Below are 230,686 nucleotides of genomic sequence, written 5' to 3'. Positions count from 1 at the left end.
ATTACGTATCGTTTTAGAACTGACCTGTAATAAGGACGCTATATCCGAACTGGTTAAAGGTTCCTGTGCTAATCGCAGCGCCTCAAGTATCTTTTGTAATCGTGTATTCACGTAATCACTTCCTAGTTAGCACAATATTGAATCTGTCATCCTTAAATTTCTGTATATAACGGCTGCCAATAGAGTTTGTGACTATAGTAACAAGTTTATTATATCATACCTTTCTATGGGTCATCTATATTCAAATAATTGCAGCTTAATTAGCAAGCTGACTTTCTCTTCCGTTCATGATTCCTTTTTGCTGTACCTGAAAAGCACCGATTTTCACGGATACGCAAAAAAGTATTGCAGCGCATTTCGATTACGCTGCAATACTTTATTAAAATGTCTCTCTTTTAATAGTTTGTCATATACTGCTCCCGCCCCCGCGGATGAATCGCAGTACGGAACAAAAATGCAGACTGCTGTTCAATAAAAGGAATATCGATACAGAGATTTTTTACCGTGTCTGCTTCAGAATTTAAAAATACATTAGAGAAAAAGAAGTTGGTCAGGAACGCTTAGAATAAAACGAAACGCTTCTGCCTAAAGCCTAGCTTACCACTCCGTATGAAAATAACCTGCTTTATCCACACGCTGATACGTATGCGCTCCAAAATAATCGCGTTGTGCCTGAATCAGGTTGGCGCCGCTTTTGGCAGAACGGTAGCCATCATAATATACCAGCGAAGCATTAAAGCACGGTAATGCTAATCCAGTTTCCATTCCTTTGATAACCACTTTTCGCATCGATGCCTGATAGTTATTCAAAACTGTTTTGAAATATGGAGACAGGAGAAGGTTGGATAATTCTTTGTCTTCCTTAAATGCTTTACTGATTTCATTTAAAATACCGGCACGGATAATGCAGCCGCCGCGGAAAATCAGCGCAATTTCATCCAGCTGCAAATCCCAGTTATACTGCTCTGATGCCTGCTTATATTGATAGAATCCTTGCGCATAGGTAATGATTTTCCCCATAAACAGTGCTTGCCGGACCAGCTCGACCCATTGATCCTTGTCAGCTGCATCTGCTAATTGGTTTGGCCCTGCTAATTCCTGCTCTGCCATCATGCGCTCTTCCTTCACATTGGACAGGAAACGCATAAATACAGATTCCGTAATAATAGATAAAGGTACTCCCGTATCCAGCGCATTTTGACTTGTCCATTTGCCGGTTCCTTTTTGTCCTGATTGATCTAAAATAACATCAACCAGCGGCTTTTTGGTTTCTTCATCCATGTGTGTCAAAATATCAGCTGTGATTTCCATCAGATAGCTTTCCAATTCGCCTTTGTTCCACTCTGCAAAAATAGCGGCAATTTCATCGACATTGAGCCCTAACCTTTCCCGCAGGAATTGATAGGCTTCCGTAATCAGCTGCATATCAGCATACTCGATACCGTTATGCACCATTTTGACGTAATGACCGGATCCTTCTTTGCCAAGATACGAACAGCACGGCTTGCCATACACCTGTGCCGCAATTTTTTCCAGGATAGGAGCGACGTGCTGATAGGCTTCTTTATCTCCGCTTGGCATTAATGAAGGACCATTTAATGCGCCTTCTTCACCTCCGGAAACACCCACACCGATAAAATGAAAACCTTTTTCCTTTAAGTAACCGTATCTGCGGTTAGAGTCCTGAAAATTAGAGTTTCCTCCGTCCATGATAATATCGCCCTGTTCCAGCAAAGGCAGAAGACTATTGATAACGGAGTCTACAACAGCTCCAGCTGTTACCATCAAAAAGATTTTTCTTGGTTTTTCCAGCGAATGGATAAACTGCGTCAGCTCATAATACGCTGTTGTATTCTCATGCGGATGCTTTTCTTGAAATGCTTCCGTCAAATCAGGTGTATAATTATAGACTGCGACCTTTTCACCCTTATTCGCCATATTCAAAGCAAGATTCGCTCCCATGACTCCCAGTCCAAAAACGCCAATTGAATTCATTTTTTCATTCCATTCCTTTCGACAGGTGTTCAAGCGCTTTATAAAATCAAGAGAGCCCGAACACCTTTCACACAAATATTTCAGTCGAAGCTTAAGACAGAATTCCTGTACTGTCAGCTTGCCCGAGTTTTAAATAACTAAGCTTATTAAAAGCGTAAATACAAGTCCGGATACAGAGATAATCGTTTCCAGCAACGTCCAAGTTGCAAATGTTTCTTTCATCGATAAATTGAAGTATTCCTTAAAAATCCAAAATCCGGTATCGTTTACATGGGAGGCAATCAAACTTCCTGCGCCCGTAGCTAACACCATCAGCGCCAGATTCACATCGGTTCCTTCAATCAACGGAATCACCATTCCAGCAGTTGTTAAAGCTGCCACGGTTGCCGAACCTAAGGAAACCCTTAAAATAGCAGCAATCAGCCACGCAAGCAGAATTGGCGACATATTTGAACCAGAGAAGATATTTGCTACAGCATCACCGACACCGCCGTCAATCAATACTTGTTTTAACGCACCGCCGCCTGCAGTAACTAAAAGAACAATACTAATTCCGCGAACGGATTCCTCTGCTGAACTCATCAATGTTTTCATCGGAATCTTACGTGCAATCCCCATCGTGTAAATCGCAAATAACAGGGAAAGAAGGAGAGCCATTGTCGGGTCTCCAATGACGCGTGCGATTTCAAAAAACAAATTATCTGCAAGTCCGGCAATTTCCTGAACCAGCTGTACAATCGTTGTAACCGCCATCAATATGACTGGAGAAAGTGCAGTCAAGGCACTAATACCAAATCCAGGTGTTTCTTCTTCTTCAAATGTTTTTGTCGTTCCAAGTGATCCAATATTGCCGATTCGTGAAAAAGCATCCGGCACCAATTTCTGAGCTACTTTCGTAAATAACGGTCCGGCGATAATCACCGTCGGAATAGCAATCACAATACCGATAAGCAGCACCATGCCGATATTTGCTTCATACTGCTGTGCAATTACTGTCGGGCCCGGGTGAGGAGGCAGGAATCCATGTGTGACGGATAATGCAGCCGTCATCGGCACACCCAGATATAATAAAGGCAATTTAACTTCTTTAGCAATCTGATACACAATCGGAATTAATAAAACAAGTCCTACTTCAAAGAACAATGCGATACCAATGATAAAAGAAGCAACAACAACAGCCCATTGAATTCGTTTTTTACCAAATACATTAATTAATGTTAAAGCGATACGATGGGCACCGCCGGCATCAGCCAGTAACTTCCCTAGCATTGCACCGAAAACAAAGATAAGCGCAATGTCGCCAAGTGTGCCTCCAAGTCCTCCTTGGACCGTTTCAACAATTTCACCTGGAGACATGCCCAGTGCCAATGCCGTTAGTAAAGAAACAACAATCAATGCAATAAACGTATTTAAGTTCCACTTCATGATTAGCAGCAATAGTGTCACTACTGCCAGCGCAACAATAATAAGCGGATAAATATTTTCCATTATTCTCAGCTCCTATTCTTCATTCTGTTTATTTTCCAGTGATTTCTTTTCCTGATAAGCCGCAATCTGTTCGTATTCCTGTTCAAGCGAACGGGAAATATTGATAAAAATCGGCATTAATTCCTGATACGTTGAAACATGATCCGGGTTCGGTTCATGCTCATGTGTAAAACCAATCAACTCTTCTACTACATCAAAGGAATCAATTTTCCCTTCTGCATACAATCCCAGTAAGCAAGCTCCCAAGCAGGAGGACTCATAGCTTTTCGGAACGATGACATTCTGGTCAAAGATATCAGCCATCATTTGCCGCCACAATTCTGATTTTGAAAAACCGCCCGTTGCTTTAATCGATTTCACCGGCACATCCATTACTTCCACTAATGCCAGAAAAACAGAGTATAAGTTAAAAATAACGCCTTCTAACGCAGCACGTACCATATGCTCTTTTTTATGATTCAATGTTAAACCGATAAAGGAACCGCGGACATTCGCATTCCAAAGCGGTGCACGCTCTCCAGCCAAAAACGGGTGGAATAACAATCCGTTTGATCCGGGCTCCACCTGCTTTGCGATAGCAGTTAATACTTCATACGCATCAATGTTTAATCGTTTTGCTGTTTCGACTTCACTTGCAGCAAGCTCATCACGAATCCAGCGCAACACCATGCCGCCATTATTTACCGGCCCGCCGATGACCCAATGATCCTCCGTTAATGCATAGCAAAAAATTCGGCCTTTTTGATCGGTGCGCGGTTTAGGAATAACGGTGCGGATAGCCCCGCTCGTGCCGATGGTAATCGCCACATCTCCTTCTTTTATCGCATTTACGCCAATATTGGACAGCACCCCATCACTTGCTCCAATAATAAATTTCGTTTCTGGTGCAATGCCTAAATCCTCCGCAATCTCCGAATGACAGTTTGTAAAGCTTTCTGTTGTAGGAACAAGTCTTGGGAGTTTATCCGCTGAAATACCAGCCATTTCAAGAGCTCCTTTATCCCAAGCAAGCTCCTCCAAATTCATCATCCCCGTAGCGGAACCAAGAGAATAATCCATCACATAGTCGCCGAAGAATTGATAGAAAACATATTCTTTGATGCCGATGTATTTCTTTGTTTTTTCAGCTGTTTCTGGCTGCTCCTGCTCCAGCCATGTAATTTTGCTAAGCGGAGACATTGGGTGGATGGGGGTTCCCGTTCGCAGGTAAACATCATGGCCGTTCCATTCATTTTTAATTTTCGTTGCCCAATGCGAGCTGCGGTTATCTGCCCAAGTAATGCATGGTGTAATGGCTTTATTATCTTCATCCATTGCAATTAGACTGTGCATTGCGCTGCTGAAAGAAATAAAGGAAAGGTCTTTTTTATCTATCTCTGATTCCTTTACTGTTTCTCGGATAACATGAAGCACCGCCTGATAAATATCGTCCGGATTTTGCTCAGCTGTACGTACATCCGGCGTATGCAAATCATATCCCTGATTACTCTGCGCGATAATTTCACCTGTTTCCCGGTAAAGAACGCCTTTTGTACTTGTTGTGCCAATGTCGACTCCGAGCATAAATTTATGTTGATTCACATTCATCCCTCACTATCTTTTATTAGAAACTGTGTATTGTTATGACATATCCCTCTGCCATTTATTTAATCCATTCACCCTTTTTATATCACTGAAATAAAGGGCTTACAAAACATATAATTTGTTAGTTCGAATACTTGTATACAAGTATCCTAACATGTAATTTCCATCTTGTAAACGCTTTTATTATATTTTTTTCATTTAAATTTAAGAGGTCAATCGTTTCGGGCTGTGAAAGATAGCCATTACAACAGAAAAAAGGACTTTCCTAACCCATCAAGTTAAGTAAGCCCCTTTTTTCGTCACTATATCATTTTATCTTTCGTAATGTAAGTCTTCCCCATTTGATTGAATTACTTTCTTATACCAATCAAATGAATCTTTCTTCGAGCGTTTCATGGTTCCATTACCTTCGTTATCCCGGTCTACATAAATCATGCCGTAGCGTTTCTTCATTTCCCCGGTTGTAAAGGATACAATGTCCATAATTCCCCAAGGAGTATAGCCGATTAAGTCTACGCCATCCTCATTCACAGCCGCTTTTAAAGCTTCGATATGAGCGCCAAGATAATTGATTCTTGCTTCGTCATGAATGGATCCATCTTCTTCGACTGTATCAACCGCTCCAAATCCATTTTCCACAATAAACATCGGCAGCTGATAGCGGTCATAAAAGCGATTCAGCGTGTAACGCAAGCCTGTCGGATCAATTGCCCAGCCCCAGTCGCTGGATTGAATATATGGATTATCAACCCCATGTGGCAGGCCGCCATCCGTTTTTTCTGCAGACTCGTCCGGTTCCACCTCACTGCTTACGGTTGTAGACATGTAATAGCTGAAGCCTAGGTAGTCGACTTTTCCGTTTAAGAGAATCTCATCGTCTCCTTCTTCCATGACAATATTGTAGCCTTTACGTTCGAATTCTTTTAATGCATAGCTTGGATAATATCCGCGCACCTGTACATCCGGGAAGAAATAGCGGTCGCGCATATATTCTTCGGCAAGCATGATATCCTCTGGATTCGAAGTAGATGGATAGATTGGCACGTGAGAAACCATCGCTCCAATTTCAAACGCCGGGTTGATTTCCTTTCCTTTTGCAACAGCCAATGCACTTGCTACCAGCTCATGGTGCGCAGTCTGATACATCACTTCCTTTGCATTTTCCCCTTCTTTTAACAGGACACCTGAATTTGTCCAGAGGAACAGCGGGTTACGGACATCCATTTTATTATTGATTTCATTAAAGGTCATCCAATATTTCACCTTGTTTTTATAACGTTCAAACACAACCTCCGCAAACTTCACAAAACAATCGACCACTTTTCTGCTGCGAAAACCGCCGTATTCGCGCGCTAAGTGCAATGGCATTTCAAAGTGAGATAAGGTGATTACCGGCTCAATACCGTATTTCATAAGCTCGTCAAACACATCGTCATAAAATTGCAGTCCTTCTTCGTTTGGCTCCGCCTCGTCCCCTTTTGGAAAAATGCGGGACCAGCCAATCGATGTACGCAAGCATTTCAGACCCATTTCTGCAAATAACGCAATGTCCTCTTTGTAGTGATGGTAAAAATCCACCGCTTCATGATTTGGATAAAATTCGTCCGTCTCTACCTTATCCGTAATTCTTCTTGGCACACCATTGGCACCAGCAGTCAGTACATCCACTACGCTTGGTCCTTTTCCGCCTTCATTCCAGCCGCCTTCAAATTGATGGGCAGCAAAAGCACCGCCCCATAAGAAATCCTTTGATAATTCACTCATTGTTCTTCCTCCTTCGTTTTATTTAACAACACTAATTAGTCTTTCGCCTGTATTTATTTCTGCTGTACCTTCTACAATCGCTTCCTCATATTCTCCTATATTCGTAATAATAACAGGAGTTATCGTCGGCAGTCCTTTTTCACGGATCATGTCTTGATTAAATGTTATTAACTTATCGCCTTGCTGGACATTTTGCCCATCTTCCACATGAACTGTAAAAGGCTCCCCGTTTAATTCCACTGTCTCCGAACCGACGTGAATCAATAATTCCACACCGCTGTTCGTACGCACTCCAACCGCATGCTTGGAAGGGGCAATGAAAACAATCTTGCCGTCAGCCGGAGAGACCACTTCATTGCTGGATGGTTCTACAGCGACCCCTTGTCCCATAGCACCAGCCCTGAATACGTCATCTGGAACCTCGGATAACGCCATTAGCTTTCCACTTAACGGAGCCGCAATTTCTTCTTCATTTGGAACAGTGTTTTCTGATCCATCTTTCTTTTCAGACTCTCCTTGATCAGAGGCAAGTGCTTCATCTGCTTGTTTTGCTGTATCTTCACCATAACCCAGAATCTGCGTCAACACAATTGGCAGAACAATAGCAATCGCAGCCCCAATCAAAATCCCCCAGATAGACATTGGATATTCGCTGTTAATTGCGTTTACCATTGTTATCGGGCTCGGCAGACCTGCATAAGCGAAATAGCTTGGTCTGAAGAAGCTCGCTACAATCGCGCCAATCGCTCCGGAAATACATCCGTAAATAAATGGGCTCTTAAATCGCAACGTCACCCCGTAAATGGCTGGTTCCGTAATCCCGAATATACCGGTGATCCCTGCTGAGGTACTCACCTTTTTGGTTTCGCTGTTTTTCGTTTTAAGCAGCACACCAATAACAGCTCCGACCTGCGCTACAACGGCGATCGTTTGATAGACCTGGAAAGAATCCATTCCATATTGTTCAAAGTTGAAAAGTACCATTGGCGTAACGCCCCAATGCACTCCGAAAATAACAATAATCTGCCAAAACCCGCCGATGATGGCAGCTGCAAGTGCAGGGAATACATCAACCAGATAATTATATCCGTCCGCAATCGCATTTGCGCCGCCTGTTGTTATTGGTCCGATCACTAGAAGAATGAGCGGTACCATAATCAAAATACTAAAGAACGGTACAAACAAGGGACGAATGACTTCTGGAATTTTCTTGTTCAAGAATTTTTCCACATAGGATAATATCCAAAGTGAACCTCCGGGCATTGAAATACCAGGCATCTTCTGATTACTCAAGAAAGTCGTTCATAAACAGCATCACAAACTTCCCCGATCGTCATACAGATGCATCTTCGGCCAGCGGATAACAAATACGTTATCATCAATCTCGAAGCTTTTCCCCGAATGAAAGGTAAGAGGTTCATTTGGCTATACGAATTGAACCTTTTTCATATAGCTGCAGTGACGTTTATATAATAATTCGCGAAGTTCCTTGTGCCGCTTTTTAGTGTTATTTTTATATTTTTCTACGATAGCAGTAATTTCCGTATCCAAAGCACGGTTTTTTATGACTACGGAAGCGTTATAATCCGCATCAGCCTTATACTTGCACACGGTACAAGTAAAAGTTTTGCCTTTACGATTATCCTCGTCAACATGATGACACTTCCCGCACATTTTCGACGTGTAGGCAGGATCTACTGTTTTATAATGGTAGCCATGCCAATCCAGTTTTGCGGTTATTTTTCGCATCAGTTTCCCGCGAATCCAAAAGCTGTCCCGTTTATTCGCTTTCTTGCCCCGATCAAACTTCACAATATCCAGATCTTCAAATACAGGTAAATAACTGTTCGTTGTGATTTCTTCAAATAGACGTTTGACAGCTTGGCTTATCTCGTAATCTACAACCGCATGATAGCGCCTGCGCTCTTTTTGGAGCGACTTTTTACCGTTTAAATTATCGGCTATGTGTTTGATTTTTTTTCGTAATAGTTCTTTTTCAAACTGGTTATCCGTTTTCTTTAATTGTTTTTGATACGCTCTTAATTTATTCCTTAACGAAGAACGGTTGCCCAACTTTTTCTCAAGCGATCCCTCATATACATGGACCATCCCGGAAAAAGAGCCATATTTGGTGTGATTACTGGTGTAAAATAAATCCGTGATTCCTTGATCGATTCCCAGCAGCTCCTCTTGTGCTCTTTTGTTCACCTTTTTCGTGAAAGGGATCCCGATTTTAACTTTTCCATTCACAACTTTGGCAGTCATGGAGCCATTTTTATATTGATTTAATCTCCTTAAACTGTTTTCACTAGTGCTGACTGGTATTTCCACATACTTTTTTTCGTTTAGCAATTTTAAGGATACAACAAAATCTTCTGTCGTAGAATGGGATTTCTCGATTTTAGAAACTCTCGAATCCAATTGTAGTGTAGCCTTATGGACAAAGGGAAGTTTCCAATGATCCAGTTTATCGTAGAATAACGCACGGATGTATTCCCTTTTTGAAGTGCGTTGTTCTTCCGTTAACCTAGATAATATCATGTATGCGTTTTCATAAGTTTTTGCAGCTTGCTTATTTTTGGTGCTTTGCTGCAATGCCCTTAATACAGCTAATTCATTTTCATCCTGAACAGAAGCATTCAAAAGAGATATGAACGATACATAAGGAATTATACCTTTATCATGGTGGAAAATATACCCATATAAATTATTTTTAATTTGCATGAAATGATTATGAAGCAGGCTAACTGCCTGATCAATCGCATTTTGACCATAAGCAGATCCTAATTGATGTGTGTGTCTTACACTTTTTTCAAGTGCACGAATCTTGGGGGCTTGTTTGTTATTATTCATTAAGTCAAGGTAGTACTTGCTGTCATTAGCCATTTCTTTGATAAATCTATTCATCAAATTTGTATAGGCTTGTTCTGTTTCTATCAAACGTTCCAATTTGTTCTTGGTTGGCTTTCCGAATAGAAATACAGATTTTTTCCGATCATTTTTCCCCAAATATGATCACCCTTTCAATTTTTGGTTGTCCATGTATTTCTTAAAAGGATTATCCCATTAGCTCAGAATAAGTTAGCCATATGAAACACCTTCAGCGAACTTTTGTTCGCAATTTAATTATATCAAACATTAGTTCGTTTGGGAAGCCATGCCATAACTTTCCTTCCATAATTGTTCCATTACTCAGGGAATTACATAAATAACATGGTCTAAAAGTTGGATTCTCTGATATGTATATGCAAACTGGCAAATTGACTGAACAGGAAGCAAGTTATTTGAAATTAAAGAACGGTGAACCTAAGCTCACGATGGAAAGCATCTTCTACCTGACAAATGGAATACCCTTCGATTACTCCAAGGTTACTTACAATTACAATCAATCGCAATTTTTTATTTTAGGTACAGGAATTTAATTCCTTTAGCACATCAAATAAACCTGCTCAAAGCTGTTTTAACAGGTTTCGCAGCAGGTTTATTTCATCCCAGTTTCATGAACAGTAAACCCCGCCATATCGGGATTTCACGTTATTTCTTCCGTTTTTCTTCCGCTATATCCTGCAGTTTAAATTTCTGTATCTTACCTGTTCCCGTCAGCGGCCAATCCGCCGCTTCTACAAACCAGATATAACGCGGGACTTTAAATCGTGCTACATGCTCCCGGCACAGCTTTCGGATTTCCTGCTTCGTGCACGTTTCGCCTTGTTTTAATTCCACAAACGCGGCACCGGTTTCTGTTGTTAATTGATCCGGCACGCCGACGATATAAACTTGATTTACTGCCGGGTGCATGGAAATCACATCCTCTACCTCTTTGGGAGCTACGGTTTCTCCAGATACTTTATACAGATCCTTACTTCTTCCTAACAGCCGAATATAACCTTGTTCATCAATCGTCCCCAGGTCTCCGCTGCGGATATATCCGTCCTCATCCTTGGCAAAAGCTGTCTCTTCCGGCTTTTTATAATACCCTTCTGTTACCACATTTCCCCGCACCGCTAACTCGCCGGCAGAACCGCTTGGCAGTGTTTCTCTTGTATCGGGATCAATCACTTTGTACGTGACACTTTTATCTCCAAACTCCGGATGAGCAGCAGATCCTGCTGTTTTTACTTTCCCGACTGTGGTAGAGATAATCTCCAACGGGGCTCCAATTTCAGTCAGCATCGTAGTAGAGCCCGCTTCTGTCGCGCCACAGCCTGTACCAATTTCGGTCACTTCTAATTCATCTACTGCTCTTTTCCATAACGGGACCGGCGAAGGAGCGGCACAGCATAATAGCGCATAAAGAGACTTTAGATTGGTATGCTTTACTTCCGGACGATTTAATAAGGCAACAAGCATCGATGGAACAGCCAGAAAATCATGAACCTGGTATTTCTCCATCAGCTCCAGTGACTGAAGCGGCTGAAACGCATGACAGGTCACCATCCCTCCTCCTACAAAGGAAGCGGCAAACAAGCCTTCCTGCAGAAAGTAAACATGGTACATCGGCAGCGGAGCATAAATACGTCTTCCTACCTCATATCCTCTGGTTAAGCACGTTGCAAAACCAGAACGGAGCAGCATATCATCCGTCAGCATCACGCCCTTCGGCAAGCCTGTAGAGCCGGAGGTATAAATAATAGCTGCAGTTGTGTCTGGATTATCTGTTTCCTTCCAGCGTTTGTTTAACGCCGTCTCTTCCACTGCTCGTGCACCTTGTAAAAATACTTCCCATGTCATATAGATTTCCGGTACATCTGCTTCTTTGTTGGGAATACAAACTGCTTTAGTAAAAGGGCTCTCTGCATCCGCTTGGAGTTCAGAAACAATATTCTTTAACCCTTCGGCATGATGCTGTTTTCCAGCGTATTGATGCGTAATCAGCCAATTGGTATCGGATTGACGCAGCATATAGGTCAATTCTTCCTTTTGCAGCTGCGTATTCAGCGGGACCATCACTGCTCCTGCCATCGAGGAAGCTACAAATAATGCGACGTATTCCGGTTCATTTTCCATTAAAACTGCGATATGGTCCCCCGGCTTAACGCCTAAATGCAGCATTGCCTTTGTATATTCACGTGCCCGCTCCCACGTTTCCCCATAAGTTACAGCCTGATTCGGCATCATAATCAAAGGATTATCGCTATATTGCTGGCACTGCTTATGAAAATGCGTCGCAATCGTCCGCTTCTCCCAGCTTGGATACATCTTTTCCAGTGCAGCCTGCCGCTCCACTACACTTCCATGGCCTTGCCGTTCTTCTAGCATTCTTATCTCTCCATTTCATTATTCGTTTCCTCTTTTGCCCGATTAACCTTGAGGTGCCTGCCAAATCACAATTCCATTTTGTCCGCCAAAGCCAAAGGAATTGCTCATTGCTGTCTGGATTTGCTGCTTGCGACTTACATTTGGAACAATATCCAGCGGAGCCGCTTCGTCCCTATTTTCTGAATGAAGGGTTGCCGGCAATATTCCCGTCTCTATTGCCTTAATCGATGCAATGCTTTCAATGGCTCCAGCCGCTCCTAATAAATGCCCGACGCTGCCTTTAATGGAGCTGACCGGCATGTTATCCAAATTCTCTCCAAATATCATCTTTAATGCTTTCGTCTCTGCAATATCTCCAGCCGGAGTCGACGTTGCGTGCGCATTAATATAGTCAACCTCCTCCGGTTTTAACTGTGCGGAACGGAGCGCCCGCTCGATTGCCAAAGCGGCGCTTGTTCCTTCCGGGTCAGGAGAGGTGTCATGATACGCATCATTCGAAGCTCCATATCCTTTTAACGTTGCGTATATATGCGCTCCTCTTGCTTTGGCACGCTCCAGCGGTTCCAGAACAAATAAACCTGCTCCTTCTCCCATAACCATTCCTGTCCTCGCTGCATCAAACGGCCGGGACCATGTGGAAATATCTTCCGGACCTTTTGCTGCCAATGCGCCCGCATCACCTAAACCGGATAAAAAGACATTCGACCATAAGCTATCCACGCCTCCAGCAAGAATATAATCCACATCATCACGGAAAAACCAGTAAGCAGATTCTCCGATAGCATTAGCCGAAGCAGCACATGCAGTGACATATGTATTCGACGGACCGCGGAATCCGTATTGAATCGAAATCGTACTTGCCGCTGCATTCGGAATCGATTTAGAAATCATACGCGGTCCGACTCTTTTTGCTTTACCCGTCGCTAATTTTTCAGACGCCTGCTCCAACGACTGAATCCCGCCAAAAGCTGTTCCAATCGCTGTTCCGAATCGATTTCGGTCTACCCCATCTATGAAGGATTCTCCATCATTTTTTAACAATCCGGCATCCTTTAATGCTTCATCTGCTGTTATCAAAGCCAGCTGGGTGAAATAATCCGTATTTCGGATAATCTTTTTAGATAGAAAATCAGACACTTCAAAATCAGGTACACGAGCTCCTGCTTTTGTCCACTTTCGTATATTTTCATCGGTTATTTCCCTTACCGCAGAATGATTCGCAATTAAATTATCCCAAAACGCGGGTACTCCCATGCCAAATGGCGAGACAGCGCCCATCCCCGTTACTGCAATGTCTATCTGTTTCATGCCGCATGCTCCTCTGCATATTTTTTAGACCAAATCTTCCCCTGTGTACATTCTCTATTATAAACATGACCAGCCTACCATTTTAAGCTGCCATATCCTATTCAAAACCTAGTATTATTATAATGTAAGTATATATTTTCCTCAAACCATCCATTCCCAGATTTGTTTAGACTATCAGGTTATCTGTTTTTATTTTCTTACTATAATAAATTGAATTTAATATTAATAGCTACCGCTACATAAAAATTCCCGTTATCGTACAAATGATAACGGGAATTTTAAGGGTTATTTAGAAACAAATTTATTGCCGGCTACCCAAAAGCGATAGGGATAATCTCTGGCCTCTCCAGAATTATCAATACCAATCCGCGGACCGCGATTTATTTTCTCCGGCTTTTTTCCTTCCGCAATAAACAGCGGCGGCTCCTTGAGAGACCGTCCATAATCTCTCATATTAATATCTAAAGCCTGCGATAGTTTGCCCGGCCCGCTTGTTAGATTTTGAAATTTTTTCACTGGACGGCGGGCCATCATCAGATCGATTCCTGTATAAGGCTCCACTGCCCGAATTAATACGCTTTCCGGTACTTCCTTCTCCGCACTGACCACATTAATTAAGCAATGATTATGAATGAGATGCGTATAGGTCATTCCAGCCTCTGCATAGAGAATCTCTGTCCGTTTCGTTCGCCGATTTCCAAATCCATGCGCTGCTCTGTCAGCATTTCCCAGATATGCTTCCGTTTCTACAATATATCCAGCGCTTGTTCCTTCCTCCGTTTGCTTTACTAAAATGCATCCAAGCAATTCTTCTGCTAACTGTAAGGTCGGATACTGATAAAATGCGTCTGGTAATGGGGTTAGATTAGGATCTTGTTTCATCGTATACACTCCTCGTTCTTATATCTCCTCTATAAGTTTACCCCATTTTAGTTAATTGTTAAGCATTCCCCTTTAAATAACTCCACCGTGCCTCTTACGGCGCAAAATATATTTCGGCCCATTCAAGATAATTGAACTATTCTGCAAACAATGAAATAATATAAATAAAACAAATCTGATGAATATACTTTGTCTTTTTCAAGGAGGAATACTGGTATGAGTTCTATAACAGCCCTAAAAACAAAAGAGGAGCGGGTCCAGCTTTTATCCAAAACAGTGGAGCCCTTTGGTGAACGTGTTCGGGAGCTTCCCGACGGCGCTTTTCCATATGAGAACTTTAAAGACTTGCAAGAAATCGGTTACCCGGCACTCACTGTACCTAAGGAAGATGGCGGAGCGGGTATTCCGCTGGATGAACTGCTTACCTATCAGCAAATAATTGCCCGGGCAGACGGTTCCACTGCATTATCTATCGGCTGGCATATGGGAATCATAAAACATTTAGGGGAAAGCAAGCCCTGGGACGAACAGATGTATACGAAGGTAATCAAGGACGTGGTTGAAAATGGTGCATTATTAAACAATTCCGCAACAGAACCGGCAACTGGAAGCCCGACGCGCGGCGGCAAACCGGAAACAACTGCTGTCAAAAAAGACGGTGGCTGGGTGATTACCGGACGAAAAACCTTTACGACGTTATCGCCAATCTTAACTTACTTTGTCGTTAGTGCTTCTATTGATGGAACAGATGACGTCGGTAACTTCCTGGTAAAGCATGATTTGGAAGGTGTTAACGTAGAAGAAACATGGGATTCGATTGCGATGCGCGGTTCTGGCAGCCATGATCTCGTTTTAGAAGAGGTTCATTTAGAGAAAGAAGATCTCGTTGAAATCATATCCAATCAGAAAAGAAAACCAGCAGGCTGGCTCTTGCATATACCGGCATGCTATCTCGGCATCGCACAGGCTGCTCAAAAAGATGCTGTCGCCTTTGCTACAAGCTATTCACCAAACAGTATCAAAGGGACGATTTCCGAGCTGCCGAATGTGAAACAAAAACTGGGTGATTTAGAGCTTCTTTTACTAGAATCTGAATACTTCCTGCATGCCATTGCAGATAAGTGGGATAAAGGCGATGAAGAAACCAGAAATACAATGGGCCCGGAATTAGGAGCAGTCAAGCTGTCTGTCACCAATAAAGCCGTTCAAGGTGTAGACCTTGCCATGCGTGTTGCCGGCGCGCAAAGCCTCAAGCTGAAAAATAATTTTGAACGCTATTACCGTGATGTCCGCGCCGGATTGCATAATCCGCCGATGGATGATATGACGGTGATGCAATTAGCGGATAAGTCGATACGCGAACTGTAAAGCATTCCAGCTAATAATGAAGGAAGAGCATACAGTAATGGAAGGAAGCTGTATGAAAATCTCGTTTCATACAGCTTCTTTTTCTTTGTCTGCATCTTCATCTATAAATTTAAAATATGGAAGCAAGATTCCCAATAAAGAAGTGGTGCTTATCACCATCCCTATCAATAAATATAATGGCCGGACGCCCCACATGTCACTTAAGTAACCACCGGCCAGGACACCTAATGGCATCATACATCGAATAATTAACAGCCTCACAGAGAATATTTTCCCCATTAAATGATGCGGGATGATTTTTTGGCAGATTGTCGTATTATGTATCGCGAAAACAGCCATAGCTACTCCGCCAATTACCTCTGTCAGAATCCCCAATAGAATGCTTGTATTAAAAAATAGAAATACAAAGGTCAGCCCGCCGATAAACAAAGCGCCGAGCATGAGTTTTCTCCGGCTTTTATACTTTATCTTACCAACCAAAATAGAACCTAAGATAAAACCAACAGGAAAACCGGCCATAAAATAACCGTATGCTGCGTAGCTTCCAGATAACTCCTCTGTTATATAAGGAAGCGTTGTAACCATTGTCACCCCAACACCAAATTGGACAAAGCCAAGAAATATTCCTAACCAGACAATCACCCGTTTTCTAAAAAAGTAAGTGATACCCTCTGTAAATTCCTTTATCCACGGCGCTCTTGTTTTTTGCTGGATTCTCGTCTCTTGGATAAAAAGCAACGTGAAACCGCTTAACAAAAGCAATGTACTTACTAGAACCATCGTAGGCAAGACACCCAGATATTCAATCACGACTCCCCCTAAAAAAGGAGCGGTAAAGGTCATGAGCCGTGCTGTTCCTTCCAGATAGGCGTTCGCTGTTTCCAATTGCCCCTTTGCCACGATGGAAGGCGTGATTGCCTGATTTGCCGGAACATACAGCGGTGTAATTAAGCCAATGATAATCTGCACGAAATAGACATGCCATGGCAAAAGCGAATCTGTCCATAAAGCAAACAGCGGCACAAGAAAGACAAAGCCTCTTGCCATCTGGGAGAATATCAATATCCACTTGCGGCTCCAGCGGTCAATAAACGGACCGATAAATAATTGGAGCACCAAAGAAGGGATAAAATATAACAGCCACATACTCCCAAGGGCGAGGGTCGAGCCGGTTAATTGATAAATCAAAATGGAGTTACAAAAGGTTCCAAAAGCACCGCCTAGCTCTGAAATTCCATTGCCAATCCATATGGACAGAAAAGATCTATTCTTAAAAATGGACATTTCCTTCTGCTTTATCCCCTTCATTTTTCCAGATACCAGTCAAATTCTTTCGCTAAAAGGGAAAATACATTCTTTTTCAAGCAATATTTGGAATCGCGTATTTCTACGATTTTTGCTGCTCTTAATATTTTTAAATGATGGTGAATCGTCGATTTCCCGATATCTAGTCTTTCTGTCATATCCTGCAGCGTCCTTGGATGTTCAGATAATAATTTAACCATTTTCAAGCGTACCTCGTCACCTAATGCTTTATATTTCTGAACGAGAAAATAATCCGGCATATACCGATCGCTTGGAGACACACTTTCATTCGCAACCGGATAATAAAATACTTTGGTTCCTTCGATATCTGCTTCAATATTCCACGGACGATAAATATATTGAGGAATCAATAAGACGGTGTGGACACTGGGTTCAGGTATATAAGTCACCCCGCCGGTCGCCCATTGCACTAGTTCCTCCGAAGACACTTTCTGCTGCCTCTCTTTTTTTGATTGATAATCCTTTTCTAAAATTGCTTCGGTTTCCTGCTGTTTCTCCTTCCCTACTTCTTGATACCAGCTGTTCATTACCTTTGTCAGATGCTTTTTTAAAGATTCCGCTTCACAGGTACTGATAAATTCGATATATGCTGGAAAGAACGGGTTATGTTCTGTAACACGCATCAGCTCTTTGACTGCCTTTGTCTCTCCTTGCGCAGCCTGCTCCCGGTCGGTCTGATAATGACCTCCGACAAAAGGCAGGCAGATAAACTTCAGCTCTGTATCTGTTAAACCTTGTACATATTGCTCGAACGTTTCTAGACTTGAAAATTCCTGCTGATGAAGTATTTGGAGCAATGCTTTCCACGTATTATTTTTTTCAACAAATTCCAATTCCTCCGATAACGCTGCGGAAATAGATTCTCTTATCTGCATCCAATATTCTTTAGGCTTATCTAATGTATCCAGCAGCCGGGTATTTGTTATTGCCGCAATTCCTAACGCACATTCCCACAAAATAGAATAATGGAGCTTGACTTGATACGTTTCTCTTTCTCTGCTTGTTGTTTGCAGAACATCCACTTGATCACTCCTCGTATGTTATTTATTTTAGTTTAACACATATTCTATAAATATAGAATTTAATATTTTATATTTATGAAATGTATTACATCATCATATAGTGCTATCACGAAGAGCTTTGATTGTATAAAAGATGATATGAGTTAAAGAGAAAAGAATACTCCTGCTCCGCGCTCTCTAGAATCAGCTCTCTTCTAATTTGATACAATTAAAATTTTAAAAACTTGCAGCTTCTATTCATCTCTTTGATATGCCTTTCAAATTAAAAGGTTTATAAAACGCTCGTAAGTGGAAAAATGTTGATACATACTTGGAAACTGAAAAAAGGGAGGAACGTATGATGAAACCGACAGAAATGCAAAAAGGCAGTACACCAAGACAAACACAAGATAAGCAGCCGGGAATTGAATCGAAAATGAACCCGCTCCCGCATCAGCCAACAGATTATACAGGTACAGATAAACTAAGAGGAAAACATGCGCTGATCACCGGCGGTGACAGCGGAATTGGCCGTGCTGTTGCTATTTTATACGCGAAAGAGGGAGCAAATGTTGCCATCTCTTATTTAGATGAGCACGGAGATGCAGAGGAAACGAAAAAGCTAGTCGAAGCAGAGGGCGTCCAATGTCTCCTTCTTCCTGGAGATATCAAAGAAGAAGCTCATTGTATTGATTTAGTCCAAAAAACAGTAGAAGCATTTGGCGGCATCAATATTTTAGTCAATAATGCTGCCATCCAATTTGACCAGGAAAATGTAGAAGATATTCCTTCTGAACAGTTTGAAGAAGTATTCCGCGTGAATTTCTTCTCGCAATTTTATCTGACGAAAGCAGCTGTTCCGCATATGGGACAAGGAGATTCAATCATTAATACCTCTTCCATCAATGCCTATAAAGGAAATGCTACATTAATGGACTATTCGGCAACCAAAGGGGCGATTACTGCTTTCACTAGAAGTATTGCACAAAGTCTTGCTAAAAAAGGAATTCGAGCGAATACCGTCGCTCCTGGACCTGTATGGACACCGTTGATTCCATCTTCATTTGACGAAAAGAAAGTGGAACAATTTGGACAAGATTCTTTAATGGGACGGCCCGGTCAGCCATCAGAGCATGCTTGGCCTTATGTGATGCTTGCCTCCAAGGAAGCTTCTTATATGACTGGACAAGCTATTCATATTAACGGAGGAAGCTGGACATCTTCCTAATAAAAAAACAGCCTGTATTCTCGATAAAAGAATACAGGCTGTTATCTATTTCTATATAAAATCAGTTGAATTTACTTCTACAACTTGTGCTGCTGCATGATCATGAGGCTCTAAATCATTGCTTTCAAATGGATTATCCCCTGTGATCACACCATATGCAATAACTACAGCACATACATAAATAATCCCGATACTTACCCATTTTTTAATCGACATCGATTACGCCTCCCTTTTCAGCTTCAAGCGCTGAAGTCTGAGTGCATTGAGCACGACGGATACGGAGCTGCACGCCATCGCTGCGCCAGCAACCCATGGGGCTAACAGTCCAATCGCAGCAACTGGAATAGATGCAGAATTATAGGCAAAGGCGAAAAATAGATTTTGCTTGATATTCCGCATTGTTTTGGCGCTTAGCTCAATACTGTCAGCCACACTGTGTAAATCACCGCGCATCAGTGTCACATCTGCTGCTTCTATGGCGACATCGGTTCCTGTACCAATTGCCATTCCAATATCTGCAATTGCCAAGGCGGGAGCATCGTTAATGCCGTCGCCTACCATTGCTACTTTCTTGCCTTCCTGCTGCAGACGTTTAATTTCATCTGCTTTTTGACCTGGCAAGACCTCTGCAATGACACGATCGACACCAACCTCTTTGGCAATGGCCTGCGCTGTTCTTTCATTATCTCCAGTAAGCAGGATGACTTCCAAGTTTTGTTCATGCAAACGTTCAATTGCTTCTTTCGATGTTTCTTTTACTGTATCGGCAACAGCAACCATTCCTGCCAGTGCACCTCTATAACCGATAAGCATTGCCGTTTTTCCTGCTGCTTCAAGCTCCGTCATTTTTTCTTCGATGGAACCAATTTCGATATTTTGCTGCTTCATCAATTTTCGTGTACCAATATAGAGAGGCTCCCCCTCCCAGGTTACTTGAATACCTGCTCCGGGCACCGATTCAAAATCTGTTGTTTCGATTAAATCAATATGCTCTTCTTCTGCACCTTTCACAATGGCTTCTGCGAGCGGATGCTCCGAATGCTTCTCAGCAGAAGCTGCCATTTTTAACAGCTCCTCCTTGGTAATATCTCCTTGAGGAACAACATCTGTCAAAGCAGGCTCTCCTTTGGTGACGGTTCCTGTTTTATCCAGTACAATTGTTTCAATCATACGTGTATTTTCTAGATACTCTCCGCCTTTAAACAGAACGCCTAATTCCGCAGCTCTGCCTGATCCGGCCATAACCGATGTCGGCGTCGCCAGCCCAAGTGCACAGGGACAAGCAATAACCAGGACCGTAATTGCAGGAACTAAAGCTGCGCGTAAATCTCCTGGAGCAACCAAGAAATACCAGCCAAGGAATGTCACAACCGCAATACTGACAACTACAGGAACAAAGATTCCAGATACACGGTCTGCTACTCGCTGAATATCCGCTTTGCTTCCCTGCGCTTCCTCTACAACTTTTACAATTTGCGCAAGTGCGGTATCCTTTCCAATTTTCGTGGCCTCGATTGTCAGCATGCCATTTTTATTGATGGTAGAGCCAATTGCCGTATCCCCAATATTTTTATCGATTGGAATACTTTCCCCGGTAATCATTGACTCATCCACAGCTGATTTGCCTTTGACAATCGCGCCATCAACCGGTATTTTCTCTCCTGGACGGACGATAACCTGATCGCCGACAGCTACTTCTTCAATGGCAATTTCCAGCTCTTCCCCGTCACGGATAACACGGGCTGTTTTCGCCTGCATATCTAACAGCTTTTTAATTGCCTGACCGGTACGTCCCTTTGCACGAACCTCGAATAATTTCCCAAGCAGAACTAACGTAATAATCACCGCAGCAGCTTCGAAATAAAGTTCAGGCATGCCAGCTGCGCCATGAATCTGCCACTCTATTCCGAGAAAAATACTATAGAGATAGGCTACCGATGTTCCTAGAGCAACGAGTACATCCATATTCGCGCTTTTATTTCTTAATGCTTTATAAGCTCCTACATAAAACTGCTTCCCTGCAATAAACTGCACGGGAGTGGCCAGCGCTAATTGCACCCATGGATTCATCAGCATATCCGGTGAATAAATAAACGATGTAAAGGAAAAATGCGTCACCATCGTCCATAATAACGGGAGCGTCAAAATAGCGGAGAAGATAAATTTTCCGGTCTGATGACGAATCTCCTCTTCTTTCCGATTTGATGTCTCTTCCTTGGATACCTGAGGTTTAAGGGAATATCCGAGCTTCTTCACAACCTCCATCATATCCTGGGACGTTACTTGATCTTCATTATATTCAACCGCCACATTTTCCAATGCGAAATTGACATTGGCTTCTGTCACGCCATCCATTTTATTTAAACGTTTCTCAATCCGATTCGCACATGCTGCACAGGTCATGCCCTCTACATCAAAGGTCTGCTTGTCATGCTGGACATGATAGCCCAGCTGTTCGATTTTCTTCTCAAAATCCGCTACCGATGTCTGCTCTGGATTATAGTGTATCGTCGATTTTTCAATTGCAAAATTAACATTGGCATCTTCTACACCGTCTACCCGCTTCAAGCCTTTTTCAATTCGGGTAGCACAAGCCGCACAGGTCATTCCTTCAATAGGCAATGTGACTTCTTTTTTAGCTTCCACCCAAACCACCTCCCATACCTATGCAGGGTATGTAATTATTTATAAAGGAGATCGCGCGAAACCTCTCGCACGACCTTTATTAAAATATCTAGACAAGATGTGTTCCTATTTAAACAACATCATAACCTTGATCTTCAATTGCTTCGGTAATATCGTTCAGTTTAACTTTCCCTTCATCAAAGGCAACATCCACTTTACCTTCCTGAAGACGAACATTCACTGTATCTACGCCATCCAGACCGCCTACTGCTCCTTCAACAGAACTCACGCAGTGCTGACAAGACATACCCTGAACTTGAATTGTTTCGTTAGCCATTTTTCTAACCTCCCTTACATTCTATACTCATCATAACATACCCCTTATAGGTATTGTCAAGGAAATGATTTGATTTCTTTTCACGATTAATGGACGCCGCAAACTTTTCATTGATAGAATAAAAGCGAGCTTTGTCAGGAAAGGAAGTGGCGTGATGGATAAGAAAGAGCAGAAGGAAATCATGATGCATAATTTAACTGAGAAATCAAAAGCAGCAGCAAGAAAAACAAAGGAAGCAGTCATTTATGAAGAACATGGCTTTACTTCTATCGATGCCCAGCTTCCATCCTATAATTTTAATGTCGTTACCTTATCCGAAGATACCCCGCTCCCGCAAGAGGAACATGTTCAAAAAATCATAGCTATGTATGAAAATAAAGGATACCCCATGAATGTATGGGGATGGGAAGACCAACCAGAGATAACCAGTATGTTTAAAAAAGCGGGGTTAGTTGAATACGAAACGGATTATTTAGGAATGATTGCTGATTTGACAGCTTTTCATCCTGGGGGTCCTCATAAAGATTCAACGATGCAATTTAAAAAAGTTACTGCTCCAGAACAACTGATTACTTTCGGTGCAATTCTGGCCAGTCTATATGAGGAGACCGAGGAAGAAATACAAATCAATCATTATTTTCATCGTGCTGCACAGCATAGCTTTACAGATTATAAACAGTCACAGCATTTTCTTGGCTATTACCGGGGCAAACCGGTTGCTATTGGTTCATTATTGTTTACGGAAAACACAGCAGGAATTCATGATATTGCTGTGTTAGAAAGGGAAAGAGGACGCGGATTGGGTACAAAGCTGATGTACCATCTGATAGAGTCTGCTATAGCTGCAGGAGCTGAATATTGCACCCTTCAAGCCTCTCCGGAAGCGGAGGGTATTTATCGAAAGCTCGGCTTTGAAACCATCGGGAAGCTGAAAGTATATGCTAACTTTAAATGAATGTTTTCATACAATAAGCGATCCAACAAGCAATGAATCAACCTGCCCGCCGGATCGCTTTTTGCCGCTTAAGCCGCAGCCAGAAAATCTTTTATCTGTTTTAAATGATGCTCATCATGTTTTGTAAAAATTTTAAGGAAGCTCTCTGCTGAAAATTTCCGCTTTCCGCTTCCGATGGTAAATCTATCATTTTTATCTACCGTTCTAATCTTCTCTAACAGCTGCTTCCTCCGTTCCATAAATAACTCTATTATTTCATCAACGGTTTTTCCCTCAAGTGATTGAATCGCCTTTTCATTCTGCGTATCGTGGTCTGGAAATGCCGGCAGGTTCGCTCCCTGCTGCATTTGGGAAACCATATTATGAAGATTGTAGTCATCCCAATAATACATATGACCAATAATTTCTCTTATCGACCAGGCATCTTCTTTTATAGGAGTGTTCAATGTCTGTTCCTCTACTTTTTTCAGTTCGGAAACAGCGGCTATCGTACTTTCGTATGCAGTAAATACGTTACTCATATTCGTTTCCCCCTCACTTAGTCTATACCTTTCACACGCTTGAAAAAGGTGTCTTCCCGCCTGTCGGAGCAATGAATTCTATATTTGCAGATAATCTAAATCTTATTCTACTTCTGACGCAGGGACATACGATTCTATATGATCATTTAATTGGTCTCCGTTAAAATCTTCTTCCGTAACCATTAATTTATCGCCATCCCGCTCTAATTGAAAGGTGTAAAACGGACCATGGTAATTAAATAACCACGTCAGTTCAGCTGTTTCAACGGCTTCCACTTCCCCTAATAATTCTCCAATTATCTCCGTATCATCCTCTGCGGTTTGTTTCATATAATCAAAATCAATGTCACCATCATCAATCTCCAGATTTACCTTTAAGCGGCTATGTACAGAACCATCTTCTAAAATATCAACGCCGTTTTCCTGAACAGAATACGTCTCCGAACCTGCCACAAGCGCGGAAAATATATCTGATTCTACATCGCCCGGCTGGATTTCTTCCTGCTCTTGCTCTTCTTCTGTACTCTCTTCTCCATCACCGGCAGATTCGCCACTTTCAGCCTGCTCACTTTCCTCTGCCTGTTCATTGTCAGAAGCATTATTCTCATTACCTTCATCATTTCCACACGCAGCCAGTACAAATAAAGCCATTATTCCCGCTGTCATCAAACCAAGTATTTTTTTCATTTTCTTCCTCCCGTCTTTTCCTTTTAAAAATAGCATAGCGAGATTGGAAATCAACAGGGAAAAAGAACTGATTTTTCATTCTATTCTTTTACTTTCTTTCAATAACAATACAATTGTCCTGTGTTTTTACAATACCTAGAAACAGGAATATTTTTTACTCGATTTACCTAAGCTTTAAAGCTAGAATATATTGCTCTCCTTTAGGACCTTCTTTTCGTATACCCGTATCTGCAAATGCAACTTATTGATAAAGCTTTTGTGCGGCTGTGTTTTTATGATTAACTGCTAAAATGATCTCATCACATTCAGGAAATGTATCCTTCACAAAATCCTCCAGTAACCGCATCCCTTTTCTGGCATACCCCTTGCGTTGATGAGCTTGATCAATAGATAGCGCAGTCAAAAGGATAGCATGAGGGTTATCGGTGTATTCTTTTACACGGTCTGTCTGATGCAGCAGGAAAAAACCCACCGGCTCCCCGTGATTCATAATCATAACGCCATACTGACCTTCAGCCAGATCAACGACCTCTTTCGGCAGCGCAGTAAATTGATGCTGCTCTTCCGGAAGCTCAAATTGATACAGCTGATCCATGTATTCTTCGGATAAAAGCTTTAAGGTGATTCTTTCCGTTTTTGACATAACCCTTCTCCTTCAACATTATCTGTTTATTCATTAAATAGGATGGAGGACATCAATAAAAAAGAGAAAACCAAACCCGCCCATCATAGCAGCATGAAGGACAATTTTGATTTTCTCTAAAAGCATTATAGCTGTCTATTCTTTACCTCTAATACAGCTTCCACAGCCTCTTCTATCGTAGAGGTAATCACACCATTCCGCTTAACTAAGCCTACTAAAAATAAATTGCGATAAACAAATTGATTTTCTAAAGCATCTTCCACAAGCGCATCTATCTTTTTCTGATTATCTCTCCCCTGCTGGCGGGTATCCGTAAATACACCAACAATCGGACGTTTCAACATCGAAAAAGCACCAATCTCAGCAGCTACACCAGAATCTATCTCTACACCGTCCAGTACTGCGATTAAAATATCACTCTTTTCCAATTTGGATAAATCCGCTTCTGCAATAATCTCACTATTGGCATAAGCCGTTTTATCATTAATTGCAGCATTTTCCTGCGGGAGATATAAATCTATCTCTGGAACAGCTTCACGAATCGCCTTTGCCAGCTGTTCATTCACATAACGATCGCCCATTGAAAATAACCCATTTGCCAAGTAACCCTTCACTTCAAGCACCTCTTATCTATTTTGATTCCTGCTTATCTTTCATTGCTTACATTCTAACAAAATATGTCTGGTTACAGCTATTTTTCTTCTTGAAACTCTAAATAAATATAAGCCCCTACAATCAACACCGTTAAAATAATACCCAGAAACGCTTGCATATCTACTCCAAGCGGTGTATTTTCCAAAATCAAGGGCGGAAAATTCCAAGCTATTAAAATAACGGGCAATATCCATGTTTTCGCCCAAACAGAGAGCAGTATCGCCGTTGCTGTTACAACTCCTAATAAAATCATACTACCTGCGAATGGAATCGTAACAAGCGACGTTTCCACATAACCATCTATAAAATAAGCCGCTATAAATAAAAGCATGCCTATCACTGCCGGAATAGCGAGCATGGCATATTTTTTAGATTCAGATAACTGATTTCCAGAAGTATACCGCACTGCAAATACAGAACCAATGATAAATAATAGCCCAATAACAACGGTACTCAGGATTCTAAAAAGACTGTACGCTACAATTTCTCCATACAATACCCCGCGTAAGGCGTCCCCAAACAGCATAAAAACAATCGCGCCGATCAGAATATAAGGTATCAGCCAGGATACCGACGGATTCTTTTTTTCATCCACTTCTTTTTTCAGCTTGTCTACATATTCCTGTGGGGATTGATTGGTAATTTGTTCAATCGGCTCATTATTCTGTTCCATCTCATAAAGCTGCTGTGCCAGATTATCTGCAACATCTTCAATATCCGACTGCTCAATCCCTTGAGAAAATAAATACAGCCGCAGTTTTTCGATAAATCGATTACTTTCCGAGCTTAATTTCGTCCGGTCCATGTCTACTCTCCTTTTTGCTTCTATATCAATATGTTTCCACTTTTGATTATTCCATTTACTTTCGGATTGCCAGGAATTCTCTTCTTCCTGTGCATGCCTCATCATCTAAGAAAACATCCCTATTCTAAAGGACATGGACGTGTTTTACAAGAAATTTAGAACAGCAGAAATATTCTCTTCTTCCCAAGAAGCAATGCTTCATCCGTATGGTATTAATCAAATAATGCCGGTTTCTCCGGGTCTCTTAAAAATTCAAATAAACGTTTGATTTGTATTTCCGTATTCCGGTTTAATGAAAGATTAGGCAGGTTATCCTCTGCAAAAAAATCAATCCCCTTAGTCTCCATACCTAAGCTGGCTTCCCCGCTGATAATCTCGCACTGAATACATAATTTATAATATTGGTAAGGCTGTGGCGGATGCGCATGCTTATTCGTATCAAAAACAGCGAGCAGCTTCTTGGCTTCAACATGAAACCCCGCTTCTTCCAGAATTTCTTTGGTAACATTTTCTTTTGGCGATTCACCGACATCGCAAAAACCGCCTGGTAACGCCCAAGCATCATCATGTTTTTCACGTACCATTAAAATACGGTCATTCTTGAAAACTACGCCCCGCACATCTACTTTTGGAGTCTGATATCCTGTTTCATTAGCAAATAAATCACGGATAGATTCAAAATTGTGGTCCGTATATTCGTTCATTATCTCGATGCTTAAGGTACGCAGCTGTTCATACCGCTCTTTATCATACATATCATTTGTGAAAGTTAATCCTGCCTGTGCTAACGACTGGATTTGCTTTGCCCACTCTAGCCATTTGTCACTCATCCAACTGCATCCTTTCTCAGATTCATTTTATGTAACCCTTGCTGCACACAGAAAAAACAGCATAGAAAACCTTTCTACACTGCTTCTATTCGTGATTATAGTTGATAATCGACACAAACTCGATCCTGCACGCATTCCTTTACAAATTCGGATACACGGACATGCTCCGGGTGTATTTGATATTGCTGTAACGCCTCTTCCGTTTCAAATTCACTATCCAGAATAATATCACGGTCACTTGTCGCCAGCGGATCAATAATGACTTTGATAGAAACAACACCATCTATCTTCTCTTTTAAACTCTCTAACTCGTTCTTAATTTTCTCTGCATTGGTCTTCTTCTCTGCTTCACTAAAATTTTCACGGTGATTCCATTGTACGATATGTTTAATCATGCCTAACAGCTCCTGTTCATTTTATATACTAAAATTTTATCACATACTGCCCTTTTGGGATATCCATAACATAATTATATTATTCACATATTTTTGAATTATTTGATGCCATTGTCTTTAAATGATAAGGTAAGAACAAAGGATTATTTGCTCAAATTTCTAAAAATTATTAAGAAAGGAAGTACGGCAATGTACAAAACAGCAAGAACAGCAGGTTTTTTACGAACGCTCCTTTTATTCATTGCTTTCGCAGTCTTGATGATTGGATGCAGCTCTAATTCCGATGAAAACAATGAAGACTCGAGCGCCGCAGCAGATCAAAATGAAGAGACGGAAGATACAGCGGCTAACGGTACGGAGGAAGAAGCTACAAATGATGAATCAGAAGGTTCTGAGTTCTATCATGAAATGGGAGAAACATTTGAAATCGAGGGATACAGTTCTGGTGTCCCTGCAGAAATTACCGTTAATGAGATATGGATAGAGGACGGAGATGATCATCAAGCATTTATTGAAGAAAGTATCGCTTCCCCATCAGAGGATGACGCTGTTGCGTTTGTTGATTATACCGTAGAAAATATCGGGGATCGTTCCATTAATATGGGGGACGTTATACCGGAATATGCAGCTCTTAATGGAAGTTTCGACCTTGATTTAAGTTACCCTGAAAACGATACATTCACTGACCAGCTGGCGTCTTTCCAGGAAAGTTTAGACGAAGGCGAATCCATGGATTTGGTCGGAGCTGTTGCGGCAGATGAAAAATCACTCTATGCCGGTGCACTCATGTGGAATTTCATGCAGGATATACCTGAAATTGTTTTCCACACTCCTCAGGATGAGCGCAGAGATCAGATTGGCACTTATGATATTGGAGAAGACATGTATTTAAACGATTATGGAGAAGATACATTTTTCAAGGTGAATATCAGCAATGTGGAAATCAATGAAGGGAATGAAAATCTTGATTTAAGAGATGAAACGGAATCTGTGCTTGCTGTTGATATGACATTTGAAAATCAACTTGATGAAGATGTAACTTTATATCATAAATTTCCACAGCCGCATGTAGAAGGCCTGGTAGATGGTCAAGGAGCAAACAGTTCTAATCACCTTGTAATCGATGGACAACCTGTCGAAGATTTATATGAAGGACCTGAGGGAAAAATTGGTCCAGGTGAAACGCTGGAAGGAACCGTCTATTATGAAATAGTCAGTGATGATGTCGAGGATGTTCAGCTGCTTTTTCCAAATCCATCCCTGCTTACATTTCCGGATTACGGGATGTGGGTTGATTATAATTTGGAGGGTTAACATATCGTAAGGGAAGCATCCTTTATGAATCTCCAAAACAAATATCATCATTATGAAAAACGAGGCGCTCTAAAGCAGCACCTCGTTTTTCACATTTGTGTCCCTTCTAATCCTTTCTCTTTACAGCCATCCAAATCTCACTATATACATTATCCAGATTGCTATAATCTTCTACAAAAGAGATTTCAGGTGCTTCCACTAATTCATAACTGGAGGAAGGAAGCCATTCAGCAGCAATTTTTGCCCATATTTCCTGCATCGTTTGAGGGAACGGTCCTTGTGAAGAGAAAATAGCCCAAGTATGGGCAGGTACCTCCAGCACATCCAGCCCGCCAAACGGTCCTTCTTCGTCTGTCAATACACCAATCATATGCTCTAAATATCCTTCTTCTTTCATTCTGCCTTCATCAAAATGATACGAAGCATTAATTACTTGTCTAGGCTCTAGATTAGCATGTTCATGCATTTTGCCTTTTTGAGATTCCGTAATACTTTGCGCCAGCTTTTCAATTTCCGGATTAACTCCTTCAAACTGCATTGGCACTTTTTTACTGACACCAATTATTTTAAATGCTTCTTTTTCCACAATTCGATAATTCATATCTGCTCCTCCTTGAATCGTTAGTTGGAAGGTTAGTTTCGGAAAAGCTTTAAGTTTGTGCTTTCGCTGATGCTTCACTTCAGAAGGTTTACATCTTGCCCATTCCCGGAATGCGCGGGAGAAACCATCAACAGAATGATAACCATACTTAAAAGCCATATCTGTCACATTAACATCCTCCCGCAGCAGATCAAACATTGCATTGGAAAGCCTCCGATTGCGAATATAGGCTGTGAGAGTCATCCCGGCCAAGAAAGAAAACATTCGCCGGAAATGATAAATCGACGTACCAGTAATTTTTTCAATTTCTTTCTCATCGATTTCTGTATCCAAGTTCTCTTCAATATATTGTAATGCTTCGTTCATGCTGCTTTGCATTTCCTTTCCCTCCTTCCATTGATTCAAGTATAGAGACTTCTTCGGTAAATCACTCGACAAAAAAGAAACGGGTTTTATCGGAAAAACATCGTCAGCTGCCGGATAAGATTACTTTACCCTTTCTGCCATCGGTAAGTGTATCCAATGCCTGCTTTATATCTGCCAAATCATAATTTGCTTTCTCAATACCCAGCAGCAGCTCTTCCTTCTCCACAAGCCTCAAAATTTGCTGGAAGGCCCCCTGCCATTTCCCCTGGCTTACCCCCTTATTCCAATGTCTTAAATGAAAAATATTCATTTTCACTTTATCTGCAAAGCCTCCCCAATCCATCTGCTGTCCAGACAACAAGCCGATACTCAAAAAACGTCCCTGATTGCGCAAACAGCCAGCTAAATCAGAACCAGCACTGCCTCCCAATGAGTCAATCGCCGCATCGGCTCCTTTTCCATTTGTTTTGTCCATCACCATTTCAAAAAGGGATTGGCTTGAGATATCTACCACTTCAGAAGCGCCAAGTTCTAAAAGCTTCTGTGTATGTTTATCATTTCTCACAACTGCAATCAAACGTAAATTTAAAACTCTTGCAAGCTGCGCATATAAATGTCCAATTGCCGACCCACAAGCGTTAACTAACAGCACACTACCTGACTGTAATTTCAATATCTCTGTCAGCGTAACCCACGCCGTCAAAGGATTAATATATAGTTGTGCAGCCTGTATCTTATCAATGGATTCCGGTACAGGTACAGCAAATGCAGCAGGCACCCGGACAAAATCCTGCCATGTCCCCTCTCCCCGTAATGGTAAAACACGCTTGCCTATTAGCTCTTTGCTGACATTAGCACCAACATCCGCTACAACCCCGACGCCTTCGTAGCCCGGAATATAGGGCAGAGGAATTCTGTGTGAATAGCTTCCTCTTACCGGGATTAAGTCTGATGGGTTAATTGGTCTGGCTAACATGCGTACAAGTACTTCTCCTGCTTCAGGGGGAGTGATTTCTTTGTCTGTTATTTTTAATACTTCATTAGGATTACCAAATGAATCACAATAAATATATCTGTTTCGCACTTTAAGATATCCTCTCTTTTAAAACGTTGCCTTCTCCCTATTATAATGGAAAAAGGAACAGCAGACGACTGCCATTCCTTTTGTGTTTCTTCTTATTAAATCGCTTTTCTCTGGAAATACAGATAGCCTCCAATGAAAAACAATAGAAAACTGCCGCCAATCACCATTAATATTTGATTCCAGGGAACAAAAAAGACATCTCCTGTACTTCCGCCAATATTCATCATTAGAAATGGCTGTCCCCACGGATAATATGGGCCAAAACGCTCCGAATTAATAACTAAAATCGTTGGTAATGTAAAAATAACATTTATCGCGAATGGGGCGGCAAAACTTTTAAATGCGATCGAAACCCATAACTGTAAAGCAATTAATGGAAAAGTGGCCAGCCAGCCTCCTACAATCGTTTTCCAGACAATATCCATCGGAAAAGGATCAGTGATCCCCTCTATCATTCCAACCAGATAAATAGAGACCAGATACAATAATTGCATCGCAAACACCAGAAGCAGCAGCAATAGATATTTAGATAGAAAGACTTTTCTCCTTGTCACTGGCAGCGCCAGCAGCTGCTTCCAACCTCCTTCCTGATGCTCGTACCGGCAAATCACACTAGCTAAGACCCCTGAAATTAACGGCAGGAATAAAACAGCGTAGGTAAAATTCATCATTATCAATTTTTCATACCATGGATTGGGTGCCCCTATATCGCCTAGCGGACTGGACATTCCAATAAATAATCCAATCAGCGGTGCCACTAATAGAAGTAGTAGTACTTTTGACTTTCGCAGCTTATACCATTCAGAACTTATTACGGAAAACATTTATTTAACGTCCCTTCTTTTAAAATCAATCATTCCCAGCAAATACAGCAACACTCCAAAGCCGATTCCTAACAAGGCATTGATATACGTATGACCCCAATCATTAGATAGAGCCGGCCATTTCCACATCATCCAATCAGGTAGAAGCGGAGCAGAATATGCAAAAATAACACCAATCACGCCTAGAGTTACCGGGATAGCCTGATTTTTACTTATCGTAGCCACCCAGAGCTGCAGTCCTAACACCGGCAGCGCAGCAAAGAAAGGTAAAAAACTGTACTCCATTAACCGTAAATACGGAATATCTTCTCCTAATCCCAATGTCAGACCGTAACCAAATACAAACAGGAATAAAAGGACGGAAGACAAAAATAAGATACAGCTGATTACCGTAAACTTAGATAGATATACTGACCGTTTGGATACAGGCAAAGCAACTAACTGCTTCCATGCATTGGTTTCATCTTCAATACTCGACATAAAAGATGTTAAAATCACAATCCCCAAAACAATCGCAAGCGGGGTAAATGTATTGATATTCAAAAGATAGTAAAGCCAGCGATCATCCATCTGCTCAAACAGATAATCTTTTCGCACTCCATAATTGACCATCTGCAATGCCACCACGCCCAAAGGGCCAATCAGACACAACAACCACATACCTTTACGCTTTATCTTTAAAAAATCCGATTGTATCAGTGGAAAAATCATTCTGCATGTTCCTCCTTTGTCATCTCCAAGAAGATATTCTCCAAAGACCGTGTTTCTCCTTGCACCCGATAGATAGAGAAGCCTTGCTGGACGAGGTAGTCAATGGAAGCAGCTACCTGTTCATCGTCCTCCACTTGCAGATTGATATGTTCTTCTCCTAAATCGGCTTTTTGTCCATTGGCAAGCATTGAACGCCAAGCTGCTTCATTATCATTTACCTTTATTTGAATCGAAGCTTGTGCAATTTTACGCATGTTTTCGATAGAATCTTGAAAAATCATTTTCCCTTTAGAAACAACACCAACTCTTGTAGCCATCTGGTCAATCTCAGATAATAAATGGCTGGATATCAATACCGTCATCCCATATTCTTTTGGCAAACTTTGAATCAATTCACGCATTTCAATAATACCGGACGGATCCAGTCCATTTGTAGGCTCATCCAAAATGAGCAGTTCAGGTTGATGCAGCATGGCAGCAGCAATCCCGAGGCGCTGCTTCATTCCAAGGGAAAAACCTTTTACTTTTTTATTCCCAACTCCATGCAGGCGGACCAGCTTCAATACTTCATTTATTCTTTCCTTTGGTGCATGAAGAATTTTTCTGCTTGCTTCTAAATTTTCTTTGGCAGTTAAATGCGGATAATACGAAGGGTTTTCTACCAGCGAACCCACATTTTTCAAAATGTCTATCCGGTTGTTTTTCATATCTTTGCCAAATAATTGAACAGAACCGGAAGTTGGCCGCATCAACCCTAACAGCATACGAATTGTTGTCGTTTTACCAGCCCCGTTAGGACCAAGGAAGCCATAGATTTCTCCCTTTGGTATCTTCATTTCCAAATTTGACACTGCTTTTTCTTTTCCAAATGATTTTGTTAAGTTCTTTGTTTCTACGATATATTCCATGATTATCACCTCTACTTTCAAGGTTAAAGATGGAAGGTTAAAATAAAGTATGTGCTTTGTTTAAAATTTGTTTAAAAAAGCCGGAATTTTTAAGTTATCTTGCTTGGTGAAATGCCAAAAAAAGAGACAGTTTATATCACCCGTCTCTTTTCATTGCAACATCTAAAATACTTTGATGTAATGTATTCCAATTTTTATTATATTTTTTTATATCTTTCGGATTTATCCATATTCTATCTCTCGATTCATGAGCGGCTTTAAATTCATAAATTTGCTGCACATCCATGCGATAAAAAATCTGATAACCAACTTTTGGGTAACGTCCTTCCGAATTCCATTCGATATTTTCGGTATGATTTACTGCGATATATCCTAAAAGCGAACAACTGCCTGTAATATAGCCTTCTTCATAAGCTTCACGTTTAAAACAATCTGCAGGCGCTTCCTCTTTTTCAATATGCCCGCCCGGTATATCCCAGCCCCTGTGATTTAAATTCATCAGGAGCAATTTATTATCATTGAAGCATAAACCGTGTGCACTTGTTATCAATTCCTTTTCTGGAAGTTCGTTAACTTGTATCCAAGTTAATTTTACTTTTCCATTTCCCCAATATACGTAAGCACTTTTCATTATCACTTCTCCCTTAAGAGAATTTCTCTACTCAAAACAAGGCCTAAACATCAGCTCTTTTTACTCTAATAATTTTTATCGTTGTTCCTTCTTCCGTAGAATCCATCTCCCAATCCAGGTCCATACCTTTTACCATCATATCAACAATAGAAAGACCGATCCCAGCACCGTTTTGATTTGTACTCGTCTGCATTCCTTTTCCTTTATCTATAATAACAATGGCATCGTTGTGCCCTGTTGACTCTGTCCGCACTGCGATATATTTGCCATCTGCCGCATGACGCAGCACATTTTGTAACAAATTATCTAAAATCCGGCTGAACCACAATGAATCTACTTTCCACATATTTTGTTCAAAAGGTTCTATGTCAATATCAACTTCAAACCTTTCCTTCTCAAAAACCGGATACCAGGTCGCTAAATATTGGCGGAGAAAACGCATCATATCTATTTCTTTTAATTCCTTCTTATATTTACTCGCCATAAGCAACGTATAAGACATTAAATTTTCGATCAATTTATCCACATCTTCAATAGAGGTTGTCGCCAACTTAAGGGAATGCTTTGCCTCTTTTGGCAAATTCATTTTCTGCAATGTATACGCCTGTGCATTTATTTTAGTTAAAGGTGTTCGTAAATCATGTGACAAATTAGCAATCAGTTCTTTACGCAGTTGTTCCTCTTCTTGTTCACGCTCTCTGCTCTCTCTTAATTCCTGTACCATTTGATTAAAAGACTTCTCTAAATCACCAATCTCATCCTGTTTTTTTTCTTCAATAGGAATCGGTAACCCATCTGTATCTCGAATTTCCATTGCTTCTTGCAGGTGGACAAGACGTTTACGAATTCCTCTGAAAAACCATAGAGATATAAAAATAAACAAAAACACAACACCTATCGTTAACATAACAATAGCCCAGCTATACTGATCAAAAAGGCGTTGTCCTTGAGGCTTCATCGCTTCCCGCTCCAGTTGAAAGACAATAAAGCCATCTTCCTCATTTTCTCCTGCAAAAGCAACAACAGTAAATGGATCATTATTGTAATTTCTTTTTAAGAAATCTGCAGTATAAGTTGCGTCCCATTCCACAGGTAAGTTTTCTTGAAGGTTGCTTTGTACAGACAAAATACCGTTCCCATTCACCCAAAACATAGATGCGTTTGAATAGACCTCCCGCCACTCTTCAAATAGTTGATTCACATCGTCTTCCGATACTACGGCATTGGCTTCCTGATGCCATTTCTCCTCTATTTCTGTAAATGTATTTTTCCCATCCTCCGGTGAATCTGAATCATCTACTAAATTAAAAAAAACAAAAATGATAATGAAGTAGGCTGCTTGTATTAAAAAAATAGCAATGAGGATAATCAATATATATTTCGCTAATAAAGATTTCAAAAACCGCTTCATTTTTTCACCCGATATCCAATCCCGCGAATTGTCTCAATAATTGTTGGTTTCGCCGGATTTGCTTCAATTTTTTCACGCAAATAGCGAATATGCACCATCAGCGTTTTATCTCCTTCCATAAAACGCTCTCCCCATACGCCTTCATAAAGCTGCTCCTTCGTCAAAATTTGATTCAGGTGACGAATGAAATATTGAAACAGTTGATATTGCTTTCCTGTCAACAAAATCTCTTCTGCTGTATGCTTATTGGTAATAACCAATGATTTCGTATCGATTTGCAGATGTCCGATTTCAATCGTGTCCTCTTTCTTTTGGAAACGGCGGAGTAATGCTTCGACTCGCGCAGCTAATTCATCTGGATGAAATGGCTTTGTGACATAATCATCTGCAAAGCTTAAACCTTCAATCTTATCCTCCACAGCTGAACGCGCAGATAACATCACAATTGGTGTGTCTGGGTTTGCTTTTTTTATTCGTTTACCAATAGAGAAACCATCAAGTCCCGGCAACATAATATCTAAAATGGCAAGATCTATATCATTTATATATTTTTCTAATTCATTCCCAGATGTTAGCCAAGTTACTTGATGACCTCTTCCTGTTAAGTCCTCTGTTCCCCATTGCCCGATTTCTTGTTCGTCTTCGATATATAGGATATGTGCCATTTATTCCACCTCATAATCTAATGCATTTCCTTATGGCTGCTTCTTCTTTTCAAGTTTGTTTCTTAAATTAAACATAATTATTCCTTTATAAACAATCATAGCAATTCTGCGAATGAAAAGAAGAGACAATTTCTATTTTTAAACAAAATTTAAACATTAATTTAGCTTTTCTTTCATAATTTATTAAAATTTAATAAGGGGATTATTTTTAAATTACTTGATGAAAAAAGTTAATGAATTTTTTTCATCAAGTAATTTATGATAAAGTATGATTATCTTAAACATTTTAATTTAAAGGACTTTTCACCTTATTTTTATTTGTTTATGCGCTAACCTAAACGAATATAAGTTATTAGGAAGGTTAGCACTTTTCTGGTTTGGAAGCCTTGTTTATATAGGGCATCTGGAGTACGCTGTTTGTATTTATATAAGTGCGTATTTGTAGATTCTGAAGTTCGTATGTTTAAGAGCGATTATCTTTACCCGGTTTTGGCTAAATTATAATAATTACTTTAATAAAAGAAGATGGAGGTCACTGCTGATGGCACCTTTAAACGAAAATCAATTAGAACAGATTCGTCATGAAAGAAAAGAACAGATTATGAGTGCAGCACTTCAAGTTTTTGCAGACAATGGCATTAAGCTGACAAAAATAAGCACGATAGCAAAAGCTGCAAAGGTAAGCCATGGATTAATATATCATTATTTCTCTTCAAAAGAAGAAGTTCTGTATGAAAGCTTAAAATGGGCAACTGCTGTCAATACATCAACTAATTTTTTAGAAAAATTAAAAGAAGATGACCTGTCTCCATCTGAAAAAATTAAAAAATTTGTTCTATATGCATTTTCCTCCACAGACTCCACTTCTAGTTACGTGTTTCGAATTATACAAAATTTGGATAATAAAGAAGAAACTCCGCAAGAAGTTAAAAATTATGTGGATAGTCTTGGGACAATGTATATCAATTTCCTTATACCTCTTATAAAAGAAGGACAAGAATACGGAGAAATTATCCAAGAAGATTCCGAAGAACTTGTCGGGATTTTCCTTACAACTTTATCAGGTGTCATTGCTGATGATATTACATTTTGGCAAGAGGACATGGAGCGCAAAGTAGAAATTTTGCTCAGAATGATTACTACACGATAACCTCTCCCCTGACTTCCAAACCCTAAAATTAAAAACAAAACTCCTCCAAAAAAGATTTGACAAAAGGAGGAGTTTATTATAAATTATTGATTGATTGAATTAGTCAATCAACAAAAAGGAGGTTCTAGTTTGGAAACTGTTATTTCAGTGAAGGATTTAGAAAAAGTATACGGAAATCATTCTGTTTTAAAAGGAATAAGCTTCGAAGTAGAGCGAGGGAGTGTTTTTTCTTTATTGGGGGAAAATGGGGCCGGCAAAACAACTACTGTTCATATACTTTCTACACTCATTTCCGCTACTAGCGGCTCTGTCCTGATTGGAGGATATGATACACGCAAAGATACCGATAACGTAAAAAAACGAATCAGTTTAACTGGACAATACGCTGCTGTAGATGAATTACTGACTGGAAAAGAAAATCTTATGATGATGGGACGCTTGAATCATTTAGACAGACAAACAGTAAAAAAACGAACCGTCGAGCTTTTACATCAGTTTGATTTAGTAAATGCAGCAAATAAATCTGTAAAAACATATTCAGGAGGAATGAGACGACGCCTCGATATCGCAATCAGTCTGCTTGCTTCTCCAGAGGTGATTTTTCTCGATGAACCTACAACTGGACTAGACCCAAGAAGCCGAAACAACATGTGGAAGCTTATCCAAGAACTTTCCAATAAAGGTGTTACGATTTTTCTTACAACGCAGTATTTGGAAGAAGCTGATCAACTCGCTGATAAAATTGCTATTTTACATGAGGGAAAAATTGTAGAACAAGGTCCAGCAGAAGCATTGAAAAAATTAGTGGGTGAGGAAAAACTAGAAATTAACCTTGCTAATCAAAAAGAAAATTGGTCCATTGCCAAGCAGCTTTTGGCTGGAAAAGCAGATGAAAAGAATCTTACTATTCTTGTTCCGTTATCATCCGTAAACAATTTGCGCGAACAATTACAACTCCTTCATGAAAATGGAATTGAACCTGCCTCGATAAGTATTCGTAAACCAACCTTAGATGATGTATTTATGCAGATAACAAAAAACAAAAAGTATGAATAACAGGAAAGGAGCTGATAATTTTATGAATGAATCAAAATGGACTTGGATTATTCTGGATAGTTGGACAATGACACAGCGTACATTAAAACATATTTTCCGAAATATAGAATCACTGATGATGAGTATTGGTCTCCCCATTGCGCTTATGCTTATGTTTGTTTATATTTTTGGTGGTGCAATAGACACAGGAACATCTTATATAAATTACGTTGTTCCAGGCGTTATTGTAACATGTGTCGCTTTTGGGAGTTCGCTTGTTGCTGTAGAAGTTGCTGATGATATGACTGGAGGTTTATTTGAACGCTTTCGTACGATGCCTATCCTTCCCTCCGCTTTATTAGCAGGTCATGTTATTGGAGGAATGGCTAGAAATGGGCTCGCTACAGCCATTACTATTCTCGTAGCAGTTATTATTGGATTCCGACCAACTGCTGGATTATTAGAATGGCTTGGAGTTGTCGGTATTTTAGCATTATTTATGTTCGCTGCTAGTTGGTTATTTGTACTGTTTGGCCTTATTGTAAAAAGTGTAGAGACTGCTAATGCGATAACATTTCCAATGCTTTTCCTCCCCTATTTAAGCAGTGCTTTTGTGCCAACAGAAACCATGCCTAAATGGCTCCATACTTTTGCAGAGAATCAGCCAATGACACCATTTATAGAATCATTACGCAGTTTACTCACTGGAACACCCCTTCATAATAATGTATGGATTACGATTATCTGGTTTATTGGTTTGCTTATTTTTTCTATTATTGGAGCTACAATTGTATTTAATCGCAAGAAAAAGCGTAAATAATAAGTATATTATTTTTCAAGCGAATCTTTAGCTATCATTAGGTACATGATAAAAATAAAGCTAATTTCATCTCGTCATCCAACCAAAAAAACCGCCTCACACAATAATCCACAGGCAATGAGGCGGTTCTAACTCCCTATTCTATTTCCTTAAGCAAACTGCAAAATCCGTTCCGCAGCCTTCCTTGCTCCTGCAATATTTCTGGAAACCGGACCTATCTCCAACTCAGCTAACGCTCCTGCCACAAACAAACCATTCTTCCATTCCAGCGATCTAGGAACAATCGGAAAACCACATGGGGCGCAGGGCAGCTGCATCTGCTCAATTACCGGATCTAACCATTCCTTTCCCGGCATTGCAATGGCTGGACCGGTTGCCAGTAAAATAGCGTTTCCTTCCAGCGTTGCTTCATTTTCCATAAACAGCTGCATACTTCCATCCGTGTCTTCTCTAATCTTTTGAATACAGCCTGTATGAATATCCAGCCTTCCTGCTCTCTTTTGCTTCAATAATTTTAAATATAAATCTCTGGTGATGGAACCTCGATTCCTTGCTTCTTGTATAACCAGCCTTCGTTCCTTATAGCTGGTCAATTTATGATACTTATTCAAATACTTAGGCCCGAGCCATCCTGGATCACTATCAAAATGGTGAACACGTAACGGATGCCGCTTCACCATGGTGACAGAATGAATAGATTCTTTTTGTGTAAGTGCATAGGCAAGATGTGCTGCTGTCATCCCGCCGCCAACTACAATCACATCCCCCGTTTCCGGAAGGCTGCTATCCATTTCAAACACATGATTTATTGCTTTATGATCCTTATACGAGTCAATCCATGAGGGATAATGAGGGGTATGATTCACTCCCATAGCAAGCACCACTCTCTCACTAAAGAAACAACGTCCGTCTTCCACCCAAACCTCCCATCCCTGTTCCGTCCATGACAGTCCGTTTACCACTCCCTGCAGCCAACATTCCATGACGCCTGTTTCTTCTAACAAATCCATACTGTGCTGATTAAACATATCCAAACGCGGTCGCTGATACTGTCCTTTCAAACCCGAGGCATAATTGTTTTCAGAAGAGTATTTTTTTAAACTGTATGGATCCGTATGCAAATGATGTACTAAAGGAGAGCGTAAATATTTCATTTCAATCTTCTCTGTGATTGTGCGCCATCTTTCCAATGGCTGTTTATGTGGATCAATAATCAGTACATCTTTTACCTCTGCTTTTTTCTCTTCAAGCAGCCGGGAAGCAACACAGCTTCCTTGGATTCCTCCACCAATCACTATCCATTTATACATCCTGTTCCTCTCCTTCCCTAAAGCGTAATCATTACGGTTGAAAAGTTAAAATTTTTTCTTAAGATTCCTCCCTATTTGATTCCCATATCCGCTTCCGAATGGTTGTTTTTCTCTATTACCTTTCATTACAATCCTTCTGTATAAAAATATTTTCTATGTTCATTTTTTTCAAAGGCAGTCGAAACAACATTTGTACAATCAAGCCAACGTGCTTCTGCTTTTATCATTTTCGTTCTTTTCTCTATCTTTATTTCTATTTCTTTTAACACTTCCAAAAGTTCATGTAAGGATAAATTGAACGCTTCAGCTACATGCTTATGAGGAGATTCAGCTCGGATTAAATCTATAAAATGTTCGGGTGTTAATGCTTTTTCAGAAATCATATTTTCTATATTTATTACTTTTTCATATAATAACTGCTCCTCGTTTGAGAGAAATCGGCTGATCACCTTATTCAAAAGTTTTGCTTCTATGTAGCTTTCCATTTTAAACGCCCCCCATAAAATAATTCACCAAAACGTAATCATTACGATTTGTAACGGAAATATTATTACTTTACCATGAAATATAAATAAAAACAATCTCTTTTTCGATAAACCGCTCTCTAACTTCCAACGCTTCCTTACGATATGTATCTATTCCCTAAAAAAGTATCCAAATTCATCTGCTCTGCAAAAAAAAGCCATCTTCCACCAATCTAATGGTACAAGACAGCTTTTCATCCTTCACATACTCTCTTAAAAATCTTTCGGATCAAGGCTATGCGTTGAATCTGGGTACTCGATTTCGTCTGCAGCGCTTACAGACATCGTTACACTGAAAAATGCGAATACGGCTAATGCAGCAATTAATAATTTCTTCATCAAATCCCTCCTTTCATATCCAAAACATTTTTTATCTTAAAATAAGCCTGTTTATATTGCTTATTTTGAGAATAGTAGTTAGATAGCAATACATTATAATGTATTAGAAACTCTTTATCATTTTTCTTTTCCAAAAACGGTATGGCAATGGTTTCTAAGTATTCTTTAATATTCTCTTCATTCAACTGTAAATGAAGTACATGAAACTTAATGATATACTCTTCCAATCCCTTTTTTTCTGCCACTTCTTGTCCTTCCGTAATATACTGCATCGCTTTTTCTTTATTCTCCATGCTCAAGTACAATTTTGCTAAGGCATATATTGTTTTCATACTATGTTGTTCTTCTACAGAGACGGAGAAACTTTTTTGATAATAGTCAATTGCTTTTTCAATATCCTTCTTTTTTTCAAAGGCCAGTCCCAGATTATGATAGACCTTCCGAAGTAAATTTTTATCATCCTCTATAACCTTCTCTATACGATCATAATAATCAATCGCTTCGTCATAATTGCCCATCTTAAAGTAGTTAATACCCAGCAAAAAATAACAAACTGTACATTTATCATAGTTCATTTCCTGTAAATACTCATTTAAAGCTTTTTCCAAGTGCTTAATCGATTTATATATGTTACCTTTCCGGTTGTAAACCAAAGAAAGTTCATAGTGAATATCTGCTTTATACGGATAATTTAAAGAGTTTGCCAGCCCCAGGTATAACTCTAATGCAGCATCGTAATCACCTGTTTCATAATAGTATAAGCCACAAACTCTATTAAATAAAGGCATCGTCTTCAAATTACTATAATCTTGTAAAGATTCTGCCTCTTGAAATTTTTCTTCAATTTCCTCTATTGTTGAAAATCTTAAAGCAAATCGCAACTCTATTAAGCTGATCAGCAGTCTGATACCAGGATCTGATGAATTTTCGAAGTCTTCCAAAAATGATTGATAAGCTTCTTTGGCTGCAGCTTGGTCTTCTTTAATCAAATTATAGATATTCTCTGCTTCTTGAACAACCTGAACATTCACCACTTCTTCTATTTGTACTAATTCTTCAGGGGCGATTCCAAACCGTCCAGCAAGCAATTGTAGAATCTCTTCATTAGGAACGACATTACCGTTTTCAATCTTGCTGTAATAGGATACAGAACAAATACCTTCAACAATCTCATGCTGGGTAGAATTCTGCTTATTTCGTAAAAATTTAAGTTTTTGCCCTAAATCCAAAATCCTCTCTCCTCTTCATGAAATTTTTTACCTAGTTTAAATGTAACATAATTTCAATGGGAAGTAGAAGCATTCTTTTAATTTTTAAGGGATATCCTCATAATTATGGTTAATATTCACAAATAATTAAATAAAATGAAATGAATTTGTAAAATTTATAAAAAAAGAACAAGATAACCGCTTCCAGTCATCTTGTTTTTTATAATTAAGAAGCTTGCTTCCAATCAGAGACATCCACTTCAAGCGGAATATTATTAGCACGTGCCTTTGCAGCTGCTTTAAAAAATAGAACTACTAGCAGCGCTGCTCCAATAAAGCCGCCTCCCCATGATATATTCATAGGTAAATTAAAACCGATTGGCTGTGACAAAATATAGGTAATAACCATGATCAGCATAAATGTTCCCGGAATCAATGCGACGAAATAATTTTTTCCTGCAATATAGAGATACATCGAACCAACAAATAGAGCAATTACTGCCGTTGACTGGTTTGCCCAGTTAAAATAGCGCCACAATAATTCAAAATCAATTTGCGTTAAAATCATCGATACTGCAAATAATGGCAAGGCAATCCACAAACGGCTGGAGAACTTTTTCTGTCCAATTTTTAAGTAGTCTGCAATAATCATTCGCGCACTGCGAAATGCTGTATCTCCAGAAGTAATTGGAAGTATGATAACACCCAGCACGGCTAGTGTTCCGCCAATTGCTCCCAGAAGCGTAGTGGAAGCTTCACTTACAATGGCTCCTGGTCCGCCAGCCGCTAAAATGTCATTCAATCCATTATAGCCGTTAAACATGCTCATGGCAGCTGCAGCCCATATCATTGCAATAATCCCTTCTGCAATCATCATGCCATAGAAAATTTTACGTCCTTCTTTTTCTTTTCTGGTTGTCCGCGATATAATCGGTGTTTGTGTAGCATGAAAACCTGATAAAGCACCACATGAAATAGTAAAAAACAATAATGGAAAGATAGCTGCCCCTTCAGGATGAAAATTTTGGAAAGAGAGCTCTGGAATTGGTGCTCCCGTTACTACTAAACCAATTCCAACACCAATTGCACTCAATAAAAGCAATGCTCCAAAATAAGGGTACAGTCTGCCGATAATTTTATCGACTGGAAGCATCGTAGCCAAAATATAGTAAGCAAAAATAAATGCAATAAAGATACCTAGGGCGACACGCCCGTCCGCCAATAAATGAAGCAGACTTGCTGGTGTAGAAACAAATACCGTACCAACCAGCAATAGTAAAAGGACTGCAAAGCCGTTAACGACATGCTTCATAACCTTTCCTAAAAACTTGCTCGCAAGCTCCGGCAGATGCGCTCCCCGATTGCGGATAGAAATCATCCCTGTTAAATAATCGTGGACGGCCCCTGCAAAAATGCATCCCACTGCTATCCAGATAAATGCTGCCGGTCCATATAACGCTCCCATAATCGGACCAAAAACCGGCCCGGTACCAGCAATATTCAAAAGCTGAATCAGCGAATTTTTAGGTGTACTCATCGGAATATAATCCATGCCGTCACCGTTCACATAGGCAGGTGTCGGCCGGCTTTCTTTGACTCCGAAAAGCTTCTCAATAAATTTCCCATACGTAAAATAACCGATAATTAATAAAACAATTCCTGCTAGAAATGTATACAAAATTTTCTCCCCCTCTACCACCATTAATGAATACGTTTTCAATAAGTATAGAATATACAAAACAGGAGAAGGGGAAATCAGGAACAAAAGGTTATTTTTAAGCGTTATGATGTTCTTTCAAGAAATTAAGATGCATTGAAAGAAAGCATCAGATTTCTAATTTAGCACGTAAGGCTTTTATATAATTTCTGCTGACAGAAAGCGTGTCTTTACTTCCTTCTAATTGCAAATGATAAGCGCCATTAAACCATGGAGTTAATCGTTGAATATGCTCCAGATTAACTAAGAAGCTTTTATGAATTCTGAAAAATCCATACGCTAACAAGCGATTTTCCAGTTCTTTCAGCGGCATTTTGGTATCAAATTCTCCCTGCTTTGTGATTAATTTTGTCCGTTTTTCTATTCGTGACATATATAAAATATCTTTCAGATCTATATAGTGAATATCTCCTTCCACTTCTATCGCCAGCTTTCCACGTTCCTTCCCTTGATTTGTCTGCTCTTTCACACCACGTTTTTTCTCCAGCCGCCCGATTGTTTCTTTCAACAGTTCTTCATCATAAGGCTTCAGTAAATAATCTACAGCATCATAGCGAAAAGCCTCTGCAGCAAACTGCGGATATGCTGTAGCAAAAACGACCAGCGGCGGCTTTTTCAGTTCTTGTATCGCCTTCGCTACTTCCATTCCGCTCACTTTTGGCATTTCAACATCTAAGAAAATAACATCCGGTTGATGCTGCATAGTCTTCATGATAGCTTCCTCACCTGATTCTGCTTCTTGAACAGATTGTATTTGCGTGAATTCACTTAGTAAATGCTTTAATTCTTCCCGGTTATATGGTTCATCATCAACGATAAGCACTTGCATTAACTGATCCATTGCTTCTCTTCCTCCTTATGCGACAGGACAAAATAAATATTGGTCCCTTCCTCGTTGGTTCTTACTTGAAGTAACGCTTCCTCGCCAAACAGAATACGCAGCCGCCGATTTACATTGTAAAGCGCTAAGCCATTTCCTGATGTCGAATCTATCGGTGCTTGACGTATTTGATTTGCTGCTTCTTCACTCATCCCCATGCCATTATCCTTAATCCCGATATAAACACTGTCTGGGTGTTTTTTCATCGTAACCTCTAAGACACAATCGCTTTCTTTATCTTTAAACCCATGCATGATTGCATTCTCAACGATTGGCTGCAGGGTTAAAGGCGGAATCACTTCCGATAGCGCCTTCTCATCAATTTGATAATTCACCGTTAACTTATCTTTAAATCTTTCTTCATTCAAGGACAGATAAGCCTGGACCTGTTTTAATTCCTGGTCTAAAGTCGTTATTTTTTGTGTGGTAGCGGATAGATTCTGCCTAATAAAATGAGACAGGGAAATCAGCATTTTCCGAGCTTTCCCCGGATGAAGACGGATAAGTGATACAATTGTATTTAATGTATTAAATAGAAAATGCGGATGAATCTGAGCCTGAAGCGCTTTTATTTCTGCTTCTTTGGCCAGCTGATATACACGTTCTACCTGACCAATTTCCAGCTGATGACTGATCATGGAGCTTAACCCTGTAATCAATTCCATATTAACGTTGGTCAAGTCATTTTCTGACTGAAAATAAAATTTTAGTGTACCTATAATTTCACCCTGTTCTTTAAGAGGAGCAATCATAACAGCTTCCAGCGGACAATCTGGGTTTGTACAATGAATCGATTCCGCTGTTGCCATTTTGATTTTCCCGCTTGCTATGGTTTCTGCAGTAATTTTTGTCTGAATTGGGTTTTCCTGCTGATGGTGGTCGTGTCCAAGTCCGACATGTGCAAGGATAGCTGTCTTATTTGTGATGGATACAGCGCTTGTGTTTAACTCTTTATGAATAATACGGCAAACTGCCTCTGCTGCTTCTATTTGCAAGCCATTACGTAAATGCGTCAGTGTCTGATCTGCAATTCTCAACGTTTTTTGAGCCTGTACAGCACCTGCTTTCTCTTCTTCCTTCAATACACTTTTAATAACCAGCAGAACAAGCACTGAGCCGATGCCGTTAGCTAAAATCATTGGCAGCCCAATTAAATTAACTAGAGCCCAAGCCTGCTCTATCGGCCGGGCTAAAGCCAGAATAACCAGCATTTGTACTGCCTCAGCAATCGCCCCCACAAAAAAAGCGGTTTGCAGTTTAATCCGTTTATTTTTCTTATAGAACAGACTTGCAATAATTCCTGCAATCATTGTGGCAACACCACAGGCTATTGCTGTAAACCCTCCCAGCGTAAAGCGATGAACTCCGGCAATCACCCCGGCTCCAATACCAACCTTAGGCCCTCCGAGTAACCCAGCGATAACGATGCCAATAACCCTTGCGTTTGCAATCGCTTCTTCTGACATCAAGTCCGTTGCCCAACGGTTAAATTGCAGGCTGTCCGTATTTACATTCAGCCCTGTATATGTACCGATAATCCCAAAAAAGGCGAAAAAAAGAATAGCTGTAAGATGCTGCTGACGATTCAGCTGATCCTGATAAAACATTTTCCGGAAGAAGCGAAACCTTGTCAGCACAAAGGCTATTGTTACAATAATTCCAACTCTTTCTACTAACGTAATTAATAATTCAAACATGATAATGCTCCCTTCCGTTTTAATCAAATCTCGAAAACGCTCTCATTATTATAGCAGTTTCCTAGATAGTTGAAAATTGGTTATCAATCTACTATCAATAAGCCCTTACCGCCTTCCTGTCTACTTAAATTCATCGATGGTAATATAACCGTAACCTTGGCACACAGCTTTAAAATTAATACTTTATCCGCTTTCCATATAATTATCTTTTATTATATACTTTTAAAAAGTGCAAAAAAGGAGTTTCATTATGCCCATCTCAATACATTACCAAACAGCTTCAAAAGAATGGAAGCAGGCAGAAAGTGATGCAACGGTTCCCAGTGATGCCCTTTTTATTTGGTATGATTTTGTACAAGCCAGTACAGAGGAAAGTGAATTGCTTACCACCCAATTTCATTTTGACCCGCTGGCCATTGAGGATACGATTAAAACAGTGTCACGGCCCAAGCTGAAAGAATACCCAGAATACCACTTTTTAGTTTGTCATCTTGTTAATGCAGATGATTATCGCGCACGGGCGGTAAACCTGTTTATGAAAGATCATATTCTTGTAACCTATCATCAGGATGATCTAAACAAGCTGGGCACTATCGGAGAGGAAATTCAAAAACGCTATCCGTCCCAGCCTCTTACTCCGGCAGATGTCGCTTTTGTTATTTTAGATTTTATTGTGGACAGCTATTTTGAATACGTGTACCACGTAGAAGATGAAGTATTTTCCTTTGAAGATCGGCATGTCAATGATACAGCCGATAATAAGCTGATGGAGGACGTCTTTCAAATCCGGGCGGTGATGATTAAATTAAAGCGTGTTATTCTGCCGATGCAGGAATTGATACAGCATTTAAAAGATGAAACAGCCTTCACCAAAACCAAGAAACAGCGGCTCTACCTTCATCATATTGAAGACCATATTATTAAACAAATGAACATCATTAAATCTGCACAGGAAATGACCAGTGATATCCGCGATAATTATGATTCGTTAAGCTCATACCGTTTAAATAATGTAATGAAGATATTAACTCTCGTTTCAGTTATATTTTTGCCGCTCACGTTAATTACCGGTATTTATGGCATGAATTTCTCGCATATGCCGGAGCTGCAATGGGATTATGGGTACGTTGCAGTGCTTGTTGTTATGCTGCTTATCAGCATGGGGTTAATCATTTATTTCAAATTAAAAAAGTGGTTTTAAAGAACAGAAATGATATAGCAGTTAAAATCATGTTTAGCTGCTATATCATCAGTCAAATGTTTTTATCCCGCTTCTGCTTTTGTTTCACCTTAGACAGATGAAAATCATGGATAATCGAAATGATTGGACGTACCAGCATCTGAATGCTTCCGATCACAAACAAAACGGTCCCGGCAAACATTGTATTGTCACTGAAAAACAGAAAGCTGCCAGTCAAAAAGACGAGTCCGAGAATCAAATCATTTAACTGATAGAGCAACTTATAAATTGAAGTTACTTTTAATTCGACCCTGCTTACATGCAAATCCAGTTCTTGGTTACTTTTAGGTAATAGCATGCCGCTCCTCCTCCATTTATTGCTGTATGTGTAATCGGAAATCCTTCCCTCTCTTACACGATATTTTTCATGCTATTATTTTAACAAATAACCTACTCCAGAAAGAAAAATAGTTTTGTTAAAAAGGATCAACACCAAAATCTATGGTTGGAAAATATAATTAAATGTGATAAAAGCAACTAGCTAGCGGAGGAAATACACGTAGACTCCTATGGGAAAGCGCAATGGTTTTCGGTGGGGCGAGTAATCGCAGTCCCAGTCCCAGTCCCAGTGTGAAGACCCCGCAGAAAAAAAGCGAACTTCTTTTTTTCTACCCGCGGGGCATAAGTGCGACTTTGCTTCTGTCTGCGCCTGACGGCTTGCCAATCAGCAAGTCTTCTTTAAAGGAGATGAGCTCGGGGCCCATGGAAAGCGTAGTGTATTTCCGTAGCGGTCGCTTACAGCAAATTTATATCTACTATGTCACCCATAGATTTTGGTGAAGAGCCGTTAAAAAATAAAAGAAGTTTTTTCGTTACACATATATTTCATCTTTTTAACTATGTTATACTTTTTTGTGTTCTAATTTAGAATGAATGTTTCATTTAAAAATAAATCGTCCAAAGGGAGTCTTCTTCGTGAAATCTTTTGTACTTGGTATATCTGCTTTAATGATTGCCTTATTAACTATCATCAGTATTTTCGTTTACCAAAAATCTGATTTTTTTATAACCTCTCCACCAGGATTTTCTGAAATAGACGATACCACTGTTTCAGCACTTGGAGGACCAGCAGCTGACGCCCTGCGCCCAGTTGATTATGAAGCTTCCATTAGTTATTCCTTGCAAAACGATGAGCTGCGTCTCACCTATAATCAGGGGGAAGATTGGGTGAACGTACCAGTCGAGAAAGAACAGCTATTTTCCGGAGAATATCAAGGAAACAAGCAACAATTGATGGAGCACAGCTATATACTGACGGAAGACCGGGCTGCCTTCTTACATGCAGAATCATCAAATCAACGTCTGCGAAGCATTTTTCTCACTTATTCTTTAGATCAGGGAACGACATGGGAAACGTCTGAAATAACCGATGCTTTTCCAGCAATGCGTTTTAGAAAAGTTGATTTTGTAAATGATCAATTTGGTTATGTCATCGTTTCGGGTGATCGCACGATGTCTCAGGAATTTTCTACCGTCTTCCTAACCCATGACGGCGGAGAAACTTGGGAGGAGACCAATAATTCAGGAGTATCAAGAATGATTGCAGACGGCGGATTTGTAGATGAATCAACAGGTTTTTTATCATTTGGAACCATTGATCCCGCAGAACCAATGCTTTATGTGACACAAAATGGCGGAGATAGCTGGGAAGAAGCTGCATTTCATATTCCTGAGGAATACAATCATGTCTTTGTTATCGCCGAAACCCCCGTACAGGAAGAAGACCAATTGACTGTTTTAGTGAACCAGGGCCCTAATGGCGATTATGCCGGCGGTTTCGTAAAAGGAAAATTTGTATCTGAAGACAATGGAGAAACATGGGACTTTTTAGAGGAGGTGGATCCTGATGAAACAGCGTCAGAATAAAGATAGAAAGTGGCAAAAAATCATTGGTGCTATTTTATTACTTCTTGCAATTGGCTTTTTCTGTTTGCAGATGGGCTACCTCTTTATCCGGTCCAGCCGTTTAATTGATTATCTTGATCACAGGCTTTTTTACATTATCAATATCGCCTGTATGGGTTTTCTCACGTCTGGGGTTTTTCTTTTTATTTCCACGACAAGAAGGTTGAAAATCATTGGTTCAGGTATTGTACTTCTTCTCATCGTGGTACAGCTTATCATGCTCTTCAATAGTAATAACCTGATTAAAAGCGTAACAAGTCTGTCTCCCGACCGGAAAAATGTTTTATCTATTAAAGAAAATCTGCAGACGACTGAGGTCGTTTATTATCGGCCTTATTTCGGTATTATTGGTCGGCCGGAAGAAAGACTGCGGTCTCCAGTAAAAGGAGACTTTAAAGTAGAATGGCTGGCTAATGATGCGGCGGCAGTTACGTATCAAACTGTTGATAACAACACGCAGCAATTTATCGCTACCTATGGAGATCGCGGAGGCGGAACGAGCTACTATTATGTAGGTGCTGAGCTTCACGGTACTTGGCAGGGGGAAAACGTACAGCTGGTCAGTGATACAGAAGGGATTTCTATCACAGCTGATGGCGAATCCGAACATTTTGAATGGGACGATATCCATCAGTTCGGAACGCTTGCTGTCGTTTTAGAAAAAAACAACGAGGCTGCCTGGACTGTCTCTTTGGATGAAAATTTTCAGGTTAATGAAGATACACCAGAGCGGCAGAATGGAAATATTACATTATATCAAGCCACGATGGATGATAATGAACCGATAGAGCTGACTATGCAGAGAGAATAAAGTAGATGCACTTCGGCTGAGGGAACTATTTTCAGAGAATATGAGTATGAATCTGGAATTTCAAGCCTGCAGATAACCATATGTATCTGCAGGTTCAAGGTTTTTTCGGACATATTATACACTATTCAATTCTCCTATGGCTTTGACAAAATTCCCCTTGTACTTGTCCAGTTTTTCCTGCGCTGTTTCCAACTCAACGCCAAACATCTGCATTAAAATAGCTGCTTTTGTATTACCACCTGCTTTATCATAAACTTGCGCAGCTTCCTTATCATCTGCCTGCGTCAACTCTTTGATAATAGAGATTGCCCTCTTACGCAACTTATGATTCTTCGCCTGCAAATTAACCATCAAATTTTCATAGACTTTTCCAGTCCGCACCATTGTTGCTGTGGACAGCATATTTAAAACAAGTTTTTGAGCCGTTCCCGCCTTTAGCCTTGTAGAACCTGTGACAACCTCCGGACCAACGGGGAGTTCGATAGCTATATCCGCATCCTGCGATAGTTTTGTATCCTCGTTGCAAGAAATGCCAATCGTTGAAAGCCCTAATGATTTGGCTTTATTCACAGCACCTAATACATAGGGTGTTCCGCCGCTGGATGCAATACCGACAATGACATCTCCTTGTTCTGCAGCCTCCTCTACATCTTTTCCGCCAAGCTGTTCATCATCCTCTGCCCCTTCTACAGCTACACGCAGTGCGCCATCTCCTCCAGCAATAATACCTTGAATGACGTCAGGGGAAACGCCAAAAGTCGGAGGACATTCGGAAGCATCCAGAACACCTAACCTCCCGCTTGTTCCTGCCCCTAAATAAATGACTTTATTCCCTTTTTCTATCGCTGCAACCATTAGCTCTACAGCCCTCTCTATTTGAGGCAGCACGTTCTCAACAACTTCAGGCACCTTCTTATCTTGTTCGTTCATCAATTGTAAGATGTCATAGGTAGATTGTTCATGTAAATGATAGGAATGTTTATTTCTCTTCTCCGTCAGCATATATTAACTCCCTTTCCAAATGTTAATTTTTACCAGGTAAGCAGCGTTTCATAAACCATCGTGTGAAACTTTTTTCTGATTTCAGACAATCGATGCTGTCGTCCATAGTGCACCATATTGGTAAGCAGGGCCGTAACGATTTCTTCTTTTGGGTCAATCCATAAACTTGTGCCTGTAAATCCAGTATGTCCAAACGAGCCGATGGACCAGGCTGACCCGCAAGTTGTTCCAAGCGTCTTATCATATAATACTTCAAAGCCTAAACCTCGATTTTGAATTACATTTTCTTTGATTAAAGCCATTGTCTCCGGTCTTAATATCGACTGCTTTTCTGGATACAGCCAATAAGCAGCATAGGTCGCTACATCCGAAATATTAGAAAATAAACCTGCTGAACCGCTAACACCGCCTAAATGATAGGCTTTTTCATCATGCACCTCACCATGAACGTATTTTCCGGAAACTTTTTCTGTCGCAGCAATCTTATTTTTTTCTATTTTGTCAGGAAGAAAGCCTGTGTCTTTCATCCCCCAAGGTTGATACAGCTCCTTATCCGCAAAAACATCCAGCCGTTGGTTTGTTATTGCTTCGACAACTTTTCCTAAAACAATCATGCCAATATCACTATATAAAACCTGAGTCTCTGGCGGGTGAACTGCTGTACAGTTTAAAATTTCCTTCCATACGTCTCTTTGCTGATACCGGTTTTTAACAGATAAATCTGCTGAAACACCTGAGGTATGCTGTAAAAAATGGCGAATGCTGATCTGCTTTTGCGGAAACGCAGGTATATATTTATTTACTGCATCGTCTATATGCAGCTCATTTCGCTCATGTAAAAATAGAATGCTCGGCAGTGTACACATAATTTTTGTTAAAGAAGCCAGGTCAAAGTAAGTTTCTGTAGTAACAGGGATTCTCTTTCCTTCATTATTTAAAAAGGAGCCTGCACTTCGTAACGTTTTCTGTTGTTGATGATGCCTGACAAGATAAACAGCTGCAGGAATCTCATCCTTTGTAACTAATTCCTCTAAATACCGTTCATAAGCCTTCATTTATGCCACCTCTTCTCCCTGTATCTGACAGCATTCGTTTGATTTGTTCCGGCAAATAGCCCTGCTGCTTTAGAACAAGAGCTATACTTCCAATCACTGGGGAATTTTGTGATTTCAAAACATTTAATGAGGGAATTGCAGCTAGTTCTGCTTTCACCTTTTCGACAATGAAATTATTTTGAAAAATGCCTCCTGTCAGTACAAATGAAACAGCCTCGCCCGTTGTTTGAAACAGCCTTTCAAACAAAACCTGACCTCGTTTCGCTATTTGTTTAGCTGTTTCTTGAATAATTGTTATTGCGATTTCATCTTTCATTTCAGCCGCTTGAAAGACATAGCTTGCGAATGCAGCCACACGCTGTTTTTCAAAATGTTGATAGATTATAGGAATCAATTCTTCTATACAAACGATTTCTTCTCCATCCAAAATAAGGTCTGTCAGCGCAGTTTTTTGTCCCAGCCCGTCTAATTCATTGAATACAGCTATCAAGGCTTGCGAGCCTAAATCATAGCCGCTGCCCGGGTCTCCTCCAATCACGTGACCCCATCCGCCAACCCGGGCAGTCCTTGATTGATGCACCCCAAGCGTTATTGCTCCTGTTCCGCAGATAGACACAATACCATCTGCGCCGAATGTTTCTGAATAAAGAGCAATGGTTCCATCATGCTCCACAACGATTTCATTAATGGGGAAGCTATGCGGTGTTGTTTTTTGAAAGTATTCGACCCATTTTTTCCGGTCCGCTTCTCTGCCTAAGCCTGCTATACCCAAACCTAACGATACCTCTGTATTATCCGAAAAATGATTGTGTTCATAAGCCTCGCTTATGATTTGGTTGATGACTTTAGCAGAATGAGTATAGCTGGTACTGTGGGGATTTGCAGCCTCTGCTTCCGTTTCCCATACATGCCCCTCTGTTTTATGAAACAATAACGCTTTCGTTTTCGTTCCACCGCCATCAATTCCCAAGATATACATTTATCATCACCCTTTATGTGGATTCCGAAATTCCTTTTGCAACACTTCTCGTGTCTTATTAAGATAATATAAGGTGGAATCATAACTTCTTGAAGCAACGCCGGTAAACAAAATATCAATGATATTAAGCTGTGCCATCCGTGATGCAGTTGCTGCACTTCTAACCAGTTCTGACTCAACAGAGGATACATATAAAGGAATATCAGCCATCTCAGACAGAGTATTCTTTCCGTACCTTGTAATCGTTATCACCATTGCATTATTTTTTTTCGCATTTTCAATCGATGAATTGACATGCTTTGTTTCTCCTGAATAAGAAATCCCGACTGCCACATCCTTTTCTGTTAATGTAACGGAGGAGGTCAACTGTAAGTGCGCATCTTCAAATGCGGTACAATATTTGTTAATTCTTAAAAATTTCTGCTGTGCGTCCTGTGCAATAACCTGTGAAGCAGCCGCTCCATAGAAATCAATTCGATTTGCCTTATCTAATGCTTCAATGGCTCTCTCCACACTGGATAAATCAAGTATCTTCAATGTCTGCTCAATAGATTGTATGTTTTTCTGTGAAATGATATCCATAATGGAGCTTACCTTTTCCCCTGAGGAAATTTCTGTATTGTTATAGTTGCTCAGCTCACTAGTTTGCAAATTCCCAGCAACTCGCAGCTTTAAATCTTGAAATCCGGATACGCCTATGTTCTTACATAGACGTATAATAGCGGCTTGGCTGGATCCGCTTCTTTCAGAGAGTTCTTTGATTGACAGCCGGACTGCTTCTTCCGGATGCTCTAATATATAATTTGCGGCATTTCTTTCAGCTGGTTTGATGATATTCAATGCTTCTCTAATTCGGATTAATCCATCATTATTTCTCATTTTATAAAACCTTTCATTGTTAATTTTTCGACTTGTGCATCGTATAGACTTATTATAGAAGGAAATTTGGATTAACTCCATAAGGAGGAAGCGTTATCTGCCCCAATATAACCGGCTCTCTGGCACCTGTCGCGTTAGGTACATTCGTTTTTTGCTGATGAATGGTCTCATTCGCCAGAACAGCAAATCCGACTGCTTCCTTCTCATCTGCAGTTATCCCTATCTGTTCCGCTGTGTACACATTTTTAGAAGGCAATAAACTCTGGAGCATTGTGATTAATGTCTTATTATTTCCTCCCCCTCCGCTGATAATAATGTCTGTAATATCTGTTTTGGGAAACACAAATTTCTGATAAGCATCCGCAATAGAATATGCCGTGAAATAGGTGGCAGTCGCTACTAAATCCTCGTATGGCAAATCTTTATGGTTCTTGATAACTCTAGAGGTAAACGTTTCTCCAAACTGTTCTCTTCCTGTTGATTTAGGCGGCTGAAGAGCAAAGAAATCATGTTCCATCCATTCTGCTGCGATAGCTTGATGAACCGTTCCTTTTTTCGCAATTGCACCTTCTGCATCATAGCCCACCTGAAACAATTTTCTGCACAGGGCATCAATAATCATATTCCCCGGGCCTGTATCAAATGCATAAATCGTTTCTAAAGATGAATCCTTTTCCATAACCGTACAGTTTCCAATGCCGCCAATGTTTTGTAAAATTCTTCCCTTATGCTGATCTCTATATAATAACCAGTCAATATACGGAATTAAGGGAGCACCTTCCCCTCCAGCAGCAATATCCATCATTCGAAAATTGGAAACAACCATTGTTTTGGTTTCATAAGCAATCACCGAGGAATCTCCTATTTGTAAGGTGGACCGCACCTTGGAGCCATCTGCTTCAGGAATATGATAGACCGTCTGCCCATGAGAGCCGATTAAATCAACATCTTCTAAATTGACCCCAGCCTCTCTGCAAACCCTTTTAACTGCCTCTGCAAAGGAATAGCTTAATTTCACATTTAAGCTGCACAGCTTTCCAACATTTGATTTATCAACGTCCATAGCATCCAATAATTCTTGTTTTAAAGCACCATCATAGGGCCATGAAATGCTTTTTATAATATCGATTTCTGTATCGGTGCCATAACCATCTATTTTTACAAGTGACGCATCCAGACCATCTAAGGATGTCCCGGACATTAACCCTACAACCAATTTACTCATGTCATCTCCCCTTTACGAAAGTTTTCTTCATGCTACACAACAGAAAAAGCGCCACAGCCTCCGTCACACTGTTTACCTAAACATCTGATAAGATACCCTTCATTCTTTGCTTATGCTCTTGCCGTAAATGCAAACTTTTCCCATGGCTTTAAATAATCAATTAAGAAAATCTCTTCCTCTCTAATTCTTGCAACTACGTTGGATTTACCGGAATTGACCATATCTTTTAAAGCAATCTGCAATTCTCCGGCATACTGTTGATATAAATCACTTTCTATAATGATATCTCCTCTTTTTATATCCGGCGTATGATGAGCCGGGAAGGTATGCCCGCGATATTTCACTCTGCTCTGCGTAGAACGAATCATATAATCGGAAACGTCTCCCCTGTAAAAATGCGGCTCACGAAAAATAATTTCTTTTTCCAAATCACTTGCGGTAGAAACCGTATCGACAGTAAACGTTATTTTCTCCTTGTTTATCTCACTGAGGCGCTTCATTTCCGCTTCAGATGCATAAGCATTACTGATAATGACATCATCAATAACGTTTGTGGCAAATAAATGCTTCGCTTGCACGTCAATTGGCAATTCACGATGCATCTCAACTGTCGGCAGACCCTCTACGATTGGCCATGGTCCAAAAGCAGCATCCTTGGAAGAGATAAAAGCTGCTGTTCTCAAACCATGCTGTTTAAATTTCCGGCTGCATTCCATAAAAAAATCATAGGATAGCCCGGCGTAGCGATGCGGGTAAAAGTTATGGCATCCTGTCAGTTTAGATAAATTAGGCTGATAGCTTAACAGATTTTCCAAATATTTATTGGAGTTACTCATATTAATCTCGATGCTCAATCCATAAGAATTATACGTCATCATTGCTTCTTCATTACCGGTAAATCCCATATCTAATCGGATACCATCCACTCCAAGATCAGCGAAAAAAGATAAGTCTTGATAGGAAATATTCAATGCAGCAAATATGCGCGGACTGATATCACAAATCACTTCCATTTCTTTTTCTTTCGCAAAAGAAATTGTTTTCTTAAAATCAGAGATTATTTTTTCTTTATCCCCTTCTACGGATAGCAGACAAGTGAAGATACGTTCAAAACCATATTTCCTTGCTGTTTGTATATATTCCAAGTCTTCTTCGACACTTGATTTATTGGGATAGATGGAAATACCAAGCTTTTTCATTTCGAACACCTCTCTCCTCATGTATTCATTTTAATTCTTCTCTAATTCGGAAATTCTTTTTAACAGCTTAATCATATTTTCAATCAATGACATTTCACTTATCGCTGCCATCAGATGGTCTTGGGCGTGAACCATCAGCAAAGTCATTGGAACACCTTCTCCATTCAACTCTGCTTGAATCAGTTTGGTCTGCGTATTATGAGCCGTGTTTAGTGTTTGATTTGCTTCTTTCAATTTCTCTTCCGCTTGCTGAAAATCATTTTCATGCGCTAGTTCAAGCGCTTCATAAGCCATTGCTTTCGCATCTCCACCATTCGATATAATTTCAAAAATTTCTTTTTCCATATCCATCTGAACCCCTCCCGCTGATTTCCGCATGATAGCGGATTGAATTTTAATTTTACAATTTTAAAATATATTTGAAATTTTATTTTATATATTCTATAATACAAGTATATGAAAGCCCTTTCAAGAAATTAATCATTTATACAAAAAAAATATTTTCAGGAAGGAGGCCACCAATAAAAAAATCGAGCTTATTTTTAAGTTGCTTACTGTTTATAGGAAACGGATAAAAGGCTGCAGTAAAATCCAAATAATTATTTTTAAAGGACGTGACGTGATGAAAAAAGTATTATTTGTATGCTCTGGTGGAATGTCGAGTGAAATTGTGGTGAATGCATTAAAAAAAGAAGCGGGAAAACACGGACAGGATCTTGACGTAAAGGCTGTAGGTTCCAGTGAGGTAGACGCAGAACTTGACCATCATTGGGATGCCATTATGGTTGCACCGCAAATAAGACACCGCTTTAAAGGCATCAAGGAAAAAGCGGATGAACATGGCGTTCCATGCGGATCCATACCTGCTCAGGCCTATAACCCATTGGGCGGACCTACGTTATTAAAAGCGCTGAATGAATTGATTTCATAGCTCGGGATGGAAAGGAGTTACGTATCATGGCTAAATTTACAGATTTTTTGGAGGAGAAGGTTTCTAATCCGATGGCCAGATTGGCGGAACAAAGACATCTTTTAGCTATTCGTGATGGTGTTATTTCTTCCCTGCCATTCATTATTGTAGGGTCTTTCTTTTTACTTATTGCCTCTCCGCCTTTGCCCGAATCATGGGCAATTACTCAATGGGCGGCAGATAATGCAGCAGAAATATTAATCCCTTATCGGATGACCATGTTCATTATGTCCCTTTACGTCGCATTCGGTATTGGCTATAATCTAGCGCAATCCTATAAGGTCGACCCTTTGTCAGGGGCACAAATTGCAGTTGCTTCTTTGCTTCTTACCATTACACCAACAGTAATTGATGAGTTGTTTTATTTACCAATGGAGTTTCTCGGCGGAAGCGGTCTGTTTGTAACGATTATTGTTTCCATCCTGTCTGTAGAAATCTTCCGAATATGTAAACAGAAAGGGATAACGATCAAACTCCCGGATGCCGTCCCCAAATCTGTCAGCAGATCCTTTGAAGCACTTATTCCGGTAGCCATCGTTATCGTATTAATGACTCTTATTACGGTAGTTATCGGAGTGAATTTGCATACAGTTGTTGAAAAGCTGGCCGCTCCGCTCGTTACAGCTGGAGACAGTTTATTTGGTGTATTAGTCCCTGTTTTTCTCATTACCTTTTTCTGGTCGTTTGGTATCCATGGTGTTTCGGTTGTCGGATCGGTCGCACGTCCGGTATGGGAAGTATATTTGTTAAATAACGGAGAAGCCGCCGCCGCAGGAGAGGTTCTGCCTCATGTTGCCCCTGAGCCTTTATACCAATGGTTCATATGGGTCGGCGGCTCAGGCGCCACACTTGGTCTTGTTATTGTGATGATCTTATTTGCACGATCAAAATATTTAAAAAATCTAGGCAGAACAGTGAGTGTACCTGCCCTTTTCAACATTAATGAACCGGTTATTTTCGGACTGCCGATTGTCTTAAACCCGATACTGATTATTCCTTTTATCATTACACCTATCGTTCTTGCAATTATTTCTTATTTTGCAACGTCCATAGGTCTGGTATCGCCGACATTTATACGAGCCCCCTGGACGCTGCCGGCTCCAATCGGCGCTTATCTGGCAACGGGAGGTGATTGGCGGGCTATCCTCCTGGTTCTTGTCAATATCGCGATATCCGTAGCAATCTATTTCCCATTCTTTAAAGTCTATGATCGAAAAATGGTGGATTTAGAAACGGAAGAAGATAATACAGCTCCATAAGACGAAACGTCACTCAGCGGGAGCTTTACGGACGATTCTCCGTAATAAATTCAAGAGAGGAAATCAGCAGGTTTCCTCTCCCAGGGAGGAAAATATAATGGAAGAGTCCAAATTAATACCTCGTATCAGCTTTAAAGGGGTGCTTGTGTTTTTATTTATATTATTTGTTGGAATGCTCGTCTTTCCGACTTTCTTAAGTTATTTCCAGCTTCCGGATGCAGTAAGCTATTTTATCAGCGCCGGGATAGCAGCTTCATTAGGTATTGGCATTGTTCTTACCAAAATAGACGGGAAAGCGGAAGATAAACCTTATTTCAAAAAACGTATAATCGTTGCCCTTCTTGTTGGATTTGTCAGCAGTGCTTTAATGACCTTTGTATTTGGAGGAGATGTTATTGGTTAAGGAAAGGATTAAACAAAGGCAATTGAGGAGGTTCTCTAAAATTTATTATCAAGTTGAAAAGGCTGGTTTTTTCAACCAGCCTTCCCATTGTTTAATTCGCTATCTCATCCATTGGCGCAAATAATTCAAAGTGAATATCATTATCTGCCACATTCATTTCTCGTAAATGACCATGCATCGCACCCATAAATCCTTTTGGACCGCATAAATAAAAAGATGCGTCCACCGTTGGAATAACTGTTTTTAGCCAATCCAAGTCAATATGCCCTTCTTTATCACATACCCCTGCGTCTGTATTATCCGCATAAACCGTATATTGCGTTACTTGTTTATTGGATTCTGCAATAGAGGCTATTTTATCCTTCATTGCATGATAGGCGCGAGATCTTGCCGCATGGATAAAGATAACTTCTCTCTCCGGCTGTTCTTCTACCACTGTTTCCAGCATACTCATTAATGGGGTTAATCCAACTCCTCCGCTGATTAACACTAGTGGTTTTTGTTCTGTTTCGTTTAATACAAAATCTCCAGCTGGCGCGCTAATTGCCAGAATAGCACCTTCTTCTATTTGGTTATGAAGATAATTAGATACAATTCCTTCCGGATGATGCTCATCTTCCCGCTTCACACTGATTCGCAAGAAATCCTGTCCCGGCGCAGTGGATAAACTATATTGACGTAAATGGTCATAGGCTTCCCCTTCCATTTGTGCTTTTACAGTAATATATTGTCCAGCTTGATAAGGTGGAAGCTTTCCGTTATCTGCAGGCTTTAAATAAAAAGAGGTAATGACTTCACTTTCCGGAACTTTCTTAGCAACTGTAAAATCACGAAATCCAACCCAGCCTCCTGGCGTATTTTGCTTTTCTTCATACATTTCTTTTTCTACGCTGATAAACACATCTGCAATCACGCCATATGCTTTTTCCCATGCATTAATAATGTCATCTGTAGCAGCATCTCCAAGCACATCCTTGATGGCAATTAATAAATATTTTCCTACAATCGGGTATTGTTCTGGTCTGATATTTAAGCTTGTGTGTTTATGCGCTATCTGTTTTACATGCGGCAGGATATCCTCTAAATGCTCGATGTTTGCCGCTGCTGCATATACTGTATTTGCCAACGCTTTTGGCTGTCCGCCCTTCCGCTGATTGGTCTGATTAAAAACATTTTTCAGTTCCGGGTGATTTTCTAACATAATTTTATAAAAGTGTCCTGTGATTGCTTCTCCGTGCTCCTGCAAGACAGGAACCGTTGCCTTTATTGTTTCTATTGTTTTTTGATCTAATCCCGCTGTTGTTGCCATTATAAAACACTCCTTTGTTAAATAGTGAAAATTCACTCCATGGAGGGCTGCTTCCCTCTTACAGAGTTTTAGCTAAATCAATCGGGGTATTCACGTCCGCTGCTTCCCGTTTTCTCTTCATAAATCACCTTAATCCTTGAAACAGAGAGGTTACAGACGATTGCACCAAGGTACATTTTATCTTGATCATTTAAAAGATGTATTTTGAATACATCTTTTATTTTAATACGGTTAAAATGTGAATTCAATGTGTCAAAAGCAAATTTATGTTACAATTATGTGAAACAATTAACAATTGGAGAGATATCATGAACTTAAAAAAATATACAGACTTCTCCTTGCGCGTCTTGATTTTGGCAGGTTTAAAGTCAGGGGATGAACTTTCGACAATTAAAGAAGTATCCGATGTGTATGCCATCTCACCAGAGCATCTGAGAAAGGTTGTCCATGATTTAACCAAAAGAGGATTACTGACCTCTGTAAGAGGCAGAAATGGGGGATTTCGTCTTGCTAAGCCTGCTGCTGACATCAATATCGGATTATTGATCCGCTCGCTGGAAAGTGATTTCAATTTACTCGAATGCTTTGATAAGGGAACCAACCATTGTGTGATTTCACCAGGATGCTCCTTAAAGCATGTCCTGAATAAAGCGTTATTTCAATTTTTTAAAGTGCTGGAAGAATATACATTAGAGGATTTAATACAGAATGAAGAGGAACTGAAGGAATTGATGGGGATGAAAGATTAATTCGGGGGATGATCTTGTATTTCATCCTGTTATTTACAAGACGGCTAAGGCAGCCCACTACAAGCCCCCCCCCTATCTCAATTTGATTATTAAAATGAAAAAGCCGTGATTTTTACTAATGGCCTGTATAGTGATATCCTCTAAACTTATTTAACGAAGCCGGAATTAACGGAAGGTCATTCCTACCTTTTTGAACAATCTCTTAAATAAATAAAAACAGCCTTTCCTGGAAAAGACTGCTTTTACTCCTTACTCACTGTATATCCGCTAGTACTGAATTTTATAATGAATCAATGTATCTCCCTTTTTAAATCCTATTTTTTCATAAACATGATTCGCATGATGGTTGTCGGCATCCACAGTGAGATGTATCTCATCTATTTTAGGAAAAGCAAATATAGCTGTTAACACTTCCTTTAATAAAAGCCTTCCAAATCCTTTATTTTGATACCTGTCTGCTACGGCAATATATTCTAATGAAGCCTCTGAAAGCTCTTTGTTTATTTCAAAATAAGCATAACCAACGAAATCACCATGATCATCCTTCAAAACCTTCAGTACATTATTCTTGTTTAACCTGTTCCGAATTGTTTCTGCGTCATAATATGTATTTGGAAAAATGCTGTCATGCAGCTGCCGGAATGCTGGAAAATCAGGCTCAGTAAAGAAACGGCATTTTCGTTCATCAGCGTTTTCAAAACGGTTCCGATAAATAACTAAATTTAAGTGTTTCCTTCCTTGTTTTGCTCCAATCTGTTTCATAAATGCCTGCTGCTTTCTATTTTCTTCGTTAATAAAGAAGGAAAAATACTGAACAGATGGATATCGATCGATTAATCGCTGCCAAAGCTGAACATCCCATTCCATTCTTTCCGTCTTATTAAACGGACCCCAGACTTCTGCTTCGTTATTCTCTATATCCAATCCGCAGGCAGCCATCATTTCTCCCGTATTGCGTTTAGCTATTAGAAAGGAAACTTCTCCCTTCTCATTCACAAAGTCTTCTTTAAGCGCTTGTAAAATATCCGCTTTATCTGTTCCGCAGAAACCAATATGATTGGTCTTTTGATGATTCATATCCGCAAGAAAATCAACTAATAATTCAAGGTTATTTGCTCGTTCTATTATAACGGTCATCTTCATACACCTTCTTTTATAGAGCTAAGCATGTCATTTTACAAAAAGGTTTTTTGTAAAATGACAATAGCACCGGGAAAATTCTGTTCATTCTTAATTAATTATTATATTCAAACTAATCCTTCACAATTCCAGTTGTGTCTCTTGAAATAAAATCCATTTCAAAAACTATCTCTTTTTTGCGAATTTGTTTACCCTTTAACAAATTAATTAAAATTGCTGAAGCTCTTTTTCCTATTCCAATCAAATCAACATGCACGGTCGATAGCGCAGGAGTAATATGGCTTGATAATGGCACATCATCTAATCCAACAACAGATAAATCTTCAGGTATCTTTAAACCAACTTTTCCGGCAGCTTTGATTAAACCAATTGCTAAATAATCAGATGAACAAACAAATCCAGTTATTCTTGAATTTTCAATTAAAAATTTTTCTAAATCCTGATTTCTTGCTTGTATTTCAAATTCACCCACTTCAAACACATTATTTTTAGTGTATTCCATATTTAATGACTCTATTGTATTTTTATACCCTCTCAAGCATTTCACACTATGCATAGAGTCCATAGGCCCATTTATAAAACCAATATTTCTGTGTCCTAATTTGTAGAGTTCTTCTACCGCTTTTTTGGTCCCCATCTCGTCATTTGGCCGTACACAAGGGAATGGCGAATCTTCTAAATAACTACCGATTACTACAATCGGCAATCCGATACTTTCTAACCATTCTAATTTCAACTCTTTGTATCTCGGAGCAAATAATATTACTCCATCAACTGATTGAGTTTCCAGCAACCTTTTTTGCTGCAGGGAAGTAAAAGACATCACCATATTGTAATCTGTTTTATCTAAACCTTTCGCAATACCTTCTAGTACAGTAGAAAAAAAAGGGTTATTTAAAGTAAATGTACCTCTGGGTATTACTATAGCAATATTTCCGGTCGATTTCATAACTAACCCACGAGCACCCATATTAGGACGGTAATCTAGTTCATCCATGACTTCGCGTATTTTTTTTTCAGTTTCTTTGCCTACACCTGGTTTTCCACTTATGACTCGTGAAACCGAGGCAATTGAAACTCCTGCCTTTAATGCAACATCTTTCATACTGACAGTCACTATCTTATCCCCCATTTAATGATTGTTGTTTTTATTATAAAACATTCTTACACCAATTCATAGAATAGGGATATATGTAAAAGCTAATATGTTCTTTTTCCAGGAACATACTAGCTTTTTATTTATCATAAAACATTTTTAATTAATAATACTTATACTTCTACAGATAACCCTACTTTTTTAAGTCCATCAGATATTTCTTGTTTTTCTTCCTCAGTTAATGGTAATACTGGACGACGAGCTAGAGAACTGCTGATTAAACCACGTTGATACATTGCTTCTTTCATTCTTAAATGTGAGGTAGATGAAGGTTCATCCATCTTATAGATTGCCTGTTTTAATTCGTAAATACGATCATATACTTTATTAGCTTCTGCTAAATTTTGATTCTTAACTTGTTTGACCAGTTCTGCAATCAAATCTGGAACAAAGCAACCGAATCCTACTAATGCACCGTCAATACCTTGTACAAGTGTCGGTAACAAATATTCATCGTGGCATGTTAACAGTGAAACATCTGGCGCATGCTCCTTAAGCGCTCTTACGTCTACTTCATATTGTGCCATATCACGTTGACCGATTTTAAAGGAGACCACATTAGGTATTTTCGCCATTTCCAATAATTGACTCGTCGTATATGATGGTTTAGTCCATGTAGGATATTGATGGACTACAATTCCAATATTGACTGATTCAGCTACATCTTTAAAAAATTCAACAGGTGAATCCGGCTGCATTCCAAAGCGTAACCATGAATGTGGAGGCATTAATAAAATTCCTTCCCCACCAGCTTGCTCAACTGCCTGACTATGTTGAATGGCTTCAATTGACCCTTCTGCAGAAACACCAGAGATTACTGGAATACGCCCTTGTAATTCATCTGCTGCTATCCTTACTGCTTCTGCACGCTCTTCCGGTAATAAAGTCATGATTTCTCCCGTATGCCCATTAACCACTATTCCATTTACACCTTCATGACTTGCCACCCATCTAACTAATTTACGAAATTCTGGTTCTTCAATTGAATAATCATCCTTAAAAGGAATTAATACTGCAGGAAATACTCCACTCCATTTTTCTTTATTTTTCATTATAATCTCCTCCTGTTTTTAACGTAAACGTTTACGTAATAATGGTAAAACGGTTTCATTATATTGTCAATAATAAATAATGACCTTATATAAATCCTTCCGTTTATTAACTGAATATTTTAGAAATTACATCTATAATTACAAAAGTAATTAATATTAAAGAAAATAAATAACTTATGGTCATACATACTTGCAATAATTTTGGTTTTTTCAAGCCTTTATTTACTTCTTTGTTATATAAAAGCAAACACATAAAAAGGCCTCCAAACGGCGCAGCAACAGCCGTAGCTATATTTGCCACATATATCAATTGTATTGGTGACCCTCCATAACTGAAACTAACAACTGCAGAAATAACCAAGACAACAAGAGACCCCCAACGGACACTTTTTTCTTCTAAGCCAGTCGGTTTATTAAAACCTGCATTTAATAATACAATTGATCTGTGTGTGTTTCCCAGAAGTGATGAAAACGCACAAGCAACTAGGGCAAGTCCCATAACTATACTTGCAGCTCTTCCCATAAAAGGAACTAGCATATCCGCCAGCTGCGTAGGAGAGCTTATTATTACTTGATTAGGAAATAACACAATAGCGCCCACTAGAACTATTGCGCCGCTCACTAATATTACTCCCGCTATATGCGCTATCGAATCAGCCAGCATACCGCCATTAAATAAATCAGCTTTTTTCCACTTTTTCTCTTTGCTTAAATAAGTACCATATAACGCAGTTGTAATAGAAGCATTTGTACTAATAAAACCTAATACTAAAGCTAAACTTCCAACCGGAAAAGTCCAATGGCTTATTCCGTACGCTAATTCAACTAAATTTGGTCCTCCAGTTTGAAATATTGTGGCGTAAAAAGCCAATATTAACCCAATAACACACAACATTGATATCTTTTCCACTTTCGAATATACACCTTTAGAAAAATAACAGTACACTAGGAAGGCCAACATAATTAACGCACCTATTTTCCAGTCTATCCCGAATAGCAGATTCATACCTGCACCTGTACCAGAAATATTCCCTATAGTAAAAAATACACAAGATAAAAAAGTTGTTATTCCAACAATCTGAGCAGCTAAAGGGCCAAAATAATGTCTAATCGCATGTAACGCTGGCATGCCAGTCAAAAGAGCTACTCTATATGTTGTTAATAAGAAAGATATACCCATAAAAGCAATTGGTATCATAATCCAAAGTAACGAGTATCCATACATCGCCCCTACCATAGAAGCTGTTGTAATCGCTCCAGGTCCAATAACAATCCCAGCCAATATTATACCCGGACCAATTCTCTTCATTAAATCTTTAAAAGGAAGGCGCCTAATATTGGATTCATGAACAGGTTCTTGTTCAATTAGGTTTTCCTGGCTCATAATCTACCTCCAGTTCCATTTTCCTTAGTAAACGTTTACGTAAAATTAAAATAACACGAAAGCGCATACAAAGTCAACGTTTTTATAAAATACATTCTGAACTTTCTTTATTTTCTTTTTCTAAAATTATTTCGTGTTTTACCGCAAGCTCTCCTTACCTCAGCGTACTGTACAAAATAATATATAAAAAAGCCAATCACCGGTGGCCCAATATAATCAATTACATTAGCATAATTACTTCGTATAACCATCATCAACAAGGAAGCAAATAAGAACACACAAAAAAATCGTATACTTAATGGAAGCAATTTCTTTTTTTCCTTTTGAAATGCTTCTTTTGTGGATACTTCTTCCGTTTCGAAGTCCATTTTTTACCACTCCCCCACTTTAATGTAACACAAAGATTAATTTCAGAAAATAACAATTTATTTAGCAGGAAAAATGAATAGGTTTCATTGCTGATTCGCGCAAACGCTTTTACAATAAACATAAAAGGTCCTGCTAGAAAATATAAGGAGAGGAGAGATTTTTTGCAGCATTATCCTTGGGAAGCTTTGACAGTGGAAGAAATAAATCACCTGATGAAAGATGTCTCTGTGTCATGGTGGATTGCTGGAGGCTGGGCGCTTGATTTGCATTATGGACAGCAGACAAGAGAGCATGGCGATATGGATATTTTGATTAGAAGCGAAGATTTAGATGCACTAAAAAAGTATTTAGGAGAAAGCTATGAATTATTTATTGCTGATAACAGTATGTTGACACAGCTGGAAGATTCTGAAAGCCTAAGCGTAGCATCAGGCAGTCTTTGGGTCAGAAAGAAGCAGGGAACAAGCTGGTTATTCGAAATCATGCTAATAGATTCAGAGAATGACGAATGGATTTACAAAAGAGATAACCAAATCAAACGGTCTATCAGCAGGATTGGAGCACTCACAGACGATGGTATACCCTATATAAAGCCAGAGATACAATTGTTATATAAGGGCGGCAGCTCTGTTATCAGAGAGAAGGATCATAAAGATTTAGAACGGCTGCTTCCCGTTCTGAAAAAGAATGAAATAAAGTGGCTTTATTATTCATTACGTCAGCAATTTAACGGGAAGCATCCGTGGCTGGAAATCATCCATAATAAAATGAAAGACCTCCCTGCCCACACCTTGGTTATCGGCGGAACAGGAATGTTATCCACTGCTTCTTTATGGCTTGCTGATCATTCAGATAAAGTTTCCATTATCGCACGCAATCAGACTAAAATGGAGAGAGTACTTAACAAGTCGGATGCGGCTTCCTCTATTACCCCGTTATTTGTTAACTACAAAGATAGGGCGGGGCTGAAAGAAAGGATTAAAGCAGCCATCCTTCAGAACGGTCCAATCGATTTGGTTATTGCATGGATTCATTCGGATGCGCACCATGCGTTAGATATTATCTGTCATGAAGTTGCACAGGAAATTCCAGCTTGGAAACTCTATCACATCTTAGGGAGCAGCTCCAGTTTAAATCAAATAAAAGATGCTGCTGTAAAGAAATATCCAGGCTGCCAGTACAGACAAATTCAGCTTGGATTTATTTTAGAGAAAGAAGACTCCAGATGGCTAACACATCAGGAAATCAGCGATGGAGTGATTGATGCTGTTGTTCACAATCAGGAAATAAAAATTATTGGAACATTAGAGCCTTGGGATAAGCGTCCTTGAGTTATACAAATACGGATACTTTTATGAAGAAGTTGACGGAGAAATAAATAAAGCTATATGAACATTTTGTCCATATTTGAAACGAAATATGACATGTTGTACCTAAATCCCTTTACAAATTATTAACAAAAGCAATTTTTCTGATTTTCTTTGTTAAAATCGGGTAAGAGCATACATTAGAAGGAGTGATAATACATCATGCGATTGAAAAAATCTTACCTTGCAGCCTTAGGAGTTTCATTGATGCTTCTTCTTGGAGCATGTCAGGACGATGAAAATGAAGAACCGGATAATCAAGAACCAAGTCAAGAAGAAAATGACAATGAAGATGGAGCGGAATCAGAAGATACAGAGAAAAATGATAACGAAGGTGGATCAGATGAGGACAAGGTGGAGGACATTTTTGAAGGCGGGGAATAAAAAACCTATCTAAAACATATTCACCTGAATCCTCTTTGCCGGATTCAGGTGAATGCTCATTTTTATTCTTTATTGCATATATTCAAAAATACTTCTCGCCTTGGATATCACATAACCGCTGCCGCCGCGGTCCTTCACATCTTCCACCATCATTACCAATAATATGTCAGAATCGTCCTCTTCAAATCCGACAAACCAGCCATTTTCGTTTCCATTATCATCTTCCTTGCTTCCTTTTATCTCCGCTGTTCCAGATTTCCCGCCAATTACCGCTTCTGGTATATACGTGCTGTGTGCAGTACCATCCGGGCTTTCGACGACCTGAATCAAATTCTCTTTTACCAAATCAGCGGTTTCTTCGCTGATAAGTTTTTCCTTCCAAACCTCAGGTTCATCCGCTTCAACCAGAGAAGGGTATAGCATGTTTCCTTCATTAAGATAGGGCGTGTATGTTAACGCAAGATGGAGTGGGCTCATCATTACCTGCCCTTGTCCATAAGCTGTATCAGCAAGCTGTACTTCATGATCGATTTCTCCATTATTCGTCAGATTCGAAGCTGGAATAGCAAATGGGAACGGGATTTCTTCGCCAAATCCAAAAGCAGCTGCCTCTTCTAAAAAGCTGTCTTTCCCCATCTCTAAAGCTTCCTGCGCAAAATAAATATTATCAGAATGAACAAAAGCATCTCGCAGATTGACATCTGCTTTGTCATGAACACGAGTGACATAATAATCTCCCCATGAATCATCCTTTGTCCAATGAAGACCGTCAATCTGACGGACCTTTTCCGGATTGGTAATGCCGGTTTCTAATCCAATCGATGCAGTTATCGTTTTAAATACAGACCCCGGAGCATAACGGCTAATAAAACGATTTAAGAATGGTTCATCCGGGTCTTCACTCCATTTTTCCCATTGCTCGTCTGACAGTCCTCTTACAAAAGCATTTGGATTGTAACTCGGTGAGCTGACAAGTGATAATACTTTTCCTGAATTTGGATCGAGCGCAATGGAGGTTCCAGCATCCCCGTCAAACTGATTATATATTTCTTGCTGCAGTGCAGCATCAATGGTTAATTGTACATCTTCTCCATCGACAGGTTCTTTTTTGGCAAGCGTTTCTTTTACATCTCCATCTGTATTGCTGATATAAATATGAGCGCCTTTTTCTCCCCGTAATTTATCTTCAAATACCTTTTCCAACCCTGCGTTTCCAATTACATCGCCAGCAGCATAACCATCGAGCTTCTCCAGCTGCTCTGCCGATATTTCCCGGACATAGCCTGTTAAATGAGCGGTCGAAGCTCCCAACGGATAGGTACGTACGGTTTCCACGCGGGAGCTTACTCCTGGAAGTTCCACATAGGCTTCTATATCGTCTTCTTCCATTGGCAAGGTTTTTATTGGCACGAACACTTCCGGTGTTACCCAGGATGCATCCAGCGCCTGGTCTATTTCTTCCACCGAAATATCCAAGAGCTCCGCCAGCTTCTCTTTTGTTTGGGCTCCTTCTTCCAGCATGCCCGGGATAACCCCTATAACATTCGCATCATCGTTAACGGCAAGTCCGTTTCCATTCTTATCCTGCAGCTCTCCTCTTTCTGCCTCTAACGTGTTGACCTTTACTTTATCTCCTGTACTTAACTGCGGAAAAATCTGTGAGGTATTCCATTTAACCAGCCACGCTCCCTCATCTCCCTGTTCTAATGTCAGCCGGTGCCTGTATTCAATTGGACCAGCAGCGGTGTTCATTTCTACCTTATATGGAAGAGTCATAACACCTCCATCAGACTTTAACTGCTCCTCGGAATCTACCTGCGATGTCACTTGTAAATTCTCTGCTTCTATCCCATCATATATATTTTCATAGCGTTCGATAAACGCTTCTTCTGTTATTTTATTTTTTACTTCGTCAGAAAGCTGTTCATACATAGCAGAAAAATCTTTATTCTCCCAGTTGGAAAGATAATCATCCAGTACCTCTGACGGCTCTTCTTTTTTGGAGCATCCAACGATTATCAAAAGCAGCATCACCAGCAGGAGGAGAATCATTCGATAACCTTTCATTCTTCCACCTTCCTATTCTTCATTCTGCATCTGCTCGATGACACCTCGTGCTGCTTTTGCAATGACTGCATCATCGAAATCTGCGTCTTCTGTATCACGACTGGACAAAATGGAGATAACAATCGGTGCTTGATGGTCAGGCGGCCATACCACAGCAATATCATTTCTTGTACCATAGCCCCCGGCTCCGCTCTTATCGATAACTTCCCAGCCTTCAGGTACGCCAGCACGAATCAATGTATCTCCAGATTCATTCCCGGTCATCCAATCAATTAACAAATCGTGCTTATCCTCAGAGAGCAAATCACTGAGCACATATTTTTGCAAGCTTTCAGCAAGTGCTTTGGGTGTACTCGTATCTTTGGTATCTCCCGGCGCTGCTTCATTTAGATCCGGCTCCATCCGGTCTGCTTCGATTGTTTCATCACCAATTTCTCTTAGCCTTTCTTCCAGTCCATCCGGCCCTCCTAGCTCTTCCAATAACAGATTTCCAGCTGTATTGTCACTATAGCGAATAGCAGCCTCCATGATTTCTTTTAATTTCATTCCATCATCTACATGATTTTCCGTCACAGGAGAATAAGTTACTAACTCATCCTCCGTATACGTAATGACTTTCTCCAAGTCTTCCATTGATGCGGTTTGTAAAATGGCAGCAGCTGCTAAGACCTTGAACGTAGAAGCATAAGCAAACCTTTCATCCGCGCGATAAGCAACAGTCTGATTTGTTTCCGTATCTATCGCATATACGCCAAGTCTTGTATCAAATTCATCCTCCAGCTCTTTAAAAACTTCTTCACTTTGCGTTTCACGCTCCGCAGCTTCAGGATTTTTATCACTGTTTCCCGCTTCATTGGAACAGCCTGCTAACCCTATCACAGCAATCAATAACAATAAGGCCAATCCTTTTTTATTAAAAATACCTTGAATATACATCGTTTAAATTCCTCCTAAACATTCTTTTTGACTACAACTGTAATACAATACTACATATGTAGTCCTCATATGTCAATTCCTATTTTTCCATTCTTATTCAACGTTTGATAACTTTACCTCAGCGTGCTAAACTTTAACGTATTACAGATGTAATTTCAGATGCACTTATGCAGAAAGAAATATGGATGTATTTCTTTACGTCAAATAACTTTCGGTAAATTGTTTATATATTATTACCGTAAATGAAGAATGGAGACGAAAAGCATGTTTGTAACAACGCTTCTTACAGGTTTCATCATTTCTTCCATTACAGTCGGATTTATTTTGCTTATAAAAAAGCTTTTCCAAAGCCAATTATCTGCGAAATGGCAATATAACCTATGGTATTTATTGCTTGCTGCTTTGGTCATTCCATTTATCCCTGCGCACTTTCTTCCTGCCGGCAACCTATTCCATTCATTTACTGGCCCGTCCAGCGAAGGAAGTACCGCTTCGATAAATACTGCAGCGCCCGAATCCGGGGGAACCAATACAAATTGGATGCAGGACTTTTCTGTAACTGTAACGCAGACAAATACGGATCTGTTCAATGGAATTGCCGGCGGGATCTGGATTGCAGGTGCTCTCGTATTTACCGGGCTTTCCATACATGCATGGCTGAAATTAAAAGGAATAAGAAAATCTATTTCCGCGGTGGAAAATAAAGCTATTCTTGACCTTTTCAAAAGAGCGAAGCAGCAGTTAAATATCTCAAAAAATATTTCATTGGGAGTTTCCGATGAAGTACATTCCCCGTTGACATTCGGCTTGCGTAAAACCTTTGTTGTGCTGCCGGCGAATTTTGAAGAATGGTTATCTGAGGATGATATCAGGCATATCTTCCTGCATGAATTAAACCATTATAAATACAAGGATATCCCTACAAATTATCTGATGGTTTTCTTTCAAATCATCTACTGGTTTAATCCGTTGATTTGGATTGCATTTAAAGAAATGCGTCTCGACCGGGAAATTGCTTGTGATTACGCAGTACTGTTGTCTTTAGATAACAAAAATCATAAAAAATACGGAAATACCATCATTCATTTTATCGATAAATCCTCCAGCCCTCCGTACAATAAGCTGGCAAATCAATTAAATGGCTCTAAAAAGCAGATAAAGAAACGGATTGTAGAGATTGCTTCCTTTCAAGCAGACTCTAAATTACAGCGTGCCAAAAGCATGGGAATCTTTTTGCTGGTTGGATTATTTGTAATCACGCAGATTCCATTTGCTTCTGTAATGGCAAATGACAATAATCGTTATACTTCCTTTAAGCCTGAGCAGACAAACGAGGAAGACCTGAGTTCTTATTTCCAAAATTACGAGGGCAGTTTTGTTCTGTACGATATGCAGAAGGATGCATACCATATCTATAATGAAGATCAGAGCACACTGCGGATTTCTCCTGATTCTACTTATAAAATCTATAGTGCTTTATTCGGATTAGAAGAAAACATCATCACAACCGAACAAAGCACCATCGAATGGGATGGCACAGAACAGCCTTATGACCAATGGAATCAGGACCAAAATCTGGAGACGGCTTTAAACCGTTCTGTCAATTGGTATTTCCAGCAGCTTGATCAAAAATTAGGTGCAAACAGCATTCAATCCTATCTAAGCCGGATTCATTACGGAAACCAGGATATTTCTGACAGAACGAACCCATACTGGCTGGAATCTACTTTAAAAATTTCACCAGTAGAGCAGGTAGAGCTGTTGCAGGAACTTTATACCAATCGCTTTGACTTTCAGGAAGAGCATATCCAAGCTGTCAAAGAGGCCCTGCAAATGGACCAAAAAGACGGTGCTGCTCTCTACGGAAAAACGGGAACAGGTAATGTAAACGGCAAGGATATCAATGGCTGGTTTGTCGGATTTGTTGAAACAGAAACAAACACGTATTTCTTCGCAACAAATGTACAGGACGAAGATAATGCCTCTGGAAGTATAGCAACAGAAATAACCTTAGCGATTTTAAAAGATAAACAAATTTATGAGGAATAAAACCGGGGTGAGGAACATGACGGAGAAAGTACCAAGTATTTCTGAAGCAGAATGGGAAGTAATGAATGTCCTGTGGGAAAAATCACCGCAAACAGCAAATGATGTGATTACCTCCCTGCAGGGGCAAAAAGATTGGAAGGCGAAAACCGTACGCACATTGTTAGATCGGTTAGTGCAGAAAGGCGTTGCCGGTGTAAATAAAGAACAGCGGGTCTATACCTTTTACCCCCTTTATTCACAGGATGAGTGCCAGCGTGCCGAAGCGGAATCCTTTATCAAGCGAATCTATGGCGGCACGGTAAAATCCATGCTTGTACAGTTTATTGAAGAAGATTCTTTGTCTGAAGAAGAAATTGAAGAATTAAAATCGATTTTGGATGAAAAACCGAAAAAGAAAAAGTAAATTAACCAGAAAACCTTGAAGGGACTGAATGATGCGCAGATAGCAATACTTTTTACAATAGATTTAAATGATTATTGGAGGTAAAAGTATTGAAAGAAGAACTATTCACAAAAAGATTAGTCTTGAGAAAAATGCAGACATCTGACGCCAATGCTCTATTTCATATTTGGTCTGACCCGGCAGTAGCAGCATTTATGAATATCTCTGCTTTCACACACGAATCGCAGGCCATAGAAATGATTAACACATTGAATGAATTAGCTGAAACCAATCAAGCCATCCGCTACAGTGTGATTGATTTGGATTCACAGGAAATTATCGGCAGCTGCGGCTTCAATGCTATCGACCTTGAAAATGCCCGGGTTGAGATTGGCTATGATATTGCGAAAGCGCATTGGGGAAATGGATATGCTCCTGAGTCAATCCAGGTACTGATCCATGAAGCTTTTGAGAATTTGGGAATAAATCGGATCGAAGCGAAAGTGGAGCCTGCAAATGTGAATTCGGTGAAAGTCCTGAAAAAACTGGGATTCAGCTTTGAAGGAACATTACGGCAATATGAAAAGGTAAACAAAGGTTTTGTTGATATTCAAATGTATTCCCTTCTGAAAAGTAATTAATCGAATTGAAGCCGTTCTAGATCTGTTACAGGATATGGAGCGGTTTTTCTTTAGCATTTTCATTCTAAGAAAAACAGATAAAGAAAGTACGCACCTTCTTTATCTGTCTGCTTTTAAATTACTTTCATAAAAGTTACTTAGTGACTCTATCAAAAAATGTTCTTACCTTCTCTATATCTGTTACTTGCTGATTGCATAATTGACTGTCAGCGCAGATATAATTATAGTGTTTGGTAAATGTTCCGGGAACCTCTCCTTTTACGGAAGTGGTTAAACGAACAACATCTGAGTGCTGATTGCAAAGCGCACAAATACCTTTCGTTGAAGGGTGTGTAAAAGTACCCTTAAGTGCTTTAAACCCACTATCTTGCTCTATCACCATATATCTGCGTAATTTACCGGGATCATCCCAGGCTAAATAAGAAATGTGCTGAAAATCCATTTCCTCAAGGGTTGGAAGCTTCAACTTTTTCTCCTTTTTAAATAAGCTTTTTAATTTACTCGCTTCTACTGCTTTAAATGGAATAATATAGGATGCTAGCTGTTCTAAAAAAGCTTCTCCCTCTGTCCGGTCTTTTATATCTATCAACGGTTGGATTACTTTTTCTTCTTCTTCAGACCATGTAAAGGAATCGATGACATCTGCTTTTACAATTCCGCGTACTGCCAGCATGACATTTTTATCCTTTGTGGTGGTTAAGGCTCGTAAAATTTTATGTGCCTGCTGCTCTATAAAACGATAATTCGCTACTGTTATAAACGGCTCAATTATTTGTTTTTCCATTTGAACTCACTCCATTATATTAGGCTATTTGTTAAAACTTACGGCCTAAAGAGATCATTCATTATTTATTCCGGCTTACTATATTCAGACCTCTCAGACCAAAAAAGTGCCTAGTCTAGAGCAAGCATTATCAAAGAATGCTTCCATGTCGATTCCTCCTTAAAAAGAAAGCTACAGCCAGTATATCACTTTTTCAACGTAACGTTTTGCTATTTGTCAAAAGCAATCTTGAACTTCAGGATTCATTTAAAAAAACAAGGGAAATATATACATTAGAAGGAGTGATACAGCATGAGACTGAAAAAATCATATTTTGCCGTACCAGGCATATCACTTTTACTTCTTCTTGGTGCTTGTCAGGGGGAAGATGATACTTCACAGGCTGAAACAGAGGTCCCCCACCAGGAACAAGAATCCGATGAAGAAGCACTTTCTGAGAGTGATAAAACAGAAGACAATCAAGAGACTACGGAAAATATTCAAGAAGACGCAGAGTCTGAAGATAATATTAACGAGGAAAAGCAGACAGAATCCAATGACAACACAAATAGGGAAGATGCTTACTCTGAGGAAGATAGTAAAGAAAGTGAGAATACTACCGATAGTAACATTACGGAAACGAATTATTCCAGCCGACAAGAGGCTGTCGATGCGATTGATAATTATGAGGTTGTGGAGCAAACAAACCTAGGTCTCATTCCTGATATCCAAGCTTTGTCAGATGCCGGGGCAGGATCGCAGTATATTTCATGGAATATGGGGAATTGGATGGTTTTGGTAAGAGCACCAACTGATCCCGAATTGGCAACTGGGAATTATAAGGATGCAGAAGACCTTGCCCGAGATGTAGTAGACTATCTAGAGACAAATTATCTTCCTGCTCCTGACGAACGAGGTGTTATCCAAATAAATGATTCTGGTGAAGCTCCTAGTACGAATATCCGCTGGCAGCAAGGAAACACTGTTTATGAAATTGATGAGAGCATCGACAATCCAATAGACGCATTGCAAATAGCTGTTGAAAGTGCCTCTTAACACAGAATGGCTTGCCTTTGTTATATAGGGCAAGCTTTTTTCGAATAACATTACTAGCAATACTTCTGCCTTTTTATCCTTTTTTAGATTATTCCTCCATTTTATTATAGAATGGTAATATATGCTTCACGAATGCTGCAGTTTGAAATAAGAATATGACAGAATCGAGGGATAGGTATGTTCAAAGAGTACGGGGAACTAAGTACAAAATTATATGAAGTTACCAAACCAGTTGGACATTCATTGAACGGCGACATGGAATATTATCTTGAGAAAGTAAAAAATAGACAGGGTTCGGTACTGGAGGCCGGTGTTGGTACAGGCAGAATGCTAATCCCCCTTTTAAAAGAAGGAATAGCCATAGACGGCGTAGATATCTCACCAGAGATGCTGACGCAGTGCAAAACCAATATGCAAAAATATCAAGTAAACACCAATTTATTTAATCAAGATTTGATACAGCTTGATTTAAAACAGAAGTATAGCACCATCATTATGCCTTCAGGGAGTTTTTGTCTGCTTTCCAGAAACCAAATCGATACCTTCCTTCAAAGAATCTATCATCATCTGGAGGAAGACGGACTATTTATTTTTGATACCTTATTGCCAATCGGCTTTCAAACGGGTGATATGGAAATAAGCAATTATCCTATAACAGAGGATTCAGGGGTATTATTTACAAGTATAAGCAAAGGCATCGACTGGCTGGAACAAAAAATTTCCTATATCCATAAATATGAACTGCTGCATAAAGGTGCTGTAAAGAAAACCGAAATCTCCCATTTCATTCTTTACTGGTATGGATTGAAGGAATTAGAAGGTTTATTAAAACATATCGGTTTCAGTTCCATCGATTATGACATTGGTTATGGTCAAGAAAATGACCCTTCTCTCATAACCTTTAGTGCGAGTAAAGAACATAATTAAGGGAGTGAAGTTATCTTGGAGATTCAAACAGAACAATTGATTCTGCGGCCATTTACCTCATTGGATAAGGATATTCTCGTTACTTTCCGGATGTATCAGCAGATTAATTGGGATAATAAGAAAAATCGCGTATTTAAAAAGTATTGGAATATGTACGCTGAACATTTTATAGAAGATATTTAATATAAACAAAATATTACTCTGAATATAATGAAGCTCTCTGTGAAGGTAACCTCCTGGGGCTTCTTATTATTTTCTTCAAAAACGCCGCTCTCTGTTCCCTCCACCATAATATTTTCAATCAGCTGCTCTAAAAAGGATTTCTCATCCTCTCTAAAATCCCAGCTTCATATAAATGCTTTTTTCATTGGGACATGTCCCGGAAAATGAACGCATGTGTCAGCATGAGTAAAAGCATCCATAATCGCTTCCATCTATTGTTGTTCTTGAAAACAGCATTTAAAATTAAAATCAGTTGAAACCCCTTCCATCGCCGGCAGGAAAAAATTTATGGATAGTGAGGTGATTGCTTTTATACAGATTTTTAAATTATACTCCTTGTAAAGGAAGACTTACAGGAGTGATAAAAATGGATTTAATAGAAGAAGCAGTTAACCAATATTATGAAACATTTAATGCCACAGATAAGTCGATAGCCTCCTATATTCTGAAGCATCGTGAAGCTGTAGAGAAGATGACCATCAGGGAACTGGCTGATGCATGTCATTCATCAAAATCAACGATATCCAGATTTATTAAGAAGATTGGATTCGCGGGTTTTAGTGAAATGAAATATGCAATAAAATGGCAGGAACAAAAGGAGACTTCAGAAAAGTCTTATAAAAAAAGCCTCATCACTGATATACAAATGAATATTGAGCAGCTGCAGCATTGGGACTTTGAAGAAATATGCGAAGCCATTGAATCATCCGAGCGTTTATTTGTATACGGAACAGGAACAGAACAAAAATTGTGTGCAAATGAACTGAAAAGATATTTTTGGGTACTCAATAAATATGTCCATGTGATTGATGACGAAATGGATTTTCATGTATTAATGGACGATTTAACTGAAAACGATTTAATTATTATTATTTCACTTTCAGGCAATACGCCTTCCATGCTTCCTTTTGCACAGCGGATTGCTGCTAAAAAGATTCCATTGATGTCAATTACAGATTTAAAGAATAACAAGCTTGCTCAATTAACTGATTTAAGAATGTATGCGTTTGCTCATCCGCAAAAAAGCCATCTCGCTTTAGAGATTACAACATTTTCTACCTTTTTCGTTATGGTTGAGGCGCTTTTCCGGTCGTATTTAGATTATTTGGAGCAGAAAAAGTAACAACTTTTATCTATTACTATTTTAAGTTAGGGGGAAATACAGATGATGCAGAAATTCCAACGGTTTGGAAGCGCTATGTTTGTTCCGGTTTTATTTTTCGCATTTTCAGGGATTGTCATAGGCTTTTCGACACTTTTTAATGACCCTCTTATTATGGGCAGTCTTGCAGAAGAAGGCACTGCATGGTCTAAGATTTGGTTCATCATTGAAGAAGGTGCCTGGACCGTATTTAATCAAATGCCCCTCATTTTTGCAATGGGCATTCCGGTAGCATTGGCTGCCAAAGCAAATGGCAGAGCGTTAATGGAAACAATTATCATTTTTCTCACCTTTAATTATTTCATTAATGCGATGTTAACAAGCTTTCCTGGATTTTTTAATGTTGATTTCAGCCAAGAGGCCGGCGGTGTCAGCGGGCTAGCAGAGATTGCAGGGATTAAAACATTAGATACCAGCATTCTTGGCGCAATTATTATATCCGCTATTGCGGTATATTTGCACAATAAATACTATGATACGAAACTGCCAGACTATCTCGGTATTTTTCAAGGGTCTGCATTTGTAGTCATTATCGGTTTCTTCGCTATGCTGCCGGTTGCTTTCTTAACTGCCTGGTTATGGCCTTACATCCAAATGGGGATTGCATCCCTTCAAGGATTTTTAGCTAACGCGGGGAATTTCGGTGTATGGCTCTATATCTTTTTAGAAAAGATTTTGCTTCCGACAGGATTACATCATTTTATTTACGGACCATTCCAGTTTGGACCAGCTATTATTGACGGCGGAACTTATGCCAATTGGGCAGCAAATATGGGTGATTTCGCCCAATCTACTGCTTCCTTGAAAGAACTATTCCCAGAAGGCGGATTCGCCATGCAGGGGAATTCCAATATATTTGGCTTACCAGCTGCCGCTTTAGCTATCTATGTAACAGCACAAAAAGGAAAAAGAAAAGTGGTCGCCGGATTATTAATACCCGCAACCATAACGGCTGTTTTGGCAGGAATTACCGAGCCGCTTGAGTTCACGTATATTTTTGTTGCACCATTATTATTTGCTGTAAAAGCTGTTCTGGATGCTTTTCTGGCTACAACGATGTATATATTTGGCGTCACTGGAAATTTTGGCGGCGGACTGCTGGAATTCATGTCCATGAACTGGATACCTTTATTTAGCAATCACTGGATGACCTATTTAATCCAAATCGCCATTGGTATCGTCTTCTTCTTTATCTACTTCTTTGTATTCCGTTTTATGATTTTGAAATTAAATATTAAAACACCAGGACGTACTGATGAAGAAGTCAAACTTTATGGAAAAGAAGACTATAAAGAAAAGAAAAGCGCAGAATCCACAGAAAAGAATCTGGCTGGTGAATATGTGGACCTTCTCGGCGGACCAGAAAATATTGAGCATGTTACAAATTGCGCTACCCGGTTAAGAGTGCTCGTCACGGATCCTGAAAAAATAGCTTCTGATGAGCATTTTAGAAGCCTCGGCGCATCAGGTGTCGTTAAAAACGGAAATGCCATTCAAGTAATCATCGGATTATCTGTGCAAAATCTCAAAGAGGATGTAGATAATTATCTCGGAAAAGAAACAGAATAAAAAGTTTAGTCATGTACTGGAGGAATAAAGAATGAAGGATAATTTAATCATAACCATTGCCGGCGGCGGAAGTACCTACACACCAGGTATCGTCTCTGCGCTATTAAGTAATAGCAGTAAATTTCCTATTACAGAAATGCGGTTATATGATATCAATCCAAAAAGAAATAAAGATATGAAGTTAATTATCAATCAGTTATTGATTGATAAGGACAGACAAGATATGAAGCTGGTTGTAACAGAAAATCCAGAAGAAGCATTCACAAATGTGGACTTTGTTTTCTCCCAAATTCGTGTTGGCGGTCTTGCTATGCGAGAACAAGATGAGAAAATTCCGTTAAAATACGACCTGGTAGGCCAGGAAACATGCGGACTGGGCGGTTTTGCATACGGGTTACGCTCCATTGGCGGAATATTGGAGATTGTAGGCTATGTACAGCAATATGCTCCAGATGCCTGGATTCTTAACTACACGAACCCGGAATCTATCATTTCCGAAGCAATACGGAGAAAATATCCTGATGCCAATATGATAAATGTGTGTGATATGACCATATCCCTGGAAGAGACCATTGCATCTAACTTTGGGTACGACAGAAAAAACTGGATACCAACTTACTATGGTCTAAATCATTACGGCTGGTATAGCAAAATATATGATACGTCGTTAAAACGGGATGTTATGCCTGAAATTATTGACAAGCTGCGTCAAGTTAATATGGACGTTGCCGAATTTAATGAAGGAGATCGATATTGGGCGAAGACGTATCAACTGATGTCTGCCATGGTGAAATATTTCCCTGAGGCACTGCCTAATAATTATTTAGAATATTACTGGTTCCCCGATCTTATGGTTGAAAATGAAGATAAAAACTTCACCAGAGCCAATATGGTGATGGAGGGCCGTGAAGCAAACACACGTAAAATGGCAGAACAAATCAGAAATGGAGAAACAGAAGATATTCTGCATTTCAACTTTGGTGAACATGGTAACTATATTGTAGATATAGCTGTTGCGATTTTAAATGATGAACCGAAACGTTTTATGGTTATTACACCTAATAAAGGGTCAATTCCAAATTTAAGAGAAGATGCAGTTGTAGAGGTCCCTGCCTATATCGGCGCCACCGGTGTAGAACAGCTTGCTTTACATCCTATCAATGATTTTCATAAAGGAATGATGGAAGCACAGGTTGCAGCAGAAAAACTGCTTGTGGATGCATTTTTTGAGAATTCCTATGACAAAGCCTTACAAGCATTTACCTTAAATCAAACCGTACCGTCTGCGCGAGCAGCTAAACAAGTCCTTGATGATATGTTGATTGCGAATAAAGATTATTGGCCTGAACTCCGTTAATTCAAAATATAGTGTTCTCTCTCTAAAAAGCTTTTGGGTGGCAAGAAGAAGCCACCCAAAAGCCTTTTATTTATATTTTCTCCGCATTTCTTCTAAATACGCTTCCGATTTCCCTCTAGGAATACTCAGTGTTTCCCAGTCCTCCCCTTTTACTTGTTTACCTATATAAACAATCTGTCCAACATGATAAGCATAATGAGCCAGCTGTCTTTCAATCGCATCTATTACTGTGTGTTCTTCACTCCGAATCAGAATAGTCTTTAATAAATCATCACCGCTTACTTCATGCAATGCTTGAAAGAGGACTTTCCAGCCGTTTTCCCAGGTGTTTCTTAATTCTTGCAAAGAATATATTGTCTCTTCAAATTCCTGGTCACGGTCTCTGGTTGGCTTCTCACCATCTGATGTTAAAAAATTGGTCCATCTCGATACCATATTGCCATACAAATGCTTTACAATCACAGCAATACTGTTGGATTCTTCATTCAAACTCCAATGAATATGCTCTTCCGCCAATTGATTGATTGTTTTATCGCCAAGTTCCTTCACACTCTGAAACCTTTTGCGTACGACATGCAGATATTCTTCCTCTATTCCCATCATCATGTCCCCCTCCTATTTGAATCCATTTTCATTGTCTTCTCTTCGTCATCCTGCCTTCAATATACAAGATTCACAAAATGATAACAATTTATCGCAGTGTAACTGGCTGGGACTGGGGCTGCGATTACTCGTCCCACCGAAGGGTTTTGTAAGACTCCCACTTCAAGAATGGAGGGAAATCAAAAATTCTAAGTGGGAGATCCAACAGCCAGTAACGGCTCGATTCGTTCAACTAATCTTCAGCGGGGATAAAAAAACCCCACTGAAAGAAGTTTCATTTTATCCTTCAACTTCTTATTGACAAACTTGTATATACAAGTTAAACTGTAAGCGATAACACTTGTATATACAAGATACAAAGAGGAGGTAAGACATTGAGTAAATTTACTGGCGATGCAAAGAAGCTGCTGGAAAAAGTCGGTGGAAGTGAAAACATATCTGTGGTCACACACTGCGCTACCAGGATGCGGTTTGTTTTAAATGACCCGGAAAAAGCAGATGTCGAAGCTATAGAAGATATTGATATGGTAAAAGGGACCTTTACACAGGCTGGACAATTCCAAGTAATTATCGGAAATGAAGTTGCTTCCTTTTATAATGAATTCACAAAAATTTCTGGGGTTGGTGACACTTCTAAAGAAGATGTCAAAGAAGCTGCAAAGCAAAATATGAATATCATGCAGCGGCTAGTATCTCATTTAGCAGATATATTCACGCCGATTATTCCCGCATTGGTTGTCGGAGGACTAATCCTAGGTTTCCGAAACGTAATTGGTGATATTGAGATGCTGAATAATGGAACGCTGACCTTGGCTGATTCCTCCCAATTTTGGGCAGGTTTATATGATTTTCTTTGGCTGATTGCTGAAGCGATCTTTCATTTCCTCCCTGTTGCTCTTACCTGGTCTATCTCCAGGAAGATGGGAACGACACAAGTACTCGGAATTATTTTAGGTCTTACATTAATTTCTCCACAGCTTTTAAATGCCTATAGTGTGGTCGAAACATCCGAAGTACCGGTTTGGGATTTTGGCTTCTTCCAAATTGAAATGATTGGCTACCAGGCCCAGGTTATCCCGGCTATTTTAGCAGGTTTTGTATTAGCTTATTTAGAAATTGGCTTGCGAAAAATTATCCCGCAGGTTGTATCCATGATTTTTGTACCTTTCTTTGCATTACTTCCAACAGTAATTATTGCCCATGTAATCTTAGGCCCTATCGGCTGGACAATCGGTACATGGATCTCAAATATTGTATATGACGGATTAACTTCTGCAGTCGGCTGGTTATTTGCAGCGGTATTTGGATTTGCCTACGCACCGCTTGTTATTACTGGTTTGCATCATATGACAAATGCCATTGATTTGCAGTTGATGAGTGAATTCGGGGGAACAAACCTCTGGCCGATGATTGCCTTATCAAACATTGCCCAAGGTTCTGCCGTTGTCGCAATGATTTATCTTAACCGAAAAGATAAGAAAGAACAGCAAGTAACCATCCCGGCAGCAATCTCCTGTTACTTGGGAGTTACTGAACCGGCATTGTTTGGTGTTAACTTACGATATCTGTTCCCGCTTTTCGCTGGTATGGCAGGATCTGCCGTTGCAGCAGTGATTTCAGTCGGCTCAGGTGTCATGGCTAACTCCATTGGTGTTGGCGGAATACCAGGAATCTTATCTATTCAGGTACCGCATATGCTGATGTTCGCTGTAGCAATGGTCGCAGCAATTGTTATTCCATTCATCTTGACAGTGATTTTATCCAAAACAAAAATGGGCGTAGACGCGTACAAACGCTTAGGTAAAAAATAAAGTGAGGAGGGAGCCTCTCTCCCTCCTCCATTCATATAAAAATAATTGAAACACAGCAACATTTAGGAGGTTGATTATGGAAGAAAAATGGTGGCAAAAATCCGTCGTTTATCAAATTTATCCAAAAAGCTTTAACGATACGACAAGCAACGGAATGGGCGACATTAACGGAATTACAGAAAAACTCGATTATTTAAAAGAACTGGGGGTTGATGTCATTTGGCTTACCCCTATTTACCTTTCTCCTCAAAAAGACAATGGATACGATATTGCTGATTACTATGCAATTCAACCAGAATTTGGAACCATGGAAGACTTTGAAACAATGATGGAAAAAGCACATCGTCTTGGTTTAAAAATAATTATGGATATCGTTGTAAACCATACATCCACCAGTCATAAATGGTTCCAGGAATCCAGAAAATCGAAGGATAACCCTTACCGAAACTATTATATTTGGAAGGATGGCAAGCCTGGCGAGCTGCCGACAAACTGGGAGTCCAAATTTGGCGGCAACACATGGGAATATGATGAAGCAACCGGCTCTTATTATCTGCATCTCTTCGATGTTACCCAGGCAGATCTCAATTGGGAAAATGAAAAAGTCCGCGACGATGTCTATCAAATGATGAATTTTTGGCTGGATAAAGGGGTAGATGGCTTTCGTTTAGATGTGATCAACTTAATTTCTAAAGACCAGCGTTTTCCAGACGATGATGGCAGTGTACCACCAGGAGACGGACGTAAATTTTACACAGACGGCCCGCGGGTACATGAATTTCTTCATGAAATGAATCAGGAAGTTTTTAAAGGACGTAAAACCCTCACTGTCGGGGAAATGTCCTCTACCTCCATGGAGGATTGTATCAAATATACAAATCCAGAACGCGAAGAACTGGATATGACATTCAACTTCCATCATTTAAAGGTCGATTATCCAAACGGGGATAAGTGGACAAAAGCACCATTTGATTTTCTTTATCTCAAGCAGCTGCTATCCGACTGGCAGACCGGGATGCAAGAAGGCGGCGGCTGGAATGCGCTCTTCTGGTGTAATCACGACCAGCCGCGAATCGTTTCCCGTTTTGGAGATGATACAACATACCATAAGGAATCTGCAAAAATGCTGGCAACAACGATGCACATGATGCAGGGTACGCCTTATATTTATCAGGGAGAAGAAATCGGCATGACCAACCCTGGTTTTGAAGATATTTCCCAATACCGCGATGTCGAATCACTGAATATGTACAAAATAAAAAAAGCTGAAGGCTTATCTAATCAGGAAATTATTGAAATTCTGCAGCAAAAGTCCCGTGATAACTCTCGAACTCCTATGCAATGGAACCATTCAGCCAATGCCGGGTTCACAGAAGGTATTCCTTGGATCGGTCTTCCTGATAATTATCAAGAAATCAATGCAGAAGCTGCAGTGGCTGATAAAACATCTATTTTTTACCATTATCAGAAGCTTATTCAGCTTCGAAAAGACTACCAAGTGATAACAGATGGAAAATATGAGCTGATTTTACCAAAGGACTTTGCAATTTTTGCGTATATAAGAGAAAATGAGGATACAAAACTATTAGTAGTAAACAATTTTTACGCAAACGAAGCAGAGCTGGGTTTACCTGAATCGATTCATCGTGCATTTACAGACAGCGAGATTATACTGTCTAACTATACCGATTCCCCATCTTTAACGTCAGATCAGATTTCACTGCGGCCGTATGAGTCTGTTGTTTACTATCTAAAGAAATAACTGGAGTTAATTGCGATGCGAAATAAATATGTCCTTATTTATCAAGAAATGGTCCAAAAAATAGAAAAAGAAACGTTTAAAGCAAATGAATTTCTTCCCTCGGAAAATGAATTAGCCGAGCAGTATCAAACCTCCCGGGAAACAATTCGGAAAGCATTAAATTTGCTTGCTCAAAACGGGTATATTCAAAAAATCCGCGGGAAAGGATCCACGGTGATTGAACGGAATAAATTTGACTTTCCCGTATCCGGGTTAGTCAGCTTTAAAGAATTAGCTGATAAAATGGGAGAAAAGCCAATTACTGCTGTTCATCAATGTGCCAAAGTCAGCGCAAATGATTTTATCCAGAAGCAATTAAAGCTCAAGGATAACCAGGAAGTCTGGGAAATTATTCGGACCCGTTCCTTCTCTGAACAACGTATTATTTTGGACAAGGATTATTTAATCACAAAAACGGTTCCGTACATTTCCAAAGACATTGCTGAAACGTCTATTTATAACTATCTTGAAAATGAGTTAGGACTGATTATCAGCTTTGCAAAAAAAGAAATCATTGTAGAAGAACCAACAGCAGAGGACCGTGAATTATTAGATTTAGAAGGTTTTCATAATATCGTGGTGATAAAAAATTATGTCTATCTAGACGATGCGACATTATTTCAATATACCGAATCCAGGCATCGTCCAGATAAGTTTCGTTTCGTGGATTTTGCCCGGAGAGAACATTAAAGACAGGCTGCTGCAGGAATAGAATTGACTGCAGCAGCCTTTTCTCTGCCTAAATATTCCGCTGCTGATGCTAAAAACCAATAAAATCAGGCATTTCCTCACCAGAATAAAACAAATGCGAAAAACATCTGCAATCCGATGATCCGAAGCCTTTTACCGGCATTGTTCCTGCATTTTCCCGCATCAACCGCTGAAAAAGCCCGCATTCCCCTTCCAAACCGGGATACGTTTGCACAGCCTCAATTTGTAAATAAGGGCGTAAATAATCTATATGCCAGCGCTTCTTTTTGTCTATCTGAAGATGCCTGTCCACCCGCGCACGAATATTCCGTTTGGCACTGCCAGCATATACATAATACCCTTTTGGAAAATGAAATTGCCCCAGCTTGCCAATTGGAATAGCGCTCATATCTTCCGGAAGCCACGCCTTCACTGCATAAAGTGTATCTGTTTCCTGTACAGAATAATGTATAAGCTTCAACTGTTTTATCACCTCCACGGTAACCATGCTGATGAAAATACCTGAAATGTTCCTTTGCTTTCTATTCCTGTTAATTCTATTTTAAGATAAACTGTCCATATTGTAAAAGACCGTTCTTCCTTTTTACACTCTTCCAAATGAAGCTTGAACCTTACGTCACGTCATGTTTTATCCTATTATTAGAAAGGAGCGGATCACATGATAAATACAATTATAAAAACCCTTATTTTAGATAAAAGTATCCGTTTATACTTTACGGATAACACAAAAATGCTACAGGAAATCATGGAGTTAAGTACAATAAAGGATAAGACCTGCTGTTTTGCTTTAGCTAAAGCGGTTTCCATTCTGAGCCTTCTTTCCGCAGCACTGAAGGATAATCAGCGAATCAGCTTGGTTATTACATTAACGAACAAGAATCATAAAATATATGCAGATACAGATGCAGGAGGAAATGTACGCGGCTACGTCAGCCAAGCACTTTTAAAAGCATCCCGACAACAGAATTCAAACCACTCACTCCAGGACCTTATCGGGACAAAAGCTTCCATACGAATGATGAAAGGATTGGAAATGAGCCAATTCACTGGGGTTACAGATATGCCTTATCAAAATATGGACGATGATTTTGCCTATTATTTTAAACAAAGTGAGCAGACAGATACCATGATACAAACAAATATTGAATTGGACAGGAATAGCTGTCTTCTTAAAAGTTATGGAATCTATGCGCAGGCCTTGCCTGGAGCTGAGGAAGGTGCATTGGATTTTGTACGGGAGCAATTCGAAGCAGAAAACCTTGCTTCTTTGCTGCTTAACATGAATGACGCCGAGATAGAAAAGGCGTTGAACCAGCGCTTTTATCGTTCTAAAGTGTTGGAACATAAGCCAATCCAATTTTCCTGTTCCTGCTCGAAGGAAATGTTTTATGGCTTTCTGTATTCCCTATCTGCAGAAGAATTACAAAAAGCCGTGGAAACAAGCACTTCTATTGATACAACATGCCATATTTGCGGCAGAAGCTATGTATTTCACCCTTCTGAAATACAAACTATTTTACAAACGAGGTGAGCACATGCCAGATTACTGGTCAACCGGGCAATTAGCAGCGCTGACAGGACTTTCCATCCGTACACTAAGGTACTATGATCAAATCGGGTTATTTTCGCCTTCTCTCTATACAGAGGCGGGACATCGGCGCTACACCAGCGAGGATATGCAGATGCTGCTGCAAATTCTCGTGTTGAAAAGAATGTATTTACCATTGGAGGAAATAAAGGAGATTATCCAAACACACAACGAGAACCTATTAGATACACTCGATCAACAAATTAGCCGGGTCAAAGCAGAATTAGCTGTTCAGGAAAAACTGCTGAGCCAGTTAGAATATACCAAACAGGAAGCAGCTAAGATGGAAACTATTTCTTTCCAAGAGCTGACCTCCCTTTTTGAATTGATTCGATTAAATCGTTCCGACTATTTTACAAATAAACAGCTTGATAAAATGAGAGAACACTATCTTCATACAGGAAAAAAAGCATACAAACAAGGGGAAAAACGCTTTAAAGAACTGCTTGGAGCGTTAAAAGACAAGCATGAAGATGGCGTATCTCCACAGGATCCATCCGTTCAGAGCTTGGCAGAGGAATGGCAAGAATTGATGGATACTTTTTCAGGAGGAAATAAGGACTTGATAGAGAGCGCCGAAAAGTTTTACGCTAAAAACCCACAGCCTGCTTTGCATTTTGGCTTGGACAGTGTGTTGTATAGATATATTCAAGCTGCTTTGGAGGAATAGCGAAAAGATGCACGACAGTAACTATCTGTATGCCAGAAAAGGCTGATACCAAACCAAGAAAAAAATGACTTGTATCAGCCTTTATTTTCTATGATTAATTAAAATCATTTTACTAAATCATCGTATTTCTGAGCGCCAAATAAAACGCGCATAATCAATACATTTTTGTTCTTAATCAAGTAGAAAACAATATAATTCTCAACAATAGGTTTACGATAACCTCGTCCCCTTATTATTTTATCTTTTGCCAGTTCACAAGAGAATGGAAATAGGTTCAATCACTTAATTCCCGATTCTATTTTATTCATTAATTTATTCTTTTTACTTTAACCCAACAAACTATTCCTTTAATGCTTCGGAAGATGAAATATTTTTTTTCGCACCAAAAAAACGACTCCTTTGCAACGAAGCCGTTTTTTCCTTGTTAATATATAGAAGCAAATCATACATCTTATGCTTCATTATCCTCCGTCTCTTCGTCTTCCAATTGCTCTTCCATATGTTCATCAGGGGCTACCTGTTCAACCTTGATCTCATCATCCAATACGTCCTCTAACTGGAAAAAACCTTCATCGTAATCAAAGTCTAGTGCATAATCCTCTAATTCCATACTTGTTGTAACCTCACCATCATTTGAGCTCATCTCCATCTGGACGATGACAAAGGTTTCGGTATCAAAATAATAGTCGATTTCCTCCTCTCCATCTGTGAATACGAAGTGATGCGCATCATATTCATTAACAGCAGTCTCACCTTCATAGGTAATGTTGTGCGTATCCATCATCTCGCGAATCTGATCTTCTTCCATTTGGATTTCTGCTGGATTTGCTTCCACATCTAACATTTCGATTTCGTATGCCGTATCATCACCCTCTGTATAATTGATGGAAGTTTCACTATCATCAGAGGCGCTATATTCTACTGGGCCGCCATCTGTCTCTATTTCCGTACGTTCACTGACCGTTCCATCTTCATTATTCATTTGCCATGAGTACATATGCATCGTAGTAGAAGATTCTGTTTCAGCGTTCTCTTCTCCTCCCAGTTCTTCCTCCAGCTCCTCATCTAAGGACATCTCCATGGTAATCGTTGCTTCTTCATAACGCTGATCAATTCCAGACAAAGCATCTAGGGCTCCCTCCAGAAGCTCTTCTTCCTCATTTACCTCTCCCTCTTCTGTTTGATCAACTTCTGGTGTATCTGTTCCATTGCCATTGTCTTCTGCGTCATTTTCCCCTGTATCATTACATGCCGCTAATATTAGTAAAAAAGATACCATGACTGCCAAAATATAATGCTTCTTCACACAACTTTTGTCCTCCCTCATTTTTACATCTACAGGAGGATTTCCCTTCAAAATGAGTGCTAAAACTTTCATTTTAAAAGAAAATTTGGTATTTGCTTAAATTTAAACATTTTATAACGCCTATTAAAAAGGCTGCCATTTCAATTGTTTTGCCTTATTAAATCGGTTCTCCACTTCCGTCCAATTGACAATATTCCACCAATTATCTACGTAATCCTCTTTCACATTCTCATATTGCAGATAATAGGCATGCTCCCACACATCAAGGACGAGAAGAGGTACCACATCCCATTGACTTAAATTTTGATGCTTTTCCGCCTGAAGAATCTCCAGACGTCTTGCCCGCGGAGACCATACTAAAATAGCCCAGCCACCTCCTTCAACATGATTTGCTGCTTCTGTAAAATGTGCTTTAAACTGGTCATAGCTGCCAAAGGATTGCTCGATTTCATGCAGTAAATCTCCAGTAGGCTCCCCGCCCCCATCCGGGCTCATCACCTTCCAAAATATCGTGTGTAGATAATGTCCTGCACCGTTAAACGCTGCTTCTCTTTCCCAATGCTTAATCAGGTCATAATTATTATCCCAACGCGCCTGCTGCATTTCCAGTTCCGCTTTATTTAAACCGTCCACATAGCTCTGATGATGCTTATCATGATGCAGCTCCATAATCCGGCGTTCGATATAAGGCTCTAAAGCATCATAGCTGTACGGAAGCGGCGGAAGCGTATGGCCGCCGATTGGAACCACTCTTTCACGATTCCCTTCTGCTCGCATTTCCTCCGTGTACTGTTCTATATACTGGTTAAATGTTGTGTACAAATGATTCGCTTGGTTATAAGCCTCCTGTTCTTCTATAGCTTGATGATTTGCAAGCTCCTTTTGAAATTGATTGAATTCCTTTTCCCATTCAGCTAATGCATCTCTACGGACATCCTCTTGAAAAGATTCCCTTGCTTCCCGATATGTTTGCGCCATCTCTTTACACCATAATTCTATTGAATGAAGATATTCTGACAATGAAAAAGCCTCCCTCAAATTAGTCGTTAATACTATATGCAAAAGCGGGCTGGGCTGATAATTAATAAAATAATATGTGTAAGTTCAATTAAGTATTTAATACATTAGCACCTATACTGATTGAAAAAACAGCAAACAAATTCTTTTACGCTTTATAAAGAAGTAAAAATTACAAAGGACATTGAAAAGTTTTATTGCTTAAGAATGTTAATGACTCCACGGCATAACAAAAGCACCTCCTTTAACTTAAATTCCCACAAAAAGAAGGTGCTGGTTTACTAATATATTATTTGAATATTAAGCTGCTTTACTTACTTTTTATAAAGACAGATAAGACAACCCATGTATCGTATTTTTCAAGCTACGTTTAATATGTGCACGCATTGCTGCTTCAGCTGCATGTTCACTTTTAGCTTTCATATGTTTCAATACTTCTTCATGTTCTTCGACTGGTAAAGTACGTGGATATTCAGGATCCTTATAAACACCTAATCGTCTATACCTAGATACCCGGTTATTTATCTGTTCTAGTAAATTTACTGCCGTGGCATTGTTACTGTACTCACCTAATAAACTATGAAAATCACTTCCATAAGATACTACATCCATTTTACGTTCATTTTCTGCAGAATTTCGCATTAAAAATGTAATGTCTTCAAACTTATTAATGATTCCATCAAAATCATTAGATTGAGCAATGTTCAGTGTAGCCTCTCTGGCAATGAGTCCTTCCATTACCTCTCTAACCATAAAAAGTTCTTTCGCTTCTTTCATAGACATTGGAGCAACAGCCATTCTCCCATTAGCTTTTTTTACTATTAAACCTTCCAATTCTAATCGATATAATGCTTGACGCAATGGAGTTCTGCTTATCTCCATTTTTTTAGCTAACGAATCTTCAACTAAACGGCCATTGGGTTCATAAGTAAACTCGATAATATCTTTTTTTATTTGTTCATAAATATAATCAGTTGTTGATAATCTTTTTGTTTTATCCAATATAGATCCATCCTTAATATAGTATTAAGTTAGATGTCACCTAATTAATTCTTTTCTCCATGGGATTTTAGAAATACCTTATATAAAAGAATATCATATAATTAGGAAGCGTGACAGTTAAAAAGCATGTATATGGTTCAAACTCAATTAATATACTTTATTTTTTACGAATTATTTAATTATAATATTTCAAATATAATTAAACCATTAAAATATTAATAAGTAATTACTTATTAAATGTAGAAAAAAACACAGAAACTACTGTAATTCAGCATTTCTGTGGTTTTTTATATCAAGAAGATATTGCAATAAATAAAACTAATTACTTAATCAATTCCTCCATATTTGTTTTCGCAATACTTTCATCTAATAATTCATACTTTTCATATAAAAGAACATCATATAATTCTTGCCTTGTCTGCATCTTGTTTAATAAATTACTTTGTGTACCTGTCTCAGCTATTTCTTTATACATAAGCTCTACCGCTTTACTTGCTATACGCAAAGATGTAACTGGATATATTACGATTTTATACCCCATCTCTTCAAATTGTTCTGCTGTAAACATCGGCGTTCGTCCAAATTCTGTCATGTTAGCTAAAAGCGGAAAATCAACTCTTCTAGCAAATCGTTCAAAGTCTTCTTTACTTTGCAATGCTTCTGGAAAGATAATATCTGCCCCAGCACCAAAATATGCTTTTGCACGATCAACAGCATTTTCTAACCCTTCTTGGGCGAAAGAATCTGTTCTTGCTATAATAACGATATCAGGATCTGCTTCTCTAGCTGCTCGAATTTTTCTCACCATTTCTTCTTTGGTTACTAGTACTTTTCCGTTTAAATGGCCACATTTTTTAGGAAGTTCTTGATCTTCTAATTGAATGGCTGCAGCCCCGGCGTCTATCATTTCAAATACAGTTCTTGTTACATTTAATATACTTCCATAACCCGTATCAATATCAACAAGGAGCGGCATTCCTGTAGCACGAACAATTTCTCTTGTACGATTTGTTAATTCTGTTAATGTGAGCACCCCTAAATCTGGTATGCCTAAACTTGCGGTTAAAGCTGCTCCAGATAAATATATAGTTGAAAATCCAGCTTTTTGGGCTAGCAAAGCTGCCATTGCGTCGTGTGCACCTGGCATTTTAATAATTCCTTTGGTATTTAATTCTCTCCTCATCACTTTAATCGGATGTTCATAATTATTTCGTACTAACCAGCTCATTTTAACACTCCTAATTCAACTTAATTTTGCGGTATATATAATTTACCAGACATAATTCTACGTGCTGTTCTTTCCAAACCAACATAATTAATTCTTTCTTCTAATTGACTTTTTTGAACTCTAATAGAAATTATTCCTTCTGGATGTCCAATCCTTACCATTTGTCCATTTTCCAATGGCTTTATCTTAGAAACTTGGTTAGGAATCGTGCCATCTAAAAGACATGCTCCTGCTAAGTTTAGTAAGCCACTTACTGCAAAGGTCCGATGCATCTTCTTCATAGATACCATACGAGCTAGAATATCATAATCATTCTTTTTTATTCGCTTCCCAGTAGACGTTAAATAATCTATAGGTCTACTGACAAAAGAAACCTTTGGTAAAGCAAGATATTTTTCTTCTGCTTCTATCAAACTGGGAGTTAACCCACTTTTAACGGCTATATGTCCTCTCATATCTTCTAATGTTTTCATAATAAGTGGGTCTTTCATAATTTCTTCATTTTGCTCAGCACCTGTTAGAGAAAGGGATTCTGCATCTAGATATACAAATGGATTAACAATATCGCAAAATGAGTAAGCATATTTTTTTTTGCTAATAGTCAGTATAGACTTTGCAGACAACGGTAATGTCTTCTTTGTTTTTGCTCCGCCAGGATCTTTAATATCAACAAGGAATTTAGCGCCAGGGTCTTTAACACCTGGTATTTCAAAACTGCCATCTACCTTTGCCTTTCCATTTTCCAGTGGAACTGTTATCTTAAGATATTTTTTAATATTAACGTTCCAAACCGTAACAAGGGTGGATTCCATGTCTTTTGATACGTTTATCATCCCCTCATCCACTGCAAAAGCTCCCGTTGCAGCCATAAGATTCCCACAAGTTCCTTCGTAATCTATTACTTCACTTCCAATTCCTAATTGAACAAAAGTGTAGTCTATATCTGCATCTTTTTTTACGCTTTTATTAATGATTACAACTTTACTAGTATGAGAGGTTCCTCCTCCAAGGCCATTTACATGAGATACATCTTCCGCTCCAATACCTTTTAAAAATATTTTTTCTCTTAATTCTTTTTCTTTAGGTAAATCTTTTTCGTGGAAAAATAATCCTCTGCTTGTACCGCCTCTATAAACAACACATGGCACCGTTAATTGTTCCATTTTCTCACTCCTATCCTCACAACAGTAATAATTTGATTATTACGGGTAATATTAAAATTAAAAGAGATATACGAAACAAATGCATTAACATTACTACTTCCACATCAACATCTATTTCATCGGCTACAATCGAGATTTCACTCATTCCCGCAGGTAAACTTCCACTTAACGCAGTTAACCATTTAAAACGGAACAGCTTAGTAAATATATAGGCAATTAAGAATGCAAATAAAAGATGAAAAACGGTTGCTATAAGACCAGGAACTATATGATTAAAAAATAACGATACGATATCCGGCTGTAAATTCAATCCTATTAATCCACCAACTAGCATTTGTATCATCTGCTTATACTTTTTCTTTAATGGAGGTACTTTCAAACCACTAATTTTCGCGATTGCTACAGTAATAAAACTCCCCATTAAAATGCCAATTGGCAAATTTAAAATATGCCCAATATATCCTCCTACGCTTGCTATGCTGACTACAATCACAAATTTCTTTAAAGATTGATTCATGTCTTTTCACCTTGTTTATTAAACGTTTTAAGAATCCATCTTAAAAGTAGCATTAATGTTACAAACCGAATTAAATGCATTATTGCTACAACTTGTGTATCCGTATGTATAGAATCTGCCAAAATCAGCATTTCAGCAATTCCACCTGGTGAAACAGATACTAAAGTCATAACAAATGGAGTCATTCCCATTCCTTTAAGAATCATAGCAACAACAACAGCTGATATTACACTTCCAAAACCAAGTATTATAAAACTGATTAATTTTTTAAATGGGAGATAAAGTATATTTTTAGTAAACATTAAGCCTATCATTGTTCCTAAAGCAACTTTAGATAAATTCCGAATCAAAGGCGGTATCTCCTGGGAGTCAATCATGCCGACAATGCTAAAAACCCCGACCATTAACATAGACCCTAAAAGTGCACCAGCAGGTATTTTTAATTTAACGCCAATTATGCCTCCTAAATATGCAAGAAATAAAAAAACAATAGCATTCATTTTATTATCCCTATTTATTAGGAAACTTTACTCTTTTTGTTTAATTTATCAAGAATAATTGGCAAGAATACACCTAAGATAGTAATGATAATTAGAATGATACTTACAGGGCGAGTTAAAAAGGCATTAATCGTTTCACTACCATGAAGCTGTACACTTTTCAATAATTCTGAATCCGCAATTGGACCAAGAATCAAGCCAAGTACGACCGCAATGACAGGATATTTATTCCTTCGTAAATACCAACCAATAATTCCAAAAATAAATACTAAAAAGGCATCAAATAATAAATTTCGTGTAGCAAATGCACCAATTAAAGCAAATACTATGATGATGGGAATAAGAATTCTAGTAGGAATATTTATAACACGGCCTGCCCCTAAAGATACTGCTCCTCCAACAAAAATCAAAAAGAACAAACCTACAACCATTGAAAAAATAACACCATATAATATTGTACTTTGTTCAATAAATAATCTTGGTCCCGGAACCCATCCTTGCATAATAATAGCTCCAAGCAACATTGCCGTTGATGCGCTTCCTGGAATACCTAAAACAAGCATCGTAGCAAGTGCCCCTCCCTCAGAAGCGTTATTAGCGGATTCCGCTGCTACAATTCCTTCTTCATTCCCTTTACCAAATTTATCTTTAGACTTGGAAAATCGTTTCGCCTCATTATAGCTCAGTAAACTGGCAATCGTAGAACCTGCTGCTGGCAAGGCACCAACAAAAACTCCAATCGCACTTGATCTGATTAAATTAAACGGATATCTAAAGATTGATTTGATACCTTTTAACATTTGAGAAGTTAAATTTTGATTTGCTGATTGCTTAGACACAAATTGTTTATCTGCAAGAAAAAAGAGTTCAGATACTGCAAATAAACCGATTAATGCAGGAATCATTGGGATTCCATCCAATAAATAAACATTATCAAAAGTACCTCGTACCGCTCCAGTATCTGTCATGCCGATAGTACCTAATAAAACACCGAACAACCCTCCAAAAATTGATTTAACAAAGCCTCCTTCTTGTATTGAAGATATAATTGTTAAACCAAATACTGCTACAAGAAACATTTCCGTGGGACCAAACTTTAATGCAAAGGAGGCAAGAGGTTGAATAATTAATAGGAGCACAAATCCTCCAATCATTCCCCCTATAGCAGAGGACCCTACCGCTAGACCTAGAGCTTTTCCTGGCTGACCCTGCTTTGTCATTGGATAACCGTCTAAGGTAGTTGCGACTGCTGCTGGTGATCCAGGAGTGTTAATCAAAACCGCTGTTATTGCTCCCCCAAACAAACCTCCTGTATAGATTGCAATTAAAAACACAAGTCCGGATAATGGTTCCATCGTAAATGTAACTGGAAGCATCAACGCAATACCCAATGATCCTGTGAGACCTGGTATAGCCCCGAGTATAACCCCTAAAAGTAGCCCTAATATAATTAAAAGGAAATTAAACCAGTTCATAAACATGACTATTCCATCCATTAGTGACTGCCATTCAATCATCTACAATACCCCCTCTAATAGTATTCCTGATGGAATAGGTATTCCCAAAAGGTTATTAAATAGATAGAAAAGAAGCAGTGTAAATACTATTGGCAAAATAACTAGAACTTTTTTCGAACTTGTTCCTAATATTCTCATCAAGATTGGCATACAAATAATTGTCATTATTAAAAAACCGAGATAATTCATTAATACTAAATAAATTAATGTTGACAGCATAAACAAAAATACTTTTTTGCTTAATCTAGCAGATGATTCATCTGCTTCATCGGAATCTTTTTCATCTGTGTTAGTGGATTGTTTTACTTCTTTCCATTCTTTCCATATGATTAGTGGATAAAGTAGAATGATAATCCAAATAATCGGATTGACCATAAGTTTATCCTGTGCGCTGTTTAGTGAACTAATATCTACTAAATATACTACTGAAAAAATAAGGATACCTGTGGCTACAATAACGCGATGGACAAATGTATTAAAAAATTTTCCTAATCCTCCCACATTACCCCTCCTTATAATAAAATTTAGAAAAAAATAAAGTCATGAATTTTAAATAAAAGGTTCATGACTAATAAAATATTCGAGTGGAACCAATATAGTTTTCTAGTTTAATTTCTTCTAATGTTGTATTATTCTTCTTTAAGTTTGTCTTTATATTCATCTAATAAGTCATGTAGAGAGTGATTTAATTCATCACTTTCCTCAGGGCCACGAAATTCACTTACTTCCTCTGCGTTGTTATCTTTGATGTAACCTTGATATTCTTCACTTTCGAATACATTTTGATATGCTTCTGTAAGTAATTCAAACAATTCTGGATTATTTTCTTTAAAAGAATCATGTGTAGCTAAGAACCGAACAGACCCTACTAAAGGGACTTCTACATCATAATTTGCTAATACATCATTTATAGGTTCTGCATCTGGCCATAAATCCATTTTTTCTTCTGAAGCTACAGATAGAACTTTAATGCTGTCTTCCATTGCGCTATCCCCCAAAGCATTACCAATCATGAAATCAACGTGCTCTCCTAAAAGAGCGTTACGCATTTCCCCTCCGCCATCATAAAAAACTGGTTTAAATTCAATTCCTAACTCTTCTTCCAACAGTACTCCGGTAAGATGTAATGGCCCACCGCTTACCGTAGAATAGCTAAGCTCTCCAGGATTTTCTTCTGCATACTCAATTAACTCTTCAAATGTTTCAAAAGGCGAATTTTTATGCACAGTTATTGTGATTGGATCAAATTGTTCAATATTTACCATTGAAAAATCATCAATGTCATAATCTGCATCTTGTAGCAGAATACTAGCACTTAAGTATAATTGCGTACCACCAAATATAACAGATCCATCATCTTTCCCATTCTGAAAAACGGTAGTTCCAACCTGTGTAGCTGCCCCAGGACGATTATCAATTTGTATTTTTGTATCTAATTCCTCTTCTAACTGCTGAGCAATAACTCGCATCATACTATCCAAGCTCCCTCCGGCATCAAACGGAAGAATAAGCGTCGTAGTATTATGTGGCCATTCTACATCTCCTTCTGAGTTTGCCTCGTTATTCGCCCCATCGTTAGAACATCCTACTAAAGTAATCCCTAAAATTAATAGTGCAATAAGTAGTTTTGCTATTTGAAACTTCTTCATTTTTTCCCTCCTCTTATTTTAAAAAGAAACCGCTTGCAAAATTATTTATTCCCCCTTTTCTGAATTATATAAATTAAAACTTTTCGATATCATATCATAGTTTCGTATAATTGTATACAATTATACGAAAAATTTTCGACAATATTTTTTAATTCAACAAAAAAAGACAAATTAATTTATAACAGCTAGATGATGGACGAGGGAGAAGACACTATCCTGTACTTTTTATTTTAGTTTATATTTTTAGAATTTTGATTAGTTTAATATTAGCTGTACATGTAAAAACTTCATTTAAAGGTAATTTTCTTTGTACAGGATAAATCTGTGTTATTTATTCTCTTCGAAAAATGTCATATTGTAACCAATAAAAAATACCGATTAGAAACCGGCATTTTTATCTTGATTTATTGTATTTTTTAATAAAAAGTCCCAGGCTGTTGAAGAGTTTGCGGTCTCCACCAAGACTCTACCATTTGCCACGCTGAATGAAAATCCTGTCCCTGCCCCATCAAATATGCAATTGCTATGGCCTCTCTTAATGCATGCGGATAACCGAGATGTTGCGCTTCCCGCATCCCGTGGTTGATTACTGGAGACATCGCAGACAGCACCTGCTGCTCCATCGAATGTTGTCCCATATTCGGCTGCTGCTGAAAATTCCGAGGTTGTTGCTGATTAAAAAACGCCATATGCTGATTTGGATTATATGGATTAGACATATTAGCCGCCTCACTTATAAATGGAATCATTTTAGGTAAATTCCCTACTGTGCAGCCTATGCATTTATTATTTTAAATGTTCCCTTTGAATACTTCATACAGAAGCAATGTTATTCACGCCTGTACTCAACGAAGTTTTTAAATAAAAAGTGATTTCCCGCCATAAAGCGAAAAACCACCAATTTAATTCTTTACCACATTATTTAACAGTAATCACAACGTCTTCACTTGCACGTACTTGGTTCACATCTTGTTTATTTAATGCTTCGATATCACTCATATTCGTAATAAGCATTGGTGTGACCGTATCTGCAGCTTTTTCACTTACCACATCTAGATCCACATCAACAAGGGCATCGCCTTTTTTCACTTTATCTCCTACTTTTACATGGATGGTAAATCCTTCTCCATCCAAGGAAACCGTTTCTAATCCAATATGAATTAGAATTTCGGCACCATTGTCAGCTTTAATCCCTACAGCATGCTTTGTCGGGAATGCTTGTACAATATCTCCGTCAACAGGTGATACGACTTTACCGTTAGATGGTTTAATCGCAATTCCGTCCCCCATCATTTTTTCAGCAAATACCGGATCAGGTACTTCTTCCAAAGGAATTACATCCCCGTCAACAGGGGCGAATAATTCAATTTCCTGTTTTTCTTTCTTTTTAAAAAGCTTCCCAAACATAGCTATCCCTCCAAAATTGATATACATTGATTTTATCATATGTTCCGAAGAATTACTTTAATAAGCCTGCTAGAGCCCAACATGTAATCAACTTTGCTTATCTATCAGCTTCTCCACGATTTCTCCTGGCCGAACATCCAAATAAATAAGCTCATCCAGTCCTATCCACACTGGCTGGTAAGTCCCCCTATTTCTACTAGAATTCGTATACTCCTCTCCAAGTCCTGTCGCAAATTCACCACTTATTATCTCTGCGGCAAAATAATATTGTTTACCATCAAAATTTATGGTATCAAAAAGTTTGATGATTCTTACATGAACACCGAGTTCTTCATATACTTCCCGAACAGCTGCTTGTTCTGGATTTTCTCCGTCTTCTATGCCGCCTCCTGGAAATACATAATACCTTCTTTGTTCACGAGTTCTTTTTATCAGCGCAACTTTCCGGTTTTCGATAATCACTGCAGCACTTCTTCTTCTCATTTATACACCTCTCTTCTTTATAATAAATGAAGCCATTTCATCTGTATACTTACTTTCTCCCCCTATTTACCACTATTAGCCCTGCCTGATAGATAAAAACAATAAATTGGTTTAAATGGCTTCAAAATGTAATAAAAAACTCCAGATACCATATTTACGATACCTGGAGTCCTTTTCTCCAACTAATCCTGTTTTTGTTTATCCCAGTCTTCAAAATCATCATTATTTAAATTTCGTATTTTACCATTATTCTCGATAACCGCTTCTACTTCTACCTTTACATTTATATTCGGATACGTTTCATTGAGAAAGTTTTTCAGTTCATTATGGGTATAGTTTTTCCTGATTCGGTTACTGATTCCAAGAACATCTGCATGTTTATCCTGCAGCTTTTTAACGAGCTGAAGTGTATCCTTTTCCACTTTTTCTTCAAACTTCTTCTGAATATCTTCATCGTTTAAATGATCTTCTGCTTCAGCAACAATCATGACAAATTCCAGCTTGATGGTCAGGTCGATTTGATCGCCATTGTATTTATAATCGTACTCTACATCTCTTTCAACAAGCTCTACATCAGTTGTCTCATCAATGGTTATAAACGTTTTGATAACATTCTCATCATTATTTAATAAATTCATCAGCAGCACTTCTAAAGAATCTAATGTTTCAACGATTTTTCCATTCTTTAGCACGGATGCACCAAAGTAATCCATTTCCAAATTTTCATTGGAGCTAATAATTGGAATAGCAATATCTGAGGTATACGAATGAATGCCTCTGTATACCTGCCACAGACTTACTTCCGGATTATAAATTTCCCAGCCAGCCTGCTTTTCTAAAAATCCAAATATAGGTACACCTACTTTTTGAAATGTTTCAATCATCTGATCGATATAGGAATCCATATCTTCTTGGGTAAATGCCACAGTTGGTGTTGCCGGCATATCTCTCATTCGTATGAAGGTATTAATGATTTTTCCAATTCCCTCCCTTCCCAGTTCTTCACCTAACACAACAAAACCAATATGTTCTAAATCAATGGTTGTTTCAATTTTTTTCTTAATTTGTTCAATGGCGTCAACAATCGTAGCACCTTTGCCGTCCACCTTCGCCAAATTCCTCTGCTCAGATACCACAGAGACCGGTATGATTAAATACACATGATACAAATCTTCATCCTTTGTTACCCCCATTAAAATAGGCGTGGAACGGTAATTAATGTCTCTGGAATCCCAGCATCCACTTAATAAAGCCAGCAATACGAAAGAAATGATTATCTTTATCCAATAATTACGTTTCATGTTTATCCCTTCTTCCTATCCAAAAAATGAAGATCAGCAGACTGATGAAGGTGTAAAAACGAAGCGGCACAATCCAAATGATATGGGATTGTACTTGCTCCCACGTAGAAATCATATTTGCTACAGCTGTAATGAAGATAACTATAATAACCATTGCAATCGATGCATGAAGCTTACTCGTCTGGAAGATGCTTTGATATAACGTCCGCAAAATATGCAATAGCATCCCTAAAAATAACGTTGCGTAGATAAGAAGACTTAGACCAAAGAGGCTTGTCAATGTTTCAAAGATAGACCAGTCAATATCAACCGTAGCTAGCATTTCGATATATGGAAAAGTGAAATTCCGTGCTATTTCATTTCCAAATACCAGCATGGGTGAGTAAGCAGCCATAAATATAAATAGAATCAAAAGCCACGAAAACCAGAAAACCGTTTTATAATTGAATTTTTTTCCTTTTGGTAAAAAAGCGATAAATAAAAAGGTTGGAGATAATATGAAAAAACCTGTAATAAAAGGCATCTCCAATAAAAAATCGAAGTTACTTACCTTCGCCGGAAAGAAGTTATACCATTCCGCATTGAAAAAGGATAATATGAAAATAACGACTATGACATAGGAAGAAGTAGCTGCTATTAAAAAGGTTGTCCGGAAGATACTTTCCATCGAACCAAGACCAATATAACCAGCCGTTGTAATGAAGATGACCATCACATAAAACATGGGTGTCTGATTCAAGAATAATACTGTAGTAAACTCTGCATAAGTACGGATGGCAACAATCACTGTTCCAATAATAAAAAGGCTGATGGGCACAAGTAAAGTAAGGGATACAGCCCAACGTTTTTTGGGCAAATTTTTTAAAATATTAGGTTCCTTTAACTTGGATACACCAAATAACAGCAGACCAAAAAGAGCGATATGTGAAAATCCATGTATAAGAACAATTAGCCAATGTCCATTATCTACTGTATCCAGGATAAGGCTAGGATACAGCAGAAACATCACTCCGATATTTGTGACTAAAAAAAAGATTATAATCAATAAATTATTGATTTTCACTTTGAATCCCTTCCTTTTTCCATCGGACATATGGAACTCCAAAACTCGTGATTCGGGCAATATAGGAGCATAAAACCAGCAGACCGATGACATGTCCCAGAATTCCAAACATAGCGGAGAAAACGACAATAATATATTTCATCAAGCGCAGCGTAATCCCATTTTCAAAGTTAACGATAATTCCATTTGCAATTGTCGTCGCAGCAATGATAATAATCAATACCCCACTCACAAGGCTGGCTTCCACAATCGCCTGTCCCAAAATAATACCGCCTACTACTCCAATCGTATTGGATATCGAGAGAGGCAGCCGAACGGCAGCTTCCGTAATCAATTCAATCAAAAGAAGCATAATGATGATCTCAATAAAGGCAGGATAAGGCACAAATTGACGGCTCTCCGTTATCGACAAGGCCAGCTGGACTTTTAACATTTCCGGATTTATTGTAATCAGCGCGACATATAAGCCGGGCAGCAATACAGCAATCATAATTCCAACAATACGCAGAAGATATAAAGAATACACAAATGCACTCAGATAGTTACTGTCACTTGGCTGTTTGAACACATCAAAAACCGTATTAAACAATACCAGTGCAAACGGATAACCATCCATAAAGAATACAATCTTCCCCTGCTCTATGTATTCCATGGCGTTTTCAGGTAGCTCTGTAGAATTTACTCTGGTAATTAATGAAAATTTAGAAAAACCAAATGCAACATGAATGTCTTTGACTTGTTTGATTTCATTTGGATAATCCTCGATTTTCTTTTTAATCATCTCTACCATGTGTTCCTCTGTCGTCCCTTTTAAAATAAGAAAAGAAAAGCGGCGGTTTCTTTTTCCATGCTGTGTTGTGATTACTTCCACATCTTTTGATTGATATTTACTTCGCAACAGCCCTATATTTTGTTGACTATTCTCTGTAAATGCATCCTTTGCCCCGTAAATAGTGGTTTCATTGACAGGAACTTCAATACTTCTGTATAGAGGTTGTGAAACAGGATCAATAATTAATGACATTTCTTTCTCACGATTCCAAATAATTACTTTTCCTTCATAGAGTGTTTTGATTTGTTTATTAAATTCCATTTTCTTCCAAGATATTTCTTTAGAATGAAGGCTGTTTGGCTCTGATGATTTTTCTTCTTCGTGCCGAACTAATGTCTCCACCATTTCCCACGTAGCCGAAAAATCCACCAAACTTTCAAACCCAACCACATCGTAAGGAATACCTTTAATAATGACGGACTTCATTTGCAAATCTTTATTCTTCTGTTTCAAATCTTCTATCTGATTGATGAAATCCATTGTCCGCATCCTTTCTCTTATCTTATCTTTTAGTTATGAGCAAGGAAGCACTTTTTCATACAAAAAATCCGCAGCTCTGTTCTTTCTAATTTTTTAAACAGGTGGTTCTACACCGAAACTTTATTCACCCGGAAGTTTACAGAGGGTTTACCGTACTAATGTGTAAATTATAAGAAACCTTTTCCCCCTTTTCTCGTATTATCTATTAAAAGAACACGATTCGGAGGCAGGATAGCATGTTTCGTTTTAAAAGCAAGCGCAGAGAAAGAGCAGCAAAAAAAGTAAAGAGTGGGGATGGACATGCGTTAAAACCCTTTCGTTTTTATGAAATATTTTATCGTTCCCTTTTTTATATAAACCTTCATGAAGATGATAAAGAAAAGCATACTTATGCAGTCCATATTAATTACTTTGATGAAAATGAGTCCATCGATTTATACCGTGATGGAAAGCACCATGCAAAAGCCTCTACTCCAGCTGTCTTTCCGGTTCCTGGAGGGGTTATTGAAGCTGCAGCAACGACATATGGTTTAAAACGAATTCATTATATTACGGAAGATGAACGCGAGTTTGTACTCTCCCCAGATCGCCGTTCAGCGGAAGGGCTGCGCATGCGTTTCGATGCCAAATTCCCTGAAATCAGCGCCATTATCGGAAAGTTTGCCATTTTTATTCTGCTGGTTTCTTTAATACTAGGACTTCCGCAGCTGGCTTCGCTTATTTCGGAGATTCCCTTTATTGCAGAGCGGTTTGGTTCCTTTGATTCGCCAATCATTCTTCCTTCTTGGCTAAATACGACACTTCTCATCGCCGGGGGCATCGCAGCTATTGAACGTGCTTTGACATTAAAAAATCATTGGCTGATTGATATGGAAACAAGCTGGTGGGATGACTAATTTTTGAAGTGAATGGAAAAGGAAATACGAAGTTTATCAGCAAGTATTTAAAAATGCAGCAACCGCCAGTTGAATGACAGTTGCTGCATTTTTAAATACGTTTTTCGGCGATTCATGACCTGTTAAACTGATTATTGGATAATTAATTGCATATCTTTCGTTCTTTACGCTTCTAACCATATCCGCTCAAGCTGGTGATGATCTTCTGAAATCTGCAGCTTATAAATATCGGGATTACTAAGTTTTCTCCACGCCTCAAATCCCGTACTTTTATCGTAATAATGCAAAAGCAGAGAGATGATTCCTCCATGGGCCACCATTATGCTGCTCTTCGCATCGCTTTCTCGCAAATCATTCACTACATGCATTATTCTCCTGGTTGCTTCCTTACTGCTTTCGCCGCCTTCATATTTTAAATCGAAATCCGTATACGTTGCTTCAAGTTTATCCATCCAATCTGGCATTGAAACCGTACTGAGCACCCTCTCTTTCAAACGGCTATCTGTCTCTATTTTTAAATTGTTCTTTTCAGCAAAAGGCTCTACCGTTAGTATCGCGCGTAGAAACGGGCTGGAAATGATACGATCAACTTTTTTGCCGGAAAGGAATACAGCCAGCTTCTTCGCCTGCTCTTTTCCTTTTTCCGTCAAGGAGGCATCAGGAGCTTGACCTGTTGCTTCACAATGCCGGATGATGTAAATTATTTTATTCATCTTCTTCAATAATCCTCTCTTTTTGAAAAATTTAATTTATTCTCTTTATCCTAACAGAGTTTATGATATTTCTTTTATTTTTTATGAACTTTTTGCTTTGTTTGTTTGTATAGTCAGTAAACAAGGGGGAGGGAATGAAAATCAATGCATATCAAAAACGAACCATTTATATTACAACTGGTGTACTTATTTTCTTCGCAATCATTTCTTTCATCACAAATGATTGGAGATTCTTTTTAGGAAGCTTATACCCTGTATTCATTAATATCATGTTTGCATTTACCGCTAAAAACAATAAGCATATACAAAAATTTAATCAGAAACATGCTGAAAAAAAGAAACTTGTAAAATAAAATATAAAATCCAATGTTTTTACTTCTTTGATATAATGCCTGTACAGTAACTCTTATTGACGAGATATAGTTCAAACCTTATCCATGTCCGTTTATTTGGCTGGCCATCATGTCATACTCGGAATTTGATCAAAGAAAATATATAATAGATAGGAAGGGAATTATGGGGAAAGGATATATTATTTCTTTAATTGTGGCAGGGGTATTATCAATATTGATTCCTGCTATCATCAGATCATTTAATCATAAATATGTTGTTAAAGAAAATGGAAAAATAAATTATAAAAAAACAACGATTTATTTAAGGTGGAACGTGTTTGATACAGTCACGTTATGCCTTGCCATTTATGTCATTCTCTGTGCACAAGCCTTATTTTTCTTCATTGCAGCTGGAAAAACCGTTGAAAATGCATGGGTGCAATTTCTATCCAATCAAACGCAAACTTGGGTTATTGTTATTGTGAGTTATTTTGTTTCCCGTATTTCGATGACATTAAAATCCATCAAAGCCCACCTAGGGGATAAAGAAGATGAAGCGTAACGAAGAGTGGATGGAAATTTACAAAAATGGGGACAAAGCAGGCTTCACACAATTATATGAACGCCTGTACGAACCGCTTTACTGTTTTCTCTACCGTTACACGCAAGAAGAACAGCTCAGTATCGATATTGTTCATGATACGTTTGAAATCCTGCAGAAGAAAAAGCAGGCATTCAATCCTGCGAAAGGAACAGTCAAAGCTTATTTATTTCAAATTGCTTACCGCTTACTAATAAATAAATTAAATCGAAGAAAGAAATGGCGCTCTCTGCTGCCTTTTTTAGCACCACAGTCTAATCACTCGATAAGCATGGATGAAAAATTATGGGTTCAGCAGGCCATTGCCGACTTGCCTGATAAGCAGCGGGCGATTATTTTACTGGTTTATTATGAAGACCTGCCGCAAAATGAAATTGCATCGATATTAGATATTCCGATAGGTACCGTTAAATCGAGGCTACATACGGCAATGAATACATTAAAAAACAACCTGGAGGAGGATTTTCATGCTGAAAGATGAATTTAATGAAGAAGATAAACTAAAGGAAGAGCTGGACCGATTTCAGGTAATCGTCCCTGAACAGAAACGCAGGCAAAAACAAACAGCCTGGCAGCGATTTATCCATTATTTAGCTTCCCCTGCCAAAGATCCTTTAGAAAAAGCAACCGTCACCTTAACCGGGTTGAATTTAACAAGAATGGTTCCTTTAGCTTTAGGGGTTGGGATGAGTGTAATTCAATTATGGATTCATATGTAAACAATAAAATGCGAGTAAAGCAACTTTCTATTACTAAATTCTGCCCAACTTCCTTAACTACAGTTTTACAGATTCTAGATTAGGAGATGGTTTTATAACCTGGAATAATGGGAGGTTCGTAAATTCATGCAGGTAGTATCTTGACTTATCTTTGGATACCTTCTCCTTCTCTTACATGTATGGTTTCATGAGCTGGGGCATTACCTTGCCGGCCGTTTTATTGTAGAAATCCATAAAGACAATATCCAGATAAAACTTTTGAATACCCCTTCATGTTGCATTGAAAGGGAAAGATGAGCAATGGGTGGCGCCGAATGACAAAGACGGAAATTATATAGAGAGCTATTTAAAATATGATCCGCAGGGTAAATGGTCTTTTTTATACATAATGGCGGGTTTTATTTTTCAAACAGTTATTTTTTTCAGCCTGGCAGCGAGCATCTTTTTTATTTTTCAATGCTGTATATATTTTCGGAGATGCTTTATTTTCTATTTGGAAACAAACTCCCTTTGGTGACACGAGCGCTGCTTTTCTTTTTGCCAGGTGGCAAACGATTCTATTTGTTAGCATTCTTTTACTAATTTATGTTTTCTTCTATATGTTTATTTGGATTCAATCGTAACTTCCACATGACAAGGGGCAGGTTTCATAACCGCTCCCTTTTAGGCTACTGATATAAAATTACTTTTCCCACAACATCATTTACCGGCAAGTTTTCCATTTTCTCCATCATTTGCGCTTACTCCTCTTTATTTAGTTTTAAATAAGTTTTGCTTCATATAAACAAAGTGAGCCAATTTACAATGAAACCAGCTCACTTTGTTTGTTTATAGAAACAGATAATCTATTTTATTTATTTACTCACTAGCAAGCCTTTTAATTTCTGCTTCACTTAAGTCTGTGATCTCTGCAATGTCACTGATTGACATATCTCTTGCTATCAGTTTCAAAGCTAATTCCTGGTTCCGCTTTTTTATCCCTTCTTCTATTCCTTCTTGCTTTCCTCTCTCAAAATAAGAATTCGGCAGCTGCATGACTATTTCTTTTTCCTCTTCCGGCAAGTTTTCCATTTTCTCCATCATCTGTTCTTCCTCCTCTTTATTTAGTTTTAAATAAGTTTCGAAATAACCATAAAGAAACTCCATTTGCGCCGGATTGATTTTCATCCGGGTAATCATACGCAGAAATTCCAACTTTACTTGGACACGCTCATGTTCTTCATAGCCCATCTGACTAAGCAATGCGGCTGCGGCCGGGTTGTCTGATTGAATATATTCTTTCCAGTTTTTCTTTCTTAATTGTAATTGTAAAAAGTTAAATTGAAGTACTTCTTGGGTAGGTGTATCGACTTTGAATTTCGTGGGTTCTTCTTGTTTCCTATTATAACTCAAAACGGCGATAGGTTGAATTGGTTTGCGGTGTTTAGCGTAAAGATAACTGAAGTAGAGAAACATTCTTTCGGGGAAATCTGCCTCATGAGTGGATTGTGCTTCGGTGTGGATATGGAGAATTTTATCCTCGTGATGCAACTTTACTTCGACGAGCACGTCAATTTCCTTTTTGGAGCCTTCAAGATAATCCAGGTAGACTTCCTGTTCAAGAAATGTGACGTTGGAGAAATCAATGTAGGGATGAAGGTCGGGGAAGAAGCCTTCGATAAATTCCTCGAAAAACTCTTGTATCAGCTTTTTCGTCAGCCGATCATGTTTCATGTAATCTGCTTTTTCTTCTAGTATAACGGGGACTGTAAACAATAGAGCACTTCCTTTCTTTTAAATTATATTTATTTTAGCAATTATTCTGAAATAAAACAATTATAGTTTTTTCATTCCTGCTTCGAAAAAACTAATACTACTTCCCTATAAGAAAAGAGCATCGTCACAGACCATGCTCTCCTCTCCCTTATAAGAACTGCTAAACTAATCTTTTTCATTATTCTCCCCTTAAACTTGCGGCTTCTTTCCTTTAAATGAAACGAAAAATACAATTAAACTCACAATAAAAGCTGCTAAGGCCAACCATGAAACTGCATTGGATACCGAAATGACATCTAAAAATCCAAGTACAGCAATGATAGGCATGACAAGAATAGCTCCCAGAACCTTTTTAAAACGTGCATATCTGGCTCTTTCTTTAAATGATGTCATGGCATCCTCCTTTTTCGTTATAGAAGGTTTTCCCGGCTTTCTTGCAGGTGAAACATGCTCCATAATACATCACATAAGAAATATGATAATTCTTCCGTGTATGCAATTCAAAAAGTCTTTTAACGCACAGTCTCCATAAACCGCTCTTTCTCCAGCTTCAATACTTTTTTCTGAATAGAAGCTTCTTCTTCTTCCTGCTCCTGCTCATCTAAAATGCGTGATGCTGTGTCAGATTCTTTTACAAACAGGTTAAAAAGATTCGCTTTTTCTCCTAATACGTCAAGCATTGTCACATCAATACTCTCTTCCGTTAATAAGCGATAAACGACAACGTTTCGAGATTGTCCCATTCGATAAGCACGGCTGATCGCCTGTTCTTCCATTGTCGGCTTCCATTGCGGTTCGCATAAAACAACCACATTGGCAGCCTGAATATTCACCCCGACACCGCCGGCAGTAATCTGGCTGACCAGAACGGAACCAGCTTCATCCGCTGTGAAGGCATCAATGATTTCCTGTCTTTTATGATTCGAAACATCCCCAGTAATGACGCGATGTGCCTCGTTTTCTAAATTACTGCTGATTGTCTGGATAACATCTTTAAAATAAGAAAATACCAGCACTTTATGCCCGTTTTCTTTTGCATTTTCACAGATTTCAAGCAGCTTCTCAAGCTTCGGTGACTTACTCTGAGATCCGCCCTGCCAGCCTGCACGGCGCATGGCCATGACCTGTTCCTCTTTCACTGCCTGCTGATAGAACTTCTTCTCTTCTTCACCAAACGGAACCCATTCTGGAATAATCTCCAAATCCGGAAGCTCATGTAATACGTCCTTCCGATTCCTCCTTAAATAAACTGGAGCAATGGCTTCACGGAATGCTTGCGGATTACGCAACAGCATCTCTTCTGATAAGTCATCCGCAATTCCCGGCTGCAGGACAGAGACCAATTGCATCATTTCCTCTACCGTGTTCTCGAGTGGAGTTCCGCTCATAAATAAGACATACTCCGCTTCGTCTGCCAAATGATAAACATTTTGCGAGCGCTTTGTATTCGGATTCTTCACATAATGCGCCTCATCAACAACCAACGCATCAAAATGATGACTGCCTTCCAATGGCAGAGTTCCCGCCAATTCAAAAGTGGTTATTAAAATACCCGTACCTTCTTGCCAGGCCTGAAATTGTTCTTCACGATTGCTGCCGTGAAAGATAAATGCCTGTAAAGCAGACCGCTGTTCCATCTCTCTTTTCCAGTGGGCGATTACGCTTAGTGGACAAACAATGACAGCATGTCCCTGATGGTTTTGCCTGAGATGATTGAGAATAGCAAGCGCTTGAACCGTCTTTCCTAAGCCCATCTCATCCCCCAGCAGCGTCTTTTTATAAAGCAAAGCATACTTCGCACCAAAAATTTGATAATTTCTTAAGGTAATATGCAGTCCATTCGTATCAAGCGGATGGTTATTTACTGCTCCTACCACTTCTTCTGGCAGACTTTCGGAAATATTCTTCGAGTCAAAGTCCGTTGCTTTTTCAATTTCTGTATAGTAAAAGGCATTTTCTCTTTCAAAATGCTTTTTGAGCTCTTCTTTACTCACTTCAAAATCAAGCATATAATCTAATCTTTTCTTTATCTGTTTTAATTCCTTTTGATGCTTGTTTTTATTTAGATTGGCAAAAGCAGACCGTATTTTTTCCTTCTCCTTTTTCGGCTGAAACAAACCGCCAAAAAATCCTTTCTGTTTCTTGGCCATTTCAATATCAGATATCGTTTCATCATAATACTCCTGAAATTTCTCCTGCATCTCTTCAAGAATGTTTAACAAATGCCATTTTTTATAAATCGATTCCAGCAAATGAACATCTTCATCAGAAATATCATCCGGATTCACACGCGGCGTTGCCTGTTTATATACTGCTTCTTTTATTTTAGAAACTGCCTGATAAATGTGCTCTGCCGTTTTTTCATCCATCCCATCCAGCTGCGCCAGGTCCTGAGCTGGTTTATCCGCTATATCTTTCATTGTTTTCAGCCCATTATGCTTCAAAGTGTTTACAGGGAGCTCTTTATTCACTGTTAACATTGTATCTAAAGGCATCGTCTTTAATTGTTCATTTCCTGAGCTTGTTTTCAGCCTCTGCCATATTCCTTTGATTCGATTGTTAAATAACTCCTCCGAGTTCATATCGATGCTGTCGTATATCCGGTTCAGATCCGCTTCTAACCGTTCTACGTCCTGTTTCGTCCGTACCATGATTTCTCCTCCTGCTGCTCTATATCAAACATGTAAAATTGTCTTTTTTATCGATCACAGACAGCAATTTTTTTTACCAGCTGCCTCATCTCTATTCAAAATTACATTCCGCTTCAGCAGAATGTATGACATTATATTATTGTAGCATTGTTTCCCGCACGATAAAAAGAGAAGATGTCTTTATCGTTACGTATTTACCCTTTATCGATAACGCAAACGCATTTCCTGTTTTCAAATGTAGATTAAAACCGTTCTTAACCATCATAAAAAACCGCTTGATATCTAAGTATACCAAACGGTCAGAGCAATATTGAAGCTGATGTATCACGGAGAATTGTCCGTAATCCTCTCATTGAATGAGATTTCGTTCTACATTGCGCTCAAGCAAATCCTATGTAATATCAAAAGAATTCGCCCGATGAGCCTTCTGAAAAAAATGCTGATGAGATTTATTTTTTCGGCTTCCCTTAAATAGATGATGATTTCTGCTCAATAATTCCTTATAATACTGGGCAAATCCCGCATGTGATAATCGCAAATTAGCCATTCTTTTCATTGGCTCATCTGTTTTATCCATCCTATCATCCTCCTTGCTTTAGCGTATGTACAAGGAGAATCAATTATGAAAGCTGGAAGGAATCTAATTACAGATTAAAGATGATTGCAACATACTGTCAGTTCCACGGTGAAAACTTCTTTTTTCGATGCTATTTTCCCACCGTCTAAAAGCCTGCTTACAAGGAATCTCAGTCTCCTGAGAGAAAGCAGACAAACTCCGCTCAATATACTGTTTTTATAATTATACTAATATCCTTGTACGTGATTTTTAGAAAAGCATTTCACTGCATACTTTCCCCAATCTCTTTCTTCATAACAATCTCCATTTTTCTCCTGCTCCGAAACGCCCCGACTGTCAACACAGCCATCAGCACACAGATAATGATTCCTAACATGAAAGCTGGTTCATAGCTGTTGGAAAGGTCATACATATAACCGAAGACCGCAAATCCGAAAGACTTTACTAACGCCTGTCCCATCGTTACATAAGAGAAAATTTCAACAAAATGTTTCTTTCCAAATAATTCTTTTGTAATCAATGGCAGCCCGACGATAATAACCGATGCATGAATACCGTACAGAAGGGAAGCAGTAAACACGGTAGCATAGGTTCCATGAGATATGAAAAATAGACTGAAGCCAAATGCAATCAACAGCACACTGACAATCAACGTCATTTTCACACCAAATTTATCACTGGCTGCTCCAAAGAGAAATTTGGTAAGCAGGTTCGATATCATCGAAGCCGAAACTAATGTGGCAGCGGCTGTAGTGGTTAATCCGACAGTATCACCGTAGGAGGTTAACAGCTGGTTTAATCCGCTGATCAACCCGGAAAATGAAGCAATGATAATTACACAGAAAAAAGCTAAACTCGTTATCGCAACTTTCACAGGTACGCCCTTTTCATTTTCTTTTTTAAAGGTTTCTTGATCTTCTAAGGTTTCTGCATAGCCATATGGTTTGTACCCTTTATCCTCCGGTTTAAAGCGTAAAACAAAAATGGTGAAAGGCAGGACAATCACTCCGATAATAATCGCGGTGATCACATATGCAGTTCTCCAGCCAAAGCTGTCGATGAAAGAAGCAATCACCGGATTCATAATTGCTCCTCCAATACCTGTAAAAGCACCGATGATTCCCAAAGCCATTCCCGTTTTTTTGTGAAACCAATTTTGAACAATAACCGGAATAGGAATATAAAAAATAAATGCTCCGGCAAATCCGATAACGATACCAGAAAGGTACCATTGCCATATTTCTGTATATAACGACATGGCAGCAATAGCCGAAAGAGCTACCACAAAGGCAACAGATAATGTAATGCGGACATCGATTTTAGGTAATAATTTTGCCACTAAAGGAGAAGCCACAAACATTGCCAAGCATAGAAAAGTCATGTATAAAGACATATCTCCTGTGCCAATCCCCAATTCCTTTGTAACAGAAGGAAAGAATATACCCGATGTGTTGAAAATTGTACCTAAGCCGGCAAAATTGATCATACAGCAGACAATTAAGACCACCCAAGCATAATGGAATTTTTTCTTCTCTTTCATTTTGCATCACCTTTTTCAGCTAGTATCCATTCATTCACCATCAAAGTAATTATCCCCTTTGGAACAACCCTGGGGGTCTGTCATTTTACCAGCGGGAGAGACTGCCCTCTCCCACTGTATGGTGCTTCCTATGCCATTCCTTTCGATTTGAAATAAACCGTGCTTAAATCACTGTAACACGCTTTACGCGGCTTCTACCATACCTTCATTCTCTTTCTTATATCTTTTATTGACGTAAATTGCAAGCAACACACCTATAGCTGTTATGGCAAAGTTAAACAATAAAACATATTTTGGTCCGTCTACACCGCCAACTCTTGTAATCACACCAGCTGCACTTAAAATAATATAGTTAGCCAGACTGGATGAAATCATAACAATGGACGTGATTTTTCCTTTATGCTTTGGAAACAGTTCATTTGCTGTGGATGTTACTAACTGTAATACTCCGCCAGCTGCAGCGAATCCGAGAATAAACCCGCCGATCAGTAAAATAGCCGGCGTTTCTATAAAGTAAATAATAAGCAGCATAACCGCTGATATCGCTGGATATAAAATAAGCACTTGAACTGGTTTGAGCCATTTTTTATTGATGAAAACAGCCGTTAATAATACAGCAACAATAGATCCGATGGCATAATAGGACTGAATGGTGCTTGGATTTTCCATACCATATAATGTTCCTAATTCCTGGTTGGCATTAAGCCAGAGCTGGAATGTAGAAGTACATGTAAATGCAATAAGAATAATGACCACGCTTGTCGCTGTGAATTTCATTTTTTCTTTCTTCTGGTTCTTATCAGTCTTTTGGGTACTGCTATTTGGCGGTAATGGCACAAAAGCCAGCAACACACCGTCTATAGCGAGCAGAATCGCTACAAAGTAAAAAACGGTTTGGAATGACATTTGGCTGGCAGCCACAAACCCTATCATAAAAGGTAATGCAAACTGTCCGATAGATATAGAGAACTTAGTGAACATATTCGCTATACTGCCCTTTTTACCGAAAATCTCCATAAGGGATGGAATAACCCCGGTATCCAAAAAGGAATTGGCAGCTCCTCCTAATAAGGCAAAGACAAAAGCAACATAGAAATTCGGAGCAAAAATGATTCCAACAAAGAATAATACATATAAACCGACACCAATCAGACTGGAAACTCTTCTGCCAAATTTATCGGAAACAGGTCCTGAGATTGGCAGCGTAATCAGACGCCCCAGCCCTAATGCAGCAATAACGGTAAAAACGATACTTACATCCAACGCGCCATTGGGCAAGGTTGCTGCTCCCCACAGCTCTGCCAGCTCATCTTTATATTGTGCCAGAATAGATACTCCAATACCATGGATAATAAAAGTAATATAGAGTGCCAATGCAGCTGGATAATATCTTTTCGTATTCATGATTTTTTTCTCCTCTCATTTGAAGGACTTTTTATTTTCTACTGGATATAAAATGATTCATCATTCTGTGGGAGTTTACGCTCCAATGTTTTCAGGTTAGTGTGACTGCTGCGAAAAACACTACGCTAAATAGTTTTTTGCTATCTAGTTGTAACAAACATCATATTTAAGAAAATTCATTAACCTGACAACATTGGTTTACGCTCTCCTCTCACAGAATAGGATTAATACGGCATTTCGATGACTTACCCTTCCAAATCAGTACAGCGTAATCAAAACATCTGATTTTTCACATATTCCACCGGCATTTCCTGACCTGTCCACAATTCGAATGCGGCAGCGCCCTGCCAAAGCATCATCCCAAGACCATTGATTGCCTGGCAGCCAACGGTCTCTGCCATCTCCAACAGCTTTGTTTTTCTAGGGATATAGACCACATCGGAAACAATCAATTCCGGACGCAGCCAAGAAGGGTCGGGAACTAAGGCTTGCCCTTCAAGCGGTTTCATTCCAACACCTGTTGCATTTGTTAAAATATCGCTTGCTGCAATTTCTTCTTTCAACGTTTTTTTATCTTCTAACCGATACACATTTGCTATACAGTCCCCTTCCATTTTTTCATTGATAATCACCGTATTATTTTCCGCCCGGTTAAAATATTCATCGTCTCGATTAAAAATGGAAATTTCTTTTACTCCTTCCAGAGCTGCCTGGATAGCAATTGCCGTTGCCGCCCCACCGGCTCCCAAAAGGGTGATTTTCTTTCCTTTTACATCGATATGATTTTCTTTCAAGCTGCGAAAATAGCCGATCCCATCTGTGTTATAACCTATTAATTTGCCATTATCATTTAATACGGTATTCACAGCACCAGCAAAACGCGCTCCATCTGTTAATTCATCCAGTAATGGAAGTATTTTTGTTTTGTTCGGCATGGAAACATTAAATCCACGCAGGTTTAAGGCCCGGAACCCGGTGACAACATCCTCCAGCTGCTTGTTATCTACCTCAAATGCCATATAGACATAATTTAGTCCCAGTTCCCGAAATGACATATTATGCATTGCCGGAGATAAAGAATGTCCAATAGGTGTTGCTGTCAGTCCAATCAATTTTGTTCTTCCGTCGATTCTGCCTTGATCTGTCATGTTAATTCCCTCCTGAATTTTTGATAACATATCATTGATTTTTTCTATTTTACCTATACACTACACTCTAATGCCCCACTACATTTGTGAAATATTTCACATGAATAACTGCAATAATCCCATTTTTTTATTAGGAAGCACCTTATCCTGGTTAACTGGGTTTTTATTTTATAAACTCTGATGCAGCAGATGCAACGTCTGTTTTAATTCCGCCGCTGCAACCTGTCCGGGCGCTGATGCTTTATTTGCCGCACCAAATGTTAATGCAGAGCCAAATACTTCCCCAGCGAGACGGCTAATGACTCCCTTTCCTGCCATCGACATTGTAATAATCGGCCTGTCAGCAAATTTCTCCTTCATTTCTCTCGTAGCATCCAATAATGTCAGTACGTCTGCCGTTGTTTCCGGCATAACAGCAATCTTCGGTAAATCGCCGTCCAGCTCTTGAGCCCGGCAAAGTCTGGTTATGATTTCTTTCTTATCTGGCGTCTTGTTAAAATCATGGTTTGATATGATAACAAATACACCATGTTCATGCGCGGTTTCGATGATTTGTTTTACATCTTCGGGTTGATTGAAAAGTTCGACATCAACGATATCAACCTGCCCTGTTGCGGATATTTCACGGTTCAGTTGTAAATAATAATTAACAGAAACCTCTTTTTCTCCTCCTTCATTGAAGCTGCGGAAAGTAAATATCAGAGGCATCTCCGGAAGCACCTTGCGTATCTCCGTAAGGGCTTCTTTTACTTTTTCGATATCCTCAACCTGTTCAAAAAAATCAACACGCCATTCGACTACATCACATTCCAGGCTTTTTAGAAAATCTGCTTCTTCTATCAACTGGTCAACCGTTTTGCCAACCATCGGGATGCAAATCTTTGGCATCCCTTCACCGATACGAATATTTTTTACTTCCACGGCTTTGATCATTTTTTCTCCTCCTTGGGATGAATAATTAGGAATCCTTTAAAAAGGAATCGCTTCTTTCTTCTCTGGTTCTTCAAAGGCACCTATTTTCTCTAATGTTGTAAGAATATTTCTTCCTTCACGTGTGCCGTCCATAATTTTTCTGGCGCCCCAGCTGTCTCCGATATTTACGACTTCCACATGGTTTGCCTGGAAATATTGCTGTAATTCTGGAACTTCTTTATTTTCAGGACGCATTCCCAGACAGATAAATCCATAATCAAATGCCATTTGTTCTTCTTCGTCTTGATGTTTGATTTGGAAAGAATTGTCTTCTACTTTCGTCAATGCTGTTTCGGTTCGAACATCGACCTCATAATCCTTCAGCATGGTCATCATTGAAATTTTTGTAATATGGTCTAAGCCTGCGCCAACTGCCGGCATCATTTCTATCATGCTGACATCGCTGCCACGTTTGCTGAAGAATTCTACCACATCCAGACCGACAGCACCGCCGCCTACTACAGCGATTTTCTTTCCTTCTAAATACTGCGCTTCAAATTCATCAATCTGCTGAAGCAGTTTAGCAATAGAATAAATACTGCTGTTTTCCTTATCAATACGATCATGGAGACCTTCAATCGGCGGCAACAACGGCTTAGACCCTGTAGCATTAACAATAATATCGGGGTTTAGGCTTTCCACTAACGCAATGGTTGCTCTTGAATTTGTTAAAATTGTCAAATTATCTAATTGCTCTGCTCTTTTTTCCAGATATACAGGAAAATCTAAAATCCGCTTCTTATCAGGAAGCTTCGAAATCTCTCTGGCTAAACCGCCTAGTTCTGCTTTTTCTTCGATAAGAAATGTCTTACATCCCACTTCCGCTGCTGTACATGCTGCTTCCAGCCCCGTTGTTCCGCCGCCAATCACAACAACCGTTACGTCCTTCTTCACTTTTCTATCCTTATACGCATCGCCGCCAAATAAATCCGAGTTCACCGTACATCTTATTGGACGGTTCAGAGCGATACGATGACCGGCACAGCCGATATTACATGAAATACATTTTCGAAGCATATCTTCCTGGCTATCTCTTACTTTATTGACCCAGTTCGGATCTGCAATCAAGCCGCGTCCCATTCCAATTAAATCTGCATCGCCTTCTGCCAGAATTTTTTCTGCTGTCAGCGGCTGACGGACATTTCCTGTTGTAATCGTCGTTTTATGGAATTTTTCCCGCACTGCTTTTGCCATATAAGAACGCCAGCCATCCGCTAAATTCATTTCGTCGATTTGATATTGGATGGTATCATTTACTGCAGCTGATACGTTAAAGATATCTACTTCATCATCTAAATATTCCAGGATATGCAGGATATCTTCTAATGTATTGCCGCCCTCTACAAATTCATCGGCACTTACCCGGAGACTGATTGGAAAATGCGGACCGACCTCCTGACGAATACGGTCGATGACCATCCGCGGGAATCGTGCTCTATTTTCATAGCTTCCTCCAAATTCATCGGTCCGTTTATTATAGATTGGTGATAAGAATTGATTCAGAAGATAGGAATGTCCGGCATGGATTTCAATTGCATCAAATCCGGCAGCAACCACACGTTTAGCTGATTTACCATAGTCTTCAACAATTTCAAGGATTTCTTCTTTTTCCAACGGTCTTGGAACAGCCCCTCCCGCTTTCGAAGGAACATTGGAAGCAGATACCGGCTGATGTCCAATTCTTTCCGGCACAGCAGATGCTCCTGCATGATTGATTTGAATAGCTGCTTGTGTCCCGTGTTTATGCAGCTTTTCTGTTAATTTATATAACCTGGGAATAAATTGGTCATGGTCAATACGAAGCTGTGTTGTTCCGTTCGATCCCATTGGAAAAGATACACAAGCATTTTCGACTATAATTAATCCAGTCCCTCCCTTTGCTCTCTGCTCGTAATACATTATATGCTCATCATTCATCGATCCGTCTACTTCGGCGAAATTTGTTCCCATAGGCGGCATAATGATTCGGTTGGGTATCGTCATCCTTCTGACAGTTAACGGTTGGAAAATATGTTCATATACACTCATTATAATACCTCCACTTTATTATTTCGTGAAATATTTCACAATTAGTTTTAAAAAAATTTGAAGCTGCTTTTTATTCCTTAATTTCCTTTACACCTTTATTATATTTGATACTGATTCATAAATCTAATAGGTTTTTTCAACAAATCAATAGATTTTATCTATGAATCATAGCATAATAAATATACAGGACGCTCCGAAGCGAATGGAGGTATAAAAATGAATTTAAAACATCTTCAATATTTCAGAGAACTGGCGCACAGTGAACACCTTACCAACACAGCGAATAAACTTTCCATTTCTCAGCCGACATTAAGTTACGCCATTACTGAGCTGGAAAAGCATCTTGGAGTCTATCTATTTGAAAAGCAGGGCAGAAATATTAGATTAACAAAATATGGACACTTTTTTCTTGAGTATGCAGAAAGGTCACTGGCTGAACTGGAAAGAGGAGAAAAAAAACTGCGTGAACTGACCAGTCCGTCACACGGAGTCATTGATCTGGCGTTTATTTATACGCTTGGACCTTATTTCATTCCAGAAATAATTAAGAACTTTTCTGAACAAGGCGCCTATAAAAATATCTCTTTTTCTTTTTATCACGGAACCACCAAAAATATAATTCAAAATCTAAAAGAAAATATGTACGATATTGCCTTCTGTTCGATGAAATATAATGAACCTGACATTGAATTTACACCCGTTGCAGAGCAGGAGCTTGTATTAATTGTTTCGGAAAATCACCCTTTAGCAGACAGAGAAAGCATTGACTTAGAGGAGACAGCCAGCTACCCCTATGTTTATTTCAACCAAAACAGCGGGCTGCGTCCCATCGTTGATGAATTATTTCATAAAGTAAATTTAACTCCTGAAATTATTTGTGAAGTGGAAGAAGATAATGCCATGGCCGGGCTGGTCGCAGCCAATTATGGAATTGCCGTGATTCCGAATATTGGGGCGCTTTCTCATTTTCCGGTTAAAGTCATTAACATAAAAAAACCTGTTTATCACCGGTTTATCTATATGGCTGCCAGAAAAAACGATTATCTATCCCCGGCAACCAGCGCATTTCGCAGCTTTGTCATCAGCTATTGTCAAAAACATTATTTAAAAACAAAAAATAAAGTAGAATAACCTGCAAACTCATTTTGCCTTGGCATCAAAACAGGCTGCCTGGATACTCCAGACAGCCTTCATCTCAATAACTTATATTAATTGCATCGTTGTGATACAGGTGAAATCATCCTGAAATGTACTGATTTCTGATGTTACTTCTTTTCCATCCTGTTTGATTTCCACCGTATAGGTTTCATCTCGAGGAAGCCATAGATCAATAAAGCCATTTTCTTCTGTCTGCATGGGTTCATCTATAACCACATCGCCCGCTGCGTTTTCAATATAAACCTCGAATTCTTCCTGAACCATTTCTCCCTGACACCCTGTTAAACTATGAATTTCACAAGGATGCGTCTGCTGTTCAAAGGGAGCTATCGAAACAAAAAATTCATCCTCCGGCAAATCATATACTGCTTCCTCCTCTCCCTCATCATTTGTTACAATCAGCTGCTCGGAAGTAATCGATGCATTCTCGTCAACAATTTCTTCTGTACTATAATGATGGACTAATTCCTTGATATCCCCGGTTTCGTCCAGTGTATTTTCTTCGGGGTTATCCTCTTCTCCACTGCAGGCAGTTAATAAAACCAACAATCCAAACAAGACCAGGATTATTTTTTTCTTCATGAAATTCACGCTCCAAATAGGATTTCTTGTCTTGTATTATACGGGACGGCGATGCTTTTTCCTATATTCACATGATAACTGACACAATATAGTTAACTTTATAGGAAGAGGAAGGGCTATTATGAACAGAACGTTCATAAATGTATGTAAAAGTGTTTAAAGATACACATCTCCTAATCTTTCCATTTTTATATTTATAGCGTATTCTTAAAATATAAATGAATATACGTCCGGTGCTGGTACACCGAACGGTTTTTACAATAGACTACTTCATCATAATGAGTAGCGCTGAGTTATTGAATAATCCCTCAAACGCCCGCTAAAGCATGCGAGGGTTTATTTTTTGTGGCCCTAAAATATAGCTAGGGATAGAGCTATATTTTAATAGAAACAGCAATCCTCTTCAAATCAAGTCGCGCAGATAAGCGATTTTCTTTTTATCTTTCTGGTTATTTTTGTTCGCACGATAGCTGTCCTTAAAGGAAGCCTCATATACTTTCAAATATTGCTCAGATGTTAAAAGATAATACGTCGCATCTCCCTGCTGATGGAGTTCTAATTCCTCAAGCGATATCCCCGCAAAGTCCGGCAATGTGTCCATAATACCGAATCCGACAGCCAGCCCATCCTTTTCAAATTCATGCTCATGCAAATCAACAAAGCTGTATCCCAGAGATAGCATGGCCTTCATAATGTCGTCCCAATCATAGATAGCTTGTTCTGGCGGAATCTCCCATCCTCTTTTATCACCGGGAACATGTATATCCAGATCCTGTGTATCCCAGTTCTTCCCTGTAACTATTTCTAAACCTACAGACCCCATTAATAGAGGAGTAATTTCTTTCTGATTAAGCTGTTTTGCAATGGTTAAAAAAATAGAAAATTTTTCATTTTGCATTTAGACATCTCCCTTTGTTCAGAGACTTAGTTAAATATATACTCCTTGCATTTCTTGATTCCCATACATATGCAATGCTTTGGTTATCATTGCTGCTACCTTTTCCTTCTCTACCGATATAGATGCATATTGTTCTACTTCATGTTCACCAACACAGACACTGTACAAGGCATTTTCGAACAAGCATTGATCATTACTGTCATTTCCAAATGCAATAAACTCCTGAACATGCAAGCTATGTAATCCTCTTACTTTATTAATTCCAAGCGGGCTGATATCTATCGCATTTTCCCCTTTATAATAGGTTATATTTACAGGCAATTCGGCGAGCTCATCTATCACACGTTGCGGCGGCTGAAACAAAACCAGCTTGCACAGCTTAGGCAGACTTCTTAACTCTCTGTTCTGTGCGGAAGCCTGATTAATATTCTTATAAATAGGATGTGTCTTCTCTCCAGTAAACGCATAATCCCAGTCACTATCTGCTAAATAAGTTATTTGATGATCTTCTACCAGCATAATCAGTTTTGTAAGCAGGCTATCTTGAAAATGGATAACATCCATCTTCTTCCCGTTTGAAGTATATGCTCCATTCCCTCCAACCAGTTTTTCTTGCTGCAAAGATTTCGGCAAGACTGGCAATAAATCACGGATTGGTCTTGCCGACGCAAAAATCACTTGATGCCCTGCTGCCTTTATTTCTTCCAGCGCTTGTATAATGGAGGAATCAATTGTTTTCCCATCAAAGCAAATCGTTCCGTCTATATCAAAAACAAAATTCATGTGAATCACCTCTTTTTCAAGTATACTAATGATAATAAAATTAATCCTGCATTTTGAACAGTGGATAGGATAGGATAGTACATGGTTATCCACTGTTCAAAATGCAGGATTATAAATTCATCACTTAAAAATCTAGTAACGATCATCAGGCTTTGCTATCTATAAACCTTAGTAAATACCCACACTTGCTAGTAAAATAGCTGGTATAAGTGATAATATCGGGAAAACAATTGCTACTACTGCAATATCTTTGTATGACTCTTTATGTGTTAGTCCTGTTACAATCAATATTGTTATTACCGCTCCATTGTGTGGCAGCGCATCTAAACCGCCTGAAGCGATGGATGCGATACGATGAAATGCTTCTGGTGCAATACCAGATGTCGCAGCGATTTCATTATATTTCTGACCTAAAGCCTCCATCGTAATACCTAAGCCTCCTGAAGCTGAACCAGTCGCTCCAGACATCAAATTGGATGCAACAGCCATTGAAATAAGTGGATTTGCCTCAATCCCCAAGATATAATCACTTAATTTTTGGAATCCTGGCACCACTCCTACCACCGTTCCAAATCCAACCGCTGCTGAAGTATTAATCATCGCCATTACCGAATCCGTAGCTCCTTGATTTAATGAAGGAATCAGACCTTTAATTTGGTTTAATGAGAATAAAATAATTAATAAGATACCAACTAATAAACAAACAACAATATCCCAATTTAAAATATTAAGCGTAATGATTACTGACACTAGAGGCAGTAAAGACAAAAGAATGTGTGGCGGTTTATCAATTAACTTTCCTTTTGCTTCAGAATCTTTTTCTAATTCATGGAATCCGTAGCCAGCCTTTTTTAAATTCTTTTCTCTTTTCTTTAAATAGAAATAAGCGACTCCGCCCATAACTAATGAAGCAGCAAGCCCCATAACAGGTGCAGCTGCCGCTGTTGTATTAAAATAAGCAGTTGGAATCAAATTCTGAATTTGCGGCGTCCCGGGAAGTGCCGTCATAGCAAATGTCATCATCCCAGTTATAATTGTAGCTGGCATCAGCTTTCTAGGAATATCCGCTTGCCTAAACATACTTACCGCAAGTGGATAGACAGCAAACACAACAACGAACACACTAATACCACCATATGCCAAAACTGCTGAAGCCATAATTACACCAATAATTGCTTGCTTTTCACCAAAAACTTTAATTATACCTTCCGCCACCGACTGAGCCATGCCACTGAATTCCATTAACTTACCGAAGATTGCACCTAACATAAACACAGGAAACCAATTCTTCGTAAAGTCGACGAATCCTTGCATATATGTATTTGTATATGCATCAAGCAAGTCAAGCCCACCAAATACCGCCACAACTCCAGCACAAATCGGTGCGATCCAGATAATTGACCACCCGCGATAGGCTAGGACAATTAACAAGACTAAGCCTAATAATATTCCTACCATTTGATCCCCATCCTTTTTGTAAGGATTTACATTTTATTGCTCATATAAAATTGATGAAAGTACTAATCTATCTGTCAGGAAACTTATACAGATTAGAGACTCTGTGCTTTCTTGTTAAAAAGATCAGGGGCCAGTTTTAATGGCCCCTTCAATTAACTGCTAGGAAAATCAAAATTAGTTTCATCCGAGGCGGATTGGTCAAACCATCTTTCGGAGACCGTTTTAGTTTTAGTGAAGAATCGAGCAGTATCTGGGCCGAACATTTGCCCTTCCCCAAATCGTGAATCTTTCCACCCTCCAAAATTATGATAACCTACAGGAATTGGAATCGGTACATTTACGCCAACCATTCCCACTTCAATTTCTTGAGTAAATTCACGGGCATCACGGCCACTATTGGTGAATACGGTCACACCATTACCATATTGATGATTATTGATTAACTGTATGGCTTCATCAATTGAATCGACTGCAGTGATTGTACGCACCGGACCAAATACTTCTTCTTTGTATATATTCATATCAGAAGTAACATTATCTAATAACGTAGCATCGAGATAAAATCCTTCCTTGTTCTCCACATCAGGGTTCCTTCCATCTACAACAATATTAGCTCCTTCTTTTACTGCTTCATCAATAGCATTTAAAATGCTTTGTTTTGCTTCGGCGCTTATTACTGCACCAAAGTCAGCTGTCTCATCATCATAAGATCCAGCTTTCAGATTCTCCACTTTTTCTTTTAGCTTCCCTGTAAATACTTCTGCCGTCTTTCGCCCTACTGGCATCGCTACGGATATGGCCATACAGCGTTGCGATGCTGAACCGTAAGCGGCACCTAGAAAGGAATCGACTGCTTTATCAATATCGGCATCTGGCATAATAACCATATGGTTTTTCCCACCGCCAAAAGCATTGACACGTTTATGGTGCTTCGTACCTGTTTCATAAATAAATTCAGCTACTTTTGTAGACCCTACAAAGCTTATCGCCTGAATATCTTGATGTGTAATAATGGCATTGACCGTATTTTTATCCCCATTTACAACATTCCAAATACCAGCAGGTAAACCAGCCTTTTCCCATAGCTCCGAGAGTAATATAGCAGAGTATGGAACTTTTTCGGATGGTTTTAATATCATTGCATTTCCTACTGCTACCGCCATCACACTCATTGCAAGCGGTACCATAACTGGAAAATTAAAAGGAGAAATACATGTTACAACGCCAAGTGGTTGTTTCATGGAATAAGCATTTATTTCCCCGCCAACATTAACAGAATATTCCCCTTTAAGTATTTGCGGCGCTCCAATTGCCAGGTCAACTGACTCTATCCCCCTGCTTATCTCTCCTTTTGCATCAGAAATTGTTTTTCCGTTTTCTTTCCCTATTAACTGTGCTAATTCCTCTGTATTTTCAACTAATAATTGACGGAACTTAAAAAGAACTTCAACTCTTTTACCCACAGAAACTTTTGCCCATTTTGCCGCAGCCTTTTTGGCTAATTGTATCGTCTCATCTACTTCTTCATCGGAAGCATAAGGAACAGCAGCTATTTTCTGACCAGTTGACGGGGTGTATACATAACCAAACTTATCATTCTGTCCTTTCACTTTCTCTCCATTGATATAATGTGTTACTGTATCTAACGTTACCGTAGCCATATCATCAATTCCTCCCATTTAGTATTATTTCATAAAATCAATAGTATGTTATTAATTATTAAAAACTACTTAGCAGGTTCAACCTTTTGTTCTGTTAACATGAGATATGCTGTCGACATATCTTTATCTTCGTAACCTTTTATATTAGATTCAAAGTAGCCTACTAACGCTTCACCTAAAGGCAATTTTGTTTCAAATGAATTGGAAACATAATTTGCCAGTCTTAAATCTTTTAATAATAGTTCCGTAGTGAATGCTCCTTTATAATACTCATCTTTAGCTATAAAATTTTTATAGTTTCGTCTAAATACATCACTTTGTCCTGAGCTTACATTTACGATTTCATAAACGATATTATGATCTAACCCTGCTGCATCTGCGATAGATAGAGCTTCTGCAACAGCCTGTGTATGGATACCAGCCATTAAATTATTAATTAATTTAACAACAGTTCCCACTCCATGGTCTTCTCCTACATGAAAGATGTTTTTGCCGATTGCTTTTAGGTATGGTAATGCGAAATCATATGTTTCTTTGTTACCTCCAACCATCACACTTAAGCTGGCTGCTTCTGCGCCAGTTACACTTCCACTTACTGGTGCGCCTAAGTATTGAGTCCCGTTTTGTAAGGCAGCTTTTGCAATCGTTTTATTTAATTCTGGAGAAACTGTGCTTAAGTCAACCAATGTTAATGATGTTTTTCCATTCTCTACAAGACCCTCGTTACCTAAATAAACACTCTCTACAATGGGTGGCGTCGGCAAGCTAGTAAATATAAGATTTACTTCACTTGGCAGTGTGGCGGATGTGAATCCAATATTTCCACCAATTTCAGCGAACCTCTTTTCATTCATTTTGTTTACATCTACTCCATAAACGGTATAACCCGCTTTTAGTAAATTGCTTGCCATTGGAAAACCCATATTCCCTAACCCAATAAAACCAACTTTCTTTGTGTCCATCAAACCCCTCCTTCAAATAATTTTCACGAATGGAAACGCTCTCATTTTACTGTTTGATAATTGTTAAACCTCCATTCTTCTTCTATATTTATATTTCACATACTAAAGTCAAATACCGCGGTCACCGAAATGTATTAACAACATAATAAATGTAAAATTAAAAATAGTCAAGACTTTTCAAAAGATTGATTCTACATTTCAAAAATATTATGCTATTCTAAATGAAAGGGGGCTATATTATGACACATATAACAGCAAGAAAGCTAAAAGCCCTAGAGACCAAAAAAGCACTCTTGGAAACTGGGCTAGAACTTTTTGATAAAAAAGGGTTTGATAATGTAACGGTGGATGAAATTGTAAAAACCTGTAATGTATCTAAAGGGGCTTTTTATGTGCATTTCAATAGTAAATATGATATTTTCAATGAAAAATTTAAAGATATTGATAATTTCTATTCGGAATTTCAGAAAGGAATATCAAATGACATTAAAGCAAGTGAAAAAATTCTTATATTTTTTGAAGCCCAAATGATTTATTTACGTGACGAGTTAGGGAAAGATTTAATCAGAACTGTATACATGAATGCAATGTCGCTAACCATTAACAAAAATCATTATTTATCTGACCCAAACAGGAATCTTTATCAAGTAATTAACTCTTTTGTTCAGGAAGGAATTAAGAATAAAGAATTTAAGGAAGGATTAACGACGGAAGAAGTATCTGTATTAATTACGAGGTGTATGCGAGGCACCATCTATGATTGGATTATTTTCGGAGAACAATTTGATATCGTGGAGGAAATGAATAAATTCACCTCTACTGTTCTGGATGGGTTAAAAAGGTAGTAAGTATATCATTTTGGGCGAGGATTTCTTACATTAATAAATTAGGAATTACTTTCCCTGCTCTAATTTGTCTCTAAAATGAAGAACGATTTGGGAGAGATCCCGATAAAATTCACTATGCTATATATATCGGTAAATGCTTAACGATAATTTTGTGTATTACAAATAAAGTGACATACATACTGTTTATAATGTAGTAGACGGCTGATTAAAGAAAAAATATCTGATTTACGAAGTTAGCTTTCCTGATATTCGGAAGATACAGGACGGTTAACTTCTTTTTGGATATGCATGATAATTGCAGTTACCTTTTAAAATGATCTATAATCTCTCTAAAAATATGTCAATATATTCTACTCTAATCACTGAAATCCCCAGTAATATATTTCGCTCATCAACAAGTTTCTCTACTACAACCCTGAGTACCTTCAATATATGAATTATTTGCTCTCATATTTTCTTTGATTATCCTGATTTGCTATAGTAACTACTATACAGAATAAACTGAATTTCAGGAGGTTTATTATGCCAGACAAAACATCATTACAATTACCTGAAGCATTCGAGCAATACCGCTCTCTCATTCAAGACACACTGATACCAATTGTAAAGGTTTCTACTACAGAGCGTAAAACTTCATTATTCGAAAGCAAATTTGCAGGTGACCCTTACTTCCCTGCTTCTATGGAATACCCTAAAAATGAAGAGGGAATTCCTCTAAAACTATTGGCGCAAATTAATTTTGAAAACGTTCCTGTTCATTTACCGCATTTTCCCCATAAAGGGATTTTGCAATTTTATATTGATGGCAATGATGATTTGCTGGGAGTAGATTTTGATGATGGACAAAATCAATCTGGGTTTCGAGTAATCTATCATGAAAAAGTAATTCAGGATGAATCCCAATTAATCCAAGACTTTTCTTTTGTAAAAATGCCAGATGATGAGCTGTTTTTCCCTGTCGAGCAGGAAATGGGATTAACTTTTGAGACAGACTTGGAAGCTCTCACAGGAGGCGATTATCGCAGTGATGAAATGTATGCAGCTATATTCGATGAAATAAACCATGATGAAAAGCTAGAGGAAGAATTCTTCCAGCTATTTAACGGGACAGGCCATAAGCTTGGCGGCTATCCCTTCTTTACGCAGGAAGACCCGCGCGCCTATGGAGATTATCAAGATGCAGATATATTGCTGCTGCAAATAGACAGTGCCGACGAAAAGATTGTATGGGGGGATTCCGGTGTCGGGAATTTCTTTATCTCTGAAGAGGATTTGAAAAACAAAGATTTTAGTAAAGTACTTTTTAATTGGGATTGTTATTAAAATATTGCCTGTGCTGTTTTATATTTTGAACAGCACAGGATATTTTATACCCAATCTACTAAACATAAAATATACTCACCTTGCTATTTTTTCCCTTCTTTTTACCTCTCCTTAACCCCTCTCCCGGCAAACACCGTTGTTTTCGTCTCCTCCGGTGTAACCAGCACAGGCCAATAAAAAGCTCCACCGCGCCACCCCTGCTCCTCTGCACCATTTTGTCTTATCAAGATCAGTGATGGAATAATTCGCGCTAAGTTTCGTGCTATTTTCAGTTCATCCTGTTTGGTATCCGGTGCATCTTCAAACCTGCCAGTGCTTTTTCGAATACGCGCCATATTACGGTTCTGACGCAAAACGACCCAGACATGCCCTTTTCGATTCGTGTCCGTGTCCTCGGATAAATAATTCATCACAGCACCATACGTTTCTAAATCCCACTCATAGCCCTCTTTGAATACGTAGGTTTGATAAATCATTTCTAATAGCTCTTGGACTTTTTCCTTTTCAACCAAAAAGCAGCGGTCATCTTTGGGATGTATTGCTTTTGCTGTCTGCTTCATTGTCGCCACATGCTTATCTATCTTTTTCATTTCCCTCTCCAGGTAGCTTTTCGCAATCGTTTGAAAACCAGATGGCAGCATCCGTTTTCCCGGCTTTAACATCTGTACGCTTGATAATAGAATTTTATTTGGATTGCATGGCAATATCGTATTATCGCTATCCTTTTGAATAAAAGTAACTTCCCCGCTGTTTGCTCCAGATTCAAAAGCCCGGCGCAGCTCTGTATCAAATTCATGCATCTGCTCCATAACATCATAAATTCGTCTGGTCGTATAAAAGCGGGTAACTGCCATGTCAGCAAGCGGACGTGCTCCATACATTCGCGAATGCTGTAAGACCGTGTCCTGCTGGAATTTCTGCGGATTTCTTCCATAGTAGAAGCCAATTAAATTTTTTATTGTAATCCCCCGGTCAAGGATTTGCCCGCCGATAAAGAAGTTAAGCGGCGTCCGTAATTTTAGCTCTCCTGATTTATCTAATAAATGATCGACATCCTGCTCTGAGTTTACAATTTCAATTAACAGCTCTTCCTCTATCAAAGCATCACGCACATCGGAAAGCACTTCATCAAAAGCAGGAAAATACATATCCTTCCTTTGTGAGCGCGCAAAATCCTGATAAGCTGTACGAATTAACTGATCAAAGATAGGGTCTTCTTTCTCCATTGCATCGCGAAGCTGTTCTTCCATATGAAGCATGACTTCTTCCTGCCACTGATGCGCTGCTTTTGTCGTGATCGTGTGCATGATAAAAGCATACTTTTCAAGGCGCTCTCCTTCTTTTTGCTGTTGTATATTGCGGATTTTACTGCCGACAATAAAATGAATCAGCGCGCTGCGAATCCCTTCATACCGTTCGCCATGAAGCAGATGGTTCACCTTTACCTTCCGCTTATCACTTTTCCTTAAGATTTCAAGCTCTTCCTCTTGAATTTCATGGTAGAGGTAACTCGCCATGTGCGCCTCTTCCTTAGATTTTTCAAAGTACATTTCCCCGCCGACATATTTATCATGCACCGGCACTAATTCGGTAAAAGCCGGCCGCTTCGGCTGAAAGGTTTTATGCTCATGAATATTCATATCATCAGGCTGAAGATATAAGGAATATGGAGTCGCCGTTACCTGCAGATAAGCAGCATTCTCTAATCGAGCGCGAATCTGATCAATTTGTCCGGCAATCACTTTGAGATCAATTATATTTTTATCTTTGACATTGTCATACGCGACAGAAGCAAAATCTGCTTCATCATCAATAAATAACATTTTCCTAGCAGTCAAAACCGGGTACATGTCAAATAGCAGTCTTTCTAAACGCTGCATATTTTTCTTTTCTTTTTTCAGAACAATCACAAGCTTTTTCTTCAATTCAAATTTACGCAGCTTTACGGGTATTTTCATAATATCGTAAATAGCTAATTCATCTTCTTCAATACACCCCGTAAATTCACTCTCCACCCTTTCAAAGGTTTGTTTGACAAGGGCATTCGAATTTTTGGTCAGAATAATCACCACTTCAAAGCCATTATCAAAGCCTAGCCCCATCGATCCGAGAAAGGAGCGTGTTTTCCCTGATTGGATATGTCCTAAAAGCATGCCCGGCTTTTTTGATGTGGTAGAAGTGTCCAATAGCTTTGAAACAGTGTTCTGCATCACCTGTATTTCTTCGGTTTTATAATTATTTTTCTGAATTAATGGGGGGGAAGAATGTCCCGTTTGTTTTTAACGATGTTACACCAGCTGTGTGCATATGTACTTCCTTACTTTCTTTAACTATTAAAAAGTGACTTGTTCAGCCACTTTCCGCTTTTTGTTTTATTTAAATGCTTACTTAAATATACCATTTTTAAATAAGGTACTCAAACCTTGCAGAAACCCGGCATCCTGCAGTCAAGGGCATCTTCATGAGATTAAAGAAACTTTCCAGCTTTTGTATTTCTATTTATTCCTGCCTCTTAATTTCGCCCTTTCCTTGCGAGATTCGAAAAGAAAAGCTACAATAAAAAACGGAATATAACAAGATTCAGGCTGGCATTATTATTATGTTCCGCCTATTTAAATAAAACAACAAGCTCCTTCTATCATGAATAGAAGGATTTTATTAGTCTATATAACGACAAGGATAGAGCCAGAAACTTTATCCTTTTTCGACCGTAAATAATGAGGAGTTATCACTATGAGTAAAATAAAGAATGAAAGCTATTATAAGATTCTTGGCACCACTGCTAATATTGGTCAAGCAAGAATCGAAGAAAAATATCTGCAGGCTTTGGAAAAACATCCGCAGGAAACAGACCCAGAAGGCTATGCCAAAGTACAGGAAGCTTTTGAGGTTTTAAGAGATCCTGAGAAAAGAGCAGCTTACGATAATAATCGTAAACACGGCAAGAAAAAAACAGACGCTGCTTCAACCGGGAAGGCTGACCAACAGCATACACCCGAAGAAAATACAAAAGCAGGAGAAGTCAGACCGCTTGATGAAGCAGAACAATTAATTGCTGATGCAAAAAAAGCCATGGACAGTGGAGATAACCAAAAAGCCTTTAAAATCTATAAAAAATTAAATCAGCTCGTACCAGATAGCGGCGAAATTAAATTTAAGCTATTAAAACTAGCTAGTTTTAATGACGATGTTGATGAGATGGAAAAGATATTTTCAGAAATCATCCCGCTGACGACAAGCAACGAAGAGTTGCAGGTCATCTATACGTTAAAGGCTGATATCTACCAAGATAATGGCTATCCTGACAAGGCTATCGAAACCTACGAGGATTTATTGGAGAGGTTCCCAGAGCAAACATCCATGTTTGCCCCAGCGCTTGCACATCTTCACACTCAGATAAATCAGTATGATAAATCCATGCAAGTCATGGAACAATCTCAACCAGCAGAAGATGAGGATACCAAAACAACTACCGCATTCTATCTATCCTGGATTAATATTATCATTACGACAGAAAATTGGTCTATGCTATCTAAAATCATCTCCAAATTTAAAAAGCATCTAAAGCATGTTTCGGAAACGGATGATGTAAAAGAGCTGCAGGATGAACTGATGGAGCAATATATGTATTTTCATAAAGCAGCACTATTTCAAGAGGCTGAGATTTACATCGGTTTAGCAGATGCTATTACCCGGAATAATAGTGACATAAAAAAAGCACATAATGAAACCAAAAAGCAGGCACGTTTGCAAAAAGAAATCAGCAGATTGTCTCGTGATATGCATGCTCATGCGCTGCTTTACTACAAAGCATATGAATGGTTCTACACCGGCAAAGTATCTGCTGCAAAAATGATTGCGGTAATGAATGAATTACCTGTCTACCAGAAACAGCAACTGGAAAATGACAACCAAAGCTATGCGGCAGGAATTCTGCAGTTGAAGAAAAAATATCCGCTTATTTATAAATCATTTCAGAATCAATGGGATACTTTATTTGAACAGTTAACTGTCGGACTTAGCCGGGAAGAGAAAAGGAATTTGCGAAAGAAGAAATAATTTATTTAAAAAAGAAATAGCTGACACTTTCACATTTTATTTGGCGAAGGTGCCAGTTTTCTTTTTAATATGAGCACCAGACTTAATCTGTTAGTTATTTCTCCACATAATTAAGCTTATGAGAAATCAATAAAACATTAAAGGAAATTCCGAGAATATACTCTTACTTCTGTTTATTTCAACATCTTTAGTATAATATGAATAGATCACGAAAAACATCTATGCTTCACAAATGCAACTGCCATTTATTTTATCAGATATTTAAGAAGGAGCGGTTTTTTATGGATTTTCCATTACATAAAATAAAAGAAAACATTGATCACATTGAAGATTATAAGTTACCTCAACAAGCTTATTTGATACTTAAATCTGCCGTTCGCGAACTAATTTTATCGCCAGGAAGTATGTTTTTAGAACGTGAAATAACAGCATTTCTAGAAATGAGCAGAACACCCGTAAGAGAAGCATTTGTACGCCTGGAAACGGAAGGTTTAATTCGTTTAGTTCCTCGTAAAGGGTTTGTTGTAGAACCGATACGTCCAGAAGATTTAAAAGAAATTTATAGTGTTATCGTGGCACTTGATGGAATTGCCGCAGAAGCAGCTACTCAGAACGCCTCAGATAAAGATATTCAACAACTGCAAAACATGATTGATGAACAACTAGAGGCATTAGGAAATGAAGATTTAGAACGATGGTCCAAGCTGGATGATTTATTCCACCGCCAAATTTTAGATTTAGCTGATAATCATCGTTTATCAAATACTTATGAAACATTTGATGATCAGTGTCATCGAGCAAGACTCTTTACGATTCACGAAAGGCCCTTACCAAAACAATCCATTCAAGAACACAAAGCTATCATCGCCTGTATGATTGCTAAAAATGAGCAAGCTGCAAAGTATGTTATGCAAGAGCATCGAAACAGATCTCATACCGAAATTTTAAATGTTCTACGCAAGGAAAACTAGCAGACAAGATCTTAAAATCTTATCTGCTAGTTTTTTAATGAATACATTAAAAGGGTTTAATGAACAAAAAATAAATAAATAAAATAAATATTGACTTTAACGTATACGTTGTTTAAGATATAAATAACTTAATAAAGGGAGGAAGCGTTATGACAAAAGCGTTTAAACTTGCAGTAATTCCAGGAGACGGTATCGGAAAAGAAGTAATTGCAGCCGGTATGAAAGTATTAACTTACTTGGAGGAACAATCAGACGGTAAATTTAAATTTGAAAGCGATTACTTCAATTGGGGAAGTGATTATTACTTAGAGCACGGAAGTATGATTCCAAAAAATGGTGTAGAAACTTTGAAAGATTATGATGCCATTTATTTCGGAGCTGTGGGTGATCCTCGCGTACCCGACCATGTCAGCTTATGGGGACTTCGTATAGCAATTTGCCAAGGGCTAGATCAGTGGGCAAATATCAGACCTGTGGAGTTTCTTCCTGGTATCAATCATCGTATCGCTCATCCAGATCCAGAAAGCTTAAATTGGATATTGGTACGTGAAAATTCAGAAGGAGAATACTCTGGAATTGGCGGAAGAAACTTTAGCGCTCGTCCAGATGAAAGAGAAGTAGCCATTCAATCTTCTATTTTTACAGAACATGGCTGTGAACGTATTATCCGTTTTGCGTTTGACCTTGCACGTACTCGAAAAAGAAAGAAGGTAACTAGTGTTACAAAAAGTAATGCACAACAATACGGAATGGTTTTATGGGATGAAGTATTTGAACGTGTCAGCAAAGAATATCCAGACGTAGAAACAGACCAATGGTTAGTAGATGCTATGGCTGCCCAATTTGTACTTAATCCAGATGATTTAGAGGTAGTGGTTGCATCTAACTTATTTGCTGATATTTTATCTGATTTAGGAAGCGCCCTTGCTGGCAGCCTTGGTATTGCTTCTAGCGCTAATTTACAAATCGACAAGCGGTTTCCTAGTATGTTCGAATCTGTCCATGGATCTGCTCCAGACATTGCTGGTAAAGGAGTCGCAAATCCAATTGGCACGATTGCCAGTGCTGCATTAATGCTAGAAGACCTCGGACTGCAGGAAGAAGCCAATAAAGTACATGAGGCTATCCGCCGAACAACTGCACAAGGTATTATCACTCGTGATATTGGGGGAACTAGTAATACAGAAGAAATTACAAATGCAATTATCAAAAATCTAACACTTTAACGCACCCTTTATTTTCACATTTTTCTAATATTTAAAGAAAACTTGGCAAGGCAAACCTGAAAGGCGCGGATTTCCTTAGTTGGGACTGGTACCGCGATTACCAGCCCTACCAAAACCGCGCGCTTATACTTTATTCCTGAAAGTTCTTTATGCTCTTTTAAAGTGCAATGATAAAAGGTACTGAGATAGGCTTATCTGAGTACCTTACTTTTTCATAAGGAGGAGACAAATGAAGATATTAGCTGCTGTAGACTCATTTAAAGGAAGTATCAGTTCTTCAGAAATTAATGGCATTATAGCTAAAGAATTAGAGATTAAAAATTTAGAAGTTATTCAAAAACCTTTAGCTGATGGTGGTGAAGGAACAATTGATGCATTGATTGATTCGGGTGTTGCGAAAAAAATAGATTGTATGGTTATTGGCAGTCTGGGAGAAAAAATACAAAGCTATTATGCTCTGATGAATAATGGCACGGCGGTAATTGAAATTGCTCAAATTTGTGGCTTGCCAATGATTCCTGAAAATAAAAGGAATCCGTTGCATACGACTACATATGGTGTAGGCGAAGCGATTATGCATGCAATAAACCATGGGGCAGATAATGTGGTCATTACGCTTGGCGGAAGTGCTACAAATGATTTGGGAATAGGGATGCTTCAAGCCCTTGGCGTAACAATTACAGACGAATCTGATCAACCTGTTCCTTTGGGAGCTGCTGCTTTAAAAGACATTACACATATAGATTTTTCAACATGCTTTACAGCGATTAAAAATATTACATTATCTGTTATAACAGATGTGCAAAATCCGCTTTTTGGTCAGAATGGCGCTACATTTATTTTCGGCTCGCAAAAAGGAATCACACCAGAAGACGCTGTTGAAATCGAGGAACAAATACAGCGCTTATGTACCATTACCCCTATTTTAGAAAAGTATCAAGATACTCCAGGGGCAGGTGCAGCAGGTGGTTTAGGTGCTGCATGCTTAGCACTTGATGCTCAAATATTTGATGGTGCTGACTGGTTTATGGAAACGCTTCAAGTAAAAGAAGTCATTCATCAAGTGGATGTTGTTATTACAGGGGAAGGAAAATTAGATTCTCAAACATTGTCAGGTAAAGCTCCTATTAGTATTGCAAATTACGCACGCAGCTTAAATAAACCCGTAATTGCTATCGCCGGCAGTATCGACAGTTCTTTATTAACACGTTTTTACGAAAGCGGTATCAACGTTTGCTTATCCGTTATTCCCGGCGTTCAAACACTAGAACAAGCAATGGAGAGGTCACAAGTTCAGAATAATATAAGCTATATATCACAGCAAATAGCCACTTTTCTATCATGGCCAAAAAAGTAGTTTAGCAGTCTTTGTGTTTTAGCTTTTAAACGTTATAACTTTAGGGGGAATAAAATGAGTCCTGAAATAATTACGTTACTATTTTTAATATTTGCTATCATAATGTTCGCTTGGGAAAAAATCCCTTTATCTATTACAGCAATGATAGTTGCTGTGGGATTAATTTTAACAGGAGTATTAGAACCCGGCGAAGCTTTCGATGGGTTCGTCAATACGAATGTCTTATTATTTATCGCCATGTTTATTGTTGGTGGAGCATTTTTTGAGACAGGTATGGCACAAAACTTTGGGAGTATCATAACCAAATTTGCAAAAACGGAGCGGATGTTAATTGCCGTTATCATGGTAATTACTGGCCTTATGTCAGGTCTATTATCAAACACAGGCACAGCAGCTGTATTCATACCTGTTATCATTGGCATAGCAGCTAAATCCGGGTTTTCCAGATCCAGATTACTTCTCCCTCTAATTTTCGCAGCGGCGATGGGAGGAAATTTGAGTCTGATTGGCGCCCCAGGGAATATGATTGCCCAATCAGCTTTACAAGATATAGGTTTATCTTTTGGTTTTTTTGAGTATGCAAAAGTTGGATTACCTATATTAATTATTGGTATCTTATATTTTTGTTTTTTCGGATACCGATTTTTACCAAATAATAAAGAACAAGCATTGAATGAAGACTCCATTTTCAATCAACAAATAGATTATTCAAATGTTCCCAAATGGAAACAATATTTATCTCTTATTGTTCTAATATTAACTGTAGCGGCGATGATTCTCGAAGATGTCATAGGTGTACCGCTGCATGTTTCCGCTTGGACTGGGGCATTAATTTTAGTAGCAACAAGAGTTATCTCAGAAAAAGACGCAATGAAATCGATTGATATGAATACCATCCTTTTATTTGTCGGTTCTTTAGCAATGGCAAAAGCTATTGATGTTACCGGAGCGGGAGCATTAATTGCACATTCTATTGTAGACTTTTTGGGAGATACACCATCACCTTATTTATTATTATTTGTGATTTTAGCACTCTCTGCTGTGATGACAAATTTCATGTCCAACACAGCAACCACTGCTCTATTAGTACCGATAAGTTTATCCATTGCAACTTCTATTGGAGCAGATCCAAGAGCTGTACTGATGGCAACAGTAATCGGAGGCTCTTTAGCATTTGCTACGCCAATTGGCATGCCTGCAAATACAATGGTTTACAGTGTAGGCGGCTATAAATTCATGGATTACGTTAAGGCTGGCTCTCCAATGATTTTAGTCGGCATCATTGTTTCCATGTTATTGCTCCCTATTTTCTTCCCATTTTATCCCTAGGAAACTAGGTTAGAAATTACATTATTTCAATTAGCAGCGTGCTGTCTCATAAGAAAAGTTGAGAGCACCATTATGATAAATGTTTATTTAGCAGAATTGCTTTTAAATTTTATTTTTTAACACGAAATAAAATAGGTATAAGCAATTAAAGAAGAAGACCGGAATCTTTCACGAAGCCAGTCTTCTTCTCTTATTACTCTATTTCAGAACACATCATTCCTCCCTATCCAAAGGAACAGCCGGCCTTTCTCCCAACGGAATCTTCCAATACCACCATTTAAATATCCTCGCAATAACAAAACATGCTATCGAAATAGCTACATAAATACCAACAAACGTCCAATGCTGTCCGGTCATCAGCATAATCGGACCCGCCGACCAGGCAAATAGCTCCAACGGCGTATTTAACGGTCCAACGATCGCAGTATCAGTTAATGTTTTTGACTTATTGTTTGGATCAATAACTCGTAGCAGTGTTAGCCCAATAGCAAAAACACCGGTGGAATAGCCATATACAAAGATAGATCGTTCAAACCAGCTTTCGTAGTTCATACCAGGCCCGATTACGACGAGGGTCAATACAACGACAACCAGTCCTGAAAGCATTAGTAACGTCAACGGCAGCCAGTACTCTCTCACAACCGGAAGCTGAATCGATGCCACGCCAAAAAATACAAGATAATCTGTTGCAGAGCTTCCGATTCTATCTACTATTTTACTGTCTACATATTTATAAATCCCTTTTTTACCTCTTCCCAAAACAAGATACATCAATAACGCAATAATAAATGCAATCGTAAATGTCGGAAATTCTAAATTCCAGGTCTCTGCAATATAGTTATTTAATAAATATCCTAATCCGGCAGGAACCACCAATAACGCGACATGAAAAGCCAATGGGTCAAGTGCGATAGGCGATACGGTATCCTTCCCCATCGAGGTGCGGTTTTCAGGCTTTACTAATCCTGTTTTTAAATCCTCCGAAATTTCAGAGAAATCCTTTACATATTGCGTATAGCCTTTTCGTGTTGCCCATTTGATAAAAATGAGCCCGCCCAAAATACCAATAAGCATCCCGCCGGTGGCCGCTGTCATACCTAAATCCGTTGCATTTTCCCAGCCTAGGTTCTCAAAGGTTGTTCCGATTGCTGCAGCTGTTCCATGACCTCCATAGAACCCGGCTGCTAATAGTAATCCAAACCCGTAATTGATCTCTGGAATAAATTTTGAAATAACGATAATGGCAAAAACAATTGGGATAACGATTTGCAGAGCAATCCCCAAAATCTTATAAATCGCATAGGCGCCCATCCGGTTAAGATCCTTTTTCATATTGCCCGGTGAAAAGGAAAAACCATTAATCCCTACTGCCGCAAATACTAATATCGTAATAACGCCCGCATAAGAACCAATATGTTCGGAAAGCGGCAAAATATTTAAAAAACTGGGTCCCAATGCCAGACCCAGAAATCCCGCCAGCAAACTTGCAGGAATAAAACTTCGTTGAATAAATTTCAATTTTGCGCGCAGAAACATTCCTAATAAAATAAGAATACTTGCACACGCAAAATCTACTAATAATGTGTTTATCGTCATCTAGTCTCCCCTTTTCTTGGTTGTATTAAATCTTTAAAAAGTTAGTTGATCTTGTCCGCGTTGCCGGCGGCGCAAAGTCTATTTCTTCCTCCTGCAGCTGGAGTACATCTTCCGGACGTGCCCATGGCCGATTTTGAATAGCACTTGTTTCTTCATGTGTTAAGTAGCCTTTATAGGCTGTTAAGCTTCTTCTCAAAAAGCCGTCACGAATGCAGGCCTCCTTCACGCCATGGTTTAAAATAGAACGAATATGCGGAAGCACGGAAGCTGCATAAGCTACTGAGGTAGAATTCGCAATCGCTCCCGGAATATTACTTACACAATAATGCACCACACCATTTTCAACATACATCGGATCTTCATGTGTTGTTTCGCGGAAGGATTCAATGGCACCATCTTCATCATTACTAATATCTACAATAACAGAACCCTTTTCCATTAAGTGAAGCATCTCCCGGTCAATTAAATAATCTTTATTTTCTTTCGGCCACTTCACACAGTTAATCACCATATCAATTTCTGGGAGCAGTTTTTTAATATTCTGCTTTGTGGATAGCTGCGTATTTACCTTTTCGTTATATGTCCTGCCGATATCTCTAAGTACCCCGTAATTTACATCCATCACTGTACACCAGGCGCCTAAAGATTGCAGAACCTGCAGGGAAGACCTTCCAACTAGTCCGCCTCCCAGGATAAGTACCTTCATGCCGGGAGCGCCAGCTAGACCGCTGACAAATTTTCCTTTTCCGCCATTGATTGTCAGCATCGCATTTAACCCCATCAACGCACCCTGCTTTCCAGCTGCTTCACAATTGACGGAGCCAAAACGATGGGAATCCTCTGCAGTAAACGCAACACTCTTGCTGTCGAGAATAGCCTGTACTTGCTCCGGATGCGCCGCCGGATGAATACATGTATAAACAATCTGGTTTTCTCTTAATAATCCATACTCACTTTCTTCTATTTCTTTTACTTTGGCAAGAAAATCACAGCGCTTGTACATTTCTCCTATTGTATCTACCATCTCCGCACCTTCTTGCTCATACTGTTCATTCGTAAAGCCGGCTGACAAACCAGCATCCTTTTGAACTAAAACGGTATGTCCATCTTCTTTAATGGCAGCCGCCTCAACAGGAGTTAACACCACACGGTATTCTCCTATTTTATTATCCTTTAACACACCAAAAATCATTTCTATTCCTCCAATATCTTTGTGAAGCATTTCTAACATATATATTAATCTAATTAGTATTCTACACATTTAGTCACTTAACAAAGTATAGAATATATTACATGAAATTTCAAAATTATTTTCATTACACATGAGCCCTTAAATTAAAAATACTTTTTATTTAAATTGCTTTATAGTTAAGATAACTTAATTATAAAGCGAGGTGTTTTATAGTGGACTCAAAAATAAAGCTTATTCAAAAAATCAATGCTTCACAAAATCAGCTGAATGTCCAACTCGCCAGCAGATATGAGCATGAACTCGATAACCAGCTTACCGCAAAACAAGTGTTACTATTAGAATTGATTCAAAACGGAATTGCTTCCACCAAAGATTTATCCCAGCATTTAAACACTTCTATGAGCGCCGTTAGCCAACTGCTGAATAAATTGGAAGCGAAGGAATATATCACGCGTCATATTAATAAAGAGAACCGTCGTGAAATCATTTTAAATTTGGCACCGAAGGCAGAATTGTATTTTGATAAACTGCAAGAGCTTAACGATGACATCAATTATCATGTTTATGGGCAGCTTCCTTTAGAGGATTTGCAACATTTAGATCGAATACTTAGCCATTTAAATACCATTGTAGAAGAGGTGTAGTTGATGAATGTGATTCAAAAAGGTAAGTATCTGTGGCTGCTGATACTCAGTCTCATTTTGGTCAGTAATTATATGCTGTATCAAACAGCGGTCGGAGCTGAGGTTTTACCGCCGGAGACTAATCCGGTTGTTTTAGGCTCGTTAATTGATTTAGTTATTATCGGGCCACTATTTTTCATGCTGTATAGAAAGAAATTCTCTATCAAGACAGCTGTTTTATTCGCAGCAGCAGGCTGTATAATAGCAAGACTTCTTATTCCCTCTCACTTGTTAGGCCCTTATGCAACAATTACTTGGGTCGGGATAGGTGCAGAAGCAGCATTGGTGCTTTTTGAGCTTTTATTTGTTATCGCTTTTTTCCGATACCTTCCTAACATCATACAAAAAGTGAAAACAAGCGCATTGCCAGTTATTTTTTCATTCCCAAAAGCAGTGGACCATTATGTAAAGAATAACCCGATTATCCATGTGATTTGCTCGGAGTTTTTGGTTTTTTACTATGCGCTTTTCACTTGGAAAAAGACACCGCCAAACGGGATAACACTCCATAAAAAATCAAACTTTATCGCCTTTCAGATTATGATGATTCATGCAATTATTGTGGAAACGCTCGCTATTCATTGGTGGCTTCACGAAAAGTCTATTGTTATTTCTATAATTTTATTGATTCTTAATATCTATTCGGTGATTTTTTTGATAGCGAGTATTCAATCCATCCGCCTGAATCCAATATATACAGATGAAAAGGCTCTCTATGTATCATTCGGAATATTAAAACGGGTCAAAATTAATTTTCAGGATATTGAGAGCATAGTAGAGGATCCTGTTGTTTTGAAAAGTAAATTAGAAAAGGATACCATTGATTTTATCGCAAAGGATTTTGAGCAGGTTTATCCAGATATGATTTTAAAAATGAAAAATCCAGTTAAAGCAACTTTATTTATGGGGATTCAAAAGGAATATTCCAAGATCGCCATTAAGTCAGATGATCCGGAAAAACTGAAGGCTGTTATTTTTGCTAAGTGACAATAATGATTGATTACGAAGATCTCCTCATTCCAACAATCTGTACCGAATTAGTGTAGGATTTTTTTAAATTGGGTATAGTAATTATGGACATCCTAGCAAGAGATGTAAACATGAAATACGGGTAATGTGACCTGAGTTTGATGATTGACCGGAAGCTCTGTTGCTGAAGGCAGCTTGTTGTTTTCATAATGGCAGACATCTATCATTCTCAGCTTACATTACAAAGTTTGTAAAGGAGATGAGATTGTGACTGTTAGTCATAACGGTTTTATTCTAAATGATGGTTCCGTACTTCCCTTCGTAGGACTAGGCACGATTGGTATTGACGGGGATCAGGGTACATTTGAAATTTTAAACGCCTTGAACCTGGGATACCGTTTAATCGATACTTCTACAAACTATAACAATGAAGGTATTGTCGGGGAAGCCGTGCGTCGATCTGCACTCCCAAGAGAAGAAATTTTAATCAGTGCGAAATTGCCCGGCTCGCACCATGAATACGATAAGGCATTTATCTTTATTCAGGAATCTCTGCGCCGCATGGGTCTAGAATATTTTGACAAGTATTTAATTCATTGGCCGAACCCTAAAGACGGCAAATATGTAGACGCTTGGAAGGCTTTAGTCGATGCTCAGAAACAAGGATTAATCAGAACCATCGGTGTTTCTAACTTTGAACCCGAACATTTAGATAACATTATCGAAGAAACAGGTGTGACGCCTGCTACAAATCAGGTAGAACGTCATCCGTATTTTCATAATAACCGCATGGTTGAAGAAAATGAAAAACGGGGCATTCTTACGGAAGCCTGGAGTCCTTTTGGCCGGGGTTATCTGAATGACGTGCTGGAAAATGCCACAATAAAAGAAATTGCGGATAGATACGATAAAACTCCGGCACAAATTATTGTGAATTGGAACTATCAGGCTGGCGTATTTACTATTCCAAAATCAAGCAATCCAATGCATCAAAAAGATAATATCAATAGCACCAACTTTGAATTATCTCCTGAGGATATGAAAACAATTGATTCGTTGGATAAAGGGGAAGACGGCCGTGTAGAAGGACAGGATCCCAACGAATATCACGAATATGTATAGACCGGCCATTTTTTGGCATTACAGCCTTTTAAATGAAGGGAAATTTCCTTTAGCGGGCATTTTTTGACGCATAAACATTTTCGATGGAGCGAGGAATCGTCCTTTCGAAAAACGTTGTCTCAGACGTCTTGAGGACCTGTGTTCTGCAGGGGCAATCCAAACAGAGCCCATTACTGCGATAAACTCAGTGAAAAATTTTTTAAAAACGGCCGTGCTTCCTTTTAACATGTAAGAGGCGGTACCGACCCCCGAAAGTTAGAGTAGAAAAATCTAATTTTTGGGGGTGTTTTTATGGCCAAATATAATGAAGAATTTAAAATAAAATTGGTCGCTGAGTATTTGTATGGGAACCTTGGATATATATCGTTGGCAAAAAAATATAATATGTCTAGCCCTAGTCCAATAAAAAATTGGGTAAGCTCCTATAAATCACAGGGAATGGGTGGATTGAAACGAAGAAAGACGAAGGAGGAGTATTCTGTTCGATTTCATTTGAACAACCATTCCTTAATTGTACGCTGGATGAAAGCATTGCGTGAACAAGGAATAGAAGGCCTGAAACCAAGATCAAAGGGGCGACCTTCTATGTCTAAAAAACCGAATAAACAGAAGAAAAAGGAAGAAAAGAAGTTAACACGCGAAGAAGAATTAGAACGTGAGAATGAATTATTGCGACTAGAAAATGCATACCTAAAAAAGTTGAGAGCTTTTCGGGAGGATCCGAATGCCTTCTACGAAAAGCACAAGCAAAGGTGGCATTCGAACTCAAAGAAGAAGGATTCCGATTAAAAGATATACTTTGTGTTGTAGGTATTCCTGAAGCAACCTACCATTATCACGTAAAGCATTTTGGCAGAGAAGACACGGATACAGCAATAAAAGAACGCATTACATTCCTGTTTAAAAAGTTTCATGAACGCTATGATTATAAACGTATCACGAAAGAATTAAAGAAATTAGGGCATGAAATTAATCATAAAAAAGTGTATCGCATTATGCGAGAATTAGGTTTAAAATGTGTGAAATTTATGCGGAAATCCCGCAAATATAATTCCTATAAGGGAAAGGTTGGTAAAGTGACGAAAAATCGAATATCCCGCTGTTTTGACACACCTATTCCTCTTCAAAAACTAGTAACAGATATTACAGAATTCAAATGTCTTGGAGAAGAGAAATTATATTTAAATCCGATTCTTGACCTTTACAACGGAGAAATTATTGCGTATGAAATCAAGAAGTGACCAACGTTAGATCTTGTCATGGAACCTTTAAAAGAAACGATGGAGATCCTAAAGAATCGGGCAACCTGCCGTACCACGCTTCATTCCGATCAAGGCTGGCATTATCAACACAACCAATGGGTGAAGACTTTAAAAGAAAATAAAGTATTCCAAAGCATGTCACGCAAAGCAACCTGTGCAGATAACGCTTCGATGGAGAATTTCTTCGGTATTTTAAAGCAAGAAATGTACCATGGAGAAGAATTGGTAAGTTATGAAGAATTAAAAAACAGATTGAAGAATATATCTACTGGTATAATCATGAACGAGCAAAAGAGAAATTGGCTGGGCTGAGTCCAGTCGAATACCGAACTCAATCCAGCCAATCAGCTGCATAACACAACTCTAACTTTTAGGGGTAACCACCGGCTCGGCTGTTTTTGTTTATTTTTAATTTCCGCTCCTGTTCTCGCCAAACTCTGTAACTTTTCTCCATAATTGCTATAATGAACAAGTAAGATGCTTAAAAGGGAGAGGAACAAAGCAATGAAATACGATGTAATATTTTTTGATTTGGATGATACATTATTTGACTTTGGCAAATCAGAGAAAGGGGCTTTACAAAAAACATTTGAAGCCTTTGGATTGCCGAATGGACTTATAGACTATCGGAGCAGCTACCGGGAAATCAGCAATGTGCTCTGGGGCGAATTGGAGCAAGGAAAGCTGTCGATAACAAAATTAGGGACAGAACGCTTTAGAAGATTATTTGAAAAGCATGGTCTTTCTTTGGATGGAACAGCATTTAACCATGCTTACCTTGAAAATTTAAGCAAAGAAATATACCTGGTGGATGGTGCTGACATCTTATTTGATTCGCTTCCTGAACAGCGTTCCGCGATTATCACGAACGGGTTTAAGCATGTGCAATTACCTAAGATTGGAAACTCACCGCTTCATAACACGTTTGAAGCGGTAATTATTTCAGAGGAAACAGGTTTTCAAAAACCGGATTATCGCATATTTGATTATGCTTTTTCCAAGCTTGGACTTACCGATAAAGCAAACGCATTAATGGTCGGAGATTCCTTAACCTCTGATATGCAGGGCGGTATAAACTATGGAATTGATACATGCTGGTTTAATCCCGACCATAAGGGAAACTTGACAGGAATGGAGCCTACATATGAAATCAATCATTTAACAGAGCTTATTCCGATTGCTAAATGATGGATAGCCAAAGAAGGAAGGTTCCGTATGAAACCTTCCTTCTTTGCTGTTTTTTTCTATTCAATCGGAGCTAGATTTGCTTCAATTTCAGCACGCTTTTCTTCTAAGAATGGCGGTAAATCAAGTTTTTCCCCCAAATGCTCCACATCCCCATCAACAGTGAATCCTGGACCATCTGTCGCGATTTCAAATAAAATACCATTGGATTCGCGGAAATATAAGCTTTTAAAGTAGAAACGGTCCACGATGCCCGATGAACGGAATCCGCGTTCCTTGACTTGTTCTTCCCAATATTGAAGCTCTTCATGGCTTTTTACACGAATCGCTACATGATGAACGCTGCCGCGACCTGGTCTTTCCGTAGGACCGTCTAAATATTTCACAACGATTTCTCCAAAAGCCTGGCCCGGAACAGATTGAAAAATAGCTTCCCGCTCGCTGCGGCTGACCTCTGTATAACCAAACATATCTGTCAATGTGGACGCCAGCTTATCCAGTCTTTTTACGGTTATCTCCACGGATCCCATACCTTGGATTTGATGTTCAGCAGGTACTTCTGATTTTTCCCAGGTTTCCCAATGGTCTGCTTTTTCTCCATTGGCAACAAGCAATACCATCTGCAGTCCTTCCGGGTCTTCGAATTTCATTGCAGTTCGATTGGCATAGGTTGTTATCCCGCCGTGTAAAACATTGTACGTATCAAAGCGTTCTTCCCAATAACGCAGACTCTCTTCCGATGGAACTAAGAGACCAATCCGAGTAATAGCATTCGTCCCCCGATGTGTGTGTCCAACCATCGGGATTTCGAAAAAGGTTAACTCCGTGCCTGGACTGCCTGTTTTATCCCCATAAAATAAGTGATACATGGAAGGATCATCTTGGTTCACTGTCATTTTCACACGACGTAAACCTAATACATCACGATAAAAACGATTATTTTCATTTGCATTTTTTGTAACCATCGAAATATGATGGTGTCCTGGAATGGTATACATAACCAATTCCTCCTTTATCAGTTTACTAGTCAAGTTATAATAAAAAAATAATAGACGTATTATTTTTTTAATTTGCTTTCTGTATGCTTTTGCAGCTTCGACATCAGCGTATATAATGTTCGCTGTTCTTCTTCTGTTAAACAGTCATCCACTACAGATGTTTGAAAAGCCAGCTGATTTTCAAAAACTTCCTCTATCTTGGTTTCTCCCTTTGACGTCAAACTTATCCATTTTGTTTTCCAATCCTGCTTACGCTGAATGTATCCTTCCTGCTCCAGCCGGGCAAGCATACGTGAAATGCCTCCCTCTGACACGGTCACTCGGGCAGCAAGCTCACTCTGCGTAAGAGGTTGATAAGACCAGACTTGGTTTAATACATCAAATTGGGCAACGGTAATATCAAATTGCTTTAGAAAGTCATTGGACAGCTGATTGCTCTGATGCATGAAGCGGACAATCCGAAGCCAAATCAAGGAACCAAGGGTATTCTTTTTCATTCGCCTCATATCCTTTCTATATCTTCATTTTACTACTCAAGTGATAATAATGCAACAAAAATATATTTAATTAAAGATATTTTTTCGTATTAAAAGAAGGCTACCCTTGATATGGATAACCTTCCTTTCATGTACATTAAGCATGAATCCGTTTATTCAACGAAACCATTTCCAATAAACCTAACGCTGCTTCTCCACCCTTATTCCCTGCTTTTGTACCAGCTCTCTCCAATGCCTGCTCAATCGTTTCTGTTGTCAGCACACCAAACATTACTGGAATTTCTGCGTTCAATCCGATTTGCGCGATGCCTTTGGCTGCTTCATTACTGACAAGTTCATAATGTGTGGTTGCGCCGCGAATAACTGCTCCCAGTGTAATAATTCCATCGTACTTTTTTGTCTTTTCCACCTGCTTTGTCACATATGGAAGCTCAAAAGCACCCGGCACCCAGAAAATATCGATATCTTCTTCGCTTACCCCATGCCTTTTCAAAATATCCTTGGCACCTTCCAATAATTTAGATGTAATCAACTCATTAAACCTGGAAACCGTGATAGCTACTTTTAATTGCTCTCCTTGAAACATTCCTTCATATACAGTCATAATCATTCTCCTTCTACAGATAATAAATGGTGAAATTTATCTTTTTTTATTTTTAAATAGTGTTTATTTTCATGATAAACAGTTGTTTCTAATGGCACCCTTTGAGCCACCTCAATACCGTATTGCTGTAATTCCTTTACTTTATCCGGATTATTCGTCAGCAAACGGATTTTTGATATCCCTTCCTTTTTCAAGAGCCATGCGGCGATATCATAATGGCGCTCATCCGGAAGAAAGCCGAGAGAAACATTCGCTTCATAGGTGTCTGCACCCTGCTCCTGTAATTCATATGTCTTTAATTTATTGAGCAGTCCAATTCCTCTTCCTTCCTGCCTTAGGTATAGAATGGCACCGCGCCCTGCATCGGCAATCATTTGCATGGCTCTTTCCAGCTGTTCCCCGCAATCACAGCGATGGGAACCGAAAATATCTCCGGTTAAGCACTCTGAATGCACTCTGACTAAGATCGGCTCCTCAGTGTCCTTGATTTCTCCCATCGATAAGACGAGCTGATCTTTGCCTTCTTTGTCCTGATAAAGGGACAAGTCAAAGTCTCCATGCTTGGTCGGAAGCTTCACTTTAGCATTTGCCTGGATATTGGAATAAGCCAAATAAGTTGCAAGCTCTTCGATGGTTACCAGCGGCATACCCCACTCTGCCGCAAGCTGTTTTAAATCCTGCAGCCGGGCCATCTCTCCGTCTTCCTTTAAAATCTCGCAAATATAGGCTGCTTCGCTGTCTCCTGCCAGTTTTGCTAAATCGACCGCAGCCTCTGTATGTCCCCTGCGTTCCAGTACTCCGCCGTTCTTTGCTATTAACGGAAAAATATGACCTGGTCTGTTGAAATCAGCCGCTTGGCTACTTCTATTTGCCAATTCCTGAATTGTCTTTGCCCGTTCAAATGCAGATATCCCTGTGGTTGTTTCTTTATGGTCCACGCTGATAGTAAATGCTGTTTGATACTCGTCTGTATTTTCACTGGTCATTTCCCATAAATTTAAGTTCTTGGCAATGTTTTCGGAAACTGGCGCACAAATCAATCCCCGGGCATGCTTTGTCATAAAATTGATTGTTTCCGCAGTTGCTTTGCTGGAAAGCCCAACTAAATCACCCTCTGATTCCCGCTCCTCATCATCCGCAACAATAATCAGCCGTCCTTGTTTCAATGCAGTAACTGCAGCTTCGATATGGTTTATCATCTTTATTTCCCCTCTATTCTCCAGCGTATTTACTTAACATTTGATTCTTTCCTGTGCCTATCATGGCTTTGATATATTTTCCGAGTATGTCCGTCTCTACATTCACGAATTCACCTTGTTTTAACTGTCCCAGATTGGTGTGATTCATTGAATAAGGAATGAGTGAAATACTAAATGATCCTGGTGTGACAGCTGACACGGTCAAGCTTGTCCCATTAACCGCAACCGAACCTTGGGCCACGATTTCTCCTTGTATTTCCGGTGGATAATAGAACGTGAGAACAATGGAATTCTCCTTTTTTACTTTTTTAATCAATCGTGTGGTGATATCTGCATGACCTGAAACAATATGCCCCTCTAAGCGTCCATTCGCAGGCATCGCCCGTTCCAGATTCACCGCCGCATGTACATGCACATCAGAGAATGTTGTTTTATGAAATGTTTCCGGCATAATGTCTACGGTAAAATCTGAATCGGTCACTTCGATGGCAGTTAAGCACACTCCATTGATTGCCATACTGTCTCCAATTTGATAATCCTGTAGAAGTTCGCTGGAGGCCGTGCATGTCAATTCAATATGCCGGCTTGCTTTTCTGATTTTCTTGACTGTCCCTACTTCCTGAATCAACCCTGTAAACATCCTTCTTCCCCCTCCTACTTACGATTCGTATATCTTCACCAACGGCTTCCACACTCTGTAAAGCTAAAGGCATTACTGACGAAACCTTTCTATCACTGTAAAAAGCGGGCACTCCATTGCCGCCAATCAGCTTAGGCGAGATGTACGTAATCACTTCTTCAAATTTATTTTCTGCCAGGAATGCATCATGAATTTTGCTTCCGCCTTCCACATAAACCGATTGAATCCCCTCTTTCTGCAGGTAATCAACTACTTTTGGGATGGTCCAGTACTGGTCTGGTATTAACCGGACATGCTCCGGCGTATTCGCGATGGAATCGTTTTTTGTAAACACCCAGACTGGAACAGCTTCTTGATAAATCTGGTACTTTTCAAAATCCAGTGCTTGTCCTCTCCGGTCTAAAATAATGCGAACTGGCGGAAAATCAGTGATTACATTTGGTAATAGCTTGGGATCATCCGCTAAAATGGTTCGGCTCCCTGTCAAAATAGCCTGGTAATATTGCCGCTCTTCACGTACTTTTTTATAGGTTTCCTCTCCAGTGAGATACGTCCGCTGAGACGGATCAATAGAGAGCTTCCCATCCAGGCTGACAGCTTGCTTTAATACAATATACGGCCGCTTTCTCCTATGAAAATAGTTATAATGCTTGTTTAACGCTTCCGCCTTTTCCTGCAATATACCGGAAACGACTTGTATCCCTTGTGATTCTAAATAAGCTTTTCCTTTGCCTGCTACCACAGGGTTGGGGTCAAGCTGTGCAATCACAACCTTGGAAATACCGCTGTCTATAATCATTTGGGTACAAGGGGGCTGTTTTCCGGTATGATTACAGGGCTCCAGCGTCACATATATCGTTGCATCAATCATCTCTTCGGGCGATTCACATTGGTCGACAGCCATTTTTTCTGCATGCTTGTCACCGTATTTCGAATGATAGCCGGTCGCTAAAATGACACCGTCTTTCACGATTACTGCACCGACTAATGGATTAGTATATGTCTTTCCTCTTCCTAAACCAGCAAGCTCTATGGCTTGCTCCATGTACCGTTCGTCCATGCGTTCCCTCCTTTCTTAAACACGAAAAAGCCCCGTGAAAAAATCACGGGGCGTCCTTAAATAAACTATGTCCAATACACCTGAACAGTTTTTATGTACGCAAAAAAGAGTACACTACACCCATTCATGTGTTGACTTACTTTTCTTCTCCCATCCAGACTATTACTGTCGGCTCTAGAATCTCACTAGATCCACCGCTAAACGCGGGTCACGGACTTCAAACTCGATATGTTTGTCACCGCCGGTCGGGAATTACACCCTGCCCCGAAGAATAATATTAAATTTTGTTATTAGCTTTTGTTACCTTTAATGCTCTCACATAGCTTGTTATATGACTTATCACTATATTAATTAAATTTCCAATATCCTGTTATATCCTTAAAAACCTACCAAAATCCTACCAAGAATCTTAATTCAAATTCTGACATGTTAAAAATGATAATATCAGTTAAAAGTGTAAAATGCAAGACATTATTTTTATCACGAGTTAATGTTCATTGAAAACAAAGACGATTCTTTATTATTGTTTATTTCACTCTTTAAATTTCCAAAAAATAATCAATAAACCATCCTAATTCACCACCTATACTAAGCCCTCACACCGGTTACCCTCCCCATATAAGCCCTATCCCGCCTAAGAACACGGCACACCAAAAGTAAAATTAAAAAGCAATATAATACGAGATAAAGCAGTCATTTCAAGTTCTATTCCAGAGATACTTATGTAACATTGACATACGCTAAAGAGAATATGACATGTTTTTCATAGTATTATGACGGGTATAGTGAAGTTCAATATTTTTTATTTCATTTCCACTTGGAAAACCTCTTAAAATTTTATGAAAAGGAGTTTATCTATGTCCTTACAGATTGTCGGTTTTGCTGTTATTATACTAGCCGCTCTGCTCGTAATCGGGAAGCTTATCCGATTGAAAATCCCCATCCTTCAAAAACTCTTCTTACCTACGTCTTTGATAGGTGGTTTCTTAGCACTCTTATTGGGGCCGGAAGTATTAGGCCGGCTAACTACAGATGGTTTTCTTGATGCTGGCTTCTTTACTAAAGATATGGTAGAAGTTTGGGCGGGTTTACCTGAGCTATTGATTAATATTGTTTTTGCATGTTTATTTATTGGATTTATCTTACCAAAGCCTAGAAAGATGTGGAGGGTTGGCGGACCGCAAATAGCCTTAGGCTACACAATATCCTGGGCTCAATACGTAGTAGGTATATTACTAACGCTTACCGTATTAACCCCCTTTTTTGGACTTAGTCCTGCAGCAGGAGCACTGATTGAAATTAGCTTTGTTGGCGGCCATGGCACTGCTGCCGGCTTACAAAGTACATTTGAAGAACTCGGATTCTCTGAAGGTTATGACCTTGCTATTGGTTTAGCAACGGTAGGAATACTGTCCGGCGTAGTAATTGGTATGATTATGGTGAATTGGGCTGCACGAAAAGGGAAATCGCAGACGTTACGTCATCCCGATGAAATTTCTTTTGAACAACGAACGGGCATTATCAATAAAGAACACCGTAAATCGGCAGGTACGAAAACTACCTCTCCGCTATCAATTGAACCATTTGCATTTCACTTAGGTCTAATTGGTATTTCTATATTCATTGGTTATGTACTATTAGAAGCGTTTGTTTGGTTAGAAGATGCAACGTATGGAAGCGCACTGGATATTTATTTATTTGAATATGTTCCTTTGTTTCCATTTGCAATGATTGGCGGGATAATTGTCCAAATCTTTCTATCCCGCTTTGATTATCATGAACTAGTTGATCGGGATACGATTAACACAATACAAGGAGTAGCACTGGATTTTCTAATCATTAATGCCATGGCTTCACTAAGCTTGCAAGTAATTGGAGCTAATATCATTCCATTTATTTTACTTTCCATTGTCGGTATAGCTCTTAATATCTTCCTCTTCCTATATCTCGGACCTAAGATGATTCCGAGTTACTGGTTTGAACGAGGAATTGGAGATTTTGGTCAAAGTACCGGAGTTGCAGCGACAGGAATAATGCTTATGCGTATTGTGGATCCAGAGAATAAATCGCCTGCACTCAATGCGTTTGGTTATAAACAAATATTATTTGAACCAATGGTTGGTGGCGGCCTTGTAACTGCTGCTTCCGTACCATTTATCATCCAATTTGGAGCAATTCCTGTATTAATAGCAGTGATTTTATTAACCACTGCATTTTGGTTATTAGGTACCCTATACTTTGGAAAAAGGAAAGAATTCGATTAGCATATGAGCAACAGCATGAGTACTATTTCATGTTGTTGCTTTTTAACTCTGAAGCACCAGAAAATAATACCCCTAACGAGAATAACCAAGATACTGCAACATTTGCTGAATCTGGGGCTTCTTTTAATAATCCATCAATAGACAAAGCGTCAGGCTGATAGGCCGTAGTCATTGTACTTGAAGTACCAGCTCCTGCAATTATTTCACCAGTTGCAATAACTTTTATCGTTGACTTGTTTCTAATGTTATTTCTTCTACATCTTCTTTAACCAATAATTATTTTGCAAAAAAAGAGATAATTTCAAATAAGGATGTATGATTGACAATCTGATTAAAGTGATTTAGGGTATAGAACGGTGGAATTATACTTCCGTTGCTGGAGTATGATTCCACTTTTTATTTTTCTGCGTTTCTGTTGCCTATTTCATGATAATAAAAGAACATGTCGGGGCTTTTTCGCATTTCCCCTCGTAAAAAAAGTATATACTCATTAAATAGAAATTGGGATTCGGAGGAAGAATAAATGGATAGAATAATTAACAAACTGGAGGAAAAGAAGTAATGCAAGCTTCAAATAAAAAGAAGAACTCTTTAGATTTACCTACATTTCTGATAAGTGGCGGTGCGCTTATCCTATTTGTCATAGCCGCGCTGGTTAACGCAGACTTTGTTGCAAATATGGTGGACACTTTATTTGGCTGGTCAGCTACTTATTTTGGAATCATTTATCAGATCGTTATACTGGGAACGTTTTTTATAGCTTTAATATTAGCCTTTTCGAAATATGGAAAAATCCGTTTGGGGAATATTGATAAACCGGAAATGAGTACATTTAAATGGATTTCTATAATTATGTGTACTTTATTAGCTGGAGGCGGTGTGTTTTGGGCAGCCGCAGAACCTTTGAGTCATTTTCTGGAGGTTCCTCCTCATTTTTCAGGAATTGAAAATGCATCACCGGAGGCCGTTGTACCTGCGCTTGCAATGAGCTTTGTTGATTGGGGATTCCTCTCATGGGCGATTTTAGGGACACTTGGCACGATTGTGTTGATGTATTCCCATTATCATAAAGGAATGCCATTAAAGCCAAGATCCCTTCTCTATCCAATCTTTGGAGAAAAAGTTATTTATAAAAGTGCATTTGGAACCATTGTCGATTCCTTTGCAATTATTTCTGTTGCAGCTGGAACGATTGGTCCGATTGGATTTTTAGGATTGCAGGCGGGCTACGGATTGAGCGCCATTACAAACATTCCGGACACACTCGCCGTTCATATTACCATTATTATTTTACTCGTTGTCGCCGCAGCTATTTCTGCTGTATCCGGCCTTCATCGGGGAATTCAACTTTTAAGCAGCTTTAATGTTATTTTGGCGGTAGCATTAATTATTGGCGTATTGATACTTGGCCCAGGATATTTTATTTTCAATCATTATCTTGAAGCGTTCGGGCTCTATGTGAACGAACTTATTCCATTCAGCACTTATCGCGGTGATGAGGGATGGCTCAACTTATGGACTGTATTTTTCTTTGCATGGTTTATCGGCTACGGTCCAATGATGGCTGTTTTTTCTGCCCGCATTTCGCGTGGACGGACCATTCGCGAGCTTATTGTAGCTGTTGCAATTATAGCTCCTGTCGTTTCGACTATCTGGTTTGCTGTTATCGGCGGCACTGGAATTTTCCAGGAATTAGAACTTCCAGGATCGATATCGACCGCCTTGAATGAATCCGGGCAACCTGCTGCCATGATGGCGATTACGGAACAATTACCGCTAGGTACCATTTTCAGTTTCTTGTTTCTATTAGCCACAATCATCTTTGTATTAACAACAACAGATTCTATGTCACTAACAATATCCATGGCTATCTCCGGTAACGGGCATCCGCCAAGATGGTTAAGAGCCTTCTTTGCGATGGTTATGGGCTTAGTAGCTATTGTCCTTGTATCCGTTGGTGAAAACAGTGTCAATTCATTACAGTCGTTTATCGTTGTTACTGCTGTCCCAGTTGTGTTCTTATTGCTGACTACCTTCTGGACAGCTCCGAAAGCATGTAAAGACTTGTATGAGAATCATAAAAAAGAGACGTTATCATAATCCTTCCTTCATTTCTTGAAGTGGAGGTCTTATAGCCAGCTATACTGTGCTGAATCATATCGGAACCAGCCTTTCTCTAATTTTGAAGGAAGGCTGGTTTTTATATAGGCTAAACATACATTATTAGACAATCCATTATAACATAATATTCCCAATATTATGTTATAATGGATTTCGGATGCAGGACCAACTGGTGCAACAAAAGAAATCACACCGCTGCCGTACCCTCTATTTAATTTTCATACAGATAATATTGATCAGGCTTATCAGCATATTAAAAAATTACAATATGAGATCGTATCGGAAATCGTAGAATTTGTTGATTTTGCTTATTTTAATATAAGCGACCCTGATGGCAATATAATTATGATATGAACTGGATAAGCAGCAGCCGCTTTGTAATTATCAAGCTTGATGCTTTGTTATCCTCACACCTAAATCCTCCAATAACGCAAAATATGGTGGAAATGTTTTAGAAACACAGCCGGGATCGTTTAACTCGATTCCTTCTGCTCTTGCTCCGATCAAGGCCAATGCCATCGCAACCCGGTGATCATCATAGGTGTTTAATAAGGCTGGTTTCGGCTTGCCAGGATAAACTTTTAACCCGTCGTTAAATTCTTCTGTTATGATCCCCAGCTGGGTTAATGCTTTACAGATAACACTTATCCGGTCAGATTCGTGATGGCGGATATGTGCAACACCTTTAATCGTTATTGGACCATCTGCGAAAGGCGCGATTGCCGCTAAAGTCAATGCCTGATCAGACATCTCTTTCATGGATATCTCAAAATCGCCTTTTAGTTTCATTGTGCCCTCTAATTCAATAAAATCAGCGCCCTTCGTAACCCGACAGCCCATTTGTTCAAAGACCTCCAGCATCTGAATATCCGGCTGTTTGGTTTTCTCTGTCAAACCATTTATCCGTATCCTTCCGTTTGTCACCGCCGCCAGCGCCAAAAAGTAGCAGGCCGCAGAGGCATCTGGCTCCAGTTGGATATCTTTCGCTTTGTACCCTTGAGGATTTATAACGATTTGCTGGAGCGCATGATCATCTTGTACATCTGCACCATACTCCTTCATTAAATCCAGGGTTAAATAAACATGGGCATGCTGCACAATTTCGTCCTTGATGGTTACTGTCGTGGTTTCATTGAAACACGGTGCAGCAATCAATATCCCGCTGATAAATTGACTGGATATTGCACCTGAAAGGCTGACTTCTCCACCTTTCATTTCAGTTCCTTTAATCCGCAATGGATAATAATCTTTCGCAGCTAAATAATCGATTTCAGCACCAAGCTCTTTTAAAGCGTCAATAAGCGGTGCAACCGGTCTTTTACGCATGCTTTGACTCGCCTCCAGCTCCCACTCTCCTTCATGACACGCAGCCAAGACTCCTGGCAGAAATCTTGCAATGGTTCCAGCTGAACCTATATATAAATCAGCAGAATTCCACCAACCTCTGTTTCCATTGACATACGCTGTATTACCCTGAAGCTTGATATTCACTCCTAATTTTTTTAATGCCTCGATACACCAATAGGAATCATCACTTTTTAAGATGCCGCTTATTTGGGATTTACCGTCTGCTAAAGCGCTCATGATAAGCGCTCTGTTTGTCAGACTTTTACTTCCTGGAATAGTAATAGAATCCTCTATTCTATGCTTCCCAGGCGAAACAGTTATCCTTTCAATCCCTTGCAAAGAGGTCCAGGGACTTCTGGCTTTGCTGTCAAACATAAGATTTTCCTCCATCTTTATCTCCCCTTCTAACCGATGCTGTTTGTTCTTCATTATAATTTGGATTATGATATAAATGAAATTGTTATTTTTAATAAGAGCTATAGGTGGTGTCTATATCATAAATACAGACTTATATCGTGTATTTTACATAACAGCTATTGAAAAGAACTTTAGTAAAGCCGCACATCGTCTTTTTATTACGCAGCCAAGTGTGAGTCATTCCATTAAACAGCTGGAGAACGAACTGGGTATGCAGCTATTCACCAGAACATCAAAGGGAGTTCTGCTGACAAAGGAAGGGGACGTGTTATTTGATTATCTCAAACAAGCGTTTGATTTAATTCATCATGCAGAACAAAAAATGACAGAAATGAAAAATCTACAAAACGGGTCTGTTACCGTTGGAGGGAGTGATTCCACATGCAAGCATTATCTTCTTCCCTATATACAAACCTTTCAAGAGTTATATCCCGACATCCAAATCAGGTTACAGCATGGCTCGACACCACAGATTCTAGAAAAACTGGAAAATGGACTGATTGATATTGGCATTGTTCATCTGCCAGTGCATCAAAATAATATTTCTATAACGGAGTTTTTAAGTCTTCACACTACATTTGTTGCCGGGAAGAAGTTTCAGCACTTATCGAAAGAAAGACTTTCTCTGTCAGCAATCCAAGAATATCCGCTTATTTCTTTTTCCGAAGCAAGCAGCTCCAGGAAATTTCTAAATCAGCTTTTTCTTACACGAGAATTGGAAGTGCAGTCTGATATAGAAGTTGGCAGCGTGGAATTATTAATCGAATGTGCAAAAATTGGTATGGGTATTGCGTTTGTTGCGAAAGAGCTTGTATCAAAGGAGTTAGCTGGTAAGGAACTATTTGAAGTGAGCATCGATGAAGATATTGAAAAAAGACAAATTGGATTGGCCACGAAGAAAAATGCTTCCTTGTCTTTGGCAGCTGACACTTTTTTAAATCATTTGTTAAGCTGACTGAATTTTATGGAATATGGAACACGAATAAGAAAAGGGCATCAGCAGCTCTCCGCCGTATCCTATGCCCTCCCATCCTGCTCAGGCCGCAAAAATAACGACTTATCGATAACTGGTGAGATGTCTATTTGCGGGTATTCGCGCTGTATAAGCTGGTAAACCTCCTGCACAATTTTTTCTAATTCCTTTAGAGAATCTGTGGGATTATCCAAGAAAACAGACGCTAGACGGCTGTATATATTTTCAGGGACAATTGTCATTAATTCCAATGTCTGCCTTTGCCATTTAAAAGCAGGATGATGGACATACTGTTTATTTAAGCCAGACAGCATGCCCATGAGGTGTGTTTGAACATCTGTCATTACTTTATATAGCATCAGCCAGTCTTTCCGATGTAGCAATGCAGCTCGGTTTGTCCAGCTATTACTTAAAAACATATATTCTTTTATCATGGCGATACTCAATTCATCCGGATAGGAATGTACCTTTTCCTTCAAATCCTGTATAAGCGACTTCCCGCTTAACGCAGCACCATCATATACAGCCGCTGCAATACATTGTTTATATACATCGGGGTTAAAAAACACAATGACATCCTCTATGATCTCTGCAATCGTTTGTGTTAGAAAATTACTTATTTCTAATTTTATTCCCTCTGTAATAAAGCTTTCTGACCATTCCTCTTCTTCATAAGGGTGAAAATCAATGATATTTCCTGCCAGCTTTGTAATTGGCTTTTTTCTATCCTCCTCTGTCGGCGACTCTTTCCAGAAAATAAACAGTTCAATATCGGAATAGGAATCATGCCAGTTTCTGGATACTGAACCGCCTAATAAAACAGCTTCTACTTTGGGATTAGCTTGATACATTTTTGAAGCTTTGGATGCTAATTTATTTAAGTCCATGATACCGTGCACCTCCTTACGCCACTTAAAAGTACTCTATTCATCACTTTTTTAATTATTCTCCGTCTATGAATTTCCCCATTAGCATAGATTGTTCGTACTTTCCGCATCATTTTTGATGATATGTTTAAACCCCGCTTCATCAATATAGGCTTCTCCTTTTTCCCTATCCATATATTCTGTTTCTCCATCTATTGGCAGTCTGATATTCGAAAATCTTTTGGCATCTTTTTCTTTAGCAGTTCTTATCAGATATTCAGCGCTGCGGGCATGAATTTTTTCTGGTTAGCTATCATAATCTCTTTTCATCTTTTCTCCTTATAGCTGGTCTCCATTAAAACACACAATACGGGTTGTTTCCTCTGGATATCCTGCTCTGACAGCAGAAATGATTTCATCTTTCCTTTTTTCCGCCTCTTTCTCTTCCAAGCAGAGCACAACATCCTCTACATCATGCGGACCAATCCGCCAATGTCCAAGCACTGCTCCTTTCCATTCGCCATCAATTAAAAGATACTGAAGAACTTCACTTCCTTTAAACCGGTCTTTCAGTTCATCCAAATCTGCTCTGACTAAATAATCTGATTTACCCAGCATAAATACAGATTGTGGCATCTCGTTATCCGTTAAATCTAAATCCTTCTTCTGAACGAACCCTTCCCCAAGTCCATCCACTTCTAACTTTACAATCGCTTCTCTTTCCATTAACACGGTTAAAGCGCCTTGGATTGTTTTCAGCTTTAATTGGGTCCAGCCTTTAATTTGATCTAAGGTGGCAAATACCATTACATCAAAAAAACGTAACAGCATCTGGGCTGCTGCTGAAGTACTATCTAGCTCCCATTCTATCTCCGGCCACTCTGTTTTAAAATCGAACCAGCCTGTATTCCAATCCGTATCTATTTGTAACTCATAAACTAAAAAAGCTTCCTGCAATCTTTTTAAGGCAGCAGTAATTTCTCGTGCTTTAAAAGGCAGTTCCTCTTTCAGCTGATTCTTTGATATACCGCCAGATTGTTGAATCATGGATAAAATCTCTTTTTGGAGCCCCGTCATTTTGGGGATAGGTTTTCGGAAAATAGTGCTATAAAGACTCAAATCATCTTCTAGTACGTATCCGATACGCCCGCCTTGAAAACGACCTTTTACTAACTGATGTTTTTTACGTATGCTTTCTGACAAAAAGGCATCATTAAAAGCTATCCTATGCACCAGCTGTGGCGGTTCGCCTGGACGGCTATTAAAAACCGGCGCTACAGGCTGTAATTTCTGAAATAGCTGTTTATAGGCTTTGATATCTTGCCTATCTTCAAGCGGCTTTGTTAATCTTTGCCTTTGTAAGCGTCCGCAAATAATTGTTTTCTTATTCAAATCAGATGCACCCCCACCTATTTCTTCTCTATTAAACATAAAGGTCAAACATATTAATATCGTAACCAAGCTGCTTTAAATAGTTAAAGAATTGCCCCCGATGATGAAATAGGTGAGAAACTTCTTCCACGAGCCAATGCGCCTGTGTTTCCCCTTTTTCCAGGTAAAAGGGTTTCGTCTTTTTCGTTAAAAAATCGTCAACTGACAAGGAAAGCATATAATTTTTGTACAATTGTAAGCCTTGATTCATCGCTTCAATCAGTTCCTCAGAAGATTCCAGCTTCTCATATTTTGATTCTAACTGTTTAATGGTCTCCTGATCCTTTTCCTGCCAAAGATTCAAGTCTACTTCTGGTATCGATACGATGTGTTGCGCCAACTCCCTGAGGCTGCGCATATTTTCTGCCGGCCGGTAATTCCAATCCTTCTCCTCCACCTTTTTTAACAATCCTTCCATAGACTGGATACCAAGATCCAACTCTGCTAATAACTCGTCTCTTAAAATAGCTGCAGCATTCATTACGCTCATCCTTTCATTGTTTTTTCTACCCTATCATGGAATCATGACAAATCCTGTCATCATTGATAAAAATAGTTGAAAAATTAATGGTATCTCTCCAGCAAATCTTTTAACTTTCTTTTCATAAGGGCTATTGCTTCTTCTGGTTCTATAATTTGCGCTTCCCTGCCAAAATTCCAGACCAGATCAACAAAGTATGTCAGCTCGGTCTTTGGTATGTTCATTTTCACCCAGCCAGCTCCATCCTGCCGCTTCTGAACATGCCTTTCTAAATCCATTTCTGACATCGCCCGCCGTACTCCTTCTCGTGTTAACTCCACTGTAAACGGAATCGGGTCAGAAACCTCAGATTCTGATAGCTCAATCCAGTCCATCACGGATGAATAAGGCAATTCCTGCCCTTTTTCATTAGTAAGCTCCGCTTTTTTTATTCGATCTGCACGAAATAAACGAATATCCTCACGCAGAAAACAATAGGCCGGACAATACCAGAAACCATTATGACTGTACAAGCCGATGGGCTGAATCATTCTCTCTTTTATTTCCTTTTGACTGTCATATTGAATCGTAAGCATAGATTGATCTACCGCTGCATTTAATAATATATCCAGTTCATTTGCGGTCTGTACACGACTTGGATTCCAAAAAAACAATCCGGTCCTTCATCGTATCGATACGCATTCTCGCATCATTTGGCAGGTAGCTATATAATTTCTTTAAAACATAGCCTGTTTCTGTTTCAAATGGTAAAGCCCCGATAAATTGCAAAGATTGAAAAGCAAAATAAAGGGCAATGGCTTCTGACTCTTTTAATAAAACTGGAGGAAGCATCCGCTCGTTCAATACATAATAGCCGCCATCCGCGCCAACTTCTGAATAAAGCGGCACCCCCAGCTCACTTAATTCATCCAAATCTCTGAGAATCGTCCGGTAGGAAACATTAAATTCCTCTGCCAGCTCTCTCGCTGTGAATTTGCGTTTTGCATTTACTGTCATCATTAGCTCAATTAAACGTTTGGTTTTCGACATGGCATTTCCTCCATTCGCATGCAAGGCAGGGGCTAGGTATATGAGTTACATGAGAACACTTTCAAATTTCCTTTTGTCTTTATTGCACTGTTAACTTCATATTCTCTTTATTTTATCACGGAAAACCGTCCGTAAAACTCCCATTGAGTGAAGTTTCGTTTTATATTCAGATATTTCTATAAAATAATTTGTGCAGCATTTCATTCAGTCTGATTATGCTATACAATATAGACAGATAAAAAAGGGCGTGGTACATATGATAGAGTTCGAAGACAGATTAATAGCGATTCTCCAGCAAGACAGCTATATCCTATCGATTTTACAAACAGTAGACAGATTACAACTGAATGATTGTTGGGTTGCTGCGGGATTAATCAGAAGTAAAGTTTGGGATATCTTATATGATTATCATACAAAAATAAATGATATTGATGTTATTTATTTTGACCAAACGGATCTTTCCGAAGTTACAGAGAAAAAACTAGAAGCGAAATTAGAAAAATGGATGCCTGGACAGCCATGGTCTGTGAAAAATCAAGCGAGGATGCATTTAAAGAATAACAACCTCCCTTATACCTCTTCCTTTGATGGTGTTTCTCACTTTCCTGAGACACCCACTGCCGTTGCTGCGCAGATGTCTCACCATGAAATTAAAATAATGGCTCCTCATGGTTTACAAGATTTATTTCAAGGCATTGTCAAACCAACGCCGGATTATGTAAAAGGTACAAGGCTCCATTCTATTTATAGAGAACGGATGCATAATAAAAAATGGGATTCAGTCTGGAAAAATTTAATTATAGAATATTAATGCGATACATGAAAACTTATCCTTATCTTATTAATAAAAAACAGAACATTACATATTATTTACATTCTATTCATCCTCAGTTAAAGTCTGCCACCTACAATGAAGTTAGATTCAATTTCGAAGGAGGATAATGGTATGTTAAAAAAGCTTGGAGTGACAGCGTTAAGTGCCGGAATTATTTTTTCAGGAGTAAGTACCACAGCAGCGAGCGCAGACGGAAACAGCCAATTGAATAATAGCGGAGAAAATGGAGAGAAGGCGGAAAATATCATTTATATGATACCCGATGGTTTTAACGCTGACTACGCAACCAATTATCGGCATTATAAAGGGGAGCCTGCCGTATGGGATAACCATTTGCAAGGAATGTATACTACATATTCCGCTGATTCCAATATTACCGACTCCGCTGCAGCAGGTACAGCTATGGCAACAGGTGTCAAAACGAATAATGGCGTTATTGGGTTGGACCCTGAAGGTAACCCGCAGCAGACGATTTTAGAAGCATCACAGAACAAAGATATGTCTACGGGACTAGTTGCTACTTCCACGATTACACATGCCACTCCAGCGGCATTTGGTGCTCATGTGGATGACCGGAACAAGGAAACTGAGATTGCCAGACAATTAATAGATAATGAGATTGATGTCTTACTTGGTGGCGGAAAAAATAATTTCCTTCCAGAATCAGCAGGCGGAAATCAAGAAGAAACGAACGTGCTTCAGCAAGCAGAAGAGCAAGGATATCAGCTTATTGAAAATCGCAATCAATTATTGGAAGCAGATATTGATTTAGAAAATGAGAATTTACTGGGACTATTCGCAGATGATGCCATGTCACCGGAATTGCATCGTGATACGGAGGAAGAGCCTAGTCTTGCAGAAATGACGCAAACTGCCATTGATACCCTAAACAAAGATGAAGACGGCTTTTTTCTGATGGTAGAAGGAAGCCAGATTGACTGGGCAGGTCATGACAATGATGCAGCATGGGCAATGACAGATGTAGGCGCTTTTGAAGAAGCAGTTCAAGAAGCAATGGATTTCGCTGAAAAGGATGGCAATACACTGGTTGTTGTTGGAGGAGATCATGAAACAGGCGGCATGACCGCAGGGGCTAACGGTTCAGGAACAGCAAATCCAGAGTTGCTTCATAGTGTAACGGCAACTGGTGAGAATATTGCTGCAGATCTAAATGAGGATCGCTCCAACACGAAAGAAGTGGTTGGTAACTATACGGATATGGAATTATCAGAAGAAGAAATTCAATCCATTCAAGAAGCAGAAGACCCTAAGATGGCTATTAACGCAGTCATCAGTGCAAAGGCCAATGTCGGATGGACAAGTACCAATCACACAGGGGTGGATATTCCCGTCTACGCATATGGACCAGGAGCTGATCAATTTTCAGGATCACTCGATAATACAGATTTACCAAAAATCATCGCTGATGCGGCAGAAATGGAACTAGGCGGAGAAATCAGCCAAAATCATTCTGAAGAAGAAGCCTATACGGTTAAACCTGGAGACACCTTATTTGAAATTGGCCTAAAATATAATTATTTATGGACAACATTGCAGGAAATCAATCAATTTCCAAATCCGCATTTGATTTATCCAGGCGACGAAGTGTATTTTAAATAAGTGTCTAGACAAAATTTAGATGCAGCTTATTAGACTTCTTTGAAAATCCCTGTGAATACGAGTTTATTACGTACTCGGTGATTCACAGGGATTTTTGAATACCTTAAATAAATGAATTTTTAATTTTACTCAGACAAAATCTCAACAGTAAATCCGCCCGGAGCCTCCACATAAAACGTATATCCATGAGATTCAATGGGTGAATCTACTTCATAACCATCCTCTTTCAACAGTTTATTTATTTGATTTACTTTCTCTCTGCTTTCTTGCGGGAATCCAATATGAAAGGTTTTCGGATATTGAACACCTTTTCCTTTCATCAGCGTCAAAACGAATTGATTATCGTCAAACATAGCTGCAAAACCTTTGCCACGACTATTCACACATGTCATTTCAAGGTATTTCTCCAGAAATTCCCGCGAAGCTTCCACGTCGTTTACTGTTAGGTTTAGATGTTTTAATTGCATACGATCCCCTCCTTACAATGAATAAAATTTCCAGCATTGAAATAATAGCTGTTTGACAAATATACCTGAAGCAAGCGTACAACCTTAAACAGAGCGATATTTTTTCACAGAGAAAAAATAACAAATTCCGCCTATCATCCAAAACGGCTCCCAAAAAACCAATCTCCAAAAAGTTGCATGGGCTTCTAAATCCATATCCAACATAGCAAATGCACTCATTGAAATCGTGATAAAATTTAAGAATCCATACATAAATAAGAATACGCCTACAAGCTTTGCTAGGTAATAAAGCGCCTTGGCGATAACCGCATTTTTCCATGAAACGAGCAGCAGCAATAGCAATAATGCGCCTAATAATTTCACAAAGCCCGTCAGCCATACAATGCGAACAAAGGAAGGTTCCGGATCAAGCGACATTTCGTAGATTGCTCCGCCCAGAGATCTGACACCAAGCATTCCGCCCATCGCCCAATAAAAGCTCATACCGGCAAAAAGAACCGTCCAAATAATGCCTAAAATAAGCCATCCTCGATTGACCAGCAAATAAATGCTCCTCTCTGCTCTGTTATTCTTTGTACAAATAAAAAAGAATCAAGAATTGTCGGTTTACATCCATTCCTGATTCTCCATATCCTTCTCCTGCTTACTGCTACACTCGTAACATCCCCCGGAACCCACGGGAACCATAATAGGATTCCGCGCCATTATGATATACGAAAACATGCCCAAAACGGAAATCACAAAAAAGTGCTCCGCCTCGTTCTCTAATATCCGTCGGTGTCTTTACCCAGGTTGATGTTTTCGCATCAAAAGTTCCAAGCTTTTGGAGTTCGCGGTATTGGTCTTCCGTTAACATTTCAATGCCCATATCCGTTGCCATATCTATCGCACTATTTTCCGGTTTGTGCTTCTTTCTTGATTCTAATGCAGCCCGGTCATAGCACACACTTCTGCGTCCTTTAGGACTTTCTTTCGAGCAGTCTACAAAGATATATTCTTCCCTTTCCTCATCATATCCAATTACATCCGGCTCGCCTTCCGTTCTCTCCATTTCAAATAAGGAGATTAATTTTTCGGAATTCCCCTCCAGCTTGGCTTGAATCGGTTCCCATTCCAGACCCTGATGACGCTCCGTATTCTTTTCAAAACGCGTCTTTAATTTCCCCAGTAATTCTTCCTGTTCCGCTTGAGAAAGCTCTTTTTTATTTTCTGCTGTCATATTTAGTCTCCTTACGTTTTAGATTATTTCATCTAATCTTATTATATCCATTTAGGAAGGTTATTTCATTTTTTATCCTGAATTTTATTTCCCCGAACAATGATTTAGTTTAGATTACACAAGAAATTAAGAATCAGGATTCATTTTATAAATATGCTCTCTTAATTGCTTCTCCCACAGCTCCCGATTTTCCCTTTCTGCCAAATTATGTACATAATCAACTATTTCTATAAATCCCGCTTCATTCGGGTTCAGTCCGCCGACTCTAGTCGTGGAATCTGTTAAATGGACGTCGACATAATAAAAGCTCCCATCAACGGAGTCATCATCTGATACATCTTCGGGAAGCTGCCAGAAGTTATCTTCTATCAGACTTTTAATCTTTTCCACTTCTTCTTCAGAAACACTTGTTTCATATACTGGAGCATCTTCACCTATTTTTATATCACCTGTCTGTTCTGTATGCAGTGTCAGCTTCCCGTTTTCATAAACAGCATAGTTTACCGGGTAAAAATGTCTGTATTCATCTGGCCCGGTGGAAATAGAAGTTACTGTGATAAAAGGGCCGTCTGTTTCATAGTCTCTTTTTTCATTGCAGCCAGTTAGAATAATGAGGTAAACCAGGATGCTCAGAGTAAGATATATACCTTTCTTCATTTTTTCTTCACCACTTTTATACAGAATAATTTTAATTCATATTCGTTTTTCTAAGTATAAAACAAAACTTCATTCAGCGGAAATTTTTCTTTTCTCCCGCTGAATGAGCCTGATTGAGTCAAGGAGTCAGTTCACCTGATTTCCTATCTAAATTAATATATTTTCCTTTTTTATACAGGGTGTGGAATTTTATGGGCGTTTCCCTGTGATAAAAGTTAATTATCCCAAATAGCGGTGATAGATATTTTTTGCTTCCATCTGGTCCATCGTCCCATGAACCAATGCTCTCCCGTCCTGAAACAGCACAATACGGAAGGAGTCCACTTCAAACGAAAGCAGATAAGGATTTTGAAACAGCTTGATCTGGTTATTCTTCTGCAGCTCTTTGGCTACTTCATTCAAATCTGTTTGTTTACGCTGCGGACGGAGCTGGACGGTATTTCTGCCGCATAACACAGCGGTTTTCAAATGAGAATCGTAAGCAAGGTTTGGATAGCTTCTTTTCTCTGAGCATGATGGACAATCCGCTTTGCGTAAGGAAGCTACCTCTATTTCCACATGCTCATTGTTCCAAAGATCAAAGGAAATGATTTTTCCTGATAAAGCCGCTTCGTTACCCGTCAATAGCTTTAACGCTTCTGTTATCTGCTGGGAGACCACCTTTTGCACAACCGGCTGAATAACGCCGACGCTGTCACAGGTAGCGCCATTAACTGGAATGTATTCCTGCAAGCATTGTAGACAGGGAGTTTTTTTAGGAACCACCGTGAAAGTAACTCCATAGCTTGCTACAATCGCTCCATAAATCCATGGTTTCTGATACTTTTGCGCCATATCATTCAGCAAAAGTCTTGTCTCAAAATTATCCGTCGCGTCGATGATAAGATCTGCTTCAGGCACTATTTTCCGCAATATATCCACCTCAGCATCTCCAACAATCGCATCTATTTTGACATGACTATTCACTTCAGAAAGCCGTTGTCTGGCAGCAATTGCCTTGGGCATTTTCTGTTCCATATCCCTTTCACTAAACAGCTGCTGCCGCTGCAGATTACTTTCTTCTACATAATCCCGGTCTATTAATGTTATGTGGCCAATGCCCGCACGCGTCAAAGCTTCCGCACTGCTCGACCCCAGAGCGCCTGCACCGATAATCAGCACATGGCTTTGGCTCAGCTTCTCCTGGCCAGACTCGCCGATTGGCGCAAATAATATCTGACGATGATAACGATTAGTTTCCAACGCTGATCCCTTCCTCCGGGCTGCTGGCTACAGCATAATCTTTCATCGCAATCCTTCCCGCTTCATACCCCAGTCTCCCTGCTTCTATTGCATATTTCATTGCCTCTGCCATTTTTACAGGGTCATGTGCTCCGGAAACAGCTGTATTCAGTAAAACACCTTCTGCGCCCAATTCCATGGCATACGCTGCATCAGCAGGCGATCCAATCCCTGCGTCGACAATGACAGGCACTTTTGACTGCTCGATAATAAAAGAAAGATTTAATGGATTGATGATTCCTTGCCCGCTTCCAATGGGAGAAGCTCCAGGCATCACGGCGTGGGCTCCTGCTTCCTCCAGTTTTTTTGCTAATACCACATCATCTGAGGTGTAAGGAAGCACTGTAAAACCTTCTGCCACCAGTTCTTCTGTTGCTTTCAATGTCTCTACCGGATCAGGCAGCAACGTTTTATCACAGCCAATGATTTCCACCTTGACCATATCACATCGTCCTGAAGCGGCCGCTAATTTAGCAATTCGCACCGCTTCCTTCGCATCCTTTGCCCCTGCTGTATTTGGTAAAAACGTATAGCGGTCCACATCGATTTTTTCTAAAAAATTGGGCAGGGAAGGATCATAAATATTCATCCTTCTGACAGAAAAAGTGAGTACCTCTGTCTCTGATTTATCTACCGCCTGTTTTTGAATATCAAAATCCGGATATTTACCTGTCCCTAAGAATAAACGTGATTTAAATTGATAGTTTCCAACTGTAAGCATTTGCTTAACCTCCTCCAACAAAATGAACGATTTCTACCTTGTCTCCATTTTCCAACACCGCTTTTTCATGCTCTTCCTTCTGTAATATCTGCTGATTATGCTCGATAATCAAAGGTTTATCTTCCAATCCCAGAAAGTCGATTAAGCCTTTGACATGCTTTACCTCTTCCTGCACTTCTAATCCGTTGCCATTCACTGTGATTTTCATGTTGATTCACCTGCCTTTTCCAATTTTTTATTTTGACGGTCCGCATGAAAGCAATCATAATAAAGCGGGGAAACCGGCTTATTTTCTATTAAATCTGCCATATAAATTCCCGTGATAGGCGATAGTAAGATGCCATTTCGATAATGTCCCTTTGCCGCATATAGGCCTGGGATTCCCGGAATCTCGCCCAAGTATGGCAGTTCGTCAGCTGTAGATGGTCTGATGCCTGCCCACATTTTTCTTATCCTCGCCTCTGCCAGCTCCGGAACCATTTTCTGCGCTCGTGACAGCAGTCTCTGGACGCTTGCGGCATGGACATGCTTATCCATTTTTCCTGGTATGGAGGAGGCTCCAACAATCACCTTTTTTCCCTGCTTCGGAACAAGGTAACAGCCATCCATCCAAAGTGTTGATTGAAATAGCTTCTGGTCCAGTTCTAACAGCAGACATTCGCCCTTCACCGGAATCGCAGCATAATCTGCAGGCAGCAATTCATCTCCGAAAGCTCCTGTTGCAACAATAACCTGGACCGCTTCATAGATTGCCTCTGTTGTCCGGACACCATAAACCGTTTCATTTTCTATCAACAGCTCATTAACGCTTTCCTGCTCATGCAACACCGCACCATAATGAGATGCAGCCAGAGAGAAGGCTTTGGTCAGATGACGGGCGGAAACCTGACCATCATCCGGCAAATACAGGACAGCACGAAGATTCTCCGTCAGGCTTGGCTCCATTTTTTTCGCTTCTTCTACTGACAGTAAATACGCAGGGTTCCCCGCTTCCCGCTGGAAGGACGCGACGCTTTGCAGCTTGCTGTATTGCTGCTGATGAAAAGCAAGCTTCATGATTCCTTTATGAATATATTGAATATCTACTCCTGACGCTTCCTTCAGTTCCTCGGATAAATTTTTGAATAGCGCTCTGCTCTCATGTGCAAACCGAAAAAGCGGACTGTCTTCTGTAAACTCTCCTTGAGCGCCTAACATACCTGCTGCGGCACTGGAAGCCTCGCAGCCGATTTGATTCCTTTCAATGACCAGCACCCGATTGCCTCTTTTGGCCAGCTGATAAGCAATAGAGCAGCCAATAACTCCGCCGCCTACAATAATTTGATCAAACTGTTTATTCATCTTCTCCCTCCTTTTCATATATTCAACGCTTGCCGGTAAGCTCTGACAGTTTGGACCGGATCCTCTGCCTGCCAAATACCAGACATGACCGCGATGCCGCCTGCTCCTGCGGCAGTTACTTCTTTCGCCCGCTCAGGAGTAATCCCGCCAATAGCATATACCGGCACAGACAGCGCGTTAGTCATTTCCTGTAGTTCCGTTAATCCTCTGGGCTGCTGATTGGCTTTGGACTTGCTGGAATAAATATGGCCATACAGCACATAATCAGCTCCCTCCTGCTGCGCCTGCTCTGCCTCAGCTAAAGAATGAACAGACTTTCCTGCCTTCAATTCAGGGAAGCTTTCTTTTACAAGTGGAATGGAAGGACTGTGAAACGCCAGCTGAATACCTGCGCACTGCTTTATCACAGCAATATCTACTCTGTCATTCACTATTATTTTCTCTAATGGCAATCCGATATTTTCTAATGCACCGATGATTTCCAGAATGTCCTTCGCTGTCTTGTTCTTCTCTCTGATATGCAAATAATCAATCTCAGCCTGAATCCGCTTCACTATTTGCAAATGCTGCTCGGAAAAACTGCCATCACTGATCAAGTGCAGATGCCTGTCCATCTTCTTCTCCCCTTTCTTCCATTTTCTTGTTTCAGGATTGGCAGAAGAACGAAAAAGACCACTTATCCAGCTGAGGGATAAGTGGTCTTGATTATATACAAATTCATTGTTCGAATGATATATCGTCATGTTCCTGCCACTTCCCTACGCTAGTGTTAACCAGATCAGGTTCAAAGGGTCCGAGTATTCGTCTCAGCCAAAGGCTCCCCTAGTGTTGCTTATTTAATTTTCAGATTACAAATAAAGAATAACATATAATTTTTTATTTTCAAAGATATTCTTTCAAAAGTGTTTAGCGATTTATCAAGGAAATGTTATTTTACTTTCAAATGAGTTCTCTTACCCAATTACCTGAACAACATTTCCTTCATTATCTTTGATGTATGTTTTAACAATTTTTACAGCCAGCTGTTCAAACGAGAATAGTTCCGCCACACCTTCTTTAGGAATCAGCTTATCACTCAACTCGATTGTACTCTGCTCATCTAAAATTAGACGCACCTTATCCTTCTCCATTGCATATTCTGACTTTTCCCCGGGCTCTATAGCAATGACAATATCAGGACCTGCCAATGTCAGAGCCTTTCCTTTCAAGAGACGCCCTCGCAGCACTTTACTTATGGTTTCGGTTTGTTTTGCCCCCAGAGTCAGCATTGCTGGTTTTTTTCTGAATAAGCCCTTTTTTTCTGGAGTCCACGATAAATTATCGTTAAATAGAAATCCTGTATTGGATCCTTCCCGTTCTCTTCCTTCATCAACTTTTTGGGAGACATCTGCATGATTTAGTAAAGAATCTCTTTTTAAATCGGTAATAAACGCGGGCATATATGGGGAACTGGCAGAGAGAACACCTCGTGTATTCCACGTCTGCATTGCTTCGAGCTCATCATTTGTGATACCAACCATCTGCAGAAATTGCACTTGACCATTTTCTGTTTCTATTGTACCAAGCTCAGAATCCGTAATAAATGCCAATGCAGTTAATGCCGTATCTGATTCCAAACAGATAGGACCATTTGCATCCATATAGTCTCCATTTTTAAAAACATTACCGCTGTTAAAAACATATCTTCCCAAATTCTGAAGCAGATTAAGCGCCCAGGCTGGCGGTTCCTCTTCCCCTTCTTCTTTTTTCAATCTGAACGTTAATTCAAACCCAAAACCGCTTACTTCTGGATTATCGGTTTCTTTTTCGTAAATCTCTGAAAATCCATATGTAACTATATGCCAGTGCAAGCCTGGCGTTTCTGATTGATAAGCGCTGATTCCATCTAATGGATCCGGTCCGCCCAGCGAATAAGAGATCACTGTTCCATAATGCTTCGGTTCCTGCTTCCCATAAATTGCTTCCATTGCATTATCAATTGCATCCCAGCCGGCTGCTTTTACTTCTTCACTCATTAAATTCCTCCTCTGTTTCCCTTTCCAAAAAGACGATTTTTTCTTTCTAAAACACTACCCCTTTGTCGAAATACAAAACATCTCTGCAAAATCAGTGACGATGGTTTTTTTAGGATTACGCTTCACATCATATCTCATTTTCTCTAACCCTTCTTGGTAATCCTGATCATCAATCAACGTTAATATGGATATGTCTCTATTCTCTGCATACCCCAGATAATCCGACACCCTGATTTTTTCTAATCGATATGTCATCTGCAGTTCTGTGTTAAACCCTCTTATTGAAAGCTCATCAAAAATAACTTCCTTTTCCCAAAACCTTTTTACGTCCTCTTCATATGCTGTTGGAAAATAATGATATACCCACCATTTTCTCATATCATGGATAGCAATATTATGCAGCTTGTATACACCGTTTTTCTTCAAGACACGATATATTTCATCAAGCGCTGCTTCCTTCTTTAAAAAATGATGAAAAGCATAATTATTGGAGATATAATCAAACTTTTCATTCTCGTAGGGCATATCTTCAGCTAAACCATGCACGAGTGAGACATTTTTTAATTTGTTCTTCGCCTTTTTCAACATATCCTCTGAAGCATCAAGCCCGTACCAGCTCATGTTTCGACTATCAAAACAGGTTTATTTGAGTATTAAGATAAATACCTGTCCCGCATGCTAAATCTAACACGTGATACATTGGTTTAGGGTATCTATATTGATACTCCTTTAAATCCTTATCAAATTGCATTTCATCTAATCGATATGTATTGCTCTCATATTTATCAGCAATTTGCGAGTAATCAGTTATTTTCACATTGTTTTTCTTTGCCTTTTAATTATTAGGAGGAATTTAAATGCGGTATAAAGCCATTATACTTGTTTTCTCTATGTTTTTAAAAACTTACTATTCTCCTAATTCATGAAGCAACGTCTCACTGCTTTCCGGATATACAAAAAAAGACAGCACCATTCCAAATGAAAGGTGCCATCTTTTCTAATAGCATGAATTATTGATTTCCTTTTTTAACCCATTCAGCAGCTGTCACTGTACGTTGTGCCTGATGCTTAACTGTCGCTTCCACATCTTCCACCATTTTTCCGTCTTGATCAACAGTGACACTTGTACCATAAGGATTTCCGCCAGCTGCAAATACAGATTCATCCGAGTAGCCTGGAGGTACAATGATAGCTCCCCAGTGCATCATGCTCGTGTACAACGACAGGATCGTCGCTTCCTGACCGCCATGCGGATTCTGTGCAGAAGACATCGCACTGACTACTTTGTTCACTGTTTTTCCGCTAGCCCAAAGTCCGCCTTGGATATCTAAGAATTGCTTCATTTGAGAAGGCACATTACCAAAACGCGTTGGCGTGCTGAAGATAAGTGCATCTGCCCATTCAATATCTTCTGAAGATGCAACAGGAACATCCTTGGTTGCTTCTACGGTTGCTTTCCATGCCGGATTTCCTTCAATAGCAGATTCTGGAGCTAATTCCTGCACTTTCAATACTCTTACTTCTGCGCCATTTGCTTCCGCCGCTTCTGCTGCCCATTTTGCCATTTGGTAGTTCGTACCGCCCATACTATAAAAAATAACTGCTACTTTTGTTTTTGTCATCGTTTCTATCTCCTTTGATTCATTTGATTTTCCAAATAATTTATTTAAAAATCCCATTTCTTACACCTCTTTAAAATAGCTCTCTTTTTCTTCGCCAGAACCATCTCCTTTATTGGAGCGCTGCATCCCAATATCTAACTGTTCTTTTTATGCCTCATTTCAGCTTTTTTATACTTAGTGAAAAAATAACCGCTTTTTGAGACCATTCTGCTTCCAACTGTGTTTCATTTAGTTACCTATCATCACCCTTCTTTCTGAATTTATATTTAATCAAACTATAATTAATTCATTTATTTTTAATTAAATATAAATTATATGATGTACTTTTTATTTTGTCAACACATTATTTAAATCATTAGATAAACGATTAAAAAATAGGAAATGAATCAACAGATGAAAATACCCGTATAATTTCATAGAAATCAGAGAAAATACCAATAAGATACCTTAAATAACAATAAAGTAATCGGGGGTGCTCTAGATGAGCCAGCCATATCAATGTCCCAGATGTAAAACAAACCGGTCGCGTTTCAATGTCATTGAACAAGTAGCGAATCCGGTCAAATTAGATGCCAGCACAGGAGAAGTATTAAATGATTACACGCAGGAGCCGCTGGAAGTATTTCACATCGCCTATAATGGGCCTGAGAGAAGAATACAGTGCGGAGCATGCGGCTTAATCGAGGATGAAAATACGTTTGTAAATACAAAAGCACAATAACTACACGACGGAGGTTGAATATAAATGACGAAAAACCGAAAAGGACCAAAACAGCAGGAACAACCTAATTTGCCGCAAAGTCCAAAGCAGCCTTATGGCGAACCATTGGCAGGTTCTCATAAAGTGAAGAATAAAAATCATTCCAGACAAAAAAATAATGCATCGCATGATATGTGACGCATGAATGGTTTATACCATATACAAAACAAACATTGTAAAGACTGTAAGGGTCAATTGCTTTGTATATGGTAGAGAACTTTCATATCTTTGCCTCTTTAACTTTACATTGACCCCATTATTTACTTCATTATCTTACTTTATCACCATTAGCTTTTGTTACCCCTGTTAACTTTATAACATTAATTTTTATTGCCTATTAAAGATAGTAATGTTTCTTCCAGCCCATTTTGAAAAGGAGTTGCTGGAATGGGGCCAATCCGTCTTTCATATTTATCTCCACTCAAAATAAATCCTTCTTTGGTAAGGTACATGATTTCAACAATTTCTCTCATAAATGCATCAAACAAACCCATACACCGGATAACATTTTTAGTCAGAGGAATAACCACCTTCTGATTTCCTGTTACTTTCCGAGCAATTCGAATAATCTCTTTACCTGAAATCAATCCAGCACCTGGTATGTTCCAATTCTCTCCATAGGAATCGTCTTTATCTGCTATATTCACAATCATCTTAGCAGCATCTGGCAAATAAACATATTCACGGGGCGTTTGTAAATTACCAATAAAAATGGACATTTTACCTGCAGCCATTCCATCAAGTGTAGGCTGCAAGTAAGAATTTTGTGAAGTTGGGCCATAATAATCTGGCAACCTGACAATTAAAGCTTTTGCTCTTTTCCATTTTCCGCTGAATATCAATTGTTCGAAAGCTACTCTAAGTTTACCTTTTTTTGTATGTGGATGTTGAGGATGGTTTTCATCTCCTTTCGCAACTTGGTGTCCATATACATAAATGCCATCAACAATCACGATTCTTTTTCCCAAAATATCTGCTGCTTTCATCACACTTTCTCCCAGCGGCATCAATTTTTCCGCCATTTCCTGATATGGAATATTAGCACACTGAAAGATAACATCTGCATCTTTAGCAGCTTCCACAATCGTTTGACAATCAAATATGTCTCCCAGCTGATAGGTAAGATTCAAATGATGATTGTGTTCTGCCATTAATGCTTCCAATTTATTTTGAGAGCGTCCGAAGGCAATGACCTCTCTTCCTCTGTCTAATAGTTCTGAAACCATAACTTGACCAGTACCCCCGGTTGCGCCTAATACAATTGCTTTTTTCATTTTCAATACTCCCTTCTTTTGGTTATTGATTAATCAATAACTAAAAAACAAAAATAATTTCCATGTTACATCTTTTACGCCTATTAAGGTATTACCTTCAATATAAGCTTGATAAATAAAAGAATTAATCCCAATATGTGAACAATACAATCACAGCGACAGCAATGCCTAATCCGACAGATAAAGTGGAAACAGCATGTTCCTTTTTATTTTTCACCATCATTTTTTCAACCACCTTTTAATTATTGATTAGCAACTAATTAATCCAACCAGCTGATGAGACAAACAGCAATAATTCCAATAAAAACATAATCTACCTTACGTAATTTCACATTCTCACCCCCTAAATTATTTATTGATTAATCAATCACTTCTTTGCAAAAATAAATAATCAACTTTCATTGATTATTTATTTTGTTTTCTCATCAATAAGCTCGGGAAGGTCTAAGAAATAAGAAATATTACATAGCATTCCTCTTGCTAAAAACGTACTGGCTTCCCTTTCTGCATCCTTTATTCCGGCAGACTTGAATCTTTCTAAAGTATAGCTTCTGATGTCAGATAATCCTTTTTTTGCAGTACGCTGTATCGATTTTTCTGTTACGGAAATTCCTATTACCTGCAAAGCAATCTCATTAGGATACAATTCGGACAGTTCTTCATAGGCTTCAATCATTTTTTCAACGAGCTGTTCCGGGCTTGCTTCCACATTTTTAAACGTTTGCAGAATCCTTTCAAATGCCCGATTTAAGGCAGCAATGAATAACTCTTCCTTTGTTTTATAGAATCGAAAAACATACGGCTGAGAGATAGCAGCTTTTTCTGCAACATGAGCGGTAGTTGCATTATAATAGCCTTTCTTTGCAAATACTTCTAATCCAGCCTCTAGAATTTCTTCTTTCCGATTTTCCTTCTTTAATTTTACCATCATAGTGCACCTGCCCAAAAATTAAGTGATTAATCAATTACAAATAAATCCTAACGTTATTTTTAGATTCATGCAAGTACTTTGTAATAATTTTTAATGAAAAATGTTAAAACCATCCCCTCTCCCATTACTCATTTTCTATTCCAGCAGGCGTTTTTTTTCAGATAGCTCATTTATATTTTTATAATCAAGTTCATTGGGAAACGGGTAGCAATATTATTTACGCCCTTTTGAGCTTCCCGATTGAAGCTTCATTCACCTAAAATACTGCAGCATCTTCCTCAGAGACCTCATAGGAACCTTTCACTTCTCCGCTTGCAGCTCAAAATGGCGCATCCTGTATGCATTCATTGCTGTTTCTCCAAGCGTGTCCATCAGATTATGATTTGCATATGCACCTACAATTGCACCAACCCCCGGAACGAGCTGTAGCATTTTCACCAAATCAATATAATCGCGATACTCCTGCTGGAAAACATGCCAATCCATATCAGCCAGCTGCTCCTTCTCCTGCTCCCAATTTTCGATTATATAAAATGTATCCTTCCGTTTTTCATCGCTGGAAAATGCAAGTTGGAAAACATGGAGGATAAATAGCCGTTCCTCATATTCATTTGCATCATAGCCATAGACTGCTGCCAATTCAAACAAAAATTTCATCTTGATTGACAGCAGCAGCGGAAAATCTGCAAGTCCAAGGAAAATACCTCCTGCCCCTGTTCCAGCTCCTTCAACTACTGCTGTTTTACGATAAGAAACTAGCTTTTCTTTGGCTATTTGATCCCTTTCAAACAAGGAAAGTTCGGTTGGTTCAGGTTTCTTCGTTGTCATATTGGATCCGGCCAATGTCGCTTTCACCATATTTTTAATGCTGCCTGTAATGATCTGGTGCGCCTTCTCAGGAATCATGCTATTTATTTTCTTTTGCGCTTTTTTCGATAACTGATTAAAAAGACTGGATTTTTTCAAAACTTTATTACGCCAAACTCGAAGCTCTTCATACACGATTGTTTCATAACCCATATTCAAAAACCTGCCTTTTCTTTTCTATACTTTATTCATACGTTTTAATCAGAAAAGAGTTTCATTTATGGGTTGAATGAAGATTTTAACCAGCAAAGATGCAATAAAATATCACTGAATTACATGATTCAGCCTGAAGGAAAGAATAAAAAAAATCTTAATTCGTCATGAATTAAGATTTTCGTCTGTCATTTTTTTCTGCCCACTCACCAGCTAATATCTCCATCTCAATCTGCGTCCAATATTCATCTCCCATTTTTGCCACATCCTGCAAGATTCTTTCTCTCCGGAATCCCGCTGCTTCATAGCATTTAATGGCTGATACATTAAAATCAAACACACCCAAAGTAACCTTATGTAAGTTCAATTTTTCAAATGCAAATGTTAATGCTGCATGTATAATCTGAGCTCCATACCCTTTTCCTCTGCTGTCAGCAGCACCAACTAATACCTTGCCGATCCTTGCTGAATGATTATTTCTATCCACTTTCCCCAGCGAAACATGTCCTACGACTTCATTCGTCCCATTATCAATCACTTTAAATATGTATTTAGAAGCCTCTGGTTCATTCGCTCCTTCCAAATACGTTGCAAGCTGCTCGTTCGTTAAAGGATAACGGAATGTCGGACCGCTCCACTGTACAATAAAGGAAGCATCAGGCACCCAATCAATTAATTGCTGGAAATCTTCTTTTGAAAAGTATTCTAATCGAATCAAGGCAAAAGCTCCCTTTCATATCATTAATCTATTCTTCCACAGGGTTTTCCGGTCCGTTAAGCTCTAATTGATAAAACGCTAAATCTCTCCATTGCTTAAATTTAAAGCCAGCTTTTTTTATCGTGCCCGCATGTTCAAAACCAAATTTCTCATGCAAAGCAATACTTTTCTCATTCGCAGCATCAATGCCGGCAATCATTGTCATATATTCTCTTTCCCGGGCGACAGCGATAATTTCTTGCATCAATAAGCTGGCAATTCCTTTTTTCCGATAGCTCTTGTCCACATACACAGAATGTTCAACGGAATATTTATAAGCCGGCCAGTCTCTGAAAGGCCCGAATGTAGCAAATCCCGCCACGTTTCCATCCTGTTCACAAACAAATATGGGATAACCCGCATCCTTTTTCTGCTTAAACCATACTTCTCTGTTCTCCAATGTTTGCGGTTTATAAGAATAAACAGCGGCAGTATGCACGATGGCGTCATTATAAATCTCTAAAATGGCTGATAAATCATTTGTCGTTGCTTCTCTTATCATTTTATTCTTCCTTTCAAAGCAGTTTTCTCAGCAGCACTACGCATTTTATTAAAAATGTGTTCATGTAAGCTGCCAATGAAGGTTAAGTAATTTCTTTTCAATATAATATTCACTTGATAACTACTAATCTTATCACATATCATCTAAATACAAATAGCAATAAAAAAGAAACCTTGCTGTATGTAAAGTGGTATTCTAAATACAAATGAACTTTAAATCACAAGGAGGTTTTGTAATGCAGAGAGAGAAGCCAGAAATGATAACCGTGGAGACAACCGTTCATGCACCTGTTGATAACGTATGGACTTATTGGACAGAGCCAGAGCATATCACAAAGTGGTATGTTGCTTCTAAAGAGTGGCATGCACCAAAGGCAGAGAATGATTTAAGAGCCGGCGGTAAATTCATTACTCGAATGGAAGCAAAGGATGGGAGTTTTGGATTTGATTTTGGCGGTATATATGACGAGGTAATCCTCCATGATACCATTGCTTATAAACTGGATGATGGAAGAAAGGTGACAATTGCTTTCACGTCTCAAGGCAACACAACAAAGATCACAGAGGTCTTTGAAGGGGAATTTGAAAACTCCATCGAGATGCAAAGAAATGGCTGGCAGGCGATATTAGACAATTTTAAAACGTATAGTGAACAGGCAGATCAGGGTATAACCTTAGTATAAAACGAAACTGCATTCAGCGGGAATATTACAGGCATTTCTTCATGTTGAAGCCGCTTAAAGTGATAATAAGCGGCTCTTTTTCTTTGTCGTTTTTTACGCTTTATCCTCTTCCTCATTCTCTACCAAATACTTCAGCATAGACAATTTATTATCCCAGAATCGTTCAAAATAGGAAAGCCAATCTTTTATTTCTGTCAGCGGCTCTGCATGCAAGTAATAGATTTTCTCTCTGCCAACCTTTTCTCCTGAAACAAGCTTCGCCTCAGAAAGTATAGTAAGGTGCTTTACTACTGCTGTTCGGGTAATAGAAAAATGGGAAGTGATTTCTGAGATAGCTAGCCTTTGATCTGACAGTAAATATAGAATTTCCCTTCTGGTCGGATCCGCAATGGCTTGGAAAACATCATGTTTCTTTACAGCTGTCATTTAAACTTCAACAACCTTTCTCAGTCTTTCCCTCACAATATTCTCCCATCCTTTATTCATTCTCTCTCTGATAACAGAGCTCTTCTCATTCGGTTTGGTAATTACTGCTTCTGCTTCTTTCCAGCCTCCATGGATAAGTGTGAATTCTGTACGATTTCCTAAATCCTTCAAAATGAAGGAAACAACCCATCCATCTGTATCCCACGCAAAAGATATTTTATTGGGTTTGTCTACTTCTAATACCTTGCAAGGTGATGGCCCAAATGGTGATTGGATGGTAAATTCATGCCCTGCTTCCGCTTCAAAATCATTTGGCATAAACCAAGCGGCTATTCCTTCTGAGGTGGACACCTTTTCCCAGACCTTTTCAATTGGAGCATTAAAAATAATTGTCTGTTCAATATCTTTAAGTTTTTCCATATTCATCTAGCCTCTTTTCCCACTTCATATAACACCTTTTGGTTTTGTTTTCATTATAACACCAAAAGGTTTCATGTCAATAATTTTTAATGTTATAATCCACTTCTTTACTTGGTTAACCGATTTCTGCAATAAAAAATCCTGTAATCACAGGATTTTCATCGAACTGTTTCATTGATAGGTGAACTGTTTCATCCATCAAAAGGTATTCCCTGCTGTACTTAATCAGAACATTTCCCCCTGATAAAAGGAGCTTGGCATTGCTTCAAAATCATATTCTCGCAGCTCTTCCAAGGTGACATTGGCATGAGCTCCTTCATGCACCATCAAGTTACTGTCCTCGCCTACATGAACTGCAATAAACGGTTTATTCGTTCCATAGGCGTAACCTAATTCAAATGCTGTTCCGCTATCTGAATAATTCCCATGATAAACGCCAACAACGATTTCCGCCCAATCAATAAACTTTTTATCATTGGTAAATGTTGCAATCGACCAATGCCGGCTCCCTTCCTCCAAATGATCCATTTGGTTTTTCCGCGGTGAAAAAACATCCAATCCTTTTGCTTCTAAAATTTGTTCCGCTTCTTTTAAAGGCTCCATCTCTTTTTCATTAAAGAATGGGCTTGCTAAATAGACTCTCATATTTTGACCTCCATATGTATAATAAATACCATTCAGTTAAAAACGGCATGCATGTTTAAGTATATCCTTATTATCCGGCTTACTCAAAATTGGATGCTGTTATCCTTCCATCGGTGACTTGAGAATGAACATTTATTAAACAATTTAGTTTGCAAGCTGAGATACATCCCATATAATACAACTAATACGCACAGATTTAATCAACAGATTCTACATGAGGAGGAAGCATCATGGAACAATATGTAAAAGATAGCTGGAATGCAGATTTATACGATGGGAATCATTCCTTTGTATCATCATTTGGAAATCATTTATTAGAGCTTTTATCTCCCGTAGAAGGTGAACAGATTCTTGATGTCGGATGTGGCACAGGAGATTTAGCCCATCAAATCAATCAGCATGGCGCCGCTGTAACCGGCGTAGATAAATCAGAAAATATGGTGCACAAGGCAAACGATAAATATCCCGATATAATGTTTATGCCAAAAGATGTTTTAGAACTCGAATACAACAATGATTTTGATGCCGTTTTCTCTAATGCAACACTTCATTGGGTAAAGCAGCCCAAAGAAGCACTTCAGCACATCTATAACAGCTTGAAACCCGGCGGTAGATTTGTTGCAGAGTTTGGCGGTAAAAGCAATGTTCAAACGATTACAAATGAAATCATCCATCAGGTTAAAAAAGCTGGAATTCCCTATACACCGGAACAGTTCCCATGGTACTTCCCAAGCATAGGAGAGTATGCAGCATTAATGGAGGAAACGGGATTTAACGTAACCTTTGCCCAGCATTTCAATCGGCCGACACCCTTAGAGGGAGACAACGGGCTGAGAAATTGGATGGAAATGTTCTGCGGAAATATCTTTGAAAATCATCCGGAAGCTATCAAAGAGCGTGTGATGATACAGGTAGAAAATAACTTAAAGGATGCCCTGTACCAAGAAGGGCAGTGGATTGCAGATTATAAACGACTTCGTGTCGTCGGAATAAAGCAAGGCGGCATACCTGCTAAATAAGTTTTGATTAAATAGACAGAACAGGAATCTATAAAAAGAGGGCCATATAGATTCCTGCCTCCCCTTATACTTCTCACCAATCCTCTATTCAACGAAACGAAAATGATTCTATCGTCTCTTTTCCCGAAAGCATATCCTTCACGTTAAACTGATTCTTCCTGACTTCCTCATCGCCAATGATAATCACGTTTCGTATGTTTTCTTTATTCGCCCTGTCAAGCGCCTTACCGACCTTTTTATTGCCTAATTCCACATCTACGTTATATCCTTTATCCCGGAAATATGTTGACACAGACAATGATTCTTTTTGTCTTCCCAGAGGAATAATATAATAATCCACCTCTCTTCCAGCAGGTTCGATTCCTCCCGCAGCAGCCATCGCTGTATAAATCACATCCAGCCCAAAAGAGATTCCAACGGTAGAGAAAATTTCATCTGTTCCTATCAGTCCGCCGATTGCATTATCATATCTTCCGCCGCTTCCAATGCTTGACTTCATCGAATCATCCGCTAAAAACATTTCATAAACGGTACCTGTATATATTTCTAGCCCCCGTGCCAGAAACGGATTAAATATACATTGGTCGCTAATATCCAAATAATCAAGATACGATTTCAGCTCTTTTAGTTCCTGCAATCCCTGTCTGACTTGTTCATTTTGATTAGATAATGATTCAAAGCGGATAAAGTCCGTATGATCGTCATCTGTCAAAAATTGTTTAATGGAGCGGGCCGCATCATCTGACACCCCTAGTTCAGCAAGCTCGGCTATAACTGCGTCCACCCCTATCTTCTCCAGCTTATCCAAAACCAGCACCACTTTATTGATTTTCGCATCCGCTACACCAAACACTTCCAATGCTCCGGTTAATAATTTCCTATTATTATATTGAATATTCACCTGCATTCCGAGCTTGTCAAAGCCATCCAGCGCCATCATCATTAATTCCGCTTCAGCTATTTGTGAATCTGCGCCGACAATATCCACATCACACTGGGTAAATTCACGCAATCTTCCTGTTTTTATTGGCCCATCCCGAAATACTTTACCAATTTCATACCGCTTAAATGGCAGCTTCAATGTCGGATTCATTGCAGCCACCTTGGCAAAAGGTATCGTAAGGTCATAGCGCAGAGCTAAATCCCTTTCTCCTCTATCTGTTAAAGTGTACATCTCCTCTAATATTTCCGCACCGCCGCCATATTTAGAAGCAAGCAATTCCGTATAATTTAAGATAGGTGTTTCCAGCGGCTGACATCCATATTGGATAAATACATCCTCTAATGTTCTCCGGATATTTCTCCGTACGCTTTCTGACTCCGGTAAATAATCTTGTGTTCCTTTTACATTTTGATAATCTATCTTCTTCATTTTTCTTACCTCCTGTTTTTGAATACAAAAAAAATCGCACTCTGAGTTAAGTGATTTACTTAATTCGGGATGCGATTTCATGAATAATAGCCTTCCTCATTCGATTTTTTAAAAGTTAAATCGATAAAGCAAGGCTAGTTGATATGATGAGGGAATTGTGAGAAGGAATCATTTATTTTAACGAAAACCATTTTGCTCACCTCTGATTTTGGATCAGTTTATCATAGCCGTTTGGTAATTTCAAAGGAAAAAACCTGTACCCATTCAAGCGCAGGTTTTTCAATGCGCTATTCTTTAACCTCTTTCAAATCCCGATTATTTCGCAGGAACATATAGAAGGATGCACCGAATATGGCCAGATAGCCAAGGATACTCCATATGTCTGGGATTTGGCCAAAGAGCGCAATACTGATAATACCGGAATATACAACGGTCGAGTAGAAAAAGATGGATATTTCTTTTGCTGGAGCAAATTTGTAAGCAACGGTAATCCCAAACTGTCCCACCGTAGCGAACACTCCTGCTGCAAGTAAGTACAACCACTGCAGCCCGCTCATCGGCTGATAAAACAAGATAACAGGCGGTAATAAAATCACAGTGGAAAAGAACGAGAAGTAAAATACAACCGTATAAAATTGTTCTTTATTCCCAAGCACCCGTAAAACGGTGTACGCTCCTCCTGCAAAAACTGCGGATAAAATCCCTGCTGCATATGGAACCATATCTAGATTGAAGACCGGTTTGATAATAAATAACGTTCCAAGAAATGCGATAATAACAGAGACCACCTGAAACCGCATCACGTATTCCTTTAAGAAAACCGCAGCAAAAATAATGGTTATAAATGGACTCATTTTATTCAGCATATCCGCATCGGAAAGCACTAGATGATCGATGGCATAGAAATTAAGCAATACCCCAGTCATCCCCAGAGCAGAGCGCAGAAGTAAATATTTTTGATTTTCCTTTTTCCCAAAAAGCCGTTCTCTATGATAAAGAACAAAACCCAACGCAATAACCATTGAGATTCCATTGCGAAATAATGTTTTTTGTATTGTAGGCACATCTCCTGACAGCTTTACAAACATGGCCATCAAAGAAAATCCTAACGCTGATAATAATAACAATAAAATGCCTTTATTTCTGTCACTCATGAAATGTTTACTTCCTCCTCTTTGATTGTTCCTTTATTTTTAATAAAACATTTAAAAATGCTGCTTCCTTCGTTAATAACATAGTTGTACTACCGCAGTGCGGTACTGATAAGCTTACGATTATTATTTTCTAAAACAAAGCAATCATACTATGAAAAAGCCAGATAACCCATGAAAAGAACCCATATTTGAAAATATCATAATGGGTTCTTTTCTACAAGTTGCTATTATAAGGACAGAAAATACTTTATGGAATGTAAAATTTATGACCAGCAAACTTCGTCAATCTCATAATCATTCGAGGAATCCGTGTCTCCCGTTAAACAGGTGAAACAGCTATTGATAAACAAGTGCACTTCCAATTGCTCATATACTTTCTCTGCAAGTCACTTCAGTTTTCTTATCTTGAACTGCCTGTTTTAACCTCTTTCTAATTTGCTGCCGGGTTATTTTTACAATAGTCTATTATAAACTGCTCCATTTTAATAGGTACCATTTCAAATCCTCTTTCTATATAATTTCTATTTCTATCTTAAATGAAAAGGGTTGGTACATCTAATTTTTGCTGCGTATCTATGAAACGCACCTTTTTATACGAATATTTTTCGGACGATTTCCAATGATAAATCCGGATGTCAATACTCTATAAACACAAATTCACCATGACCCAATAAAGTGGGTTATCAACGTGTATCATTAAAATAACCACCCCTCTGCCCTGGTAAGCAGTTGGGTGGCAATAAAAAAATTTGTATGGTTAATCACATGCGTGCAAAGTTCTATTCCATCCAATTACACTCTCTTTTTATAAAAAGAAGAGAAAAAGAACAATACTACACCTAGCAACACAGCAATCCCGCCAATAATTCCAAAGTAGAGAATCTCGGTTTCCGGGCTGTATAGTTTAACAATTTGCGCATTAATTGCCTGTGCCGATGCATTAGACAAGAACCAAAGACTCATTGTTTGGGCAGAGAATGCAGCAGGAGCCATTCTTGTTGTAGCTGCTAAACCGACTGGTGATAAACATAGCTCACCAAATACTACAATCAGAAAGCTGAGCACAAGCCATATTGGACTTACCAGCGTATCAGGACCTGCGTAAATTGCTGGAATGATCATGATCAAGAAAGATAGACCAGCAAAAACCAGACCTAGTGAGAATTTTTTATGCGTAGATGGCTGTCTTTTGCCAAGCTTCATCCAAAGTGCTGCAAATACCGGCGCTAACAGAACAATAAATAATGGATTGAATGATTGGAACCAAGATGATTGTAAGGAAAAACCGGCAAATGATAATCTTGTCCGCTCATCGGCATATTGTGCCAAAATAACCGCTCCTTGTTCTTGGATCGCCCAGAACACCATTGCTGCAAGGAACAGCGGAATATAAGCAAGTAAACTCTTTTGCTCCTGACTGGTTGTTTTCTTACTGAAATACATGACTAAAAAGTAAATAATCGGAATAATTATCCCTAATATACTGACTAACATGATAAATCCATCAATGGTTAAAATACCGTTAGAAATCAGAATAGCGCCTGCGATGATAACCACAATCGCGCTGATTCCCATTTTTAAAAATACAGATTTCTTTTCCTCCGGTGATAGAGGATTTGGTACATAAGAGCCAGCAAGACCTAAATATTTCTTTCTTGTAGCCAAGAAAATAATCAGCCCGACTAACATACCAAGAGCTGCTACTCCAAATCCTAAATGGAAATTATATTTTTGCCCGAGTGTTCCGACAATAAATGGTGCAATTAAACCACCAAGGTTAATCCCCATATAGAATATACTAAATCCGGCATCAGTACGCGGATCTTCTTTATCATATAAATCCCCGACGATATTAGATACATTCGGTTTTAACAGCCCTGTTCCAATAACAATTAAGCCCATTGATACGAATAGAGCTGTAACTCCTCCCGGAAAGGATAAGGCAATATGACCTGCCATAATCAATATGCCGCCATAAAAGACGGTGCGTTTCGTACCAAGCAAACGGTCAGCAATCCAGCCGCCGATAATCCCTGACATATAAACAAGCGAGCCATAAATAGCCATGATGGAAGCAGCGGTTCCTTTATCCAGATTCAGTCCGCCATCTTTAATCGCATAATACATATAGTAAAGTAAGATTGCTCTCATACCATAGTATGAAAATCTCTCCCAAAACTCTGTGAAAAATAATGTAAACAACCCTTTAGGATGTCCGAAAAAACCTTTTTGCGGAATACTCTTAAGGATCTCTTGTGGGTTCTTCGATGTCATAAGCTTTCTGTCCCTTTCTATTTATATTAATTTGTTTTTGCCATATATAGGCTTCCATATATTACGGAGCATCCATTCCAGCTAAATTGCTGCTCTTACGTAAATATTCAAACAATTAAAAAATACCCCGCCGTTTGGGTTCTAGATTACTGGAATCGTAAAACCGCCAAACAGAAGAGGTACCTGTAATTGATGAGCCTATAAGCAAATGCTGCATGAAATCAACTCAACTTTAAAAGAAATAAACGGATAAACCATTCATGTCATGCAAGTATGACAATGTCTTTCTTGCATTGCTTCGCTGTTATTTTCAAATATACCGCTAATCACTGTTTTGAAAATAAAGCCGTTTTTATACTTATTTTGGGTTCGTCAGGGTACTACTTCTTTTGTTTATTCCCGTGTATAAAAGTTGAATACTATATATCATACCACTCTGGAAGTTCGATGTAAATAAACTGGTAAATGGTTATTTTTACAATTTTTCTTCAAGCATGCATATAGCGCGAAAAAATTTCTATAAAAAGTATCAAATTACATCTACTTTTCTCTGTTTGACTTGTATTTTTAGAAAGGATAAAATTATCTTAATTAACAAATGTTCTTAATTTTTGTTTTCTTTAATCATATACAAGGGAGGGCTTACATGATTTCCATACAAAACAATGTAAACGCTGACATAAGTATCTCTTTAAACCATTACATCATTAACTCCATCCATCTCTTTAAATATAATCAATCTGATCTTTACAATTATATACAGAATAAATACAATGAAAATCCGTTGATTTGCATATATGAAGACAAAATCCCAATGTCCTATATCTCTAAAAAGCAGACTGATTCTCAACATATAATCGATGACATTCTAACCCATTTCCGCTGTATTCTTTATGCACAGGATCAGTTAACGATGGAGTTCATTCTTCATTCTCTCAATATCAAAGGTTTCTTAGAAGAAGACCCATATAAAATTTCTATTTATACTAAAACGCCAATAAATAGAGTGAAACAGTTGATTAACCAATTACAAACTTATGAAAATAAAGGCATCGGAACGCGGAATATGATAGATTTTATAAAATTCCAGTTAAAAAATAAGGATTTTTATAACGAAAAGCTATTTGATCTATTCTCAACTAACCTGGAGGAAATCCATCAAAATTCATTTAGTTTTCTAAAAGGTTCGCATGTGGAAGAAACTGAATTCAAAAAATACATAGATTTAATTACTGCTCATTGTAATTTAACCCCTTTAGATGCTGAAGAAACATTAAATATTTCTCCTGATGCTTCCATTGTATATGGAAAGAATGGATTACAGGTTATCATTCATGATTATCTTACTGGAGGCATTTCTTATGAACCGATATTAATCGACTGTAATAACCATCCATTCAACGCTGAGTTGGAAAAGTTTAAAACGGAATACGAAGAACTTATTTCTATTTTGAATGCAAGGAAAATATACTTAACTCAAGTAATTTCTATCATTGCAAATGTCCAATACGATTATTTAACTGGGAGAAGTGACTTTTTGAATGCTTTAGATCAAACAGATTTAGTTGAACAGACCAAACTGAGCCCCGCTACCATCAGCAGGTTACTCTGTAATAAATATATTGCTACACCTAGAGGAATCTTTTCAGTAAAAGCATTGTTGTCTAAAAAGAGTTATAAGAACCTATCTGTTAGTTATATAAAATACGTAATTCAAAATATAGATGGCTTTGAAACACTTTCAGATAATAAAATCTCGAGATGTTTAGCTGAGATGGGGATCTTTATTTCCAGAAGAACCGTAAACAAATATAAAAATCAAATACTGGGAAATATTAAAAGGACTAGTCCAAAACGTAAGGACTAATCCTTTTTAATTTGTTGGATAATTTTAATCGAGTCTCTCCATAAGCTCTTTCAGCTTTGTGATCTCTTCCTCAGTAAGTCCTAATCTGGGCTTTCTTGATGGCCCGCCATTTAACCCTTTCAACTCCATCGCCTTCTTCACTATTTGAACATACTTCCCGGAGTCCTCCAGAAATTCACATAGCGGCAATAAATCCTTATAAAGCTCCTTTGCCCCGTCATAATTCTTCGCTTTCACCAGCTCATACAGTCTTCCTGCACTATTCGGTACGATATTAGCTGCCACTGAAATCCAGCCAGTCGCTCCAAGGACAAATGATTCTAATGCAAGATCATCAGCACCGCAGAACAGAACAAGATCTGTATTGTCGGCCACCGCTCTAACCTTTCTTATATCTCCGCTCGACTCTTTAATATACTGCACGTTATCCAGTTCTTTATCAATTTTATAAATCGTTTCATTTTCCAAATTCACATTAGCCGTAAATGGATTGTTGTACATCATAATCGGTGTGGAAACTTGATCGTTCACTTCTTTAAATTGTTCAAATGCCTCTTCTTCTGTCGGTGTCATGTAGTATGAGTTGATTAGTAACAGTCCATCTGCATGGTTTGCCTCGGCATGTTTTGCATATTCTAACACTTTGTCTGTGCGTTCATCGGCGATACCGACCAATAAATCTGTCTCTGTATCTTTTACTACTTCACCAGCAATTTTGACAATTTCCTTCTTTTCTGCTTCATCCAATGATGCAAATTCTCCTGTACTTCCAACTACCACTATTCCAGGGACTTTTTGATCCAAATAGTACTGGATATTTTCTTTTAACCCTTCATAGTTCACGCTGTAATCCTCATTCATTGGTGTAATTAATACTGGAAATGCTCCTTCAAATTGTTTTTTCATGCTCCTCATCCCTTTCTTTTTCATAATCATCTTTATCTAAAATAAACAATCCAAAATAACCATAAATTAAGTTAATGATAATAACTAAAAATCCATACCAGAAGAATGGCAAATATGCGAGTGTTGAGACACCCAGCGTTGTTGCCATAAAAACCCCTCCATCTGACCATGGAACCATCGGCGTTGTAATCGTACCGCCTGCCTCTACATTTCTTGATAACAAGGATCTGCTTATTTTTTTCCTGTCATAATTAGCTTCCGTAATTTTCGTGCCTGTTAACATTGAAACGTAAGCTGCTCCGCCAAAAAATATTCCAAAGAATGCTGCGATCATAGTCGTTAATGTCAGATTACCTGTATTCGTTGCCCATTTAGCAAAAAGCTCCCCGATTACCGTAAAGGCACCAATGGACTGTAACAATCCGCCGACACCTAAAGCTAGAAGAATCAACAAAATAACCTCAAGCATGAAAGTAATACCACCACGATCTAAAAGGTTATCAATGAAATCAATTCCTGTAGTAACTCCACTTCCTGAATACAATGTCTCAATCGCTTCAATAAATCCATATCCTTGGAACCAAACTGCCCACACGCTTCCTAGTAATGCTCCAAATATAATTACCGGTATGGATGGTAGTTTAAATGCCAGCATGACGACAACCACTACTGCCGGAATCAGCATGACCCAGGATATATGAAATGTATCCTGCAGGCTGGCCATTGTATTCTCTGCAATTGACAGATCACCGCTGCCATCTTGCATGATTAAACCTACAATCCAATAAGCAATTGCCGCAATCACGAAAGCCGGTAAAGATACATATGACATCGATCTTATATGTCTGAATAAATCAACTCTTGACAAGGAAGCTGTCATAACTGTTGTATCAGATAATGGCGACATTTTATCTCCAACGTAACACCCTGAAATAACTGCCCCAGCAACCAAATATGTTGGCAGCCCAAAGCTCTCCCCGATACCCATCATCGCTATGCCGGCTGTGCCTGCTGAACCAAATGATGTTCCTGTTGAAATAGATGTAATCGCACAGATAATCATTGCTGCCATCAAAAAGATACTCGGGCTAATGATACTCAAACCATAATAGATCATCGTCGGTACAATACCTCCAGCAATCCAAGAGCCGATAAGTGCACCTACAGCGATTAAAACAAGCGTCGCTCCTAAACCTTCATAAATTCCTTTTAAAAGTCCTTTTTCCATTTCTATATACGTATTACCTAAATATAATCCAAACCCCATAATTACAAACCAGATTGCGAGCAAAGCTAATTGGATAGGCAGTTCTAAAATAACAATAAAACCAAACATTATTACTACAAACAAAACCAAAATGAGCAATAATACTGGTATACTTGGCAGTTTCTTTTCTCTAACCATATATTTCCGCCCCTTGTTTTATTTAATGATAAATCCTTTAGCGTAGATGTCGCTATGCTCAATATAAAATTGTGAATTAGATATCAAATAATAATTGAGTTGCATATCTTCAGCATGTATTTTTAATCCTGTGAAAGAGGTGATAATTTCCTGAGAGAACTCCTTTGCACATACAGCAACGACTTCAATAATTGGATAAGCTAAGATATCTCCTTTTTTATTTGCAACGACTTGTTTTTCTCCCTGTTTAAGCACCAGATAATCACTATTTCCATCTTGCTTAGAGTGAATATACGCTTTAATAGCTGTTATATTTTTAATTTCTAATTCCATGTCAACTTCATAGACTTTTATCTTCTTATCGTTGACTAAATACATATTTTGTTTTTTCTCTACTTCTGGTAATTTTTCTGTCGTCAGACATCCATGCTGAAATTCATACATTTGGCCATTATTTCTTACTAAATAGCTTTCTTTTGAGTTTATTCTCCCACGATCCACAAGAGAGGAAATGCACCCTTTTAATAAAATACGAATATTGTCAACGCTTTCATTTGGGTGTAATTCTACATCTAAAACATCATCACTCCATTGAAAGATAAGTAAACGAACATATTTGCTCCCTCTCGGCTCATTCCGCATTAATGCCTTATTCTCATAGTCTTGTAATACCGTCTCCAGCTCGTTTTTCTCAATAATTCGTAATTGTTGTCCATTTATATGAATATCATAACTGTTGATTACTTTTGAAATCATAAAATCACCTCCTTATATTTCTGGAATCAATAGATATCCCTGATTTAAAGGATCATCGGGATCAAAATAAAAATCATGTCTCCCCATAATCCATGCTGTTCCTGTAATAGCAACCCTATTATAAATTATATTTCCTTTCACACTCGCGTGGATTACCTGGGCTTTAAATTGAGATCCTGTGATACTCTCGTGGATAAAGACTTCATTTAGATCAAGGTCGCCTTCTTTATAAAGTGTTGATACTTTTGCGCATGTCCCTGTACCACATGGCGATCTGTCAATGCCTCCCGGAGGTACAATTACTGTGTTTTTAACAACATCACCTGTTTCATAGAATTCCATATGGGTCAGCTTATTAATAAATGGATAATCAGGATGTTTCACCTCATGCTGACGATTAATTTCATCTCTGATTGCCATGGCAATTTCGACGATTTCTTCTGACCTCGATACATGAAGGGATAAACCTAAATCGCCCGCTTTCATAATCCCATAGAAATTCCCACCATATGCTATATCGCACTTTATATTCTTGAAATCTTTATAATCGATATACACCGTCTTTAGGTGAAAGGAATCGGTACTAATAAATGTTACTTCTTGCACTTTGCCCTCTTTCACTTTGCAGCTGGCTTCTACCACACCAGCTGGGGTATCTAGGACTACCGAAGTATAAGGCTCTTTGACTTCGACATAACCGAGTTCTACTAATGCTGTACATGTACCAATAGTGTCATGTCCGCACATCGGCAGATACCCACCGGTCTCTATAAAAATCACACTAAAATCTGCTTCTTCTTTTAAAGGCGGCAGTAGTATCGTGCCGCTCATTACATCATGTCCCCTGGGTGGAAAAACTAGAAATTTTCGAATGTAATCATGGTTTTCCTTCATATCCAGCATTTTTTCTTGAATCGTTTCTCCTTTTAATTTAGGCATACCGGATAAAACCGTTCTTGTCGGGTTTCCCCCAGTGTGTGTATCCACAGTAACAAGTAGTTTTGAATTTATCTTCATATTGCCTCCTCCTGAAATCTTTCCATACTTAGCGGACTAATGTCATCCTCGAGTGTATCTGTCACCATCTGAGCCATCCAATAACCTGTTACCGCAGACAATCCAATTCCATCTCCCTCATGACCAGCGGCTACATAATAATTAGGAACAGTAGTCTCTGAAATAATTGGCAAGTGATCCGGCGTCCACGGCCGGAGACCTGCATAACTACGAATAATATTCATATCCTTCATTTTTGGGAAAAATTCTATCGCCCTTTTGGCAATCAGTTGAACAACTTGATGATTGACGGTTGTGTCAAAACCAATAAATTCCCGGCTGCTTCCTATCAGGAAATTTTGACTCTCTGTCGGTTCATGCACCAATGCAATTCCATAATCATTCATGATTTTATCTGCTTTTCTCTCTTTGCCAAACTTCGTCATCAAGTATCCAAACTCTTGAATTTTCCTTGTGCCCATCAATTCTGCACGTGATGAAACCAGGATATGACCTTTTCTTGGTTTAATTGGTAAAGGTACACCGAGATGTTTACTCACTTCCGGTGCAAAAACACCAGCTGCATTAATTACTTTATTGGCTTTAAATACACGATCATGAGAATGTACTTTAAATCCTTTTGTTCTATGTTCCTCCATAAATGTTACGGGCGTTTTTTCGAAAAGCTCAAGATCATTCTTTTTCGCTGCGTGAATGAACGAAAATGTTAACATGTACGGGTTTACCGTCGAATCATTTGTGCATTCAATGCCGCCAACCAAATGATCAGCAAAATATTTGGAATCATTTTTCAAATCTTCTTTGGTTAATTTATTAAAAAATTGATATTCGCCATTTGCCCTGTTATGCTGATCGACCCAGTCATATGCCTGCTCCAATTCTTCTTCATTTGCACAAAGGAAAATACTTCCCGGATGCCTGTATTCAAATTTCATTTCTAATTCTTTTGATAAGCTTTTGATTAATGCCTGGCTCTTTATCGCCATATTGCTATCAAATCCCGGCTCTTTATCAATCAATAAAACATTGCCATCACATTTTGAGCTTGTACCAGAAGCAACTGTATCCCTTTCCAACATCCCTACTTTTAAACCTTTTTCAGAAGTAAAATAAGCAATGCTTGCACCAATAATACCTCCACCAATTATCAATACATCATAAGATGGCGTTGTCAAAATTGCTCCCTCCTTCCTTTATAAAATACTAAGAAAAAAACGTGCCAACTTCACCTATCGTAAAATCAATAAAATTTGAAATAATGTGTAAAGAAAAATATAATTATTATTATAAATTTAACACTAAAGGGGATTATACATATGTTAGAACATTCTATTATTGAAGAGCTGATTAATTTTTATAACCATTCTTTTACGATTATTGATAAACACGAAAAAGTCATTTACTGGAGCGACAGAGCTTCAGAAATATTTAACATGGAGAAAAGCGAGGTGATTGGAAAGGATATTAAAGAAATTTTCGCAGAAGACAAATTGGCGATTTTACAAACATTACGAAACAATGAAGTCATTGAGAAGAAGCAGCACATGGCTACGAAAAGTATTTATGTGAATCTCAAATCTGTTCCGATTATTATTGAAGGCAAAGTTGAAGGTGCCATTGTTTCAGAAATTGATGTGACAGAACAAAAACGCCAGGAGGAAGAAATCGAACAACTCAAAAATCAGGTAAGCTTCCTTACCGATAATGTCAAACAATTGAAGAATGAGGAACATTTTAAAAATATTATTTTTAAAAGCTCGATCATGGAAAATTTAAAAAACCAGATAAAACGGGCTGCAAAGACAAATGCCAATATTTTAATTACTGGAGAAACTGGTGTAGGTAAAGAACTATTTGCACAATCTATTCATAACAGCAGTGAAACTTCCGGTGAATTTATTCCTATTAACTGTGGTGCAATTCCGAAGCATTTATTTGAGGCAGAATTATTTGGTTACGAAAAAGGAGCTTTTACAGGAGCAAATAAAGAAGGAAACAAGGGGAAGCTCGAACTTGCCAGAGACGGCACACTTTTTCTTGATGAAATCGGGGATATGCCGTTGGACATGCAAGTGAAATTTCTGCGGGTATTACAAGAAAGAAAATACTTCAGATTAGGCGGTAAAAAAGAAGTTTCCACCCATTTCCGGTTGGTTTCAGCTACAAACAAATCAATTTCTGAGTTACTGAATTCTGATGATTTCCGTTCCGATTTGCTGTACCGGATTAATGTCCTTAATATCCACATACCTCCTTTAAGAGAACGGCCGGATGACATTGAATCCTTATTCTATTATTATCTTTATCACTTATCGAAGAAATACCAGACAGAGCTCCGTTATGCAGATCATTCACTTTTAAACAACCTAAGAAGCTATCACTGGCCTGGAAATGTTAGAGAATTAATCAATGTTGCCGAACGATTAGTTATTTTTTCTAATGAGGATCAATTAAATAATAATATCTTTGACCAGTATTTGGTGGAAGTAGGGCAGTCAGATAAGACCCTGTCTGTACCAAATCTATCAGAGAATTTAAATCTGAAAGACTATATCCATAAGGTGGAAGCAGAATATATTAAATATATCGTCGATCAAAATGATCATAACATTGAAAAATCCAGTCATGATCTCGGTATCAGCAGACCTACGTTATATTCAAAAATGCGTAAATTCCAATTCTAAATTGGCACACTTTTTTCTTGTTTATAAACAAATATCCTTTGAGGTGATTCGAATGAAAAAACAAGATGATTTTATAGTATGTCGCTGTGAAAATATATACTACTCCGAAATGCTTGAAATATTAGAGAAAGGAGCAGCAAACTCGAGAGAATTAAAACTGAAATCCCGAGCTGGTATGGGCTTTTGTAACTCCAGGACATGCGGACATTTTTTAGATCAGCTGACTCAGGATAAAAATACACAGACTCCTTCTTATATCAACCTGAAATCCCAGTCTCCTATTCGGACTGTTTCGTTTGAGGAAATTTCAGGGGGTGTGGAATCGTGACAGGAAGAATTACAGATCATAAAATCTTAGAAAAAAAAGAGCAGACACTAATTCCTTTTCAATGGAACGGTCAAACGTATTATGGAGCTGAGGGGGAAAGTATCACAGCAGCGCTTCTCGCTAATAATATCAGAACGCTCAGATACCATGAAAAAGATGGCAAACCACGGGGACTGTACTGTAATATCGGACACTGCTCCGAATGCAGGGTAATTGTGGAAGGGAAACGTAATCAACGGGCCTGCCTCACTCCAATCCATAAAGATATGGTGATTGAACAGCAGAAGGAATTGCCTCACCTGGTCAAAGGAGGGCATTCCCATGAATCACTTTGATACTATTATTATCGGTGCCGGCCCTGCCGGATTAACGGCTGCCCAAGTCCTGCAAGAAAAGCAAAATGTACTCCTTATCGATGAATATTATCATTATGGCGGCAGATTGCTTGGGCAGCTATATGAGGAAACAAAAGGAGAATGGTGGAATGGAATGGAAGTTGCCCGGAAACTTTATAATGAAGTCTCTGAAAAGGTGAACTTTAAGCTTGGAACATCAGTGTATAACTTAGAACATAGTAATCAAGGCTTCGATATCTATACAACGTCCGGCCATTTCCAATCAGAGCACCTGATTGTTGCGACCGGCGGAAAAGAAAAATCGACTCCGCTTCCAGGCTGGGATTTGCCAGGAGTAATGACGGTAGGTGCTGCTCAGGTGCTGACAAACTTCCAGCGTGTGAAACCGGGAAATAAGGGAGTTATTATCGGTATTAATCCATTGTCCATGGTCATCGCGCTAGAGCTTGGTTACGCATATGTTGATGTTGCTAAAATTTGTCTTCCTCCAGTTAATCTAATCAACAAAGCAACACCAAAGGAAGCATTGGAAACGCTGATATCTTTAGGAAATTCTGCTCCATCTACATTCTTTTCAACAGGTTCAAAAATAGCTGGAAAAGTGACTCCACTCCAGCAGCTGGCATTACAATTTTTCCCTAAAAAAGGAGTCCATGCGCTTGGATTACCTATCTCCATCAAAGAAAGGGTAATAAGAATAAACGGGCAGCATGAAGTGGAATCCGTAACCATTCAAAAAACGAATGCCTCGGGTGTGCTTATAGAGGGGACAGAAAAAGAAATAGCATGTGATTTTGTATGCATCTCTGACGGTTTATCGCCAGTCAATGAAGTAACATCCTTATTGAATCTGAAACATATTTATATGGAGTCGTTAGGCGGATATGTACCTCTGCATAACGAAACGATGGAAACAGAAATAGAGAATTTGTATGTTGCCGGTAATATTACTGGCATTGAGAATGCTAAAATTGCCATGCTGCAGGGAAAAATGGCTGCAAATCAGATTATAAAAGACACTATTTCATCTAAAAAAACATTGGAAGCCATAACATACGAAAGGCAGCATGCAAAAGTAATCTTCCATAAAGATTTGCACCAAGGGAGAAAAAACTTACAGCGCTTGTGGACACAATATGTATAAAAAACGCTCTTCTCAAAATTTGAGAAGAGCGTTTTTTCATTTAGTGGATGAGACGAGAAGCAGCTTCGTCGTCTCATCTGTAGCATTATACCAATGATGTGCCATACTAGAATCTATATGGATAGACTCATTGCTATACAGCGTTTCTTTGACACCTTCAATTTCAACTTCTAACTGGCCGGATAATACATATACAAATTCTTGTCCGCTATGCGTATAAGGGATTTGTTGATATTCCCCTGCTTCCAAGTCAATCCGTGCAGGAATGAAATCCGGATGTTTCATTTTTCCAACTAAGCTTTTATAGGAAAAGTTACCAGTATTTTTATACGAGGTTTTCTCTTTTTTTACAAAGCTGGAATCTCCATTATCGAAAAAGAAATTCACATTGACATCTAATGCCTCACAGATTTTTTTAAGGGATGTAAATGTAAGTGTCCGCAGTCCTCTTTCTATCTGGGATAAAAAGCTCACAGACAGACCACTTCGGTCACTCAATTGTTGTAAGGTCAGCTGCCTGCTCTTACGTACTTTTTTTAGTTCACTGCCTAATAACTCATCCATCCACGTCACCTCTTAGTTATTATTGCTTCATATTAACAAAGATACTTTTCACTTCTACATAGTTGGAGATGCCGTAATCTCCACCCATCTCTCGGCCTATACCGGAATGTTTGTAACCGCCAAACGGCATGGTTTCCAATTCAAGACCAAAATCATTCACCCAGACAGTTCCTGATTCTAACTTAGAAGCAATATAATGCCCTTTTTTAATATTTTCCGTCCATACACTTGCAGCTAAACCATACTCACTATCATTAGCCCGCTGGATCACTTCTTCCACTTCATCGAAGACAAATACTGACATAACAGGGCCAAATATTTCTTCTCTTGCAATCGACATATGATCTTGTACGTCCGCAAAGATAGTCGGTTCTACAAAATATCCTTGATCCCCTGTACGCTTACCGCCAGTAATAAGCCGCGCACCTTCTTCCTTTCCTTTTTCAATATACCCTAAAACAGTATTCATTTGTTTTTCAGATACAAGCGGCCCCATATCCGTAGCACTGTCTAACCCAGGGCCAACGACCGTTTCTTCAGCTTTTTTCTTGAGCTTATCCAGTACTTCATCATACAAACTTCGATGCACAAAAATACGGGTAGTTGCACTGCAATTTTGACCGTGATTATACATCGTACCATCAAAAACACCATCTAATGTTGTTTCTAAATCAGCATCCTCTAAAACAATAGCTGGAGATTTCCCTCCAAGTTCTAAAGTGACCGCCTTCACATCATCTGCTGCTTTTCTCATAATTTCCTTACCAGTTTCTGTGGAGCCGGTGAACGCAACTTTGTTCACTTGAGGATGTGTTACCAAAGCATTTCCAACAACACTCCCCGGCCCGGAAACAATATTGACTACACCATCCGGAAAACCAGCTTCTTTAAATAACTTCGCTGCATATAAAATGGATAATGGTGTATCTTCTGCAGGTTTTAAAACAACCGTACACCCTGCTGCAAGTGCTGAACCCAGCTTCCAAGCAGCCATTAGCAAAGGATAGTTCCATGGAATAATCTGCCCTACTACACCAACAGGCTCGTGAACTGTATACGTAGCATATTCCGGTGAAACGTTTGTTGTCTTTCCAAAGATTTTTGTTGCCCAACCTGCATAATATCTAAAATGCTCAATCGTCCCTTCTATATCATCTTCCAAAGCTTGCTGATAAGGCTTGCCGTTATCAAGAGACTCTAATTGGGCAAGTTCTTCTTTATGCTCCTCTAATAAGTCTGCAAATTTATAAATTATACGGGAACGCTCGGCAGCCTCCATCTTGGTCCATTGCCCTTCATCAAAAGCTTTACGAGCTGCTTGAACAGCCAAATCAAGATCGGATTCATCTGCTTGGCTTACTTTTGCAATCACTTCCTCCGTTGCCGGATTCAAAACGTCAAATGTTTGACCGTTCTGTGCTGTAACATATTGACCATTAATATAGAACCCATTCACCTCTTCTAAAAACGCTTTCACTTTTGGTTTCAACGTAACTAGTGACATACACAAACATCTCCCTTAATATAGATTTATTTAACCTCAAAATATAGCAATCTCCAGATTAAATATTCTGTTAATTAACAGGATAGTCTATGAATACATAAAAAGCAATCATTTTTTCACAGACAGTAAAATTTGGTGCATTATCTGATTAACGTTCAAGCTCCTCAAAAGAGTATTGTTTACAGCTTCTTTTAAAAATATCATCCTTTTTACAGGTACTGTAAAATTCTTAAATAAGCACGTTAGGAATATTGAAATCAAGTTTTCTTTTTATATAAGGGTAATCCCTTGTTTGTCGTTCAAACAATAAAGTTGAAATAGGCATACTATCCTTTTATGTTTAAAAACCTGTATGTTTCTTGCAAAACTGCTTCTAAATTATCTATCAATAAAGCGTGACCGGCATTTATCGGTGCATAATGAAAGTCAATTCCAGCCTCTTTTAAATCCTCCATTATTTCCATCGTCATTGCTTCCGATACAATCAAATCATTTTCTCCCCAGATTACCAGAATAGGAGCCTGGATATTACTTACTTCCCCGGTCCCATCAATTACACCATTGGATACTGTACTTATATTGAACCTGTTTGCAGCATATGCCGCATCCATTATATTCCTTTGCTGTGTGGCACTGGTTAAATACTTTCGATACTGTTCTTCGTTTGGTTGGTTAACGGAATAAAGCACTTGATCCATAGCCGCTCTAAAAAATGCTTGATTATTTGTTCTCTGAGCATCTAACATCATATTTAATCCCGGGTCTTCTATTAACTGTTCTCTAAAACGGATTCTTTCACCGTCTGTATTAAAAGCTGGATACCCTCGTGTAGACATGGAAGAAAGCAATAGGATTTTTTGAATATGGTCTGGATAATCACTAGCAAACTGCATGGCTACACCACCGCCATTAGACAAACCCATTATATAAAACTTCTGCAAATCTAATTGATCAACAAATTGTTTGATATCCTCCGAAAAATCTTTGATTGAATTTATCGGCTGGTCATAGCTCGATTGCCCATATCCACGTAAATCTACTGCATACACTGTAAAGGCAGGATCTATTTCTTCAAGCAGTAAATCCCATTGAGCCGAAGAGGCCATATTTCCATGAATTAATAATAAAACATGCTCTCCTCCTCCTTTTTTTACAAAAAAAAGATTCTCGCCATTCTCTAATGCAATATTCATAAATATCCTCCTTTTTGTTAAGTTTTAAAACTTCTATTCTATTCGATTACTGAACCTTAAAAGATTGATAACACAGCTTCTTCAGCGCATCCTGTCTTTATCTACAACGTTCTATAAACAAAAAGCATATAGTTATGTTAAATGACCTTTTTATTGAAACCCCTTTCATTATACAATAAAATATTATTTATAGATTGTCAGCAAGTGAATAAATATCAGAAACCAATTCAGGGATCCATTCACGCGCTATTGGTATAGCCTCTACCTCATAGTCGAACAATTGCCGCAGTGCATGAATCGTCCAACAAATACCACCCATATTTATTTGCCACTCGATATCGTCTGGTACGCTATCAGCAGTTTGTTCATAATATGCATGGATTAAATCAGCAGAATTAATAGGATAATCCTCTGCCGCACGAATAAAGCAGTACAAATCTCCAAGATGGGGGCTAAGATTTGCGGACGCCCAATCAATTACAGTTATTCTTTCATTATTTTTCATTAAATTTTTAGGATAATAATCATTATGCACAAGCGTCAGCGGAAAATCTCTATATAAGCGCTCCATATGAGGCGGCAAAATAGTTGATAATTTTTTTAAGAATGTTGCTTGAGTATCATCTATATACTCCCTCTGTTGGCTCAAGTATACTAAATCATTTATTATCTGGTCTTTAGAAATGTACTAATATAAATACGTTTCGTTTGTAAGTTTCCCTTCCATGATTGCTGATTCCGCCTTGCTACGGATAGTGGCTAGCTCTTTTGCCGCTTCAATAAAAATCTCAGATTGAGGAGCGTCCTCTACAGTTTCACCCGGAAGACCTTTCATTATCAAAATCCCAATATCATCCGCTTTATAGGATGCATAAATTGTTGGAATATCTAATCCAAATGGAATTAATAAATCTTTATAAACGATGACTTCGCGGGCGTTCTCTTCTTTTCCCATTTTGACGATACAGGAATCTCCATTGTTTCTATTTGCCCGCCACACTTCTGAATGGGACCACCTCCGTAAAAGAGTCCAGGATGTTACCTCTTTTAAACTAGGATGCAAATCGATATATTCAGCAAATGACTCAGGTATTCTATCCATCGGGCCTTCCACCTTTCTATAATCATTCCAGTTTCTCTTCCTATCAATTCATCAAAACGAAACGTTTGAAAACCCACGGTGCGTTACTTAAATATTATAATTTGTATTACACAAAGAATACCACAGTTTTTTTATCAAAATAATTTTTCAACGTCTACAATTAATGGTATAGTTATGAAAGGGATTGTAAAATAAGGTACGGTCCTTAAAATGTTTTTTCAAGCTTAACAACTCAAAGAAATCGAAATAGATATACACTCCTATTTTCGCAGCGAATATAGATATACAATTAATGACACTCAAAAGGAGAAACCAAGTGGAAAAAACAGTAGAATCCGGAATATCCAGTGCAATCGGAAAACTTTTTCGAGATAATTTCGGAAAGGGACCCGAAGCTATTTTTGTATCTATAGCAAAACCATACATTACAATCTATTTAAGAAACTTTTTAGCTCCGATGGAAAAAATTCTGCTGAAGCAGGAAAATGAATTGAAGTTTCAGGAGACCCGTGATTTATTAATGAAAGAACTGACTCCGGAGATACAATCGATTATCTCCTCGCAGGCCGGCGTAAAAGTGGACAAGATCTACTATGACTGGTCGGTAGAAAATAGCAGCGGAATTCTTTTTACCGAGCTGGATTCCAATCTGGATGAGACAATAGAAGATTATCTTGATTATCCAGCCAAAGAACAAGTACACGAGGAAATCAGCCGTTTTACTCAAAAAGCACAAAAATCTCCGAAACAGCTTACGTCTAGTATGCTTAATTCCCGGACTTTAATCTCAAGACGCGAGGATATCCTTGTGCTAATTGAAAAAGAGCTGATTCAATCGGGCTTTGAAAACCAGCTTAGGCTGTCCAAACGAAAGCTGGAAAAGAGTTTAATTGATAAACAATTCTTAGAATCTGTACTCCATCAGGAAATACAAGATTTATTTGTAGATTGGGATTTTGACAATGATACAGGGTTTGTTATATTTATACTTAAACCCAAAAAATAATATGGTGGAAATGTCTAGACAATAGCGCTAAGGCATGAGCCGAAAAGGATGTTTATTCCTTTTCGGCTTTTTTTATTAAATAAAAGGAAAGCAGGTTAATAAATAAGAACGCAAACAGAAAGACTGTTTTATTTAATATATTGATTGATTTAGATATCCATCTCCAGAAGCTTCCTACTGTGCTGAATCTGAAGCAATGCATCTTAAAACTTTATCAGAAACTGGGGGAAACGACTATGAAAACATCTTATGTAAACATCCATAAGGAATTGGATATCGTTCATGCAAGGCAGATTGGCAGGGATATAGCAAAGCAGATTGGCTTTGGTACAGTGGATCAGGCACGTATCACCACTGCCATATCCGAATTAGCCCGCAACATCTATTTATATGCAGAAAAAGGGGGAATTTCTTTTGAGGTCATCGATACTCTTGGGCGTAAAGGTATTATTATGACTGCAATCGACTCCGGCCCAGGAATAAATGATATTCGATTGGTGCTCCAGGATGGCTATACCACTTCAGGAGGACTGGGGGCTGGTCTCCCTGGCGTGAAGCGTTTGATGGATGAATTTGAAATCCAATCAGACATTGGACAAGGAACAACAATTAAGGTGGCCAAATGGATTTAATTAGCAGCATGTCGGCAACTGGAACAATTCCGGCATATTCCCAAAGAGAATTTCATAAATTTTTGCTTGTAACACTGATCTTTTCTACGTTTGTTTCATCGTTGCTGTATTCAGGTTTTGATTCATTGCTTTTACATAAGTAAGAGAATACAATCCTCAAAGAAACCTTATTCATCTTTAACTCCAGCCGCTTTGAAAGTTAATTACAATTCAGCCTCTAAACCCGTCTTATCTTACCCAAACAAATTTTTTATTTATCTAAAAAGCATCTCTTCAGATAAAATATCCAAAGAGATGCTCGATAGATTTAAAATAATTCAGCGATTTTTTATCATCCCTTTATTCCGACCACGGGGAATGTATAATACAGCTGCAGAAATTCTTATTACGGTATTCCGGCCGAAAATGCTGGACGACATCTTCTTTCATATTACCAAAAGTTGTTTCCGGCTTATGCTTAAATCCTTCATAAAATGCCGGGATAATTTCCTTTTTAAAATTATTCCGAGGGAAAGCCTGTATAACTTCTTCACGCAAATCAGCCGGGAACTCTTCAAACCCGTCTCCCATCACATCTAAACCAACACCAGAGAAAAGAAGGGCTACTTCCGATTCCTTGTGTTCGGCAACTCCAGGAGTTGTGTGTAGAGCAATCGCATCCCATACAAGCTGAATAGATTCTTTTGGAATTTGATACTGCTGTAAAAAGCTTCTGGCTGCATTAGCCCCATCTACTTCAAAACGCAAGCCGGGACTGCTGTACGCTTTGGTCAATCCTAAGTCATGGAATAATGCACTGACATACAGCAACTCTAAATCATAATTCAACTTTGCCTGTTTACCGTTTACCGCTCCAAAAAAGAAGACACGATTGGAATGGTTCCACAGCAAGTCATTTCCATATTCCCTTAGAATATCTGCCGCATCCTTTGCCAATCGCGTATCTGGAACTTTGATACCTGCTACTTCTTGAATCATCATTCAAACTCCCCTTTACGATTTATTTTCATCTTGGCTCCATTGTAAAAGGATTATTTCCATATAGCAATGCAATTATTTCTATGATAATCATAGAAATAATCTATGATAAAGTATTTTGTAAAGTAGGCATTTCCTTTTCTTCTGTATGGAATTGCAGCTTTCCAATTTCCTGCATTAATAACTCCAAATACTTACGAGCAGGGTAGTTCACAAAACAATTCTTTTTCATTGCTAAATATACTGCTCTTGTCAAAGTTGGCTTTTCGATATGTTGGAAAAACAAATCTTCTGTATCATAAAATTCATATAACGTACGAGATACAACACTATGACCAACCCCATTGCGCACTAGATTTAAGATAGCTTCAATACTGGAGGTTTCAACAGCAGGATCCAATTGTCTCCCAACTTCTTCGCTCGTTCTATCAAGTATTTTTCTGCATTGATGCTTATTAGGAAATAATACAATTGGGCTGTCAAAAATAGCTGAAAAAGGAATCTTCTTTCTTCCATCATGCTGGTTACTGATTAAATAAAAAGCTTCTTCATACAGCTTGGTTACTTGCAATTTATCCTGTTGATGGAAATGAAAACCAATTCCAAAATCCGCTTGATTTTCCAAAACAGCTTTTTCTAACTCATCTGTAGTCTGAATAACTACCTTAATGTTCGGATACAAGCGATTAAAATGAATACATAGGGTAGATACCAAGTCGGTGATTTCTCCAGGCAATACAGCTATCTTCAGCTCTCCTATCTCCGCTTTTGTAAATGCAGTAATTTGAGAGGTCATGCTTTGCAGCGAGCCTTGAACATTTAATGCCTCCTTCTGTACAATTTCTCCCGCCTTTGTCAGCTCAATTTTCTTGCCAACACGGTTGAAAAGAGGGTAGCCAACCTCTTGTTCCAATATTTTGATTTGATGACTTAAAGTAGGCTGTGATATTCCTAATTTTTCAGCTGCTTTAGTAAAATGCAGCTCTTTGCAAACCATTAAAAAGTATTCTAAATGTCGTAATTCGATTATAGTTCAGTCCTTTCAGTTGAAATAGCCTTTTCATTTCTATCTTAAATCAAATTCATTATGAAGTTAATTTTTTGAGGTAAATTTAGAAGGAATACTGCAGAAAGTCCATTAGCCTGGTGTAGTATATTTTCGGATGAATTCATTTACCATATCTTGAACTACCCCCACTTACCAACCTTCAAGGTTGCTTGAAGTGGGAGATTCCTAAGAACACCAACCTACCGGTCAGTTATGGATTAGGCTATCCCCGCAGTCCCTGCGGTTAATCGTAATGCTTCTTTACGAAGATTCCTGCTTGCGTTAATATCTCTTTGGTGATGGCATTGACAGATATCACACGTCCATGCACGCAAAGCAAGATTTTTAACGTCTTTGTTTTGGTGTCCACAATGAGAACATAACTGACTGGATGGATAGCTTTTCGAAACTACAACAACCTGCTTTCCATACCAAGCCGCTTTATATTCCAGCATCGTTCGGAACGTTGACCAGGATACATCGCTAATAGCTTTTGCAAGATTATGATTTTTCAACATGTTTATCACAGACAAATCTTCTATTCCGATGATATCGTGGTTTTTGATTATCTCGGTGGAGATTTTATCTAACATGTCTTTTCTTTTATTAGCAATTTTTTCGTGAAGCCGAGCTACTTTTCGTTTTTGTTTCTGCCAATTTGCTGAGTCTGTTTGTCTTCTGGACAGAATCACTTGCGCTTTTGCCAATTTCTCTTCTAATTTCCGGAAGAATCTTGGATTTTCATACACCGTTCCATCAGAAAGGGTTGCAAAATCGGTTAATCCGACATCGATACCTACAGAGGAACCTGTCTTTTCATCGTATTTAATTTCCGTTTCAGCTACAATCGAAACAAAGTACTTGCCTGAAGGGTTGCGCCGGATCGTTGCATTGATAATACGCCCTTCCACTTCCCGACTTTTGGCAAAACGGACAAGCCCGAGTTTGGGCAGTTTGATATGTTTATCCAATACAGCAATATTTCCATTGACATGTTTGGTTGTATACGATTGAATAGGGTTCTTCTTTGATTTAAAACGAGGAGCCTTGTTCTGTTTCTTGTAATAACGTGTATAGGAATCATTCACGTTTTCAACGGCTTTTTGAAGGGCAATGCTATCAACTTCTTTGAGGAAGGGATAAGTTTTCTTCAATTCCCGAACTGCTTTGATTGCCTTATTTTTATTGAGAAATTCGCCCTTCCAATTATTTTGAAGAAGCTGTCCGTTTTGTACCATTTCATTCACCGTATGCCAATAGTGGTCTTTTTCTATTTGTTTTCCTGTAAAATAGTTGTAGACAAAGCGGGAGCAGCCGATTGTCTTATGAATGAAGGTGATTTGTTTTTTGTTCGGATAGATACGAAAACGAAATGCTTTTTTTACTTTCATGGCTTCTTACCTCCTCCTGTCTATTATATCAGAAGAAGAATGATTTTGGAACGTTTGTTCGATTTGATGTTGAGCAGTCGAGACACCCAGAAGCAATCTTTTGTGCATAGGAGATTCATCTCCCCCTTGGCTCTGCGTGCTTGAAGAGAGAGTTTTCTCTCCTTTTTTTGATAAATTAATGGTAAGATATTTTAAATTTAACTCTGAAGGGAGAAAATAAAATGGAAAGAAACAGCCAGATCATCTGTGAAAAAAGAACCTATTCAAAAGAATTTCATTCGCATCAGCATGCCTTCGGACAGTTTCTTTTCTCTTTACAAGGCTCCCTGGATATCCAAACAAATCAACAGGAACTTCATCTGAAAGCGGATTGCGGATTCTATCTGCCGCCAAACTTCCAGCATCATTACCGCTCTATTGACAGAAATGAATTTCTAATATTGGATATACCGCTGCGATATTTGCCCAGTGATACGGAAAGTATGCATGTCAAACTGGATAAACAATGGAATGCAATCCGGTATTTACTATTGGAAGAGGCGGACGCAAAGGACAATATCTCTGCCTTAACCGATTTGACCCGCTATGTAACCAAAAAACTGCAGACTTCCAATCCTCCTTCCATAGACTATATTCACAACCATTTTAAGGAGCCGATTCGATTGGAAACGCTGGCAAAAATAGAGCATTATCACCCTGTTTATTACTCGGAATGGTTTAAGAAAAGAACTGGCAAAAGCCCGCAAGCCTACATTTTAGACCTGCGTTTACAGGAGGCGGAGCATTTATTGCTTTCAACCAGATTGTCCATATTCCGAGTTAGCGAGGAATTAGGCTTCGAGAATGCCTCTTCCTTTACAAGATGGTTTGCTAAACATAAAGGAATGGCGCCAAACAAATATAGATTTCTTTAAAGAAGGTAAAAAGTATATGAAACTCAGTATAGAAAAAAGAACAGTCTTTATCTATGATGGGTATATATTCTTTTATTTCGGAGTGAAATCGATGCAAGGAAAACTTTCTGCCTTTCTTATTCTTTTTGCTGCTGTACTTTGGGGAACAACTGGGACAGCACAGGCTTTTGCACCAGAAAATGCCCATCCTATTGCGATTGGGACGATTCGTTTAGCAGTAGGAGGACTCTTTTTATTATCACTTGTCCTTCTATTCGGCAAATTAGAACTAAAAAATTGGCCCATCAAAGCTACGGTGTTAGCTGCTTTAAGCATGGCTTTATATCAGCCGTTATTTTTTACCGCTGTCACCGTCACTGGCGTAGCTATCGGAACCGTTGTAGCCATCGGGAGCGCGCCAATTTTATCAGGGCTTCTGGAATGGATATTTTTTAAAGCTCGTCCGTCAAAAATTTGGTGGGTGTCTACTTTCCTCTCCATTTCCGGCTGTATCCTGTTATTTACCAACAGAGAATCCACGTATGTTGATCCAGTCGGTGTCGTGATGGCTTTAGGTGCAGGACTTACCTTTGCCAGCTACACCCTCGCAAGCAGAGATATGGTTCAAAAATTCTCTTCCTTAAACGTGGTTGCAATCATTTTTACAATAAGTGCGATTTTCTTAGCTCCATTCCTATTTATTTTTGATATGTCATGGGTGGCGAGCTTGCAGGGTATCGGCGTCAGTATTCAACTAGGTGTTGTAGCTACAGGCATAGCCTATTTTCTTTTCGCCAAAGGGTTGGCTAACGTTTCTTCTTCGACTGCGGTTACTCTTGCTTTAGCAGAGCCGTTAACAGCAGCATTATTAGGGGTATTTCTGTTAGGAGAGAGCTTAAATACGACTGCCTGGCTGGGTATCTTTCTTTTGATTATGGGGATTGCGATATTGATTGGTTCATCCAGAGCAGCTAACCGGAAGAATAAAACTGCCGTGAGAGCTACACTTTAAAAACGTAATGATTTCATTTATTTAATTTTTCATCATACAGCTGAATAAAGGGCAGCGAGATACTATTCTCATTGCCCTTTTTAAATTTACTTTTTACCCGTCGCAATAAATAATGAAGCGTCCTGATTCATGAAAATATTGCTTCCATGATGAAATGTATGCATTTCTGTATCTCGAAGACCTGCGTGATTCAATGCTTGATTTATTTCTGCTTCTGTGAAGCCATTATGCACTTTGGGATGCTGTATCTTTTCATTTTTATCAAAATCGGCAATAATAAGTATTCCATTTGGGTTTAGGCGCGTACTTAATTTTTGCAGAAGTGTTTCTATATCTGGCACATGCAGCAAAACCAACGATAGGATGATGATATCTGCATACACATCCAAGTTATCTTCTTCTGCTAAATTACATTCCATCGCTTTAAAATGCTTTAATTGCTGCTGTTTTATTTTAGCTTGCGCAACTTGAATCATTTCCTCCGAAGCATCCACGATCCATCCCTTCTCAAAGCGGTCAGCCAGTTGAAAAGCCACTAATCCCGTTCCACCGCCATAATCCAATATGGAGTGATATTGCTTCTCAGCTATGCTTTTCTTTATCTCATCGGCTATCACCGTTGCCAGCTCTATTCGTTCTTCTGTGTCATATTTTTTTGCCATTCGATTGAATACATTCTCTTCCAACTTATAGCCTCCTGCACATGGGTGTCTTTTATTTTCCCAAATGAAATCTCTTTGGCTTCTCAATATACCATAATCGCAGATATAAACAAGCCATATGCTGGTACAATCAAAACCTTCTAATCATGCATTACCGCTACAATCATCCCTAATTTGTGAAGAATCCGGCACATTTAAAAATCAAACAAACGATTGATTTATTATATCGGGAAGCTTTATATACAAGCCTTTTGCATCCATCTTATAATCATCACTGTTTGTTCCTTATCTGGTTTAATAGTCCATTCTATTCTTAGCGTCTTTCCAGATTTGAAATGGTTTATCGTACTTATCCGGGCGAACCTGCATCATCTCGATATCACGCTCTTCTACAGGAAGTGCAATTTGCTCATAAATAAAATGATCATCAAACCCTGCTTCTGCAGCTTCTGTTTTAGAAGCCGCATAATAAACCGCCTCTGGCCTGGCCCAATAAATGGCGCCAATACACATGGGACATGGCTCACAGCTGGTATAGATTTCACAATCCGTTAATTGGAAACTGCCCAGTTTCTGGCACGCTTCCCGAATCGCCTGCACCTCTGCATGAGCTGTGGGATCATTCGCTGCTGTGACTTGATTATTTCCCGTACTGATAATTTCTCCACCCTTTACAACAATCGCTCCAAATGGACCGCCGCCCGCAACTGCACTTTCCAGGGCAATTTCCACTGCCTTTTCCATCCATTTCTTATTACCCACAAGTAACCCTCCATTTTGTTCATAAATTGTCTCCATCCTACACATATTGAAAACGCATTCATCATTATAACATATCAGCTTTTACTCATCCTATCATGCCCGACCCCTTGATAAAAAAAACTGCTGTGTTATCATTGCCTCAGTATTGAAATAAAGGAGATATTACCCATGAATGTTCCAATCCTTTATGAGGATAATCATTTACTTTTTGTAGAAAAGCCTGTCAATGTACCTGTACAGGAGGACCAGTCAAAGGATCAGGATTTGCTGAATTTCTTGAAGGAGGATATAAAAATACGTTATCAAAAACCAGGCAATGTTTACCTGGCGCTGGTTCATCGCCTGGATCGCCCTGCAGGAGGTGTCATGGTATTTTCGAAAACATCTAAAGCAGCCTCCCGTCTATCTGATGCCATTCGCCGGCAGGATGTAGAAAAGAAATATTTGGCAGTTGTGCGGGGAGTGCCTGATAAAAAGCAAGCTTTATTAGAAGATCATTTAGTCAAAGATAAACATGAAAACAAGGTATATACAACGCACGCAAATCATAAAGATGCCAAAAAAGCGAAGTTAGAGTATGAAGTAATTGGGAGCAAAAAAAATTTAAGCCTCCTTTCCATTAAACTGCACACCGGCAGACCGCATCAAATTCGTGTACAGCTCTCCTCCCGCAATTTGCCGCTTTACGGCGATCAAAAATACGGAGAAAAATGGAACCAGACTGGCGAACAGATTGCTTTATGGTCAGAAACACTTGCCGTAGAACATCCTACTAAAAAAGAAGAAATAAAAGTACAATCTCAGCCGCCAAATAAATTTCCATGGAATCTGTGGTGAATCGAAAGAAGCCTTTTTGTTCTCCCCAGCAGCAGATTTTTCCGTTAATTTCCTCTGCAACACCATCGCTGCACTCCAGAAAAAGAGCGTACATTGTTAAATTTTCCATTCATAGATACATTCATATTTCCGCATAATAAGCTTGAAATGCCTGAAGGAGGTATCTATGATGGGTGAAATCAGTCAGTTCAAGGGTGGAGAAAAGGCTCCCAATAACGGGATCTATATTGAAGTTGGTGAAACAGGCAGCAATGTAGAAGACCCGCAGCAGGTTTCGATGAAAGCTGGGGAAAAGTTTCCAGGAACGAAGAACAACGACCGTGTTTGGAAAAACAAACGCAGCCAGTCCCATCCAAGCCCGCGAAATAGCAGAAGTACGAATTAATTCAAAAAAGCAAAGGAGTTTCTAGTCTGGATTCCTTTGCTTTTTGTATATACAATCTCTTTTATTACGCCTTTTCCTATTCTGATTGCCTCCCGTATCTATGAAATAGCGCTTCTCCCACCAAGCCCAGTCCTATTCCTATCATGGTTCCCGCAGCAACATTTCCTGTAAATAAACCAACACCGATTCCCAAACACGTCAAACCTCCGATAATCATCCTATCCCTCCTCTATTCAAACTAAAAATAAACGCCTTATTTTATTACCCGTTCTTTTAATAAAAATTTAAAAAATGATTTAGATTTCTTTAAGATATTACTCTTAGTATATGAATTGTAAGCGAAAAAAGTATGATAACAAAATAGAAAGGAGCTTATTTGATGACCATTCATAAAATAAATGATTATTTAGGTATACCGGTGCTTACTTTACTATTGCTTTCTCTGTTAGGCGTTCCCCGCGTCGTTTTACACGATTTATCCATGGTGGAGGAGGGAAGTTGGATTAACAGCATCTTGGTCTTTGCACCGATTATTATATGGATTCTGTTTATTGTTTTAAAAAAGGTGGAAAAACCCTTTTTATCTTTATTACTCATTGGTTTTTTCTACGGGATATTTTTAGCAATCGTTCACCAAGTTCTTTGGAACACTGCTATAGAAACACCTATTCAATTTGGCGGTAACTTAAGTAACCTGCCACAAGCCGCAGTAAATAGTATTGCTCGTACATTTGCATTCTTCAGCAGCGTCACAACCGGCATCGTACTAGGCGCAATCACAGGAGCAGCCGGTTCCCTAGTGAATGTTATTATGAAAGGCTTTAAGTCAGCATAAGCACAGAAAACAGACCAGCATTAACAGGCAACTGTGCTTCGGTAAAAAAAAAGCTCCTGAAATTTATAAAATGAACCGGATTATGGTGCACCATTTCAATATAAAGAAATAAAGCAAACCGCTCTTTTCAAAGGGTAGTTTGCTTTTTGGAATTAACACTCACTAATCATCAGGATATTCCCGTCCGGATCTTTAAAATTAAAATAATGATGATGCTCTATCTCTGTAAGCAAATGCACCCCTTTATTTTTCATATATTGAAATGCTTCTCCAATGTTATTAGTATTCAGGTGAAATGCCGGTGTTTTAAAAGTTTTATCCTTTGCGTAAATTTTACTATCCAACACAATTCCCGTGCCCTTCATAGGGATAACATAAAGATGACCAAAAAGGATTTCTCCATCTGCATGTAATCCTAATATATCACAATACCAGTCTCTTGCTTTTTCGATATCACTTACCGGGATAAACACAGTTCCAATCTGTTTGAGGATAGGACTATCCATCAAAGCACCTCTCTTCTAATTTTTCAAACGGATTATTCATACTTGCTTCCCGTAACCAAAAATTTGTCTATTCCTCCAAATGAAAAGGACTATCAAACCTGCTTTTCATCTAAATCTGAATAAAGCATTCCGTACACAATGCTATCTGTCCATTCACCCTTATTCCAAAAATCCTGTATAAAATGCGCTTCTTTCCTCATCCCTATACGCTCACATAATTTTTGCGATGCTTCATTTCTCGCATCCAGATTTGCCTGGATACGATGCACATCAAATGAGGTAAACAGTCTTTCCACTAAACCACGCACAGCTTCAGTTGCATAGCCTTTTCCCGAAGCTTCTTGAGAAAAGCTGTAACCAATTTCAACGGTATCTTCCATCTCTGTATACCATACAGATAAATCACCAATCACCTTATTGCCACTTACCACTGCCAAATTTAAAGCAGTTTCTTTTGTAAGCACATTATTCTCCAGCTTGTTATGAAATTCCTCTTGTTTATTTTCATCGGTCCACTTCTCATGCAACAAATATTTACAGGTGGCTTCGTTATGATAAATATGAAATACATCCTCTAAATCGTTCACATTAAATGGTCTAATAAGTAACCTGTCTGTTTTAAATTCCAAAGCGTATCCTCCTATTTTTCTGTTATTTTGAATGGGGATGATAATACAAATTTGTCTAATTAAATTATACCAAATCTTCTTACAATATATCACTTTTCGTGCAATTCGGAATCACCTTCTTAAACGAAACATCCTTTTATCAGTGTTCATAAGGGATTATCTATAATAAAATATTTTGTATCAAACTTTAATATGCACTTTACAATAGTGTGTGTCATACACTATAATGAAAGTAGGAGTTGATAACATGGCGGATGCAAATGAACATTTAGATAAAATCATGCAGGAATTGAGAAGAGGAACCATTACAATAGGTGCATTAAGCCAGCTCTCAGAGCCGCAGTATGGTTATTCTCTCGTGACAATGCTTCATGAAAAAGGAATACACGTTGAACCTGGCACATTATATCCACTGCTGAGGAGACTGGAAAAACAGGGACTCTTAGATAGTACATGGGACACGAATGAATCGAGACCGAGGAAATATTACGTACTGAGTAAAACAGGAAAAGAAGTCTTTGATTTACTGGTTGTTGAATGGAAGAACATTGCTGCCAGCATGGATCAGGTAATAGAAAATAAGAGAGGTGACGAAAATGGAGATGATTAACCGGTATATTTATGCAGTTACGCAAAAGCTGCCTCAATCCCAGCGTGAAGATATTGCCATTGAGCTGCGCGGGCTAATTGAGGATATGCTGGAGGAACGATCCGGGCAAGGGAACAGAAGAGAAAACGATGTAGAAGAAATCCTGCTGGAGCTGGGCAGTCCAAGGTCATTAGCTGATAAATATCGAGGGAAAAAGAAATATATCATCGGCCCAGAGCTTTTTGATACCTATATTTTAGTAGTTAAGATTGTTCTCATTGTTATAAGTTCTTTGATAGGTATTGTATTTATCATCCAAACTATTTTAGAGCCGATGTCTATTTTAGATCATTTTATTGATATGATTGTTTCTGCCGTTACAGAGCTTCCACAAGCTTTCGGCTGGACAACATTTTTGTTTGCTATCGGTGAGCTGTACGGTGGAATGAAACAAAAAGATTTAATCGGGAAGGAATGGAAGCCTGCAGACTTACCGCCCATTCCAGATGAAAAGAGACAAATCAAACGCAGTGAGTCGATTATCGGAATTATTTTCTACACGATAATCATTGTATTTCTCGCCTTTTCGAATGAGTTCTTTGGAATTTGGGTATTTCAGGATGAATTTAACGATGTTGTTCCATTTTTAAATGAACAGACCTATGGCTCCTATTTATTGTTTATTGTTCTCATATTCGGATCTGGAATTATCAAAGAATGCCTGAAGCTCGTCGCCGGGGAATGGACGTATAGGTTAGCTGCTTATACAACAATTGTAAATGTCGTATCGATGGCAGCAGTACTATTTATGATTAGCGGGCCTGATTTTTGGAATCCTGAATTTATGAATCAATTGGCAGAAGCCGGAGTGGTTACGGCTGGTTCTGAAACATTTAATACGGTAACCATGATTTGGAATCAATCTACGTTCTGGATCCTTATTCTGTTTATTGTCGGTTTAGTGTGGGATGCTGTGGACGGATTTATCAAGTCTCGAAAAAAATAATTATATTCTAATGACGCATGGTTGAACAGAGAACAATTCAATCATGCGTCATTTCTCAGATTTTAACGTTGAGATAATTAGCGAATAGTTGATGCATCCATATTCACCTTTCCTGGTTAAAGGAATGTTCTGCCCATTTAGATACGTTTAACCAACTTCCCATTTTTTTAAATAATGTAAGTACTGTTTGCTTGGGCATCTATCCTCTCTATCCCCAGTCATTTTAAACCATTTATCCATTCATTCATATTTTCATTTGGTTGTCTCTCTTCAATCAACATCTTTAAATAATAACATTCATTTTGTAAGCTGATAATATTTGAATTAAAGACTCCAAGTACCAATCCTCCCAAAGCCGAATAAAACCGTTTCTGTATAATAGCTTTTCCAGTAAAGAATTATGAAATTTTATATTCTCACCGTTTTCTAATCAAATTGTAATCATCATCTTATCCGTTTCATTTAAGATGTTGTATGGAATGGAGGTGAAAAAATTGGCAATAGAGATTTTCAAAAGAAGAGAGCAAAAATATCTGATTACGTTGGAACAATATTCGCTCTTGCTGGAACAAATAATGCCCTATATGCGGTCAGATAATTTTGGTGTAGATGGAAGATATGTTGTCAGCAGCTTATATTTTGATAGCGATGATCACAAAATTTATTTTGAAACAAAGAATAAATTGGCTTTCCGGCAAAAACTTCGCCTACGCACCTATAATGAAACTGGTATTGAGAAGTCAGCTTTTTTTGAGATGAAGCAAAAACATAACAATGTGGTCAACAAACGAAGGATGTTACTTCCGTTAAAAGAAGCATATCACTATCTTGAAAAAGGAGATAAAAAACATTTAAATGACTTTCATACATCTAATTCGCAAGTACTTCGTGAAATTGATCACTTTCGAACATTATACGGACTAAAACCGGAAATGGTTGTTAGTTATGATCGCCATGCACTTCACGGAATAAACAACCCTGAGTTGCGTATTACATTTGATTTTAATCTACGCTGTCGCAATGATGATTTGCTTCTGGAACACGGTTCTGATGGAGAGTACTTTATTGATTGCAATCTAGTTGTATTGGAAGTCAAAGTAAATGATAGTGTTCCATTATGGTTAACCCGTATTTTACAGGCCCTTCAATGCGAACAGCGAAGTGCATCTAAATACTGTACCAGTATGGAATTGCTGCAGAGAAATCAACTGCCAGGTAAAATTGAAAGAGAAGTTGTATCAACAGGAGGAATATAGAATGGATTTTATGAATAAAATATTCGATTTACAAGCAAGTGAACCATCCAGCATTTATATGATTTTACTTGCATTGGTCATATCAACTTTATTGAGCCTAGTTATTACGAAGGTTTACATAATCACATTTACAGGCGAACGTTATGCACAATCCTTCGTACACACTATTATTATTTTGAGCATTATTGTCTCTGTCGTTATGAACGTTGTTAGTGATAATGCCGGAGTTGCATTTGGACTATTTGCTATTTTTTCACTGATTCGATTCAGAAGTGCGGTCACCAATGTGAAAGATATTGCGTATATTTTCTTCGGTCTTTGCGCAGGCATGACATGTGGGCTTTTTCGATTTGATTTAGCGATCATACTTACCTTATTTGCTTGTTTAGTACTTTACTTGCTTTACAAATTTGAATATGGAAAAGGAAAAGATACACAAATTTTAAAGGTAACTGTACCGGAAAACTTAAATTATGAAAATCTGATGCATGATCTACTTGCTGAGTATACACTAAGTTCTTCATTACGACAGGTTGAAACTACTAATCTCGGAACAATGATTTTGTATACTTATGCTATCCGTATGAAAAATGAAGTGCATGATAAAGAACTATTAGATCATATTCGCGAAAAAAATGCTAATTTAAAAGTATCCATTACTTATATGGAAAATACTGATGGGTAGAGTAAGCAGATAGTGTAAAGCCTTTTTATTAAGATGCGCTATATAAAAGAGGATATTAAAAAAGCCGAAAAGCAAGCGTTAAATAAGATGATTCTTTGAAAAATCATTTTATTTAACGCTGGCATTCTAACCTCGGAAATATATTATGACAATATATTTACCGAGAATGCTGAACAACTTTAATTGTTATATTTACATTACTCCTTTATTTATTACGCCTTCTATAAAATCGACAATGCCATCTTCCACTTCTTCTCGAATATCTCGATAGTTGTGAATTTCGTGGCGATAACCACTGTACAGTTTTGTTTTTACCGTATGGCCTGTCTCTGCTAACCAATTGGATACAGCATAAACCCCTTCTCCATATAAACCGACTGGATCCTGATCACCAGCAATATTATATATAGCTATGGAGATAGGGACATTCTCTGCCCACTCTGTTCCAACAATCTGCTCCATCATTTGTACAAAATCATATAAAGACCGGATATTAGGAGGCGATGTGAAGTTATTAAATGGATCATTGGCATGATCAGCTACAATATCCGGATCTCCACTGATCCAATCATTCGCTGTATTCGGTTGATCTATCCGATCTGTCATCCAGCCCAATAACTTACCCAGCGCCTCTGCATCCACTTGGTCCCCCTCACCTGCATCAATTCGGTTTTTCAACTCTATACTCAACTCAGCGGCAGTCGGTAAAACACCCGATGTGCCACATAATATAGCACCTTCCACTCCTTCACCATATTTAGTTAGATAATTTCTAACAATCATCGAACCCATACTATGACCAAATAAGAAAAATGGCAGATGAGGAAATCTCTCTTGTACCATTCGACGTAATTGGTGTTCATCTTCCACCATCGTCATATATCCTTTCTCTCCCCAATTCTCCCAATTACCAGAATCAAATGCTGTTTTTCCATGACCAATATGGTCATCACAAGCTACAATAAAACCTTAAAATAATAAAAAAAGATACACTAAAACCGATCCTTTCTAATTCAGACCATCTAGTGAGCCTTCTCCAATTCTCATCTCTTTTTCATTAACTTTAATTTCAATTAAAAACCCGTTTGTAAGCGTTGTCAATATATATTTGTAATTATGAATTTTAAGAGAGTATCTTCTTTATTAACAAAAAATGATTTCATTAGCACACCTATTAACTCTTAATACAATTTATAATAGCATTTTATTGACAAACCAAAGACACTGATTCTCCTTTCATTGAATCAGTGTCTCTCCATTTCAATCTTTATTCCCTCAATATCTTCTCCATCTTCTTCCCTTTTGCCAATTCATCAATAAGCTTATCCAAATAACGGATTTCCTGCATCAGCGGTTCTTCTATATCCTCTACACGCACACCGCAAATGACGCCTTTGATCAGGGAGCGGGAATCGTTCATCCGCGGAGCTTCTGCAAAGAAAGTCTCAAAGGTTACCTCTTTTTCAATTTGCGCTTCCAATTCTTCTTGACTGTAACCTGTCAGCCAAGTAATAATCTCATCGACTTCTTCTTTGGTACGGTCTTTTCTCTCTGCTTTGTTTACATAATGCGGATATACACTTGCAAAAGTCATTGTGTAGATACGATGATTAGCCATGGTATAGCCTCCCTTTTACTGTTCCGTCACTGCGTCTTCTGTTTCCAAATGAAACGCGTCCAGCAACTTTCGAACTTCATCCGTTGTTTCGGTATGCATCAATTGATTTCTTAATTCACCGGCTCCCCGGAATCCCCGCACGTAAATTTTAAAGAATCGGCGCAATGGTTTGAAGGCGCGCGGCTCCTGCTCTGAATATTTATCATGCAGATCCAGCTGCAATCGTAACAAATCCAGCAATTCCTGACTGCTGTGCTCCCGCGGCTCTTTTTCGAATGCGAATGGATTTTTAAAAATTCCCCGTCCAATCATCACGCCATCGACACCAAATTCTTCAACAAGCTTCAAGCCTGCTTCCCGGTCCGGTATATCTCCGTTTATAGTCAACATCGTATCAGGAGCAATCTCATCACGGAGCTTCTTGATTTCTCCAATCAATTCCCAGTGCGCATCGACCTTGCTCATTTCTTTTCTCGTACGCAGGTGGATGGAAAGATTCGCTATATCCTGCTCAAACACGTGCTTCAGCCAGTCACGCCATTCATCTATATTTGAATAACCAAGTCGCGTTTTCACACTGACAGGGATTCCGCCAGCTTTGGCAGCCTGGATGATCTCCGCTGCTACTTCCGGACGAAGAATCAATCCGCTTCCCTTTCCTTTGGAAGCCACATTCGGCACAGGACATCCCATATTAAGGTCTATGCCTTTATAGCCCATTTCCGCCATTCCAATGCTCATCTCACGAAAATTATCCGGCTTGTCTCCCCATATATGGGCAACCATCGGCTGTTCGTCCTCGGTAAAAGTCAAACGTCCACGCACACTATAAATGCCCTCTGGATGACAATAACTCTCCGTATTTGTAAACTCTGTAAAAAACACATCCGGGCGGCCTGCTTCAGCTACAACATGACGGAAAACAACATCCGTTACATCCTCCATCGGCGCCAATATAAAAAACGGTCGTGGTAAATCACGCCAAAAATTATTAGTCATTTCTCCATTTCAATCCTCTCATTTATGGATGGATAAGGCATTATATACTTATCCAATATGTTAAAGCAGTCATCGATACTGCTTCTTTTTTATTTTGTCCATGATAATATTATCATAAGAGGGCTGCAGAGTACAAAAAGACAGAATTATAATTGCAGCTTATCCAATCAAAAAAGACCGGAACATTACTTATCCAAATAATCCCCATTCAGAAAAAGCGTTCCAGCCTCCACACCTATTTATTTTTATGCAAATATTTATTTAACGCCGCTTCCTGTCTTTTAAAGTATAGATACCAGCAGAACCAGTTTACGACATACAGGAGGATAAAAATCAAACTGCCCCATAAAATAACCCAGTCGTTGAGAGGAATCCAGCCGACTAAACCAGCAATAATCAGCCAAAAACTATACGTAAGGACAAAATGGATAATCGATTTTTTAATCAGATGGTTCCCGCTTTCTCCAAAGATAAGCGAAGATATGCCGAAATAGACGCCCATTAACATGCTTGCTCCCATATGCATCCATATTTCCGAAACTGTTGACTCCACAGCATTGAGTTTCATAATGGTGAGGACAATAAACGTTAATATCGCTCCGAAAGCGATGCCCAGTGTCGAACGCTTCAACATTTCAAGTATCATAATATTACTGTCCTCCCTGCATTAGTTTGTTTTTAATGGCGCTGACATATTTTCGCGTAATATATTCCTTGTTGCCAGATTGAAAATAAACACATAAATTTCCATTAAAGGATGCTTCAAATTTTTCAATACGATGGATATTCCCGATAACCGACTTGGAAAAGCGCATAAAACCATATGGAACTAAGAACTCCTCCACTTCATACAGCTTCATTCGCACTTCAAAACGCCAATCCTTGGACACCGCATAGATTTTTCGTTTTTCCGCATGAATAAAATCAATCTCCTTTGGTTCCAGCAGGACCGTCTGTTCCTCATCAACCCCAAATAAACGCTGCTGTTTTTTCCTTTTAATCACATTCACAATATCCTCCAGCTCCTGCGTCCATTCCTTAGCCTGGATAGTGATTTGCGTTTCTTCATGGTTATCATCGATATCAATGTTTATTTTCATTCCGACCCCTCCACATTCGTTTCACATCTACGGCTAATTCACAGCTCGTTTCAGAAAATATGGGTACCGGATAATGGCAATACTAAATGCAGCTAATCCAATCGCTAATAAGACACCTAACGTCTGGAATAATTCCGAAGCTTGCGTGGTTCCTGCCATCGCATCCTGGAAAGACTGGTGTGCCCAGTATTGCGGCAGAAAACGGGCGATTGTCTGCATAAAGTCCGGAAGCATTTCAAGGGGCATCCATAATCCGCTTAGCATCGCTCCACCGAGAGCAATAATTTGTGTAATCGCAATCCCCATATTTTCGGTATTTACTGTCAGTGACATAGCGATCCCGATTGCTGTCACTGTAAATGTAATAAACAAGGATAAAATCAATAAAATAATCGGCTCACCTAATGAAACATCATAAACGACCTTTCCAAATAAAAATAACACAATAATCTGAAATAATACAATAAACATGAAGGGTAACCATTTTCCCAGTAAATAGGAATAGCTTTTGAGTGGTGTGCTTGCCAGCCTTGCCGTTATCCCTTTGTCTCTGTCTTTAATAAATACCTGCACCATCGAAATCATAATAAAAAATACAAACATCACTACATATCCTGGAACAATGGATTGAATAACCTCTTGCCTCGTCGCATCGTCGACTCCAGAAGTAAAGATAGCAATAAATAATACCGTAAATAGAATAGGCAGTAAGAATATCCAAAAAACAAGCCCTTTATCCTGTACATGTTTTTTTAATTCTACTATCATAACAGCATTCATTATGAACACCTCCAGCTTTATTTTTAATCTCTCAAGTTACTTCCAGTCAACCGGAAAAATACATCTTCCAACCGTGGGCGAACAAGCTCCAGCCGCTCTACATCTATTTTCTTCTCTCTGCAATAGGAAATCAGATTTTCCATCGCTGACAGCGCTTCTTCTGTATAGATTAAAAATGCATCCTTCTCCTGCGAAACATCACCATACGATTCCAGCTGTTCAGCCGAAATATGATCTGCTTTAATATAAATGGATGGCACCGCATATTGTTGAAGTAATTCACCTACCGCTCCATTCTCTATCAATTTCCCTCTATCGAGAAATGCAACATCGTCACAGAGTCTTTCCACTTCCTCCATGTAATGACTGGCATAGATAACCGTCTTCCCTGCTGTTTTCAGTTCTTCAATCATTTGAAATATATATTGCCTTGATTGGGGATCGATACCGACTGTTGGCTCATCCATGATGATAAGCTCCGGATTATGCATCAGTGCACAGCCAATATTCAGCCTGCGCTTCATTCCCCCTGAAAAAGTGGATACTTTATCTTTGCTCCTTTCGCTAAGACCGATTAGCGCCAGCACTTCCTTTGTCCGTTGAGCCAGTTTGTTTCCTTTTAATCCATATATTCTTCCAAATAAATATAAGTTGCCGGATGCTGTGATATTCTCTTCCAATACAATATCCTGTGGAACATAGCCTAATTTCTGTTTTGTTTTATCGGAGATTCGTTGTTCATTAAATTCAATTTTTCCTTCGTAATCGCGGATAATAGAAGTAATCATCTTAATTAAAGTGGATTTTCCCGCACCATTGGGACCTACCAGCCCATAGCAGGTGCCCTCAGGGATAGTCATCGACATATTTTTTAATGCCTCTGTTTTCTCATAGCGCTTCGTTACATCTTGAATCGTCAGCATACTCACCATCTCCTTTCATTTATATTATGGCGAAGGAATAAAGGGTTGCCTTGAAGAATGGAATAACATGCGTGGCTCGAGGTATGAAATGCTGAAATAGTTGTTTAAAAAATAATAAGTTTATGTGGCAATTTTTACAATGCGGATTTTCATTCACTCCTCACAACTTTCAAAGAGATAGCTATCACGAAAAATGTTAAACAAATAATAGCTGTGGACACAACAATTGCTGTTGGTAAATTCATTATTTATCACTCCTTTTCCTTTATACTATGGAAATAGAAACCGTAATTGGGGAGATAAGAGATAACATGCAGGGTAACATGTAAAAAATCTTGCTTAACATCTATATAGCTTGAACAAATTATTTTAATAACAGATGTCTCTATTGTATAAATCTTTTTTACAATGAAAAACCCCTTAGACTATCCTGTCTAAAAGGGTTATCATTCCTATTTATCTTTTCTGGAAAACAGAATAACTATAAATAACAGCTTACTTCTCTTTCCCTATAAACCTAAACTTCCATACAATAGTAACCATTAAGACAATCAAACCAATCGCAGTTATTCCATAGACCGTTTGAAGCGCAATGGTAAATGATGACTGTATAGCTTGAAGCATTTCCGGGAATCTTTCTGATACGGCAACAGCTGAACCAACGTTTTCCATGGCTGAATCAGCTATTTCTGCAGGCACTCCAGCAGGAATAGAATTCATCAGCACCCAACGGTAAACTAACATTCCAAGACTCCCAATGAATGCAATACTCACTACCGAGCCAAATCCGCTGCTTACATCGGACATCGCAGAAGCTGAGCCAGCGCGCTCTTGTGGAACACTGGAGATAAGCTGCTCACCGGTAATCGTCATAGCAGGACCTACTCCGAATGCGAGAAGGGAAGCACCAATAATTAACAGAAGTGCTCCTGCATCATGCACAGTTAACATAATAAATAATGCACCAGCTGAAGCAGTTAACAAACCTGCTACCATAGCATATGCCGGACGTATCCATCTTGTAAGCACAGGAGATATTAACGTTCCCGCCATCGACAAGAGTGCAGGGATAATCAACAGAAGACCTGCCTCTGTTGGAGTCAGTCCTACAACTGCTTGCAAATGTTGTGCAAAAAGCATATCTGCCCCAGTCGTTACAAGTAATATAATCATCAAAGCAATCAATGAAAAATTAAATTTGCGAATTCGAAACATGCTCAAATCCAATAGTGGATCTTCCGCTTTTAACTGCCGACGAATAAACAGTACTCCAACTCCAATACCAATCACTACAGATCCAGCGTAAAGCATATTAAAACCAGCGTTAGCCATTTCCTGCAAACCGAAAATCAAAGTTATCAATGCGAATGAGGATAACAAAACACTGATAAAATCGAGACGTTTTGAATCCTTGTTGCGATACTCAGGAAGTAGGGGCGATATAACTAACAATACAATGGCAATCGGAACATTAATGAGAAATACAGCTCCCCATCCAAAGTAATCCAAGAGTAAACCGCCCATTGGAGGCCCTAGCGCCATGCCAGCTGAGAATGCGCTAAGGTTAATAGCAATTGCTACTGAAAATTGTTTTGGATTGAAAAACATATTGCGTAGTAAAGACATCGTGGACGGCATCACAGTTGCAGCCGCTACACCAAGAAGTGCTCTTGTCGCAATCAACATCCAAGGCTCCGTCGAAATTGTAGCAATAAAGGAGGCTGCCCCATAGACAGTTACACCAATCACAAGCAATCGCCTTCTTCCTATATTGTCACCCAAACGCCCCATCGTTAATGCGAATCCCACAGCCAGCAATTCGCCAACATGAATAATCCAAAGCATTTGTGTACTGCTTGGTTCCAAATCAGCAGCAATTGATGGTGTGGCAAGAAAGAGAACGGTCATGTCGGTTGAAAGCATAAAAACTGCTAAAGTTAATGCTCCAAGCCCTATCCATTCTCGCCATGTTGCCCTTTGCGCTTCATCAATATGCGCATTACTGCCATTTTGATTATCGTTTGTGTTACTCATAGCTGCCTGCTCTCCTTTTAATATGACTTAACCATTTCCATACTCAAGGTTATTGTTCACTTCTACAAATCTCCCTTTAACTTTTTAAAAATATCCATTCCAAGTTCCTCAAGCACATCTATGGCATTTTCGACTGGCAATTTAGGAAGTTCAAATTCCTGATTGATAACCTCGCGAATAGATTGACGATCTGCTAATATATGCTTTTCAACCTCTCCATCACTATATTGAATACTTAACACATTATTAACTAAAGATAGAGACCGCCGTTGATCCAATTGCCAAATTTGGCAACGTAAATCAGACGTAAATAATCCATTAGGCTGGAAATATTCTTTGATTGCCTGCTGAAAATCATCAAATTGGTAGATTTTCTTTGTATCAAAATCCCAGACTATATTCTCAGATAATTCTCTATTCACATATCGGTAATACCTATACGTTCCTGGTTCATTTCCCGGACGAAGTTTTATCTCAACATTTCCAAATCGGGAGACATTCATCGGGTCTGTTTGCAAATGAACCGGTTCAAAAAAAGGAGCACCATTACCAGCATCTACATACACTTCTTCCTCTTCACCTGGTATCTGAACGAGCAAAGCAACATGCCTTCCGCCTAAAAAAGCATAACGGTTTTGGAAGCCAAGCTGTTTTAATAGCTGATGAAGACTACTGTTGATTACATAACACGTCCCGCCCATATGATACTGAAATAGCTGTCTAACAAACCGCTTTTCATCTTGAACAAGCTTCCCTTTTTTTTGATATTCCTCCAATTGCAGCAACGTGCTAATATTTTCAAAAGGAATTTGATTTAAATGAGCGCTGGATATTTCAGTTAAATATTCCAGCGAAGGCTCTTTAACAGAGACCTGAATATAGTGCAAATACTCCCTTGCCCACCCAGGCAATTGTTTTTGATTCATCATTCTCTTCACTCTCCTTTATTTCTTGTTTTTATCTACTTTCACTATACTAACCCTTAAAATAAAGCACATCCTACAGCTGTCTAAAAATCCCATAGAAAAAAGGCCTTACCATAAATAAGACCTTTTCTACGACGACCGTCGTATACTTATACTTCAAACCATCTATGTTTTAAAGCATGAATCGCCGCTTGAGTTCGATCTTGAACCTCCATTTTACCAAGGATACTTGTAATATGTGTTTTCACCGTTTTCTCTGTGATATAGAGTGCTGCAGCAATCTCCTTGTTACTTTCTCCATATGTGATATGTTTCAAAACCATCCGTTCTCTAGGTGTTAATTCATAGTAGCTGGATTGTTTCTCATCTTCTTTGGCGACATGCACCATTAAATGGCTAGTTATTTGCGAATGAAGCGAAGTTCCTCCCTCCATAACAGCGATGAGGGTTTCTTCCAAAAAGGTTGGGTCAACATCTTTTAGCTGATAACCGCTGGCACCCGCACGAATTGCCGGTATGACATGGTCCTTATCAGAGGAGCTAGTGAGTATAACCACCTTCACTTCAGGATAGTCTGCTTTTATTTGTCTGGTCGCTTCGATTCCATCCATATTTGGCATGATCACATCCATCAACACAATATCCGGCTGCAGTTTTTTCACTTGCTGCAATGCTTCTTTTCCATCCTGGGCTTCACCTACAATATCGATACCAGGCCTTGTTTGCAGAAAAAAGCGCAGACCTTTTAAAACGACAAGATGATCATCGACAAGTAATACTTTCAAAGAATATCACCTTCCTTTTCGATGGATTGGAACACGAACAATAATCGTCGTACCCTTTCCTTTTTCACTATTTATATGGAAAGAACCTTCAAGTTCTTCGACTCTTTCTTTCATACTTGTAATACCAAGGGATTGCTGTTTCTCAACAGCACCTCCACTGCCTTGATCTCTCACTTTCATTGTAAAGCCATCAGCATCTGATTGTATGACCATCGCAGCTTTAGATGTCCCAGCATGTTTTTGAATATTATTCAATGCTTCCTGTCCAATTCGCCACAATGCTTCTTTATACGATTGATTTATCTCTAAATCATCCGGAGCCTCCATAGATAAATCCAGCCCAATTTTTTGTGCATATTCGTGGAATGAAGTAATCAGTCCCTGTTCAAGGTGATTGGGACGAAGCTGCCAAATCAAACTCCGCATGTCTATTAAAGCTTCTTTTGAAAGCTGCTGAACTTCCAGAACAGCTTCCAAAATGGCACGTTCCTTCTTATCAATTAATCTTTGCAGCCCACCTGATATTAATGAGAGAGCAAACAATTTTTGATTGACAGAGTCGTGTAGATCCCGTGCAAGTCGATTTCTTTCCTTATCGACAAGCAATGCTTCCCATTCTTCATGTAGACGGATACGCTCAATACCCATAGAAAGATGATCAGCGAGTCCTTCCAGCATTCCGATTTCCAAATGATCACATGCTGTGGTGTTTCGGCTAAGCAATAACACACCGAATGTTGCCTCAGGTCTATCACGCATAAACAAAGGAAAAGCAATGGAATAAAGAGATTGATAGTCTTTTAAAGAGAAAAAATGCAACGGCTGTTTATTGTTCTGTGTAACACGCTGTTGTGCATAAGCTTTTCGAATAAAATCTGGTCGGGAAAGGTTTATTTCTTGTTCCGTATCAAAAACTTCTTTAGGCCCATGTTCATCTGAATGGAATTGGACGGTCAGCCTCTCTTCCTCCATTGTAATAATAGCGGCATGTGTCCAATGGGGTAAATGATGATGTAACGCTTGCATGATTCTCTGAAACAATTCATTTCGGTTAAGAACATTTCCAATTTCATGTTTAATTTTTTCGGCATTGGCATAAGCATTGATAAGATAACGTGCAGTAGCATTTACTTCTTCTTTTGTTTGCTCCACGTGCAAACGCGTCCGTTCTACTGCTGCACCTATTTGATAAGCAATGGTTTCCAAAAGGATAAGGTCCTCCTCTTGAAAACGAAGACGCCCAGGTGAAGCTAAATTAAGCAAGCCGATTTTCTTCCCGCGAATCGTAAGAGGGATACTCGCATGATGGGTAAGTCCCCGTGTTTCACCCATCTTATCCGTAACAGCTTGTTTAAGACGAAAACATTTCACATGGTTGACAGCCTGTTTCATACGTCCTTCCCAATAAAGCTGCAAACACGTACAATCGGTGCATCCTTCCTGACAATGCATCAGTTCTTCTCTGTTATCAGCCATCGCAGGCGGAAGTTGATAATCAGCAGCAAGACGGTAAAAAGTAGCATCCTCCGTTAAAAAAATCCATCCGGTTTCCAATTCCATTAATTCAAGCAAGCGTTCTAATGATAATTGCAGCATTTCATGGAGGTCCATGCTCTTATTCAGAGTCTCCGAAATTTCCCGCTGGATTTGCAGTGCTTTTTGATAATTTGATAGATGACTCGACATCTATGCTTCCTCCTTTTGCCCGCTTATACAGTCGTTTCTTCTTTACAGGAAGCAACATTATTCTTCGTTAAAGCTTAATTCAAAACTGTATAGCCTAAAACAATTAGCAAGCGCTTTCTTCCTTGAATTCATTATCCTTTAAACTGAATTATTTTTACTTTCTTCATCTTAAAGTTAGCGTATCAAATACTTTGTTTCCTCACAAGATATCTATTTCAAAATGGATTATATCCATCTCCCTTTCATATCATATTATCTATTTTAGAAGATGCCAAATACTTATATACTTTTCTTGTATAAAATATGCTTTGGATTAATAACAACAAACAGTAACGCCACAACAAAATAAAACAGCATAACATATACCAATATATCTAATAAATCTCCTCTAATGATTACAAGGGAAAAATTAAATATCTGATGGGCAACAATCGGTATGAGCAGATTGTTGTTTAAATTATAAAACAACGTCACAATAATGGAAAAAGAAATAATCCCAATCATAAACAGGACGATATACTTGATTAAGTCTATCCCAGTATACCCTGAGGCAAACCATAATGGCATGTGCCAAAAACCCCATAAAACACCTATGATGAATGCTGCTGATAAAGGAGAATGTTTCTTTTGAAGTTCATTTAAGGCATACCCCCTCCACCCCAACTCTTCAGCTAAAGGCCCCCGGACGAATTGATCGAAAAATACGAGAGATAAGATTCCCATACTGGTATACGATATTGCTGCACCTTCCGTTGAAGTTGTTGAAGTTGATAATAGAAATATGGTTATGCCGATGATGATAATTTGGAGGATGAACACGCTGCTGAGAACAGAAAATTTAACCTTTGGCGCAAATTGTTGTTTAACAAAATCCTTCAGCCTTAATCCGGGATAAATCTTTTTAAATAAAATAATAAATGCAAAGGTGGATGACCATGCAGCTATGATTTGTAAAAGGTTTGTTATGCTCTCTGGCGCACCAAACATCATGCTGATACCGATAATCAGAAAAAGTACAATAAAAATGATGTAAGATAATACAACAAAACATCCAAATGCGCTTTTTGTTGTTTGGATGATTAAATTCCCCCTTAGTGCTATTTTTAGCCTCATGAAAGCTGCTAATTATATATTATTAAATCATCTAGCTTTTTGACGCACAAGCGACCCAGGTCTGATTTCTGTATTTGGTTCCATTTCATGTGTGTTTTTAATATATAGGCAAAATCTCGGAAAAAACGTTTGAATTCACTGATGTGGGAAAAATCTAATTTTTGCAAAACCATTCATTAACATGGTTTAGCCCATATCAAATACAAAGAGCCTGCCAAATAACGCTCCTCCCTAACAAGCTTCATATCAGCATTTTTTACAATAGCAGAAATATTTCTGTTTTGATGGCACCCTACAATCTTTACTGCCAATGGATCTGCCATTTTTTGCATTCCTGCCAGGAGTTTATTATCGCTAATCCCATGTTCCAGCATCAGTATCTTCCCTTCCGGCTTGCACCACTTTTGAAACTTATTCAGGACATCCACTGGTCTTTGATAGGCACAAAAACTAGTAGAAGATACGATGGTATCAAAGCTATTCGCATCAAAATCCACTCTTTCCACATCATTTTGGATAAGCGTCGTTTGAAAAGGATAATCTTTCGCCGCATGCGCTGCTTTTTTCAACATTTCGGGGCTAAAATCCACCCCTGTCAGTTCTATATCTCTACGATAAAAAGGAAAATTAAGACCCGAGCCAATAGCAACTTCCAAAACGTTTCCTTCTGCTTCTTGAAAAATTCGTCGGCGAAAACGAGACATTGGATCATTCTTACGCCGTTTATCATATTTTTCTGCCTGCTTATTAAATTTTTTAATTAATGTTTTTTGATCCATACCATCCCTCGATTTCCTATTTATTTAGTGATATTTTAGCTATTCTACATGAAATACTACTTTTATGTTTTAATATTTTGTCTTTTCCGTCTAAAAAAATTCTGTTTATTTTGAGTGCTTCATCTGGTAAGTCTATATAAATGGCAACGTACCGATATGCATACAGGTTCGATTTTCTCCATCCATTCTATTATAGTCCCCCTGGCTCACATATTGCATTATTTAGAAGCATTTACATTGTGTTGTATTTCACCAACAATACGCCACATCCTTTTCTCTTTCAATTTAGCACCAATTGCTTCTGCTCTTATATTATCGGGAAAGCCATTTGATTTCTATATAAAAATGAAAAAAACGTTAGCGAATTTCCATCCCTGTCCCCTTTCAAAAAAGATAGGAATTTTTTTCACCAACGTCACATATTGACTAGAATAAGGCCTCCACACCATTTAACGACTTTACAGAGACGTCTTTCAGCCATTCGAATACTTTCCTCCCCATAAAAAAAAGACCTCACAGAGAGAGTCTATACCTTTGACCAGCAGCTTAGAAGGCTGTTACTCTATCCTTCTGCGTTAAGGGGACAATGATAATTCTTATATTAACATACGAATGTATGAAATTTGCACTGTGAATA

The 230,686-nt window shown here is 38.9% G+C and carries 231 protein-coding genes, 3 pseudogenes and 2 riboswitches (1 of these 236 cut by a window edge); of the genes and pseudogenes, 76 read left to right on the top strand and 158 right to left on the bottom strand.

All coding sequences use genetic code 11. The features are described 5' to 3' along the window. From MKY45_RS02870 to MKY45_RS02840, 7 genes and pseudogenes are all read right to left on the bottom strand, one after another. Positions 1-111 carry the 5' portion of a BglG family transcription antiterminator gene (locus MKY45_RS02870; protein WP_256705600.1) on the bottom strand. It extends 1,806 nt beyond the left edge of the window, so the window shows 111 of its 1,917 coding nt (coding positions 1-111); its start codon is at positions 109-111; the stop codon falls past the left edge of the window. A 486-nt stretch (positions 112-597) separates the two neighbouring features. Further along, positions 598-1,995, bottom strand: a complete 1,398-nt coding sequence (gene gnd / locus MKY45_RS02865) for a decarboxylating NADP(+)-dependent phosphogluconate dehydrogenase (protein ID WP_341172459.1) — start codon at positions 1,993-1,995, stop codon at positions 598-600. 129 nt (positions 1,996-2,124) lie between these two features. After that, the gene (locus MKY45_RS02860; RefSeq protein WP_042531511.1) at positions 2,125-3,483 is read right to left on the bottom strand and encodes a gluconate:H+ symporter; all 1,359 of its coding nucleotides are present in this window, start codon (positions 3,481-3,483) and stop codon (positions 2,125-2,127) included. A gap of 12 nt (positions 3,484-3,495) precedes the next feature. After that, positions 3,496-5,046, bottom strand: a complete 1,551-nt coding sequence (gene gntK / locus MKY45_RS02855) for a gluconokinase (RefSeq protein WP_256706269.1) — start codon at positions 5,044-5,046, stop codon at positions 3,496-3,498. Between the two features lie 333 nt (positions 5,047-5,379). Beyond that, positions 5,380-6,831 carry a 6-phospho-beta-glucosidase BglA gene (gene bglA, locus MKY45_RS02850; RefSeq protein WP_193062740.1) on the bottom strand — a complete coding sequence of 484 codons (1,452 nt, stop codon included), beginning with the start codon at positions 6,829-6,831 and terminating at the stop codon, positions 5,380-5,382. Positions 6,832-6,849: 18 nt separating this feature from the next. Further along, positions 6,850-8,079 (bottom strand): annotated as a pseudogene (locus MKY45_RS02845) (glucose PTS transporter subunit IIA); the annotation flags it as partial. A 177-nt stretch (positions 8,080-8,256) separates the two neighbouring features. Then, positions 8,257-9,840, bottom strand: coding sequence for a zinc ribbon domain-containing protein (locus MKY45_RS02840; protein WP_341172458.1), 1,584 nt, complete (start codon positions 9,838-9,840; stop codon positions 8,257-8,259). Between the two features lie 206 nt (positions 9,841-10,046). Between MKY45_RS02840 and MKY45_RS02835 the strand changes: the two are divergent. Next, positions 10,047-10,253: pseudogene (locus tag MKY45_RS02835) on the top strand (UTRA domain-containing protein); the annotation flags it as partial. Positions 10,254-10,365: 112 nt separating this feature from the next. On the opposite strand, the gene MKY45_RS02830 reads toward MKY45_RS02835, so the two are convergent. From MKY45_RS02830 to MKY45_RS02820, 3 genes are all read right to left on the bottom strand, one after another. Then, complete coding sequence (locus MKY45_RS02830) at positions 10,366-12,090, bottom strand: class I adenylate-forming enzyme family protein (protein WP_193062736.1); 1,725 nt, start codon at positions 12,088-12,090, stop codon at positions 10,366-10,368. Between the two features lie 42 nt (positions 12,091-12,132). Then, positions 12,133-13,398: a beta-ketoacyl-[acyl-carrier-protein] synthase family protein gene (locus MKY45_RS02825; RefSeq protein WP_193062734.1), complete on the bottom strand. Its 1,266-nt coding sequence runs from the start codon at positions 13,396-13,398 to the stop codon at positions 12,133-12,135. A 285-nt stretch (positions 13,399-13,683) separates the two neighbouring features. Beyond that, on the bottom strand, positions 13,684-14,280 hold the full coding sequence (locus MKY45_RS02820) for a DNA-3-methyladenine glycosylase (RefSeq protein WP_042531497.1): 597 nt from the start codon (positions 14,278-14,280) through the stop codon (positions 13,684-13,686). Positions 14,281-14,496: 216 nt separating this feature from the next. Between MKY45_RS02820 and MKY45_RS02815 the strand changes: the two genes are divergently transcribed. Beyond that, positions 14,497-15,648 (top strand): acyl-CoA dehydrogenase family protein, encoded by a 1,152-nt coding sequence (locus MKY45_RS02815; protein WP_193062732.1) that lies wholly within the window; start codon positions 14,497-14,499, stop codon positions 15,646-15,648. A gap of 66 nt (positions 15,649-15,714) precedes the next feature. Here MKY45_RS02815 and MKY45_RS02810 read toward each other — a convergent pair whose 3' ends face one another. After that, positions 15,715-16,932, bottom strand: coding sequence for an MFS transporter (locus tag MKY45_RS02810; RefSeq protein WP_193062730.1), 1,218 nt, complete (start codon positions 16,930-16,932; stop codon positions 15,715-15,717). A gap of 20 nt (positions 16,933-16,952) precedes the next feature. Then, positions 16,953-17,996 carry an ArsR/SmtB family transcription factor gene (locus tag MKY45_RS02805; protein WP_042531493.1) on the bottom strand — a complete coding sequence of 348 codons (1,044 nt, stop codon included), beginning with the start codon at positions 17,994-17,996 and terminating at the stop codon, positions 16,953-16,955. 340 nt (positions 17,997-18,336) lie between these two features. On the opposite strand from MKY45_RS02805, the gene MKY45_RS02800 reads away from it, so the two are divergent. Further along, positions 18,337-19,203, top strand: a complete 867-nt coding sequence (locus MKY45_RS02800; protein WP_341173462.1) for an SDR family oxidoreductase — start codon at positions 18,337-18,339, stop codon at positions 19,201-19,203. A gap of 51 nt (positions 19,204-19,254) precedes the next feature. Here MKY45_RS02800 and MKY45_RS02795 read toward each other — a convergent pair whose 3' ends face one another. The 3 genes from MKY45_RS02795 to copZ all read right to left on the bottom strand — a co-directional run bounded on the left by MKY45_RS02795 (position 19,255) and on the right by copZ (position 22,165). Then, the gene (locus MKY45_RS02795; RefSeq protein ID WP_193062728.1) at positions 19,255-19,419 is read right to left on the bottom strand and encodes a hypothetical protein; all 165 of its coding nucleotides are present in this window, start codon (positions 19,417-19,419) and stop codon (positions 19,255-19,257) included. Between the two features lie 3 nt (positions 19,420-19,422). Beyond that, a complete protein-coding gene (locus tag MKY45_RS02790; RefSeq protein ID WP_341172457.1) occupies positions 19,423-21,849 on the bottom strand; it encodes a heavy metal translocating P-type ATPase in 2,427 nt (808 codons plus the stop codon). 109 nt (positions 21,850-21,958) lie between these two features. Then, positions 21,959-22,165, bottom strand: coding sequence for a copper chaperone CopZ (gene copZ, locus MKY45_RS02785; RefSeq protein ID WP_341172456.1), 207 nt, complete (start codon positions 22,163-22,165; stop codon positions 21,959-21,961). A 154-nt stretch (positions 22,166-22,319) separates the two neighbouring features. On the opposite strand from copZ, the gene MKY45_RS02780 reads away from it, so the two are divergent. After that, on the top strand, positions 22,320-23,120 hold the full coding sequence (locus MKY45_RS02780) for a GNAT family N-acetyltransferase (RefSeq protein ID WP_341172455.1): 801 nt from the start codon (positions 22,320-22,322) through the stop codon (positions 23,118-23,120). 68 nt (positions 23,121-23,188) lie between these two features. Here MKY45_RS02780 and MKY45_RS02775 read toward each other — a convergent pair whose 3' ends face one another. The 7 genes from MKY45_RS02775 to MKY45_RS02745 all read right to left on the bottom strand — a co-directional run bounded on the left by MKY45_RS02775 (position 23,189) and on the right by MKY45_RS02745 (position 27,655). Then, on the bottom strand, positions 23,189-23,641 hold the full coding sequence (locus MKY45_RS02775) for a DinB family protein (RefSeq protein ID WP_042531483.1): 453 nt from the start codon (positions 23,639-23,641) through the stop codon (positions 23,189-23,191). A gap of 102 nt (positions 23,642-23,743) precedes the next feature. Next, the gene (locus MKY45_RS02770; protein ID WP_042531480.1) at positions 23,744-24,328 is read right to left on the bottom strand and encodes a hypothetical protein; all 585 of its coding nucleotides are present in this window, start codon (positions 24,326-24,328) and stop codon (positions 23,744-23,746) included. 241 nt (positions 24,329-24,569) lie between these two features. Beyond that, complete coding sequence (locus tag MKY45_RS02765; protein WP_341172454.1) at positions 24,570-24,971, bottom strand: GNAT family N-acetyltransferase; 402 nt, start codon at positions 24,969-24,971, stop codon at positions 24,570-24,572. 125 nt (positions 24,972-25,096) lie between these two features. Next, entirely contained in the window at positions 25,097-25,585 is a 489-nt protein-coding gene (locus MKY45_RS02760) for a nucleoside 2-deoxyribosyltransferase (RefSeq protein WP_042531475.1), read from the bottom strand. Between the two features lie 77 nt (positions 25,586-25,662). Next, the gene (locus MKY45_RS02755) at positions 25,663-26,535 is read right to left on the bottom strand and encodes an HAAS domain-containing protein (protein WP_193062721.1); all 873 of its coding nucleotides are present in this window, start codon (positions 26,533-26,535) and stop codon (positions 25,663-25,665) included. 107 nt (positions 26,536-26,642) lie between these two features. Continuing rightward, positions 26,643-27,260, bottom strand: coding sequence for an NUDIX hydrolase (locus tag MKY45_RS02750; RefSeq protein ID WP_193062719.1), 618 nt, complete (start codon positions 27,258-27,260; stop codon positions 26,643-26,645). Positions 27,261-27,355: 95 nt separating this feature from the next. Continuing rightward, the gene (locus tag MKY45_RS02745) at positions 27,356-27,655 is read right to left on the bottom strand and encodes a Dabb family protein (RefSeq protein ID WP_193062717.1); all 300 of its coding nucleotides are present in this window, start codon (positions 27,653-27,655) and stop codon (positions 27,356-27,358) included. A gap of 189 nt (positions 27,656-27,844) precedes the next feature. On the opposite strand from MKY45_RS02745, the gene MKY45_RS02740 reads away from it, so the two are divergent. Continuing rightward, positions 27,845-28,969 (top strand): DUF4352 domain-containing protein, encoded by a 1,125-nt coding sequence (locus MKY45_RS02740; RefSeq protein ID WP_193062716.1) that lies wholly within the window; start codon positions 27,845-27,847, stop codon positions 28,967-28,969. A gap of 106 nt (positions 28,970-29,075) precedes the next feature. On the opposite strand, the gene MKY45_RS02735 is transcribed toward MKY45_RS02740, so the two are convergent. From MKY45_RS02735 to MKY45_RS02700, 8 genes are all read right to left on the bottom strand, one after another. Then, a complete protein-coding gene (locus tag MKY45_RS02735; RefSeq protein WP_341172453.1) occupies positions 29,076-29,948 on the bottom strand; it encodes an AraC family transcriptional regulator in 873 nt (290 codons plus the stop codon). Between the two features lie 91 nt (positions 29,949-30,039). Next, a complete protein-coding gene (locus MKY45_RS02730; protein ID WP_193062713.1) occupies positions 30,040-31,020 on the bottom strand; it encodes a zinc-dependent alcohol dehydrogenase family protein in 981 nt (326 codons plus the stop codon). A gap of 95 nt (positions 31,021-31,115) precedes the next feature. Then, positions 31,116-31,844 carry an ABC transporter permease gene (locus MKY45_RS02725; protein WP_193062711.1) on the bottom strand — a complete coding sequence of 243 codons (729 nt, stop codon included), beginning with the start codon at positions 31,842-31,844 and terminating at the stop codon, positions 31,116-31,118. After that, the gene (locus MKY45_RS02720) at positions 31,845-32,555 is read right to left on the bottom strand and encodes an ABC transporter permease (RefSeq protein WP_193062710.1); all 711 of its coding nucleotides are present in this window, start codon (positions 32,553-32,555) and stop codon (positions 31,845-31,847) included. Then, positions 32,552-33,463 (bottom strand): ABC transporter ATP-binding protein, encoded by a 912-nt coding sequence (locus MKY45_RS02715; RefSeq protein ID WP_193062708.1) that lies wholly within the window; start codon positions 33,461-33,463, stop codon positions 32,552-32,554. The genes MKY45_RS02720 and MKY45_RS02715 overlap by 4 nt, the downstream gene beginning before the upstream one ends. A gap of 136 nt (positions 33,464-33,599) precedes the next feature. Next, a complete protein-coding gene (locus tag MKY45_RS02710; protein WP_341173461.1) occupies positions 33,600-34,094 on the bottom strand; it encodes an NUDIX hydrolase in 495 nt (164 codons plus the stop codon). A 43-nt stretch (positions 34,095-34,137) separates the two neighbouring features. Next, positions 34,138-35,493: a HAMP domain-containing sensor histidine kinase gene (locus MKY45_RS02705; protein ID WP_341172452.1), complete on the bottom strand. Its 1,356-nt coding sequence runs from the start codon at positions 35,491-35,493 to the stop codon at positions 34,138-34,140. An 8-nt stretch (positions 35,494-35,501) separates the two neighbouring features. Then, positions 35,502-36,170, bottom strand: a complete 669-nt coding sequence (locus MKY45_RS02700; protein ID WP_332093925.1) for a response regulator transcription factor — start codon at positions 36,168-36,170, stop codon at positions 35,502-35,504. 541 nt (positions 36,171-36,711) lie between these two features. On the opposite strand from MKY45_RS02700, the gene MKY45_RS02695 reads away from it, so the two are divergent. The 3 genes from MKY45_RS02695 to MKY45_RS02685 all read left to right on the top strand — a co-directional run bounded on the left by MKY45_RS02695 (position 36,712) and on the right by MKY45_RS02685 (position 39,175). Beyond that, entirely contained in the window at positions 36,712-37,320 is a 609-nt protein-coding gene (locus MKY45_RS02695) for a TetR/AcrR family transcriptional regulator (RefSeq protein WP_193062700.1), read from the top strand. Between the two features lie 129 nt (positions 37,321-37,449). Continuing rightward, complete coding sequence (locus MKY45_RS02690) at positions 37,450-38,376, top strand: ATP-binding cassette domain-containing protein (protein WP_193062698.1); 927 nt, start codon at positions 37,450-37,452, stop codon at positions 38,374-38,376. A 22-nt stretch (positions 38,377-38,398) separates the two neighbouring features. After that, positions 38,399-39,175: an ABC transporter permease gene (locus MKY45_RS02685; RefSeq protein ID WP_193062696.1), complete on the top strand. Its 777-nt coding sequence runs from the start codon at positions 38,399-38,401 to the stop codon at positions 39,173-39,175. Positions 39,176-39,324: 149 nt separating this feature from the next. Here the strand turns inward: MKY45_RS02685 and MKY45_RS02680 are convergent, their stop codons facing one another. The 7 genes from MKY45_RS02680 to MKY45_RS02650 all read right to left on the bottom strand — a co-directional run bounded on the left by MKY45_RS02680 (position 39,325) and on the right by MKY45_RS02650 (position 46,850). Continuing rightward, complete coding sequence (locus MKY45_RS02680) at positions 39,325-40,485, bottom strand: FAD/NAD(P)-binding protein (protein ID WP_341172451.1); 1,161 nt, start codon at positions 40,483-40,485, stop codon at positions 39,325-39,327. Between the two features lie 125 nt (positions 40,486-40,610). Beyond that, entirely contained in the window at positions 40,611-40,970 is a 360-nt protein-coding gene (locus tag MKY45_RS02675) for a hypothetical protein (protein WP_193062692.1), read from the bottom strand. Positions 40,971-41,222: 252 nt separating this feature from the next. Beyond that, positions 41,223-41,348, bottom strand: coding sequence for a hypothetical protein (locus tag MKY45_RS02670; RefSeq protein WP_256705596.1), 126 nt, complete (start codon positions 41,346-41,348; stop codon positions 41,223-41,225). Next, positions 41,348-42,577: a helix-turn-helix domain-containing protein gene (locus MKY45_RS02665; protein ID WP_341172450.1), complete on the bottom strand. Its 1,230-nt coding sequence runs from the start codon at positions 42,575-42,577 to the stop codon at positions 41,348-41,350. The genes MKY45_RS02670 and MKY45_RS02665 overlap by 1 nt, the downstream gene beginning before the upstream one ends. Positions 42,578-42,782: 205 nt before the next feature. Then, complete coding sequence (locus MKY45_RS02660; RefSeq protein WP_193062688.1) at positions 42,783-44,234, bottom strand: carbon starvation CstA family protein; 1,452 nt, start codon at positions 44,232-44,234, stop codon at positions 42,783-42,785. Between the two features lie 148 nt (positions 44,235-44,382). Next, on the bottom strand, positions 44,383-45,114 hold the full coding sequence (locus MKY45_RS02655; RefSeq protein ID WP_193062686.1) for a LytR/AlgR family response regulator transcription factor: 732 nt from the start codon (positions 45,112-45,114) through the stop codon (positions 44,383-44,385). Continuing rightward, complete coding sequence (locus MKY45_RS02650; RefSeq protein ID WP_341172449.1) at positions 45,102-46,850, bottom strand: sensor histidine kinase; 1,749 nt, start codon at positions 46,848-46,850, stop codon at positions 45,102-45,104. The genes MKY45_RS02655 and MKY45_RS02650 overlap by 13 nt, the downstream gene beginning before the upstream one ends. A gap of 250 nt (positions 46,851-47,100) precedes the next feature. On the opposite strand from MKY45_RS02650, the gene corA reads away from it, so the two are divergent. Beyond that, on the top strand, positions 47,101-48,051 hold the full coding sequence (corA, locus tag MKY45_RS02645; RefSeq protein WP_341172448.1) for a magnesium/cobalt transporter CorA: 951 nt from the start codon (positions 47,101-47,103) through the stop codon (positions 48,049-48,051). Positions 48,052-48,103: 52 nt separating this feature from the next. On the opposite strand, the gene MKY45_RS02640 is transcribed toward corA, so the two are convergent. Continuing rightward, positions 48,104-48,388, bottom strand: coding sequence for a YrhK family protein (locus MKY45_RS02640; RefSeq protein ID WP_332093928.1), 285 nt, complete (start codon positions 48,386-48,388; stop codon positions 48,104-48,106). 617 nt (positions 48,389-49,005) lie between these two features. On the opposite strand from MKY45_RS02640, the gene MKY45_RS02635 reads away from it, so the two are divergent. Together MKY45_RS02635 and MKY45_RS02630 are read left to right on the top strand one after the other, a co-directional pair. Then, entirely contained in the window at positions 49,006-49,956 is a 951-nt protein-coding gene (locus MKY45_RS02635) for an oxidoreductase (RefSeq protein WP_341172447.1), read from the top strand. Further along, positions 49,937-50,806, top strand: a complete 870-nt coding sequence (locus MKY45_RS02630; protein ID WP_341172446.1) for a hypothetical protein — start codon at positions 49,937-49,939, stop codon at positions 50,804-50,806. Before MKY45_RS02635 ends, MKY45_RS02630 begins: the two co-directional genes overlap by 20 nt. Positions 50,807-50,920: 114 nt before the next feature. On the opposite strand, the gene murQ is transcribed toward MKY45_RS02630, so the two are convergent. From murQ to MKY45_RS02595, 7 genes are all read right to left on the bottom strand, one after another. Next, complete coding sequence (murQ, locus tag MKY45_RS02625; protein WP_193062674.1) at positions 50,921-51,808, bottom strand: N-acetylmuramic acid 6-phosphate etherase; 888 nt, start codon at positions 51,806-51,808, stop codon at positions 50,921-50,923. 29 nt (positions 51,809-51,837) lie between these two features. Next, positions 51,838-52,863: a serine hydrolase domain-containing protein gene (locus tag MKY45_RS02620; RefSeq protein ID WP_341172445.1), complete on the bottom strand. Its 1,026-nt coding sequence runs from the start codon at positions 52,861-52,863 to the stop codon at positions 51,838-51,840. Continuing rightward, on the bottom strand, positions 52,850-53,842 hold the full coding sequence (locus MKY45_RS02615; RefSeq protein WP_341172444.1) for an N-acetylglucosamine kinase: 993 nt from the start codon (positions 53,840-53,842) through the stop codon (positions 52,850-52,852). The genes MKY45_RS02620 and MKY45_RS02615 overlap by 14 nt, the downstream gene beginning before the upstream one ends. A 6-nt stretch (positions 53,843-53,848) precedes the next feature. Beyond that, positions 53,849-54,721, bottom strand: a complete 873-nt coding sequence (locus tag MKY45_RS02610; RefSeq protein ID WP_042531415.1) for a MurR/RpiR family transcriptional regulator — start codon at positions 54,719-54,721, stop codon at positions 53,849-53,851. Between the two features lie 52 nt (positions 54,722-54,773). Next, entirely contained in the window at positions 54,774-55,946 is a 1,173-nt protein-coding gene (gene anmK / locus MKY45_RS02605) for an anhydro-N-acetylmuramic acid kinase AnmK (RefSeq protein WP_341172443.1), read from the bottom strand. 110 nt (positions 55,947-56,056) lie between these two features. Next, complete coding sequence (locus MKY45_RS02600; RefSeq protein ID WP_042531411.1) at positions 56,057-57,145, bottom strand: DUF871 domain-containing protein; 1,089 nt, start codon at positions 57,143-57,145, stop codon at positions 56,057-56,059. 30 nt (positions 57,146-57,175) lie between these two features. After that, on the bottom strand, positions 57,176-57,496 hold the full coding sequence (locus MKY45_RS02595; RefSeq protein ID WP_246528981.1) for a PTS lactose/cellobiose transporter subunit IIA: 321 nt from the start codon (positions 57,494-57,496) through the stop codon (positions 57,176-57,178). Between the two features lie 271 nt (positions 57,497-57,767). Between MKY45_RS02595 and MKY45_RS02590 the strand changes: the two genes are divergently transcribed. The 3 genes from MKY45_RS02590 (at position 57,768) to MKY45_RS02580 (ending at position 59,777) form a co-directional block, all read left to right on the top strand. Then, entirely contained in the window at positions 57,768-58,076 is a 309-nt protein-coding gene (locus MKY45_RS02590; protein WP_042531409.1) for a PTS sugar transporter subunit IIB, read from the top strand. 26 nt (positions 58,077-58,102) lie between these two features. After that, positions 58,103-59,374, top strand: coding sequence for a PTS sugar transporter subunit IIC (locus tag MKY45_RS02585; RefSeq protein ID WP_256705591.1), 1,272 nt, complete (start codon positions 58,103-58,105; stop codon positions 59,372-59,374). A 97-nt stretch (positions 59,375-59,471) separates the two neighbouring features. Continuing rightward, positions 59,472-59,777 (top strand): hypothetical protein, encoded by a 306-nt coding sequence (locus tag MKY45_RS02580; RefSeq protein ID WP_193062663.1) that lies wholly within the window; start codon positions 59,472-59,474, stop codon positions 59,775-59,777. Positions 59,778-59,868: 91 nt separating this feature from the next. On the opposite strand, the gene hmpA is transcribed toward MKY45_RS02580, so the two are convergent. Continuing rightward, positions 59,869-61,086, bottom strand: coding sequence for an NO-inducible flavohemoprotein (gene hmpA, locus MKY45_RS02575; protein WP_256705590.1), 1,218 nt, complete (start codon positions 61,084-61,086; stop codon positions 59,869-59,871). Between the two features lie 308 nt (positions 61,087-61,394). Here hmpA and MKY45_RS02570 point away from each other — a divergent pair, with 308 nt between their 5' ends. Next, complete coding sequence (locus tag MKY45_RS02570) at positions 61,395-61,835, top strand: RrF2 family transcriptional regulator (RefSeq protein ID WP_193062659.1); 441 nt, start codon at positions 61,395-61,397, stop codon at positions 61,833-61,835. 267 nt (positions 61,836-62,102) lie between these two features. Here the strand turns inward: MKY45_RS02570 and MKY45_RS02565 are convergent, their stop codons facing one another. The 5 genes from MKY45_RS02565 to MKY45_RS02545 form a co-directional block, all read right to left on the bottom strand. Next, a complete protein-coding gene (locus MKY45_RS02565) occupies positions 62,103-62,972 on the bottom strand; it encodes a GNAT family N-acetyltransferase (RefSeq protein WP_256705589.1) in 870 nt (289 codons plus the stop codon). A 115-nt stretch (positions 62,973-63,087) separates the two neighbouring features. After that, complete coding sequence (locus tag MKY45_RS02560; protein WP_042531387.1) at positions 63,088-64,092, bottom strand: LacI family DNA-binding transcriptional regulator; 1,005 nt, start codon at positions 64,090-64,092, stop codon at positions 63,088-63,090. 152 nt (positions 64,093-64,244) lie between these two features. Next, the gene (locus tag MKY45_RS02555) at positions 64,245-65,183 is read right to left on the bottom strand and encodes a dihydrodipicolinate synthase family protein (protein WP_193062655.1); all 939 of its coding nucleotides are present in this window, start codon (positions 65,181-65,183) and stop codon (positions 64,245-64,247) included. Between the two features lie 106 nt (positions 65,184-65,289). Beyond that, positions 65,290-66,567, bottom strand: coding sequence for an Nramp family divalent metal transporter (locus MKY45_RS02550; protein WP_193062653.1), 1,278 nt, complete (start codon positions 66,565-66,567; stop codon positions 65,290-65,292). 107 nt (positions 66,568-66,674) lie between these two features. Beyond that, entirely contained in the window at positions 66,675-66,935 is a 261-nt protein-coding gene (locus MKY45_RS02545) for a hypothetical protein (RefSeq protein ID WP_341172442.1), read from the bottom strand. A gap of 162 nt (positions 66,936-67,097) precedes the next feature. Here MKY45_RS02545 and MKY45_RS02540 point away from each other — a divergent pair, with 162 nt between their 5' ends. Together MKY45_RS02540 and MKY45_RS02535 are read left to right on the top strand one after the other, a co-directional pair. Continuing rightward, positions 67,098-68,267 (top strand): short-chain dehydrogenase, encoded by a 1,170-nt coding sequence (locus MKY45_RS02540; protein WP_193062649.1) that lies wholly within the window; start codon positions 67,098-67,100, stop codon positions 68,265-68,267. A gap of 198 nt (positions 68,268-68,465) precedes the next feature. Further along, positions 68,466-68,687 (top strand): hypothetical protein, encoded by a 222-nt coding sequence (locus tag MKY45_RS02535; protein WP_193062647.1) that lies wholly within the window; start codon positions 68,466-68,468, stop codon positions 68,685-68,687. A gap of 69 nt (positions 68,688-68,756) precedes the next feature. Here MKY45_RS02535 and MKY45_RS02530 read toward each other — a convergent pair whose 3' ends face one another. Both MKY45_RS02530 and bla read right to left on the bottom strand, forming a co-directional pair. Continuing rightward, positions 68,757-70,754, bottom strand: coding sequence for a penicillin-binding transpeptidase domain-containing protein (locus MKY45_RS02530; RefSeq protein ID WP_193062645.1), 1,998 nt, complete (start codon positions 70,752-70,754; stop codon positions 68,757-68,759). Positions 70,755-70,766: 12 nt separating this feature from the next. Beyond that, on the bottom strand, positions 70,767-71,690 hold the full coding sequence (bla, locus tag MKY45_RS02525; protein WP_193062643.1) for a class A beta-lactamase: 924 nt from the start codon (positions 71,688-71,690) through the stop codon (positions 70,767-70,769). 264 nt (positions 71,691-71,954) lie between these two features. Between bla and MKY45_RS02520 the strand changes: the two genes are divergently transcribed. The 3 genes from MKY45_RS02520 to MKY45_RS02510 all read left to right on the top strand — a co-directional run bounded on the left by MKY45_RS02520 (position 71,955) and on the right by MKY45_RS02510 (position 74,762). Then, positions 71,955-73,739: a BlaR1 family beta-lactam sensor/signal transducer gene (locus MKY45_RS02520; RefSeq protein WP_341172441.1), complete on the top strand. Its 1,785-nt coding sequence runs from the start codon at positions 71,955-71,957 to the stop codon at positions 73,737-73,739. Between the two features lie 16 nt (positions 73,740-73,755). After that, the gene (gene blaI / locus MKY45_RS02515) at positions 73,756-74,142 is read left to right on the top strand and encodes a penicillinase repressor BlaI (RefSeq protein ID WP_042531371.1); all 387 of its coding nucleotides are present in this window, start codon (positions 73,756-73,758) and stop codon (positions 74,140-74,142) included. Between the two features lie 89 nt (positions 74,143-74,231). Beyond that, positions 74,232-74,762, top strand: coding sequence for a GNAT family N-acetyltransferase (locus tag MKY45_RS02510; RefSeq protein WP_084612891.1), 531 nt, complete (start codon positions 74,232-74,234; stop codon positions 74,760-74,762). Between the two features lie 133 nt (positions 74,763-74,895). Here the strand turns inward: MKY45_RS02510 and MKY45_RS02505 are convergent, their stop codons facing one another. Then, the gene (locus tag MKY45_RS02505; RefSeq protein ID WP_341172440.1) at positions 74,896-75,546 is read right to left on the bottom strand and encodes a FusB/FusC family EF-G-binding protein; all 651 of its coding nucleotides are present in this window, start codon (positions 75,544-75,546) and stop codon (positions 74,896-74,898) included. 291 nt (positions 75,547-75,837) lie between these two features. Between MKY45_RS02505 and MKY45_RS02500 the strand changes: the two genes are divergently transcribed. The 6 genes from MKY45_RS02500 to MKY45_RS02475 all read left to right on the top strand — a co-directional run bounded on the left by MKY45_RS02500 (position 75,838) and on the right by MKY45_RS02475 (position 81,818). Continuing rightward, on the top strand, positions 75,838-76,581 hold the full coding sequence (locus MKY45_RS02500) for a hypothetical protein (RefSeq protein ID WP_341172439.1): 744 nt from the start codon (positions 75,838-75,840) through the stop codon (positions 76,579-76,581). Positions 76,582-76,758: 177 nt separating this feature from the next. Beyond that, the gene (locus tag MKY45_RS02495) at positions 76,759-77,508 is read left to right on the top strand and encodes a class I SAM-dependent DNA methyltransferase (protein ID WP_193062637.1); all 750 of its coding nucleotides are present in this window, start codon (positions 76,759-76,761) and stop codon (positions 77,506-77,508) included. Positions 77,509-77,523: 15 nt separating this feature from the next. Further along, positions 77,524-77,691: a hypothetical protein gene (locus MKY45_RS02490; RefSeq protein WP_175297024.1), complete on the top strand. Its 168-nt coding sequence runs from the start codon at positions 77,524-77,526 to the stop codon at positions 77,689-77,691. A gap of 406 nt (positions 77,692-78,097) precedes the next feature. After that, a complete protein-coding gene (locus MKY45_RS02485; protein WP_042531364.1) occupies positions 78,098-78,853 on the top strand; it encodes a MurR/RpiR family transcriptional regulator in 756 nt (251 codons plus the stop codon). 42 nt (positions 78,854-78,895) lie between these two features. Further along, positions 78,896-80,461: an alpha-glucoside-specific PTS transporter subunit IIBC gene (locus MKY45_RS02480; RefSeq protein ID WP_042531362.1), complete on the top strand. Its 1,566-nt coding sequence runs from the start codon at positions 78,896-78,898 to the stop codon at positions 80,459-80,461. 31 nt (positions 80,462-80,492) lie between these two features. Then, on the top strand, positions 80,493-81,818 hold the full coding sequence (locus MKY45_RS02475; protein WP_193062635.1) for a family 4 glycosyl hydrolase: 1,326 nt from the start codon (positions 80,493-80,495) through the stop codon (positions 81,816-81,818). Positions 81,819-81,884: 66 nt separating this feature from the next. Here MKY45_RS02475 and MKY45_RS02470 read toward each other — a convergent pair whose 3' ends face one another. Next, positions 81,885-82,418 carry a DUF1572 family protein gene (locus MKY45_RS02470; RefSeq protein ID WP_341173460.1) on the bottom strand — a complete coding sequence of 178 codons (534 nt, stop codon included), beginning with the start codon at positions 82,416-82,418 and terminating at the stop codon, positions 81,885-81,887. A gap of 377 nt (positions 82,419-82,795) precedes the next feature. Between MKY45_RS02470 and treP the strand changes: the two genes are divergently transcribed. The 3 genes from treP to treR all read left to right on the top strand — a co-directional run bounded on the left by treP (position 82,796) and on the right by treR (position 86,723). Next, positions 82,796-84,232, top strand: coding sequence for a PTS system trehalose-specific EIIBC component (treP, locus tag MKY45_RS02465; RefSeq protein ID WP_042531356.1), 1,437 nt, complete (start codon positions 82,796-82,798; stop codon positions 84,230-84,232). A gap of 76 nt (positions 84,233-84,308) precedes the next feature. Continuing rightward, positions 84,309-85,994, top strand: coding sequence for an alpha,alpha-phosphotrehalase (gene treC, locus MKY45_RS02460; RefSeq protein ID WP_193062633.1), 1,686 nt, complete (start codon positions 84,309-84,311; stop codon positions 85,992-85,994). Between the two features lie 15 nt (positions 85,995-86,009). Next, entirely contained in the window at positions 86,010-86,723 is a 714-nt protein-coding gene (gene treR, locus MKY45_RS02455; RefSeq protein WP_042531352.1) for a trehalose operon repressor, read from the top strand. Between the two features lie 70 nt (positions 86,724-86,793). Here treR and MKY45_RS02450 read toward each other — a convergent pair whose 3' ends face one another. Further along, positions 86,794-87,204: a GIY-YIG nuclease family protein gene (locus MKY45_RS02450; protein ID WP_226894740.1), complete on the bottom strand. Its 411-nt coding sequence runs from the start codon at positions 87,202-87,204 to the stop codon at positions 86,794-86,796. Positions 87,205-87,402: 198 nt separating this feature from the next. On the opposite strand from MKY45_RS02450, the gene MKY45_RS02445 reads away from it, so the two are divergent. Together MKY45_RS02445 and MKY45_RS02440 are read left to right on the top strand one after the other, a co-directional pair. Then, entirely contained in the window at positions 87,403-88,275 is an 873-nt protein-coding gene (locus MKY45_RS02445; protein WP_042531350.1) for an Hsp33 family molecular chaperone HslO, read from the top strand. A 4-nt stretch (positions 88,276-88,279) separates the two neighbouring features. Beyond that, complete coding sequence (locus MKY45_RS02440) at positions 88,280-89,002, top strand: MerR family transcriptional regulator (protein WP_193062627.1); 723 nt, start codon at positions 88,280-88,282, stop codon at positions 89,000-89,002. A 104-nt stretch (positions 89,003-89,106) separates the two neighbouring features. Here MKY45_RS02440 and MKY45_RS23225 read toward each other — a convergent pair whose 3' ends face one another. The 17 genes from MKY45_RS23225 to MKY45_RS02360 form a co-directional block, all read right to left on the bottom strand. Then, a complete protein-coding gene (locus MKY45_RS23225) occupies positions 89,107-89,280 on the bottom strand; it encodes a type II toxin-antitoxin system RelE/ParE family toxin (protein ID WP_084612888.1) in 174 nt (57 codons plus the stop codon). 173 nt (positions 89,281-89,453) lie between these two features. Further along, on the bottom strand, positions 89,454-90,308 hold the full coding sequence (locus tag MKY45_RS02435) for a hypothetical protein (protein WP_193062624.1): 855 nt from the start codon (positions 90,306-90,308) through the stop codon (positions 89,454-89,456). A gap of 123 nt (positions 90,309-90,431) precedes the next feature. Beyond that, positions 90,432-91,346, bottom strand: coding sequence for a superoxide dismutase (locus MKY45_RS02430; RefSeq protein ID WP_413465439.1), 915 nt, complete (start codon positions 91,344-91,346; stop codon positions 90,432-90,434). A gap of 300 nt (positions 91,347-91,646) precedes the next feature. Further along, positions 91,647-92,327 (bottom strand): GntR family transcriptional regulator, encoded by a 681-nt coding sequence (locus tag MKY45_RS02425; protein ID WP_226894739.1) that lies wholly within the window; start codon positions 92,325-92,327, stop codon positions 91,647-91,649. Positions 92,328-92,649: 322 nt separating this feature from the next. After that, the gene (prpB, locus tag MKY45_RS02420; RefSeq protein ID WP_042531342.1) at positions 92,650-93,555 is read right to left on the bottom strand and encodes a methylisocitrate lyase; all 906 of its coding nucleotides are present in this window, start codon (positions 93,553-93,555) and stop codon (positions 92,650-92,652) included. A 20-nt stretch (positions 93,556-93,575) separates the two neighbouring features. Continuing rightward, entirely contained in the window at positions 93,576-94,718 is a 1,143-nt protein-coding gene (locus MKY45_RS02415) for a PrpF domain-containing protein (RefSeq protein ID WP_042531340.1), read from the bottom strand. Positions 94,719-94,734: 16 nt separating this feature from the next. Continuing rightward, positions 94,735-95,235 carry an AbrB family transcriptional regulator gene (locus MKY45_RS02410; protein WP_042531338.1) on the bottom strand — a complete coding sequence of 167 codons (501 nt, stop codon included), beginning with the start codon at positions 95,233-95,235 and terminating at the stop codon, positions 94,735-94,737. After that, positions 95,232-95,735, bottom strand: coding sequence for an AbrB family transcriptional regulator (locus MKY45_RS02405; protein WP_341172438.1), 504 nt, complete (start codon positions 95,733-95,735; stop codon positions 95,232-95,234). The genes MKY45_RS02410 and MKY45_RS02405 overlap by 4 nt, the downstream gene beginning before the upstream one ends. A 17-nt stretch (positions 95,736-95,752) precedes the next feature. Next, positions 95,753-97,252, bottom strand: a complete 1,500-nt coding sequence (locus MKY45_RS02400) for a tripartite tricarboxylate transporter permease (RefSeq protein ID WP_042531335.1) — start codon at positions 97,250-97,252, stop codon at positions 95,753-95,755. Further along, positions 97,253-97,753, bottom strand: coding sequence for a tripartite tricarboxylate transporter TctB family protein (locus MKY45_RS02395; protein WP_341172437.1), 501 nt, complete (start codon positions 97,751-97,753; stop codon positions 97,253-97,255). A 128-nt stretch (positions 97,754-97,881) separates the two neighbouring features. Further along, positions 97,882-98,901 carry a tripartite tricarboxylate transporter substrate binding protein gene (locus tag MKY45_RS02390; RefSeq protein ID WP_341172436.1) on the bottom strand — a complete coding sequence of 340 codons (1,020 nt, stop codon included), beginning with the start codon at positions 98,899-98,901 and terminating at the stop codon, positions 97,882-97,884. A 416-nt stretch (positions 98,902-99,317) separates the two neighbouring features. Next, a complete protein-coding gene (locus MKY45_RS02385) occupies positions 99,318-99,650 on the bottom strand; it encodes a hypothetical protein (protein WP_246528982.1) in 333 nt (110 codons plus the stop codon). A gap of 169 nt (positions 99,651-99,819) precedes the next feature. Further along, positions 99,820-100,308: a PTS sugar transporter subunit IIA gene (locus MKY45_RS02380; RefSeq protein WP_341172435.1), complete on the bottom strand. Its 489-nt coding sequence runs from the start codon at positions 100,306-100,308 to the stop codon at positions 99,820-99,822. Between the two features lie 87 nt (positions 100,309-100,395). Then, positions 100,396-100,791, bottom strand: coding sequence for an NUDIX hydrolase (locus tag MKY45_RS02375; RefSeq protein WP_042531331.1), 396 nt, complete (start codon positions 100,789-100,791; stop codon positions 100,396-100,398). A gap of 182 nt (positions 100,792-100,973) precedes the next feature. Continuing rightward, a complete protein-coding gene (locus tag MKY45_RS02370) occupies positions 100,974-102,092 on the bottom strand; it encodes a Ger(x)C family spore germination protein (protein ID WP_341172434.1) in 1,119 nt (372 codons plus the stop codon). After that, complete coding sequence (locus tag MKY45_RS02365; protein ID WP_341172433.1) at positions 102,082-103,155, bottom strand: GerAB/ArcD/ProY family transporter; 1,074 nt, start codon at positions 103,153-103,155, stop codon at positions 102,082-102,084. The genes MKY45_RS02370 and MKY45_RS02365 overlap by 11 nt, the downstream gene beginning before the upstream one ends. Next, positions 103,142-104,467, bottom strand: coding sequence for a spore germination protein (locus MKY45_RS02360; RefSeq protein ID WP_341172432.1), 1,326 nt, complete (start codon positions 104,465-104,467; stop codon positions 103,142-103,144). Before MKY45_RS02360 ends, MKY45_RS02365 begins: the two co-directional genes overlap by 14 nt. Positions 104,468-104,703: 236 nt before the next feature. Here MKY45_RS02360 and MKY45_RS02355 point away from each other — a divergent pair, with 236 nt between their 5' ends. Beyond that, a complete protein-coding gene (locus MKY45_RS02355; protein WP_042531323.1) occupies positions 104,704-105,363 on the top strand; it encodes a hypothetical protein in 660 nt (219 codons plus the stop codon). Positions 105,364-105,527: 164 nt separating this feature from the next. Here the strand turns inward: MKY45_RS02355 and MKY45_RS02350 are convergent, their stop codons facing one another. Further along, positions 105,528-106,076, bottom strand: coding sequence for a histidine phosphatase family protein (locus tag MKY45_RS02350; RefSeq protein ID WP_042531321.1), 549 nt, complete (start codon positions 106,074-106,076; stop codon positions 105,528-105,530). 134 nt (positions 106,077-106,210) lie between these two features. Between MKY45_RS02350 and MKY45_RS02345 the strand changes: the two genes are divergently transcribed. The 4 genes from MKY45_RS02345 to MKY45_RS02330 all read left to right on the top strand — a co-directional run bounded on the left by MKY45_RS02345 (position 106,211) and on the right by MKY45_RS02330 (position 107,728). Continuing rightward, positions 106,211-106,429: a hypothetical protein gene (locus tag MKY45_RS02345; protein ID WP_193062616.1), complete on the top strand. Its 219-nt coding sequence runs from the start codon at positions 106,211-106,213 to the stop codon at positions 106,427-106,429. A 163-nt stretch (positions 106,430-106,592) separates the two neighbouring features. Continuing rightward, positions 106,593-106,970: a group-specific protein gene (locus tag MKY45_RS02340; RefSeq protein WP_193062614.1), complete on the top strand. Its 378-nt coding sequence runs from the start codon at positions 106,593-106,595 to the stop codon at positions 106,968-106,970. Beyond that, entirely contained in the window at positions 106,951-107,490 is a 540-nt protein-coding gene (locus tag MKY45_RS02335; protein ID WP_379542435.1) for an RNA polymerase sigma factor, read from the top strand. Before MKY45_RS02340 ends, MKY45_RS02335 begins: the two co-directional genes overlap by 20 nt. Further along, positions 107,477-107,728, top strand: coding sequence for a hypothetical protein (locus MKY45_RS02330; protein ID WP_042531315.1), 252 nt, complete (start codon positions 107,477-107,479; stop codon positions 107,726-107,728). The genes MKY45_RS02335 and MKY45_RS02330 overlap by 14 nt, the downstream gene beginning before the upstream one ends. 858 nt (positions 107,729-108,586) lie before the next feature. Here the strand turns inward: MKY45_RS02330 and MKY45_RS02325 are convergent. From MKY45_RS02325 to MKY45_RS02285, 9 genes are all read right to left on the bottom strand, one after another. Then, positions 108,587-109,483 carry an Rpn family recombination-promoting nuclease/putative transposase gene (locus tag MKY45_RS02325; RefSeq protein ID WP_052484954.1) on the bottom strand — a complete coding sequence of 299 codons (897 nt, stop codon included), beginning with the start codon at positions 109,481-109,483 and terminating at the stop codon, positions 108,587-108,589. Between the two features lie 189 nt (positions 109,484-109,672). Continuing rightward, entirely contained in the window at positions 109,673-109,876 is a 204-nt protein-coding gene (locus MKY45_RS02320) for a hypothetical protein (protein ID WP_139089045.1), read from the bottom strand. A gap of 119 nt (positions 109,877-109,995) precedes the next feature. Then, positions 109,996-112,134: a DEAD/DEAH box helicase gene (locus MKY45_RS02315; RefSeq protein WP_341172431.1), complete on the bottom strand. Its 2,139-nt coding sequence runs from the start codon at positions 112,132-112,134 to the stop codon at positions 109,996-109,998. 391 nt (positions 112,135-112,525) lie between these two features. Beyond that, the gene (locus MKY45_RS02310; protein ID WP_341172430.1) at positions 112,526-112,711 is read right to left on the bottom strand and encodes a hypothetical protein; all 186 of its coding nucleotides are present in this window, start codon (positions 112,709-112,711) and stop codon (positions 112,526-112,528) included. A 262-nt stretch (positions 112,712-112,973) separates the two neighbouring features. After that, entirely contained in the window at positions 112,974-114,251 is a 1,278-nt protein-coding gene (locus tag MKY45_RS02305; RefSeq protein WP_341172429.1) for an MFS transporter, read from the bottom strand. Positions 114,252-114,434: 183 nt separating this feature from the next. Beyond that, a complete protein-coding gene (locus MKY45_RS02300) occupies positions 114,435-115,655 on the bottom strand; it encodes an MFS transporter (protein ID WP_212928571.1) in 1,221 nt (406 codons plus the stop codon). A 272-nt stretch (positions 115,656-115,927) separates the two neighbouring features. Continuing rightward, on the bottom strand, positions 115,928-116,803 hold the full coding sequence (locus MKY45_RS02295) for a shikimate dehydrogenase (RefSeq protein ID WP_289584691.1): 876 nt from the start codon (positions 116,801-116,803) through the stop codon (positions 115,928-115,930). Positions 116,804-116,971: 168 nt separating this feature from the next. Beyond that, positions 116,972-117,736, bottom strand: coding sequence for a type I 3-dehydroquinate dehydratase (gene aroD / locus MKY45_RS02290; protein ID WP_193062607.1), 765 nt, complete (start codon positions 117,734-117,736; stop codon positions 116,972-116,974). A gap of 36 nt (positions 117,737-117,772) precedes the next feature. Next, entirely contained in the window at positions 117,773-119,803 is a 2,031-nt protein-coding gene (locus tag MKY45_RS02285; protein WP_289584690.1) for an oxidoreductase, read from the bottom strand. 216 nt (positions 119,804-120,019) lie between these two features. Here MKY45_RS02285 and MKY45_RS02280 point away from each other — a divergent pair, with 216 nt between their 5' ends. Next, complete coding sequence (locus tag MKY45_RS02280) at positions 120,020-120,934, top strand: LysR family transcriptional regulator (RefSeq protein ID WP_341172428.1); 915 nt, start codon at positions 120,020-120,022, stop codon at positions 120,932-120,934. Between the two features lie 72 nt (positions 120,935-121,006). Here MKY45_RS02280 and MKY45_RS02275 read toward each other — a convergent pair whose 3' ends face one another. The 6 genes from MKY45_RS02275 to MKY45_RS02250 all read right to left on the bottom strand — a co-directional run bounded on the left by MKY45_RS02275 (position 121,007) and on the right by MKY45_RS02250 (position 127,305). Further along, positions 121,007-121,543 carry a CueP family metal-binding protein gene (locus tag MKY45_RS02275; RefSeq protein ID WP_042531297.1) on the bottom strand — a complete coding sequence of 179 codons (537 nt, stop codon included), beginning with the start codon at positions 121,541-121,543 and terminating at the stop codon, positions 121,007-121,009. A gap of 403 nt (positions 121,544-121,946) precedes the next feature. Next, entirely contained in the window at positions 121,947-122,441 is a 495-nt protein-coding gene (locus MKY45_RS02270) for a phosphoribosylanthranilate isomerase (RefSeq protein ID WP_289584687.1), read from the bottom strand. 30 nt (positions 122,442-122,471) lie between these two features. Next, positions 122,472-123,224 (bottom strand): HAD family hydrolase, encoded by a 753-nt coding sequence (locus MKY45_RS02265; RefSeq protein WP_341172427.1) that lies wholly within the window; start codon positions 123,222-123,224, stop codon positions 122,472-122,474. 168 nt (positions 123,225-123,392) lie between these two features. After that, on the bottom strand, positions 123,393-124,682 hold the full coding sequence (locus tag MKY45_RS02260; protein WP_332094562.1) for a GntP family permease: 1,290 nt from the start codon (positions 124,680-124,682) through the stop codon (positions 123,393-123,395). Positions 124,683-124,834: 152 nt separating this feature from the next. Continuing rightward, entirely contained in the window at positions 124,835-126,343 is a 1,509-nt protein-coding gene (locus MKY45_RS02255) for a CoA-acylating methylmalonate-semialdehyde dehydrogenase (protein ID WP_256705576.1), read from the bottom strand. 65 nt (positions 126,344-126,408) lie between these two features. Continuing rightward, positions 126,409-127,305 (bottom strand): NAD(P)-dependent oxidoreductase, encoded by an 897-nt coding sequence (locus MKY45_RS02250; protein ID WP_256705575.1) that lies wholly within the window; start codon positions 127,303-127,305, stop codon positions 126,409-126,411. 239 nt (positions 127,306-127,544) lie between these two features. Here MKY45_RS02250 and MKY45_RS02245 point away from each other — a divergent pair, with 239 nt between their 5' ends. Together MKY45_RS02245 and MKY45_RS02240 are read left to right on the top strand one after the other, a co-directional pair. Continuing rightward, on the top strand, positions 127,545-128,150 hold the full coding sequence (locus MKY45_RS02245) for a TetR/AcrR family transcriptional regulator (RefSeq protein ID WP_042531286.1): 606 nt from the start codon (positions 127,545-127,547) through the stop codon (positions 128,148-128,150). Positions 128,151-128,675: 525 nt separating this feature from the next. Beyond that, entirely contained in the window at positions 128,676-129,476 is an 801-nt protein-coding gene (locus MKY45_RS02240) for a YwqG family protein (RefSeq protein ID WP_341172426.1), read from the top strand. Positions 129,477-129,577: 101 nt separating this feature from the next. Here the strand turns inward: MKY45_RS02240 and MKY45_RS02235 are convergent, their stop codons facing one another. Continuing rightward, positions 129,578-131,686 (bottom strand): Z1 domain-containing protein, encoded by a 2,109-nt coding sequence (locus MKY45_RS02235; protein WP_341172425.1) that lies wholly within the window; start codon positions 131,684-131,686, stop codon positions 129,578-129,580. Positions 131,687-132,209: 523 nt separating this feature from the next. Between MKY45_RS02235 and MKY45_RS02230 the strand changes: the two genes are divergently transcribed. From MKY45_RS02230 to MKY45_RS02210, 5 genes are all read left to right on the top strand, one after another. Continuing rightward, positions 132,210-133,535: a tetratricopeptide repeat protein gene (locus MKY45_RS02230; RefSeq protein ID WP_289584680.1), complete on the top strand. Its 1,326-nt coding sequence runs from the start codon at positions 132,210-132,212 to the stop codon at positions 133,533-133,535. Positions 133,536-133,816: 281 nt separating this feature from the next. Beyond that, on the top strand, positions 133,817-134,506 hold the full coding sequence (locus MKY45_RS02225; protein ID WP_256705571.1) for a GntR family transcriptional regulator: 690 nt from the start codon (positions 133,817-133,819) through the stop codon (positions 134,504-134,506). A gap of 149 nt (positions 134,507-134,655) precedes the next feature. Next, a complete protein-coding gene (locus MKY45_RS02220) occupies positions 134,656-135,732 on the top strand; it encodes a tartrate dehydrogenase (RefSeq protein ID WP_193062588.1) in 1,077 nt (358 codons plus the stop codon). Positions 135,733-135,961: 229 nt separating this feature from the next. Continuing rightward, positions 135,962-137,089 (top strand): glycerate kinase, encoded by a 1,128-nt coding sequence (locus tag MKY45_RS02215; protein WP_193062587.1) that lies wholly within the window; start codon positions 135,962-135,964, stop codon positions 137,087-137,089. A 54-nt stretch (positions 137,090-137,143) separates the two neighbouring features. Continuing rightward, positions 137,144-138,418, top strand: coding sequence for an SLC13 family permease (locus MKY45_RS02210; protein WP_193062585.1), 1,275 nt, complete (start codon positions 137,144-137,146; stop codon positions 138,416-138,418). 213 nt (positions 138,419-138,631) lie between these two features. Here the strand turns inward: MKY45_RS02210 and MKY45_RS02205 are convergent, their stop codons facing one another. Both MKY45_RS02205 and MKY45_RS02200 read right to left on the bottom strand, forming a co-directional pair. Continuing rightward, positions 138,632-140,014: a sodium/glutamate symporter gene (locus MKY45_RS02205; protein WP_042531272.1), complete on the bottom strand. Its 1,383-nt coding sequence runs from the start codon at positions 140,012-140,014 to the stop codon at positions 138,632-138,634. A gap of 25 nt (positions 140,015-140,039) precedes the next feature. Next, on the bottom strand, positions 140,040-141,206 hold the full coding sequence (locus tag MKY45_RS02200; RefSeq protein WP_341172424.1) for an alanine dehydrogenase: 1,167 nt from the start codon (positions 141,204-141,206) through the stop codon (positions 140,040-140,042). A 212-nt stretch (positions 141,207-141,418) separates the two neighbouring features. Between MKY45_RS02200 and MKY45_RS02195 the strand changes: the two genes are divergently transcribed. From MKY45_RS02195 to MKY45_RS02165, 7 genes and pseudogenes are all read left to right on the top strand, one after another. Continuing rightward, positions 141,419-141,850: a MarR family winged helix-turn-helix transcriptional regulator gene (locus MKY45_RS02195; RefSeq protein ID WP_341172423.1), complete on the top strand. Its 432-nt coding sequence runs from the start codon at positions 141,419-141,421 to the stop codon at positions 141,848-141,850. 3 nt (positions 141,851-141,853) lie between these two features. Then, positions 141,854-142,876 (top strand): hypothetical protein, encoded by a 1,023-nt coding sequence (locus MKY45_RS02190; protein ID WP_042531268.1) that lies wholly within the window; start codon positions 141,854-141,856, stop codon positions 142,874-142,876. Positions 142,877-143,125: 249 nt separating this feature from the next. Beyond that, on the top strand, positions 143,126-143,980 hold the full coding sequence (locus MKY45_RS02185) for an aldo/keto reductase (RefSeq protein ID WP_042531266.1): 855 nt from the start codon (positions 143,126-143,128) through the stop codon (positions 143,978-143,980). 291 nt (positions 143,981-144,271) lie between these two features. After that, the gene (locus MKY45_RS02180; RefSeq protein ID WP_341172422.1) at positions 144,272-144,769 is read left to right on the top strand and encodes a transposase; all 498 of its coding nucleotides are present in this window, start codon (positions 144,272-144,274) and stop codon (positions 144,767-144,769) included. Beyond that, complete coding sequence (locus MKY45_RS02175; protein WP_341172421.1) at positions 144,733-145,221, top strand: IS3 family transposase; 489 nt, start codon at positions 144,733-144,735, stop codon at positions 145,219-145,221. Before MKY45_RS02180 ends, MKY45_RS02175 begins: the two co-directional genes overlap by 37 nt. A gap of 18 nt (positions 145,222-145,239) precedes the next feature. Continuing rightward, positions 145,240-145,598, top strand: a pseudogene (locus tag MKY45_RS02170) (transposase). A 148-nt stretch (positions 145,599-145,746) separates the two neighbouring features. Next, positions 145,747-146,430, top strand: a complete 684-nt coding sequence (locus MKY45_RS02165) for a YjjG family noncanonical pyrimidine nucleotidase (protein ID WP_042531264.1) — start codon at positions 145,747-145,749, stop codon at positions 146,428-146,430. A 56-nt stretch (positions 146,431-146,486) separates the two neighbouring features. Here the strand turns inward: MKY45_RS02165 and MKY45_RS02160 are convergent, their stop codons facing one another. From MKY45_RS02160 to ribD, 6 genes are all read right to left on the bottom strand, one after another. Further along, positions 146,487-147,425, bottom strand: a complete 939-nt coding sequence (locus MKY45_RS02160) for a ring-cleaving dioxygenase (RefSeq protein WP_042531262.1) — start codon at positions 147,423-147,425, stop codon at positions 146,487-146,489. Positions 147,426-147,484: 59 nt separating this feature from the next. Next, a complete protein-coding gene (locus MKY45_RS02155) occupies positions 147,485-147,922 on the bottom strand; it encodes a MarR family winged helix-turn-helix transcriptional regulator (protein WP_042531260.1) in 438 nt (145 codons plus the stop codon). Positions 147,923-148,058: 136 nt separating this feature from the next. Then, a complete protein-coding gene (gene ribH / locus MKY45_RS02150; protein WP_256705566.1) occupies positions 148,059-148,526 on the bottom strand; it encodes a 6,7-dimethyl-8-ribityllumazine synthase in 468 nt (155 codons plus the stop codon). A 2-nt stretch (positions 148,527-148,528) separates the two neighbouring features. Further along, positions 148,529-149,725, bottom strand: coding sequence for a bifunctional 3,4-dihydroxy-2-butanone-4-phosphate synthase/GTP cyclohydrolase II (locus MKY45_RS02145; RefSeq protein WP_042531256.1), 1,197 nt, complete (start codon positions 149,723-149,725; stop codon positions 148,529-148,531). 13 nt (positions 149,726-149,738) lie between these two features. Beyond that, positions 149,739-150,365 carry a riboflavin synthase gene (locus MKY45_RS02140; protein WP_212928578.1) on the bottom strand — a complete coding sequence of 209 codons (627 nt, stop codon included), beginning with the start codon at positions 150,363-150,365 and terminating at the stop codon, positions 149,739-149,741. Next, positions 150,298-151,425, bottom strand: a complete 1,128-nt coding sequence (gene ribD / locus MKY45_RS02135) for a bifunctional diaminohydroxyphosphoribosylaminopyrimidine deaminase/5-amino-6-(5-phosphoribosylamino)uracil reductase RibD (protein WP_341172420.1) — start codon at positions 151,423-151,425, stop codon at positions 150,298-150,300. Before ribD ends, MKY45_RS02140 begins: the two co-directional genes overlap by 68 nt. Positions 151,426-151,563: 138 nt before the next feature. Next, positions 151,564-151,701: riboswitch (FMN riboswitch) on the bottom strand. 581 nt (positions 151,702-152,282) lie between these two features. Between ribD and MKY45_RS02130 the strand changes: the two genes are divergently transcribed. The 3 genes from MKY45_RS02130 (at position 152,283) to MKY45_RS23220 (ending at position 156,164) form a co-directional block, all read left to right on the top strand. Then, entirely contained in the window at positions 152,283-153,689 is a 1,407-nt protein-coding gene (locus MKY45_RS02130) for a sodium/glutamate symporter (RefSeq protein WP_341172419.1), read from the top strand. 561 nt (positions 153,690-154,250) lie between these two features. After that, positions 154,251-155,789: a BCCT family transporter gene (locus MKY45_RS02125; protein ID WP_042531247.1), complete on the top strand. Its 1,539-nt coding sequence runs from the start codon at positions 154,251-154,253 to the stop codon at positions 155,787-155,789. Positions 155,790-155,960: 171 nt separating this feature from the next. Further along, a complete protein-coding gene (locus MKY45_RS23220) occupies positions 155,961-156,164 on the top strand; it encodes a VOC family protein (RefSeq protein WP_354005211.1) in 204 nt (67 codons plus the stop codon). 30 nt (positions 156,165-156,194) lie between these two features. Here the strand turns inward: MKY45_RS23220 and aroA are convergent, their stop codons facing one another. Continuing rightward, positions 156,195-157,547 (bottom strand): 3-phosphoshikimate 1-carboxyvinyltransferase, encoded by a 1,353-nt coding sequence (gene aroA, locus MKY45_RS02120; protein WP_341172418.1) that lies wholly within the window; start codon positions 157,545-157,547, stop codon positions 156,195-156,197. A 61-nt stretch (positions 157,548-157,608) separates the two neighbouring features. On the opposite strand from aroA, the gene MKY45_RS02115 reads away from it, so the two are divergent. Next, positions 157,609-158,529, top strand: a complete 921-nt coding sequence (locus tag MKY45_RS02115) for a LysR family transcriptional regulator (RefSeq protein ID WP_332094569.1) — start codon at positions 157,609-157,611, stop codon at positions 158,527-158,529. Positions 158,530-158,591: 62 nt separating this feature from the next. Here MKY45_RS02115 and MKY45_RS02110 read toward each other — a convergent pair whose 3' ends face one another. From MKY45_RS02110 to MKY45_RS02085, 5 genes are all read right to left on the bottom strand, one after another. Beyond that, on the bottom strand, positions 158,592-159,434 hold the full coding sequence (locus MKY45_RS02110) for a DUF4037 domain-containing protein (RefSeq protein ID WP_193062550.1): 843 nt from the start codon (positions 159,432-159,434) through the stop codon (positions 158,592-158,594). A gap of 318 nt (positions 159,435-159,752) precedes the next feature. Beyond that, on the bottom strand, positions 159,753-160,805 hold the full coding sequence (locus MKY45_RS02100) for a hypothetical protein (protein ID WP_341172417.1): 1,053 nt from the start codon (positions 160,803-160,805) through the stop codon (positions 159,753-159,755). A gap of 31 nt (positions 160,806-160,836) precedes the next feature. Further along, positions 160,837-161,325 carry a DinB family protein gene (locus MKY45_RS02095; RefSeq protein WP_256705560.1) on the bottom strand — a complete coding sequence of 163 codons (489 nt, stop codon included), beginning with the start codon at positions 161,323-161,325 and terminating at the stop codon, positions 160,837-160,839. An 83-nt stretch (positions 161,326-161,408) separates the two neighbouring features. After that, positions 161,409-161,978, bottom strand: coding sequence for a WYL domain-containing protein (locus tag MKY45_RS02090; RefSeq protein WP_341172416.1), 570 nt, complete (start codon positions 161,976-161,978; stop codon positions 161,409-161,411). Next, on the bottom strand, positions 161,938-162,354 hold the full coding sequence (locus tag MKY45_RS02085) for a helix-turn-helix transcriptional regulator (RefSeq protein WP_341172415.1): 417 nt from the start codon (positions 162,352-162,354) through the stop codon (positions 161,938-161,940). Before MKY45_RS02085 ends, MKY45_RS02090 begins: the two co-directional genes overlap by 41 nt. Before the next feature lie 256 nt (positions 162,355-162,610). Between MKY45_RS02085 and MKY45_RS02080 the strand changes: the two genes are divergently transcribed. Then, positions 162,611-163,165, top strand: coding sequence for a nucleotidyltransferase family protein (locus MKY45_RS02080; protein ID WP_341172414.1), 555 nt, complete (start codon positions 162,611-162,613; stop codon positions 163,163-163,165). Between the two features lie 135 nt (positions 163,166-163,300). Continuing rightward, positions 163,301-164,809 carry an alkaline phosphatase gene (locus MKY45_RS02075; RefSeq protein WP_256705558.1) on the top strand — a complete coding sequence of 503 codons (1,509 nt, stop codon included), beginning with the start codon at positions 163,301-163,303 and terminating at the stop codon, positions 164,807-164,809. A 125-nt stretch (positions 164,810-164,934) separates the two neighbouring features. Here the strand turns inward: MKY45_RS02075 and MKY45_RS02070 are convergent, their stop codons facing one another. The 12 genes from MKY45_RS02070 to wrbA form a co-directional block, all read right to left on the bottom strand. Then, positions 164,935-165,276, bottom strand: a complete 342-nt coding sequence (locus MKY45_RS02070) for a VOC family protein (RefSeq protein ID WP_193062539.1) — start codon at positions 165,274-165,276, stop codon at positions 164,935-164,937. Between the two features lie 84 nt (positions 165,277-165,360). Then, positions 165,361-165,819, bottom strand: a complete 459-nt coding sequence (locus MKY45_RS02065) for a DUF3995 domain-containing protein (protein ID WP_341172413.1) — start codon at positions 165,817-165,819, stop codon at positions 165,361-165,363. 106 nt (positions 165,820-165,925) lie between these two features. After that, complete coding sequence (locus tag MKY45_RS02060) at positions 165,926-166,495, bottom strand: DUF4256 domain-containing protein (RefSeq protein WP_042531235.1); 570 nt, start codon at positions 166,493-166,495, stop codon at positions 165,926-165,928. Positions 166,496-166,621: 126 nt separating this feature from the next. Beyond that, positions 166,622-167,152, bottom strand: coding sequence for a hypothetical protein (locus MKY45_RS02055; RefSeq protein ID WP_042531233.1), 531 nt, complete (start codon positions 167,150-167,152; stop codon positions 166,622-166,624). Positions 167,153-167,371: 219 nt separating this feature from the next. Beyond that, positions 167,372-168,394, bottom strand: coding sequence for a ThiF family adenylyltransferase (locus tag MKY45_RS02050; RefSeq protein ID WP_193062537.1), 1,023 nt, complete (start codon positions 168,392-168,394; stop codon positions 167,372-167,374). Continuing rightward, positions 168,384-169,154: a thiazole synthase gene (locus tag MKY45_RS02045; protein WP_042531229.1), complete on the bottom strand. Its 771-nt coding sequence runs from the start codon at positions 169,152-169,154 to the stop codon at positions 168,384-168,386. Before MKY45_RS02045 ends, MKY45_RS02050 begins: the two co-directional genes overlap by 11 nt. 4 nt (positions 169,155-169,158) lie before the next feature. Further along, positions 169,159-169,362, bottom strand: coding sequence for a sulfur carrier protein ThiS (gene thiS / locus MKY45_RS02040; RefSeq protein ID WP_042531226.1), 204 nt, complete (start codon positions 169,360-169,362; stop codon positions 169,159-169,161). Next, complete coding sequence (thiO, locus tag MKY45_RS02035) at positions 169,359-170,495, bottom strand: glycine oxidase ThiO (protein WP_042531224.1); 1,137 nt, start codon at positions 170,493-170,495, stop codon at positions 169,359-169,361. The genes thiS and thiO overlap by 4 nt, the downstream gene beginning before the upstream one ends. Positions 170,496-170,509: 14 nt before the next feature. After that, positions 170,510-171,238 carry a thiamine phosphate synthase gene (locus MKY45_RS02030; protein WP_244882351.1) on the bottom strand — a complete coding sequence of 243 codons (729 nt, stop codon included), beginning with the start codon at positions 171,236-171,238 and terminating at the stop codon, positions 170,510-170,512. Next, positions 171,234-171,329, bottom strand: a riboswitch (TPP riboswitch). It overlaps the preceding gene by 5 nt. 119 nt (positions 171,330-171,448) lie before the next feature. Continuing rightward, positions 171,449-172,510: a suppressor of fused domain protein gene (locus MKY45_RS02025; RefSeq protein WP_341172412.1), complete on the bottom strand. Its 1,062-nt coding sequence runs from the start codon at positions 172,508-172,510 to the stop codon at positions 171,449-171,451. A gap of 54 nt (positions 172,511-172,564) precedes the next feature. Further along, positions 172,565-173,131 (bottom strand): class I SAM-dependent methyltransferase, encoded by a 567-nt coding sequence (locus MKY45_RS02020; protein ID WP_244882350.1) that lies wholly within the window; start codon positions 173,129-173,131, stop codon positions 172,565-172,567. 389 nt (positions 173,132-173,520) lie between these two features. After that, positions 173,521-174,132, bottom strand: coding sequence for an NAD(P)H:quinone oxidoreductase type IV (wrbA, locus tag MKY45_RS02015; protein WP_042535902.1), 612 nt, complete (start codon positions 174,130-174,132; stop codon positions 173,521-173,523). A 481-nt stretch (positions 174,133-174,613) separates the two neighbouring features. Here wrbA and MKY45_RS02010 point away from each other — a divergent pair, with 481 nt between their 5' ends. Continuing rightward, positions 174,614-174,853 (top strand): hypothetical protein, encoded by a 240-nt coding sequence (locus MKY45_RS02010; protein ID WP_042531220.1) that lies wholly within the window; start codon positions 174,614-174,616, stop codon positions 174,851-174,853. Between the two features lie 24 nt (positions 174,854-174,877). Further along, positions 174,878-175,030, top strand: coding sequence for a small acid-soluble spore protein P (locus tag MKY45_RS02005; protein WP_040979436.1), 153 nt, complete (start codon positions 174,878-174,880; stop codon positions 175,028-175,030). A gap of 182 nt (positions 175,031-175,212) precedes the next feature. Here the strand turns inward: MKY45_RS02005 and MKY45_RS02000 are convergent, their stop codons facing one another. From MKY45_RS02000 to MKY45_RS01980, 5 genes are all read right to left on the bottom strand, one after another. Then, positions 175,213-176,166: an SDR family oxidoreductase gene (locus MKY45_RS02000; protein ID WP_042531218.1), complete on the bottom strand. Its 954-nt coding sequence runs from the start codon at positions 176,164-176,166 to the stop codon at positions 175,213-175,215. A gap of 409 nt (positions 176,167-176,575) precedes the next feature. Continuing rightward, positions 176,576-177,094 (bottom strand): TetR/AcrR family transcriptional regulator, encoded by a 519-nt coding sequence (locus MKY45_RS01995; RefSeq protein ID WP_341173459.1) that lies wholly within the window; start codon positions 177,092-177,094, stop codon positions 176,576-176,578. Between the two features lie 303 nt (positions 177,095-177,397). Then, the gene (locus tag MKY45_RS01990; RefSeq protein WP_341172411.1) at positions 177,398-178,117 is read right to left on the bottom strand and encodes an EcsC family protein; all 720 of its coding nucleotides are present in this window, start codon (positions 178,115-178,117) and stop codon (positions 177,398-177,400) included. A 172-nt stretch (positions 178,118-178,289) separates the two neighbouring features. Next, complete coding sequence (locus MKY45_RS01985) at positions 178,290-178,835, bottom strand: GNAT family N-acetyltransferase (protein WP_341172410.1); 546 nt, start codon at positions 178,833-178,835, stop codon at positions 178,290-178,292. 28 nt (positions 178,836-178,863) lie between these two features. Next, positions 178,864-179,376 (bottom strand): GNAT family N-acetyltransferase, encoded by a 513-nt coding sequence (locus MKY45_RS01980; RefSeq protein ID WP_193062531.1) that lies wholly within the window; start codon positions 179,374-179,376, stop codon positions 178,864-178,866. A 235-nt stretch (positions 179,377-179,611) separates the two neighbouring features. Between MKY45_RS01980 and MKY45_RS01975 the strand changes: the two genes are divergently transcribed. Next, positions 179,612-180,058, top strand: a complete 447-nt coding sequence (locus MKY45_RS01975) for an SRPBCC family protein (RefSeq protein WP_289584670.1) — start codon at positions 179,612-179,614, stop codon at positions 180,056-180,058. Positions 180,059-180,151: 93 nt separating this feature from the next. On the opposite strand, the gene MKY45_RS01970 is transcribed toward MKY45_RS01975, so the two are convergent. The 3 genes from MKY45_RS01970 to MKY45_RS01960 form a co-directional block, all read right to left on the bottom strand. Further along, entirely contained in the window at positions 180,152-180,484 is a 333-nt protein-coding gene (locus MKY45_RS01970) for an ArsR/SmtB family transcription factor (protein ID WP_042531205.1), read from the bottom strand. Beyond that, on the bottom strand, positions 180,485-180,904 hold the full coding sequence (locus tag MKY45_RS01965; RefSeq protein ID WP_042531203.1) for an SRPBCC family protein: 420 nt from the start codon (positions 180,902-180,904) through the stop codon (positions 180,485-180,487). Between the two features lie 225 nt (positions 180,905-181,129). After that, positions 181,130-181,549 carry a nucleoside 2-deoxyribosyltransferase gene (locus MKY45_RS01960; protein ID WP_042531201.1) on the bottom strand — a complete coding sequence of 140 codons (420 nt, stop codon included), beginning with the start codon at positions 181,547-181,549 and terminating at the stop codon, positions 181,130-181,132. Positions 181,550-181,779: 230 nt separating this feature from the next. Between MKY45_RS01960 and MKY45_RS01955 the strand changes: the two genes are divergently transcribed. After that, positions 181,780-182,568 (top strand): class I SAM-dependent methyltransferase, encoded by a 789-nt coding sequence (locus MKY45_RS01955; RefSeq protein ID WP_042531199.1) that lies wholly within the window; start codon positions 181,780-181,782, stop codon positions 182,566-182,568. Between the two features lie 88 nt (positions 182,569-182,656). Here the strand turns inward: MKY45_RS01955 and MKY45_RS01950 are convergent, their stop codons facing one another. From MKY45_RS01950 to MKY45_RS01940, 3 genes are all read right to left on the bottom strand, one after another. Next, positions 182,657-183,940 carry a histidine--tRNA ligase gene (locus tag MKY45_RS01950; RefSeq protein WP_341172409.1) on the bottom strand — a complete coding sequence of 428 codons (1,284 nt, stop codon included), beginning with the start codon at positions 183,938-183,940 and terminating at the stop codon, positions 182,657-182,659. Between the two features lie 287 nt (positions 183,941-184,227). Further along, positions 184,228-185,094, bottom strand: a complete 867-nt coding sequence (locus tag MKY45_RS01945) for a DMT family transporter (protein WP_042531196.1) — start codon at positions 185,092-185,094, stop codon at positions 184,228-184,230. Between the two features lie 792 nt (positions 185,095-185,886). Further along, positions 185,887-187,368: a peptide MFS transporter gene (locus tag MKY45_RS01940; RefSeq protein WP_193062501.1), complete on the bottom strand. Its 1,482-nt coding sequence runs from the start codon at positions 187,366-187,368 to the stop codon at positions 185,887-185,889. A gap of 646 nt (positions 187,369-188,014) precedes the next feature. On the opposite strand from MKY45_RS01940, the gene MKY45_RS01935 reads away from it, so the two are divergent. Continuing rightward, positions 188,015-189,235 carry an RNA polymerase factor sigma-54 gene (locus MKY45_RS01935; protein WP_256705547.1) on the top strand — a complete coding sequence of 407 codons (1,221 nt, stop codon included), beginning with the start codon at positions 188,015-188,017 and terminating at the stop codon, positions 189,233-189,235. Positions 189,236-189,259: 24 nt separating this feature from the next. Here MKY45_RS01935 and MKY45_RS01930 read toward each other — a convergent pair whose 3' ends face one another. From MKY45_RS01930 to MKY45_RS01910, 5 genes are read right to left on the bottom strand one after another with little or no spacing between them, the layout of a single operon-like run. Then, positions 189,260-190,141, bottom strand: a complete 882-nt coding sequence (locus tag MKY45_RS01930; protein ID WP_256705546.1) for a dihydrodipicolinate synthase family protein — start codon at positions 190,139-190,141, stop codon at positions 189,260-189,262. After that, on the bottom strand, positions 190,125-191,546 hold the full coding sequence (gene nhaC / locus MKY45_RS01925; RefSeq protein ID WP_042531187.1) for a Na+/H+ antiporter NhaC: 1,422 nt from the start codon (positions 191,544-191,546) through the stop codon (positions 190,125-190,127). The genes MKY45_RS01930 and nhaC overlap by 17 nt, the downstream gene beginning before the upstream one ends. 18 nt (positions 191,547-191,564) lie before the next feature. Beyond that, entirely contained in the window at positions 191,565-192,302 is a 738-nt protein-coding gene (locus tag MKY45_RS01920) for a hypothetical protein (RefSeq protein WP_193062485.1), read from the bottom strand. A gap of 12 nt (positions 192,303-192,314) precedes the next feature. Further along, positions 192,315-193,319, bottom strand: a complete 1,005-nt coding sequence (locus tag MKY45_RS01915; RefSeq protein WP_193062483.1) for a proline racemase family protein — start codon at positions 193,317-193,319, stop codon at positions 192,315-192,317. Then, positions 193,316-194,494: an NAD(P)/FAD-dependent oxidoreductase gene (locus MKY45_RS01910; RefSeq protein ID WP_042531180.1), complete on the bottom strand. Its 1,179-nt coding sequence runs from the start codon at positions 194,492-194,494 to the stop codon at positions 193,316-193,318. Before MKY45_RS01910 ends, MKY45_RS01915 begins: the two co-directional genes overlap by 4 nt. A gap of 141 nt (positions 194,495-194,635) precedes the next feature. On the opposite strand from MKY45_RS01910, the gene MKY45_RS01905 reads away from it, so the two are divergent. The 3 genes from MKY45_RS01905 (at position 194,636) to MKY45_RS01895 (ending at position 197,831) form a co-directional block, all read left to right on the top strand. Next, on the top strand, positions 194,636-196,003 hold the full coding sequence (locus MKY45_RS01905; RefSeq protein WP_193062479.1) for a sigma-54 interaction domain-containing protein: 1,368 nt from the start codon (positions 194,636-194,638) through the stop codon (positions 196,001-196,003). Positions 196,004-196,327: 324 nt separating this feature from the next. Next, positions 196,328-196,666 carry a (2Fe-2S)-binding protein gene (locus tag MKY45_RS01900; protein ID WP_042531174.1) on the top strand — a complete coding sequence of 113 codons (339 nt, stop codon included), beginning with the start codon at positions 196,328-196,330 and terminating at the stop codon, positions 196,664-196,666. Continuing rightward, on the top strand, positions 196,653-197,831 hold the full coding sequence (locus tag MKY45_RS01895; protein WP_341172408.1) for an NAD(P)/FAD-dependent oxidoreductase: 1,179 nt from the start codon (positions 196,653-196,655) through the stop codon (positions 197,829-197,831). Before MKY45_RS01900 ends, MKY45_RS01895 begins: the two co-directional genes overlap by 14 nt. A gap of 36 nt (positions 197,832-197,867) precedes the next feature. Here the strand turns inward: MKY45_RS01895 and MKY45_RS01890 are convergent, their stop codons facing one another. The 5 genes from MKY45_RS01890 to MKY45_RS01870 all read right to left on the bottom strand — a co-directional run bounded on the left by MKY45_RS01890 (position 197,868) and on the right by MKY45_RS01870 (position 202,194). Next, on the bottom strand, positions 197,868-198,395 hold the full coding sequence (locus MKY45_RS01890; RefSeq protein WP_042531170.1) for a helix-turn-helix domain-containing protein: 528 nt from the start codon (positions 198,393-198,395) through the stop codon (positions 197,868-197,870). Positions 198,396-198,414: 19 nt separating this feature from the next. Continuing rightward, the gene (locus MKY45_RS01885; protein ID WP_289584662.1) at positions 198,415-199,899 is read right to left on the bottom strand and encodes an aldehyde dehydrogenase family protein; all 1,485 of its coding nucleotides are present in this window, start codon (positions 199,897-199,899) and stop codon (positions 198,415-198,417) included. A 326-nt stretch (positions 199,900-200,225) separates the two neighbouring features. Beyond that, positions 200,226-201,092: an intracellular short-chain-length polyhydroxyalkanoate depolymerase gene (gene phaZ, locus MKY45_RS01880; RefSeq protein ID WP_193062464.1), complete on the bottom strand. Its 867-nt coding sequence runs from the start codon at positions 201,090-201,092 to the stop codon at positions 200,226-200,228. A gap of 187 nt (positions 201,093-201,279) precedes the next feature. Next, positions 201,280-201,741 (bottom strand): phosphotransferase, encoded by a 462-nt coding sequence (locus MKY45_RS01875; protein WP_193062462.1) that lies wholly within the window; start codon positions 201,739-201,741, stop codon positions 201,280-201,282. A 39-nt stretch (positions 201,742-201,780) separates the two neighbouring features. Beyond that, positions 201,781-202,194, bottom strand: coding sequence for a hypothetical protein (locus tag MKY45_RS01870; RefSeq protein ID WP_341172407.1), 414 nt, complete (start codon positions 202,192-202,194; stop codon positions 201,781-201,783). 316 nt (positions 202,195-202,510) lie between these two features. Between MKY45_RS01870 and MKY45_RS01865 the strand changes: the two genes are divergently transcribed. Then, complete coding sequence (locus tag MKY45_RS01865) at positions 202,511-203,200, top strand: Na-translocating system protein MpsC family protein (protein WP_042531154.1); 690 nt, start codon at positions 202,511-202,513, stop codon at positions 203,198-203,200. Positions 203,201-203,436: 236 nt separating this feature from the next. Continuing rightward, complete coding sequence (locus tag MKY45_RS01860) at positions 203,437-203,832, top strand: anti-sigma regulatory factor (protein WP_042531152.1); 396 nt, start codon at positions 203,437-203,439, stop codon at positions 203,830-203,832. 339 nt (positions 203,833-204,171) lie between these two features. Here MKY45_RS01860 and MKY45_RS01855 read toward each other — a convergent pair whose 3' ends face one another. The 3 genes from MKY45_RS01855 to tnpB all read right to left on the bottom strand — a co-directional run bounded on the left by MKY45_RS01855 (position 204,172) and on the right by tnpB (position 207,249). After that, the gene (locus tag MKY45_RS01855; RefSeq protein WP_341173458.1) at positions 204,172-204,810 is read right to left on the bottom strand and encodes an HD domain-containing protein; all 639 of its coding nucleotides are present in this window, start codon (positions 204,808-204,810) and stop codon (positions 204,172-204,174) included. 103 nt (positions 204,811-204,913) lie between these two features. Beyond that, positions 204,914-205,837, bottom strand: a complete 924-nt coding sequence (locus MKY45_RS01850) for a LysR family transcriptional regulator (RefSeq protein WP_332094611.1) — start codon at positions 205,835-205,837, stop codon at positions 204,914-204,916. Positions 205,838-206,076: 239 nt separating this feature from the next. After that, entirely contained in the window at positions 206,077-207,249 is a 1,173-nt protein-coding gene (gene tnpB / locus MKY45_RS01845) for an IS200/IS605 family element RNA-guided endonuclease TnpB (RefSeq protein WP_341172406.1), read from the bottom strand. Positions 207,250-207,470: 221 nt separating this feature from the next. On the opposite strand from tnpB, the gene MKY45_RS01840 reads away from it, so the two are divergent. Both MKY45_RS01840 and MKY45_RS01835 read left to right on the top strand, forming a co-directional pair. Continuing rightward, positions 207,471-208,163 carry a helix-turn-helix transcriptional regulator gene (locus MKY45_RS01840; protein ID WP_341172405.1) on the top strand — a complete coding sequence of 231 codons (693 nt, stop codon included), beginning with the start codon at positions 207,471-207,473 and terminating at the stop codon, positions 208,161-208,163. Positions 208,164-208,254: 91 nt separating this feature from the next. After that, entirely contained in the window at positions 208,255-209,154 is a 900-nt protein-coding gene (locus MKY45_RS01835; RefSeq protein WP_332094600.1) for an EamA family transporter, read from the top strand. Between the two features lie 86 nt (positions 209,155-209,240). Here the strand turns inward: MKY45_RS01835 and MKY45_RS01830 are convergent, their stop codons facing one another. Further along, positions 209,241-209,840 carry a class I SAM-dependent DNA methyltransferase gene (locus MKY45_RS01830; RefSeq protein WP_341172404.1) on the bottom strand — a complete coding sequence of 200 codons (600 nt, stop codon included), beginning with the start codon at positions 209,838-209,840 and terminating at the stop codon, positions 209,241-209,243. Between the two features lie 270 nt (positions 209,841-210,110). Beyond that, a complete protein-coding gene (locus tag MKY45_RS01825; protein WP_256705541.1) occupies positions 210,111-210,578 on the bottom strand; it encodes a nucleoside deaminase in 468 nt (155 codons plus the stop codon). A gap of 168 nt (positions 210,579-210,746) precedes the next feature. Here MKY45_RS01825 and MKY45_RS01820 point away from each other — a divergent pair, with 168 nt between their 5' ends. Both MKY45_RS01820 and MKY45_RS01815 read left to right on the top strand, forming a co-directional pair. Continuing rightward, entirely contained in the window at positions 210,747-211,415 is a 669-nt protein-coding gene (locus tag MKY45_RS01820) for an RluA family pseudouridine synthase (protein WP_042531144.1), read from the top strand. A gap of 169 nt (positions 211,416-211,584) precedes the next feature. Then, on the top strand, positions 211,585-211,800 hold the full coding sequence (locus MKY45_RS01815; protein ID WP_042531142.1) for a YjzC family protein: 216 nt from the start codon (positions 211,585-211,587) through the stop codon (positions 211,798-211,800). A gap of 76 nt (positions 211,801-211,876) precedes the next feature. Here the strand turns inward: MKY45_RS01815 and MKY45_RS01810 are convergent, their stop codons facing one another. Further along, positions 211,877-212,017, bottom strand: a complete 141-nt coding sequence (locus tag MKY45_RS01810) for a hypothetical protein (protein WP_175297021.1) — start codon at positions 212,015-212,017, stop codon at positions 211,877-211,879. 162 nt (positions 212,018-212,179) lie between these two features. Here MKY45_RS01810 and MKY45_RS01805 point away from each other — a divergent pair, with 162 nt between their 5' ends. Next, a complete protein-coding gene (locus MKY45_RS01805) occupies positions 212,180-212,635 on the top strand; it encodes a hypothetical protein (RefSeq protein WP_193062444.1) in 456 nt (151 codons plus the stop codon). Between the two features lie 152 nt (positions 212,636-212,787). Here MKY45_RS01805 and MKY45_RS01800 read toward each other — a convergent pair whose 3' ends face one another. After that, on the bottom strand, positions 212,788-213,141 hold the full coding sequence (locus MKY45_RS01800; RefSeq protein ID WP_193062442.1) for a VOC family protein: 354 nt from the start codon (positions 213,139-213,141) through the stop codon (positions 212,788-212,790). Between the two features lie 92 nt (positions 213,142-213,233). After that, a complete protein-coding gene (locus MKY45_RS01795) occupies positions 213,234-213,770 on the bottom strand; it encodes a GNAT family N-acetyltransferase (protein WP_193062440.1) in 537 nt (178 codons plus the stop codon). 247 nt (positions 213,771-214,017) lie between these two features. Here MKY45_RS01795 and MKY45_RS01790 point away from each other — a divergent pair, with 247 nt between their 5' ends. The 4 genes from MKY45_RS01790 (at position 214,018) to MKY45_RS01775 (ending at position 217,306) form a co-directional block, all read left to right on the top strand. Continuing rightward, entirely contained in the window at positions 214,018-214,380 is a 363-nt protein-coding gene (locus tag MKY45_RS01790) for a PadR family transcriptional regulator (RefSeq protein WP_042531134.1), read from the top strand. Beyond that, complete coding sequence (locus MKY45_RS01785) at positions 214,367-215,365, top strand: HAAS signaling domain-containing protein (RefSeq protein ID WP_256705540.1); 999 nt, start codon at positions 214,367-214,369, stop codon at positions 215,363-215,365. Before MKY45_RS01790 ends, MKY45_RS01785 begins: the two co-directional genes overlap by 14 nt. Before the next feature lie 494 nt (positions 215,366-215,859). Beyond that, a complete protein-coding gene (locus tag MKY45_RS01780) occupies positions 215,860-216,621 on the top strand; it encodes a polyphosphate polymerase domain-containing protein (RefSeq protein ID WP_256705539.1) in 762 nt (253 codons plus the stop codon). A gap of 1 nt (position 216,622) precedes the next feature. Continuing rightward, positions 216,623-217,306, top strand: a complete 684-nt coding sequence (locus tag MKY45_RS01775) for a DUF4956 domain-containing protein (RefSeq protein ID WP_139089043.1) — start codon at positions 216,623-216,625, stop codon at positions 217,304-217,306. Between the two features lie 192 nt (positions 217,307-217,498). Here MKY45_RS01775 and MKY45_RS01770 read toward each other — a convergent pair whose 3' ends face one another. The 13 genes from MKY45_RS01770 to MKY45_RS01710 all read right to left on the bottom strand — a co-directional run bounded on the left by MKY45_RS01770 (position 217,499) and on the right by MKY45_RS01710 (position 230,049). Further along, positions 217,499-218,269: an alpha/beta fold hydrolase gene (locus MKY45_RS01770; protein ID WP_341173457.1), complete on the bottom strand. Its 771-nt coding sequence runs from the start codon at positions 218,267-218,269 to the stop codon at positions 217,499-217,501. Between the two features lie 304 nt (positions 218,270-218,573). Then, positions 218,574-218,924 (bottom strand): DUF2200 domain-containing protein, encoded by a 351-nt coding sequence (locus MKY45_RS01765; RefSeq protein ID WP_256705538.1) that lies wholly within the window; start codon positions 218,922-218,924, stop codon positions 218,574-218,576. A 15-nt stretch (positions 218,925-218,939) separates the two neighbouring features. Then, positions 218,940-219,923: a tRNA dihydrouridine synthase gene (locus tag MKY45_RS01760; RefSeq protein ID WP_042531124.1), complete on the bottom strand. Its 984-nt coding sequence runs from the start codon at positions 219,921-219,923 to the stop codon at positions 218,940-218,942. A gap of 235 nt (positions 219,924-220,158) precedes the next feature. Continuing rightward, complete coding sequence (locus MKY45_RS01755) at positions 220,159-220,569, bottom strand: DUF3021 domain-containing protein (RefSeq protein ID WP_341172403.1); 411 nt, start codon at positions 220,567-220,569, stop codon at positions 220,159-220,161. 4 nt (positions 220,570-220,573) lie between these two features. Further along, positions 220,574-221,023 (bottom strand): LytTR family DNA-binding domain-containing protein, encoded by a 450-nt coding sequence (locus MKY45_RS01750; RefSeq protein ID WP_042531111.1) that lies wholly within the window; start codon positions 221,021-221,023, stop codon positions 220,574-220,576. A gap of 33 nt (positions 221,024-221,056) precedes the next feature. Then, on the bottom strand, positions 221,057-221,803 hold the full coding sequence (locus tag MKY45_RS01745; protein WP_256705537.1) for an ABC transporter permease: 747 nt from the start codon (positions 221,801-221,803) through the stop codon (positions 221,057-221,059). A gap of 23 nt (positions 221,804-221,826) precedes the next feature. Further along, positions 221,827-222,726 (bottom strand): ABC transporter ATP-binding protein, encoded by a 900-nt coding sequence (locus tag MKY45_RS01740; RefSeq protein ID WP_256705536.1) that lies wholly within the window; start codon positions 222,724-222,726, stop codon positions 221,827-221,829. Positions 222,727-223,221: 495 nt separating this feature from the next. Next, positions 223,222-224,760, bottom strand: a complete 1,539-nt coding sequence (locus MKY45_RS01735; protein WP_339235573.1) for an MFS transporter — start codon at positions 224,758-224,760, stop codon at positions 223,222-223,224. Positions 224,761-224,822: 62 nt separating this feature from the next. Continuing rightward, positions 224,823-225,689, bottom strand: a complete 867-nt coding sequence (locus MKY45_RS01730; protein ID WP_052484949.1) for an arylamine N-acetyltransferase — start codon at positions 225,687-225,689, stop codon at positions 224,823-224,825. Between the two features lie 146 nt (positions 225,690-225,835). Then, positions 225,836-226,471, bottom strand: a complete 636-nt coding sequence (locus tag MKY45_RS01725; protein WP_042531104.1) for a response regulator — start codon at positions 226,469-226,471, stop codon at positions 225,836-225,838. A gap of 6 nt (positions 226,472-226,477) precedes the next feature. Beyond that, positions 226,478-228,157, bottom strand: coding sequence for a GAF domain-containing protein (locus MKY45_RS01720; protein ID WP_341172402.1), 1,680 nt, complete (start codon positions 228,155-228,157; stop codon positions 226,478-226,480). 279 nt (positions 228,158-228,436) lie between these two features. After that, complete coding sequence (locus tag MKY45_RS01715) at positions 228,437-229,270, bottom strand: CPBP family intramembrane glutamic endopeptidase (protein WP_341172401.1); 834 nt, start codon at positions 229,268-229,270, stop codon at positions 228,437-228,439. A 176-nt stretch (positions 229,271-229,446) separates the two neighbouring features. Next, positions 229,447-230,049 carry a class I SAM-dependent methyltransferase gene (locus tag MKY45_RS01710; protein ID WP_042531100.1) on the bottom strand — a complete coding sequence of 201 codons (603 nt, stop codon included), beginning with the start codon at positions 230,047-230,049 and terminating at the stop codon, positions 229,447-229,449. Positions 230,050-230,686: the final 637 nt, after the last annotated feature.

The sequence above is a fragment of the Oceanobacillus sp. FSL K6-0251 genome, assembly GCF_038004725.1.
Lineage (GTDB): Bacteria > Bacillota > Bacilli > Bacillales > Amphibacillaceae > Oceanobacillus > Oceanobacillus oncorhynchi.
The sequence above is the reverse complement of the archived record's forward strand: the minus strand, read 5'-3'. Positions and strand labels throughout refer to the sequence as shown.

What these genes read in the sequence shown, in the direction of transcription:
- gnd (WP_341172459.1), bottom strand. Translation starts at nt 1,995, where the DNA reads ATGAATTCAATTGGCGTTTTTGGACTGGGAGTCATGGGAGCGAATCTT.
- MKY45_RS02860 (WP_042531511.1), bottom strand. Translation starts at nt 3,483, where the DNA reads ATGGAAAATATTTATCCGCTTATTATTGTTGCGCTGGCAGTAGTGACA.
- gntK (WP_256706269.1), bottom strand. Translation starts at nt 5,046, where the DNA reads ATGCTCGGAGTCGACATTGGCACAACAAGTACAAAAGGCGTTCTTTAC.
- bglA (WP_193062740.1), bottom strand. Translation starts at nt 6,831, where the DNA reads ATGAGTGAATTATCAAAGGATTTCTTATGGGGCGGTGCTTTTGCTGCC.
- MKY45_RS02830 (WP_193062736.1), bottom strand. Translation starts at nt 12,090, where the DNA reads ATGCTAGAAGAACGGCAAGGCCATGGAAGTGTAGTGGAGCGGCAGGCT.
- MKY45_RS02825 (WP_193062734.1), bottom strand. Translation starts at nt 13,398, where the DNA reads ATGAAACAGATAGACATTGCAGTAACGGGGATGGGCGCTGTCTCGCCA.
- MKY45_RS02820 (WP_042531497.1), bottom strand. Translation starts at nt 14,280, where the DNA reads ATGAAACAAGATCCTAATCTAACCCCATTACCAGACGCATTTTATCAG.
- MKY45_RS02815 (WP_193062732.1), top strand. Translation starts at nt 14,497, where the DNA reads ATGAGTTCTATAACAGCCCTAAAAACAAAAGAGGAGCGGGTCCAGCTT.
- MKY45_RS02810 (WP_193062730.1), bottom strand. Translation starts at nt 16,932, where the DNA reads ATGTCCATTTTTAAGAATAGATCTTTTCTGTCCATATGGATTGGCAAT.
- MKY45_RS02800 (WP_341173462.1), top strand. Translation starts at nt 18,337, where the DNA reads ATGAAACCGACAGAAATGCAAAAAGGCAGTACACCAAGACAAACACAA.
- MKY45_RS02795 (WP_193062728.1), bottom strand. Translation starts at nt 19,419, where the DNA reads ATGTCGATTAAAAAATGGGTAAGTATCGGGATTATTTATGTATGTGCT.
- copZ (WP_341172456.1), bottom strand. Translation starts at nt 22,165, where the DNA reads ATGGCTAACGAAACAATTCAAGTTCAGGGTATGTCTTGTCAGCACTGC.
- MKY45_RS02780 (WP_341172455.1), top strand. Translation starts at nt 22,320, where the DNA reads ATGGATAAGAAAGAGCAGAAGGAAATCATGATGCATAATTTAACTGAG.
- MKY45_RS02775 (WP_042531483.1), bottom strand. Translation starts at nt 23,641, where the DNA reads ATGAGTAACGTATTTACTGCATACGAAAGTACGATAGCCGCTGTTTCC.
- MKY45_RS02770 (WP_042531480.1), bottom strand. Translation starts at nt 24,328, where the DNA reads ATGAAAAAAATACTTGGTTTGATGACAGCGGGAATAATGGCTTTATTT.
- MKY45_RS02765 (WP_341172454.1), bottom strand. Translation starts at nt 24,971, where the DNA reads ATGTCAAAAACGGAAAGAATCACCTTAAAGCTTTTATCCGAAGAATAC.
- MKY45_RS02755 (WP_193062721.1), bottom strand. Translation starts at nt 26,535, where the DNA reads ATGATGAGGCATGCACAGGAAGAAGAGAATTCCTGGCAATCCGAAAGT.
- MKY45_RS02750 (WP_193062719.1), bottom strand. Translation starts at nt 27,260, where the DNA reads ATGAGTGACAAATGGCTAGAGTGGGCAAAGCAAATCCAGTCGTTAGCA.
- MKY45_RS02745 (WP_193062717.1), bottom strand. Translation starts at nt 27,655, where the DNA reads ATGATTAAACATATCGTACAATGGAATCACCGTGAAAATTTTAGTGAA.
- MKY45_RS02740 (WP_193062716.1), top strand. Translation starts at nt 27,845, where the DNA reads ATGTACAAAACAGCAAGAACAGCAGGTTTTTTACGAACGCTCCTTTTA.
- MKY45_RS02735 (WP_341172453.1), bottom strand. Translation starts at nt 29,948, where the DNA reads ATGCAAAGCAGCATGAACGAAGCATTACAATATATTGAAGAGAACTTG.
- MKY45_RS02725 (WP_193062711.1), bottom strand. Translation starts at nt 31,844, where the DNA reads ATGTTTTCCGTAATAAGTTCTGAATGGTATAAGCTGCGAAAGTCAAAA.
- MKY45_RS02720 (WP_193062710.1), bottom strand. Translation starts at nt 32,555, where the DNA reads ATGATTTTTCCACTGATACAATCGGATTTTTTAAAGATAAAGCGTAAA.
- MKY45_RS02715 (WP_193062708.1), bottom strand. Translation starts at nt 33,463, where the DNA reads ATGGAATATATCGTAGAAACAAAGAACTTAACAAAATCATTTGGAAAA.
- MKY45_RS02710 (WP_341173461.1), bottom strand. Translation starts at nt 34,094, where the DNA reads ATGAAAAGTGCTTACGTATATTGGGGAAATGGAAAAGTAAAATTAACT.
- MKY45_RS02700 (WP_332093925.1), bottom strand. Translation starts at nt 36,170, where the DNA reads ATGGCACATATCCTATATATCGAAGACGAACAAGAAATCGGGCAATGG.
- MKY45_RS02695 (WP_193062700.1), top strand. Translation starts at nt 36,712, where the DNA reads ATGGCACCTTTAAACGAAAATCAATTAGAACAGATTCGTCATGAAAGA.
- MKY45_RS02685 (WP_193062696.1), top strand. Translation starts at nt 38,399, where the DNA reads ATGAATGAATCAAAATGGACTTGGATTATTCTGGATAGTTGGACAATG.
- MKY45_RS02680 (WP_341172451.1), bottom strand. Translation starts at nt 40,485, where the DNA reads ATGTATAAATGGATAGTGATTGGTGGAGGAATCCAAGGAAGCTGTGTT.
- MKY45_RS02675 (WP_193062692.1), bottom strand. Translation starts at nt 40,970, where the DNA reads ATGGAAAGCTACATAGAAGCAAAACTTTTGAATAAGGTGATCAGCCGA.
- MKY45_RS02670 (WP_256705596.1), bottom strand. Translation starts at nt 41,348, where the DNA reads ATGAAGAAATTATTAATTGCTGCATTAGCCGTATTCGCATTTTTCAGT.
- MKY45_RS02655 (WP_193062686.1), bottom strand. Translation starts at nt 45,114, where the DNA reads ATGGATCAGTTAATGCAAGTGCTTATCGTTGATGATGAACCATATAAC.
- MKY45_RS02650 (WP_341172449.1), bottom strand. Translation starts at nt 46,850, where the DNA reads ATGTTTGAATTATTAATTACGTTAGTAGAAAGAGTTGGAATTATTGTA.
- corA (WP_341172448.1), top strand. Translation starts at nt 47,101, where the DNA reads ATGCCCATCTCAATACATTACCAAACAGCTTCAAAAGAATGGAAGCAG.
- MKY45_RS02640 (WP_332093928.1), bottom strand. Translation starts at nt 48,388, where the DNA reads ATGCTATTACCTAAAAGTAACCAAGAACTGGATTTGCATGTAAGCAGG.
- MKY45_RS02630 (WP_341172446.1), top strand. Translation starts at nt 49,937, where the DNA reads ATGAAACAGCGTCAGAATAAAGATAGAAAGTGGCAAAAAATCATTGGT.
- murQ (WP_193062674.1), bottom strand. Translation starts at nt 51,808, where the DNA reads ATGCTGACGGAGAAGAGAAATAAACATTCCTATCATTTACATGAACAA.
- MKY45_RS02620 (WP_341172445.1), bottom strand. Translation starts at nt 52,863, where the DNA reads ATGAAGGCTTATGAACGGTATTTAGAGGAATTAGTTACAAAGGATGAG.
- MKY45_RS02615 (WP_341172444.1), bottom strand. Translation starts at nt 53,842, where the DNA reads ATGTATATCTTGGGAATTGATGGCGGTGGAACGAAAACGAAAGCGTTA.
- MKY45_RS02610 (WP_042531415.1), bottom strand. Translation starts at nt 54,721, where the DNA reads ATGAGAAATAATGATGGATTAATCCGAATTAGAGAAGCATTGAATATC.
- anmK (WP_341172443.1), bottom strand. Translation starts at nt 55,946, where the DNA reads ATGAGTAAATTGGTTGTAGGGTTAATGTCCGGGACATCCTTAGATGGT.
- MKY45_RS02600 (WP_042531411.1), bottom strand. Translation starts at nt 57,145, where the DNA reads ATGAAAAAGCTTGGTATTTCCATCTATCCCAATAAATCAAGTGTCGAA.
- MKY45_RS02595 (WP_246528981.1), bottom strand. Translation starts at nt 57,496, where the DNA reads ATGGATATGGAAAAAGAAATTTTTGAAATTATATCGAATGGTGGAGAT.
- MKY45_RS02590 (WP_042531409.1), top strand. Translation starts at nt 57,768, where the DNA reads ATGAAAAAAGTATTATTTGTATGCTCTGGTGGAATGTCGAGTGAAATT.
- MKY45_RS02585 (WP_256705591.1), top strand. Translation starts at nt 58,103, where the DNA reads ATGGCTAAATTTACAGATTTTTTGGAGGAGAAGGTTTCTAATCCGATG.
- MKY45_RS02580 (WP_193062663.1), top strand. Translation starts at nt 59,472, where the DNA reads ATGGAAGAGTCCAAATTAATACCTCGTATCAGCTTTAAAGGGGTGCTT.
- hmpA (WP_256705590.1), bottom strand. Translation starts at nt 61,086, where the DNA reads ATGGCAACAACAGCGGGATTAGATCAAAAAACAATAGAAACAATAAAG.
- MKY45_RS02570 (WP_193062659.1), top strand. Translation starts at nt 61,395, where the DNA reads ATGAACTTAAAAAAATATACAGACTTCTCCTTGCGCGTCTTGATTTTG.
- MKY45_RS02565 (WP_256705589.1), bottom strand. Translation starts at nt 62,972, where the DNA reads ATGACCGTTATAATAGAACGAGCAAATAACCTTGAATTATTAGTTGAT.
- MKY45_RS02555 (WP_193062655.1), bottom strand. Translation starts at nt 65,183, where the DNA reads ATGAAAAATAAAGAAAAATGGAGTGGAGTATTTCCTGCAGTATTAATT.
- MKY45_RS02550 (WP_193062653.1), bottom strand. Translation starts at nt 66,567, where the DNA reads ATGAGCCAGGAAAACCTAATTGAACAAGAACCTGTTCATGAATCCAAT.
- MKY45_RS02545 (WP_341172442.1), bottom strand. Translation starts at nt 66,935, where the DNA reads ATGGACTTCGAAACGGAAGAAGTATCCACAAAAGAAGCATTTCAAAAG.
- MKY45_RS02535 (WP_193062647.1), top strand. Translation starts at nt 68,466, where the DNA reads ATGCGATTGAAAAAATCTTACCTTGCAGCCTTAGGAGTTTCATTGATG.
- MKY45_RS02530 (WP_193062645.1), bottom strand. Translation starts at nt 70,754, where the DNA reads ATGAAAGGTTATCGAATGATTCTCCTCCTGCTGGTGATGCTGCTTTTG.
- bla (WP_193062643.1), bottom strand. Translation starts at nt 71,690, where the DNA reads ATGTATATTCAAGGTATTTTTAATAAAAAAGGATTGGCCTTATTGTTA.
- MKY45_RS02520 (WP_341172441.1), top strand. Translation starts at nt 71,955, where the DNA reads ATGTTTGTAACAACGCTTCTTACAGGTTTCATCATTTCTTCCATTACA.
- blaI (WP_042531371.1), top strand. Translation starts at nt 73,756, where the DNA reads ATGACGGAGAAAGTACCAAGTATTTCTGAAGCAGAATGGGAAGTAATG.
- MKY45_RS02505 (WP_341172440.1), bottom strand. Translation starts at nt 75,546, where the DNA reads ATGGAAAAACAAATAATTGAGCCGTTTATAACAGTAGCGAATTATCGT.
- MKY45_RS02500 (WP_341172439.1), top strand. Translation starts at nt 75,838, where the DNA reads ATGAGACTGAAAAAATCATATTTTGCCGTACCAGGCATATCACTTTTA.
- MKY45_RS02495 (WP_193062637.1), top strand. Translation starts at nt 76,759, where the DNA reads ATGTTCAAAGAGTACGGGGAACTAAGTACAAAATTATATGAAGTTACC.
- MKY45_RS02485 (WP_042531364.1), top strand. Translation starts at nt 78,098, where the DNA reads ATGGATTTAATAGAAGAAGCAGTTAACCAATATTATGAAACATTTAAT.
- MKY45_RS02480 (WP_042531362.1), top strand. Translation starts at nt 78,896, where the DNA reads ATGATGCAGAAATTCCAACGGTTTGGAAGCGCTATGTTTGTTCCGGTT.
- MKY45_RS02475 (WP_193062635.1), top strand. Translation starts at nt 80,493, where the DNA reads ATGAAGGATAATTTAATCATAACCATTGCCGGCGGCGGAAGTACCTAC.
- MKY45_RS02470 (WP_341173460.1), bottom strand. Translation starts at nt 82,418, where the DNA reads ATGGGAATAGAGGAAGAATATCTGCATGTCGTACGCAAAAGGTTTCAG.
- treC (WP_193062633.1), top strand. Translation starts at nt 84,309, where the DNA reads ATGGAAGAAAAATGGTGGCAAAAATCCGTCGTTTATCAAATTTATCCA.
- treR (WP_042531352.1), top strand. Translation starts at nt 86,010, where the DNA reads ATGCGAAATAAATATGTCCTTATTTATCAAGAAATGGTCCAAAAAATA.
- MKY45_RS02445 (WP_042531350.1), top strand. Translation starts at nt 87,403, where the DNA reads ATGATAAATACAATTATAAAAACCCTTATTTTAGATAAAAGTATCCGT.
- MKY45_RS02440 (WP_193062627.1), top strand. Translation starts at nt 88,280, where the DNA reads ATGCCAGATTACTGGTCAACCGGGCAATTAGCAGCGCTGACAGGACTT.
- prpB (WP_042531342.1), bottom strand. Translation starts at nt 93,555, where the DNA reads ATGAGCTGGTTAGTACGAAATAATTATGAACATCCGATTAAAGTGATG.
- MKY45_RS02415 (WP_042531340.1), bottom strand. Translation starts at nt 94,718, where the DNA reads ATGGAACAATTAACGGTGCCATGTGTTGTTTATAGAGGCGGTACAAGC.
- MKY45_RS02410 (WP_042531338.1), bottom strand. Translation starts at nt 95,235, where the DNA reads ATGAATCAATCTTTAAAGAAATTTGTGATTGTAGTCAGCATAGCAAGC.
- MKY45_RS02405 (WP_341172438.1), bottom strand. Translation starts at nt 95,735, where the DNA reads ATGAATGCTATTGTTTTTTTATTTCTTGCATATTTAGGAGGCATAATT.
- MKY45_RS02400 (WP_042531335.1), bottom strand. Translation starts at nt 97,252, where the DNA reads ATGATTGAATGGCAGTCACTAATGGATGGAATAGTCATGTTTATGAAC.
- MKY45_RS02390 (WP_341172436.1), bottom strand. Translation starts at nt 98,901, where the DNA reads ATGAAGAAGTTTCAAATAGCAAAACTACTTATTGCACTATTAATTTTA.
- MKY45_RS02385 (WP_246528982.1), bottom strand. Translation starts at nt 99,650, where the DNA reads ATGATTCCATTTATAAGTGAGGCGGCTAATATGTCTAATCCATATAAT.
- MKY45_RS02380 (WP_341172435.1), bottom strand. Translation starts at nt 100,308, where the DNA reads ATGTTTGGGAAGCTTTTTAAAAAGAAAGAAAAACAGGAAATTGAATTA.
- MKY45_RS02375 (WP_042531331.1), bottom strand. Translation starts at nt 100,791, where the DNA reads ATGAGAAGAAGAAGTGCTGCAGTGATTATCGAAAACCGGAAAGTTGCG.
- MKY45_RS02370 (WP_341172434.1), bottom strand. Translation starts at nt 102,092, where the DNA reads ATGAAACGTAATTATTGGATAAAGATAATCATTTCTTTCGTATTGCTG.
- MKY45_RS02360 (WP_341172432.1), bottom strand. Translation starts at nt 104,467, where the DNA reads ATGGATTTCATCAATCAGATAGAAGATTTGAAACAGAAGAATAAAGAT.
- MKY45_RS02355 (WP_042531323.1), top strand. Translation starts at nt 104,704, where the DNA reads ATGTTTCGTTTTAAAAGCAAGCGCAGAGAAAGAGCAGCAAAAAAAGTA.
- MKY45_RS02350 (WP_042531321.1), bottom strand. Translation starts at nt 106,076, where the DNA reads ATGAATAAAATAATTTACATCATCCGGCATTGTGAAGCAACAGGTCAA.
- MKY45_RS02345 (WP_193062616.1), top strand. Translation starts at nt 106,211, where the DNA reads ATGAAAATCAATGCATATCAAAAACGAACCATTTATATTACAACTGGT.
- MKY45_RS02340 (WP_193062614.1), top strand. Translation starts at nt 106,593, where the DNA reads ATGGGGAAAGGATATATTATTTCTTTAATTGTGGCAGGGGTATTATCA.
- MKY45_RS02330 (WP_042531315.1), top strand. Translation starts at nt 107,477, where the DNA reads ATGCTGAAAGATGAATTTAATGAAGAAGATAAACTAAAGGAAGAGCTG.
- MKY45_RS02320 (WP_139089045.1), bottom strand. Translation starts at nt 109,876, where the DNA reads ATGACATCATTTAAAGAAAGAGCCAGATATGCACGTTTTAAAAAGGTT.
- MKY45_RS02315 (WP_341172431.1), bottom strand. Translation starts at nt 112,134, where the DNA reads ATGGTACGGACGAAACAGGACGTAGAACGGTTAGAAGCGGATCTGAAC.
- MKY45_RS02310 (WP_341172430.1), bottom strand. Translation starts at nt 112,711, where the DNA reads ATGGATAAAACAGATGAGCCAATGAAAAGAATGGCTAATTTGCGATTA.
- MKY45_RS02305 (WP_341172429.1), bottom strand. Translation starts at nt 114,251, where the DNA reads ATGAAAGAGAAGAAAAAATTCCATTATGCTTGGGTGGTCTTAATTGTC.
- MKY45_RS02300 (WP_212928571.1), bottom strand. Translation starts at nt 115,655, where the DNA reads ATGAATACGAAAAGATATTATCCAGCTGCATTGGCACTCTATATTACT.
- MKY45_RS02295 (WP_289584691.1), bottom strand. Translation starts at nt 116,803, where the DNA reads ATGACAGATCAAGGCAGAATCGACGGAAGAACAAAATTGATTGGACTG.
- aroD (WP_193062607.1), bottom strand. Translation starts at nt 117,736, where the DNA reads ATGATCAAAGCCGTGGAAGTAAAAAATATTCGTATCGGTGAAGGGATG.
- MKY45_RS02285 (WP_289584690.1), bottom strand. Translation starts at nt 119,803, where the DNA reads ATGAGTGTATATGAACATATTTTCCAACCGTTAACTGTCAGAAGGATG.
- MKY45_RS02280 (WP_341172428.1), top strand. Translation starts at nt 120,020, where the DNA reads ATGAATTTAAAACATCTTCAATATTTCAGAGAACTGGCGCACAGTGAA.
- MKY45_RS02275 (WP_042531297.1), bottom strand. Translation starts at nt 121,543, where the DNA reads ATGAAGAAAAAAATAATCCTGGTCTTGTTTGGATTGTTGGTTTTATTA.
- MKY45_RS02270 (WP_289584687.1), bottom strand. Translation starts at nt 122,441, where the DNA reads ATGCAAAATGAAAAATTTTCTATTTTTTTAACCATTGCAAAACAGCTT.
- MKY45_RS02265 (WP_341172427.1), bottom strand. Translation starts at nt 123,224, where the DNA reads ATGAATTTTGTTTTTGATATAGACGGAACGATTTGCTTTGATGGGAAA.
- MKY45_RS02260 (WP_332094562.1), bottom strand. Translation starts at nt 124,682, where the DNA reads ATGGTAGGAATATTATTAGGCTTAGTCTTGTTAATTGTCCTAGCCTAT.
- MKY45_RS02255 (WP_256705576.1), bottom strand. Translation starts at nt 126,343, where the DNA reads ATGGCTACGGTAACGTTAGATACAGTAACACATTATATCAATGGAGAG.
- MKY45_RS02250 (WP_256705575.1), bottom strand. Translation starts at nt 127,305, where the DNA reads ATGGACACAAAGAAAGTTGGTTTTATTGGGTTAGGGAATATGGGTTTT.
- MKY45_RS02245 (WP_042531286.1), top strand. Translation starts at nt 127,545, where the DNA reads ATGACACATATAACAGCAAGAAAGCTAAAAGCCCTAGAGACCAAAAAA.
- MKY45_RS02240 (WP_341172426.1), top strand. Translation starts at nt 128,676, where the DNA reads ATGCCAGACAAAACATCATTACAATTACCTGAAGCATTCGAGCAATAC.
- MKY45_RS02235 (WP_341172425.1), bottom strand. Translation starts at nt 131,686, where the DNA reads ATGCAGAACACTGTTTCAAAGCTATTGGACACTTCTACCACATCAAAA.
- MKY45_RS02230 (WP_289584680.1), top strand. Translation starts at nt 132,210, where the DNA reads ATGAGTAAAATAAAGAATGAAAGCTATTATAAGATTCTTGGCACCACT.
- MKY45_RS02225 (WP_256705571.1), top strand. Translation starts at nt 133,817, where the DNA reads ATGGATTTTCCATTACATAAAATAAAAGAAAACATTGATCACATTGAA.
- MKY45_RS02220 (WP_193062588.1), top strand. Translation starts at nt 134,656, where the DNA reads ATGACAAAAGCGTTTAAACTTGCAGTAATTCCAGGAGACGGTATCGGA.
- MKY45_RS02215 (WP_193062587.1), top strand. Translation starts at nt 135,962, where the DNA reads ATGAAGATATTAGCTGCTGTAGACTCATTTAAAGGAAGTATCAGTTCT.
- MKY45_RS02210 (WP_193062585.1), top strand. Translation starts at nt 137,144, where the DNA reads ATGAGTCCTGAAATAATTACGTTACTATTTTTAATATTTGCTATCATA.
- MKY45_RS02205 (WP_042531272.1), bottom strand. Translation starts at nt 140,014, where the DNA reads ATGACGATAAACACATTATTAGTAGATTTTGCGTGTGCAAGTATTCTT.
- MKY45_RS02200 (WP_341172424.1), bottom strand. Translation starts at nt 141,206, where the DNA reads ATGATTTTTGGTGTGTTAAAGGATAATAAAATAGGAGAATACCGTGTG.
- MKY45_RS02190 (WP_042531268.1), top strand. Translation starts at nt 141,854, where the DNA reads ATGAATGTGATTCAAAAAGGTAAGTATCTGTGGCTGCTGATACTCAGT.
- MKY45_RS02180 (WP_341172422.1), top strand. Translation starts at nt 144,272, where the DNA reads ATGGCCAAATATAATGAAGAATTTAAAATAAAATTGGTCGCTGAGTAT.
- MKY45_RS02165 (WP_042531264.1), top strand. Translation starts at nt 145,747, where the DNA reads ATGAAATACGATGTAATATTTTTTGATTTGGATGATACATTATTTGAC.
- MKY45_RS02160 (WP_042531262.1), bottom strand. Translation starts at nt 147,425, where the DNA reads ATGTATACCATTCCAGGACACCATCATATTTCGATGGTTACAAAAAAT.
- MKY45_RS02155 (WP_042531260.1), bottom strand. Translation starts at nt 147,922, where the DNA reads ATGAAAAAGAATACCCTTGGTTCCTTGATTTGGCTTCGGATTGTCCGC.
- ribH (WP_256705566.1), bottom strand. Translation starts at nt 148,526, where the DNA reads ATGACTGTATATGAAGGAATGTTTCAAGGAGAGCAATTAAAAGTAGCT.
- MKY45_RS02145 (WP_042531256.1), bottom strand. Translation starts at nt 149,725, where the DNA reads ATGATAAACCATATCGAAGCTGCAGTTACTGCATTGAAACAAGGACGG.
- MKY45_RS02140 (WP_212928578.1), bottom strand. Translation starts at nt 150,365, where the DNA reads ATGTTTACAGGGTTGATTCAGGAAGTAGGGACAGTCAAGAAAATCAGA.
- ribD (WP_341172420.1), bottom strand. Translation starts at nt 151,425, where the DNA reads ATGGACGAACGGTACATGGAGCAAGCCATAGAGCTTGCTGGTTTAGGA.
- MKY45_RS02130 (WP_341172419.1), top strand. Translation starts at nt 152,283, where the DNA reads ATGTCCTTACAGATTGTCGGTTTTGCTGTTATTATACTAGCCGCTCTG.
- MKY45_RS02125 (WP_042531247.1), top strand. Translation starts at nt 154,251, where the DNA reads ATGCAAGCTTCAAATAAAAAGAAGAACTCTTTAGATTTACCTACATTT.
- aroA (WP_341172418.1), bottom strand. Translation starts at nt 157,547, where the DNA reads ATGGAGGAAAATCTTATGTTTGACAGCAAAGCCAGAAGTCCCTGGACC.
- MKY45_RS02115 (WP_332094569.1), top strand. Translation starts at nt 157,609, where the DNA reads ATGAAATTGTTATTTTTAATAAGAGCTATAGGTGGTGTCTATATCATA.
- MKY45_RS02110 (WP_193062550.1), bottom strand. Translation starts at nt 159,434, where the DNA reads ATGGACTTAAATAAATTAGCATCCAAAGCTTCAAAAATGTATCAAGCT.
- MKY45_RS02095 (WP_256705560.1), bottom strand. Translation starts at nt 161,325, where the DNA reads ATGAATGCTGCAGCTATTTTAAGAGACGAGTTATTAGCAGAGTTGGAT.
- MKY45_RS02085 (WP_341172415.1), bottom strand. Translation starts at nt 162,354, where the DNA reads ATGTCGAAAACCAAACGTTTAATTGAGCTAATGATGACAGTAAATGCA.
- MKY45_RS02080 (WP_341172414.1), top strand. Translation starts at nt 162,611, where the DNA reads ATGATAGAGTTCGAAGACAGATTAATAGCGATTCTCCAGCAAGACAGC.
- MKY45_RS02075 (WP_256705558.1), top strand. Translation starts at nt 163,301, where the DNA reads ATGTTAAAAAAGCTTGGAGTGACAGCGTTAAGTGCCGGAATTATTTTT.
- MKY45_RS02070 (WP_193062539.1), bottom strand. Translation starts at nt 165,276, where the DNA reads ATGCAATTAAAACATCTAAACCTAACAGTAAACGACGTGGAAGCTTCG.
- MKY45_RS02060 (WP_042531235.1), bottom strand. Translation starts at nt 166,495, where the DNA reads ATGACAGCAGAAAATAAAAAAGAGCTTTCTCAAGCGGAACAGGAAGAA.
- MKY45_RS02055 (WP_042531233.1), bottom strand. Translation starts at nt 167,152, where the DNA reads ATGAAGAAAGGTATATATCTTACTCTGAGCATCCTGGTTTACCTCATT.
- MKY45_RS02045 (WP_042531229.1), bottom strand. Translation starts at nt 169,154, where the DNA reads ATGCTTACAGTTGGAAACTATCAATTTAAATCACGTTTATTCTTAGGG.
- thiS (WP_042531226.1), bottom strand. Translation starts at nt 169,362, where the DNA reads ATGAAAATCACAGTGAATGGCAACGGATTAGAAGTGCAGGAAGAGGTA.
- thiO (WP_042531224.1), bottom strand. Translation starts at nt 170,495, where the DNA reads ATGAATAAACAGTTTGATCAAATTATTGTAGGCGGCGGAGTTATTGGC.
- MKY45_RS02030 (WP_244882351.1), bottom strand. Translation starts at nt 171,238, where the DNA reads ATGACGATATATCATTCGAACAATGAATTTGTATATAATCAAGACCAC.
- MKY45_RS02025 (WP_341172412.1), bottom strand. Translation starts at nt 172,510, where the DNA reads ATGAGTGAAGAAGTAAAAGCAGCCGGCTGGGATGCAATTGATAATGCA.
- MKY45_RS02020 (WP_244882350.1), bottom strand. Translation starts at nt 173,131, where the DNA reads ATGAGCTGGTACGGGCTTGATGCTTCAGAGGATATGTTGAAAAAGGCG.
- wrbA (WP_042535902.1), bottom strand. Translation starts at nt 174,132, where the DNA reads ATGACAAAAACAAAAGTAGCAGTTATTTTTTATAGTATGGGCGGTACG.
- MKY45_RS02010 (WP_042531220.1), top strand. Translation starts at nt 174,614, where the DNA reads ATGAGCCAGCCATATCAATGTCCCAGATGTAAAACAAACCGGTCGCGT.
- MKY45_RS02005 (WP_040979436.1), top strand. Translation starts at nt 174,878, where the DNA reads ATGACGAAAAACCGAAAAGGACCAAAACAGCAGGAACAACCTAATTTG.
- MKY45_RS02000 (WP_042531218.1), bottom strand. Translation starts at nt 176,166, where the DNA reads ATGAAAAAAGCAATTGTATTAGGCGCAACCGGGGGTACTGGTCAAGTT.
- MKY45_RS01995 (WP_341173459.1), bottom strand. Translation starts at nt 177,094, where the DNA reads ATGGTAAAATTAAAGAAGGAAAATCGGAAAGAAGAAATTCTAGAGGCT.
- MKY45_RS01990 (WP_341172411.1), bottom strand. Translation starts at nt 178,117, where the DNA reads ATGGGTTATGAAACAATCGTGTATGAAGAGCTTCGAGTTTGGCGTAAT.
- MKY45_RS01980 (WP_193062531.1), bottom strand. Translation starts at nt 179,376, where the DNA reads ATGATAAGAGAAGCAACGACAAATGATTTATCAGCCATTTTAGAGATT.
- MKY45_RS01975 (WP_289584670.1), top strand. Translation starts at nt 179,612, where the DNA reads ATGCAGAGAGAGAAGCCAGAAATGATAACCGTGGAGACAACCGTTCAT.
- MKY45_RS01970 (WP_042531205.1), bottom strand. Translation starts at nt 180,484, where the DNA reads ATGACAGCTGTAAAGAAACATGATGTTTTCCAAGCCATTGCGGATCCG.
- MKY45_RS01965 (WP_042531203.1), bottom strand. Translation starts at nt 180,904, where the DNA reads ATGGAAAAACTTAAAGATATTGAACAGACAATTATTTTTAATGCTCCA.
- MKY45_RS01960 (WP_042531201.1), bottom strand. Translation starts at nt 181,549, where the DNA reads ATGAGAGTCTATTTAGCAAGCCCATTCTTTAATGAAAAAGAGATGGAG.
- MKY45_RS01955 (WP_042531199.1), top strand. Translation starts at nt 181,780, where the DNA reads ATGGAACAATATGTAAAAGATAGCTGGAATGCAGATTTATACGATGGG.
- MKY45_RS01950 (WP_341172409.1), bottom strand. Translation starts at nt 183,940, where the DNA reads ATGAAGAAGATAGATTATCAAAATGTAAAAGGAACACAAGATTATTTA.
- MKY45_RS01945 (WP_042531196.1), bottom strand. Translation starts at nt 185,094, where the DNA reads ATGAGTGACAGAAATAAAGGCATTTTATTGTTATTATTATCAGCGTTA.
- MKY45_RS01940 (WP_193062501.1), bottom strand. Translation starts at nt 187,368, where the DNA reads ATGACATCGAAGAACCCACAAGAGATCCTTAAGAGTATTCCGCAAAAA.
- MKY45_RS01935 (WP_256705547.1), top strand. Translation starts at nt 188,015, where the DNA reads ATGATTTCCATACAAAACAATGTAAACGCTGACATAAGTATCTCTTTA.
- MKY45_RS01930 (WP_256705546.1), bottom strand. Translation starts at nt 190,141, where the DNA reads ATGAAAAAACAATTTGAAGGAGCATTTCCAGTATTAATTACACCAATG.
- nhaC (WP_042531187.1), bottom strand. Translation starts at nt 191,546, where the DNA reads ATGGTTAGAGAAAAGAAACTGCCAAGTATACCAGTATTATTGCTCATT.
- MKY45_RS01920 (WP_193062485.1), bottom strand. Translation starts at nt 192,302, where the DNA reads ATGATTTCAAAAGTAATCAACAGTTATGATATTCATATAAATGGACAA.
- MKY45_RS01915 (WP_193062483.1), bottom strand. Translation starts at nt 193,319, where the DNA reads ATGAAGATAAATTCAAAACTACTTGTTACTGTGGATACACACACTGGG.
- MKY45_RS01905 (WP_193062479.1), top strand. Translation starts at nt 194,636, where the DNA reads ATGTTAGAACATTCTATTATTGAAGAGCTGATTAATTTTTATAACCAT.
- MKY45_RS01895 (WP_341172408.1), top strand. Translation starts at nt 196,653, where the DNA reads ATGAATCACTTTGATACTATTATTATCGGTGCCGGCCCTGCCGGATTA.
- MKY45_RS01890 (WP_042531170.1), bottom strand. Translation starts at nt 198,395, where the DNA reads ATGGATGAGTTATTAGGCAGTGAACTAAAAAAAGTACGTAAGAGCAGG.
- MKY45_RS01885 (WP_289584662.1), bottom strand. Translation starts at nt 199,899, where the DNA reads ATGTCACTAGTTACGTTGAAACCAAAAGTGAAAGCGTTTTTAGAAGAG.
- phaZ (WP_193062464.1), bottom strand. Translation starts at nt 201,092, where the DNA reads ATGAATATTGCATTAGAGAATGGCGAGAATCTTTTTTTTGTAAAAAAA.
- MKY45_RS01870 (WP_341172407.1), bottom strand. Translation starts at nt 202,194, where the DNA reads ATGGATAGAATACCTGAGTCATTTGCTGAATATATCGATTTGCATCCT.
- MKY45_RS01860 (WP_042531152.1), top strand. Translation starts at nt 203,437, where the DNA reads ATGAAAACATCTTATGTAAACATCCATAAGGAATTGGATATCGTTCAT.
- MKY45_RS01855 (WP_341173458.1), bottom strand. Translation starts at nt 204,810, where the DNA reads ATGATTCAAGAAGTAGCAGGTATCAAAGTTCCAGATACGCGATTGGCA.
- tnpB (WP_341172406.1), bottom strand. Translation starts at nt 207,249, where the DNA reads ATGAAAGTAAAAAAAGCATTTCGTTTTCGTATCTATCCGAACAAAAAA.
- MKY45_RS01840 (WP_341172405.1), top strand. Translation starts at nt 207,471, where the DNA reads ATGGAAAGAAACAGCCAGATCATCTGTGAAAAAAGAACCTATTCAAAA.
- MKY45_RS01835 (WP_332094600.1), top strand. Translation starts at nt 208,255, where the DNA reads ATGCAAGGAAAACTTTCTGCCTTTCTTATTCTTTTTGCTGCTGTACTT.
- MKY45_RS01820 (WP_042531144.1), top strand. Translation starts at nt 210,747, where the DNA reads ATGAATGTTCCAATCCTTTATGAGGATAATCATTTACTTTTTGTAGAA.
- MKY45_RS01815 (WP_042531142.1), top strand. Translation starts at nt 211,585, where the DNA reads ATGGGTGAAATCAGTCAGTTCAAGGGTGGAGAAAAGGCTCCCAATAAC.
- MKY45_RS01810 (WP_175297021.1), bottom strand. Translation starts at nt 212,017, where the DNA reads ATGATTATCGGAGGTTTGACGTGTTTGGGAATCGGTGTTGGTTTATTT.
- MKY45_RS01805 (WP_193062444.1), top strand. Translation starts at nt 212,180, where the DNA reads ATGACCATTCATAAAATAAATGATTATTTAGGTATACCGGTGCTTACT.
- MKY45_RS01800 (WP_193062442.1), bottom strand. Translation starts at nt 213,141, where the DNA reads ATGGATAGTCCTATCCTCAAACAGATTGGAACTGTGTTTATCCCGGTA.
- MKY45_RS01790 (WP_042531134.1), top strand. Translation starts at nt 214,018, where the DNA reads ATGGCGGATGCAAATGAACATTTAGATAAAATCATGCAGGAATTGAGA.
- MKY45_RS01785 (WP_256705540.1), top strand. Translation starts at nt 214,367, where the DNA reads ATGGAGATGATTAACCGGTATATTTATGCAGTTACGCAAAAGCTGCCT.
- MKY45_RS01775 (WP_139089043.1), top strand. Translation starts at nt 216,623, where the DNA reads ATGGATTTTATGAATAAAATATTCGATTTACAAGCAAGTGAACCATCC.
- MKY45_RS01765 (WP_256705538.1), bottom strand. Translation starts at nt 218,924, where the DNA reads ATGGCTAATCATCGTATCTACACAATGACTTTTGCAAGTGTATATCCG.
- MKY45_RS01760 (WP_042531124.1), bottom strand. Translation starts at nt 219,923, where the DNA reads ATGACTAATAATTTTTGGCGTGATTTACCACGACCGTTTTTTATATTG.
- MKY45_RS01755 (WP_341172403.1), bottom strand. Translation starts at nt 220,569, where the DNA reads ATGATACTTGAAATGTTGAAGCGTTCGACACTGGGCATCGCTTTCGGA.
- MKY45_RS01750 (WP_042531111.1), bottom strand. Translation starts at nt 221,023, where the DNA reads ATGAAAATAAACATTGATATCGATGATAACCATGAAGAAACGCAAATC.
- MKY45_RS01745 (WP_256705537.1), bottom strand. Translation starts at nt 221,803, where the DNA reads ATGAATGCTGTTATGATAGTAGAATTAAAAAAACATGTACAGGATAAA.
- MKY45_RS01740 (WP_256705536.1), bottom strand. Translation starts at nt 222,726, where the DNA reads ATGCTGACGATTCAAGATGTAACGAAGCGCTATGAGAAAACAGAGGCA.
- MKY45_RS01735 (WP_339235573.1), bottom strand. Translation starts at nt 224,760, where the DNA reads ATGAGTAACACAAACGATAATCAAAATGGCAGTAATGCGCATATTGAT.
- MKY45_RS01730 (WP_052484949.1), bottom strand. Translation starts at nt 225,689, where the DNA reads ATGATGAATCAAAAACAATTGCCTGGGTGGGCAAGGGAGTATTTGCAC.
- MKY45_RS01720 (WP_341172402.1), bottom strand. Translation starts at nt 228,157, where the DNA reads ATGTCGAGTCATCTATCAAATTATCAAAAAGCACTGCAAATCCAGCGG.
- MKY45_RS01715 (WP_341172401.1), bottom strand. Translation starts at nt 229,270, where the DNA reads ATGAGGCTAAAAATAGCACTAAGGGGGAATTTAATCATCCAAACAACA.
- MKY45_RS01710 (WP_042531100.1), bottom strand. Translation starts at nt 230,049, where the DNA reads ATGGATCAAAAAACATTAATTAAAAAATTTAATAAGCAGGCAGAAAAA.